This window comes from Pseudomonas sp. H1_D04 (assembly GCF_054683855.1).
Window position 1 is genome coordinate 2410303 of the sequence record NZ_CP162826.1, and the last position, 225559, is coordinate 2635861.

The 225559-nt window shown below is 60.2% G+C and carries 219 protein-coding genes, 1 other RNA gene, 2 pseudogenes and 1 riboswitch; of the genes and pseudogenes, 124 read left to right on the forward strand and 98 right to left on the reverse strand.

Annotated elements, in window-relative coordinates:
* Positions 1-51: 51 nt before the first annotated feature.
* Positions 52-1287 carry a sterol desaturase family protein gene (locus AB4N82_RS11005; RefSeq protein ID WP_032884328.1) on the forward strand — a complete coding sequence of 412 codons (1236 nt, stop codon included), beginning with the start codon at positions 52-54 and terminating at the stop codon, positions 1285-1287.
* On the opposite strand, the gene AB4N82_RS11010 is transcribed toward AB4N82_RS11005, so the two are convergent.
* On the reverse strand, positions 1268-1903 hold the full coding sequence (locus AB4N82_RS11010) for a DedA family protein (RefSeq protein ID WP_032884326.1): 636 nt from the start codon (positions 1901-1903) through the stop codon (positions 1268-1270). The two genes, AB4N82_RS11005 and AB4N82_RS11010, sit on opposite strands and share 20 nt — an antisense overlap.
* A 207-nt stretch (positions 1904-2110) precedes the next feature.
* Between AB4N82_RS11010 and hemB the strand changes: the two genes are divergently transcribed.
* The gene (gene hemB / locus AB4N82_RS11015) at positions 2111-3124 is read left to right on the forward strand and encodes a porphobilinogen synthase (protein ID WP_460104920.1); all 1014 of its coding nucleotides are present in this window, start codon (positions 2111-2113) and stop codon (positions 3122-3124) included.
* 18 nt (positions 3125-3142) lie between these two features.
* Positions 3143-5365, forward strand: a complete 2223-nt coding sequence (gene ppk1, locus AB4N82_RS11020) for a polyphosphate kinase 1 (RefSeq protein ID WP_032884322.1) — start codon at positions 3143-3145, stop codon at positions 5363-5365.
* 126 nt (positions 5366-5491) lie between these two features.
* Here ppk1 and ppx read toward each other — a convergent pair whose 3' ends face one another.
* Positions 5492-6994 (reverse strand): exopolyphosphatase, encoded by a 1503-nt coding sequence (ppx, locus tag AB4N82_RS11025; protein ID WP_032884523.1) that lies wholly within the window; start codon positions 6992-6994, stop codon positions 5492-5494.
* A 504-nt stretch (positions 6995-7498) separates the two neighbouring features.
* On the opposite strand from ppx, the gene AB4N82_RS11030 reads away from it, so the two are divergent.
* The 5 genes from AB4N82_RS11030 (at position 7499) to AB4N82_RS11050 (ending at position 12784) form a co-directional block, all read left to right on the forward strand.
* Positions 7499-8143: a DUF1120 domain-containing protein gene (locus tag AB4N82_RS11030; protein WP_122763959.1), complete on the forward strand. Its 645-nt coding sequence runs from the start codon at positions 7499-7501 to the stop codon at positions 8141-8143.
* A gap of 63 nt (positions 8144-8206) precedes the next feature.
* A complete protein-coding gene (locus AB4N82_RS11035; RefSeq protein ID WP_163034917.1) occupies positions 8207-8929 on the forward strand; it encodes a DUF1120 domain-containing protein in 723 nt (240 codons plus the stop codon).
* 98 nt (positions 8930-9027) lie between these two features.
* Entirely contained in the window at positions 9028-9744 is a 717-nt protein-coding gene (locus tag AB4N82_RS11040) for a fimbria/pilus chaperone family protein (protein ID WP_081797568.1), read from the forward strand.
* Positions 9745-9861: 117 nt separating this feature from the next.
* Positions 9862-12255, forward strand: coding sequence for a fimbria/pilus outer membrane usher protein (locus AB4N82_RS11045; RefSeq protein ID WP_122763957.1), 2394 nt, complete (start codon positions 9862-9864; stop codon positions 12253-12255).
* Positions 12212-12784, forward strand: coding sequence for a DUF1120 domain-containing protein (locus tag AB4N82_RS11050; RefSeq protein WP_143499371.1), 573 nt, complete (start codon positions 12212-12214; stop codon positions 12782-12784). Before AB4N82_RS11045 ends, AB4N82_RS11050 begins: the two co-directional genes overlap by 44 nt.
* Before the next feature lie 4 nt (positions 12785-12788).
* On the opposite strand, the gene AB4N82_RS11055 is transcribed toward AB4N82_RS11050, so the two are convergent.
* From AB4N82_RS11055 to AB4N82_RS11070, 4 genes are read right to left on the reverse strand one after another with little or no spacing between them, the layout of a single operon-like run.
* Entirely contained in the window at positions 12789-13526 is a 738-nt protein-coding gene (locus AB4N82_RS11055) for an amino acid ABC transporter ATP-binding protein (RefSeq protein ID WP_032884313.1), read from the reverse strand.
* The gene (locus tag AB4N82_RS11060) at positions 13513-14163 is read right to left on the reverse strand and encodes an amino acid ABC transporter permease (protein ID WP_095185177.1); all 651 of its coding nucleotides are present in this window, start codon (positions 14161-14163) and stop codon (positions 13513-13515) included. The genes AB4N82_RS11055 and AB4N82_RS11060 overlap by 14 nt, the downstream gene beginning before the upstream one ends.
* Positions 14160-14828 carry an amino acid ABC transporter permease gene (locus tag AB4N82_RS11065; RefSeq protein WP_017736949.1) on the reverse strand — a complete coding sequence of 223 codons (669 nt, stop codon included), beginning with the start codon at positions 14826-14828 and terminating at the stop codon, positions 14160-14162. The genes AB4N82_RS11060 and AB4N82_RS11065 overlap by 4 nt, the downstream gene beginning before the upstream one ends.
* 17 nt (positions 14829-14845) lie before the next feature.
* Positions 14846-15631, reverse strand: a complete 786-nt coding sequence (locus AB4N82_RS11070) for a transporter substrate-binding domain-containing protein (RefSeq protein WP_122763956.1) — start codon at positions 15629-15631, stop codon at positions 14846-14848.
* Positions 15632-15896: 265 nt separating this feature from the next.
* Between AB4N82_RS11070 and AB4N82_RS11075 the strand changes: the two genes are divergently transcribed.
* The 5 genes from AB4N82_RS11075 (at position 15897) to AB4N82_RS11095 (ending at position 21126) form a co-directional block, all read left to right on the forward strand.
* Complete coding sequence (locus tag AB4N82_RS11075) at positions 15897-16592, forward strand: FadR/GntR family transcriptional regulator (protein ID WP_032884308.1); 696 nt, start codon at positions 15897-15899, stop codon at positions 16590-16592.
* Between the two features lie 121 nt (positions 16593-16713).
* The gene (gene trxA / locus AB4N82_RS11080; RefSeq protein ID WP_015886460.1) at positions 16714-17043 is read left to right on the forward strand and encodes a thioredoxin TrxA; all 330 of its coding nucleotides are present in this window, start codon (positions 16714-16716) and stop codon (positions 17041-17043) included.
* 235 nt (positions 17044-17278) lie between these two features.
* Positions 17279-18538: a transcription termination factor Rho gene (gene rho, locus AB4N82_RS11085; RefSeq protein WP_003176825.1), complete on the forward strand. Its 1260-nt coding sequence runs from the start codon at positions 17279-17281 to the stop codon at positions 18536-18538.
* 156 nt (positions 18539-18694) lie between these two features.
* Complete coding sequence (gene ubiD, locus AB4N82_RS11090) at positions 18695-20161, forward strand: 4-hydroxy-3-polyprenylbenzoate decarboxylase (protein WP_122763955.1); 1467 nt, start codon at positions 18695-18697, stop codon at positions 20159-20161.
* A complete protein-coding gene (locus tag AB4N82_RS11095; RefSeq protein ID WP_122681938.1) occupies positions 20161-21126 on the forward strand; it encodes a CDP-6-deoxy-delta-3,4-glucoseen reductase in 966 nt (321 codons plus the stop codon). The genes ubiD and AB4N82_RS11095 overlap by 1 nt, the downstream gene beginning before the upstream one ends.
* Before the next feature lie 76 nt (positions 21127-21202).
* Here AB4N82_RS11095 and AB4N82_RS11100 read toward each other — a convergent pair whose 3' ends face one another.
* Positions 21203-21685 carry a sn-glycerol-3-phosphate transporter gene (locus tag AB4N82_RS11100; RefSeq protein ID WP_099601737.1) on the reverse strand — a complete coding sequence of 161 codons (483 nt, stop codon included), beginning with the start codon at positions 21683-21685 and terminating at the stop codon, positions 21203-21205.
* A 343-nt stretch (positions 21686-22028) separates the two neighbouring features.
* On the opposite strand from AB4N82_RS11100, the gene AB4N82_RS11105 reads away from it, so the two are divergent.
* Together AB4N82_RS11105 and AB4N82_RS11110 are read left to right on the forward strand one after the other, a co-directional pair.
* Positions 22029-24416 carry a TonB-dependent receptor plug domain-containing protein gene (locus AB4N82_RS11105; RefSeq protein WP_460104926.1) on the forward strand — a complete coding sequence of 796 codons (2388 nt, stop codon included), beginning with the start codon at positions 22029-22031 and terminating at the stop codon, positions 24414-24416.
* A 27-nt stretch (positions 24417-24443) separates the two neighbouring features.
* On the forward strand, positions 24444-25097 hold the full coding sequence (locus AB4N82_RS11110; RefSeq protein ID WP_032884300.1) for a gamma-glutamylcyclotransferase: 654 nt from the start codon (positions 24444-24446) through the stop codon (positions 25095-25097).
* Here the strand turns inward: AB4N82_RS11110 and glpT are convergent.
* Both glpT and AB4N82_RS11120 read right to left on the reverse strand, forming a co-directional pair.
* Positions 25094-26431, reverse strand: coding sequence for a glycerol-3-phosphate transporter (glpT, locus tag AB4N82_RS11115; protein ID WP_032884299.1), 1338 nt, complete (start codon positions 26429-26431; stop codon positions 25094-25096). The genes AB4N82_RS11110 and glpT overlap by 4 nt on opposite strands.
* A 290-nt stretch (positions 26432-26721) precedes the next feature.
* Positions 26722-27699: an NADPH:quinone oxidoreductase family protein gene (locus tag AB4N82_RS11120; RefSeq protein WP_122681940.1), complete on the reverse strand. Its 978-nt coding sequence runs from the start codon at positions 27697-27699 to the stop codon at positions 26722-26724.
* Between the two features lie 150 nt (positions 27700-27849).
* Here AB4N82_RS11120 and AB4N82_RS11125 point away from each other — a divergent pair, with 150 nt between their 5' ends.
* Positions 27850-28257, forward strand: coding sequence for a flagellar basal body-associated protein FliL (locus AB4N82_RS11125; protein WP_032884296.1), 408 nt, complete (start codon positions 27850-27852; stop codon positions 28255-28257).
* A 17-nt stretch (positions 28258-28274) separates the two neighbouring features.
* Here AB4N82_RS11125 and AB4N82_RS11130 read toward each other — a convergent pair whose 3' ends face one another.
* The 4 genes from AB4N82_RS11130 to AB4N82_RS11145 all read right to left on the reverse strand — a co-directional run bounded on the left by AB4N82_RS11130 (position 28275) and on the right by AB4N82_RS11145 (position 33658).
* Positions 28275-29393: an ABC transporter permease gene (locus AB4N82_RS11130; RefSeq protein ID WP_032884291.1), complete on the reverse strand. Its 1119-nt coding sequence runs from the start codon at positions 29391-29393 to the stop codon at positions 28275-28277.
* A complete protein-coding gene (gene rbbA, locus AB4N82_RS11135) occupies positions 29393-32110 on the reverse strand; it encodes a ribosome-associated ATPase/putative transporter RbbA (protein ID WP_460104928.1) in 2718 nt (905 codons plus the stop codon). Before rbbA ends, AB4N82_RS11130 begins: the two co-directional genes overlap by 1 nt.
* The gene (locus tag AB4N82_RS11140; RefSeq protein ID WP_095185174.1) at positions 32107-33072 is read right to left on the reverse strand and encodes an HlyD family secretion protein; all 966 of its coding nucleotides are present in this window, start codon (positions 33070-33072) and stop codon (positions 32107-32109) included. Before AB4N82_RS11140 ends, rbbA begins: the two co-directional genes overlap by 4 nt.
* A gap of 136 nt (positions 33073-33208) precedes the next feature.
* Complete coding sequence (locus tag AB4N82_RS11145; RefSeq protein ID WP_095185173.1) at positions 33209-33658, reverse strand: EVE domain-containing protein; 450 nt, start codon at positions 33656-33658, stop codon at positions 33209-33211.
* Between the two features lie 194 nt (positions 33659-33852).
* Here AB4N82_RS11145 and AB4N82_RS11150 point away from each other — a divergent pair, with 194 nt between their 5' ends.
* Complete coding sequence (locus AB4N82_RS11150) at positions 33853-34002, forward strand: hypothetical protein (RefSeq protein WP_010207387.1); 150 nt, start codon at positions 33853-33855, stop codon at positions 34000-34002.
* 7 nt (positions 34003-34009) lie between these two features.
* Here AB4N82_RS11150 and AB4N82_RS11155 read toward each other — a convergent pair whose 3' ends face one another.
* The 4 genes from AB4N82_RS11155 to AB4N82_RS11170 form a co-directional block, all read right to left on the reverse strand.
* Positions 34010-34639, reverse strand: a complete 630-nt coding sequence (locus AB4N82_RS11155) for a 5-formyltetrahydrofolate cyclo-ligase (protein WP_032884520.1) — start codon at positions 34637-34639, stop codon at positions 34010-34012.
* Positions 34640-34697: 58 nt separating this feature from the next.
* A non-coding RNA gene (gene ssrS / locus AB4N82_RS11160) (6S RNA) lies at positions 34698-34876 on the reverse strand.
* A gap of 30 nt (positions 34877-34906) precedes the next feature.
* Positions 34907-35224 (reverse strand): cell division protein ZapA, encoded by a 318-nt coding sequence (locus AB4N82_RS11165; protein ID WP_027608375.1) that lies wholly within the window; start codon positions 35222-35224, stop codon positions 34907-34909.
* Complete coding sequence (locus tag AB4N82_RS11170) at positions 35221-35430, reverse strand: TIGR02449 family protein (RefSeq protein ID WP_007982902.1); 210 nt, start codon at positions 35428-35430, stop codon at positions 35221-35223. Before AB4N82_RS11170 ends, AB4N82_RS11165 begins: the two co-directional genes overlap by 4 nt.
* 139 nt (positions 35431-35569) lie before the next feature.
* On the opposite strand from AB4N82_RS11170, the gene AB4N82_RS11175 reads away from it, so the two are divergent.
* The 9 genes from AB4N82_RS11175 to gcvH all read left to right on the forward strand — a co-directional run bounded on the left by AB4N82_RS11175 (position 35570) and on the right by gcvH (position 44914).
* Complete coding sequence (locus AB4N82_RS11175; protein WP_015886444.1) at positions 35570-36127, forward strand: YecA/YgfB family protein; 558 nt, start codon at positions 35570-35572, stop codon at positions 36125-36127.
* Between the two features lie 20 nt (positions 36128-36147).
* Complete coding sequence (gene pepP / locus AB4N82_RS11180; RefSeq protein ID WP_032884285.1) at positions 36148-37470, forward strand: Xaa-Pro aminopeptidase; 1323 nt, start codon at positions 36148-36150, stop codon at positions 37468-37470.
* Positions 37467-38654: a 2-octaprenyl-6-methoxyphenyl hydroxylase gene (gene ubiH / locus AB4N82_RS11185; RefSeq protein WP_099601730.1), complete on the forward strand. Its 1188-nt coding sequence runs from the start codon at positions 37467-37469 to the stop codon at positions 38652-38654. The genes pepP and ubiH overlap by 4 nt, the downstream gene beginning before the upstream one ends.
* The gene (locus tag AB4N82_RS11190) at positions 38647-39132 is read left to right on the forward strand and encodes a DUF4442 domain-containing protein (protein ID WP_032884283.1); all 486 of its coding nucleotides are present in this window, start codon (positions 38647-38649) and stop codon (positions 39130-39132) included. The genes ubiH and AB4N82_RS11190 overlap by 8 nt, the downstream gene beginning before the upstream one ends.
* A gap of 9 nt (positions 39133-39141) precedes the next feature.
* Positions 39142-40359, forward strand: coding sequence for a 2-octaprenyl-3-methyl-6-methoxy-1,4-benzoquinol hydroxylase (locus tag AB4N82_RS11195; RefSeq protein WP_163033280.1), 1218 nt, complete (start codon positions 39142-39144; stop codon positions 40357-40359).
* A 95-nt stretch (positions 40360-40454) separates the two neighbouring features.
* Entirely contained in the window at positions 40455-41459 is a 1005-nt protein-coding gene (locus AB4N82_RS11200) for an extracellular solute-binding protein (protein ID WP_122763954.1), read from the forward strand.
* A 164-nt stretch (positions 41460-41623) separates the two neighbouring features.
* Positions 41624-43240, forward strand: coding sequence for an ABC transporter permease (locus AB4N82_RS11205; RefSeq protein ID WP_095185318.1), 1617 nt, complete (start codon positions 41624-41626; stop codon positions 43238-43240).
* Positions 43241-43396: 156 nt separating this feature from the next.
* Positions 43397-44479, forward strand: coding sequence for a glycine cleavage system aminomethyltransferase GcvT (gene gcvT, locus AB4N82_RS11210; protein WP_032884277.1), 1083 nt, complete (start codon positions 43397-43399; stop codon positions 44477-44479).
* A gap of 51 nt (positions 44480-44530) precedes the next feature.
* Positions 44531-44914, forward strand: coding sequence for a glycine cleavage system protein GcvH (gene gcvH / locus AB4N82_RS11215; protein ID WP_032884276.1), 384 nt, complete (start codon positions 44531-44533; stop codon positions 44912-44914).
* Positions 44915-44960: 46 nt separating this feature from the next.
* Here the strand turns inward: gcvH and AB4N82_RS11220 are convergent, their stop codons facing one another.
* From AB4N82_RS11220 to AB4N82_RS11245, 6 genes are all read right to left on the reverse strand, one after another.
* The gene (locus AB4N82_RS11220) at positions 44961-46100 is read right to left on the reverse strand and encodes a DegT/DnrJ/EryC1/StrS family aminotransferase (RefSeq protein ID WP_032884274.1); all 1140 of its coding nucleotides are present in this window, start codon (positions 46098-46100) and stop codon (positions 44961-44963) included.
* 164 nt (positions 46101-46264) lie between these two features.
* The gene (locus AB4N82_RS11225) at positions 46265-46579 is read right to left on the reverse strand and encodes a DUF2388 domain-containing protein (RefSeq protein WP_003176799.1); all 315 of its coding nucleotides are present in this window, start codon (positions 46577-46579) and stop codon (positions 46265-46267) included.
* 69 nt (positions 46580-46648) lie between these two features.
* Positions 46649-47095 (reverse strand): NfeD family protein, encoded by a 447-nt coding sequence (locus AB4N82_RS11230; protein WP_032884272.1) that lies wholly within the window; start codon positions 47093-47095, stop codon positions 46649-46651.
* Between the two features lie 10 nt (positions 47096-47105).
* Entirely contained in the window at positions 47106-48026 is a 921-nt protein-coding gene (locus AB4N82_RS11235; protein ID WP_032884271.1) for an SPFH domain-containing protein, read from the reverse strand.
* A 77-nt stretch (positions 48027-48103) separates the two neighbouring features.
* A complete protein-coding gene (locus tag AB4N82_RS11240; RefSeq protein ID WP_122763953.1) occupies positions 48104-49783 on the reverse strand; it encodes a GspE/PulE family protein in 1680 nt (559 codons plus the stop codon).
* Between the two features lie 83 nt (positions 49784-49866).
* Positions 49867-50205 carry a hypothetical protein gene (locus AB4N82_RS11245; RefSeq protein WP_032884268.1) on the reverse strand — a complete coding sequence of 113 codons (339 nt, stop codon included), beginning with the start codon at positions 50203-50205 and terminating at the stop codon, positions 49867-49869.
* A gap of 127 nt (positions 50206-50332) precedes the next feature.
* Between AB4N82_RS11245 and AB4N82_RS11250 the strand changes: the two genes are divergently transcribed.
* Complete coding sequence (locus AB4N82_RS11250; protein ID WP_032884266.1) at positions 50333-50797, forward strand: Lrp/AsnC family transcriptional regulator; 465 nt, start codon at positions 50333-50335, stop codon at positions 50795-50797.
* A gap of 90 nt (positions 50798-50887) precedes the next feature.
* Here AB4N82_RS11250 and AB4N82_RS11255 read toward each other — a convergent pair whose 3' ends face one another.
* A complete protein-coding gene (locus AB4N82_RS11255; protein ID WP_122763952.1) occupies positions 50888-52255 on the reverse strand; it encodes a CYTH domain-containing protein in 1368 nt (455 codons plus the stop codon).
* A gap of 158 nt (positions 52256-52413) precedes the next feature.
* Between AB4N82_RS11255 and argE the strand changes: the two genes are divergently transcribed.
* Together argE and argA are read left to right on the forward strand one after the other, a co-directional pair.
* A complete protein-coding gene (gene argE / locus AB4N82_RS11260; RefSeq protein ID WP_122763951.1) occupies positions 52414-53562 on the forward strand; it encodes an acetylornithine deacetylase in 1149 nt (382 codons plus the stop codon).
* 135 nt (positions 53563-53697) lie between these two features.
* The gene (gene argA / locus AB4N82_RS11265; RefSeq protein ID WP_032884260.1) at positions 53698-54999 is read left to right on the forward strand and encodes an amino-acid N-acetyltransferase; all 1302 of its coding nucleotides are present in this window, start codon (positions 53698-53700) and stop codon (positions 54997-54999) included.
* A gap of 132 nt (positions 55000-55131) precedes the next feature.
* Here argA and tauA read toward each other — a convergent pair whose 3' ends face one another.
* A complete protein-coding gene (gene tauA, locus AB4N82_RS11270) occupies positions 55132-56118 on the reverse strand; it encodes a taurine ABC transporter substrate-binding protein (protein WP_122763950.1) in 987 nt (328 codons plus the stop codon).
* A gap of 370 nt (positions 56119-56488) precedes the next feature.
* On the opposite strand from tauA, the gene AB4N82_RS11275 reads away from it, so the two are divergent.
* Both AB4N82_RS11275 and AB4N82_RS11280 read left to right on the forward strand, forming a co-directional pair.
* Positions 56489-57889 carry an OprD family porin gene (locus tag AB4N82_RS11275; RefSeq protein WP_122763949.1) on the forward strand — a complete coding sequence of 467 codons (1401 nt, stop codon included), beginning with the start codon at positions 56489-56491 and terminating at the stop codon, positions 57887-57889.
* A 294-nt stretch (positions 57890-58183) separates the two neighbouring features.
* Positions 58184-58822: a peroxiredoxin gene (locus AB4N82_RS11280; RefSeq protein ID WP_032884255.1), complete on the forward strand. Its 639-nt coding sequence runs from the start codon at positions 58184-58186 to the stop codon at positions 58820-58822.
* Between the two features lie 125 nt (positions 58823-58947).
* Here AB4N82_RS11280 and AB4N82_RS11285 read toward each other — a convergent pair whose 3' ends face one another.
* On the reverse strand, positions 58948-59145 hold the full coding sequence (locus AB4N82_RS11285; protein WP_143521203.1) for a hypothetical protein: 198 nt from the start codon (positions 59143-59145) through the stop codon (positions 58948-58950).
* On the opposite strand from AB4N82_RS11285, the gene ssuE reads away from it, so the two are divergent.
* The 6 genes from ssuE (at position 59144) to AB4N82_RS11315 (ending at position 63817) form a co-directional block, all read left to right on the forward strand.
* Positions 59144-59737 carry an NADPH-dependent FMN reductase gene (gene ssuE / locus AB4N82_RS11290; protein WP_032884253.1) on the forward strand — a complete coding sequence of 198 codons (594 nt, stop codon included), beginning with the start codon at positions 59144-59146 and terminating at the stop codon, positions 59735-59737. The two genes, AB4N82_RS11285 and ssuE, sit on opposite strands and share 2 nt — an antisense overlap.
* Positions 59738-59829: 92 nt before the next feature.
* Complete coding sequence (locus tag AB4N82_RS11295; RefSeq protein WP_032884251.1) at positions 59830-60798, forward strand: sulfonate ABC transporter substrate-binding protein; 969 nt, start codon at positions 59830-59832, stop codon at positions 60796-60798.
* Between the two features lie 25 nt (positions 60799-60823).
* On the forward strand, positions 60824-61972 hold the full coding sequence (gene ssuD, locus AB4N82_RS11300) for an FMNH2-dependent alkanesulfonate monooxygenase (protein WP_122763948.1): 1149 nt from the start codon (positions 60824-60826) through the stop codon (positions 61970-61972).
* Positions 61973-61981: 9 nt separating this feature from the next.
* Positions 61982-62770 (forward strand): aliphatic sulfonate ABC transporter permease SsuC, encoded by a 789-nt coding sequence (ssuC, locus tag AB4N82_RS11305; RefSeq protein ID WP_032884249.1) that lies wholly within the window; start codon positions 61982-61984, stop codon positions 62768-62770.
* Positions 62767-63573 carry an aliphatic sulfonates ABC transporter ATP-binding protein gene (ssuB, locus tag AB4N82_RS11310; protein WP_032884247.1) on the forward strand — a complete coding sequence of 269 codons (807 nt, stop codon included), beginning with the start codon at positions 62767-62769 and terminating at the stop codon, positions 63571-63573. The genes ssuC and ssuB overlap by 4 nt, the downstream gene beginning before the upstream one ends.
* 28 nt (positions 63574-63601) lie before the next feature.
* On the forward strand, positions 63602-63817 hold the full coding sequence (locus AB4N82_RS11315; protein WP_003176783.1) for a TOBE domain-containing protein: 216 nt from the start codon (positions 63602-63604) through the stop codon (positions 63815-63817).
* A 143-nt stretch (positions 63818-63960) separates the two neighbouring features.
* Here AB4N82_RS11315 and AB4N82_RS11320 read toward each other — a convergent pair whose 3' ends face one another.
* Both AB4N82_RS11320 and AB4N82_RS11325 read right to left on the reverse strand, forming a co-directional pair.
* A complete protein-coding gene (locus AB4N82_RS11320; RefSeq protein ID WP_032884245.1) occupies positions 63961-64590 on the reverse strand; it encodes a TetR/AcrR family transcriptional regulator in 630 nt (209 codons plus the stop codon).
* Positions 64591-64810: 220 nt separating this feature from the next.
* Complete coding sequence (locus tag AB4N82_RS11325) at positions 64811-66187, reverse strand: glutamine synthetase family protein (protein WP_003213894.1); 1377 nt, start codon at positions 66185-66187, stop codon at positions 64811-64813.
* Positions 66188-66785: 598 nt separating this feature from the next.
* Between AB4N82_RS11325 and AB4N82_RS11330 the strand changes: the two genes are divergently transcribed.
* The 7 genes from AB4N82_RS11330 (at position 66786) to AB4N82_RS11360 (ending at position 75154) form a co-directional block, all read left to right on the forward strand.
* A complete protein-coding gene (locus AB4N82_RS11330) occupies positions 66786-68144 on the forward strand; it encodes a glutamine synthetase family protein (protein ID WP_032884240.1) in 1359 nt (452 codons plus the stop codon).
* Positions 68145-68202: 58 nt separating this feature from the next.
* Positions 68203-69567: an aspartate aminotransferase family protein gene (locus tag AB4N82_RS11335; protein ID WP_032884238.1), complete on the forward strand. Its 1365-nt coding sequence runs from the start codon at positions 68203-68205 to the stop codon at positions 69565-69567.
* Positions 69568-69748: 181 nt separating this feature from the next.
* Positions 69749-70843 (forward strand): polyamine ABC transporter substrate-binding protein, encoded by a 1095-nt coding sequence (locus tag AB4N82_RS11340; protein WP_095185317.1) that lies wholly within the window; start codon positions 69749-69751, stop codon positions 70841-70843.
* A 208-nt stretch (positions 70844-71051) separates the two neighbouring features.
* Positions 71052-72146 carry a polyamine ABC transporter substrate-binding protein gene (locus tag AB4N82_RS11345; RefSeq protein WP_032884236.1) on the forward strand — a complete coding sequence of 365 codons (1095 nt, stop codon included), beginning with the start codon at positions 71052-71054 and terminating at the stop codon, positions 72144-72146.
* 67 nt (positions 72147-72213) lie between these two features.
* On the forward strand, positions 72214-73356 hold the full coding sequence (locus AB4N82_RS11350; RefSeq protein ID WP_003195240.1) for an ABC transporter ATP-binding protein: 1143 nt from the start codon (positions 72214-72216) through the stop codon (positions 73354-73356).
* Positions 73353-74273, forward strand: coding sequence for an ABC transporter permease subunit (locus AB4N82_RS11355; RefSeq protein ID WP_032884234.1), 921 nt, complete (start codon positions 73353-73355; stop codon positions 74271-74273). The genes AB4N82_RS11350 and AB4N82_RS11355 overlap by 4 nt, the downstream gene beginning before the upstream one ends.
* The gene (locus AB4N82_RS11360; RefSeq protein WP_032884233.1) at positions 74270-75154 is read left to right on the forward strand and encodes an ABC transporter permease subunit; all 885 of its coding nucleotides are present in this window, start codon (positions 74270-74272) and stop codon (positions 75152-75154) included. Before AB4N82_RS11355 ends, AB4N82_RS11360 begins: the two co-directional genes overlap by 4 nt.
* A 119-nt stretch (positions 75155-75273) precedes the next feature.
* Here the strand turns inward: AB4N82_RS11360 and AB4N82_RS11365 are convergent, their stop codons facing one another.
* Complete coding sequence (locus tag AB4N82_RS11365) at positions 75274-75912, reverse strand: HD domain-containing protein (protein ID WP_122763947.1); 639 nt, start codon at positions 75910-75912, stop codon at positions 75274-75276.
* A gap of 292 nt (positions 75913-76204) precedes the next feature.
* Between AB4N82_RS11365 and AB4N82_RS11370 the strand changes: the two genes are divergently transcribed.
* Positions 76205-77176, forward strand: a complete 972-nt coding sequence (locus AB4N82_RS11370; RefSeq protein ID WP_122763946.1) for a GlxA family transcriptional regulator — start codon at positions 76205-76207, stop codon at positions 77174-77176.
* Between the two features lie 29 nt (positions 77177-77205).
* Here AB4N82_RS11370 and AB4N82_RS11375 read toward each other — a convergent pair whose 3' ends face one another.
* Entirely contained in the window at positions 77206-79560 is a 2355-nt protein-coding gene (locus AB4N82_RS11375; protein WP_122754219.1) for a penicillin acylase family protein, read from the reverse strand.
* A 27-nt stretch (positions 79561-79587) separates the two neighbouring features.
* Positions 79588-80163, reverse strand: coding sequence for a DUF6436 domain-containing protein (locus tag AB4N82_RS11380; protein ID WP_032884222.1), 576 nt, complete (start codon positions 80161-80163; stop codon positions 79588-79590).
* A 104-nt stretch (positions 80164-80267) separates the two neighbouring features.
* On the opposite strand from AB4N82_RS11380, the gene bipL reads away from it, so the two are divergent.
* Entirely contained in the window at positions 80268-81209 is a 942-nt protein-coding gene (gene bipL, locus AB4N82_RS11385; protein WP_032884220.1) for a phospholipase BipL, read from the forward strand.
* A gap of 104 nt (positions 81210-81313) precedes the next feature.
* Here the strand turns inward: bipL and AB4N82_RS11390 are convergent, their stop codons facing one another.
* The gene (locus AB4N82_RS11390; RefSeq protein WP_078050614.1) at positions 81314-82066 is read right to left on the reverse strand and encodes a DUF2059 domain-containing protein; all 753 of its coding nucleotides are present in this window, start codon (positions 82064-82066) and stop codon (positions 81314-81316) included.
* Between the two features lie 131 nt (positions 82067-82197).
* Between AB4N82_RS11390 and AB4N82_RS11395 the strand changes: the two genes are divergently transcribed.
* Complete coding sequence (locus AB4N82_RS11395; RefSeq protein ID WP_122763945.1) at positions 82198-82830, forward strand: 2OG-Fe(II) oxygenase; 633 nt, start codon at positions 82198-82200, stop codon at positions 82828-82830.
* 2 nt (positions 82831-82832) lie between these two features.
* Entirely contained in the window at positions 82833-83315 is a 483-nt protein-coding gene (locus AB4N82_RS11400) for a 2-thiouracil desulfurase family protein (RefSeq protein ID WP_032884217.1), read from the forward strand.
* On the opposite strand, the gene AB4N82_RS11405 is transcribed toward AB4N82_RS11400, so the two are convergent.
* Positions 83266-83790, reverse strand: coding sequence for a transporter substrate-binding domain-containing protein (locus AB4N82_RS11405; RefSeq protein ID WP_050442789.1), 525 nt, complete (start codon positions 83788-83790; stop codon positions 83266-83268). The genes AB4N82_RS11400 and AB4N82_RS11405 overlap by 50 nt on opposite strands.
* A gap of 134 nt (positions 83791-83924) precedes the next feature.
* On the opposite strand from AB4N82_RS11405, the gene AB4N82_RS11410 reads away from it, so the two are divergent.
* The gene (locus tag AB4N82_RS11410) at positions 83925-84365 is read left to right on the forward strand and encodes a DUF4399 domain-containing protein (RefSeq protein ID WP_032884216.1); all 441 of its coding nucleotides are present in this window, start codon (positions 83925-83927) and stop codon (positions 84363-84365) included.
* Between the two features lie 68 nt (positions 84366-84433).
* Here the strand turns inward: AB4N82_RS11410 and serA are convergent, their stop codons facing one another.
* Positions 84434-85663 carry a phosphoglycerate dehydrogenase gene (serA, locus tag AB4N82_RS11415; protein WP_003176761.1) on the reverse strand — a complete coding sequence of 410 codons (1230 nt, stop codon included), beginning with the start codon at positions 85661-85663 and terminating at the stop codon, positions 84434-84436.
* Between the two features lie 205 nt (positions 85664-85868).
* Here serA and AB4N82_RS11420 point away from each other — a divergent pair, with 205 nt between their 5' ends.
* From AB4N82_RS11420 to AB4N82_RS11435, 4 genes are all read left to right on the forward strand, one after another.
* The gene (locus tag AB4N82_RS11420) at positions 85869-87263 is read left to right on the forward strand and encodes an FAD-binding oxidoreductase (RefSeq protein ID WP_122763944.1); all 1395 of its coding nucleotides are present in this window, start codon (positions 85869-85871) and stop codon (positions 87261-87263) included.
* Between the two features lie 23 nt (positions 87264-87286).
* Entirely contained in the window at positions 87287-87952 is a 666-nt protein-coding gene (locus tag AB4N82_RS11425; protein WP_032884213.1) for a fumarylacetoacetate hydrolase family protein, read from the forward strand.
* 251 nt (positions 87953-88203) lie between these two features.
* Positions 88204-89130: an SdiA-regulated domain-containing protein gene (locus tag AB4N82_RS11430; RefSeq protein ID WP_095185154.1), complete on the forward strand. Its 927-nt coding sequence runs from the start codon at positions 88204-88206 to the stop codon at positions 89128-89130.
* A gap of 120 nt (positions 89131-89250) precedes the next feature.
* A complete protein-coding gene (locus AB4N82_RS11435) occupies positions 89251-90165 on the forward strand; it encodes an SdiA-regulated domain-containing protein (RefSeq protein ID WP_032884208.1) in 915 nt (304 codons plus the stop codon).
* Between the two features lie 51 nt (positions 90166-90216).
* On the opposite strand, the gene rpiA is transcribed toward AB4N82_RS11435, so the two are convergent.
* Complete coding sequence (gene rpiA / locus AB4N82_RS11440) at positions 90217-90888, reverse strand: ribose-5-phosphate isomerase RpiA (protein WP_017253881.1); 672 nt, start codon at positions 90886-90888, stop codon at positions 90217-90219.
* A gap of 136 nt (positions 90889-91024) precedes the next feature.
* On the opposite strand from rpiA, the gene ilvA reads away from it, so the two are divergent.
* On the forward strand, positions 91025-92539 hold the full coding sequence (gene ilvA, locus AB4N82_RS11445; RefSeq protein ID WP_032884206.1) for a threonine ammonia-lyase, biosynthetic: 1515 nt from the start codon (positions 91025-91027) through the stop codon (positions 92537-92539).
* A 42-nt stretch (positions 92540-92581) separates the two neighbouring features.
* The gene (locus AB4N82_RS11450) at positions 92582-92995 is read left to right on the forward strand and encodes a DUF2269 family protein (protein ID WP_122763943.1); all 414 of its coding nucleotides are present in this window, start codon (positions 92582-92584) and stop codon (positions 92993-92995) included.
* A gap of 149 nt (positions 92996-93144) precedes the next feature.
* Here AB4N82_RS11450 and AB4N82_RS11455 read toward each other — a convergent pair whose 3' ends face one another.
* Positions 93145-93804 (reverse strand): histidinol-phosphatase, encoded by a 660-nt coding sequence (locus AB4N82_RS11455; protein ID WP_032884204.1) that lies wholly within the window; start codon positions 93802-93804, stop codon positions 93145-93147.
* A gap of 143 nt (positions 93805-93947) precedes the next feature.
* Between AB4N82_RS11455 and AB4N82_RS11460 the strand changes: the two genes are divergently transcribed.
* Both AB4N82_RS11460 and ptsP read left to right on the forward strand, forming a co-directional pair.
* Positions 93948-94427 (forward strand): RNA pyrophosphohydrolase, encoded by a 480-nt coding sequence (locus AB4N82_RS11460; protein WP_003176750.1) that lies wholly within the window; start codon positions 93948-93950, stop codon positions 94425-94427.
* A 22-nt stretch (positions 94428-94449) separates the two neighbouring features.
* Positions 94450-96729, forward strand: coding sequence for a phosphoenolpyruvate--protein phosphotransferase (gene ptsP, locus AB4N82_RS11465; protein WP_032884201.1), 2280 nt, complete (start codon positions 94450-94452; stop codon positions 96727-96729).
* Positions 96730-96855: 126 nt separating this feature from the next.
* Here ptsP and AB4N82_RS11470 read toward each other — a convergent pair whose 3' ends face one another.
* Entirely contained in the window at positions 96856-97602 is a 747-nt protein-coding gene (locus AB4N82_RS11470; RefSeq protein ID WP_099601711.1) for an NRDE family protein, read from the reverse strand.
* Positions 97603-97723: 121 nt separating this feature from the next.
* Here AB4N82_RS11470 and AB4N82_RS11475 point away from each other — a divergent pair, with 121 nt between their 5' ends.
* From AB4N82_RS11475 to AB4N82_RS11485, 3 genes are all read left to right on the forward strand, one after another.
* The gene (locus AB4N82_RS11475; RefSeq protein WP_032884198.1) at positions 97724-98506 is read left to right on the forward strand and encodes a sulfite exporter TauE/SafE family protein; all 783 of its coding nucleotides are present in this window, start codon (positions 97724-97726) and stop codon (positions 98504-98506) included.
* 65 nt (positions 98507-98571) lie between these two features.
* Positions 98572-99384, forward strand: coding sequence for a prolipoprotein diacylglyceryl transferase (gene lgt, locus AB4N82_RS11480; RefSeq protein ID WP_032884196.1), 813 nt, complete (start codon positions 98572-98574; stop codon positions 99382-99384).
* Positions 99385-99439: 55 nt separating this feature from the next.
* On the forward strand, positions 99440-100273 hold the full coding sequence (locus AB4N82_RS11485; RefSeq protein ID WP_015886389.1) for a thymidylate synthase: 834 nt from the start codon (positions 99440-99442) through the stop codon (positions 100271-100273).
* Between the two features lie 115 nt (positions 100274-100388).
* On the opposite strand, the gene cadR is transcribed toward AB4N82_RS11485, so the two are convergent.
* A complete protein-coding gene (gene cadR, locus AB4N82_RS11490) occupies positions 100389-100829 on the reverse strand; it encodes a Cd(II)/Pb(II)-responsive transcriptional regulator (protein ID WP_032884195.1) in 441 nt (146 codons plus the stop codon).
* 85 nt (positions 100830-100914) lie between these two features.
* Here cadR and AB4N82_RS11495 point away from each other — a divergent pair, with 85 nt between their 5' ends.
* From AB4N82_RS11495 to AB4N82_RS11525, 7 genes are all read left to right on the forward strand, one after another.
* Positions 100915-103173, forward strand: a complete 2259-nt coding sequence (locus AB4N82_RS11495; protein ID WP_032884194.1) for a heavy metal translocating P-type ATPase — start codon at positions 100915-100917, stop codon at positions 103171-103173.
* Positions 103174-103189: 16 nt separating this feature from the next.
* Positions 103190-104053, forward strand: coding sequence for a LysR family transcriptional regulator (locus AB4N82_RS11500; protein ID WP_122763942.1), 864 nt, complete (start codon positions 103190-103192; stop codon positions 104051-104053).
* A 237-nt stretch (positions 104054-104290) separates the two neighbouring features.
* Positions 104291-105355, forward strand: a complete 1065-nt coding sequence (locus AB4N82_RS11505; protein WP_032884191.1) for a putative 2-aminoethylphosphonate ABC transporter ATP-binding protein — start codon at positions 104291-104293, stop codon at positions 105353-105355.
* Position 105356: 1 nt separating this feature from the next.
* On the forward strand, positions 105357-107063 hold the full coding sequence (locus tag AB4N82_RS11510) for a putative 2-aminoethylphosphonate ABC transporter permease subunit (protein ID WP_122754222.1): 1707 nt from the start codon (positions 105357-105359) through the stop codon (positions 107061-107063).
* 19 nt (positions 107064-107082) lie between these two features.
* Positions 107083-108105, forward strand: coding sequence for a putative 2-aminoethylphosphonate ABC transporter substrate-binding protein (locus AB4N82_RS11515; RefSeq protein WP_095185149.1), 1023 nt, complete (start codon positions 107083-107085; stop codon positions 108103-108105).
* A gap of 135 nt (positions 108106-108240) precedes the next feature.
* A complete protein-coding gene (locus AB4N82_RS11520) occupies positions 108241-109374 on the forward strand; it encodes a TIGR03364 family FAD-dependent oxidoreductase (protein WP_032884185.1) in 1134 nt (377 codons plus the stop codon).
* Positions 109374-109928 (forward strand): phosphonate degradation HD-domain oxygenase, encoded by a 555-nt coding sequence (locus AB4N82_RS11525; protein WP_122681960.1) that lies wholly within the window; start codon positions 109374-109376, stop codon positions 109926-109928. The genes AB4N82_RS11520 and AB4N82_RS11525 overlap by 1 nt, the downstream gene beginning before the upstream one ends.
* On the opposite strand, the gene AB4N82_RS11530 is transcribed toward AB4N82_RS11525, so the two are convergent.
* A complete protein-coding gene (locus AB4N82_RS11530; protein ID WP_032884183.1) occupies positions 109925-111292 on the reverse strand; it encodes a DUF3482 domain-containing protein in 1368 nt (455 codons plus the stop codon). The genes AB4N82_RS11525 and AB4N82_RS11530 overlap by 4 nt on opposite strands.
* Complete coding sequence (locus AB4N82_RS11535) at positions 111285-112664, reverse strand: DUF2868 domain-containing protein (RefSeq protein WP_122763941.1); 1380 nt, start codon at positions 112662-112664, stop codon at positions 111285-111287. Before AB4N82_RS11535 ends, AB4N82_RS11530 begins: the two co-directional genes overlap by 8 nt.
* Positions 112665-112733: 69 nt before the next feature.
* Between AB4N82_RS11535 and AB4N82_RS11540 the strand changes: the two genes are divergently transcribed.
* Positions 112734-113246, forward strand: coding sequence for a dihydrofolate reductase (locus AB4N82_RS11540; RefSeq protein WP_122763940.1), 513 nt, complete (start codon positions 112734-112736; stop codon positions 113244-113246).
* A 79-nt stretch (positions 113247-113325) separates the two neighbouring features.
* Here the strand turns inward: AB4N82_RS11540 and AB4N82_RS11545 are convergent, their stop codons facing one another.
* Positions 113326-114717: an L-cystine transporter gene (locus AB4N82_RS11545; protein WP_032884179.1), complete on the reverse strand. Its 1392-nt coding sequence runs from the start codon at positions 114715-114717 to the stop codon at positions 113326-113328.
* A 242-nt stretch (positions 114718-114959) separates the two neighbouring features.
* Between AB4N82_RS11545 and AB4N82_RS11550 the strand changes: the two are divergent.
* Positions 114960-116020, forward strand: a pseudogene (locus AB4N82_RS11550) (HAD family hydrolase).
* 194 nt (positions 116021-116214) lie between these two features.
* Here AB4N82_RS11550 and ilvD read toward each other — a convergent pair.
* Entirely contained in the window at positions 116215-118056 is a 1842-nt protein-coding gene (gene ilvD, locus AB4N82_RS11555; protein WP_032884175.1) for a dihydroxy-acid dehydratase, read from the reverse strand.
* A gap of 281 nt (positions 118057-118337) precedes the next feature.
* Here ilvD and AB4N82_RS11560 point away from each other — a divergent pair, with 281 nt between their 5' ends.
* Together AB4N82_RS11560 and AB4N82_RS11565 are read left to right on the forward strand one after the other, a co-directional pair.
* Positions 118338-119894, forward strand: coding sequence for a DUF4153 domain-containing protein (locus tag AB4N82_RS11560; protein ID WP_460104940.1), 1557 nt, complete (start codon positions 118338-118340; stop codon positions 119892-119894).
* Positions 119836-120072, forward strand: coding sequence for a hypothetical protein (locus AB4N82_RS11565; protein ID WP_460104941.1), 237 nt, complete (start codon positions 119836-119838; stop codon positions 120070-120072). The genes AB4N82_RS11560 and AB4N82_RS11565 overlap by 59 nt, the downstream gene beginning before the upstream one ends.
* Here AB4N82_RS11565 and AB4N82_RS11570 read toward each other — a convergent pair.
* Both AB4N82_RS11570 and AB4N82_RS11575 read right to left on the reverse strand, forming a co-directional pair.
* A complete protein-coding gene (locus AB4N82_RS11570) occupies positions 120069-121229 on the reverse strand; it encodes an MFS transporter (protein ID WP_122763938.1) in 1161 nt (386 codons plus the stop codon). The two genes, AB4N82_RS11565 and AB4N82_RS11570, sit on opposite strands and share 4 nt — an antisense overlap.
* A gap of 250 nt (positions 121230-121479) precedes the next feature.
* Positions 121480-122676 (reverse strand): class I SAM-dependent rRNA methyltransferase, encoded by a 1197-nt coding sequence (locus AB4N82_RS11575; RefSeq protein WP_053127951.1) that lies wholly within the window; start codon positions 122674-122676, stop codon positions 121480-121482.
* A gap of 168 nt (positions 122677-122844) precedes the next feature.
* On the opposite strand from AB4N82_RS11575, the gene AB4N82_RS11580 reads away from it, so the two are divergent.
* Both AB4N82_RS11580 and mutM read left to right on the forward strand, forming a co-directional pair.
* Complete coding sequence (locus AB4N82_RS11580) at positions 122845-123711, forward strand: HDOD domain-containing protein (protein WP_032884170.1); 867 nt, start codon at positions 122845-122847, stop codon at positions 123709-123711.
* A 21-nt stretch (positions 123712-123732) separates the two neighbouring features.
* Positions 123733-124545 carry a bifunctional DNA-formamidopyrimidine glycosylase/DNA-(apurinic or apyrimidinic site) lyase gene (mutM, locus tag AB4N82_RS11585; RefSeq protein ID WP_095185142.1) on the forward strand — a complete coding sequence of 271 codons (813 nt, stop codon included), beginning with the start codon at positions 123733-123735 and terminating at the stop codon, positions 124543-124545.
* Between the two features lie 117 nt (positions 124546-124662).
* Here the strand turns inward: mutM and AB4N82_RS11590 are convergent, their stop codons facing one another.
* From AB4N82_RS11590 to AB4N82_RS11610, 5 genes are all read right to left on the reverse strand, one after another.
* Positions 124663-124914, reverse strand: a complete 252-nt coding sequence (locus tag AB4N82_RS11590) for a YfhL family 4Fe-4S dicluster ferredoxin (protein WP_032884168.1) — start codon at positions 124912-124914, stop codon at positions 124663-124665.
* Positions 124915-125175: 261 nt separating this feature from the next.
* Positions 125176-125655 (reverse strand): pantetheine-phosphate adenylyltransferase, encoded by a 480-nt coding sequence (gene coaD / locus AB4N82_RS11595; RefSeq protein WP_003176711.1) that lies wholly within the window; start codon positions 125653-125655, stop codon positions 125176-125178.
* 103 nt (positions 125656-125758) lie between these two features.
* Entirely contained in the window at positions 125759-127354 is a 1596-nt protein-coding gene (locus tag AB4N82_RS11600) for a GMC family oxidoreductase (RefSeq protein WP_032884166.1), read from the reverse strand.
* 39 nt (positions 127355-127393) lie between these two features.
* Positions 127394-127939, reverse strand: coding sequence for a twin-arginine translocation pathway signal protein (locus AB4N82_RS11605; protein ID WP_095185140.1), 546 nt, complete (start codon positions 127937-127939; stop codon positions 127394-127396).
* Between the two features lie 28 nt (positions 127940-127967).
* Entirely contained in the window at positions 127968-129395 is a 1428-nt protein-coding gene (locus tag AB4N82_RS11610) for a coniferyl aldehyde dehydrogenase (RefSeq protein ID WP_032884164.1), read from the reverse strand.
* Positions 129396-129541: 146 nt separating this feature from the next.
* On the opposite strand from AB4N82_RS11610, the gene AB4N82_RS11615 reads away from it, so the two are divergent.
* Complete coding sequence (locus tag AB4N82_RS11615; RefSeq protein WP_032884162.1) at positions 129542-130213, forward strand: TetR/AcrR family transcriptional regulator; 672 nt, start codon at positions 129542-129544, stop codon at positions 130211-130213.
* A gap of 31 nt (positions 130214-130244) precedes the next feature.
* On the forward strand, positions 130245-131099 hold the full coding sequence (locus AB4N82_RS11620; RefSeq protein ID WP_095185137.1) for a sulfurtransferase: 855 nt from the start codon (positions 130245-130247) through the stop codon (positions 131097-131099).
* Between the two features lie 121 nt (positions 131100-131220).
* On the opposite strand, the gene AB4N82_RS11625 is transcribed toward AB4N82_RS11620, so the two are convergent.
* The 4 genes from AB4N82_RS11625 to AB4N82_RS11640 form a co-directional block, all read right to left on the reverse strand.
* Entirely contained in the window at positions 131221-132216 is a 996-nt protein-coding gene (locus tag AB4N82_RS11625; RefSeq protein ID WP_032884157.1) for a hydrolase, read from the reverse strand.
* Between the two features lie 193 nt (positions 132217-132409).
* Positions 132410-133021, reverse strand: coding sequence for a 16S rRNA (guanine(966)-N(2))-methyltransferase RsmD (rsmD, locus tag AB4N82_RS11630; protein ID WP_099601698.1), 612 nt, complete (start codon positions 133019-133021; stop codon positions 132410-132412).
* On the reverse strand, positions 133021-134505 hold the full coding sequence (locus AB4N82_RS11635; RefSeq protein WP_095185136.1) for a M16 family metallopeptidase: 1485 nt from the start codon (positions 134503-134505) through the stop codon (positions 133021-133023). Before AB4N82_RS11635 ends, rsmD begins: the two co-directional genes overlap by 1 nt.
* Positions 134498-135853, reverse strand: coding sequence for a M16 family metallopeptidase (locus AB4N82_RS11640; RefSeq protein WP_032884151.1), 1356 nt, complete (start codon positions 135851-135853; stop codon positions 134498-134500). Before AB4N82_RS11640 ends, AB4N82_RS11635 begins: the two co-directional genes overlap by 8 nt.
* Positions 135854-136086: 233 nt before the next feature.
* Here AB4N82_RS11640 and ftsY point away from each other — a divergent pair, with 233 nt between their 5' ends.
* The 4 genes from ftsY (at position 136087) to rpoH (ending at position 140155) form a co-directional block, all read left to right on the forward strand.
* A complete protein-coding gene (gene ftsY, locus AB4N82_RS11645; RefSeq protein WP_122763937.1) occupies positions 136087-137484 on the forward strand; it encodes a signal recognition particle-docking protein FtsY in 1398 nt (465 codons plus the stop codon).
* Complete coding sequence (ftsE, locus tag AB4N82_RS11650) at positions 137481-138152, forward strand: cell division ATP-binding protein FtsE (protein WP_003213784.1); 672 nt, start codon at positions 137481-137483, stop codon at positions 138150-138152. Before ftsY ends, ftsE begins: the two co-directional genes overlap by 4 nt.
* Complete coding sequence (gene ftsX, locus AB4N82_RS11655; protein WP_032884149.1) at positions 138149-139171, forward strand: permease-like cell division protein FtsX; 1023 nt, start codon at positions 138149-138151, stop codon at positions 139169-139171. Before ftsE ends, ftsX begins: the two co-directional genes overlap by 4 nt.
* A 129-nt stretch (positions 139172-139300) precedes the next feature.
* Positions 139301-140155 carry an RNA polymerase sigma factor RpoH gene (gene rpoH, locus AB4N82_RS11660; RefSeq protein ID WP_003176698.1) on the forward strand — a complete coding sequence of 285 codons (855 nt, stop codon included), beginning with the start codon at positions 139301-139303 and terminating at the stop codon, positions 140153-140155.
* A gap of 121 nt (positions 140156-140276) precedes the next feature.
* Here rpoH and mtgA read toward each other — a convergent pair whose 3' ends face one another.
* The gene (gene mtgA, locus AB4N82_RS11665) at positions 140277-140999 is read right to left on the reverse strand and encodes a monofunctional biosynthetic peptidoglycan transglycosylase (protein ID WP_032884148.1); all 723 of its coding nucleotides are present in this window, start codon (positions 140997-140999) and stop codon (positions 140277-140279) included.
* A 74-nt stretch (positions 141000-141073) separates the two neighbouring features.
* Here mtgA and AB4N82_RS11670 point away from each other — a divergent pair, with 74 nt between their 5' ends.
* The 4 genes from AB4N82_RS11670 to trmB all read left to right on the forward strand — a co-directional run bounded on the left by AB4N82_RS11670 (position 141074) and on the right by trmB (position 143304).
* Positions 141074-141451: a DUF423 domain-containing protein gene (locus tag AB4N82_RS11670; protein WP_032884146.1), complete on the forward strand. Its 378-nt coding sequence runs from the start codon at positions 141074-141076 to the stop codon at positions 141449-141451.
* A 71-nt stretch (positions 141452-141522) separates the two neighbouring features.
* On the forward strand, positions 141523-141723 hold the full coding sequence (thiS, locus tag AB4N82_RS11675; protein ID WP_032884144.1) for a sulfur carrier protein ThiS: 201 nt from the start codon (positions 141523-141525) through the stop codon (positions 141721-141723).
* Between the two features lie 48 nt (positions 141724-141771).
* On the forward strand, positions 141772-142566 hold the full coding sequence (locus AB4N82_RS11680) for a thiazole synthase (protein WP_032884143.1): 795 nt from the start codon (positions 141772-141774) through the stop codon (positions 142564-142566).
* 9 nt (positions 142567-142575) lie between these two features.
* Positions 142576-143304, forward strand: a complete 729-nt coding sequence (gene trmB, locus AB4N82_RS11685) for a tRNA (guanosine(46)-N7)-methyltransferase TrmB (protein ID WP_032884142.1) — start codon at positions 142576-142578, stop codon at positions 143302-143304.
* A 139-nt stretch (positions 143305-143443) separates the two neighbouring features.
* Here trmB and AB4N82_RS11690 read toward each other — a convergent pair whose 3' ends face one another.
* From AB4N82_RS11690 to AB4N82_RS11730, 9 genes are all read right to left on the reverse strand, one after another.
* Positions 143444-143767 carry a DUF3392 domain-containing protein gene (locus tag AB4N82_RS11690; protein WP_032884141.1) on the reverse strand — a complete coding sequence of 108 codons (324 nt, stop codon included), beginning with the start codon at positions 143765-143767 and terminating at the stop codon, positions 143444-143446.
* Between the two features lie 17 nt (positions 143768-143784).
* The gene (hemW, locus tag AB4N82_RS11695) at positions 143785-144987 is read right to left on the reverse strand and encodes a radical SAM family heme chaperone HemW (protein WP_122763936.1); all 1203 of its coding nucleotides are present in this window, start codon (positions 144985-144987) and stop codon (positions 143785-143787) included.
* Positions 144984-145580 (reverse strand): RdgB/HAM1 family non-canonical purine NTP pyrophosphatase, encoded by a 597-nt coding sequence (rdgB, locus tag AB4N82_RS11700; RefSeq protein WP_122763935.1) that lies wholly within the window; start codon positions 145578-145580, stop codon positions 144984-144986. Before rdgB ends, hemW begins: the two co-directional genes overlap by 4 nt.
* Positions 145577-146011, reverse strand: a complete 435-nt coding sequence (locus AB4N82_RS11705; RefSeq protein ID WP_032884139.1) for a DUF4426 domain-containing protein — start codon at positions 146009-146011, stop codon at positions 145577-145579. Before AB4N82_RS11705 ends, rdgB begins: the two co-directional genes overlap by 4 nt.
* Positions 146012-146032: 21 nt before the next feature.
* Positions 146033-146653 carry a methionine biosynthesis protein MetW gene (gene metW, locus AB4N82_RS11710; RefSeq protein ID WP_122763934.1) on the reverse strand — a complete coding sequence of 207 codons (621 nt, stop codon included), beginning with the start codon at positions 146651-146653 and terminating at the stop codon, positions 146033-146035.
* Between the two features lie 7 nt (positions 146654-146660).
* The gene (metX, locus tag AB4N82_RS11715; protein ID WP_095185132.1) at positions 146661-147800 is read right to left on the reverse strand and encodes a homoserine O-succinyltransferase MetX; all 1140 of its coding nucleotides are present in this window, start codon (positions 147798-147800) and stop codon (positions 146661-146663) included.
* Positions 147801-147918: 118 nt separating this feature from the next.
* A complete protein-coding gene (locus tag AB4N82_RS11720; protein WP_032884137.1) occupies positions 147919-148509 on the reverse strand; it encodes a YggT family protein in 591 nt (196 codons plus the stop codon).
* A 9-nt stretch (positions 148510-148518) separates the two neighbouring features.
* A complete protein-coding gene (gene proC, locus AB4N82_RS11725; RefSeq protein WP_032884136.1) occupies positions 148519-149337 on the reverse strand; it encodes a pyrroline-5-carboxylate reductase in 819 nt (272 codons plus the stop codon).
* A gap of 33 nt (positions 149338-149370) precedes the next feature.
* Positions 149371-150057, reverse strand: coding sequence for a YggS family pyridoxal phosphate-dependent enzyme (locus AB4N82_RS11730; RefSeq protein ID WP_032884134.1), 687 nt, complete (start codon positions 150055-150057; stop codon positions 149371-149373).
* Positions 150058-150114: 57 nt separating this feature from the next.
* Between AB4N82_RS11730 and AB4N82_RS11735 the strand changes: the two genes are divergently transcribed.
* Complete coding sequence (locus tag AB4N82_RS11735; RefSeq protein ID WP_122763933.1) at positions 150115-151149, forward strand: type IV pilus twitching motility protein PilT; 1035 nt, start codon at positions 150115-150117, stop codon at positions 151147-151149.
* Positions 151150-151289: 140 nt separating this feature from the next.
* Here AB4N82_RS11735 and AB4N82_RS11740 read toward each other — a convergent pair whose 3' ends face one another.
* The gene (locus tag AB4N82_RS11740) at positions 151290-151925 is read right to left on the reverse strand and encodes a C40 family peptidase (RefSeq protein ID WP_032884130.1); all 636 of its coding nucleotides are present in this window, start codon (positions 151923-151925) and stop codon (positions 151290-151292) included.
* A gap of 250 nt (positions 151926-152175) precedes the next feature.
* Between AB4N82_RS11740 and AB4N82_RS11745 the strand changes: the two genes are divergently transcribed.
* On the forward strand, positions 152176-152604 hold the full coding sequence (locus AB4N82_RS11745; protein WP_122756282.1) for an NINE protein: 429 nt from the start codon (positions 152176-152178) through the stop codon (positions 152602-152604).
* 132 nt (positions 152605-152736) lie between these two features.
* Here the strand turns inward: AB4N82_RS11745 and AB4N82_RS11750 are convergent, their stop codons facing one another.
* The 7 genes and pseudogenes from AB4N82_RS11750 to gshB all read right to left on the reverse strand — a co-directional run bounded on the left by AB4N82_RS11750 (position 152737) and on the right by gshB (position 158623).
* Positions 152737-154008, reverse strand: coding sequence for a dihydroorotase (locus AB4N82_RS11750; protein WP_122763932.1), 1272 nt, complete (start codon positions 154006-154008; stop codon positions 152737-152739).
* Positions 154005-155009, reverse strand: coding sequence for an aspartate carbamoyltransferase catalytic subunit (locus tag AB4N82_RS11755; protein WP_015886339.1), 1005 nt, complete (start codon positions 155007-155009; stop codon positions 154005-154007). Before AB4N82_RS11755 ends, AB4N82_RS11750 begins: the two co-directional genes overlap by 4 nt.
* A 24-nt stretch (positions 155010-155033) precedes the next feature.
* Positions 155034-155540 carry a bifunctional pyr operon transcriptional regulator/uracil phosphoribosyltransferase PyrR gene (gene pyrR / locus AB4N82_RS11760; RefSeq protein WP_095185129.1) on the reverse strand — a complete coding sequence of 169 codons (507 nt, stop codon included), beginning with the start codon at positions 155538-155540 and terminating at the stop codon, positions 155034-155036.
* A 73-nt stretch (positions 155541-155613) separates the two neighbouring features.
* Positions 155614-156051: a Holliday junction resolvase RuvX gene (ruvX, locus tag AB4N82_RS11765; RefSeq protein WP_003176676.1), complete on the reverse strand. Its 438-nt coding sequence runs from the start codon at positions 156049-156051 to the stop codon at positions 155614-155616.
* Positions 156051-156620, reverse strand: coding sequence for a YqgE/AlgH family protein (locus tag AB4N82_RS11770; RefSeq protein ID WP_032884125.1), 570 nt, complete (start codon positions 156618-156620; stop codon positions 156051-156053). The genes ruvX and AB4N82_RS11770 overlap by 1 nt, the downstream gene beginning before the upstream one ends.
* Positions 156621-156687: 67 nt before the next feature.
* A complete protein-coding gene (locus tag AB4N82_RS11775; RefSeq protein ID WP_122763931.1) occupies positions 156688-157593 on the reverse strand; it encodes an energy transducer TonB in 906 nt (301 codons plus the stop codon).
* 77 nt (positions 157594-157670) lie between these two features.
* Positions 157671-158623: pseudogene (gene gshB, locus AB4N82_RS11780) on the reverse strand (glutathione synthase).
* Positions 158624-158861: 238 nt separating this feature from the next.
* Between gshB and pilG the strand changes: the two are divergent.
* From pilG to AB4N82_RS11810, 6 genes are all read left to right on the forward strand, one after another.
* Positions 158862-159269 (forward strand): twitching motility response regulator PilG, encoded by a 408-nt coding sequence (gene pilG / locus AB4N82_RS11785; RefSeq protein WP_095185125.1) that lies wholly within the window; start codon positions 158862-158864, stop codon positions 159267-159269.
* 46 nt (positions 159270-159315) lie between these two features.
* Complete coding sequence (gene pilH / locus AB4N82_RS11790) at positions 159316-159681, forward strand: twitching motility response regulator PilH (protein WP_014720320.1); 366 nt, start codon at positions 159316-159318, stop codon at positions 159679-159681.
* Between the two features lie 12 nt (positions 159682-159693).
* Positions 159694-160218 (forward strand): chemotaxis protein CheW, encoded by a 525-nt coding sequence (locus AB4N82_RS11795; RefSeq protein WP_032884121.1) that lies wholly within the window; start codon positions 159694-159696, stop codon positions 160216-160218.
* Positions 160215-162266, forward strand: a complete 2052-nt coding sequence (locus tag AB4N82_RS11800; RefSeq protein WP_032884120.1) for a methyl-accepting chemotaxis protein — start codon at positions 160215-160217, stop codon at positions 162264-162266. Before AB4N82_RS11795 ends, AB4N82_RS11800 begins: the two co-directional genes overlap by 4 nt.
* 113 nt (positions 162267-162379) lie before the next feature.
* Positions 162380-168199: an Hpt domain-containing protein gene (locus AB4N82_RS11805; RefSeq protein ID WP_122763930.1), complete on the forward strand. Its 5820-nt coding sequence runs from the start codon at positions 162380-162382 to the stop codon at positions 168197-168199.
* On the forward strand, positions 168192-168647 hold the full coding sequence (locus AB4N82_RS11810; RefSeq protein WP_010207210.1) for a chemotaxis protein CheW: 456 nt from the start codon (positions 168192-168194) through the stop codon (positions 168645-168647). The genes AB4N82_RS11805 and AB4N82_RS11810 overlap by 8 nt, the downstream gene beginning before the upstream one ends.
* A gap of 55 nt (positions 168648-168702) precedes the next feature.
* On the opposite strand, the gene AB4N82_RS11815 is transcribed toward AB4N82_RS11810, so the two are convergent.
* The 3 genes from AB4N82_RS11815 to AB4N82_RS11825 are packed head-to-tail and all read right to left on the reverse strand — an operon-like array spanning position 168703 to position 170166.
* Positions 168703-169338: a LysE/ArgO family amino acid transporter gene (locus AB4N82_RS11815; protein WP_032884116.1), complete on the reverse strand. Its 636-nt coding sequence runs from the start codon at positions 169336-169338 to the stop codon at positions 168703-168705.
* 22 nt (positions 169339-169360) lie between these two features.
* Positions 169361-169789, reverse strand: coding sequence for a hypothetical protein (locus AB4N82_RS11820; protein ID WP_460104948.1), 429 nt, complete (start codon positions 169787-169789; stop codon positions 169361-169363).
* A gap of 35 nt (positions 169790-169824) precedes the next feature.
* Complete coding sequence (locus AB4N82_RS11825) at positions 169825-170166, reverse strand: hypothetical protein (protein WP_460104949.1); 342 nt, start codon at positions 170164-170166, stop codon at positions 169825-169827.
* A gap of 231 nt (positions 170167-170397) precedes the next feature.
* Between AB4N82_RS11825 and AB4N82_RS11830 the strand changes: the two genes are divergently transcribed.
* On the forward strand, positions 170398-171090 hold the full coding sequence (locus tag AB4N82_RS11830; protein WP_032884114.1) for an NBR1-Ig-like domain-containing protein: 693 nt from the start codon (positions 170398-170400) through the stop codon (positions 171088-171090).
* A 20-nt stretch (positions 171091-171110) separates the two neighbouring features.
* Here the strand turns inward: AB4N82_RS11830 and AB4N82_RS11835 are convergent, their stop codons facing one another.
* The gene (locus AB4N82_RS11835) at positions 171111-171398 is read right to left on the reverse strand and encodes a HigA family addiction module antitoxin (protein WP_122764045.1); all 288 of its coding nucleotides are present in this window, start codon (positions 171396-171398) and stop codon (positions 171111-171113) included.
* A gap of 335 nt (positions 171399-171733) precedes the next feature.
* Between AB4N82_RS11835 and AB4N82_RS11840 the strand changes: the two genes are divergently transcribed.
* From AB4N82_RS11840 to madM, 12 genes are all read left to right on the forward strand, one after another.
* The gene (locus AB4N82_RS11840) at positions 171734-171994 is read left to right on the forward strand and encodes a polymorphic toxin type 44 domain-containing protein (RefSeq protein ID WP_241089546.1); all 261 of its coding nucleotides are present in this window, start codon (positions 171734-171736) and stop codon (positions 171992-171994) included.
* On the forward strand, positions 171972-172391 hold the full coding sequence (locus AB4N82_RS11845) for a hypothetical protein (RefSeq protein ID WP_122763928.1): 420 nt from the start codon (positions 171972-171974) through the stop codon (positions 172389-172391). Before AB4N82_RS11840 ends, AB4N82_RS11845 begins: the two co-directional genes overlap by 23 nt.
* A 277-nt stretch (positions 172392-172668) precedes the next feature.
* Positions 172669-172929: a DUF6124 family protein gene (locus AB4N82_RS11850; protein WP_122763927.1), complete on the forward strand. Its 261-nt coding sequence runs from the start codon at positions 172669-172671 to the stop codon at positions 172927-172929.
* A gap of 277 nt (positions 172930-173206) precedes the next feature.
* Entirely contained in the window at positions 173207-174877 is a 1671-nt protein-coding gene (mdcA, locus tag AB4N82_RS11855; protein ID WP_122763926.1) for a malonate decarboxylase subunit alpha, read from the forward strand.
* Positions 174878-175711, forward strand: coding sequence for a triphosphoribosyl-dephospho-CoA synthase (locus AB4N82_RS11860; RefSeq protein ID WP_122681978.1), 834 nt, complete (start codon positions 174878-174880; stop codon positions 175709-175711).
* Positions 175711-176010, forward strand: a complete 300-nt coding sequence (locus AB4N82_RS11865) for a malonate decarboxylase subunit delta (RefSeq protein WP_032884109.1) — start codon at positions 175711-175713, stop codon at positions 176008-176010. The genes AB4N82_RS11860 and AB4N82_RS11865 overlap by 1 nt, the downstream gene beginning before the upstream one ends.
* Positions 176003-176845, forward strand: coding sequence for a biotin-independent malonate decarboxylase subunit beta (locus tag AB4N82_RS11870; RefSeq protein ID WP_122763924.1), 843 nt, complete (start codon positions 176003-176005; stop codon positions 176843-176845). Before AB4N82_RS11865 ends, AB4N82_RS11870 begins: the two co-directional genes overlap by 8 nt.
* Complete coding sequence (mdcE, locus tag AB4N82_RS11875) at positions 176842-177612, forward strand: biotin-independent malonate decarboxylase subunit gamma (RefSeq protein ID WP_099601686.1); 771 nt, start codon at positions 176842-176844, stop codon at positions 177610-177612. Before AB4N82_RS11870 ends, mdcE begins: the two co-directional genes overlap by 4 nt.
* Positions 177606-178202 (forward strand): malonate decarboxylase holo-ACP synthase, encoded by a 597-nt coding sequence (locus tag AB4N82_RS11880; protein WP_122763923.1) that lies wholly within the window; start codon positions 177606-177608, stop codon positions 178200-178202. Before mdcE ends, AB4N82_RS11880 begins: the two co-directional genes overlap by 7 nt.
* Positions 178199-179098, forward strand: a complete 900-nt coding sequence (gene mdcH, locus AB4N82_RS11885; RefSeq protein WP_122763922.1) for a malonate decarboxylase subunit epsilon — start codon at positions 178199-178201, stop codon at positions 179096-179098. The genes AB4N82_RS11880 and mdcH overlap by 4 nt, the downstream gene beginning before the upstream one ends.
* A gap of 67 nt (positions 179099-179165) precedes the next feature.
* Positions 179166-179570, forward strand: a complete 405-nt coding sequence (madL, locus tag AB4N82_RS11890) for a malonate transporter subunit MadL (protein ID WP_027606068.1) — start codon at positions 179166-179168, stop codon at positions 179568-179570.
* Between the two features lies 1 nt (position 179571).
* Positions 179572-180336, forward strand: coding sequence for a malonate transporter subunit MadM (gene madM / locus AB4N82_RS11895; protein WP_032884101.1), 765 nt, complete (start codon positions 179572-179574; stop codon positions 180334-180336).
* A gap of 110 nt (positions 180337-180446) precedes the next feature.
* On the opposite strand, the gene AB4N82_RS11900 is transcribed toward madM, so the two are convergent.
* Entirely contained in the window at positions 180447-181361 is a 915-nt protein-coding gene (locus AB4N82_RS11900; protein ID WP_032884099.1) for a LysR family transcriptional regulator, read from the reverse strand.
* 144 nt (positions 181362-181505) lie between these two features.
* On the opposite strand from AB4N82_RS11900, the gene trhA reads away from it, so the two are divergent.
* Positions 181506-182123, forward strand: a complete 618-nt coding sequence (trhA, locus tag AB4N82_RS11905) for a PAQR family membrane homeostasis protein TrhA (RefSeq protein WP_032884097.1) — start codon at positions 181506-181508, stop codon at positions 182121-182123.
* An 18-nt stretch (positions 182124-182141) separates the two neighbouring features.
* Here the strand turns inward: trhA and AB4N82_RS11910 are convergent, their stop codons facing one another.
* Positions 182142-183044 carry a LysR family transcriptional regulator gene (locus AB4N82_RS11910; RefSeq protein ID WP_122763921.1) on the reverse strand — a complete coding sequence of 301 codons (903 nt, stop codon included), beginning with the start codon at positions 183042-183044 and terminating at the stop codon, positions 182142-182144.
* 108 nt (positions 183045-183152) lie between these two features.
* Between AB4N82_RS11910 and AB4N82_RS11915 the strand changes: the two genes are divergently transcribed.
* From AB4N82_RS11915 to AB4N82_RS11925, 3 genes are read left to right on the forward strand one after another with little or no spacing between them, the layout of a single operon-like run.
* On the forward strand, positions 183153-184394 hold the full coding sequence (locus AB4N82_RS11915; RefSeq protein ID WP_095185116.1) for a D-amino acid dehydrogenase: 1242 nt from the start codon (positions 183153-183155) through the stop codon (positions 184392-184394).
* A gap of 10 nt (positions 184395-184404) precedes the next feature.
* Positions 184405-184755: a RidA family protein gene (locus AB4N82_RS11920; protein ID WP_032884091.1), complete on the forward strand. Its 351-nt coding sequence runs from the start codon at positions 184405-184407 to the stop codon at positions 184753-184755.
* Positions 184756-184771: 16 nt separating this feature from the next.
* Positions 184772-185674, forward strand: a complete 903-nt coding sequence (locus AB4N82_RS11925; protein ID WP_122763920.1) for a transporter substrate-binding domain-containing protein — start codon at positions 184772-184774, stop codon at positions 185672-185674.
* A 72-nt stretch (positions 185675-185746) separates the two neighbouring features.
* On the opposite strand, the gene AB4N82_RS11930 is transcribed toward AB4N82_RS11925, so the two are convergent.
* Together AB4N82_RS11930 and AB4N82_RS11935 are read right to left on the reverse strand one after the other, a co-directional pair.
* A complete protein-coding gene (locus AB4N82_RS11930) occupies positions 185747-186466 on the reverse strand; it encodes a 16S rRNA (uracil(1498)-N(3))-methyltransferase (RefSeq protein ID WP_122763919.1) in 720 nt (239 codons plus the stop codon).
* A gap of 32 nt (positions 186467-186498) precedes the next feature.
* The gene (locus AB4N82_RS11935) at positions 186499-187905 is read right to left on the reverse strand and encodes an adenosylmethionine--8-amino-7-oxononanoate transaminase (RefSeq protein ID WP_099601682.1); all 1407 of its coding nucleotides are present in this window, start codon (positions 187903-187905) and stop codon (positions 186499-186501) included.
* Between the two features lie 272 nt (positions 187906-188177).
* Here AB4N82_RS11935 and AB4N82_RS11940 point away from each other — a divergent pair, with 272 nt between their 5' ends.
* Together AB4N82_RS11940 and AB4N82_RS11945 are read left to right on the forward strand one after the other, a co-directional pair.
* Complete coding sequence (locus AB4N82_RS11940) at positions 188178-188729, forward strand: cytochrome b (RefSeq protein WP_032884081.1); 552 nt, start codon at positions 188178-188180, stop codon at positions 188727-188729.
* A gap of 32 nt (positions 188730-188761) precedes the next feature.
* On the forward strand, positions 188762-189340 hold the full coding sequence (locus AB4N82_RS11945; protein ID WP_122756291.1) for a YceI family protein: 579 nt from the start codon (positions 188762-188764) through the stop codon (positions 189338-189340).
* A 94-nt stretch (positions 189341-189434) separates the two neighbouring features.
* Here the strand turns inward: AB4N82_RS11945 and AB4N82_RS11950 are convergent, their stop codons facing one another.
* From AB4N82_RS11950 to ahcY, 5 genes are all read right to left on the reverse strand, one after another.
* Positions 189435-191327, reverse strand: coding sequence for a DEAD/DEAH box helicase (locus AB4N82_RS11950; protein ID WP_032884076.1), 1893 nt, complete (start codon positions 191325-191327; stop codon positions 189435-189437).
* A 221-nt stretch (positions 191328-191548) separates the two neighbouring features.
* Complete coding sequence (locus AB4N82_RS11955) at positions 191549-192340, reverse strand: substrate-binding periplasmic protein (protein WP_122763918.1); 792 nt, start codon at positions 192338-192340, stop codon at positions 191549-191551.
* A gap of 63 nt (positions 192341-192403) precedes the next feature.
* Complete coding sequence (locus tag AB4N82_RS11960; protein ID WP_032884073.1) at positions 192404-193486, reverse strand: hypothetical protein; 1083 nt, start codon at positions 193484-193486, stop codon at positions 192404-192406.
* A gap of 83 nt (positions 193487-193569) precedes the next feature.
* The gene (gene metF, locus AB4N82_RS11965) at positions 193570-194415 is read right to left on the reverse strand and encodes a methylenetetrahydrofolate reductase [NAD(P)H] (RefSeq protein WP_032884515.1); all 846 of its coding nucleotides are present in this window, start codon (positions 194413-194415) and stop codon (positions 193570-193572) included.
* 177 nt (positions 194416-194592) lie between these two features.
* Positions 194593-196002, reverse strand: a complete 1410-nt coding sequence (ahcY, locus tag AB4N82_RS11970) for an adenosylhomocysteinase (RefSeq protein WP_032884071.1) — start codon at positions 196000-196002, stop codon at positions 194593-194595.
* A gap of 21 nt (positions 196003-196023) precedes the next feature.
* Positions 196024-196130, reverse strand: a riboswitch (S-adenosyl-L-homocysteine riboswitch).
* A gap of 198 nt (positions 196131-196328) precedes the next feature.
* On the opposite strand from ahcY, the gene AB4N82_RS11975 reads away from it, so the two are divergent.
* Positions 196329-196733 (forward strand): acyl-CoA thioesterase, encoded by a 405-nt coding sequence (locus AB4N82_RS11975; protein WP_032884068.1) that lies wholly within the window; start codon positions 196329-196331, stop codon positions 196731-196733.
* A 76-nt stretch (positions 196734-196809) separates the two neighbouring features.
* Positions 196810-197697, forward strand: a complete 888-nt coding sequence (locus tag AB4N82_RS11980) for a formate/nitrite transporter family protein (protein ID WP_032884067.1) — start codon at positions 196810-196812, stop codon at positions 197695-197697.
* Here the strand turns inward: AB4N82_RS11980 and AB4N82_RS11985 are convergent.
* The gene (locus tag AB4N82_RS11985; RefSeq protein WP_032884066.1) at positions 197691-198950 is read right to left on the reverse strand and encodes a cation:proton antiporter; all 1260 of its coding nucleotides are present in this window, start codon (positions 198948-198950) and stop codon (positions 197691-197693) included. The two genes, AB4N82_RS11980 and AB4N82_RS11985, sit on opposite strands and share 7 nt — an antisense overlap.
* Before the next feature lie 205 nt (positions 198951-199155).
* Between AB4N82_RS11985 and AB4N82_RS11990 the strand changes: the two genes are divergently transcribed.
* Positions 199156-199542 (forward strand): MAPEG family protein, encoded by a 387-nt coding sequence (locus AB4N82_RS11990; RefSeq protein ID WP_032884065.1) that lies wholly within the window; start codon positions 199156-199158, stop codon positions 199540-199542.
* A gap of 57 nt (positions 199543-199599) precedes the next feature.
* Here the strand turns inward: AB4N82_RS11990 and mltA are convergent, their stop codons facing one another.
* Positions 199600-200787 (reverse strand): murein transglycosylase A, encoded by a 1188-nt coding sequence (mltA, locus tag AB4N82_RS11995; protein WP_095185110.1) that lies wholly within the window; start codon positions 200785-200787, stop codon positions 199600-199602.
* Between the two features lie 128 nt (positions 200788-200915).
* On the opposite strand from mltA, the gene AB4N82_RS12000 reads away from it, so the two are divergent.
* Positions 200916-201365: a c-type cytochrome gene (locus tag AB4N82_RS12000; RefSeq protein WP_032884063.1), complete on the forward strand. Its 450-nt coding sequence runs from the start codon at positions 200916-200918 to the stop codon at positions 201363-201365.
* Between the two features lie 6 nt (positions 201366-201371).
* Here the strand turns inward: AB4N82_RS12000 and AB4N82_RS12005 are convergent, their stop codons facing one another.
* The 5 genes from AB4N82_RS12005 to AB4N82_RS12025 all read right to left on the reverse strand — a co-directional run bounded on the left by AB4N82_RS12005 (position 201372) and on the right by AB4N82_RS12025 (position 206364).
* Positions 201372-201767 (reverse strand): DUF1090 domain-containing protein, encoded by a 396-nt coding sequence (locus AB4N82_RS12005; protein ID WP_032884062.1) that lies wholly within the window; start codon positions 201765-201767, stop codon positions 201372-201374.
* 67 nt (positions 201768-201834) lie between these two features.
* A complete protein-coding gene (gene ligB / locus AB4N82_RS12010) occupies positions 201835-203499 on the reverse strand; it encodes an NAD-dependent DNA ligase LigB (RefSeq protein WP_460104957.1) in 1665 nt (554 codons plus the stop codon).
* Positions 203500-203594: 95 nt separating this feature from the next.
* On the reverse strand, positions 203595-203945 hold the full coding sequence (locus tag AB4N82_RS12015) for a DUF1090 family protein (protein WP_032884059.1): 351 nt from the start codon (positions 203943-203945) through the stop codon (positions 203595-203597).
* Positions 203946-204159: 214 nt separating this feature from the next.
* Positions 204160-205350, reverse strand: a complete 1191-nt coding sequence (metK, locus tag AB4N82_RS12020; protein ID WP_032884058.1) for a methionine adenosyltransferase — start codon at positions 205348-205350, stop codon at positions 204160-204162.
* Between the two features lie 18 nt (positions 205351-205368).
* Positions 205369-206364 carry an ArsR/SmtB family transcription factor gene (locus tag AB4N82_RS12025; RefSeq protein WP_095185106.1) on the reverse strand — a complete coding sequence of 332 codons (996 nt, stop codon included), beginning with the start codon at positions 206362-206364 and terminating at the stop codon, positions 205369-205371.
* Positions 206365-206636: 272 nt separating this feature from the next.
* On the opposite strand from AB4N82_RS12025, the gene tkt reads away from it, so the two are divergent.
* The 6 genes from tkt to fba all read left to right on the forward strand — a co-directional run bounded on the left by tkt (position 206637) and on the right by fba (position 213005).
* The gene (gene tkt / locus AB4N82_RS12030; RefSeq protein ID WP_032884054.1) at positions 206637-208634 is read left to right on the forward strand and encodes a transketolase; all 1998 of its coding nucleotides are present in this window, start codon (positions 206637-206639) and stop codon (positions 208632-208634) included.
* Positions 208635-208772: 138 nt separating this feature from the next.
* Positions 208773-209828, forward strand: a complete 1056-nt coding sequence (epd, locus tag AB4N82_RS12035) for an erythrose-4-phosphate dehydrogenase (protein ID WP_032884053.1) — start codon at positions 208773-208775, stop codon at positions 209826-209828.
* Positions 209829-209854: 26 nt separating this feature from the next.
* A complete protein-coding gene (locus AB4N82_RS12040) occupies positions 209855-211018 on the forward strand; it encodes a phosphoglycerate kinase (protein ID WP_032884052.1) in 1164 nt (387 codons plus the stop codon).
* A 29-nt stretch (positions 211019-211047) separates the two neighbouring features.
* Positions 211048-211275 carry a hypothetical protein gene (locus AB4N82_RS12045; protein ID WP_032884051.1) on the forward strand — a complete coding sequence of 76 codons (228 nt, stop codon included), beginning with the start codon at positions 211048-211050 and terminating at the stop codon, positions 211273-211275.
* A 60-nt stretch (positions 211276-211335) separates the two neighbouring features.
* On the forward strand, positions 211336-211668 hold the full coding sequence (locus AB4N82_RS12050) for an MliC family protein (RefSeq protein ID WP_017531025.1): 333 nt from the start codon (positions 211336-211338) through the stop codon (positions 211666-211668).
* A gap of 272 nt (positions 211669-211940) precedes the next feature.
* Positions 211941-213005 carry a class II fructose-bisphosphate aldolase gene (gene fba, locus AB4N82_RS12055; protein ID WP_032884050.1) on the forward strand — a complete coding sequence of 355 codons (1065 nt, stop codon included), beginning with the start codon at positions 211941-211943 and terminating at the stop codon, positions 213003-213005.
* Positions 213006-213166: 161 nt separating this feature from the next.
* On the opposite strand, the gene AB4N82_RS12060 is transcribed toward fba, so the two are convergent.
* The 3 genes from AB4N82_RS12060 to AB4N82_RS12070 all read right to left on the reverse strand — a co-directional run bounded on the left by AB4N82_RS12060 (position 213167) and on the right by AB4N82_RS12070 (position 215512).
* Positions 213167-213946: a hypothetical protein gene (locus tag AB4N82_RS12060; RefSeq protein ID WP_460104960.1), complete on the reverse strand. Its 780-nt coding sequence runs from the start codon at positions 213944-213946 to the stop codon at positions 213167-213169.
* A gap of 569 nt (positions 213947-214515) precedes the next feature.
* The gene (locus tag AB4N82_RS12065; RefSeq protein WP_122763915.1) at positions 214516-214704 is read right to left on the reverse strand and encodes a hypothetical protein; all 189 of its coding nucleotides are present in this window, start codon (positions 214702-214704) and stop codon (positions 214516-214518) included.
* 142 nt (positions 214705-214846) lie between these two features.
* Positions 214847-215512: a polysaccharide lyase family 7 protein gene (locus tag AB4N82_RS12070; protein ID WP_032884045.1), complete on the reverse strand. Its 666-nt coding sequence runs from the start codon at positions 215510-215512 to the stop codon at positions 214847-214849.
* A 308-nt stretch (positions 215513-215820) separates the two neighbouring features.
* Here AB4N82_RS12070 and AB4N82_RS12075 point away from each other — a divergent pair, with 308 nt between their 5' ends.
* The 3 genes from AB4N82_RS12075 to AB4N82_RS12085 are packed head-to-tail and all read left to right on the forward strand — an operon-like array spanning position 215821 to position 218786.
* Positions 215821-217926, forward strand: a complete 2106-nt coding sequence (locus tag AB4N82_RS12075; protein ID WP_032884044.1) for a putative bifunctional diguanylate cyclase/phosphodiesterase — start codon at positions 215821-215823, stop codon at positions 217924-217926.
* A gap of 43 nt (positions 217927-217969) precedes the next feature.
* Complete coding sequence (locus AB4N82_RS12080; RefSeq protein ID WP_032884043.1) at positions 217970-218470, forward strand: M48 metallopeptidase family protein; 501 nt, start codon at positions 217970-217972, stop codon at positions 218468-218470.
* Between the two features lie 19 nt (positions 218471-218489).
* The gene (locus tag AB4N82_RS12085) at positions 218490-218786 is read left to right on the forward strand and encodes a winged helix-turn-helix domain-containing protein (RefSeq protein ID WP_032884042.1); all 297 of its coding nucleotides are present in this window, start codon (positions 218490-218492) and stop codon (positions 218784-218786) included.
* Between the two features lie 105 nt (positions 218787-218891).
* Here AB4N82_RS12085 and AB4N82_RS12090 read toward each other — a convergent pair whose 3' ends face one another.
* Positions 218892-219344, reverse strand: a complete 453-nt coding sequence (locus AB4N82_RS12090) for a GNAT family N-acetyltransferase (RefSeq protein ID WP_122763914.1) — start codon at positions 219342-219344, stop codon at positions 218892-218894.
* A gap of 201 nt (positions 219345-219545) precedes the next feature.
* On the opposite strand from AB4N82_RS12090, the gene AB4N82_RS12095 reads away from it, so the two are divergent.
* Positions 219546-220283, forward strand: coding sequence for a substrate-binding periplasmic protein (locus AB4N82_RS12095; protein ID WP_032884040.1), 738 nt, complete (start codon positions 219546-219548; stop codon positions 220281-220283).
* Positions 220284-220392: 109 nt separating this feature from the next.
* On the opposite strand, the gene yccS is transcribed toward AB4N82_RS12095, so the two are convergent.
* The 3 genes from yccS to dbpA form a co-directional block, all read right to left on the reverse strand.
* Positions 220393-222576 (reverse strand): YccS family putative transporter, encoded by a 2184-nt coding sequence (gene yccS / locus AB4N82_RS12100; protein ID WP_032884039.1) that lies wholly within the window; start codon positions 222574-222576, stop codon positions 220393-220395.
* A 220-nt stretch (positions 222577-222796) separates the two neighbouring features.
* Positions 222797-223975, reverse strand: a complete 1179-nt coding sequence (locus tag AB4N82_RS12105; protein WP_032884038.1) for a BaiN/RdsA family NAD(P)/FAD-dependent oxidoreductase — start codon at positions 223973-223975, stop codon at positions 222797-222799.
* A 158-nt stretch (positions 223976-224133) separates the two neighbouring features.
* The gene (gene dbpA / locus AB4N82_RS12110; protein ID WP_233897098.1) at positions 224134-225471 is read right to left on the reverse strand and encodes an ATP-dependent RNA helicase DbpA; all 1338 of its coding nucleotides are present in this window, start codon (positions 225469-225471) and stop codon (positions 224134-224136) included.
* Positions 225472-225559 lie beyond the last annotated feature (88 nt).

Here is a 225559-nt window from a genome sequence, read left to right on the forward strand (position 1 = left end):
TCGCGTCGCTGCACCTAATCTTGATGCCACAACAATAGACCGGACTAGCTCATGGACTTCGTGCCTTACGCGGTACCGTTTTTCATCGCCTTGATCGTGGTGGAATTGCTCGCTGACCGTTGGCGCGGCCAGCGCAACTACCGGGTCGCGGACGCCATCAACAGCCTCAGCACCGGCGTGCTGTCCACCACCACGGGGTTGTTGACCAAGGGCGTCGGGCTGCTGACCTACGCATTCGCCCTCAAGCACTTGGCGCTGATCGAACTGCCTGCCCAGAGTGTCTGGACCTGGGTCTTCGCCTTTGTGCTCTACGACTTCTGCTACTACTGGCTGCACCGGATGGGGCACGAGCGCAATATCCTGTGGGCCGCGCACTCGGTGCATCATCAGAGCGAGGACTACAACCTCAGCACCGCCCTGCGCCAGACCAGCACCGGGTTTCTGCTGAGCTGGATTTTCTACCTGCCCCTGGCCGTGCTCGGCGTGCCGTTGGTGGTATTCATCAGCGTCGCCTCGCTCAACCTGCTCTATCAATTCTGGGTGCACACCCGTCATGTGCCCAAGCTCGGCTGGTTCGAGTGGTTCTTCGTCACGCCATCCAATCATCGGGCCCACCATGCACAGAACGCTCTTTACATGGATCGCAACTACGGCGGGGTGTTCATTCTTTGGGACCGGCTGTTCGGCACCTTCCAGGAAGAAGACGACAACGAACCGGTGGTTTTTGGTGTGACGACCCCCTTGGCGAGTTGGAACCCGCTGTGGGCCAACTTGCAGTTTTATGCGCAGCTTTGGAGCGATGCACGGCGTACCGAGAGTAAGTGGGACAAGCTGCGCATCTGGTTCATGCGCACCGGCTGGCGCCCTGCGGACGTGAAGGCCAAATACCCCCTGGCCAAGCCTGATTTGAGCCAGTTCCGGAAATTCGACGTGCCGCTGGACGCGCGCCAACAGGTGTACATCGCCCTGCAGTTTGCCGCGTATGTGGGGTTTGGCAGCTATTTGATGAATTTCGGCGAGGGTTTGCCCGCCACCGCGCTGATTGTGGGCTGGGGCGCGATGGCGTTTGGGTTGTTTACGTTGGGCGTGGCTCTGGAGAATCGCCCGTGGACCTTGAAGGCTGAGCTGGTACGGCTGGCATTGAATGTACCGCTGGTGTGGCTGGCACCGCAGGTGGGGCTGTGGCCGGCCAGCCACTTGGGCTGGCTTGGGCTGCTGAGTTATAGCCTGCTCAGCGTGATCGGCCTCTACTGCTGTAGAAGCCGGCTTACTCGACTGGTGTCTTAGGCGCTTCGATCGAGGCAGGCTCGGCCGCGAGCCGGGCCTTGGCATCTGCACAGGCCTGGCGGGCGATTCGAGCGTTCTTGAAGCGGCGCCGCAGCCACAGGCCAAAGCCTAGTAACAACAACGCGCCGAGCACCCACAATTCGTACTTTTTGACGCTGCCGAGCATGCCTTCCAGTACTGCGCCGAAGTGATAAGCCGCCGCACCCAAAGCCGCGGCCCAGATGGCAGCACCAATCCCGTTGAGGATCAGGTAGCGCAGTGGCGGGTAGCCCGACAGACCAATCGCGACCGGCATCACCGTGCGCAATCCGTAGACGAAGCGGAAACTCAGCACCCAGATATCCGGGTGTTTGCGGATATGTTCCAGTGCTTTGTCGCCCATCAGTTGCCAGCGCGGCTTGCGTGCCAGCAGTTTGCGGCCGTGCTTGCGCCCCATGTAATACCAAAGCTGGTCGCCGGCGTAGCTGCCAAAGAAGGCAACGACCACCACCAGGTTGATATCCATATAGCCACGGAACGCCAGGAAGCCTGCGAGCACCAGAATGGTCTCGCCTTCAAAGAACGTCCCGAGGAAGAGGGCAAAGTAGCCGAAGTCATGCAGAAATTGTTGAAGCATGGTCTGGGTGCTGGCGAAATGAACGCGCAGCCTACGCCTTCGTGAACATTCATGAAAGTATCGAGATGTGTCACGAAGTGAACAATTCCTACATAAACGACGAATGCGACTACAGGTCGCATCGATAAGCACAACTGTCATACCTTCGTCATAATGGCCGCTTATAACTGCAACGCTCGCCCGTAAACCCGGGCTCAGGAGTCTGTCGTGAGCTTTACCCCTGCCAATCGCCTGTTCCCAGCCACTCGTCTGCGTCGCAATCGCCGTGATGATTTTTCTCGCCGTCTGGTTCGTGAAAACGTACTGACGACGAATGATCTGATCCTGCCGGTGTTTGTGCTCGATGGCGAAAATCGTCGGGAAGCCGTTGCGTCGATGCCGGGGGTGGAGCGTCTGACCATTGATCTGCTGCTGGAAGAGGCGGCGGGTTGGGTCGAACTGGGGATTCCGGCGTTGGCGCTGTTCCCGGTCACGCCGGCTGAACTCAAGTCCCTCGATGCGGCCGAAGCCTGGAACCCGCAAGGGATCGCCCAGCGCGCAACACGTGCTCTGCGCGAGCGTTTCCCTGAGTTGGGGGTGATCACCGACGTGGCGTTGGACCCGTTCACGACCCACGGTCAGGATGGCATCCTTGACGAAGACGGCTATGTTCAGAACGACATCACCGTCGATGCGTTGGTCAGGCAGGCCTTGTCCCACGCCGCGGCAGGCGCCCAGGTGGTCGCACCTTCGGACATGATGGACGGCCGCATCCAGGCGATTCGCGAAGCCCTGGAGCTGGCCGGCCACGTCAATGTGCGAATCATGGCCTATTCAGCGAAGTACGCCAGCGCCTACTACGGCCCGTTCCGGGTCGCGGTGGGCTCGGCACTGAATTTGGGCAAGGCCAACAAGGCCTCTTACCAGATGGATCCTGCCAATAGCCATGAAGCCTTGCACGAAGTGGCGGCCGATCTGGCCGAAGGCGCCGACATGGTGATGGTCAAGCCGGGGATGCCGTACCTGGACATCCTTTGGCGGGTCAAAGATGAATTCAAGGTGCCGACCTTTGTCTATCAGGTCAGCGGCGAATACGCCATGCACATGGCTGCAATACAGAATGGATGGTTGAGTGAAGGGGTGATTCTGGAATCCCTGACGGCCTTTAAACGTGCCGGAGCTGATGGCATTCTGACCTACTTTGCCGCCCGCGCCGCCCAATTGCTTAGAGAGCAACAATAGCCCTCACAGGAACACTCGATGAATACCGAAGGACTCTCCGAAGTTGCAGTAAAAGACGCTCACCCGGTGGTTGAACAAGTCGCCGAGACCCCGCCGGAGCTGGAACCGGCTCCGCCTGCCGTGGTGGCCGAAGTACCAGCGCCGGCGCCAGTGCCGATGGTGACCAACCTGGATGACAGCAGCCTTTACATCCACCGCGAGCTGTCGCAACTGCAATTCAACATCCGCGTGCTGGAACAGGCGCTGGATGAGTCCTACCCGTTGCTGGAGCGGCTGAAATTCCTGCTGATTTTCTCCAGCAACCTGGACGAGTTCTTCGAGATCCGTGTTGCCGGCCTCAAAAAGCAGATCACCTTCGCCCGCGAGCAAGCCGGCGCCGACGGCCTTCAACCGCACCAGGCGTTGGCGCGCATCAGCGAGCTGGTGCACGGCCATGTGGACCGCCAATACGCGATCCTCAACGACATCCTGCTGCCGGAGCTGGAAAAACATCAGGTCCGCTTCATCCGTCGCCGTCACTGGACCACCAAGATCAAAACGTGGGTGCGTCGCTATTTCCGTGACGAGATCGCGCCAATCATCACGCCGATCGGCCTCGACCCGACGCACCCGTTCCCGTTGTTGGTGAACAAGAGCCTCAACTTCATCGTTGAGCTGGAAGGTATCGACGCCTTCGGTCGCGATTCCGGCCTGGCGATCATCCCGGCGCCGCGTTTGCTGCCACGGATCATCAAGGTGCCGGAAGAGGTGGGGGGCGCTGGCGACAACTATGTATTCCTGTCCTCGATGATCCACGCCCACGCCGATGATCTGTTCCAAGGCATGAAGGTCAAGGGCTGCTACCAGTTCCGCCTGACCCGTAACGCCGACCTGGCGCTCGACTCCGAAGACGTCGAAGACTTGGCCCGTGCCCTGCGCGGCGAGCTGTTCTCGCGGCGCTACGGCGATGCGGTGCGCCTGGAAGTGGCCGACACCTGCCCGAAACACCTGTCGGACTACCTGCTCAAGCAGTTCAACCTGGGCGAGACCGAGTTGTATCAGGTCAACGGTCCGGTGAACCTGACGCGTCTGTTCAGCATCACCGGCCTGGACAGCCACCCGGAGCTGCAATACACGCCGTTCACGCCGCAGATCCCGAAACTGCTGCAAAACAGCGAGAACATCTTCAGCGTTGTGAGCAAGCAGGACATCCTGCTGCTGCACCCGTTCGAGTCCTTCACTCCGGTGGTCGACCTGCTGCGCCAGGCCGCCAAGGATCCGCACGTGTTGGCCGTACGCCAGACCCTGTACCGCAGCGGCGCCAACTCGGAAATCGTCGATGCCCTGGTGGACGCTGCGCGTAACGGCAAGGAGGTCACTGCGGTGATCGAGTTGCGTGCGCGGTTCGACGAAGAATCCAACCTGCAACTGGCCAGCCGTCTGCAAGCGGCCGGCGCGGTGGTGATCTACGGCGTGGTTGGCTTCAAGACACACGCCAAGATGATGCTGATCCTGCGCCGCGAAGCGGGTGAGATCGTGCGCTACGCCCACTTGGGTACCGGCAACTACCACGCTGGCAACGCCAAGCTCTATACCGACTACAGCCTGCTGACTTCCGACGACGCCTTGTGTGAAGACGTCGGCAAGTTGTTCAGCCAGTTAATCGGCATGGGCAAGACCTTGCGCATGAAGAAGCTGCTGCACGCGCCGTTCACCTTGAAGAAGGGCATGCTCGACATGATTGCCCGCGAAACCCAGTTCGCCCTCGACGGCAAACCGGCGCACATCATTGCCAAGTTCAACTCGCTGACCGATCCGAAGATCATCCGCGCGCTGTACAAGGCCAGCCAGTCCGGCGTGCGTATCGACTTGGTGGTGCGTGGCATGTGCTGCCTGCGTCCGGGCATTGTTGGCGTGTCGCACAATATCCATGTGCGTTCGATCATCGGCCGCTTCCTGGAGCACACGCGGGTGTTCTACTTCCTCAACGGCGGCGAAGAGCAGATGTTCCTGTCCAGTGCCGACTGGATGGAGCGCAACCTGGATAAGCGTGTGGAGACCTGCTTCCCTGTAGAGGGCAAGAAGCTGATCATGCGGGTCAAGAAAGAGCTGGAAAGCTACCTGACCGACAACACCCACAGCTGGAGCCTGCAATCCGACGGCCGTTACGTGCGCAACACGCCGACCGGCAACCAGAACCCACGCAGTGCGCAGGCGACGTTGCTGGAGAAGTTGGGCAGTCCGATTCTGTCGGTGAACTAAGCACCGACGCGGTCTGAAAATGTGGGAGGGGCTTGCTCCCGATGAGGGAGTGTCAGTCAACAGATTCATTGACTGGTCCACCGCCATCGGGAGCAAGCCCCCTCCCACAGTTGTTTCCGGTCTTCTCTAGCGCAGGTTCAGGCTGAACCCCACTCGTGTCAGCCACTCCGCTTCCTGGGCGAAGTCCGCCTGGGTCAGTTGGTTCTCATCCAGCCAGCCTTTCGGGAACACGACATCCAGGCTCTCGCCATTGGCGCGCAGGCTCACCTGGGGCATTTCCTGGGTGCCGCGAATGTGGTGGAACAGGATCGCGAAGCGCAGCAGTACGCACAGGCGGATCAGCTTGATGCCTTCATCACCGAACTCGGCAAACTTATCCTTGGGAATATTGCGACGATGGCCGCGCACCAGCAGTGCGAGCATCTGCTGGTCTTCCCGGGAGAAACCGGCCAGGTCGGAGTGCTCGATCAGGTAGGCGCCGTGCTTGTGGTAATGGTAGTGGGCGATATCCAGGCCTACCTCATGCACCTTGGCGGCCCAGCCCAGCAGCTCTCGCCATACGCCGTCTTCCAGGTCCCAGTCCTCGGCCACTTGGTCGAACGCGTGCAAGGCTTTGCGTTCCACACGGGCGGCTTGTTCCAGGTCGACGTGATAACGCTCCATCAGCGAGCTGAGCGTGCGCTCACGTACGTCCTCGTGGTGATGGCGGCCCAGCAGGTCGTAGAGCACACCTTCGCGCAGGGCGCCGTCACAGTGGTCCATGCGTTGCAGTTCGAGGGCGTCGAAGATGGCTTCGAGAATCGCCAGGCCGGCCGGGAAAATGGTGCGACGGTCGGGCTTGATGCCGTCGAAGTCGATTTTCTCGGCGTCCCCCAGTTTGAATAGCTTGCGCTTGAGCCACGCCAGGCCTTCGGCGTTGACCTCACCCGTGCCATGGCCGCCGGCCTTGAGTGCCAGGCCGATAGCACGGATGGTGCCAGACGAGCCGATGGCCTCATCCCAGGTCAGGCGGTGCAGGGCGTGTTCGATACTCATGATTTCCAACCGCGCTGCGGTGTAGGCCTGGGCGTAGCGCGCCGGAGTGATCTTGCCGTCCTTAAAGTAACGTTGGGTATAGCTGACGCAACCCATCTGCAGGCTTTCGCGCAGCAGCGGTTCGAAACGCTGGCCGATGATGAACTCGGTACTGCCGCCGCCGATGTCCGCCACCAGACGCTTGCCGGGGGTGTCGGCCAAGGTGTGGGACACGCCTAGATAGATCAGGCGCGCCTCTTCACGGCCGGAGATGACTTCTACCGGGTGGCCGAGGATTTCCTCGGCGCGGCGGATGAATTCGCCGCGATTGCGCGCTTCGCGCAGGGCATTAGTGCCGACAATCCGCACCGCGCCCAGGGGCATACCGTTAATCAGCTGCGCAAAACGCTTGAGGCAATCGAGCCCGCGCTGCATGGATTCTTCATTGAGCTGGCGGGCGTCGTCGATCCCGGCAGCCAGTTGCACTTTCTCGCCGAGCCGTTCAAGGATGCGGATTTCGCCGTTCTGGGCCTTGGCCACGACCATGTGAAAGCTATTGGAACCCAGGTCTATGGCGGCGATCAGGGACAGATTCTTGGCTTGGGATTGCGGCATGGTTTGGGGGTCTCGGTCGATAACCTGACCATCGTGCCACGATCGACCGCTGGCGCCAACGCGTAGCGCCATAGGAATTCCAATCAGGGCTTCAGCGGAAATTGCCGATGCGGGTTGTAGGAGATTTTCATGACGATTGCATTACAAAGTTAACAGATGCCGTAGTCCTTGATTTCCGGGGCTTTATTTATGGGATTGGTAACTAATTCCTACATGCTTCTGTATTAGTCCTCCAAGTTGTTGTTTTGATTCGCACAACGAATATTCCAGTGTGGAATGGCTGCCGCTGAGTACTCTTACAATCATTGATATTTTTTCCGGTTTAATTGAAGGGGTGGAGTGTTAATACTTCGGTCCGGCGATTTTGCCTAGGTGTTATTTATTTATAGTTGAGCGTTCGGTGTGGGCGGCTTTTAAATGTGGGCTTGTAAGATTGGCTTTTAGATGGTTTGAGTTTTTAGTTGTACGCAGATAAATGATCTTTGATAGTAAGGTGGACTGTATATGAAAAATAAAAGTGCTTTGTTTGGGGGCGTGTTCCTTGCAGTTGCTTGCCTGAGCGTTCAAGCTGCGGACTTACGTGTCAAAGGCTCCATTGCACCTTCCAGTTGCAGTTTTACTCTCACAAATTCGACCATTGATTATGGCAAAATCAATCCGAGCTCTTTAAGCGCCACCCAATATAATCCGTTACCAAACAAAAGCACTCCGTTCGTCATAAAGTGTGCTGCACAAGCTCGGGTCGCTATAAGTGCAACGGATAATCGTACGGCAAGTAAAGTGGGTGGCATAACACTTCAATATGGCTCGCAGTACAATGATAACTATAACTACGGGCTTGGTAATACCGGTAATGGTGAACATATTGGCGGTTATATTTTATACATGAGAAGTTCGGTGGCTGATGGCAAGGCTGTCAATATTATGCAGTCATTCGACAATGGTGGCGTTTGGCGCGGTATCGCCGGTGCCATGGCGCAAACTCCTGTCTTGACCAGCTGGTGGTCGGGTGACCTTACACCGCTGAAGTTTTCCACGCTGTCCGGTACGCTAAACGTTCGGGCCATTCTTAATAAGACATCCGCTCTCAGCCTCAGTAATGAAATCAAGCTGGACGGTCATGCCACGCTGGAACTGAAGTACATCTGAACATAACTACCCTAATGGTCAACTGGGGCTGATTGCTTTTCGGCGGGGCGACGGCGCTCTGCAGTGAATTTTTTCAGTGCCAGGCCTATGGGCGAGTTTTATCTGTGGCTATCCATTTTTTTGTTAAGGGTGATAAGTTTGAAAAATAAAATTATTGTAATGATGGGTGTATGTTTGGCTGCGACGGGGCTCAATGCCCAAGCAGCTGATGTCCGTGTTAAAGGAACCATCGCGCCCGCAAGCTGCAGCTTTACGATAGTCAACTCGGTATTTGATTACGGTATGATTCGACCGAGTTCGCTAAGTGCCACCCATTACACAAAGTTGGATAAAAAAAGTACGCCCTTTACCGTCAAATGCGATGCACCTACTTTGGTAAGCATCAAGACACAGGACAATCGTGCAAGCAGTAAAGTGCCTGGTATGATGCGAAGTGCATTTAATCAGACCTATGTTGACACCTTTAACTATGGGCTAGGCACGTCATCCAAAGGTGAGAAAGTTGGCGGTTACGTTATGTTCATGGCCAATACCGTTGCTGACGGTAAAACGGTCAGGGTTAATGGTTCGAACAATAACGGCGTTACTTGGTCCGTCGGCGACGGGGCCCTGGCACAGCCTCCGCATTTGACAAGCTGGGCGTCTGGGAGCACTACGCCGATTAAGCTTTCAGTGGTTTCCGGAAACTTGCAAGTGCAAGGGGTTATCAACAAGACCTCTGCTTTCTCCGTCGGTGAGGGTATCAATCTGGATGGCCATGCCACCTTAGAGTTACGTTACTTGTAAGCAATGTTGAGTCGGTCAGCACGCGTTGAGACTTTAGGTGTTTGAAGTTTTAACGTGTTCTGACTGTTTTGCTGTGTTCGAAGTAAAGGAAACGTCGGATGTGTATCGTCTCCAAGTCGAAGTTCTTTTTAGCGTTTAGCGTGTGCGTTAACTTTCTTTTATGCGGTGTGGCGTACGCCGATGGCATGGAGCCTGAAACCACTGTCATTGTGCTAAATGAGTCCGATGGCGAGGCCAGTATTAACGTCAAAAATACTGACGTCGGGCCTGCGCTACTCCATTCGGCTATTGAAGATGTTCCGGAAGACCTGGAACCCTTGGTGGTTGTCACTCCCCCGGTTGCAAGGGTGGATGGTGGCCAACTGCAAATGGTGAGGTTCATGTTGATTGGCAAGGAACCGCTCAAGACTCAGCGTTTGAAGCGTGTCACCTTCGAGGGTATCCCACAAACCCAGCCAGGCTCGGGTGCGACGATCGGTATCAGCCTGCGACAAAACCTGCCGCTGATTCTCCATCCCAAGGGACTGCCACAGCACAATGCGCCTTGGGAGTTACTGACCTGGCGCCTGCAGGGCAAAACGTTGAGCGTGCATAACGACAGTCCCTATGTCGTTCGTTTGGCCGCCGAGGTGCAACTGAACCCGCAAAAAGCCAAAGCCTATCTTTCACGCACCTATATCTTGCCGGGTGAGGTGCTGAGCGCTGAATTTTCAAGCGCTCACCCTGATGCCACGTCAGTCACCATCATGCCTGCCACTGTTTATGGATTTACCGTAGACAACTACGATGCCTTGCTCCTAGCCAACATGCCTTGACCTCGTATGGGAAAAATAAACGAGGTTACCGGCGCTGTTGGTAAAAAACGGTGTGGGGGTAAAAAGGCCGCAGCGCCTTTTAAGTTCAACCGAGTCAGTCTCTCAGCCTGCGTAGCGATGTTTTCTGGCGCCGCAGGACACGTTTACGCCGGGCCCGGGGCGCACCCGCTGGAATTCGATCTGACTATCTTGCAGCATCGCGGACTCGATCCTTCGGTTGCCCACTATTTTCGAGACGCGCCACGATTCACTGAAGGTGTTCGGGTTGTTGATCTGACGGTCAATGGTGATCGCGTTGGATTGACCGATGCTCGGTTCAACCATGAAGGGGCGTTGTGCTTTACCCGTGGCTTGCTGGACCGAGCAGGGCTGCGTGTACCTGCTTCAGTGATAGATAAACAGGTTTCTGCTGACCAGGCCTGTCATGACTTCCTTACCGAGTTTCCCAGCACGGAATTGAACCTGCGTCCGGGCAACGAGGAGGTAGCGATCGTCGTTCCCACCCAGGCGATCCGTGAGCCGCAACGAGCCACTGGCCATTTCGCTCGAGGTGGAGCGGCGGGCTTGCTCAACTATGACGTGCAAGGCATCAACAGTCATTCGCGCGATGCCAGGGGCCGTTTTCTATCGGCGTCCACGGAGGTGGGGTTTAACGTAGGCGATTGGATTGCGCGCAGCCGTCAGCTCTATATCTCTACCGATGGTCGGTCTGGGGCCGAGCACCTGTACGCCTATGCGCAACGGGATATTGCGCGGTTGGCGTCGACCCTCCAGGTGGGGCAGATATCCGGTAACAGCCCGGTGTTCGGCGGGGTGCAACTGACCGGTTTCCAACTGTCTCCAGACGGTGTCGACGGCGGTGCCGGCGGTAATGGAGTAGTGGTCGAAGGCCAGGCCCTTAGTCAGTCTCGGATAGAGGTACGCCAGTCGGGCGCACTGATCTACACAACAGTCGTGCCGGAAGGGCCGTTTGCATTGAGCAACCTGCCGTTGCTCAACGGCACGAGTGACCTTGATGTACGGGTCATTGAGACCCGTGGCGGACAGCGTAGCTTTGTGGTGCCGGCCGCTTCGTTTCGCGATGCGATGCCGGTGAAGTCCGGGTATACCGCGGCCGTCGGCAAGATACGGGATGTGGAACGTAGCGGTGCCGATGAGCCTATGCTGGCCGTGGCAAGCGGGACCTGGGCGCTCACCCCCGCCACGGCCCTCAGTTCGGGTGTGCAGGTTACCGATCATTACAATTCGGTGGGGCTTGCGCTGGACAGCAGTTTCGCGCAGCGATTCTCTGTTGGCCTGCGTAACAACCTCTCACGGGACAACAAGAACAACGTACGGGGTGTGCGTAATAGCGTTTCGTTGGGCAGCGTGCTGCCGGGTGACGTGCAGATGACCCTGAGCGCTACGACCCAGACACCTGGCTATCGTGATGTGCTCGATAGTGTGCGCGCTGACAGTGGTGAGTTGGCGAACTCGCGGTTCAAAAACCAATACACGGCAGGTCTCAGCTGGGCGGACCCGCAATTGGGTGTGTTCACGATTGGGTACACCCGTGCTGCAAACTTCAACAGTAGCGCCTCTCAGTATGTGCATGGCGCCTGGAACAAGCAGTTCAGGTACGCCAATGTCGGGTTGAGCGTGGACTCGCAAGTTGGCACTTCTGGCACTAACAAGAACAACAACGATGGGCTAGGCGTGCGTTTGCAAGTCAGTGTTCCCTTGGGGGGTGATCGTTCGCTCACTTCTACCGCCAGGCACCAGGGGCATCGATCGAGTATTGGCGCAGCCTTCAACGAACGCGTCGACGACACACTCAATTATGAACTGCGCGCTGACAGCGACCTTGGTACGGCCGCCCGGCATGCGCAGGGCGGTTTGCTGAACATGACGTCCCGTTATGCTCAGTTGGGCCTGGGCATCAACCGGGACTCGACCAACACCAGCTATAGCGGTCAGTTGCAAGGCGCGGTCGTGGCTCATGAGCGGGGGCTGACGCTGTCTCCGTACAGGGTCGAGGATACGTTTGGGGTTGCATCGGTCGGCGATGTGTCGGGCGCGCGTATCACTACACCCCAGGGGCCTGTATGGACCGATCGGTGGGGAATGGCGGTGATACCGGGATTGCCCGCTTATCAGAGCAGCCTTGTCGAGGTGGAAGGCAAATCCCTGCCACGGCAGGTAGATATCAAGAACGGCACCCAATCCCTGGAAGTTGGACGAGGCTCATTCAGCAAGGTCGACTTTGAAGTGGTTAAGGTCAGGAGGGTGCTGTTGCGTGCCGTCGATCAGAGTGGCCAAGCGTTACCCAAAGGTGCTTCGGTGCTTACGGCAGACAATTCATTCCTGACCTCCGTCGTCGGAGACGGCCTGATTTTCCTGAATAACATCGACGCGCCACAAACCTTGACCGTGTCATCGCCGAACGCGACCTCCTGCAAACTGCAACTCGAACTGTCGGAACAAATCGATGAAGGCCAACTTTATGAAAACACAGCGGCGGTCTGCAGCTAAAAGTGCTCTGACGTCAGGGATGCTCGCGGCGGTGGTGAGCCTATTGACGGTTTTTGAGGCGTCGGCTTCTGAGTGCCACCTGTCAGTGAGCCAACCGCAAATTGATTACGGGCTTCTGCGCCCCGTTTCAAAGCCTGATGCTCGCGGGGTTTTCCTGGGTAAACGCATGGTGCGTGTGAGTGTGGTGTGCGCCGACGCTAGGGTTATAGCCCTGCGTTTTATGGGCGTGCCGGCCGATGGTCAAGGTTTCAGGTTTGGCGGGGAGGGGCGGTTTGACCTGACGCTGCAGCAGCCAGTGCTCGATGGCCAGGCGATAGAGTTGGCGCCGATGCACAACAGGGCGGAGCGCGGTGGTCACCTGAGGCCGGACCAAGCGCTGGTGCTGTTGAAGGCAGGGCAGCCTGTCAGCGGGCGGGTGTTTTCAGCGCAGGTGCAGATTGACACCTATCTCTCGAATGCCGCCGCCTCAGTACGCGATAAAACGTTATTGGAGGGCGGCGGGCGCTTCGAGTTGGTACCTGGCGGCTAATCGATCAGGCGTGGGCTTCTGTTGTACCGATGAAGTTTGCCAACTCAGCGGTCTGGGGATTGGCAAACAGCAGTTTTGGATCGCCGACTTCATGCACCTTGCCCTGGTGCATAAATACCAGCTTGTCACCGACTTCCCGGGCGAAGCGCATTTCGTGCGTCACCATGATCAAGGTCATACCGTCCTTGGCCAGCTGGCGCACCACGCTGAGCACTTCGTTGACCAACTCCGGGTCCAGGGCTGAGGTGATTTCATCGCACAGCAGCACTTTGGGTGACATAGCCAGGGCCCGGGCAATGGCGACGCGCTGTTGCTGGCCGCCGGACAAGCGATCTGGGAAAGCGTCGAATTTCTCTCCCAGCCCAACGCGTTCCAGCATCTGCTTGGCCAACTGTGCCGCTTTGGCCTTGGGTACTTTCTGCACCACTTGTGGCGCGAGCATGACGTTTTCACCCACCGTCAGGTGCGGGAACAGGTTGAACTGTTGGAACACCATGCCGACTTTCTGCCGCAGGCTGCGCAAGTCCGCGCGGGCGGCATCAAGGTATTCGCCGTCGACCTCGATCACTCCATCGTTAATCGACTCCAGGCCATTGAGGGTGCGTAGCAGGGTGGATTTACCCGAGCCGCTGCGCCCGATGATCGCCACCACTTGGCCTTCTTCAACCGTCAGGTCGATGCCCTTGAGGACGTGGTGATCGCCGTAATACTTATGCAGGGCGGAAATTCTAAGCAGAGGCATGCAGTCTCCTTTCCAGGTAGCGAGCACTGAGGGACAAGGGGTAGCAAAGCAGGAAGTAACCGAGGGCCACCAGGCCGTAGACCATGAAGGGCTCGAAGGTCGCGTTGGCGAGCATGCCGCCGGTCTTGGTCAATTCGGTGAAGCCGATGATGGAGGTCACGGCGGTGCCTTTGACCACCTGCACCGAGAACCCCACCGTTGGCGCCACGGCGATCCGCAGGGCCTGGGGCAGGATCACGTAGCGCAGTTGTTCAAGCGGATTCAGCGCCAGGCTGGCCGAGGCTTCCCACTGCCCGTGGGCGATGGAGTCGACACAACCGCGCCAGATCTCAGCGAGGTAGGCGCTGGTAAACAATGTCAGGGCAATCGCCGCTGCCAGCCACGGTGAAATATCCACCCCCAGCAGGGCGATGCCGAAGAACACCAGGAACAGCTGCATCAACAACGGCGTGCCCTGGAACAGCTCGATGTAGGTGCGCGCAAGATTGCGCGCGAACGCCTTGCTGCTGATGCGCATGGTCATCACCAGCAAGCCGATCAGGCCGCCGCCGATGAACGCCACCAGCGACAGCAACAGCGTCCACTGAAGGCCCGTAAGCAGATTGCGTACGATGTCCCAGAAGGAAAAATCACTCATCGGCTATTCCTCATCACAAAGCGGCGGCCGATCCAGTTGAGCAACTGGCGAATCATTAACGCCATGCACAGGTACACCAGGGTGGTCAGGGCATAGGTTTCAAACGCGCGAAAATTACGCGACTGAATAAAGTTGGCGGCGAAGCTCAGCTCTTCGGTGGCGATCTGTGAACACACCGCCGAACCGAGCATCACGATGATGATCTGGCTGCTCAGTGCCGGCCACACTTTGCCCAGCGCCGGCAGCAACACCACATGGCGGAACGCTTCGAAACGCGTCATCGCCAGCGCGGCGGCGGCTTCCAGTTGCCCGCGCGGGATGGCCTGGATGCCGGCGCGAATGATCTCCGTGGAGTAGGCCCCCAGGTTGATCACCATCGCCAATACGGCGGCTTGCCACTCGGTAATCTTTAGCCCCAGGGACGGCAGGCCAAAGAAGATGAAGAACAGTTGCACCAGGAACGGCGTGTTGCGGATCAACTCGACATAGACGCCGAAGAACCAGGCAAACGGCTGGATCTTCCACGCCCGCACCACCGCGCCGACGGTGCCCAGGGCCACCCCCAGGATCGCGCCGATGGCCGTCAGCTCAAGGGTGAACAACGCGCCGCGCAACAGCAGATCGGTATTGGCCAGCACCGGCACAAAGTCAAATTGATACGCCATGAGTCAGCTCCGTCGTATCAAAGATCGGCGGGCAGCGGCTCTTTCAGCCATTGCATCGCGTTCTTTTCCAGGCTGCCATCGGCCTTGGCCGCGATCAGGATCTGGTTGACCTTCTCCAGCAGCGCCGGCTCGTTTTTGTTCACGCCGACGTACACCGGCGAATCTTTGAGTTTCACTTTCAGCGCTGGCACGCGTTTCGGGTTGCGCTCGCTGATCGCCACCATCACCACGTTACCGCTGGCGATCAGGTCGACCTGGCCGGCCAGGTAGGCGGCGATGGTGGAGTTATTGTCTTCGAAGCGCTTGATGGTCGCTTCCTTGGGCGATACTGCGGTCAGCTCGATGTCTTCGATGGCGCCACGGGTCACGCTGATGGTTTTGCCCTTAAGGTCGTCGGTGCTGCTGATGGCGGCATCAGGTGGGCCGAATACGGCCAGGTAGAACGGCGCGTAAGCCTTGGAGAAGTCGATGACTTTTTCCCGCTCCGGGTTTTTGCCCAGGCTGGAGATCACCAGATCAACCTTGCCGGTGGTGAGGAACGGGATGCGGTTGGTGCTGTTGACCGGGGTCAGCTCCAGCTTGACCTTGAGTTGGTCGGCCAGCAGCTTGGCAGTATCGATGTCCAGGCCGCGCGGCTTCATGTCGGGGCCGACCGAGCCAAACGGCGGGAAGTCCTGGGGCACGGCTACCTTAAGGGTGCCACGGGCGACGATATCGTCCAGCCCATTGGCCTGGGCGGGTGCCTGGCTCAGCATCAGGCTGGCAAACAGGGCAGTGAGCAGGGCGCTGTAGCGCTTAGTCATGGCAACTCTCCGAAAAGGGCGAAAGGATTTTCTGGATTTGGCTTGCTTGCGTGATTGCACAGCCCATGCCAGTAGGCTCGAAATCGTCTGTAAGGCTGGGATTTGTTGAGCTTCATTGGTCTTACTGGTCTGAACAGTGGCATAGCCTTTCGCACCCTTTTCGAGCGCCGGCAAAAACCTGCGAGCCCCTTTGGGGCGTGGCTTGCCGCCGGCCGCGAATAGCTTTACAACTAGCCGCTCCGCTGACTGAAACCTTGAGTTTTTTATGAATTCCATCGCCCAAGCCGTACCGGAAGCGGCCCTGCAGGCCATTCGCAAACTGATCAAGGAGCAGGGCTTCGGGCCAGGCGACGCGTTGCCGTCACAACGCGACCTGGCGGTGCAGTTGGGCGTGAGCCGAGCGTCGTTGCGTGAGGCGTTATCGTCCCTGAGTGCGTTGGGCGTGGTCAGCGTGCTGCCGGGCAAAGGCGTATTCGTGCAGGCGGCGGAGGACGCGCCGGGCTTTGCCTGGCCTTTCGCGGCCCAGGCCACGCCGTTGGATATCTTCCAATTGCGCTATGCGCTGGAAGGGTTTGCGGCGGGGCTGGCAGCGGTCACGCTGACCATTGATGAGCTGGACAGTCTTGAGGACAACGTTGAGGCGATGCGCAAGGTGCTCAAGGCCGGCGACTTCGACGCCGCGGCGCGGCTGGACTTCGAGTTTCACCAGCGCATCCTGTTGGCCAGCGGCAACCAAGCGATGGTGAGTATTCTCAGTGCCAGCGCCGAGGTGTTCCTGGAAAGTCAGAAATTACCGTTCATCCGGCCAGAGCGGGCCATGGAAACCTGGCAGGAACATCGCAAAATTTTGCGTGCCTTGGCCCGGCGTGCGAGTGCGACAGCGCAGAAAACCATGCAGGAACACGTACGTAATGCAGCGTTACGCACGGGCATTACCTTTGTGAGTCCCGTCGCGTCTTGAATTGGGCTATACCCAAACTCATGCATCACCATAGCAAGACTCAATCAGAGGCGGCTTCCTGAACGGGGGAAGGGCGGCTATGATGGGCAACGTTTTTTTTGCTTACAATCCGGAGACATCCATGAGCAACGATCTTATCAAGCACGTCACCGACGCGACCTTTGAGGCCGAAGTACTCAAGGCTGCTGGCCCGGTGCTGGTTGACTACTGGGCTGAATGGTGCGGCCCTTGCAAAATGATCGCTCCGGTCCTGGACGACATTGCAACTACTTACGAAGGCAAGCTGACCATTGCCAAGCTGAACATCGACGACAATCAGGAAACCCCGGCCAAGCACGGTGTGCGCGGTATTCCTACGCTGATGCTGTTCAAGAACGGCAACGTTGAAGCCACCAAAGTAGGTGCGCTGTCGAAGTCCCAGCTGCAAGCTTTCCTCGACGCCAACATCTAAGCGTCGTCAAAAAGGCCCCGCAAATTGCGGGGCTTTTTCGTTAAACAGGGCTAGACGCTCCGAAATTCAGGTGGTACATTCGGCCCCGCACTGGTTTCTCCACTGCCCCCTGCAAGCCGTCGCCGACGCATTCCTTTTCGATTAGTACGCGATCCTGTCGCCTTCTCTGCGGCGCGGCCTCATTAAGCCAAAAGCTTAATTTCCCCCCCTCCATAAATGATTACGTCATTCCTATATGAATCTGACTGAACTCAAGCAAAAGCCGATTACCGACCTGCTCCAATTGGCCGAAGAAATGGGCATAGAAAATATGGCCCGTTCGCGCAAGCAGGACGTGATTTTCTCCCTGCTCAAGAAGCACGCGAAAAGCGGCGAGGAAATCTCCGGTGATGGCGTGCTGGAGATTCTCCAGGACGGCTTCGGCTTCCTCCGCTCTGCAGACGCTTCCTATCTCGCCGGCCCAGACGATATCTACGTCTCGCCGAGCCAGATCCGTCGCTTCAACTTGCGCACCGGTGACACCATCGTTGGCAAGATCCGTCCACCGAAGGAAGGCGAGCGTTACTTCGCCCTGCTCAAGGTCGACACGATCAACTTCGATCGTCCAGAGAACGCGAAAAACAAGATTCTCTTCGAGAACTTGACCCCGCTGTTCCCGACTGTGCGCATGAAGATGGAAGCCGGTAACGGTTCCACCGAAGACTTGACCGGTCGTGTGATCGACCTGTGCGCTCCGATCGGCAAAGGCCAGCGTGGCCTGATCGTCGCACCGCCGAAAGCCGGTAAGACCATCATGCTGCAGAACATTGCAGCGAACATCGCGCGTAACAACCCTGAAGTTCACCTGATCGTATTGCTGATCGATGAACGTCCGGAAGAAGTGACCGAAATGCAGCGCACCGTGCGCGGCGAAGTGGTTGCCTCGACGTTCGATGAGCCGCCAACCCGCCACGTGCAGGTTGCTGAAATGGTGATCGAGAAGGCCAAGCGCCTGGTCGAACACAAGAAGGACGTGGTGATCCTGCTCGACTCCATCACCCGTCTGGCCCGTGCTTACAACACCGTGATCCCGAGCTCCGGCAAGGTATTGACCGGTGGTGTCGATGCCCACGCCCTGGAGAAGCCGAAGCGTTTCTTCGGCGCCGCGCGGAACATCGAAGAAGGCGGCTCGCTGACCATTATCGCCACCGCGCTGGTTGAAACCGGCTCGAAGATGGACGAAGTGATCTACGAAGAGTTCAAGGGTACCGGCAACATGGAGCTGCCTTTGGACCGTCGCATCGCGGAAAAACGCGTGTTCCCGGCGATCAACATCAACCGTTCCGGCACCCGTCGCGAAGAGTTGCTGACTGCCGACGACGAACTGCAGCGTATGTGGATCCTTCGCAAGCTGCTGCACCCGATGGATGAAGTTGCAGCCATCGAGTTCCTTATCGACAAGCTGAAAACCACCAAGACCAACGACGAGTTCTTCCTGTCGATGAAGCGTAAGTAATACGACGTTTCAGGTCCGAAAGAATGGCGCCCCCAGGGGCGCCATTTTTTTTTGCGCGTTTTTTAAGCGCATTCGGCAGTCAAATGCACCGCGATAAGCTGCCAGCCAGCCTCAGAGCAGGTAGGATGTACGCCTATTTTACGGGTGGCATGGTTAATGAAATTCAAGGATCTTCGGGATTTCGTGCAGCAACTTGAGCAGCGCGGAGAGTTGAAACGTATCCAAGTGTCGGTTTCCCCAGTGCTGGAAATGACTGAGATTTGCGACCGTACCCTGCGTAGCAAGGGCCCGGCGCTGCTGTTCGAAAACCCGACCGGCTTTGATATTCCGGTGCTCGGCAACCTGTTCGGCACGCCCGATCGCGTGGCGTTCGGCATGGGCGCCGAGTCGGTCAGCGAACTGCGCGAGATCGGCAAACTACTGGCCTTCCTCAAGGAGCCCGAGCCCCCCAAGGGTCTGAAGGACGCCTGGTCGAAGCTGCCGATCTTCCGCAAAATCATTGCCATGGCCCCCAAAGTGGTCAAGGACGCGGTGTGCCAGGAAGTGGTCATCGAAGGCGATGACGTCGACCTGGCCATGCTCCCGGTGCAAACCTGCTGGCCCGGCGACGTCGGCCCGCTGATCACCTGGGGCCTGACCGTCACCAAAGGCCCGAACAAAGACCGTCAGAACCTCGGTATCTACCGTCAGCAAGTGATCGGCCGCAATAAGGTGATCATGCGTTGGCTGAGTCACCGTGGCGGCGCGCTGGACTTCCGTGAGTGGTGCGAAAAACACCCTGGCCAGCCGTTCCCGGTTTCCGTGGCCTTGGGTGCAGACCCCGCCACCATCCTGGGCGCTGTGACCCCTGTGCCGGACAGCCTGTCCGAATACGCCTTCGCGGGCCTGTTGCGTGGCAACCGTACCGAGCTGGTCAAATGCCGTGGCAACGACCTGCAAGTGCCGGCCACTGCTGAAATCATCCTCGAAGGCGTGATCCACCCTGGCGAGATGGCCGACGAAGGTCCTTACGGCGACCACACCGGCTATTACAACGAAGTCGACAGCTTCCCGGTATTCACCGTCGAACGCATCACCCACCGGATCAAGCCGATCTACCACAGCACCTACACCGGCCGTCCGCCGGATGAGCCGGCCATTCTCGGCGTGGCGCTCAACGAAGTGTTCGTGCCTATCCTGCAAAAGCAATTCCCGGAAATCACCGACTTCTACCTGCCGCCGGAAGGCTGTTCGTACCGCATGGCCATCGTGACCATGAAGAAGTCGTACCCTGGCCATGCCAAGCGCGTCATGTTGGGAGTGTGGTCGTTTTTGCGACAGTTCATGTACACCAAGTTCGTTATTGTCACCGACGACGACATCAACGCCCGCGACTGGAACGACGTGATCTGGGCCATCACCACGCGCATGGACCCCAAGCGCGACACGGTGATGATCGACAATACGCCGATCGACTACCTCGACTTCGCGTCGCCGGTATCGGGCCTGGGCTCTAAGATGGGCCTGGATGCTACCCACAAATGGCCGGGTGAAACTACCCGCGAGTGGGGTCGGGTGATCGTCAAGGATGAAGCCGTGACCGCGCGCGTCGATGCGATGTGGAAAGAATTGGGAATAGATTGATGCGTGTAACCCTGCAACCTTCCGGCGCCGTGCTGGAGCTGGTCCCCGGCGAGCGAATCCTCGAAGGGGCGCGCCGCCTGGGCTACGAATGCCCGCAGGCCTGTCGCAATGGCGTCTGCCACGTGTGTGCCGCGCTGCTGGTGGAAGGCCGGGTGCAGCAAGCAGGTGAGGTGCGCGACCACGGTGAGTTCTACACCTGCATCGCCGAACCGTTGGAAGATTGCATTGTGTTGTGGGATGGCGTGTTGGCGCCGGGAGAGTTGCCGTTGCGCAAGTTGTCGTGCCAAGTGAGTGAATGCGTAGAGGTCGGTGGTGATGTGTGGCGCGTGCGCCTGCTGGCCCCGGCCGGCAAGGCGGTGCGCTACCACGCCGGGCAATACCTGATGATCGAACGGGAAAATGGCGAAAAATCCGCATTCTCCCTAGCGTCGGCGCCTCACTCCGGGCGCGAGCTGGAACTGCATGTGCTGGCCCGCGAGGACAGCGCGCGCGCCCTGCTGGAACAGCTGCAACGCAATCAGATGGCCCGTGTGGAGTTGCCGTTTGGCGATACCCATCTGGCTGAACTGCCGGACGGTCCGCTGGTGTTGATCGCCGCCGGCACCGGTATGGCACAGATGCATAGCCTGATCGAACATTGCCGCGCCTCCGGCTTCAAGCACCCGGTGCACCTGTACTGGGGCGTGCGACGCCCGGAAGACTTCTACCAGATCGAACACTGGGACCAATGGCTGCAACTGCCAAACCTGTTCCTGCACAAAGTCGTCAGTGATCTGTGCGGTTGGGAAGGACGCTGCGGTTTGCTCCATGAGGCGGTGTGCGAGGACATCGCCGACCTCAAGGCCGTGCACGTCTACGCCAGCGGCTCACCGGCGATGATCTACGGCACGCTGGATGCGCTGGTCGACGCCGGCATGGATGCGCATCAGATGCGCGCCGACGTATTCGCCTACGCGCCGCGCTGATCCATTCCAAGAGCCGCCGGCTTTTTGTGGTGAGCGGGCAAGCCTGCTCATCACAAAAGCCCCGCTCAGTGCTCGCTTAGAAGCGCACGCCGGTCGTCACCATCGCCGCATTGAACCCCAACAACACCAACTCCGCCGCCACCGGCCCGTAATGGGTGCCTACCGACGGAATAATCACCGGCGCCACACCGAAACGGTTCAGTGGGATCTTGTCGCGGTACTTGCCGCGATAGCCCTGGATCGCCCCGCCCGTGACCTTCAGGTACACCGGATAGTCGGTCATGTCATAGCGCTTGCCCGCGTAGGCGTAGTACGAGCGCTGGCGGAACGAGTTGCGAAAGGTTGCCCCGCCATACACCAACCCTGAGGCTTCATTGCGCTCCAGGCCAATCAGGTCTTGGTTGTTGTTGTGGTCCTTGTCCGGCGCGAAGTGCCGAGTGTAGACGCTGGTCTGCGCGTACCAGAAGCCCTTGTCGTCTTCGGTGAAGGGCGATTCGCCAGCTAGCGCGGTGGTAGCCTGGGCCAGCAATAACAGGCCGGGCAGTCGAAAATTCTTCATGGGTGCGACCTCGGTAGTCGGTTTGATGGGCGGCTAAGTGGGTCGTGATGTGCACCCTATTTTGACGGCTTGGCGCGTGCCCAGGCTGAACCGGGGCTGAAAGTAACGGGATCGCTACGGATAATCCTGACGGAGGGGCCTCTGGGCTTATGCATTCTCTTATTCCTTAAAGGTATTTAATTTGTTACATGAATATCTTTAAGCTATATCGCAACGGACTACCGATTTTCTGCCAATCACCAACAACTGACCGCCACCGCCCGCCAGCCGGATCGATCGTATGAGCTCAGAGCACTGACGTTCTGATGTTTGATTACTGATTCATAAGGGAAAGGGGAGCGGTATGGGGAGCTACAAGAAACACGCGCTGTACTCGGCGATTTTGTCGGCCAATTTGCTGACCGCTGTGAGCTTCAATCCAGTCTTTGCGGCCGAAACGTCCGCCACCGATGCACCCAAACTCGACACCGTGATTGTCACCGGCACCCGCGCCCAGGAGCGTACGGCCAGTGCTTCACTGTCACCCATCGATGTGATTTCCGGTGACAGTCTGCGCAGCACCGGCTCCGATGAGCTGGGCGCAGTGCTGGCGCGCCTTATTCCATCAATCAATTTCCCACGCCCAAGCCTGGTGGACGGCGCCGAATTGGTGCGGCCTGCACAGTTGCGCGGCCTGTCACCTGATCAGGTGCTGGTGCTGGTCAACGGCAAGCGCCGCCACACCAGTGCCTTCGTCAACCTGGGCGGCGCAGTGGGCCGTGGGTCGGCACCGGCGGACCTGAATGCGATCCCGCTGTCGGCGGTGGACCATATCGAAGTGCTGCGAGACGGTGCTTCCGCGCGCTACGGCTCGGATGCGATTGCCGGGGTGATCAACGTGATCCTCAAGCACGCTGACCATGGCGGCTCGATCTCCACCAAGTTCGGCGAATACAAGAAGGGCGACGGCATCCAGCGCAATGTCAGCGGCAACACCGGCCTGGCATTGGGCGACAACGGCGTTATCAACCTGTCGGCCGAAGGGGCTGACAACGACTACACCAACCGCGCCGGTGATGACTACCGCACCGGAAGCGTCGGTTCTACCACCTATGGCCAGCGCGTGTTCCGCCAAGGTGAGCCGGCCACCAATGAAGGCAAGTTCCAGTTCAACTCCGAATATTCCTTCAACGACGCGGCCGAGTTCTACACCTTCGGCGGTTACAGCAAGCGGCGTGGCGAGACGGCGGCGTTTTACCGCGCGAGCAATGCGTCCAACAACATCCCGGCGCTCAACCCCAACGGTTACCTGCCGCTGATCAAGGGCAACCTTGAAGACACGTCGTTGGTGGTAGGCCTGCGTGGCTTGCTGGCGTACGACTGGCATTACGACCTGTCGGCCAACTACGGCAAGAACCAGTACGCACTCAGCACTGAAACCATCAACACCTCCCTGGGCCTGGCGACACCGCGCAAGTTCGACAACGGCACCCTGAGCAACGACCAGAAGCAAGTCAGCCTGGACCTTTCCCGCGAGTTCGACGTGGGCTGGCTGCCTTACCCGGTGTCCGTGGCGTTCGGCGGTGAATACCTGCATCAGGGTTATGAAATCGAGGCGGGCGAGCCAGCGTCCTACTTCCAGACCGGCAGCTCCGGGCTGGGCGGCTTCCGGGATGCCGACGCGGGCACCAGCTCTCGTCACAATTGGGCGCAGTATCTGGACCTGGAAACCAACTTCACCGAAAAACTCAGCGCCTCGGCCGCCGTGCGCCATGAGGACTACAGCGATTTCGGCTCCAATGTGAGCGGCTCGCTGTCAGCCCGTTATGACTTCACCCCGCAAGTGGCCTTGCGCGGCAGTGTATCCAACGGTTTCCGCGCGCCGTCCCTGGCCCAGCAGAACTTTGCCTACACCTCATCGCAGCTGATCGGCAGCACCATCCAGGAAGCCGGTACCTTCCCGGCCAACAGCCAGGTTGCGCGCTTGCTCGGTGCTGAAGACCTCAAGGCCGAGAAGTCGCGCAACTACAGCCTTGGTCTGGTACTGGAGCCGGCCGATGACCTGACGGTGACGGTGGATGTGTACCGTATCGACATTCGCGACCGTATCAGCCTGTCCTCCAACCTCGGCATAAACGCGGCGACGCGTGCCTACCTGCAGGCCAACGGCGTGGGCAACATTGATTACACCACCGCCCGCTACTTCACCAACGCCACCGACACCAGCACCGACGGCGTCGATCTGGTAGCCAACTATCGCTACCAATTCGATAGCGGTATCCGCTGGAACAGCACCGTGGGCTACAACTACAACCACACCAAAGTGACCGATGTGAAACCCAACCCGGCCATCCTCGATAGCCTTGGGGCGAACCTGGTGAGGGTGGACCGTCGCGAGCGAATCGGTTTGCTCGGCGATACCACGCCCCAGCACAAGCTGAGCCTGGGTAATGACTTCACCTACGGCAATTGGGCACTGCACAGCAATTTGGTGCGCTATGGTGAGTTCACCAGCTACCAGGCGGACAAGGTCAACGACCAGACTTTCAAGGCCGCCTGGGTACTGGATTTATCGGCTGACTACAAGCTGAAGAACTGGACCTTCACCCTGGGCGGCGACAACGTCACCGATAAATACCCAGAGAAGGTCAACGCCTTCGCCAGCAGTGGTGGCAATTTGGCCTATAGCACTTTTTCGCCGTACGGTTACAGCGGCGCGTTTTATTACGGTAAAGTTGCTTACAACTGGTAACACACAGGAGGCGTACCGCTTTTCGCCATGACCGCCATAGAAACCGATCTTCAGCAGTTGGCTTACCCTCCGCGGCTCGATCTGGGGCCGCAACTCACTCACGAACAGTTAATGAGCTCGATGCAGGCCACCATGGGCCGGCATAAAGGTGGGCCGGTCTGGCTATTTGCGTACGGTTCGCTGATCTGGCGTCCTGAATGCTCGTCTTCCGAGCGGGTGCGGGCGCGGGTCCACGGCTATCACCGCGGCCTGTACCTGTGGTCCCACGAGCATCGGGGCACGCCGGAAACGCCAGGGTTGGTGTTTGGGTTGGATCGCGGTGGCTCTTGCAGCGGGTTCGCTTACCGCTTGCCCGAAGATCAGTTGGAGGCCTCGCTTTACGCCTTGTGGCAGCGCGAGATGCCTTACCCGTCCTACCGGCCGCACTGGCTCAGCTGCCGTCTTGAGGATGGCAGTCAGGTGCAGGCGTTGGGGTTTGTCCTGGAGCGGCACTTGCCCAGCTATGCTGGCAACTTGCCGGATATCGTGCTCAACCATGTGCTGCAAAGCGCTTGCGGGCGTTACGGCACTACTCGCGATTATGTCGAGCAGACCGTAAACGCCCTGCGTAGCCACGCCATGCCAGATAAGAATCTGGAGGCGCGGCTCAAGCGTTGTGCAAAGGGTTGCTCTGGCGATTAACGCGCCGAGCTGACGCTGTTGGTGTGCCACAGCGTTGGGATCAGGAACGCGATAGCCAGCAGGCACGCACCGATCAGCAGTACGAAACCACCGTCCCAGCCGAAGTGGTCCACGGTGTAGCCCATTGCCGCACTGGCTGCCACCGAACCGCCCAGATAACCGAACAGACCGGTGAAGCCCGCGGCCGTACCGGCGGCTTTCTTGGGTGCCAACTCCAGAGCCTGCAGGCCGATCAGCATCACTGGGCCGTAGATCAGGAAACCGATGGAGAACAGCGCAATCATGTCGACCATCGGGTTGCCCGGCGGGTTGAGCCAGTACACCAGGGTTGCCACGGTCACCAGCGCCATGAACACCACGCCCGTCAGGCCACGGTTGCCACGGAAGATCTTGTCCGACATCCAGCCGCACAGCAGCGTGCCTGGAATGCCTGCCCACTCGTAGAAGAAATACGCCCAAGACGTTTTATCCACGTCGAAGTGCTTGGCTTCCTTCAGATAAGTTGGCGCCCAGTCCAGCACGCCGTAGCGCAACAGGTAGACGAACACGTTGGCGAAGGCGATGTACCACAGCATTTTGTTGCGCAGCACGTATTTGACGAAGATTTCCTTGGCGCTGAATTCTTCCTCATGGCTGGCGTCGTAGCCTTCGGGATAGTCGTTCTTGTATTTCTCGATGGGCGGCAGGCCTACCGATTGCGGTGTGTCGCGCATGGTGATGAAGGCAAAGGCCGCTACCGCCAAGGCCACAGTGGCCGGCACGTAAAAAGCTGCGTGCCAGTCGTTGAACCACGCCATGCCCAGCAGGAACAGCGGACCGATCAGGCCGCCACCGACGTTGTGTGCCACGTTCCACACCGACACTACACCGCCGCGCTCTTTCTGCGACCACCAGTGCACCATCGTCCGCCCACTTGGCGGCCAGCCCATGCCTTGGGCCCAGCCGTTGATGAACAGCAGAATGAACATCATGGTCACGCTGGACGTTGCCCAAGGTGCGAACCCGAAAATGAACATCACACCCGCCGATATCAGCAGGCCGAAAGGCAGGAAGTAGCGTGGGTTGGAACGGTCGGACACCAGGCCCATGAGGAACTTGGACAGGCCGTAGGCAATGGCGATGGCCGACATCGCCAAGCCCAGTTGACCACGGGTGTAACCCTCGTCGATCAGGTAGGGCATGGCCAGGGAGAAGTTTTTACGCAGCAGGTAATAACCGGCGTAACCGAAGAAAATACCGGCGAAGATCTGCCAGCGCAGTCGTCGGTAGGTACTGTCTATTTTTTCTTCAGGCAGGGGCGCCTGATGCGCGGCAGGACGAAAGAAAGCAAACATTCAAGAGCTCCAAATTTCTTGTTTTGACTGCGGATGCGAATGTTACAGTTTCGTTACCGAAAATAGCATCGCTTCTCATGCACAAACACAGGAAATGGGAGCAATTGCATGTTCTTTTACGAACATGTCGTAAATGGATAAGTGTGGGTCGTTATCGATTTTATGATCGCAGGAGATCAAATGTGGGGGGGGCTTGCCCCCGATAGCGGTAGGTCAGCCAGCTCATCTGAAGCTGACCCACTGCCATCGGGGGCAAGCCCCCTAACACATTTGATTGCATTTCAGGTCGGTTAGCGGGTCTGGACGACGACCTTGCCGACAGCCTTGCGCTGGCCGAGGTCATTGATCGCCTGGGCGGCTTGGTCCAGTGGATACACCTGCGACACCAACGGCTTGAGCTTGCCCTCACCGTACCAAGTGAACAGTTGCTGGAAGTTCGCCGCATTGTCCTGCGGCTGGCGCTGGGCAAACGAGCCCCAGAACACCCCGACCACCGCTGCGCCCTTGAGCAAAGCCAGGTTCACCGGCAGCTCTGGAATACGCCCGCTGGCGAACCCAACCACCAGCAAACGCCCGTTCCAGGCGATGGCGCGGATGGCCTGGTCAAACAGGTCACCGCCCACCGGGTCGTAGATCACATCGGCGCCGTTGCCGTCGGTGAGGCGCTTGATCTCTTCTTTGAGGCTGGTTTCGCTGTAGTTGATCAGTTCATCGGCACCCGCGGCCTTGGCCACGGCGAGCTTGTCGGCGCTGCTGGCTGCGGCGATCACACGGGCGCCCATGGCCTTGCCGATTTCCACCGCGGCCAGGCCTACGCCGCCGGACGCACCGAGCACCAGCAAGGTTTCGCCCGGTTGCAGGTTGGCGCGTTGTTTGAGCGCATGCATCGAGGTGCCGTAGGTCATGCTGAAGGCGGCAGCGGTGTTGAAGTCCATGCTCGGCGGGATCGGTAGCACGTTATAGCCCGGCACCGCGACCTGCTCGGCAAAGCTGCCCCAGCCGGTGAGTGCCATGACCCGGTCGCCGACTTTCAAATGGCTGATCTTCTCACCCACTTCGCTGACTACGCCCGACGCCTCGCCACCCGGCGAAAACGGAAAGGGCGGCTTGAACTGGTACTTGCCCTCGATGATCAGCGTGTCCGGGAAGTTCACCCCCGCCGCGTGTACGTCCAGCAGGATTTCGTTCTTCTTGATCGCCGGGCTGGCGATTTCTTCCAGCACCAGGGTTTCGGCGGGGCCGAAGGCTTTGCACAGCACAGCTTTCATCGGGCTATTCCTTTTGGTGTCGTGGCCGATAAGTGTAGGAGGGTAGGCCCGTGGGTCAACGAGCATGCCCGGCCCTGATAAGCCGCCATAAGCTTGTGCTCTGCCTTGCTAGCGTTATGCTACCCGGCAACCGAATGTGAGGAATGAACTGTGAAAGCGTGGATCCTGTTGATGCTGGCCCTGACCTTGCCCATGGCTGCCCAGGCCGAAGAAGCCAAAGAAGGCGAGGCGCCGAAGGTCAGCTATATCAGCCTGAGCCCGCCGTTCGTGGGTAACTACGGCCTGGACGGCACGGCGAAACTCAAGGTGTTCAAGGCTGACATCGCCCTGCGCGTGACCGGTACCGAAGCCGCTGCTGCTGTCAAAGCCAACGATGCGTTGATTCGTAACCAGTTGGTGGCGCTGTTTACCCAGCAGACCAACGAGGCCATGAGCACCGTCGAAGGCAAGGAAAAACTGCGCCAGGAAGCCCTCAAGCAAACCCAGCAAGTGATGAACGACGAGACCGGCAAGCCGGTGGTGGAAGACCTGTTGTTCAACAACCTGATCATTCAGTAATCAGCCTGGCTGGCGGTTCAGGAAGCCAAACTCTTCCTGAACCGCACCAATGCCACCGCAAAAAACAACAATCCAATTGCCGCCAGCGCCAGCAAGTCCGGCCATACCACACTGACGCCCGCGTCCCGAAACAGGATCGCTGCACTCAGGCTCACAAAGTGCGTCGACGGCGAGCCCTGCATCACCCACTGCAACCACTCGGGCATGCTGTCCAGTGGCGTACTGCCGCCGGATAGCAACAGCATTGGGATAATCACCGGGATTGCCAGCAAGCCGAACTGCGGCGTCGAGCGGGCAAGGGTGGCGAGGAAGATTCCCAGTGCGGTGCTGGCAAACAGGTATAGCGCGGTCACGAATAGAAACAGGCCCATCGATCCCGCCAGTGGCACGCCGAGCAAGCCTTTGACCACCACCTCCAGCGACACCCAAGTACACACCACCACCACCAACATGTTGCTCCAGATTTTTGCCAGCATGATTTCCAGCGCGGTCAGCGGCAGCACCAGCAGATGGTCGAGGGTGCCGTGCTCTCGCTCACGCAACAGCGCGGTGCCGGTCAATACGATGGCGAGAATGGTGATGTTGTTGACGATCTGGATTACCGCCAGGAACCAGCCACCTTCCAGGTTGGTATTGAACAGCGCTCTTGTGGTCAGCAGCGCCGGGGCTTTGCTGGCGGTATCGGTTTGGCCGCTGTAGCTCAGCAACTCCCGTTGGAAAATCCTGCCGATATAGCCCGCGCCCATGAACGCCTGGCTCATTGCCGTGGCATCGACGTTCACCTGCACGCCGGGCTGGCGACCCGCGAGCAGATCAGCCTGGAAGTTGGCCGGCACGTTGATCACGAAGGTGTACTGGCCGCTGTCCATCACCTTGTCCAATTGGTCATAGGCCAGCGGCGCAGGCGCCTGGAATTCCGGCGGTTGCAGCGCCTCTGCCATCTGCCTGGAGAGCGCGCTGTGATCCTCGTCCACAAAGGCGACGCTGGCGTTGTGTACGCCAATTACAGATCCGGCGGCAGGCATATAGATGGCGACAGTGAAGGCGTAGAACAGGAACAGCAGCAATACGCTGTCGTGGCGCAGGCTGGTGAGTTCCTTGATGCCCAGGCGCAGGATATGAGTGAGCGTGTGCATCAGGCCTCCTGCTTCTTGAGCATGATCAGGCTTAGCCCGGTGAATCCGATGAAGAACCCGAACAGCGCCAGGCATTGCGGCCACAACTGGCGTAGGTCCAAAGCCTTGGTGAACGTGCCGACTGCGATATCCAGGAAGTGCCCGGCTGGAAACAGCATGCCCATCAGTGCCGCCGCGCCTTCCAGAGAGGAGCGCGGCACGATCAGCCCGGAAAACTGGATGGTCGGCAGGCTGGTGATGATCATGGTGCCGAGGATCGCCGCGATTTGAGTACGGGTGAACGCGGAAATCAGCAGGCCCATGCTGGTGGTGGCCAGCACGTAAAGCAGTCCGCCAAAGGCCAACGTCAGGCCGCTGCCCTTGAACGGTACGCCAAACAGCCAGCGATTCATGGCCACCAGCAGCGCCAGGTTGATCAGGCTCACGGCGATGTAGGGCGCCTGCTTGCCCAGCAGGAACTCCAGGCGCGTCAGTGGTGTGGCATAGAAGTTGGTGATCGAGCCCAGTTCTTTCTCGCGCACGATTCCCAGAGCCGTGAGCATCGCTGGGATAAACGCCAGGATCAGCGCCATCACCCCTGGGCCGATGGCATTCACGCTGACCACGTCCTGGTTATAGCGAAAGCGGGTTTCCAGCTTGGCGGCGGCCTGGGTGGTCTGCGGCAGGCTGCTCAGTTCGGCCAGTTGTTGCAGGTTGCCCTGGTGTACCGCTTCTACATAGTTGCGGCTGGTTTCCGCGCGAAACGGCATGCCGCCGTCGAGCCAGGCGGCGACTGTGGGTTGGCGGCCAGCGTAGAGGTCACGGCCAAACCCTGGCGGGATCTCCAGGGCCAGTTTGATTTCCGAGCGCTGCAGGCGCCGGTGCAACTCACTGGAATCCTGGATGGGCGCCTGTTCGGCGAAGTAGCGCGAGCTGCGGAAGGCTTCCAGATAGGCTCGGCTTTGGGGGCTTTGGTCCTGGTCGTAGACGGCAAAGGCGAGGTTTTCCACGTCCAGGGAAATGCCGTAGCCGAAGATCACCATCATGAACATCGCGCCGAGGAGGGCGAAGGCCATGCGCACTTTGTCGCGCAGTAGTTCTTTGCCTTCACGGCTGGCCACGGCCAACAGGCGAGAAAGGCTGAAGCCGCGTTTGCTCACGGGCGGCGCACTGATTTCGCTGACGGTTTTGGCCGGTGCGGCAGGCTCGGGTTCGCCTTGGGCCTGTTCCAGGCAGGTGACGAACGCAGCTTCCAGGGTGTCGCCGTGGAACTGCTGTTGCAGTGCCTCCGGTGTGTCGCAGGCCAGCACTTTGCCGGCGTGCATCAAGGAAATGCGGTCGCAGCGCTGGGCTTCGTTCATGAAGTGGGTGGACAGGAAGATGGTTACGCCTTGCTCCCGAGACAACTCGACCAGCAGCCGCCAGAAATCATCCCGAGCTGCCGGGTCGACGCCGGAAGTGGGTTCATCGAGGATCACCACTTCCGGGCGATGCAGCACGGCCACGGCCAAAGACAAGCGCTGGCGCAGACCGAGGGGTAATTCGCCGGAGGGTTGCTCGGCTATCTTGCTCAGGTCAAAGCGTTGGATCAATTCATCGATACGCGGCCCACTGTCTGCTTTGGGCAGGTCGAACAGTTGCGCGTGCAGCACCAGGTTCTGGCGCACGCTGAGCTCGCCGTACAGCGAGAAACTCTGGGACATGAAACCCACGCGCTTGCGGGTGGCCAGGTCCTTTGCGTTCACAGGGTTGCCCAGCAGTGTCGCGCTGCCTTCGGTGGCCGGCATCAGCCCGGTGAGGACTTTCATGGTGGTGGTCTTGCCGCAACCGTTGGAGCCGAGGAAGCCGAAAATCTCGCCTCGACCAATAGCAAAGCTAACCTTGTTCACCGCCGTGAAATCACCGAAACGCAGGGTCAACTCGTGGGCTTCGATGGCGATATCGGCGTTGGCGTTTTCCCTTGGCGGGATCACCAGCGGCTGGTTGTCATGGGCGCCATCGCCTTGGAAGTGGGTGAAGGCCTCATCCAGTTTGCCGCTCGGCGTCGCTGCCGCCAGTTCGCGACTGAGGCCGTCGGCGATCAGTTTGCCGCGGTCGAGCATCATGCAATGTTCGAACTGCTCGGCTTCCTCCATGTAGGCCGTGGCTACCAGCAGCGTCAGTTGCGGGCGTTCGCTGCGTACGGTTTCTACCAGCTCCCAGAAGCGTCGACGGGACAGCGGATCGACGCCGGTGGTGGGTTCATCAAGGATAAGCAGGTCCGGGTCGTGGATCAGCGCGCAGCACAGGCCGAGCTTCTGCTTCATGCCGCCGGAGAGTTTGCCGGCTGGGCGCTCGGCGAAGCGAGCCAGGTCGGTGGCCAGCAGCAGGTTGTGCATGCGCTGGTCGCAGTCGGCTTTGGACAGGCCGAACAGGGTGGCGAAGAAGCGGATGTTCTCGCTGATGGACAGCTCGGGGTACAGGTTGCCACCCAAACCCTGAGGCATGAAGGCGATGCGCGGATACAGGCTGTTGCGGTGACGGCGATCCTGAATGGAGCCGCCGAGTACCTCCAATTGGCCGGCCTGGAGTTTCTTAACGCCGGCGATCAACCCCAACAAACTCGATTTGCCCGCACCATCCGGGCCGATCAGCCCGCAGCGTGTACCGGCGGGCAGGCTGAAGGCGATGTCGATCAGCGCCTGTTGTTTGCCGTAATGGTGGTTGATGCCTTTGGCGTGCAGCGCCAGGCCGGTCATTGCAGGTTGGCCGGCCAGTCGATATCAGCTGTGCGCACATAGCCGGAGCCGGGCATACCCGGTTTGGCTTGGGGCACGGCGCTCGGTTGAGTCAGGTGCAATTTGACGCGGAATACCAGTTTCTGGCGTTCGTCGCGGGTCTCCACTTCCTTGGGGGTGAACTGCGACTTGGCGGCGACGAAACTGATCTTGGCCGGCAACGGCTGCTGGGGCAGGGCGTCGAGCAGAATCCGCGCGTCACTGCCGACGGTCAGGCGTCCGGTCACGGAGGCGGGCAGATAGAGGTTCATGTACTGATCATTGGGGTCGATCAGCAGCAACACGCGCCCGCCCGCGCCAAGCACTTCACCCGGTTCGGCCAGGCGCAGTTGGATAATGCCGTCGATAGGCGCGCGCAGGCTGCTGTCGTCGATTTCACTGGTGAGCTGCGCGACCTGGGCTTGTGCGGCACCGATGGTGGCTTTTGCCGAATTGACCTGGGCCTGGGCGGCGGTCACGGCGGCGTTGCCGGTGTTCTGGCGGGCTTGCTGCTGGTCGATCAACTGGCCGCTGGCGAAGCCGCGTTTGTACAGCTCCTGGGTACGCTTGAGTTCCTGGTTGGCCAGCAGTTGTTCGCTCTGGCGCAGTTGCACGTTGGCCTCGGCGGCGGCGAAGTTCTCCTTGGCCCTCAGCACTTCGGCTTCGGCCTGGGCGCGCTGGGCTTCCAGCGTGCGGGTGTCCATGCGCGCCAGCAGTTGGCCCTTGAGGACCTTGTCGCCTTCGTCGACCCGCACTTCGGCCAGGCGCCCTGGGATCTTGGCGGCGATCTGCACTTCGGTGGATTCCAGGCGGCCATTGCCCATGCCCAGACCTTCGGGCAGACGGTCCTGGGTGGAGCGCCAGTAACCGAAGCCGCCGGCACCGAGCAACAACGCGATCAAGAGAACGGCAAACAGGTGGGAAGAGCGGGGTGTGGTCGACATGGGTGCATCCTGCGGCTTTAGCATCCTAGTTTGATCGGTGCTGCCCAAGGGGCGTTGATACCGATCAAATGAAGCGCAAGCCTAACCCGGTTAAAGGGCAGATGCATGCGTCGAGCGCGTGACCGCAGGGTTCTCGTCAGCGCAGCGCCAGCACCGTCGCCCATTGCTCGGCGGTGACCGGCATCACCGACAGGCGGCTGCCTTTTTGCACCAGGGGCAATTCGGCGAGGGCGGTTTGCTGTTTCAAGTAGCCGAGCCCCAGCACCTTGGGGAAGGTTTGGACGTGCGCGACGTTGATCGCAGTCCACGGGTTTTTCTCCGGGGTGGCTTTGGCGTCGAAATAGTGGCTGTCCGGTTCCAGTGCGGTCGGATCCGGGTAGGCCGCTTCGACAATTTTGCCGATACCCGCAATGCCTGGCTCTGGGCAACTGGAGTGATAGAAGAAAAACTCATCGCCCACGGCCATGGCGCGTAGGAAGTTGCGCGCCTGGTAGTTGCGTACGCCGTCCCAGCGCGCTTCGCCAAGCTTTTCCAGGCCGCTGATGGACAGTTCGTCGGGCTCGGATTTCATCAGCCAGTAGGCCATTTTTGGGCTCCTGAAAAAGGCAGTGGGCAAGTTGTCAGGCAATTTGATGACAAACCGACAGTCGGTTGGCGCCAAGGTTTGCGTGTTGGTTCACGTTACCGCAAAATGCCGGCCTTTAAGCTTGACGCAGCTGCAACGGACTACTTTGGAACGTTGTTGTCATCGTGTACGAGATGCCTGAAGGGGGGCAATCGATGCAACGTAAACCGGATTTACTATGGATTTTGGTGATTTTGTTTGGTCTGGGCGTCGTGACCACCGGGTATGCCCAAAGCTTGTGGTCGAACAAGACCGATGCTCCCGTTGAACTGGCTCAACAGCAGCCGCAACCGTTCAAGCGTTAAGCCTTCTTCAAGACGCCGCTGCTTCAAGCGGCGTTTTTGCGACATACCACTGCTTATCAGTGACAGTGCCAGCCAATGGCACATCCCAACTGGCTTGTGCCAATCGATCGACCTTCTGACATTCATGGGCCAGGCCTAGCAGCGTCGGCTTGCGCCAGCTTTGACGGCGTGCCAGATACGCCAGGCTGCGATCGTAGAAACCGCCGCCCATGCCCAGGCGGCCACCCGCGTCATCGAACCCCACCAACGGCAGCAACACCAGGTCCAGCGCCCACACCTTGCGCTGGCGCTTGGCATTGACCCTTGGTTCCAGAATCCGAAAGCGGTTGGGCAGCAGCTTGTCCCCAGGCTTCACGCGCTGGAACACCATCTTGGTACGCGGCCAAGCGCTGAGCACCGGCAGATAGGTGGCCTTGCCCCGGCGCTGAGCGGCGCGCAGCAGCAGGCGCGGATCGATTTCACCGTCCGTCGGTAGATACAAGGAAATATGTTTGGCCCGGCGAAATAGCGGGTGCTGTGCCAGTTGCCGATACAGGCCGTGGGCGGCTTGGCGCTGCTCGCTCGGCGTAAGGGCGCGGCGGGCGTTGCGTAACATGCGTCGAAGTTGCGGACGGGAAAGCGGCGCAGGTTCGGTCATGGTTTTTCGGCTCATAAAACAATGCCAGTCCTTAAGACTGGCATTGAGTTTGGAATTCAGGCTCCCCGACAGAACCGCTGTCGACTAAGCCCTTGAACCCGAAAGTTCAAGGTGGAAGAAGCAGTAGGCTTTAAGGCTTTCCGTCTAGCGGACATGCACACCAGCCCAACGTGCAACTTCCAGGGTAGTGCGAATCGGCTCCGGGACATCGCCGACTGGCAAGCACGCCAGGGAGTGGGGCGAGTATACCTTAAACAGTCGCGGGGATCAGCCCTTGGGTTGCTCTGTGTCGCTGGAAAGCACCAGATCAACACGTTCGAGCAGATCGCGAACCTGCTCGCGGGTCGAGCCGCTGGCCTGCACGTCAGGGCGTTCCTGCTTATGCAGCAGATCGTGGGTAATGTTCAGCGCGGCCATCACGGCGATACGGTCGGCGCCGATCACTTTGCCGCTGCTGCGGATTTCACGCATTTTGCCATCCAGGTAACGGGCGGCGCTCACCAGGTTGTTGCGCTCTTCCTGGGGACAGATGATCGAATATTCTTTGTCGAGGATCTGCACGGTGACGCTATTGCTTGAACTCATGAGTCTTGCTCCAGGGCCTTCAGGCGCGAAATCATCGATTCGACCTTACGCCGGGCGATTTCGTTTTTTTCAATGAGGTGAGCGCGTTCCTCGCGCCAGGTCTTTTCCTGAGCTAATAGGAGTCCGTTTTGACTCTTAAGTTGCTCGACCCGAGTAATTAGCAATTCGAGTCTGGCCATCAGCGCTTGCAGGTCGGTGTCTTCCATTGGGTTCCACTGGATTTTGTCTGATGAATGGCAACTGCAGGATAAACGATCTGACGCCCTTGATAGTCTTGGTACGTCTGCCGGTGCTAGGATACAGCGCTCCATTCTAGACATTGCGCCGTCTGGCGCCTAGCTCACCATGCCCATTCAGAACTCCCCGTACGATGCTTTTTCCAAACTGCTGAGCACCAGCGGTCACCCATGTTCGCCTGCCGAACTGCACGGCGTGCTGTTGGGTCGCAGCTGCACCGGTGTTGGCTTTGATGCCGACAACTGGTTGGCCGATGTCGCCGAGCTGTTGGAAACCGAACCGACCGACAACGTGCGTAACGCGCTGATCGGCCTGCAAGAGATGGTCAAGGGCGAACTGACCGGTGATGACGTCACCGTGGTCCTGTTGCTACCGACCGACGACGCTCCGCTCACCGAACGCGCCGCCGCATTGGGCCAATGGTGCCAGGGTTTCCTCCACGGTTTCGGCGTGAACGCCGGCGGCCTGGAGCTGAGCACCGACGCGAAGGAAGTGCTGCAGGACCTCGCCGCGATCTCCCAAGTGCAAGATGCGCTGGAAGAGTCCGAAGACGGCGAAGGCGACTACATGGAAGTCATGGAATACCTGCGCGTCGCGCCGTTGCTGCTGTTCACCGAGACCAAGAAGTCCGCTGAGCCTGCTGCACCCAAGCCGTCGCTGCACTAAGAAAGGAAGCCCATCTGCCCATGATCCATATCCCCAAAGCGGAATACACCCGCCGCCGCAAGGCGCTCATGGCGCAGATGGAACCCAACAGCATCGCGATTCTGCCGGCCGCCGCCGTGGCCATCCGCAATCGCGATGTCGAGCACGTTTACCGCCAGGACAGCGACTTCCAGTACCTGAGCGGTTTCCCCGAACCCGAAGCAGTGATCGTGCTGATGCCCGGTCGCCAGCATGGCGAGTACGTGCTGTTCTGCCGCGAACGCAATGCCGAGCGTGAACTGTGGGACGGCCTGCGTGCCGGTACCGAAGGCGCAATCCGTGAGTTTGGCGCCGACGATGCCTTCCCCATCACCGATATCGACGACATCCTGCCCGGACTGATCGAAGGCCGTGACCGGGTGTATTCGGCCATGGGCAGCAACGCTGAATTTGACCGGCACGTGATGGAGTGGATCAATGTGATCCGCTCTAAAGCGCACCTCGGCGCCCAGCCCCCGAACGAATTTGTTGCCTTGGATCATCTGCTCCACGACATGCGCCTGTATAAATCGGCGGCAGAAGTGAGGGTGATGCGCGAGGCCGCGCGGATTTCCTGCGCTGCCCACGTCAAGGCGATGCAGGCCAGCCGCGCTGGGTTGCATGAGTTCAGCCTGGAAGCCGAGCTGGATTACGAATTCCGCAAAGGCGGCGCGAAGATGCCGGCTTACGGCTCCATCGTCGCCGCCGGGCGCAACAGCTGCATCCTGCATTACCAGCAGAATGACGCGCTGCTCAAGGATGGGGACCTGGTGCTGATCGACGCCGGTTGCGAGATCGACTGCTACGCCAGCGACATTACCCGCACCTGGCCGGTCAACGGAAAGTTTTCACCTGAGCAAAAAGCGATCTACGAGATTGTGCTGGCCTCCCAGGAAGCCGCCTTTGCCGAGATCGCGCCGAATAAACATTGGAACCAGGCCCATGAGGCGACCGTGCAGGTCATCACCGCTGGGCTGGTTAAGTTGGGACTGCTGCAAGGTGACGTTGACGAGCTGATCGCCAGCGAAGCCTATAAACCTTTCTATATGCACCGCGCCGGCCATTGGCTGGGCATGGATGTGCACGATGTGGGCGAGTACAAGGTGGGCGGTGAATGGCGGGTGCTGGAAGTCGGCATGGCGTTGACCGTGGAGCCGGGGATCTATATTTCGCCGGACAACCAGAACGTGGCGAAGAAATGGCGTGGCATTGGCGTACGCATCGAGGACGACGTGGTAGTGACCAAGCAAGGCTGTGAAATCCTGACCGGCGGCGTTCCCAAGACCGTCGTCGAGATCGAAGCGCTGATGGCGGCCTCCCGATGAGCCGGGTCAATCTTGCGATTATCGGCGGTGGCCTGGTGGGCGCCAGCCTGGCGCTGGCGTTGCAGGCCGGGGCCAAGGCGCGGGGCTGGAAGATCATGCTGATCGAGCCCTTCGCTCCGGGCGACAGCTACCAGCCAAGCTACGATGCACGATCGTCGGCGCTGTCGTTTGGCGCGCGCCAGATTTATCAGCGGCTGGGTATCTGGCAGGAGGTTTCCCGCCGAGCCGAGCCGATCAAGCAGATTCACGTGTCGGACCGTGGGCGTTTCTCCACCGCACGTTTGTCCGCCATGGAGGAGGGCGTGCCAGCACTCGGCTACGTAGTGGAAAACGCCTGGCTCGGCCAATGCCTGTGGCAAGGCCTGGACAAAGACGTGGTCAGCTGGCGCTGCCCGGCGGAAGTCACCCGCATGGAGCCGCTGCCCGACGGCTATCGCCTGACGCTCAACGATGAAACCGTGTTGGAATGCGACCTCGCCGTGCTCGCCGATGGCGGCCGATCCGGCTTGCGCGAGCAATTGGGCATTGGCGTGAAGACCCGTCCGTACAACCAGAGCGCGCTGATTGCCAACATCACTCCCAGCGAAGCCCATAACGGCGAAGCCTTCGAGCGCTTCACCGACGAAGGCCCGATGGCCTTGCTGCCGCTGCCAGACAACCGCTGCGCGCTGGTGTGGACACGCATCGGCATGGACGCCCAGCGCCTGGCCGCCCTCGACGAACGCAGTTTCCTCAGCGAATTACAGAGCGTGTTCGGCTACCGTCTGGGCACCTTGAAGCAAGTCGGCGCGCGCCATTTGTATCCGCTGACCCTGGTGGAAGCCGAAGAGCAGGTACGTTCCCACCTGGTGATCCTCGGCAACGCCGCCCACAGCCTGCACCCAATTGCAGGGCAGGGTTTCAACCTTTCCCTGCGCGATGCGAGTGCCTTGGCCGAGGCCCTGCTCGCCGGGCCAGCGGTGCCCGGTGACCTGGCGACGTTACAGGCGTACCGCGAGCGCCAGCGTATGGACCAGAAGTTGACTGTCGGTTTCTCCGATCAGGTCACGCGCCTGTTTGGCAGTGCACAACCGCTGGTAGCGCTGGGCCGCAATATGGGGCTGCTGGGCCTGGATTTGTTGCCGCCGGCCAAACGCTGGTTCGCCCGTCAGGCCATGGGCTTGGGGACGCGTCCCGATGCGTAAGTGGCTGGTGGCGCGGTTGGGCAAGGCGCGCTTGCTGCGTTGGATCATGACCCTGTACCCGCCATACCTGGGCGCTGGCGTCAGCGTGCAGCATATGAGCGCGGATTTTCGTCACGTCAAAGTGCGTATGGGGCTGGGTTGGTACAACCGTAATTACGTCGGCACGCAGTTCGGCGGTAGCCTGTATTCGATGGTCGACCCGTTCTACATGCTGATGCTGATGGAAAATCTGGGCCGCGACTACATTGTCTGGGACAAGGCCGCGAGCATCGACTTTATCTCGCCGGGCAAAGGCCCGGTGTACGCCGAATTTTTCATCGACGAGGCCTTGCTTGACGAGGTGCGCCGACAGACCGAAGGCGGCGAGAAATACCTGCCTCACCTCACGGTCCAGATTCATGACGGCTCCGGCACCCTGGTGGCGCGGGTCGACAAAACCCTTTACGTGCGGCGCAAGCCGCAAGCGAGACAGGCTTAAACCATGGACATGCGCGCAGATGTGCTGATTGTCGGGGCCGGAATGGTCGGAAGCGCGCTGGCGCTGGCGTTGCAGGGGAGTGGCCTGCAAGTGCTGCTGCTCGATGGCAGCCCGCTGAGCGTCAAACCGTTCGACCGTGACGCGGCCTTCGAACCCCGCGTGAGCGCCTTATCGGCCGCCAGCCAGCGCATCCTGGAGCGCTTGGGCGTGTGGGACGGCATTGTGTCGCGCCGGGCCAGCCCTTACGGCGAGATGCAGGTGTGGGACGGCAGCGGCACTGGGCAGATCCACTTTTCGGCGGCCAGCGTGCACGCCGAGGTGCTCGGGCATATCGTCGAAAACCGTGTGGTGCAGGATGCTTTGCTTGATCGCCTGCACGACTGCGACCTGGGCCTGCTGGCCAACGCGCGGTTGGAGCAGATGCGCCGCTCCGGCGATGACTGGCTGCTGACCCTGGCCGATGGCCGCACCTTGCGCGCGCCGTTGGTGGTCGCCGCCGATGGCGCCAACTCCGCCGTGCGTCGCCTGACCGGCACCGCCACCCGTGAATGGGATTACTTGCATAACGCCATCGTCACCAGCGTACGTAGCAGTCAGCCGCACCAGCGTACGGCGTGGCAACGCTTTACCGACACCGGCCCGTTGGCGTTTTTGCCGTTGGTACGCGATGGGCAGGAAGATTGGTGTTCGATCGTATGGTCCACCACACCGGCTGAGTCCGAGCGCCTGATGGCCTTGGATGATGAAAGTTTTTGCCGTGAGCTGGAGCGCGCCTTTGAAGGGCGGCTTGGCACTGTGGTCAGTGCTGATCCACGGGTTTGCGTACCGTTGCGCCAGCGTCACGCCAAACGCTACGTGGCTGAGGGCTTGGCGTTGATCGGCGATGCGGCTCATGTGATCCACCCGTTGGCCGGGCAGGGCGTCAACCTGGGTTTCCTCGATGCGGCAGTGCTGGCCGAAGTGTTGCTGTCGGCTACTGAACGCGGCGAGCGTCTGGCGGATGTGAAAGTGCTGAGCCGTTACGAACGTCGTCGGATGCCCCACAACTTGGCGCTGATGGCCGCAATGGAAGGTTTTGAGCGGTTGTTCCAGGCCGATCAACTGCCGTTACGTTGGTTGCGTAACGCCGGGCTGAAGATGGTCGACCAGATGCCCGAAGCCAAAGCGGTATTTGTGCGCCAGGCCTTGGGCTTGACGGGCGATCTGCCAACACTCGCGAAACCCTGAGGCATCTGTGCAACATCTGGTAACGCCTCCACCGAGCGTTACCAAATGTGAGTCCCTATCATTTGCGCTCACTTTGCAAATGAGAGACCGCACCCATGTTGGCACCCAAGCGCCTACTGACTGCCCTGGCACTCACCCTGATCGGCAGCACGACTGTGCAGGCAGCCGACGAAGTGGTGGTCTACTCCTCGCGCATCGACGAACTGATCAAACCCGTGTTCGATGCCTACACCAAAAAGACTGGCGTCCAGGTGAAGTTCATCACCGACAAGGAAGCCCCGCTGATGCAGCGCATCAAGGCCGAGGGCGAAAACGCTACCGCCGACCTGTTGCTCACCGTGGATGCCGGCAACCTCTGGCAGGCCGAGCAAATGGGCATCCTGCAACCCTTCACCTCGCCCGTGATCGACAAGAACATTCCTCTGCAATACCGCTCATCCGCCCACGCTTGGACTGGCTTGAGCCTGCGTGCGCGGACCATCGCCTATTCCACTGACCGGGTAAAACCGGGTGATTTGACCACCTACGAAGCCCTGGCCGACAAACAGTGGGAAGGTCGTCTGTGCCTGCGCACGGCGAAAAAGGTCTACAACCAGTCGCTCACCGCGACCCTGATCGAAACCCACGGCGCGGCCAAGACCGAAGAAATCGTCAAGGGCTGGGTGAATAACCTCTCTACTGACGTGTTCTCTGATGACATCGCCGTGCTGGAGGCGATCAACGCCGGGCAGTGCGACGTGGGTATCGTCAACACCTACTACTACGGCCGCCTGCACAAGCAGAAGCCGGACCTGGCTGTGAAGCTGTTCTGGCCGAACCAGGGCGACCGTGGTGTGCATGTGAACCTGTCGGGTATCGGCTTGACCAAGCACGCGCCACACCCGGAAGTCGCCAAGGCTCTGGTGGAATGGATGACCACACCTGAAGCGCAGAAGATCTTTGCCGATGTGAATCAGGAGTTCCCGGCCAACCCGGCTGTACCGCCGTCGGCCGAAGTGGCGACCTGGGGCAAGTTCGTTGCGGACACCTTGCCGGTGGAAGTGGCGGGTAAGCGCCAGGCTGAAGCCATTCGCTTGATGGATCGCGCCGGCTGGAACTAAGTACAATTTGTAGGACGCCGCAGATCCAAATGTGGGAGGGGGCTTGCCCCCGATGGCGGAGGATCAGTCACCGATGAGTCGACTGACATTCCGACATCGGGGGCAAGCCCCCTTCCACATTGGGTTGTGGTGATTTCAAGATCTTCATTATCGAGAACCCACCTTTGGCCCACCCCGCCCAACGCCGCTGGTACCTGCCGGTTTTCACCGTCGCCGCCCTGGTGCTGCTGCCGCTGAGCGTGCTGTTGCTGTCCTGGCAAAGCATCGATGCGCAAATCTGGTCCCATCTGTGGGAAACCCAGATGCCCCGGCTGCTGGGCAATACCCTGACCCTTGTGGTTGGGGTGGGTTTGGGCGTGACCCTCTTGGGCGTAAGCCTGGCCTGGCTCACTAGCCTCTGCGAATTCCCCGGCCGGCGCTGGCTTGACTGGGCGTTGATGCTCCCCTTCGCCATCCCCGCCTACGTGCTTGCCTTCGTCTTTGTTGGCCTGCTGGATTTCGCAGGCCCAGTGCAGACCCTGCTGCGAGAGTGGTTCGGCACCGGTCTGCGCCTGCCTCGCGTGCGTTCCACCAGTGGCGTGATCATCGTGTTGGTGCTGGTGTTCTACCCCTACGTCTACCTGCTGGCGCGCACTGCATTCCTGGCCCAGGGCAAAGGCCTGATGGAAGCCGCGCGAGTGTTGGGGCAATCGCCGTGGCAAGCGTTCTGGCGCGTGGCGCTACCCATGGCGCGGCCGGCGATTGGCGCCGGGGTCGCCCTGGCGTTGATGGAAACCCTGGCGGATTTCGGTGCGGTCTCGGTGTTCAACTTCGATACCTTTACCACCGCGATCTATAAAACCTGGTACGGCTTTTTCAGTCTTTCCAGCGCAGCCCAACTGGCCAGCCTGTTATTGCTGGTGGTGATGCTGGTGCTGTACGGCGAACGGCGTGCCCGTGGCGCGAGCCGTCCCAGCAATGAGCGGCCTCGGGGCAAGGCGCTCTACCACCTGCGTGGGTTCAAAGCGTTAGCCGCCAGTGCCTGGTGTGGGCTGGTGTTTGCGTGCGCCTTTGTCATTCCGGTGCTGCAGTTGATCGTCTGGTTCTGGCAGCGCGGCCGGTTCGACCTGGATGAGCGGTATTCGGGCCTGATCGTCCATACCCTCTATCTCGGTGGTATCGCGGCATTGATCACGGTCAGCGTGGCGCTGGTACTTGCCTTCGCCAACCGCCTGTCGCCGACCCGGGCGATTCGCTCCGGTATCAGCCTGGCCAATGTTGGCTATGCATTGCCGGGTTCGGTGCTGGCGGTGTCGATCATGTTGGCGTTCAGTTATCTGGACCGCGAACTGGTGGTGCCGCTGTCCGGCTGGCTCGGTGGTGCGGGCAAACCGCTGTTGCTGGGCAGCCTGTCGGCGCTGGTGCTGGCGTATCTGGTGCGTTTTCTAGCGGTGGCCTACGGGCCGTTGGAAAATAGCCTGGCGCGCATCCGGCCTTCGTTGCCGGAAGCGGCGCGTAGTTTGGGCGTGAGTGGGCCGCGACTGTTTTGCAAAGTGTATCTTCCGCTGTTGCTACCCGGCACCCTCAGTGCAGCGCTGCTGGTGTTCGTGGATGTGCTCAAGGAAATGCCCGCAACCTTGCTGATGCGCCCGTTCGGCTGGGACACCCTGGCGGTGCGGATCTTTGAAATGACCAGCGAGGGCGAGTGGGCACGGGCTTCGCTGCCGGCACTGACACTGGTACTGGTGGGCCTGCTGCCGGTGATCGGGCTGATCCGACGCTCTGCCCGACCAATCGGTTAGGTGTCAGTCCTACGGCTTGAGGCTACAATGCGCGGCATTCGGTGCGCTCCGCCTTTCGGATCGGGTCGTTGTACGTGGCTGCAGCCCTTGTAATTCAAGGTCTTCAGCACGAACAGCAACGCTGCGCACCTTCGCCAAGCCCGGAAGGAGAAACCCATGGGACAGCGTACGCCTCTGTATGACCTGCATCTCGCCCTCGGCGCGAAAATGGTCGATTTTGGCGGTTGGGATATGCCTTTGCATTACGGCTCGCAAGTTGAAGAGCACCATCAGGTGCGACGCGACTGCGGGGTGTTCGATGTATCTCATATGACCGTGATCGATATCAGCGGCCCCCAGGCCAAGGAATGGCTCCAGCACCTGCTGGCCAATGATGTCGAACGTTTGCATGGCTGTGGCCGTGCGTTGTACAGCGCCATGCTCAACGAGCAGGGCGGCGTGGTGGACGACATGATTGTCTATCGCACTGATGCCGGGTACCGGTTGGTGGTCAACGCCGCCACTCGTGACCAGGACATCGCCTGGATGCAGGCGCAACTCGGCAGCTATCAAGTGCAACTGCACGAGCGGCCCGAGTTGGCCATGCTCGCCATTCAAGGCCCCCATGCTCGGCAGAAGATCGCCGAGTTGGTCACCCAGTCTCGCGGCACCCTGATCCACCAGCTCAAGCCATTTGAAGGCGAGGCCGACGGCGATTGGTTTATCGCCCGCACGGGTTACACCGGCGAAGACGGCCTGGAAATTGTGTTGCCTGCCGATCAGGCACCGGGATTTTTCAACGATCTGGTGGGTGCAGGCATCTCACCTATCGGCCTCGGCGCGCGGGACACCCTGCGCCTGGAAGCCGGCATGAACCTGTACGGCCAGGATATCCACCAGAACGTTTCGCCCCTGGCGGCCAACATGGCGTGGAGTATCGCCTGGGAACCAGCCGAGCGCGATTTCATCGGGCGTGCGGCGCTGGAAGCAGAGCTGGCCGCCGGTGTGCAGTTCAAACTGGTCGGGCTGGTACTGGAAGAACGTGGGGTTTTACGCGCTCATCAGGTGGTTCGCATCGCCAATGTTGGCGAAGGTGAGATCACCAGTGGTAGTTTCTCTCCTACGCTGAGCAAATCCATTGCCTTGGCGCGTGTACCGACGGCAACTGCCGACCGGGCCGAAGTGGAAATCCGCGGCAAGTGGTACCCGGTCCGAGTGGTCAAACCGACCTTCGTGCGCCATGGCAAAACCTTGATCTAACTATTTCCGGCAGGCCGATGGCCGCTGACACTACTTCTGAGGACACAGACTATGAGCAATATCCCGGCCGACCTGCGTTTTGCCGAGAGTCATGAATGGGCCCGTCTGGAAGCTGACGGTACCGTGACCGTCGGGATCTCCGACCACGCCCAGGAAGCGTTGGGTGATGTGGTGTTTGTTGAGTTGGCCGAAGTCGGCGCCCAGTTTGGCGCGACTGATCAGGCAGGTGTGGTGGAGTCGGTCAAGGCCGCTTCGGATATCTACGCCCCGGTTGCAGGCGAAGTGATTGCAGTCAACGAGGAACTGAGTGGTAGCCCCGAGTTGCTGAACTCCAACCCGTATGGCGCCTGGATCTTCAAGCTCAAGCCAAGCAACCCGGCTGACCTGGAAAAACTGCTGGATGCTGCTGGTTACAAAGCCGCCATCGGCGAGTAACACCGCACATAACCCTATAGGGGCCGGCAAACCGGCCCCTATAGGGTTAGCGTTTGAGCACCGCTTTCACTGCCGCCACCGACCGCTCCACATCCGCCTCAGTCATCGCCGTGAACATCGGCAATGAAACAATCAAGCGCCCAACCTTTTCCGCCACCGGGAACATGCCTTCCTTGAAACCCTGTGCCCGATAAAGGCTTAGCAGGTGGATCGGTGGGTAGTGATAACCAATGCCCACGCCATGAGCCTGCATCTGTTCCATGAACGTTGCGCGGGCCGGCAGGCCGTCCTGACGCTCCGGCAGCACTAGCTGGAACAGGTGCCAGTTGCTGTTTTCGAAGTCGGCGGGTGGCAGTTGTGCGCCGTACTTCTCTTCAAAGTCACTGCCGAAACACTTGAAGTAGTGCCTCGCCAGGTTCTGGCGGTGGGCGGTGATTTTCTCGATATGGGCAAACTGCCCCAGGCCAATGGCCGCAGCGATATCGGTCATATTGAACTTGCCACCCAGCACATCAACATCCAGGCCGTCGAAGCCGGTACGGGTGACGCCCTGCAGGCGGTATTTTTCTGCCAGGCGTGCCTCTTCGGCGCTATTCAAAACCAGGCAACCACCCTCGGACGAGGTGATGTTCTTGTTGGCCTGGAAGCTGAACGAAACGAAGTCCCCGGTGGCGCCAATGCGTTCGCCATCCCAACTGGAGCCAAGGGCCTGGGCCGCGTCTTCGACGATACGCAGTTTGTACTTGTTGGCCAGCGCGTAAAGCATTGGCATATCCAACGGCAGCCCGGCCAGGTAAACGGGGATGATGGCCTTGGTGCGCGGTGTGATCGCGGCTTCCACCTGGGACAGGTCGATATTGCGGGTGATGGGGTCGATATCGGCGAACACAGGTGTTGCGCCGACTTCCAGAATTACGTTGGCCGTTGCCACCCAGGAAATCGGTGTGGTGATGACTTCATCCCCAGGCCCGATACCGGCGATGCGCAAGGCAATCTCCATGGTGCAGGTGCCCGAGTTGAAGGTGCGAACGTGGCGCCCGCCAAAATATTCCGACAGCTGCGCCTCGAACGCCTGAACCTTCGGCCCACTGGTGATCCAGCCCGAACGCAATACATCGCCCACCGCCGAGATGGTGGCTTCATCGATGGTGGGTTTGGAGAACGGCAGAAAGGGCAGTTGGCTCATAACGACGAATGCATCCGTTTCAGGTTGGCGATGAGTATGGGAGGTATCAGTGCCGGCATGGTTGCACGGCTTGACTGAATATAGCCTGTCACCTGTGAATGAATCGTCATGTTACGGGCAAAAAAAATGCCGCTTCAAAAGCGGCATTCTTCAGAGTGCGGAAATCACTCGGTGACAGCGTTTTTCGCGAGGATAGCGTTAGCCAGCTCCATATCCGTGGCCTGCAGGCCAGGATTATCGGCGCGGACTTTCTGCATGGCGGCTTCCAAGTATGGGCCACGGATGCCGCCGTCGCTGGCAACAAAGCTGCCTGCGTCGTCTTGTGCGGCAACGACCAGCTTGTGGTCCTTGAAGGTCAGGTACGTCGAGCCGGTGGTGGCGCCCGACGAGATGACATTGCGCCAGAAACTGTCGGCCATGGCTGAACCGACAGGAAGGGAAAGCACAGCAAGGGTAGCGACAGCATATTTGAGACGCATGATGGGTGACTCCGGGTGGGTGATCTGTAACGTTTGATTGTAGTTAGCCCAACCGAGTTCCATCACTGACTAAACAGTTTCTACCTTCAAAATCACGCCATCCAGGCCAACCACCCGTACTTGAGCGCCTACAGGGCTGTCAGGACCGGTCACCATCCATACGCCATCACCGACTTTTACCTTACCCCGACCGCCCGCGATCGCCTGATGCACTACAAATGTGCGGCCGATCAGCTCCGAGCCGCGCTCGTTGAGCCCCGGTTGGTCACTGGCCTTTGCGCTGCTTCGCTGGCGTTTCCACCAGTAGACCGCTGTCAATATCGACAACACGGCGAACAGCAGCAGTTGCCATTCCGGTCCCAGGGGCGGCACCAGGAACTTGATAACGCCTACGGCTGCTGCTGCGATACCCATCCATAGCAGGTAACCACCGGCGCCGAACACTTCAAGAATCAACAGCACTGTACCCAGCGCCAGCCAATCCCAGAATGAAAGATGCTGCAGGAAATCCCACATGGCGACGGCCTCAACCTTTCTTGTTATCGAACGTTGCCTTGACGATCTCGCCGATGCCGCCCACCGCACCGATCACCTGGCTGGCTTCAAGCGGCATCAGGATGACCTTGCTGTTGTTGGCCGAGGCAAGTTTGCCCAAGGCGTCGATGTATTTTTGCGCAACGAAGTAGTTGATGGCCTGCACGTTACCGGTGGCGATGGCCTCGGAGACCACCTGGGTTGCACGGGCTTCAGCCTCTGCTTGACGCTCACGGGCTTCAGACTCCAGGAATGCGGCTTGGCGTCCACCTTCAGCTTCAAGAATCTGTGCCTGCTTCTTGCCTTCGGCAGTCAGGATTGCCGATGCTCGCAGGCCTTCGGCCTCAAGGATTTGCGCACGCTTGATCCGCTCGGCTTTCATCTGGCCGGACATGGCGGCCATCAGGTCGGCGGGCGGGCTGATGTCTTTGATCTCGATACGGGTGATCTTGATGCCCCACGGAGCAGTGGCTTCATCCACGGTGCGCAGCAGTTTTTCGTTGATGCCGTCACGCTGGCTGAGCATGGCATCCAGCTCCATGGAGCCGAGCACGGTGCGGATATTGGTTTGCAGCAAATTGCGGATGGCGTGTTCGAGGTTGTTGACCTCGTAGGCGGCCTGGGCGGTATTGACAACCTGGAAGAAACACACGGCGTCTATCTGTACGGTGGCGTTGTCGGCGGTGATGACTTCCTGGGGTGGAATATCCAGCACGCTCTCCATCACGTTGATCTTGCGACCGATGCGATCCATGACCGGGATGATGATGTTCAGGCCAGGCTTGAGGGTGTTGGTATAACGGCCGAAACGCTCGACGGTCCACTGGTAGCCTTGAGGCACCACCTTGAAGCCCATGAATAATATGGCGGCGGCCAAGCCCACGAAAAGAAGCAGTACGGTTCCGATCTGCATAGCGATTCCCTATCTGATGGTGTCAGTTAAACGACGGTTGGCCGAGTGTAACGGTGTTGTCACAGATAAGAACGATTTCAGCGCGCCGTAACCAAAGGATTTGTTACCGAATCCCCAGGCGTTACTCGCAACACTTCGGCCATCGTGGTCAGCCCAGCTTGCGCCTTCCTCAATCCGGCCATGCGCAGGCTGCACATGCCTTGCGCAATAGCCGCCTGGCGTAAGGTCTGCACGTCGGCGCCCGGAGTGATCAGTGCTTTGATCGACTCATTCAACACCATGATTTCGTAGACCCCTGCGCGTCCCCGGTACCCGCTGTTCCGACATTCCGCACATCCGACGGCCTCGTGGACATCGCCCGTCGAGCGCTTGCAATGGGGGCACAGCACTCGTACCAAGCGCTGCGCCATAACACCCAACAAGGTGGCCTTGATCAAATAATGAGCGATGCCCAGTTCCTGCAAGCGGCTAATGGCGCTGGGCGCATCGTTGGTGTGCAGCGTCGAGAGGACCAAGTGCCCGGTCAGTGCGGCCTGGATAGCCATTTCTGCGGTTTCCTGATCGCGAATCTCGCCGATCATGATGATGTCCGGGTCTTGGCGCAGCAGAGCGCGGATGCCGCTGGCGAAGGTCAGGTCGATGTTGTGCTGCACCTGCATCTGGTTAAAGGCCGGCTCGACCATCTCGATCGGATCTTCCACCGTGCACAGGTTGACCTCCCGGGTCGCCAGTTGCTTGAGCGTGGTGTAAAGAGTGCTGGTCTTGCCTGAGCCGGTAGGACCGGTGACGAGGATGATGCCGTGGGTCTGGCGCGTCATCGCGTGCCAGCGGTGCTGGTCCTCGGTGGATAAACCCAACTGGTCAAAATCCTTGAGCAGCACCTGGGGGTCGAAAATCCGCATCACCAGTTTCTCGCCGAAGGCTGTGGGCAAGGTCGACAGACGCAACTCAACTTCTGCGCCCGTCGGGCTTTTGGTCTTGACCCGGCCATCCTGGGGCTTGCGCTTTTCTGCCACGTTCATCCGCCCCAGGCTTTTCAGGCGGCTGACCACCGCCATCGTCACCTGGGGTGGAAATTGATAGACGTCGTGCAGCAACCCATCAATGCGAAAACGTACCCGACCCTGCTCACTGCCAGGCTCGATATGAATATCGCTGGCCCGCTGTGCGAAGGCGTACTGCAACAGCCAGTCGACGATATTAACGATATGTGCGTCATTCGCGTCCGGCTCCTGGTCGCTGGCGCCAAGGTTCAGCAACTCGAAGTTACCCGGCACCGCGACCTTTTGATCGGCCCCGCTGACGGACTTCGCCAGCCGGTAAAACTCGCTGATACACCGCTGGATGTCCTGAGGGTTTGCAACCACTCGCTTGATCGAACGCTTGAGTACTTGCGCCAGTCCGGATTCCCAACTGCTGACGTGGGGCTGGGCGCTGGCGACGGTAACGGTATGCGCATCCACGGCCACGGCAAGAATGGCGTGGCGCTGGGCGAACGCGTGGGACATCAGTGGCACCACTGTTGCGACATCTATCTTCAACGGGTCGATACGCAGATAAGGTTGCCGGACACGCTGGGCAAGCCATTGGGTCAGGGTTTCCAGGGAAGGCCCATGGGCGGCGATACGCTCCAATGGGTGTTGAGCGTTGTCGGGGTGCGCCGCCGATAACCGCTGCGCGGCGTCGGGAGTGATCAAACCTTCCTCCACCAAGGCCGGCAGCAACGCATGCAGTTCCAATCGCTGATCAACAGACATGAAGGTGTTCCTGGGTAGCCTTGGACGAAATTTCAGGCTAGCCAGCTCCCGAGTTTCATCCTCCCAGTGTGTGTTGCAGGTCTTTACTGAGCGGCTGCAACCACCGCTATAGGCCCCACGGAATCAGCTGACCACATGTCCAGCGCGCACACGCTGATCAGGTTTCGAATCTTTTCACCGATGACTTGGGCCCGATGCCAGCTCAGGCCATCGATCACGATGTCGATGTTCAGCAGGTCGTCTTCCCGATTCACGGCGACGTGCCGAGGCGTCAGAAACTGCAACGCAAAATAGTTGAGTACTCGGCACAACACATCGGGCTCCGCCTCGGCAACGATCTGGTAGTGCGCCTGGCAATGGGCGCTGGTGACAGCCCACGCATCGGCGCGCGCAGCAGGTTGGATGGTTTCGACGGCGTGCATGCTGACTCTCCAGATTCGATGGAAGGAATTTTTACATTCGCCAGCGGAGATTTCTTATCTAAGATGGGCATGTTTTGCTAAAAATCGAATAGATCAATTCGAGTTTGATTCAATAATAGGTATTTCTATGCATAGCGAGTTGGACGCTTACGACCGTCGCATCCTGGCCCTGTTGCAGGAGGACGCTTCGCTTTCCAGTGCACAGATTGCCGAACAGGTGGGTTTGTCCCAGTCGCCATGCTGGCGACGAATCCAGCGGCTGAAGGAGGAAGGTGTGATCCGCGGGCAGGTGACGTTGTTGGATCGCAAGAAGATCGGCCTCAACACGCAGATTTTTGCCGAGGTCAAACTCAACGCCCACGGCCGATCCAACTTCACTGAGTTCACCGATGCGATTCGCGGCTTTCCGGAAGTGTTGGAGTGCTATGTGCTAATGGGGGCGGTGGATTTTCTGCTGCGCATCGTGACGTCGGACATCGAGGCGTACGAGCGGTTTTTCTTTGAGAAATTGTCGATGGTGCCAGGGATTCAGGAGGTGAACTCGATTGTGGCGTTGTCGGAAATCAAGTCCACCACTTCCCTTCCAGTCTAGCGCTGACAGCGGGGGCTTCATCGGGGGCAATCCCCTCCCACAGTTGAAACGCGTCCAAATGTGGGAGGGGATTGCCCCCCGATGGTGGTATTACAGACGCAGAAGAGTCTTCCAGGCACGGTTCTGATACACCGCAATCGCCTGATGCATACGCGCATCCAGCGATTCATCAGTGATCGGCTGGTTGGCCAATTGCGCCAACTTGTTCAGTTCGCCGTACAAACGGTCCAGCTCAGGAATATCCACCACGTTACGCGCATGGTGCAGCCAGGCCTGGATGCGTTCGATACGCGGCAGTTGCTCGGCCAGGTCTTCCGGTTGTTGCTGGTAGCGCGGCAGTTGCAGGGCGACGGCATCTTCGGCCAACAGGCGTGGCAGCCAGTTGGTGATTTGCGCAGCGCCCTGACGGTTGCCACGCACGTTGCGGTCGGCGGTCCAGGTGCGGGCGAGCAGCCATCGCGACAGGTTCAGTGAGAACAGGCCCCAACGCACGTCTTCCAACTCTTCGACGAATTGCTCCGGTGCGGCTTTGCGGATGTCTTCATCGTCGTCACCGGCTTGTACCAGTGGGCGCCAATCTTCCAGCAAGGCATCGAGTACGCTGCGCAGTTCGCTGGTGGATTGACGCGGTGCGGCCTGGCCGAGGCTGCCGATCAGGGCGCGCAATTCGCCGAGGTTGTCGACCCAGTCGTGCAGCAGGCGCCAGTGGCCATTGAAGCGATATTGTTCGGCCAGGCGTTGGCTGCTGCCCAACAGGTGCCACATGATCGCGGCAAAGGCGTCGTCCAACGGCATTTCGGCGTGGATCTGCGGCGCCGGCAGGCTCAGGGAGTAGCTGCTGGCGTCGTACAGGCGATAGCCGCGCTCGGCCTTGCTGATATCGCACGGCATCAGGGCAAGCGTCGCGGCCAGTTCAGCGGCCAGCTCCAGCAAGGCCGCTGGTTCGCCTTCGCGCAGTTCCAACTCCAGCTCGCAGATTTCTTCTTTCTGTTTGCCGACCACCACGTGGCCCAAGTCCAGGGCGGCTTCGATCACGACTTTGGCCTTACCGCGGCCCCAGGCGATTTCAGCGCGTTCACGCACGAAGTCGGTGGTGAAGATCGGCTTGAGGGTCTTCTTGTCCAGCTCGGCCAATTGCTCGGGCCAGCATTCGCCGTCGAGTTTCTTCACGTCGAGCTTGGCTTTGGGCAGGTCCCAGTTGTACTCATTGCGTTCCGACAAACCGGCGACGCTTTGGCCACGGGTCTTGAGGGTCTGGATAATGTCGTCACCGTCTTTGCGCAGGCGCAGGGCGACTTTTGCCTGGGCCAGGTCGCGCTCGGGGGTGTCAAAGTACTGGTTCATCAACTCACGGCGTTCCCAGCCACTTTTGTTGCGTTTTTTCAGTAACGGGTGCTCACGCAGCGCGGCGAGTGTTTCGCGGCTGACGCGTAGCTTGATTTCGGTTTCTTTCTGCATGGCCGGAAAATCCAGGATCGGGAGCGCAGCCGGGGAAAAGTGTGGCTGCCAAGGTCGTGCAGTGTACAGGACTGAGCCCGGCAACGTGCCGCAACGGTTTATTGTGTCGTGCAGATGGCTCTATAGTGGGGCTCATCCGGGAAGTTGAGAGACCGCGCATGCCGTTACCGTCCATGAAAGAGCAGTTTGCCGCCTTGATTGCCGCGCCGTCGGTCAGTTGCACCCAAGCGTCTCTCGACCAGACCAACCGGCCCGTGATCGATTTGCTCGCCAGTTGGCTGGGTGATCTGGGTTTTGCCATCGACATCCAGCAAGTCAGCCCCGGCAAGTTCAACCTCTTGGCCACCTTCGGCAGCGGCCCCGGTGGACTGGTGCTGGCCGGTCATAGCGACACCGTCCCTTATGACGCCGCCCTGTGGAAAACCGACCCGCTCAAGCTGACGGAAGTCGACGGCCGCTGGGTAGGATTGGGCAGTTGCGACATGAAGGGCTTTTTCGCCCTGGCCATCGAAGCGGTGTTGCCGCTGCTGGACCAACCGTTCAAGCAACCGCTATTGATCCTCGCCACCTGCGACGAAGAAAGCTCCATGTCCGGCGCCCGCGCGCTGGCCGAAGCCGGGCGCCCTCTGGGCCGTGCGGCGGTGATCGGCGAGCCCACCGGGCTCAAGCCGATCCGCCTGCACAAGGGCGTGATGATGGAGCGCATCGACATCCTTGGGCGCAGCGGCCATTCGTCGGATCCAAGCCTGGGCCACAGCGCCCTCGAAGCCATGCACGATGCCATCGGCGAGTTGCGTGGCCTGCGCCTGGCCTGGCAGCGCGAGTACCGCAACCCGCAATTCAGCGTACCGCAGCCGACCATGAACTTCGGCTGTATCCACGGCGGCGACAACCCGAACCGCATCTGCGGTCAGTGCTCCCTGGAGTTCGACCTGCGGCCCTTGCCGGGCATGGACCCACAGGTGTTGCGTGCAGCCATCCGGCAGAAGCTCGAACCCTTGGCCGAGCGGCATCAGGTCAAGATCGACTATGCGCCGCTGTTCCCCGAGGTGCCGCCGTTCGAACAATCGGAAGACGCCGAACTGGTGCGGGTTGCGGAACGATTGACCGGTCATCGTGCCGAAGCAGTAGCGTTCGGCACCGAAGCGCCTTATCTTCAGCGCCTTGGTTGTGAAACCCTGGTGCTTGGCCCTGGCGATATCGCCTGCGCCCACCAACCGGGTGAGTACCTCGAAATGTCACGCTTAACGCCTACAGTGCGTCTATTGCGGGAACTGATCGACCATTACTGCCTGAAACCTGCATAAATTAACCCCAGCCTATTCGTACATAGAAGGAGAGCGAGCGTGTCGCCAAGCCTGTTCCGACGATAACCATCAGCCCGCTGTGCGTTTTCACGATTCATCCTTTTTTGGCTGCTTTTTATTACAGGCCCAGGTGTTATGCCCGAATACGTCAATTGGCTTCGTCACGCTTCGCCCTACATCAACGCCCACCGCGACTGCACCTTTGTAGTCATGCTGCCTGGCGACGGTGTGGACCATCCCAACTTCGGCAATATCGTCCACGACCTGGTGCTGCTGCACAGCCTGGGCGTGCGGTTGGTGCTGGTTCATGGCTCGCGCCCACAGATCGAAGCGCGCCTTGAAGCGCGCGGCCTGATCCCGGCTTATCACGAGGGTATGCGTATCACCGACGCGCCGACGCTGGAATGCGTTATCGACGCCGTCGGCCACCTGCGTATCGCTATTGAAGCGCGCTTGTCGATGGACATGGCCTCGTCGCCGATGCAGGGCTCGCGCCTGCGCGTGGCCAGCGGCAATCTCGTGACCGCGCGCCCGATCGGAGTGCTGGAAGGCGTGGACTATCACCACACCGGCGAAGTGCGTCGGGTCGACCGCAAAGGTATTAATCGCCTGCTGGACGAGCGCTCCATCGTGCTGCTGTCGCCATTGGGTTACTCGCCTACCGGTGAAATCTTCAACCTGGCCTGCGAAGACGTCGCCACCCGCGCCGCCATCGACCTGGGAGCCGACAAACTGTTGCTGTTCGGCGCCGACCTCGGCCTGATCGATGAAAATGGCCGGTTGGTGCGCGAACTGCGTCCGCAACAAGTACCGGCTCACCTGCAACGCCTGGGCAGTAGCAACTACCAGGCCGAACTGCTCGATGCCGCGGCCGAGGCTTGCCGGGGCGGGGTAGGGCGCAGCCATATCGTCAGCTACGCCGAAGATGGCGCGCTGCTCACCGAACTGTTTACACGCGATGGCGGCGGCACGCTGGTGGCCCAGGAGCAATTCGAACTGGTGCGCGAAGCGGCGATCGAAGACGTCGGTGGTTTGCTTGATCTGATCAGCCCGCTGGAAGAGCAGGGCATCCTGGTACGCCGTTCGCGGGAAGTGCTGGAGCGTGAAATCGAGCAGTTCAGCGTGGTCGAGCGCGAAGGCATGATCATCGCCTGTGCGGCGCTTTATCAGATTGCCGATTCGGATGCGGGTGAGCTGGCGTGCCTGGCGGTGAACCCGGAGTATCGCCATGGCGGTCGTGGTGATGAGTTACTCGAGCGCATTGAAACACGCGCCCGTGCCCAAGGCTTGAAGACCTTGTTCGTCCTCACCACTCGCACCGCGCACTGGTTCCGTGAGCGTGGTTTTGTACCGAGTACTGTGGACCGACTGCCGTCGGCGCGGGCGTCGCTGTACAACTATCAGCGTAATTCGAAGATTTTCGAAAAGGCGCTGTAAACCCGATCTTCAAAGCGCTGGAGATCCAAATGTGGGAGGGCGCTTGTTCCCGATAGCGGTGTATCAGTCAGAGAGATGTCGACTGATACACCGCCATCGGGAGCAAGCCCCCTCCCACGTTTTTTACCGAGTTTAGTCTTTGATGAATTTGTCGGTCACAAAGGCCGAATAGTCCGGTAGCACCGTCTCAACCTTCCCTTGCTCCTTCAAGAATTTCGCTGTTTCCCCAATCGCCTTCGCCGTGCCGCCTTTGAGCAGCGCATCGGTTTGCTGCGCTTGGGCATCCGGGAATGTGGTGCCGGCCAGCAGCTCGGGAATGTCCGTGGCATTAGCGCCTGTCAATTTAGCGATTTTCTGCACCGGCTCCGAGTCCACCGTCCAGCTGTCTTTATGGGCGGCATAATCGGCGAACGCGTCCAGGGTCACCTTGGCAAACTTGGCCACTGCCTCAGGATGTTTCTCCGCAAAATCCTTGCGCGCCACCCAGACTTCAAACGTCGGAGCACCCCACTGGCCCACCTGGGCCGCGTCAGTCAGGGTTTTGCCGGTCTTGCGGATTTCTCCCAGCGCAGGCGACCACACGAAGGCTCCATCGATATCCCCACGTTTCCACGCAGCGGCAATTTCAGCCGGTTGCAGGTTGACCACTTTGACTTGCTTAGTGTCCAGACCCCAGTGCTTCAAGGCGCCGAGCAGGCTGTAATGAGACGTCGAGACAAAGGGCGTCGCGATCGTCTTGCCGATCAAGTCTTCGGGTTTATCGATGCCGCTGCCGTTGCGAACTACCAGGGCTTCAGAACTATTGATCTGCGCCGATACGATGAACGCGACGATGGGTAGATTGCGCGAGGCAGCAGCTGCCAGGGGGCTGGACCCGAGGTTGCCGATTTGCACATCGCCGGAGGCGATAGCCGTTACGACTTCCGGACCACTGTTGAAGCGGCGCCAGGCAATCTTCTCGCCAATGGCCTTTTCATAGGCGCCATCGGCCTGTGGGACCTTGCTGGGATCGATGCCGGTTTGGTAGCCGATGGTCAAGTCGGCGGCTTGGACAGCAAAAGAAACTATTAGTGACACAAAAACTGTAACAAATTGACGGGAGGATATGCGTTTGGCCATGATGGCGTCGCCTTTTTGATCGTGGGTGACGTATGCAGCAGAGTCGTCACACTAATCGATCTAAAAAAGCGCTAATAAATACCCTTTAGGAATTAGCTTATGGAGCGGGTGGTCTATTCTGACCGGTCCTTTTCATGCAAAGGCTTATTCCCAGATCGTATGAAAAAGAATGAAATAATTCTTTTTGGGTGTATGAAAAACTCATTACCCTGCAGGGACCAAATCAACTGCGATTAGACGAAGGTAGTAGACACACAAGGTTACGATTGACTTGTCAGTCACTATCCGGTGGTAATCGCGCATCTGTGGATCGAGGGCGTCAGACCCGAGACCAAAGAAATACAAAAATTAGAAATGAGAGGAGCGGTACATGAAGAAGTCCACCTTGGCTTTGGCTGTAGCTTTGGGCGCGATCGCCCAGCATGCAGGCGCTGCCGGTTTCATCGAAGACAGCAAGGCCACACTGGGTCTGCGTAACTTCTACATCAACACTGATAACCGTGACGACGCTACCAAAGCAGCCGGCGCGCAGAACAAGTCGGAAGAGTGGGGCCAGGCTTTCGACCTGCGCTTCATCTCCGGTTACACCCAAGGCACCGTAGGCTTTGGTCTTGACGCTATCGGCCTGCTGGGCGTGCGTCTGGATTCGGGCGGCGGCACCAACGGCGCCACTGCTCCGTCGACTGGCAACGCTGGCTCTTACGGCGGCACGGTTTTCCCGAGCAAGTCCAATGGCGAAGCCGTTGATAACTACTCCAGCCTGGGCCTGACTGCCAAAGCCAAGATCTCCCAGACCGAATTGAAGCTGGGCACGCTGCAGCCAAAGCTGCCGGTTCTGGTGACCAACGATGGTCGTCTGCTGCCGCAAACCTTCCAGGGTGGCCAGATTACTACCAACGATATCAAGGACTTCACGCTGGTAGCGGGTCAGATCGAAAAGGCCAAGGGTCGTAACTCCAGCAACGTTGAAAACCTGTCCATCGCAGGTGCCAACGGTCGTACTGCTGCGGGTCGCGACAGCAACAAGTTCATCTATGCCGGTGGCGACTACAAGGTCACCAAAGACCTGACTGCCCAGTACTACTACGGCAATCTGGACCAGTTCTACAAGCAACACTTCCTGGGCCTGCTGCACAACTGGGCTATCGGTCCTGGCGTGTTGAAAACCGACTTGCGCTACTTCAATAGCCGCTCTGACGGTAACAACAGCAACGACGCCAACTACTTCACCAGCGGTGACTACGGTACTAACGCCGCCGGCGCTAATATCGTCAAAGGTAAAGTCGACAACAACCTGTACAGCGGCTTGTTTCTGTACACCGTTGAAGGTCACACCTTCGGTGGCGGTTACCAGGCCAGCAACGGCAACAGTGACTTCCCGTTCCTGAACCAGGGCGACGGTGCTTCTGCTTATCTGACCACTGACTCGCAGATTGCCAAGTTTGCCCGTGCTGGCGAACGTACCTGGCAAGCTCGCTACGCGTATGACTTCGCCAAGATTGGCGTACCTGGCTTGACCGCTGGTGTGGTTTACCTGCGTGGCGACAATATCGATACCCGTGGCCGAGTGGGTGTTGCTCAGGTCCAGACAAACTCCAACGGCGCGAGCGAGTGGGAACGTGACATCACTGTTGCCTACGTCGTGCCACAAGGTCCGCTGAAGAACGTTGGCGTAGCCTGGAAAAACGCCATGTGGCGCAACGATATTGCCGGCCAGCGCGATCAGGACGAAAACCGCCTGATCGTCAGCTACTCGCTGCCACTGTTCTAGTAGCTTGAAGCTGTTGTAAGACTGTAAAAACCTTGCCCGGCGCAACGCCGGGCAAGGTGTCTTGCTTTTCAAGTCGGGCTCAACCCCCGCAAGCCCTTCCTGAACCCCCTCTTTGTACAGCGTCTCAAGGCCTTCTCGAACCTTGGAAACGATGGTGCCCTTCACCGTTTCCGGCGTCCAATGAACACATTTTTAATATTCCTTTATCATCTAGATAAATCGATATTTATTCTTTTTAAATAATCTCTAATCCATGCACAGTGGGCTCCATAAGCACTCACCAGGAGCCACACCATGAGCCTAAGACTGGGCGATATCGCCCCCGACTTCGAACAGGATTCCAGCGCCGGCAAGATTCGTTTCCACGAATGGTTGGGCGATAGCTGGGGTGTGTTGTTTTCCCATCCGGCGGACTTCACCCCGGTGTGCACCACCGAGCTTGGTTTTACCGCCAAGCTCAAGGATGAATTCGCCCAGCGCGGCGTCAAAGCCATCGCCCTGTCGGTCGACCCGGTGGATTCGCACCACAAGTGGATCGAAGACATCAACGAAACCCAGAACACTATCGTCAACTTCCCGATCCTCGCCGACGCCGACCGCAAGGTTTCGGACCTTTACGACCTGATCCATCCAAACGCCAATGACACCCTCACTGTGCGCTCTCTGTTCGTGATCGACCCGAACAAAAAGATTCGCCTGACCATCACTTATCCGGCCAGTACGGGTCGCAACTTCCACGAAATCCTGCGGGTCATCGACTCGCTGCAACTGACCGACAACTACAAAGTCGCCACTCCTGCCAACTGGCAGGACGGTGATGAAGTGGTGATCGTGCCGTCGCTCAAGGATGAGGAAGAGATCAAGAAGCGCTTTCCGAAGGGTTATCGGGCGGTGAAGCCGTATCTGCGGCTTACTCCACAGCCCAATCGTTAGCACATAACTGTGTGGGAGAGGGCTTGCCCTCGATCTCGGTGGATCAGCCAATTCGTTGGTCACTGACACACCGTAATCGGGAGCAAGCCACCACATTTTGACTGCATTTCAAGTTGCAAGCCGAATCACATAGCAGGGGTTTTCAGGCCGTTTTTACGGCCTTTTTTTTCGCCTGGCGGTTTACGAACTACATATGCATTTAAAGAATAAACAAATGAAAAAATAAGATTTATAGATATATAAATCTGCTGATAAGGTCTGTCACATATTGGCGCCATCGCCGCACAGCGAACCGCCGGCACTTGCTCAAGGAATTCCTGCATGTTGGTCGTAACACTTGGAGGCAGTCCCAGCCAGCGTTCCCGCTCCGGGGTCTTGCTGGAAAAAACCCGTCAATGGTTGCAAGACAAAGGCGTTGAAGTGGTGAGTTATCAGGTACGGGACTTCCCGGCCGAAGACTTGCTGCACGCGCGCTTCGATAGCCCCAAGGTCATCGACTTGCTGCAACAGGTGGCTAATGCAGATGGCCTGGTGATCGCCACGCCGGTGTACAAGGCTTCGTTCTCGGGTGCGCTGAAAACCGTGCTCGACCTGCTGCCCGAACGCGCCCTGGCCCACAAGATCGTATTGCCGATGGCAACCGGCGGCAGCATCGCCCATATGTTGGCGGTGGACTACGCGCTCAAGCCAGTGTTGTCGGCGTTGAAAGCCCAGGAATTGCTCCACGGCATTTTTGCCGAAGACAGCCAGATTGCTTACGCCGAAGGCAGCGCCCAGGCGCAACTGGTGCCGGTGCTTGAACACCGTTTGCATGAGGCTTTGGAAACGCTCTACAGCGCCATGGCCCGCCGCCCTAAACCGCTGGACCCCCATGTGTTGAATGACCGTTTGTTGACTGCTCGCTGGAGCATCTGAGCCTCACCCTTTAAGAAACACTCACCTTACTCAGCCGCTAACGGCCAAGCAGGTGCAGCCAAAACCCTAATCGCATATTTGGAGAGAGCGCCATGCGCACTGTCATCTTGCGTCGTGGTCTGGTCGCACTGTTTGCTGCGGCTGTGTCCTTCGGCGCCATCGTTCAAGCTCAAGCCGCCGAGACACTGCGGATCGGCTATCAGAAATACGGCACGCTGGTGTTGCTCAAAGCCAAGGGCACCCTGGAAAAGCGTCTGGCCGCCCAGGGCGTGCAGGTGCAATGGACCGAGTTTCCCGGTGGTCCGCAACTGCTTGAAGGCCTGAACGTGGGCTCCATCGACTTCGGCGTTACCGGCGAAACCCCGCCGGTGTTCGCCCAGGCCGCCGGTGCCGATCTTCTCTACGTGGCCTACGAGCCGCCAGCGCCCACCAGTGAAGCGATCCTGGTACCGAAAGACTCGACGATCAAATCGGTGGCCGAGCTCAAGGGCAAGAAAATCGTGCTCAACAAAGGCTCCAACGTGCACTACCTGCTGGTACGTGCCCTGGAAGACGCTGGCCTCAAATACACCGACGTACAAACCGTGTTCCTGCCGCCCGCCGATGCCCGCGCCGCGTTCGAGCGTGGCAGCGTAGACGCCTGGGTGATCTGGGACCCGTACCAAGCTGCCGCCGAGAAACAATTGCAAGCCCGCACCCTGCGTGACGGCACCGGCATCGCCGACAACCATCAGTTCTACCTGGCGACCAAGCCCTACGCCGAGCAGCACCCTGAAGTCGTCAAGGCACTGATTGAAGAAGTGCGCGCCGTGGGCGAGTGGTCCAAGGCCAACCCCCAGGAAGTGACTGAACAAGTCGCGCCACTGCTCGGCCTGCCGGCGGATATCACCCTGACCTCGGTGAAACGCCAAGGCTACGGCGCGCTGTTCCTGACCCCGGAAGTGGTCGCCGCCCAGCAAAAGATCGCCGACAGCTTCTACCAACTCAAATTGATCCCCAAACCCTTGAGCATCAAGGACGTGATCTGGACGCCACCCGCCGCTGTGGCCAAAGCGCCGTAATTCGACTTCTTCAGGAGACAACTCCATGAGCCTCAATATTTTCTGGTTCCTGCCTACCCACGGCGACGGCCATTACCTTGGCACCGCCGAAGGCGCTCGCGCCGTTGATCACGGTTACCTGCAGCAAGTGGCCCAGGCCGCTGACCGCTTGGGATTCGGCGGGGTGCTGATCCCCACTGGTCGCTCCTGCGAAGACTCGTGGCTGGTGGCCGCCTCGCTGATCCCGGTGACCCAGCGTTTGAAATTCCTTGTCGCGTTGCGCCCCGGGATCATTTCCCCGACGGTGGCGGCGCGTCAGGCCGCGACCTTGGATCGACTGTCCGGCGGCCGTGCGTTATTCAACCTGGTGACCGGTGGTGACCCGGAAGAGCTGGCCGGTGATGGCTTGTTCCTCAGTCACGAAGAGCGCTATCAGGCTTCGGTGGAATTCACCCGCATCTGGCGCCGCGTGCTGGAAGGCGAAACCGTGGATTACGACGGCGAGCACATCAGCGTCAAAGGCGCCAAGTTGCTCTACCCGCCGATCCAGCAACCGCGTCCGCCGCTGTACTTTGGCGGTTCCTCCGAAGCGGCCCAGGACCTGGCAGCCGAACAGGTGGAGATGGTGCTGACCTGGGGCGAGCCACCGGCCGCAGTCGCCGAGAAAATCGAACAGGTAAGGGCCAAGGCCGCGAAACTCGGGCGCACCGTGCGCTTCGGCATTCGCCTGCATGTGATCGTGCGCGAAACCAACGATGAGGCCTGGAAAGCCGCCGACAAACTGATCTCGCACTTGGACGACGACACCATCGCCCGTGCCCAGGCTTCCTTGGCGCGCTTCGATTCCGTCGGCCAGCAGCGCATGGCTGCCTTGCATGGCGGCAACCGCGACAACCTCGAAGTCAGCCCCAACCTGTGGGCCGGTGTCGGCCTGGTGCGTGGCGGTGCGGGCACCGCGCTGGTGGGCGATGGCCCAACCGTTGCGGCGCGGGTCAAGGAGTACGCTGCGCTTGGCATCGACACCTTTATCTTCTCCGGTTATCCGCACCTGGAAGAGTCGTATCGGGTGGCTGAACTGCTGTTTCCGCACTTGGACATCGAACGTCCCGAACTGCCGAAAAGCGCCGGTTACGTCAGCCCGTTCGGTGAAATGGTCGCCAACGACATCCTTCCCAGAGCTGCGTCACAGAGCTGAGGCGGCGTTATGAACTTTGAAAAATTGAGCCATCGCGTAGCGCCTTGGGTGCTGCCGATTCTATTACTGGCGGTGTGGCAGTTGTCGGTGTCGGCGGGCTGGTTGTCGACGCGCATTCTGCCGGCGCCCAGTGCGGTGATTGAAGCCGGTGTTCACCTGGTGGCCAGCGGCGAAATCTGGACGCACTTGGCCATCAGTGGCTGGCGCGCCGGCCTGGGCTTTGTGATCGGTGGCAGCATCGGCCTGGCGCTGGGCTTTATCACCGGTTTGTCGAAATGGGGCGAGCGCCTGCTGGACAGCTCGGTGCAGATGATCCGCAACGTGCCGCACCTGGCGCTGATTCCGCTGGTGATCCTGTGGTTCGGGATTGACGAGACCGCGAAGATTTTCCTGGTCGCCCTCGGCACGTTGTTCCCGATCTACCTGAACACCTATCACGGCATCCGCAACGTCGACCCGGCGCTGGTGGAAATGTCGCGCAGCTACGGTTTGTCCGGTTTCAGCCTGTTCTGGCAAGTGATCCTGCCGGGCGCGCTGCCCTCGATTTTGGTGGGCGTGCGCTTTGCTCTGGGCTTTATGTGGTTGACGCTGATCGTTGCGGAAACCATCTCCGCCAGCTCGGGCATCGGCTATCTGGCAATGAACGCCCGTGAATTCCTGCAAACCGACGTGGTGGTACTGGCCATCGTGATGTACGCGATCCTCGGCAAACTCGCCGATCTGGCCGCGCGCGGTCTGGAGCGGGTTTGGTTGCGCTGGCATCCGGCGTATCAAGTGAATAAAGGCGGTGCGGCATGACAGCTCAACAACCTCCGCGCCTGCTGAAGGGAATTCCTCTGGCGGTGCGCAAATTGCGCAAATCTTTCGGCGCACGTGAAGTGCTCAAAGAGATTGATCTGCACATTCCGGCGGGTCAGTTCGTGGCCGTGGTCGGCCGCAGCGGTTGCGGCAAAAGTACCTTGCTGCGCCTGCTGGCCGGCCTGGACAAAGCCAGCGGCGGCGAGTTGCTGGCCGGTTCTGCGCCGCTGAGCGAAGCGATTGAAGACACGCGGTTGATGTTCCAGGAAGCACGTTTGCTGCCGTGGAAAAAGATCATCGACAACGTGGGTCTGGGGCTCACCGGCAACTGGCGCCCTAAAGCGCTGGAGGCGTTGGAAGCGGTCGGCCTGGCCGAGCGTGCCAATGAATGGCCGGCGGCTCTGTCGGGTGGCCAGAAGCAACGTGTCGCCCTGGCGCGTGCGCTGATCCACCAACCGCGCCTGCTGCTGCTTGATGAACCGTTGGGGGCGCTGGATGCCCTGACTCGCATCGAGATGCAGCAACTGATCGAAAACCTTTGGCAGAAGCACGGCTTCACTGTGTTGCTGGTGACCCATGACGTCAGCGAAGCGGTGGCGATTGCCGACCGGGTGATCCTGATCGAAGACGGCGAGATCGGCCTCGATCTGATCGTTGATCTTCCACGTCCGCGTGCCCGTGGCTCACACCGCCTGGCCGCACTGGAAGCTGAAGTGCTCAACCGTGTGCTGTCGCTGCCCGGTACACCGCCGGAACCCGAACCTGTTTCACCGCTGCCTACGCAATTGCGTTGGGCTCAATAACTCACTTGTCCCGCGAAGGAAGAACACCATGACTATTAAAGCTATCAACGTGCGTAACCAGTTCAAAGGCACCATCAAGGAAATCGTAGTCGGCGACGTGCTGTCGGAAATCGACGTGCAGACCGCGTCCGGTATCGTCACTTCCGTGATCACTACTCGCTCGGTCAAAGAGCTGGAGCTGGTGATCGGCAGCGAAGTGATTGCCTTCGTGAAGTCGACTGAGGTGTCGATCGCCAAGTTGTGATCACTTAGGACCGCTATCGGGAGCAAGTCGAATCGTCGCACCGCCCCTCCCACATTTTGAATGTGTTCAAAGATCAATATGTGGGAGGGGCGGTGCGACGATTCGACTTGCCCCCGATGAGGCCCGCCCAGCCAACCCAGGGTTCAGCGCTTAGGCAGATACGCCGGTAAATACAGCCCCACATACGCATCAAACACCCGCATCCCTTCCTCGGCCATCCGCGGCGTAATCAGCCCATGCTGATGCACCGAGCGCGCGTAGACGCGATCACTCAGTTCCAACGCCAGCGCAAATACATCCACATCAGTCGGCAAGGTCGGCACTTCGAAGTGACGGCTGAACACCGCCAGCATCAAATCCCCTAATTCCAGATCATGCTGACGATCCGCCTGGGTTACTTCGGTCAGCCCGTGCTGGGCCAGGATCAATTGGCGCGCGGCGGCGTCGTTGCTGTAGATGGTGAGCATGCGCTGCTCGACCACGTAGGACAGGTCCCGCCAGTGCTTGAGTGAGTCATGGTCGATGGGGGCCTGGATGGCCGCGCGGAAGGCTGCGTGGACGTCAGCGGTTAATGCTTCCAGCAACGCGGGCACACTGGCGAAAAAGTGATACACCGACGACGGCGGAATCTGCGCGCGCTCGGCCACGCTGTAGATCGACAGGCCTGCCACGCCTTCGGCGGCCAGCAAGGTGCGGGCGGCGTCGAGAATCGCGTCGATCCGCGCCTGGCTGCGTGCGCGGGGTTTGCGAGGGGCGGCGGGGCGGGTGGTCATGGAAGTCTCCTACAAGGCAGCGGGCATTGTATGAGTAGGAGTCTGTGTTGTCTTCCAGGCCGCCATCGGGAGCAAGCCCCCTCCCACACTTTGATCTGTGAACATTCAAATGTGGGAGGGGGCTTGCCCCCGATGAGGCCGGCCCGGTCTTCTGGAAGAAACCCAAAAAAAACGCCGCAGACCATAAGGTCTGCGGCGCTCTTTTTTCTGCAGCCGTCGTTTAGACGGTATGCAGGTACCAGTTGTACTCAAGGTCGGAGATGGAGTGTTCGAACTCTTCCAGCTCACTTTCCTTACAGGCGACGAAGATATCGATGTATTTAGGGTCGATGTACTTAGCCATCACCTCGCTGTCGTCCAACTCGCGCAGGGCATCGCGCAGGTTGTTCGGCAGGCTCTGCTCGTTCTGCTCGTAGCTGTTGCCTTCCACGGGTGCGCCCGGTTCGATCTTGTTGGTCAGACCGTGGTGCACGCCTGCCAGGACCGAAGCCATCAACAGGTAAGGGTTGGCGTCGGCGCCGGCTACACGGTGCTCGATACGTACGGCGTCGGACGAGCCGGTCGGTACGCGAATCGCCACGGTGCGGTTATCCAGTCCCCAGCACGGCGAGTTCGGCACGTAGAACTGTGCGCCGAAACGACGGTAGGAGTTGACGTTAGGGCACAGGAACGCCATTTGGGCGGGTAGGGTCTCCAGCACACCGCCGATCGCGTGACGCAATGCGGCGTTCTGCTCGGGATCCTCGCTGGCAAAGATGTTCTTGCCGTCTTTGTCCAGAATCGAAATGTGTACGTGCAGCCCGTTGCCTGCCTGGCCTGGGTAAGGCTTGGCCATGAAGGTGGTGTCCATCTCATGGTCGTAGGCGATGTTCTTGATCAAGCGCTTGAGCAGTACAGCGTAATCGCACGCTTTGATCGGGTCGGCGACGTGGTGCAGGTTCACTTCGAACTGCGCCGGGGCACTTTCCTTGACGATGGCGTCAGCCGGGATACCTTGCTCTTTGGCACCTTCCAGGATGTCCTGGAGACAGTCGACGTATTCGTCGAGGTCGTCGATCAGGTAGACCTGTGTCGAGTGCGGGCGTTTGCCGGAGATCGGCGAGCGGGGCGGTTGCGGGCGGCCGTTCACGTTCTCCTGGTCGATCAGGTAGAACTCAAGCTCGAAGGCAGCGCAGATGGTCAGACCGAGGTCGTCAAATTTGCTTACAACTTGGCGGAGCACTTCGCGTGGATCGGCGAAGAAAGGTTCACCTTCAAGTTCGTGCATGGTCATCAGCAATTGCGCGGTAGGGCGCTTTTGCCAAGGTTCATTGCACAGGGTGTCGGGGATTGGATAACAGATTCGGTCAGCATCACCGATGTCCAGACCCAGGCCGGTGCTTTCCACCGTCGAGCCGTTGATATCCAGGGCAAATAAAGAGGCAGGCAGGTTAATGCCCTTCTCGTAAACCTTGTGGAGGCTGGTGCGTTCGATGCGCTTACCGCGCACCACACCATTCATATCCGCAATTAGAAGGTCTACGTACAGAACCTCAGGATGATCCTTAAGGAACGCGTTCGCTTCGTTAAGCTGAACGGCACGCGGGGGTACCGACATGATGCAACACCTTTGTTGTTAAAAATATCAATCATTGATCTTTTCTGGTTTCAGTCAACCCGAACGGCATGCCGAAGTCAAGCGAGGCCTTTTTTGCCCTAAAAAAGCGCCGCGAGGGCATTTTTGGGGCTTTTTGGGGCGGTTTTTTGCATTTGATTCGCTTGGGACTCGCAGGCTTGAGCGGGCCGTGTTGTATTTTTTACGGGGGTGTTGTGTAAAAAAATGAACAAGGCTAAGCTCGATTCAAACCCATAACAGCAATAATACCGGGGTGCTTCATGTTTCACCTGCCGCCGCTCGGCGTCTCTGCCTGCTCCAGTCAGGCGTTGTCCGCAGTTCGTTCGCCCCGCGTGAATGTCCCTGCACCGGCCAATATTCTTGACGGCCCGTCCGACCTCTTCTTTGCCACCTCAACTGCCTCTGACCGGCTCCCGTCCACGGAACCGATCATGATTCTGCACGACTTTGGCGTGAGGAATGCAACGCTGCAGCAAATGGCAGGTAAGCTCCTACCCTGAATGAACAAAACGACGCGGATGCTGCGTCAACCAACGCCTGGCCTTTAATGGATGCCAGGAAACCCAGCCCAGAGGCATTTATGAGTAACAACCTCGACCAGCTCACCGATTGGTTGAAAGACCACAAGATCACAGAAGTCGAATGCATGATTGGCGACCTCACCGGCATCACCCGGGGCAAGATCTCGCCGACCAACAAGTTCATCGCCGAAAAAGGCATGCGCCTGCCCGAGAGCGTTCTGCTCCAGACCGTGACCGGCGACTATGTCGAAGACGACATCTATTACGAATTGCTCGACCCGGCCGATATCGACATGATCTGCCGTCCCGACCAGAACGCGGTATTCCTGGTGCCTTGGGCCATCGAGCCCACCGCCCAGGTGATCCACGATACCTACGACAAGCAAGGCAACCCGATCGAGCTGTCGCCGCGCAACGTGCTCAAGAAAGTCCTCAAGCTCTACGCCGACAAAGGCTGGCAGCCCATCGTGGCGCCGGAGATGGAGTTCTACCTGACCAAACGCTGCGAAGACCCTGACTTCCCGCTGCAACCGCCGATTGGCCGTTCCGGGCGCCCGGAGACTGGTCGTCAGTCCTTCTCTATAGAGGCCGCCAACGAATTCGACCCGCTGTTCGAAGACGTCTACGACTGGTGCGAACTGCAGGAGCTGGACCTCGACACGCTGATCCACGAAGACGGTACCGCGCAGATGGAAATCAATTTCCGTCACGGCGATGCGCTGTCCCTGGCTGACCAGATCCTGGTGTTCAAACGCACGATGCGTGAAGCAGCGCTCAAGCACAACGTGGCGGCCACCTTTATGGCCAAGCCGATGACCGGCGAGCCCGGCAGCGCGATGCACCTGCACCAGAGCATCATCGACATCGCGACTGGCAAGAACGTCTTCTCCAATGAAGACGGGAGCATGAGCCAGCTGTTCCTCAACCATATTGGCGGCCTGCAGAAATTCATCCCTGAATTGCTGCCGCTGTTTGCTCCCAACGTGAACTCGTTCCGCCGTTTCCTCCCCGACACCTCGGCGCCGGTCAACGTGGAATGGGGCGAAGAAAACCGCACCGTCGGCCTGCGCGTACCGGATGCCGGCCCGCAGAACCGCCGCGTAGAAAACCGCCTGCCGGGGGCCGACGCTAACCCTTACCTGGCGATTGCCGCCAGTTTGCTGTGCGGCTACATCGGCATGGTCGAAGGCCATAACCCGAGCGCACCGGTGGTAGGTCGTGGTTACGAACGACGCAACCTGCGTCTGCCGTTGACCATCGAAGACGCCCTGGAACGCATGGAAAACAGCAAGACCATCGAGAAATACCTGGGTCAGAAATTCATCACAGGCTACGTCGCGGTCAAGCGGGCCGAGCATGAAAACTTCAAGCGCGTGATCAGTTCGTGGGAGCGGGAATTCCTGCTCTTCGCCGTCTGATGCGCCGGGCGCACGGGGTAACCCGCGCGCCCTTAACTGAAAAGTCTAGGAGATTGGTATGTCCAGCAACAACCCGCAAACCCGTGAATGGCAAGCCTTGAGCAACGATCACCACCTGGCGCCATTCAGCGACTTCAAGCAATTGAAAGAGAAAGGCCCACGGATTATCACCAAAGCCCACGGCGTTTACCTGTGGGACAGCGAAGGCAACAAGATCCTCGACGGCATGGCCGGCCTGTGGTGCGTGGCGATCGGTTATGGTCGCGATGAACTGGCTGACGCCGCCGCCAAGCAAATGAAAGAACTGCCGTACTACAACCTGTTCTTCCAGACCGCTCACCCGCCGGTGCTGGAGCTGGCCAAAGCCATTTCCGACATCGCACCCGCCGGCATGAACCACGTGTTCTTCACCGGTTCCGGCTCCGAAGGCAACGACACTATGTTGCGCATGGTCCGCCACTACTGGGCGATCAAAGGCCAGCCGAACAAGAAAACCATCATCAGCCGCAAGAACGGCTACCACGGCTCCACCGTGGCCGGCGCGAGCCTGGGTGGCATGACTTATATGCACGAACAGGGCGACTTGCCGATCCCGGGCATCACCCACATCGCCCAGCCTTACTGGTTCGGTGAAGGTGGCGACATGAGCCCCGAAGAGTTCGGGATCTGGGCCGCCAACCAGTTGGAAGAGAAGATCCTCGAGTTGGGCGTGGACACCGTCGGTGCCTTTATTGCCGAGCCGATCCAGGGTGCCGGTGGCGTGATCGTCCCGCCCGCCACTTACTGGCCGCGCATCAAGGAAATCCTCGCTAAATACGACATCTTGTTTGTGGCCGACGAAGTGATCTGCGGGTTTGGCCGTACCGGTGAGTGGTTCGGTAGCGATTTCTACGACCTCAAGCCAGACATGATGACCATCGCCAAGGGCCTGACCTCGGGTTACATCCCTATGGGCGGCCTGATCGTGCGCGACGAAGTGGTCGAGGTGCTGAACGAAGGCGGCGATTTCAACCACGGGTTTACCTACTCCGGTCACCCGGTGGCCGCAGCGGTGGCCCTGGAAAACATCCGCATCATGCGTGATGAAAAAATCATCGAGCAGGTCAACAGCGAAACGGCACCCTATTTGCAGCGTCGTCTGCGCGAGCTCAATGATCACCCGTTGGTGGGCGAAGTTCGCGGAGTGGGTCTGTTGGGCGCCATTGAGCTGGTGCAGGACAAGGCCACGCGCAAGCGTTATGAAGGCAAAGGCGTGGGCATGATTTGCCGCAACTTCTGTTTCAACAATGGCCTGATCATGCGCGCCGTGGGCGACACCATGATCATTTCCCCGCCACTGGTGATCAGCAAGGCTGAGATCGATGAGTTGGTGACCAAGGCGCGCAAGTGCCTGGATCTGACTTTGGCGGCATTGCAGGGCTAAGTGCTAGGCTCAGTGCGCAGAGCACTGGGCAGTTATAAATGTAGGGGCTTTGGTTGAAAGCCGGCCCCTGAACTTGCCAGACTGTCGCCCTGTTTTGTTGCCCTCTGGAAGGGCCGCAGAACATGAAAAAACGTGGCCCAAAAAAGAAAAATTGGAGCATCACCAAATGAAGGCATTAGGTTTGAAGAACGCTGGCAAGACCCTCCTCGCCTTGTCCCTGATGGGCGCAATGGCGGGCGCGGCCCAGGCAGACGATAAGGTGCTGCACGTCTACAACTGGTCCGACTACATTGCACCGGACACCATCGCCAACTTTGAAAAAGAGTCGGGCATTAAAGTGGTGTACGACGTTTTTGACAGCAACGAAACCCTGGAAGCCAAGTTGCTGGCAGGCAAGTCCGGTTACGACATCGTCGTGCCGTCGAACAACTTCCTCGCCAAGCAGATCAAGGCCGGTGTCTACCAGGAGCTGGACACGTCCAAGCTGTCCAACTACAGCAACCTGAACAAGTCCCTGCTTAAAGCCGTGTCGGTCAGCGACCCGGACAACAAGCACGCCTTCCCGTACATGTGGGGTTCGATCGGCATCGGCTACAACCCGGAGAAGGTCAAGGCTGCGCTGGGCGTGGACAAGATCGACTCGTGGGACATCCTGCTCAAGCCTGAGAACATCGCCAAGCTCAAAAGCTGCGGCGTGAGCTTCCTCGATTCGCCGACCGAAATGCTGCCAATCGCGCTGCATTACCTGGGTCTGCCGACCGACAGCCAGAAGAAAGACGACCTCAAGCAAGCCGAAGCGCTCTTCCTGAAGATCCGTCCTTCGATCGGCTACTTCCACTCCTCCAAGTACATCTCGGACCTGGCCAACGGCAACATCTGCGTGGCCGTGGGTTACTCGGGTGATATCCAGCAGGCTAAATCCCGCGCGGCTGAGGCCGGTGGCAAAGTGAAAGTTGCCTACGACATTCCGAAAGAAGGCGCTGGTAGCTTCTTCGACATGGTCGCCATCCCTAAAGATGCCGAAAACGTCGACGCCGCTTACAAGTTCATGAACTACCTGCTCAAGCCGGAAGTCATGGCGTCGATCACCAACAGCGTGCGTTTCCCGAACGGTAACGAGAAGGCCACCGCACTGGTCGACAAAGACATCACCAGCGATCCGGGCATCTACCCGCCAGCCGATGTGCAAGCCAAGCTCTACGCCATTGCTGACTTGCCAGCCGCAACTCAGCGCGAAATGACGCGCAGCTGGACCAAGATCAAATCGGGCAAGTAAGCCTTAAAACCTGTGGAAGGGGGCTTGCCCCCGATGGCGTTGTATCAGAAACACATGCGCAAGCTGACACACCGCCATCGGGGGTAAACCACCTCCCGCACATTAAATGACAGAAAGTTTTGCCGGATCGGTTTATCGAGGGTAAGTTGCGCGCCGGTTTTGTTGCCGGGCAACAACTTCAGGCCCAACTATTTAAGAGGACCTCCACTTGCCAATTTCTTTATTTCGCAAAGCCATGCTGGTGGGCGCAGGTGTCACGCTGGCTGTCAGCGTGCAGGCCGCATCGACGGTGCATATTTATAACTGGTCGGACTATATCGGTACCGACACCCTGGCCAACTTCGAAAAGGCCACCGGCATCAAGCCCGTGTATGACGTGTTTGATTCCAACGAAACCCTGGAAGGCAAGTTGCTGGCCGGACGTACCGGCTACGACGTAGTCGTGCCGTCCAACCACTTCCTCGGTAAGCAGATCAAGGCTGGGGCGTTTCAGAAACTCGACAAATCGCTGCTGACGAATTACGCAAATCTTGACCCGGCCTTGCTCAAACGCCTGGAAAAGAACGACCCAGGCAACCAGTACGCCGTGCCGTACCTCTGGGGTACCAACGGCATCGGTTACAACGTCGACAAAGTGAAGGAAGTGTTGGGCGTCGACAAGATCGACTCCTGGGCTGTGCTGTTCGAGCCGGAAAACATGAAGAAGCTGGCCACCTGCGGTGTGTCGTTCATGGACTCGGCAGATGAAATGCTGCCGGCGGTGCTCAACTACATGGGCCTGGACCCTAACAGCACCAACCCTGAAGACTACAAAAAGGCCGAAGAAAAGCTGCTTAAAGTACGGCCCTACGTGACCTACTTCCATTCGTCCAAATACATCTCGGACCTGGCCAACGGCAACATCTGTGTGGCGGCCGGTTTCTCTGGCGATGTGTTCCAGGCCAAAGCCCGTGCGGCTGAGGCAGGCAAGGGCGTGAACATCGCCTACGCGATTCCAAAAGAAGGCGGCAACCTGTGGTTTGATGTGCTGGCGATCCCCAAGGACGCCACCAACGTTAAACAGGCCCACGCCTACATCAACTATTTGCTGCAACCTGAGGTAATCGCCCAGGTCAGTGATTACGTCGGTTACGCCAACCCTAACCCAGGGGCGGACAAACTGATGGAGCAATCGATACGCACCGACGAAGCGGTTTACCCACCGCAGGCGGTTCTCGATCGGACATTCGTCAACTTCGAGCTACCCCCGAAAGTGCAACGTTTAATGACCCGTAGCTGGACCAAGGTCAAGACGGGCAAGTAAGGCTCAAATTATCCAAGGGTCGTCCGTATTGGGCGCTCTGCACTCTTTTTTTCTGGGAGTTTCGTAAATGGCAGTTGCCTCCGGCGCCTACAAGAAAGCCCTCGAAGGGGACCAGACACCGAAGAAGGTGTTGGTCAAAATCGACCGGGTCACGAAGAAGTTCGACGAGACGATTGCCGTGGACGATGTGTCCCTGGAAATCAAGAAAGGCGAGATCTTCGCCTTGCTCGGCGGTTCGGGTTCGGGCAAATCCACGCTGCTGCGCATGCTCGCAGGTTTCGAGCGCCCGACCGAGGGTCGCATCTACCTCGACGGTGTGGACATCACCGACATGCCGCCGTACGAGCGGCCGATCAACATGATGTTCCAGTCCTACGCCCTGTTCCCGCACATGACCGTGGCGCAGAACATCGCCTTCGGCCTGCAACAGGACAAGATCCCCAAGGCCGAAGTCGACGCCCGCGTAGCCGAGATGCTCAAGCTGGTGCAGATGAGCCAGTACGCCAAACGCAAGCCGCACCAGTTGTCCGGCGGCCAGCGTCAGCGTGTGGCCCTGGCCCGCTCCCTGGCCAAGCGCCCGAAACTGCTGCTGCTCGATGAGCCCATGGGCGCCCTCGACAAGAAACTGCGTTCGCAGATGCAACTGGAGTTGGTGGAGATCATCGAGCGCGTCGGCGTGACCTGCGTGATGGTGACCCACGACCAGGAAGAGGCCATGACCATGGCCGAGCGCATCGCAATCATGCACTTGGGCTGGATCGCACAGATCGGCAGCCCGATCGATATCTACGAAACCCCTACCAGCCGCCTGGTGTGCGAGTTCATCGGCAACGTCAATATTTTCGACACCCAAGTGGTGGACGACGCCGAAGGCCACGCCGTGCTCAAGTGTCCGGACTTGGACCGCGACATCTACGTGGGCTACGGCATCGCCACCTCGGTGGAAGACAAGTCGGTGACCTACGCCATCCGCCCGGAAAAACTGCTGGTCACCACCGAAATGCCGACCTGCGAGCACAACTGGTCCAGCGGCAAGGTGCACGACATCGCTTACCTGGGCGGCCACTCGGTGTTCTACGTGGAACTGCCGAGCGGCAAGCTGGTGCAGTCCTTCGTCGCCAACGCCGAGCGCCGTGGTCAGCGGCCGACCTGGGGTGATCAGGTTTACGTGTGGTGGGAAGACGACAGCGGCGTGGTACTTCGCTCATGAACACAAAAAAGCTCAAGCGGCGCTTGAACCGCCTCGTCCCGAGCGGCAAGCAGGTGGTCATCGGGATTCCGTTCCTGTGGCTGTTCCTGTTTTTTGCCCTGCCGTTTTTCATCGTCCTGAAAATCAGCTTTGCCGAAGCCGACGTGGCAATCCCGCCGTACACCGAGATCTACACTTACGTTGAGCAAAAGCTGCAAGTGGTGCTGAACCTGGCCAACTACAGCTTGTTGGCAGGTGATGAGCTGTATATCGCTGCGTACCTGGGCTCGCTGAAGATGGCGTTCTTCAGCACGCTGCTGTGCCTGCTGATCGGCTATCCGATGGCGTATGCCATTGCCACTGCGCGCAAAGAGATGCAGACCGTGCTGGTGCTGCTGATCATGATGCCGACCTGGACCGCGATCCTGATCCGCGTGTATGCGTGGATGGGTATCCTCAGCAATAACGGCTTGCTCAATGGTTTCCTGATGTCCATGGGGCTGATCAACGAACCACTGCAGATCCTCAACACCAACATCGCGGTGTACATCGGCGTGGTCTATTCATACCTGCCGTTCATGATCCTGCCGCTGTACGCCAACTTGGTGAAGCACGATCAGAGCTTGCTGGAAGCCGCATCCGACTTGGGTTCGAGCACCTTCAACAGCTTCTGGAAAATCACCGTGCCGCTGTCCAAGAACGGCATCATCGCCGGCTGCATGCTGGTGTTTATCCCGGTGGTGGGCGAGTTCGTGATTCCGGAACTGCTGGGCGGCCCGGAAACCCTGATGATCGGTAAAGTGTTGTGGCAAGAGTTCTTCAACAACCGTGACTGGCCGGTGGCGTCTGCCCTGGCGGTAGTGATGCTGGCGATCCTGATCGTGCCCATCATTCTGTTTAACCGCAGCCAAGCCAAAGAGATGGAGGGCAAGATATGAAGCGCGTCAGTTTCTCAAGCTTCATGCTGGTGGCGGGGTTGTTGTTCATCTACCTGCCGATGTTGATCCTGGTGATCTACTCGTTCAACGAATCCAAGCTGGTAACGGTGTGGGGCGGTTGGTCGATCAAGTGGTACGTGGGCCTGCTGGACAACACCCAGTTGATGGGCTCGGTGGCACGTTCCCTGGAAATCGCCTGCTACACGGCGGTGGCCGCTGTTGCGCTGGGTACGTTGGCGGCGTTTGTGCTGACGCGCATCAGCCAGTTCAAGGGCCGCACGTTGTTTGGCGGCCTGGTGACCGCGCCGTTGGTGATGCCGGAAGTGATCACCGGTCTGTCGCTGTTGCTGCTGTTCGTGGCTATGGCGCAGATGATCGGTTGGCCCCAGGAACGTGGCATCGTCACCATCTGGATCGCCCACACCACGTTCTGTGCGGCGTATGTGGCGGTGGTGGTGTCGGCGCGTTTGCGTGAGCTGGACCTGTCGATTGAAGAGGCGGCCATGGACCTCGGCGCGCGGCCTTGGAAGGTGTTCTTCCTGATCACCATCCCGATGATCGCGCCGTCGTTGGCGGCAGGCGGCATGATGTCGTTTGCGCTGTCCCTGGATGACCTGGTACTTGCCAGCTTCGTCTCGGGCCCGGGTTCGACGACGTTGCCGATGGAGGTGTTCTCGGCGGTGCGCCTTGGGGTTAAACCTGAGATCAACGCCGTCGCCAGCCTGATTCTGTTGGCGGTGTCGTTGGTGACCTTCCTGGTGTGGTTCTTCAGCCGTCGTGCCGAAGAGATGCGTAAGAAGGCCATCCAGCAAGCCATTGAAGAAGCCGCTGCCGATGGTTGGCAGCAGCCGGACAGGCGTCGGGCTCCAGCGCCGGTCTAAAGGCCTGCGCGGTCCAAATGTGGGAGGGGGCTTGCCCCCGATGGCAGTGGGTCAGTCAATAGACGCAGTGACTGACACTCAGCAATCGGGGGCAAGCCCCCTCTCACATTTGATGCATTTCAGGTCCAAGGCGATTTGCGAATCACCTCGACAAAGTTCATCGGTTTGAACCCCGGCTCCTGATCCACCAGCACATCCGTCTTCACGTTGCCAAACGTGGTCTGCGGGCGATGGCGCAAGCCGTCGGCGAACGCACAGATGATGCACTCCTTGAACCCTTCACCCCGTGGATGCGCATGCACCACTGCTTCGCGCTGCACACTGCTAAACGCGGCGTAGTCCATGCCCAGCACGTCCATCTCCACCCCGGCAGTCACCAGCGCGACGGTGGGGCGCAGATGCTGCGGCACACCTGGCGTAGTGTGCAGGGCGATGGACAGCCACACCTGTTCGATATCGTCATCGCTGAGCCCGTAAGGTTTGAGGAAGGCCGCCGCCGCGTTGGCGCCGTCCACTTCGAAACGCTCGTTATCGCTGCGATACCCTTCCACCAGGCCCAAGTCATGGAACATCGCGCCCACGTAGAGCAACTCCGGGTTATAGGCCAACTGCTTGCGCTCACCGCTCAATGCGCCGAATAGAAATACCCGCCGCGAGTGGTGGTAGAGCAGATCGGATTCGATGTCGCGGATGTACTCGGTGGTGGCCTTGGCCAGGGCGCTGTCGGGGATCTTGATACCGGCGATGGTGGTGGTCATGGTTGCTCTCCTCTGGAAAGCAATCAGTTTGGTCGCTCGTCTGTGCAGCGGCCATCGTGGTGAGGGCGCGATCCCGGCCAATGTGCCGACACATCGTGCCAAGCAGAAATCGACTAGGGTGTAGCGGGCGATATCACTCTTGAAGCCTGCGAAAATCCCAATGTGGGAGGGGGCTTGCTCCCGATTGCTGAGTACCAGGCACTGCATCTGCTGACTGATACAGCGCCATCGGGAGCAAGCCCCCTCCCACAGGGTTTGCATTTTATTCCGCTAGAAAAAGGTGTCTGTGAGCATGCACAAGACCGTCGCCATCCTGATCTTCCCCGGGGTCCAGTCACTGGATGTGAGCGGCCCCATGGATGTGTTCTGCGAAGCCAACCGCTTTCTGCCGCCCCAGGATCACTACCAGATAGAGGTCATCGGGCTAGGCCACGGCACCATGGCCGCCTCCAATGGTTTGGCATTGCAGGCCCACCGGCATTACAGCGAAGCCCTGCAGGCCTATGACCTGCTGCTGGTCGCCGGTGGCCCGCAGTTGCCGTTCGAATATTTCGGCGTGTCGTTCGATGATTGGCTGCGTGGCGCCACCGCTCGGGCGCGACGTTTTGGCTCGATCTGCAACGGCGCCTTCATGCTGGCGCGCGCCGGATTGTTGGACGGAAAAACCGTCACCACCCATTGGAACGACGCCGCTGACCTGGCGCGCCTATGTCCCTCGGCCCAGGTCGAAGCCGACCGCCTGTACGTCCAGCACGGCAACCTCTACACCTCGGCCGGGGTCACGGCGGGCATCGATTTATCGTTGTACTTGCTGGCCCAGGACCACGGTCCGGAAGTGGCTTTGAGTGTGGCCAAGCGCCTGGTGGTGTTCACCCAGCGTTCGGGCGGGCAGTCGCAGTTCAGCCCTTTTCTTACACCCCACGCCGAAACCACATCGGCGGTAGCGCTGGTGCAGCTGTATGTATTGGCGAATTTGACCGGGGATCTGACCATCGCCGACCTGGCAAGGGCCGCCAATATGAGCGCGCGCAATTTTTCTCGGGTGTTTGCCCGTGAGGCGCAGGTTACGCCTGCGGAATTTGTTGAGCGGGCCCGGGTGGATGCGGCGCGGGTGATGCTTGAAAGCACTCACGCGCCGCTGAAAACCGTGGCGTACCAATGCGGTTTTCGCGATGCCCAGCACATGCGCAGTGTGTTCAATCGCCGCCTGGGGGTGACGCCGCAGCAGTTTCGGCTCAACTTTGCGCCCCCAGCAACGGCGTAGACCAACGGTAGGCGTTGGCTTGCATAGGGCTACCGCGCCGGTAGTAGCTTCAAGGTGCCGCGCGTATTCGCCGTGACTTCCTCATCACTGAAATGCGCTTGCTCGTAACCGCCTTCGATATAGGTCTCTGCCTGGTCGCCATAGTGCTTGTCAAACGGCACACCGCTTTGACCGACCGGGTTGATCGTCAGCGCGTGGGCCACATCGGCGAAGTCGATCAGACGGCGGGTCGAAGGGCCGTAGGTCACCGGCCAGGGCGCCGGGCCGATGGCGGCCGACTGATTGTTCGGCACTTCGTGAGTGCCGGGCGCCGGGAAGGGGCCGACGTTGAGGATCAGGTCCAGCGGCTTTTGCGAACCCAGCGGATGGCCGTGGGTCAGGGTATGGGCCTTGCCCCACTGCCACTGGGTCGGGTCATCGCCGAAGGTGGCTTTCAGGTGCGTGAGGCTGTTGTCCCAGGCGAGTTTGACGGTGTCGGCGCGCTTGCCGTCCCACCAGGGTGAGTCCGGGTCGGCAGCCAGGCGGGGCAGGGCGGCGTCGATTACGCGGGTGGTGAGCAGGGTCTTGAACATGGCGTCACCCAGTTTCGGGTGGAAGGCTGCATCGGCGAGGTTGAACAGGAACTGGTTGAACAGCGTGGCGCTGATGGAGTCGAGTGGGTAGTCACCCTTCCAGCTTGCAAGCTGTTCCACCTGTTTCAACTGTGCCGGGTCTTTGACCACCTCACGCAGCACCGGCAACAACGGCGCCAGCAGGCGCGGGCCGAAGGCGGTAGTGGTACCCAGTTGCAGGGCCTGGCTGTTGTTCACATCCCACTTCACGCTTTTGTCGCTTAACTGCGCGTTCAACTGCTGGCCACGGTCGGCCAGATTGTAATAGCCGGGGATTTCCAGGCCGGTGGGTGATGCCGGTTGGGCATTGGCCGACACCACATAGCCACGCGCGGGGTTTTCTTCCTGGGGGTTGGCGCTGAAGGGGTAGAAGCCCAACTTGTCGGCCTGGGCGGTGCTGCCGTCGAGGATAAACCCAGGATTGACGCCGGCCGGCCGAATCGGCAACTGCGCCGCCGCCCACCAGCCGATATCGCCCTTGGCGTTGGCCCACACGATATTCAGCCCCGGCGCCGACACTTTGGCCGCCGCCGCACGGGCCTTGGTCAGGGTGTCGGCGCGGTTGAGCTGATAAAAGCCGTCGAGGATCGGGTTCTGGGTGTCGAGGAAGGCCCACCACATGGCGATGGGCGTCTTGCCGGCGCTCTCGCCGAGTACGTCATTGATAATCGGCCCGTGGGGCGACTGGCGCAGGGTGAAGGTGACTGGCGTCTGGCCCTTCACCGCGATCTGTTGTTCGCTGCTGGTCATGTCGACCCATTGGCCCTGGTACCAGACCTGGTTGGGGTTGTCCGGGTTGAGCTTCTCGGCGATCAGGTCGACGTCGTCGTTCTGGAACATCGTCAGGCTCCAGCCGAAATCCAGGTTGTGCCCCAGGAATGCCACTGGCACCAGCGCGTTGTGATAGCCATACAGCTCAAAGCCCGGCGCCGACAGGTGCGCCTCGTACCACACCGACGGCACCGAGAAGCGAATATGCGGGTCACCCGCCAGTAGCGGCTTGCCGCTCTTGGTGCGACTGCCGCTGATGGCCCAAGCGTTGCTGCCTTCGAACTGCGGCAAGCCGTTGTCGGCCAAGGCCTGTTCGCTCAGGGACGCGATGGCACCGAGGGTTTGCCAATCGCCGGCAGCCAGGTTGAGTGCGCCTTTGGGTTGCCAGTCGAGGTCGAACACTTTCAGGTAGTCACCGCCCAATTGGTCGCGAACGTAGGTCAACAAGGGCTCGGTGCGAAACGCGGCGGCAAAGCTGTAGGCCATGTATCCGGCGACGCTGATGGTGTCTTCGGCGGTGAACCGGCGCTTGGGGATGCCCAGCACGTCAAACTCCATGGGGCTGGCGTGGGTGTCCTGATACTGATTGATTCCATCCAGATAGGCTTGCAGGGCCTTCCAGGACGCAGACTCGTGATCCATCTGCTCCACATAGCTCAAGGCCCGCTCACGGATGCGCAGGCTACGAAACAGTTTGTCGGTCTCCAGCAGCTTGGGGCCGAGTACTTCGGCCAGCTCTCCACGGGACAGGCGCCGCATGATCTCCATCTGGAACAACCGGTCCTGGGCGTGCACATAGCCCAGGGCGCGATACAGGTCTGTCTCGTTGTCGGCGCGAATATGCGGCACGCCACGGTCGTCGTAGCGCACCGTGACCGAGCCTTGCAGGTTGGCCAGCGTGACCGAGCCTTGGCGAGTGGGCTGCTTGCTGTACACGTACCAGCCGCCGCCGAGGGCGATCAGCACCAGCAGAACCGCGAGAACCCGCAAGACGCGCTTCATGAACTTTCCTTACCGGGAGTGGAGTGACTAACGATCTTCAGGCCACGAACAATAGCAGCCCACTGCCAAGGTGTGAGTGGCATTCACTTCGCGCCCCGCTTGGAGTGCCTTCAGGATCGGCTCGATAAAACTGTTGCTGGCGTTGCACGTCAGGCCTTCGCTGTACGGCCCGAAATACGCGAGCTTGCCCGTGCGATCCCAGATACCCACGGCCGGGCTGGCCGGTACTTGGTCGGCGCCGGGCAGGGCGGTGAGGATCTTCATGCTGCGCAGGTTGTCTGGCAAACGGCCGTGGCTGTCAGGTTTTTGCAGGGCGTAGAACTCGACGCCTTGTGGCGCGTATTGCTCGATCAACTCGCCCAAGTGTTGCTGATTACCGACGTTGCACGGGCAGGCCGGGTCCCAGAAGTGCACCAGGCGGATCGGGCCAGGCCCGCTCAGCTCGGCGGGCAGGCGCAGTGCATCGCCGGAAAACACCGCTGTGTGTTCGCTGAAGGCGCGCAGGTAGCGGCCCTGGAACCAGTCATACGCGGCCCACAGCGCGACAGCGCAGATGATCAGGATCAGGCTGGCGAACAGGGTGGTACGGTAGGGTTGTCGCATCCGGATCTATCCTCGAAGGTCGCGTAGCTTGCCATGCTTGTCCTGACAGATGAATATCGCAGCTCGATATTCATCTGCCCTGTGCGTTAAGTCTGGAACCCCTTATGCCCGTTACCTTTGACCCCGATCATCTGCGCGACAGCTTGCGACCCCTGGTGGATGCGCAACCGCTCAGCGCCGAAGCGCGGGTGTACCAGCGCTTTTATGGATTGGACCTGGCCGCGCGCAAAGTGCCGGCTGTGAGCCGCCTGGGGCGCTTTGAGGTGCGCGGGTTCGAGGTGGTGGGGCAGGTGTGGTCGCCCCCACAACCGGTGGCGACGATGTTTATGTTTCACGGCTTCTACGACCACATGGGCCTGTACCGCCACGTGGTGGACTGGGCGCTGGACCAGGGTTTTGTGGTGATCGCCTGCGACCTGCCGGGCCACGGCCTGTCCAGCGGCGCGCGGGCCAGCATCGATGATTTTGCGGTGTACCAGGAGGTGGTGCAGGCGCTGTTCGCCCAAGCCCAGGCGCTGAAATTGCCGCAGCCCTGGCATCTGTTTGGGCAGAGCACGGGCGGCGCGGTGGTGGTGGACCATTTGCTCAACCAGGGGGCCGACAGCCCGGCCCAAGGCAAGACCTTCCTGCTGTCACCGTTAGTGCGGCCGCGTGCGTGGGGGTGGTCGCAGGTCAGTTATTACCTGCTGCGTCCGTTCGTCAAAGGCATCGCCCGGCGTTTCAGCGAGAACACTAACGACCCAGCCTTCAAGCCGTTCCTGGAGGCCGATCCGCTTCAGCCGCGCCAACTGCCCACCGCCTGGGTGGGGGCGTTGGCGCGCTGGATCAAGCGCATCGAAGCCGCACCGCGCAGCCCCCGGAGGCCGGTGATTGTGCAGGGTGAGGAAGACATGACGGTGGACTGGCAGCACAACTTGCAGGTGCTTCGGGGTAAGTTCGACCAGCCTGAGGTGCTGATGCTGAAGCGGGGAAGGCATCACCTGGCGAATGAGATTCCCGAGATTCGTGAAGAGTACTTCCGGTATTTGACAGACCATTTGAAATAACACAATCCAAATGTGGGAGGGGGCTTGCTCCCGATAGCGGTGCATCAGTCAGCTTATCTGTAGCTGACCCACTGCCATCGGGGGCAAGCCCCCTCCCACATTTTCTACTGCGTCAGGCTTGAAGTGCTTTGGCCGACCGCCAGCCCCGCGCGAATCGCTGCCAGCGCCGCCTGGTAATACGCCTTACCTTCCGGCGACTCTGCAAACGTGGCGAACTCTTCCAGCTCCGGGTCGGACAAATCCCGATAGACGTACAGCAGGGTGTTGTTCAGATCCTTATCGATCTGCTGCATCAGCCGTTCACGTTGACCATTCAACATGCCCTGCGCCTGACCACCGCCCAGCAAACCGGGAATCATTTGGCTCAAACTGTCGGCCGCCACGCCGGCAATCGCCAGGCTGACTTCCGCACCGGCCTCGCGGGCGGGCAGGGCCTGGGCCAGGTGGCCGATGATCAGGCTGCGGGTGGCGTCGGCTTCGATTTTCGGCAGGCCTTGGGCGTTTTTGGCCAGCTGGTCGCGGCGGGTGGCCAGCAGCTCTGCGGCGACAATCTTGCGGCCCAGCGGTGATTGGAAGAACGCCAGGGCAGGCTTCGGATCCGCCAGGTTCTTGCGCAATTGCGCCTCGGCGCGCTGGTCCATGGCCTGGGCGGCAAAGCGCTTATTGCTGTTGTCCACCAGCGCCTGGTACACCGCCGGCGGCAGGCTATTGCGGTAGCGCTGCTGGGCGGCACTGAGGGCGTCATTGAAATGCGCACGTTGTTCGGCCCAGCCGGCGACCTTGTACAACTGGTCATGGCCGTCTGCCCAAGCGGGCAAAACGCAGAACATCAGCAAGGAAAAAAACAAACGACGCATATGGACTCCTGTCAGTCGGCCACTATTGTCCGTGTCGGGCGTAGGATTTGTCGAGAAGTCCTATCAGTCACCTGACTAAAGTGTATTGAGACGCTCGACGGCGCTGTCGGATTTGAAGGCGTATGGATACTATGCGCGCCATGCAAATACCCCTTGATCACCCCCTGCTGCAACGCATTGTCGACGACCTGGCCGAGAAAGGTTGGTCGCAGCAGAACGGCTTCCTGCCCCAGGCTCTGACCCTGGAACTGGCGGCTGAGTGCCGTAAACGTGCGGCCGAGGGTGAATTGGCACCGGCGGCGGTGGGGCGCGGACCATCCCAGGAGATCCGCGAGGGCATTCGCGGCGACCATATCCAGTGGCTGGAGGAGGGCGACGCCGCCGTCTGCGACAGCTACATGGCGTTGATGGACGGCCTGCGCCTGGCGATGAATCGAGGGCTGTTCCTCGGTCTGGAAGACTTCGAAAGCCACTTCGCGATGTACCCACCGGGGGCGTTTTACCTCAAGCACCTAGACCGTTTCCGCGACGATGACCGGCGCATGGTTTCGGCGGTCATCTACCTGAATGACGCCTGGCTGCCCGAGCATGGTGGCCAGTTGCGCATGTACCTCAAGGACGGTGTTGAATACGATGTGGTGCCTAACGGCGGTTGCCTGGTGGTGTTCCTGTCGGGCGAAGTGCCCCACGAAGTTATGCCCGCCACGCGCGAACGCCTGTCCCTCACCGGCTGGTTTCGGCGGCGGGGCAACGAGCCGTTTTAATCATGCAAAAGATACTGATCAGCCGCTGCCTGCTCGGGCATAAGGTGCGTTATGACGGCGGAGCCAGCGGGCCGTTCGATCAACTGGCTGCGTGGCAGGCCGAAGGCCGTGTGGTTGCGATCTGCCCGGAAGTGTCGGGCGGTTTGCCGACGCCCAGGCCCTCTGCCGAGATTCCCGGCGGGCAAGGCATCGATGTCTGGGAAGGTCGCGCCAAAGTGCTGACTGCCGAGGGCGAAGACTTCAGCGCTGCCTTCCTAGACGGCGCCCGCCAAGCGTTGGCGCTGGTGCAGCGCCACAACATCCGCGTCGCCATCTTAAAGGCCAATAGCCCATCCTGCGGCAATCTGCTGACCTATGACGGCACCTTCACTGGCGTAAAGGTGAGCGGCGAGGGCGTCACGGCGGCGCTGCTCAAACGCCATGGTGTGCAGGTGTTCAGTGAGCTGGAGTTGCCGGAGGCGGCACAGGCGTTGGCGCTTCTGTAGAGGCATCCCCCTCTAACCACTTCTGCGACAGCGCTTTCAACCGGCCATCTTCCTTCACCCGCTTCAACGCCCCGTCCAGGCTGGTCTTGAACGCCGGGTTGCCTTTCTGGAACGGGATTGCCAGCTCGGGTTTCTCGCTATAAGCCTCGCTGAAATCGAACTGATCCTTAAGCTCGGCAGTCAGAGCGATATGGTTGATGGCCACGTCGTATTTGCCGGTGGCAACCCCTGGCAGCAGGTCGGCGCCATCAGTGGTGATAAACGAGGGGCGCACGTCCATTTCTTTAGCCAGCAGTTCTCCGAGTTCGACTTCAAAACCGGTGAGTTTTTCGCCTTCCTTGAAGTTATAGGGCGGGGTGTTGGCTTCAAGGGCGATGCGCAGTTCACCGCGATCATTGACGTCGTCGATCAGTTCGGCATGAGCCAAGGGGCTCAGAAGGGGAAGCAAAAGTAACAGGCCAGGCGAAAAGCGCATGGTCACTCCTAAAGAATTCGAATGTGCGAGACGCCGTTCAGCATCGCTTTGCTATGGTGGTGAGTGACTTGGACAGCAATTTATCGCGAAGTTGTCATAACCCTACAGATTTCACAGAAAAACTGGAGAAGCGAATGAAAGCCCTTTTGTCCCGTGCAACGATTGCCAGCCTGTTGCTGGGTGCCTCGGTGTTGGCAAATGCCGCTGATGTGCCTCGTACCCCAGCACCCAAGGGCGCGGAGGTGTTTATCGTCTCGCCCAAAGATGGCGCCACCGTCGACAAAACCTTCACTGTCAAATTCGGCGTCAAGGGCCTGGACCTGGAGCCGATCGACAAGCAAGTGCCTAACGCCGGCCACCACCACTTGCTGGTAGACCAGGACGTGCAGTCGCTTAAAGCCGACGAAGCCATTCCGGCCACTGCAACTTCGATTCACTTCGGCAAGGCGCAAACCGAAACCGAACTGACCCTGACTCCAGGCAAGCACACCCTGCAGCTGGTAGCTGGCGACAACGTGCATCGCCAGTTCGAACCCACTGTAGCGTCGAAAGTGATCACGGTTAACGTCAAGTAAGATTTGTTCAGACAAAAAAATGGGAGGCCCCTGCGGGTCTCCCATTTTTTTGTGCAGCGTTTAAAGCGTTAGAACAACACGCGGCTACGGATAGTGCCGTTGATGTGCTGCAGCTTCTCTTGCGCCAGGTCCGAGTACTCGGCGTCGACGTCGATCACCACGTAGCCAACCTTCTCGTTGGTCTGCAGGAACTGACCGGAGATGTTGATGCCGTTTTCCGCGAAGACCTTGTTGATCTCCATCATCACGCCAGGGATGTTCTGGTGGATGTGCAGCAGACGGTGCTTGCCAGGGTGAGCCGGCAGGGCCACTTCCGGGAAGTTCACAGACGATACCGACGTACCGTTGTCGCTGTACTTGACCAGCTTTTCCGAGACTTCCAGGCCGATGTTGGCCTGCGCTTCAGCGGTGGAGCCGCCGATATGCGGAGTCAGGATCACGTTGTCCAGGCCACGCAGTGGGCTTTCGAAGATATCGTCGTTGGAGCGAGGCTCCACCGGGAACACGTCGATGGCGGCGCCGATCAGGTGCTTGTCCTTGATCGCGTCGGCCAGGGCGTCCAGTTCGACCACAGTGCCGCGCGCGGCGTTGATCAGGATGCCGCCTTTCTTGATGGCGCGGATTTCCTTCTCGCCGATCATCCACTGGGTCTCAGCGGTTTCCGGAACGTGCAGGGTCACGATATCGGACATGCCCAGCAGCTCGGTCAGGCTCGACACCTGGGTAGCGTTGCCCAATGGCAGCTTGGTCAGGGTGTCGTAGAAGAACACCTGCATGCCCAGGCCTTCAGCCAGTACCGACAGCTGAGTGCCGATCGAGCCATAACCGACGATGCCCAGCTTCTTGCCGCGGATTTCGAAGGAGTTGGCCGCGCTTTTGATCCAGCCGCCACGGTGGCAGGAAGCGTTCTTCTCCGGGATGCCGCGCAGCAGCAGGATGGCCTCGGCCAGCACCAGCTCCGCAACGGAACGGGTGTTGGAGTACGGTGCGTTGAACACCGCGATGCCGCGTTCGCGCGCAGCGTTGAGGTCGACCTGGTTGGTGCCGATGCAGAAACAGCCGACAGCCACGAGTTTCTTGGCGTGATCGAAGATTTCTTCGGTCAGCTGAGTGCGGGAGCGAATGCCGATGAAGTGCGCGTCGGCGATCTTTTCCTTGAGCTGGGCTTCCGGCAGAGAACTGGTGATGTACTCAATGCTGGTGTACCCGGCGGCTTTCAGAACGTCGACAGCCGATGGGTGGACGCCTTCCAGAAGAAGGAACTTGATCTTGCTCTTATCGAGAGAAGTCTTGCTCATCTGCGTAAACCTGTATCCCGGAGAAAAATGGCAGGGAATCGAGCAGCGCAAGCTGACCCGGACGGCAGGAAAGCCGTCACCGCAGAAACGCCCTTGGGCTCTGTCCTGCGGGGGCGGTATGCTAGCATACGCGCCCCGCTAAACACCTATTCCTGCGACGTGAAGCGTTCTCAGGATGACCATGAATTGTTCGAGAGTTCTGTCGATGACCCATCCTGCCCTGATTGATGAGCTAAAGACCCTGGTTGAGCCCGGCAAAGTGCTGACCGACGCCGACTCCCTGGAGACTTACGGCAAGGATTGGACCAAGCACTTCGCACCCGCGCCCACCGCCATCGTGTTCCCCAAGACCATCGAGCAGGTACAGGCCATTGTCCGTTGGGCCAATGAGCATAAGGTGGCACTGGTGCCGTCTGGCGGTCGCACTGGCCTGTCTGCAGCTGCTGTAGCGGCCAACGGCGAAGTGGTCGTGTCCTTCGACTATATGAACCAGATTCTGGACGTGAACCTCACCGACCGCACCGCCGTGTGCCAGCCGGGCGTGGTCACAAAGCAGTTGCAGAACGTCGCCGAAGAAAAAGGCCTGTACTACCCGGTGGACTTCGCCTCGTCCGGTTCCAGCCAGATTGGCGGCAATATCGGCACCAATGCCGGCGGGATCAAGGTTATTCGCTACGGCATGACCCGTAACTGGGTCGCCGGCATGAAAGTCGTCACCGGCAAGGGCGATGTGCTGGAGCTGAACCGCGACTTGATCAAGAACGCCACCGGCTACGACATGCGCCAGCTGTTCATCGGCGCTGAAGGCACCCTGGGTTTTGTGGTCGAGGCCACCATGCGCCTGGACCGTGCGCCGAAGAACCTCACCGCCATGGTGCTCGGCACCACCGACTTCGACTCGATCATGCCGGTGCTGCACGCGTTCCAGAGCAAGCTGGACCTGACCGCGTTCGAGTTCTTCTCCGACAAAGCCCTGGCCAAAGTGCTGGATCGTGGCGATGTGCCGGCACCGTTTGAAACCGAGTGCCCGTTCTACGCACTGCTGGAATTTGAAGCCACTACCGAAGAAGTCGCCAACCACGCGCTGGAAACCTTCGAACACTGTGTCGAACAGGGCTGGGTGCTGGACGGCGTGATGAGCCAGAGCGAAACCCAGCTGCACAACCTGTGGAAACTGCGTGAGTACATCTCCGAGACCATTTCCCACTGGACGCCGTACAAGAACGATATCTCAGTCACTGTCTCCAAAGTGCCAGCGTTCTTGAAAGAAATCGACGCGATCGTCGGCGAACACTATCCGGACTTCGAAATCGTCTGGTTTGGCCACATCGGTGACGGCAACCTGCACTTGAACATTCTCAAGCCTGAAAGCCTGAGCAAGGACGAGTTCTTCGCCAAATGCGCCACCGTGAACAAATGGGTGTTCGAGACCGTTGAGAAATACAACGGCTCTATCTCCGCCGAACACGGCGTGGGCATGACCAAGCGCGATTACCTGACGTACAGCCGTTCGCCGGTCGAAATTGAATACATGAAGGCCGTCAAAGCAGTGTTCGACCCGAACGGGATCATGAACCCTGGCAAGATCTTCGCTGTTTAACCGCCCCCCGAAGGAGTCGTTCCATGAGCTACCAGCACAAGTATGTCGACGGCACCAACATCCACTTCCCGGTGGGTAAAGTGGTGTGCATTGGCCGTAACTACGCCGAACATGCCAAGGAACTGGATAATCCAGTGCCGACCGAACCGTTGCTGTTCATCAAGCCCGGCAGCTGTGTCGTGGCGCTGGAAGGCGGTTTTGCCATCCCTGCCGACCGTGGCTCGGTGCACTACGAAGCGGAAATCGCGGTATTGATCGGCAAGCCGTTGTCGAACAAGCCAAGCCGTGAAGAAGTGCTGGACGCCATCTCCGGCTTCGCCCCGGCCCTGGACCTGACACTGCGTGACAAACAGGCCGAGCTGAAAGCCAAGGGCCTGCCGTGGGAAATTGCCAAATCCTTCGACGGCGCGGCAGTGATCGCACCGTTCGTGGTGGGCAGCACTTTCCCGGACGTGACCGATATCGGCATTCGCCTGACCATCAACGGCGAAGTGCGCCAGGACGGCAACAGCTCGCAGATGCTCAACCCGATCATCCCGATGATCCAGCACATGGCCGGCTGCTTCTCGCTGCAGGCTGGTGATGTGATTCTCACCGGCACCCCGGCTGGCGTGGGTCCGCTGAATGTGGGTGATGAGTTGGTGTTGGAATTGGCGGGCGTGAATCGCTTCGACAGCAGCGTTCGATAAGCACCTGGCCAACGCGGTCAAACCTGTGGGAGGGGGCTTGCCTCCGATGGCGGTGTATCAGTTAAGTGGATGTTGACTGACGCGCTGCTATCGGGGGCAAGCCCCCTCCCACATTGGAGTTGTGTCGGCCGGTAAAGCCCCGGGTTTTTGCATTTTTTTCACACGCCATCCGGATAATCCCCAGCCTCCAGAGCGCGGGCCCGTCGATCCTGTGCTATCACCTAACGCTGACTTTCCGGAAAAAGCGCCCCATGGCCGTGTCCCTGCCCTCTGCCACACCCAAGCCGCGTTCCCGTTTTGCCCTGCGCTGGTATTCCTGGCTGTTTCTGGCGGGGGCCATCTTTTATGGCGTTGCCTGGGCCATGCATTGGGATGACCGCGGCGTGCTGTGGGTGCTGGAGCGCTTCGAGACGCCCACCGAGCGCAGTGAAAGCGTATGGCTGCCGGACTACCACGCGGTCATCGACGCCAAGGTGTTACCGGGAATGGAGAAGGACGAAGCCTCGGACGTCGCCTACAACCCGCAGACCAAAACGCTGTTTTCCGTCATGGGCAAAAACCCGTTCCTCGTTGAGTTGAGCCTGCAAGGCGATGTGTTGCGCAAAATGCCGCTCAATGGCTGGGAAAATCCGGAAGGCGTAACGGTCCTGGAAAACGGGCTGATGGCAGTGGTCGACGAGCGCCAGCACAGCCTGACCATCGTCAAGGTCGACGCGACGACCCAACAGTTGAACAAGGCTGATTTCCAGGCCTACGACCTGGGCCCGTCCAAAGATCAGAACAAAGCTTTTGAGGCGATCACCTGGGACAAGCGCAACCAGCAACTGGTGTTGGGCGAAGAGCGCCCGCCGGCATTGTTTACCTGGAAAAGCGACGGCAGCCAGATCCTGAACGGCGATAAACAAAAACTCGCCAGCAAAGAACTGGACATGCGCAACCTCTCGGCCCTGGCTGTCGATCCGCGCACCGGCCACCTCCTTGCGCTTTCGGCCGACTCTCACCTGTTGCTGGAGCTGGACGAGAAGGGCGAACAAGTCAGCTTCATGACCTTGCTGGGCGGCTTCAATGGTCTCAACAAAACCATTCCTCGTGCGGAAGGGGTGACCATGGATGAGGAAGGCACTCTGTACATAGTGAGTGAGCCGAATCTGTTCTATCGTTTCGAAAAGCAGAAATAATCGACCAGTTACGTCGGATATTTCTCTATCAGCGGCATTCGCCAGACATCCGGGCGCGTTTAAGTTTAAATTCAGACAGGCGTGATATTCATTCGCCACTTTTGATTTTGAGCCCGCCCAATGCGCCGACTTGCCCGCCCCAAGCCCATTCTTTTTCTGTTCGTGCTGATCGCCCTGATCTGCGCCGGGGTCGCTGGGCAGCACTTTCGCTTGTTCGAGCGCGCTTGGTTCAATTGGCAGACATGGCGTCATCCCGCCGATGAGCGTTCCATTGGCCTCGCCGATTACCGGGTAACGCTGGAGGCCCAAGTCATCGAGGGGCTCGATGACGATGTCTCGGCACTCACCTATGACCCTGTGCGCAAAAGCCTGTTTACCGTGACCAATCAAAACGCCGAACTGATCGAGTTGTCGCTGGACGGCAAGATCCTGCGGCGCATTCCCTTGGTGGGATTTGGTGATGCCGAGGCCGTGGAGTTCATCAGCGACAACATCTACGTCATCACCGATGAACGCCAACAGCGCCTGATCAAGGTGCATGTGGACGACGACACCCAGTTCCTCGACGCGGCAGATGCAGAGCAAATGACCCTGGGCCTGCATGTAGGTGGCAACAAGGGCTTTGAGGGGTTGGCCTATGACTCAGTGGGCAAGCGCCTGTTCGTGGCCAAGGAGCGCGATCCGATGTTGATCTATGAGGTCCACGGGTTTCCTCATTTCAAACCGGAAAAAACCTACTCGGTGCACGTGATCAATAACCCCAAACGTGACGCCGGGCTGTTTGTACGCGATCTGTCGAGCCTGCAATACGACGAGCGCAGCGGCCATCTGCTGGCGCTGTCGGATGAGTCATTTTTGGTGTTGGAACTGGATATCGACGGTCGCCCATTGAGCAGTCTTTCTCTACTCAATGGGCGCCATGGCCTGAAAAAACGTGTGCCTCAGGCCGAAGGGATCGCCATGGACGACGAAGGTACGTTGTACCTGGTCAGCGAGCCGAACCTGTTCTACGTGTTCAAGAAACCCAGTCCCTGACACACCGCCATTCGGGGGCAGACCCCCTCCCACGTTGGGTTGGTGGTGTCCTCAGGCCTTGAGGGTTTTCACGCCTTCGGAAGTGCCCAAGAGCAGCACATCCGCCGGACGCGCAGCGAACAGGCCGTTGGTGACCACGCCGACGATGGCATTGATCTGCGTTTCAAGCTCCACCGGGTTGGTGATCTGCATATTGAATACGTCGAGGATGATGTTGCCGTTGTCGGTCAGCACGCCTTCGCGGTACACCGGATCGCCGCCCAGCTTCACCAGCTCGCGGGCCACGTGGCTGCGGGCCATCGGGATGACTTCCACCGGCAGCGGGAATGCGCCGAGGACCGGTACCAGCTTGCTGGCGTCGGCGATGCAGATGAAGGTCTTGGCCACGGCCGCGACGATCTTCTCGCGAGTCAGGGCTGCGCCGCCGCCCTTGATCAGGTTCAGGTGCGCGTCGCTCTCATCGGCGCCATCGACATAGAACTCCAGGTCGCTCACGGTGTTGAGCTCGTACACCGGAATGCCATGGCCTTTCAGGCGTGCGGCAGTGGCTTCGGAGCTGGCCACGGCGCCATCGAACGCGCCCTTGTGCTGGGCCAGCGCATCGATAAAGCAGTTGGCAGTGGAGCCGGTGCCGACACCGACGATGCTTTTGTCGTCGAGTTTAGGAAGGATTAAATCGACAGCGGCCTGGGCCACTGCCTGTTTGAGTTGATCCTGGGTCATGCGGGCTCCGGAACGGGCGGGGAGTAAAGAGGGGCGCGAGTATAACCCAACAAAACCTCGGGATTCGTGTGGTCGTACGGCCAAAAGCCGGGTTAGACTCCTCGGCCCTGCCCAACTCGCCCAGTGATTCCCGCCGATGCTTGAACAGTACGTCAAAAAGATCCTCACCTCGCGCGTTTACGACGTTGCCGTAGAAACCCCGCTGCAGACCGCCCGCCAGCTCTCCGAGCGGCTGGGCAACAAGGTCTGGCTCAAGCGCGAAGACTTGCAGCCGGTGTTCTCGTTCAAGATTCGCGGCGCGTACAACAAGCTGACTCAGTTGACGGCTGAAGAGCGCGCACGCGGCGTAGTCACGGCGTCGGCGGGCAACCATGCGCAGGGCCTGGCCCTGGCGGCCAAGGTGCTGGGGGTCAAGGCCACTATCGTGATGCCCAAGACCACCCCTGAGATCAAGGTCGAAGGCGTGCGCTCTCGCGGCGGTAAAGTGGTGCTGCATGGCGACTCTTTCCCAGAGGCGCTGGCCTACTCGCTGAAACTGGTCGACGAAAAAGGCTACGTCTACATTCACCCCTACGATGATCCGCACACCATTGCCGGGCAGGGCACCGTGGCGATGGAGATTCTGCGCCAGCATCCAGGGCCGCTGGATGCGATCTTCGTACCCGTGGGCGGCGGTGGTTTGATCGCGGGCATCGCGGCGTACGTGAAATACCTGCGCCCGGAAATCAAGGTCATCGGCGTCGAGCCGGACGACTCCAACTGCCTGCAAGCTGCCATGGCCGCGGGTGAGCGCGTGGTCTTGCCGACGGTTGGGATCTTTGCCGACGGCGTGGCGGTGGCGCAGATCGGCCAGCACACCTTTGAAATCTGCAAAGACTATGTCGACGAAGTGATCACCGTGAGCACCGATGAAATCTGTGCGGCGATCAAGGACATCTACGACGATACCCGCTCCATCACCGAGCCAGCGGGCGCGTTGGGTGTGGCCGGGATCAAGAAGTACGTTGAGACCCGTGGTGTCAGCGGCCAGACGTTCGTCGCCATCGACTCCGGGGCCAACGTCAACTTCGACCGCCTGCGCCACGTGGCTGAGCGCGCTGAGTTGGGTGAAGGCCGTGAAGCCATCATCGCCGTGACCATTCCTGAGAAACCGGGCAGTTTTAAGGCGTTCTGCGAGGCCGTGGGCAAGCGCCAGATCACCGAATTTAACTACCGCTACCACTCCGGCAGCGAGGCGCACATCTTTGTCGGCGTGCAGACCCACCCGGAAACCGACCCGCGCAGCGCGCTGATCGCCAGCCTCACCGAGCAGGGTTTCCCGGTGCTGGACCTGACCGAGAACGAACTGGCCAAGCTGCACATCCGCCATATGGTCGGTGGGCATGCCGCGCACGTCAGCAATGAAGTGGTGTTTCGCTTTGAGTTCCCGGAGCGTCCGGGGGCGCTGTTCAATTTTCTTAACAAGTTGGGCGGGCGCTGGAATATCTCGATGTTCCACTATCGCAACCACGGCGCGGCTGATGGTCGTGTGGTCGCCGGCCTGCAAGTGCCGGCGAACGAACGTCACCTGGTACCGGCAGCGCTGGAGGCGATTGGTTACCCGTATTGGGATGAAAGTGATAACCCGGCCTACAAACTGTTCCTCGGTTGAGCGACTACGCTGATTGGGGGCAGCCTCTAAGGAATACGAAACATGGAAACCCTGATCACCCTGAAAGTTGTCCACATCGCGGCCACCGTGGTGTTGTTGCTCAGCGGCCTTGGCTTGGCGCTACTGGCCTGGCGTAAACGCAGCGCCGGCCCAGCCGTCACCGTGCAGCGTCCGTGGGCGTTTGTGTGGTTGCTGATGGGTACTTGTATGGTGAGCATGCCGTTCACCGGCTGGTGGCTGGTGCACCTGACTGGCTGGCCATTGGGGCAGACCTGGATCCTGGGCTCCAGCATCCTCTATACCGTGGCGGCGCTGGCCTGGTTCTGGCTGGTGGCACGGCTTAACCGCCTGCGCAAAGGCGAGGGCGGTAGCCTGAATTTCACCCTGATGCTGGCGGTGGTGAGCCTGGTGGGGTTTGTGGCGATTGCCGGGCTCATGGGCGCCAAGCCGGTTTAACGCGGTGAGGGCTTCTGTGGTGAGCCGGCTTGCCCCGCGCAGAGCTGCGAAGCGGCCCTGACAAAGGCCCGCATTTTTCCTGATAAGACCGGTTGGCAGGTTTTGGGGCTGCTTCGCAGCCCAGCGCGGGGCAAGCCCGCTCACCACGGTTACTCGCTACGCAGCGTAATCACCGGCCAACCACGTTTCTCGGCTTCAGCGCGCAGATTCGGATCCGGATCCACCGCCACCGGATGCGTCACTTGTTCCAATAGCGGCAGGTCATTCATCGAGTCGCTATAGAAGTAGCTGTCTTCCAGGCTATACCCCGTTTCTTCCAACCAACGATTCAAGCGCGTCACCTTGCCTTCTCGGAAGCACGGCACGTCAGTGCTGCGCCCGGTGTATCGGCCATTTTCCATCTCGCACTCGGTGGCGATGAGGGTTTCAACGCCCAGGCGTGCGGCAATTGGCGCGGTGACGAAACGGTTGGTGGCGGTGATGATCACCAGCTTGTCGCCAGCGGCGCGGTGCTTGGCCAGCAGTTCCACGGCCAGTGGCAGCATGATCGGCTCAATGCAGTCGCGCATATAGTCGTTGTGCCACTCATCCAGTTGGGCCATTTCGGTGCGGCCGAGGATTTCCAGGCAGAAATTCAGGTAGGCGGCGTTGTCCAGCTTGCCGGCCAGGTAGTCTTGATAGAACTCGTCGTTGCGGGCCTTGTAGGCTACCGGGTCGAGAATCCCGCGTTCGCACAGGTAATCGCCCCACGCGTGGTCGCTGTCACCGCCGATAAGGGTGTTGTCCAAGTCGAATAAAGCCAGGCGCATTGCAGTTACTCGCTGAAAAGTCTGTAAAAAGGCGTCCAGAATACGGTCTTTTCACAAGAGTGCACATAAGCTAAGAAGCCTCGTTGCCGCTTGCGCAACCTTTGTGGAACAATGCGGCGACATGCGTTTGCGAGGTTGTTGCCGTGATCGACCCCGATGGTTTCCGTCCTAATGTCGGGATTATTCTTACGAATGATGCCGGACAGGTGCTATGGGCTCGCCGAATCAACCAAGATGCCTGGCAGTTTCCTCAAGGCGGAATCAACCCCGACGAAACCCCTGAAGACGCCTTGTACCGTGAGTTGAACGAAGAAGTCGGCCTTGAGCGCGAAGATGTGCAGATTCTGGCCTGTACCCGTGGCTGGTTGCGCTATCGTTTGCCGCAACGCCTGGTGCGTACCCACAGCCAACCGCTGTGCATCGGCCAGAAGCAGAAATGGTTTCTCCTGCGCCTGATCTCCAACGAGCAGCGGGTGCGGATGGATTTGACCGGTAAACCGGAGTTCGATGGCTGGCGTTGGGTCAGCTATTGGTACCCGTTGGGCCAGGTGGTGACATTCAAGCGCGAGGTTTATCGTCGCGCTCTCAAAGAGCTTGCCCCGCGCCTTTTAGCGCGCGACTGACGACGGAGTTCGACCCCGAGCCATGCTCAATACGCTGCGCAAGATCGTCCAGGAAGTTAACTCCGCCAAGGATCTCAAGGCGGCGTTGGGGATTATTGTGTTGCGCGTCAAGGAAGCCATGGGCAGCCAGGTCTGCTCGGTTTACCTGCTGGACCCAGAGACCAACCGTTTTGTGCTGATGGCCACGGAGGGCTTGAACAAGCGCTCCATCGGCAAAGTCAGCATGGCGCCCAATGAAGGTCTGGTGGGCCTGGTGGGGACGCGTGAAGAACCCCTCAACCTTGAAAACGCGGCCGATCACCCGCGTTATCGCTACTTTGCCGAAACCGGCGAAGAGCGCTACGCATCATTCCTCGGCGCACCGATCATTCACCACCGCCGCGTTGTCGGCGTGTTGGTCATCCAGCAAAAAGAACGCCGCCAGTTCGACGAAGGTGAAGAAGCCTTCCTCGTGACCATGAGCGCGCAGCTCGCCGGGGTTATTGCCCACGCCGAGGCCACGGGTTCGATTCGCGGCCTGGGCCGTCAGGGCAAGGGCATCCAGGAAGCCAAGTTCGTCGGCGTACCGGGTTCGCCGGGTGCTGCCGTCGGTACGGCGGTGGTCATGCTGCCACCGGCCGACCTCGATGTGGTGCCGGACAAGACCGTCAACGACATCGACGCCGAAATCAAACTGTTCAAGACCGCCCTGGAAGGCGTGCGCGCCGACATGCGCAACCTGTCGACCAAGCTGGCCACCCAACTGCGCCCTGAAGAACGTGCGCTGTTCGACGTTTACCAGATGATGCTCGACGACGCGTCCCTCGGGAACGAAGTCAAAACCGTGATCAAGACCGGTCAATGGGCCCAGGGCGCACTGCGCCAAGTGGTCACTGATCACGTCAACCGTTTCGAATTGATGGACGACGCCTACCTGCGCGAGCGTGCCTCGGATGTGCGCGACCTGGGTCGCCGTCTGCTGGCTTACCTGCAGGAAGACCGCACCACCAACCTGGTCTACCCCGACAACACCATCCTGATCAGTGAAGAACTGACCGCCACCATGCTCGGCGAAGTGCCGGAAGGCAAACTGGTGGGCTTGGTCTCGGTTCTCGGTTCGGGTAACTCCCACGTCGCGATCCTGGCCCGCGCCATGGGCATTCCGACGGTGATGGGTCTGGTGGACCTGCCGTACTCCAAGGTCGATGGCATCGACATGATCGTCGATGGCCACCGTGGTGAAGTCTTCACCAACCCCAGCGACGTGCTGCGCAAGCAATACGCCGAAGTGGTGGAAGAAGAGAAACAACTGGCGCTGGGCCTGGATTCATTGCGCGAGTTGCCGTGCGTGACCACTGATGGTCACCGCGTACCGCTGTTGGTGAATACCGGACTGCTGGCCGACGTGGCCCGGGCGCAGCAGCGCGGTGCCGAGGGCGTGGGGCTGTACCGCACCGAAGTGCCGTTCATGATCAACCAGCGTTTCCCGAGTGAGAAGGAGCAGCTGGCGATTTATCGCGAGCAACTGCAAGCCTTCCACCCGTTGCCGGTGACCATGCGCAGCCTGGACATCGGCGGCGACAAGTCACTGTCGTATTTCCCGATCAAGGAAGACAACCCCTTCCTCGGCTGGCGCGGCATTCGCGTCACGCTCGACCACCCGGAAATTTTCCTCGTACAGACTCGCGCTATGCTTAAGGCCAGCGAAGGTTTGAACAACCTGCGCATCCTGTTGCCGATGATCTCCGGCACTCATGAGCTGGAGGAGGCGCTGCATTTGATCCACCGCGCCTGGGGCGAGGTGCGCGACGAAGGCGCTGACGTACCGATGCCGCCGATTGGCGTCATGATCGAAATTCCAGCGGCGGTGTACCAGGCCAAAGAACTGGCGCGGCAGGTGGACTTCCTGTCGGTCGGCTCCAACGACCTGACCCAATACCTGCTGGCCGTGGACCGCAACAACCCACGGGTAGCCGATCTCTACGACTATCTGCACCCGGCGGTGCTGCAAGCGCTGCAACACGTAGTGCGCGACGCCCATGCCGAAGGCAAGCCGGTGAGCATCTGCGGTGAAATGGCTGGTGATCCGGCGGCGGCGGTGCTGTTGATGGCGATGGGCTTTGACAGCCTGTCGATGAACGCCACCAACTTGCCGAAGGTGAAGTGGATGTTGCGCCAAGTCGAGCTGAGTATGGCCAAGGATCTGCTGGCGGAGTTGATGACCATCGACAACCCGCAAGTTATCCACAGCTCGCTGCAATTGGCGCTGAAGAACCTTGGGCTGACACGGATGATCAATCCGGCCTCTGCCAAGACCCTCTAACGCCTGGCGGCGATCAAAAATGTGGGAGGGGGCTTGCTCCCGATGGCGGTGTGTCAGTACCAGATATTCTGACTGACACACTGCCATCGGGAGCAAGCCCCCTCCCACATTGGTTTTGTGGTGTGTCTAGAGCGTGAGTTCGACTTCCCCGAGTCGGCCACCATGGGGCCCAAAGCTACGCTCCACCATCCGCCGCGTGCCATCGGCATTTACAATCAGCGCCGTACTCGCCCGTGTTCCATAACTTGGGCTGGCGATAAATACGCTCGATAACAGGCTTTCAGTCGCCAACCCCACGCCGGTATCCGGCAACTCAGCAAAGGGCGCGATCTGCGGATCGCTCAGAATCTCCAGTAGCGCTTCGGGTTGCGGATTGTTCAGCAACTCACTCAGCGCAGCTTTGGCCTTAAGCAGTTTCGGCCAAGGCGTATCCAGCCCTGCGTTGGATAACCCGTACACGCCCGCTTTCAACTGCGTGGGCTCGGTGTGATTGGCGTTGTAATGCCACAACTCATCCCGCGTGCCCACCAGCAGGTTAAACCCGGCGTATTCAATCGATCTGCCGTTAACGTCGGCCAAGTAGTCGTCAATGGGCAGTGAACCACTGAGGAACCGCGCGACCAGTTCGCCGCGTGACTTTCGTGCCGGCGGTTGGTGGGGATCACGGATATTGGTCAGGGCAGCAAATCGCCCATCGGCATTCACGCCAAGCCAAGTGCCGCCTGCTTCCTGATCGCGACCGGCGTAGATTTCGGGCGCGTCCGGCCACTGGGCCAGCGGCAGACTGGGGCGGGCATAGAACTCGTCACGGTTGGCCGCGACGATCAGCGGTTGGGCGTGGCCCGGCCGCCAGGCGAAAACAATCAGGCACATCAGGCGATTCCCTTTTGTGTTTTTTGCCACTCTACCCACACCGGCAGCGGTGTTCCATCGTATCCAGTTGGGCCGCATGCCTTCCATCCGTTAACATGCCGGACTTGATTCGGGGGCTCCCATGGAATTTCTGCTGTATTTGCTGCTGGGCGCCTGTGCGGGTGTACTCGCCGGGCTGTTTGGCGTGGGCGGCGGGATCATTATCGTGCCGGTGCTGGTGTTCAGCTTCACCTTGCAGGGCTTCGACCCGCAGGTGCTGACCCACTTGGCCGTAGGCACATCCTTGGCGACGATCATCTTTACCTCGGTCAATGCCGTGCGTGAGCACCACCGACGTGGCGCGGTGCGTTGGCCGATCTTTGTGTGGATGACCGTGGGCATCCTGATCGGTGCAGGTTTCGGTGCGCTGACCGCCGAGGCGATTTCCGGTCCGCATTTGCAGAAGATCATTGGCGTGTTCGCGCTGATCATCGCCGTGCAACTGGCCCTGGAGGTTAAGCCCAAGGCCAGTCGAACGGTGCCAGGCAAGGTCGGCCTGACCCTGGCCGGTACGGTGATTGGCTGGGCTTCGGCCATTTTCGGCATCGGCGGCGGCTCGCTGACCGTGCCGTTTTTGACCTGGCGCAGCGTGCCGATGCAACAGGCGGTGGCCACCTCGTCCGCCTGTGGCCTGCCGATTGCCCTGGCCAGTGCATTAAGTTTCATGATTCTGGGCTGGCATGACCCGCTGTTGCCCGCTCATAGTCTAGGGTTCGTGTATTTACCGGCGCTGCTGGGCATTGCCCTGACCAGTATGGTGTTTGCCCGCTTTGGCGCACGCCTGGCGCATCGGTTGTCGCCGCGGTTGCTCAAGCGGTTGTTCGCCGGCTTGCTGTTTTGCGTGGGCTTAAACTTTTTGCTGTAACGCAGACTTAATCGCGCCCGGGCATGGTCCGGTCGCCATAACGCATGATTTAACGAGGAGTCGCAATGCTGCCTTACCCGCAGATCGACCCGGTGGCTCTGGCCATCGGTCCGCTGAAAATCCACTGGTACGGGTTGATGTACCTGATCGGCATCGGCGGCGCCTGGCTGCTGGCCTCCCGCCGCCTGAACCGTTTCGACCCGACCTGGACCAAGGAGAAACTCTCCGACATGGTCTTCTGGCTGTCGATGGGGGTCATCGTCGGCGGGCGTCTGGGGTATGTGCTGTTCTACGATCTGTCCGCCTACATCGCCAATCCGACACTGATTTTCGAAGTGTGGAAGGGCGGCATGGCGTTCCACGGCGGGTTTATCGGCGTAATGATTGCTGCCTGGTGGTTCGGCCGCCGCAATGGCAAGTCGTTCTTCCAACTGATGGACTTCGTTGCGCCGCTGGTGCCGATTGGCCTGGGCGCCGGGCGTATCGGTAACTTCATCAATGCCGAGCTCTGGGGCAAGCCGACCGACGTGCCGTGGGCCATGGTGTTCCCGCCGTTCAGCGACCCGGCACAACTGCCGCGCCATCCGTCGCAGCTATACCAGTTCGCACTGGAAGGTGTGGCACTGTTCCTCATTCTGTACATCTTCTCGCGCAAACCGCGCCCGACCATGGCCGTTTCCGGCATGTTCGCGCTGTTTTACGGCATCTTCCGTTTCATCGTCGAATTCGTACGTGTGCCGGATGCGCAGTTGGGCTACCTGGCGTGGGGCTGGCTGACCATGGGTCAGGTGTTGAGCATCCCAATGATCCTCGTGGGTCTGGGCCTGCTGTGGTGGGCGTACAATCGCCCGCAGCCGCTGAAGAACACCGCGCTTTAAATTCGAATGCCGGGGCCTGCGTGCGGGCTCCTGCTTCAACGATACGGGTACTTACATGAAGCAATATCTCGAACTACTGAACGACGTCGTGACCAATGGCCTGACCAAGGGCGATCGCACCGGCACCGGCACCAAGGCCGTGTTCGCCCGTCAGTATCGGCATAACTTGGCCGACGGCTTCCCGCTGCTGACCACCAAGAAGCTTCACTTTAAAAGCATCGCCAATGAGCTGATCTGGATGTTGAGCGGCAACACCAATATCAAGTGGCTCAACGAAAACGGCGTGAAGATTTGGGACGAATGGGCCACCGAAGACGGCGACCTGGGCCCGGTCTACGGCGAGCAGTGGACTGCCTGGCCGACCAAAGACGGCGGCACGATCAACCAGATCGACTACATGGTGCACACGCTCAAGACCAACCCCAACAGCCGTCGCATTCTGTTCCACGGCTGGAACGTCGAATACCTGCCGGACGAAACCAAGAGCCCACAGGAAAACGCGCGAAACGGCAAACAGGCCCTGCCACCGTGCCACCTGCTGTACCAGGCGTTCGTGCATGACGGCCATCTCTCGATGCAGTTGTACATCCGCAGCTCCGACGTATTCCTTGGTCTGCCGTACAACACCGCTGCCCTGGCGTTGCTCACCCATATGTTGGCGCAACAGTGCGACTTGATCCCTCACGAGATCATCGTCACCACTGGCGATACCCATGCCTACAGCAACCATATGGAACAGATCCGGACCCAACTGGCGCGTACGCCGAAGAAGTTGCCGGAGTTGGTGATCAAGCGTAAGCCGGCGTCGATCTACGATTACAAGTTCGAAGATTTTGAGATTGTGGGCTATGACGCTGATCCAAGCATCAAGGCCGATGTCGCTATCTAGCGTCTGACGCCGTCCAATGTGGGAGGGGCTTGCCCCCGATTGCGGTGGGTCAGTCACCCAATACTTAACTGACCCACCGCCATCGGGGGCAAGCCCCCTCTCACATTTGGCCCGTTTAATGGCCGTGGCTTCTGCCTACATGTGAGGGCTCAGCCTCGCTGGCCTGCATACTCCCGCTGACCTCCAACTGCTGCAAAATCCCACAGTGATCCCCGCCGCCACAGCGTTGGCGCAAGTCCAGCAACTGCACCTGCAACGCCAATAGCCCGTCGATCCGCGCTTTCACATGGTGGATATGCTCGTCGACCAACGCATTCACGCTTTCGCATTGGTCCTGTGGACTGTCGCGCAGGCTGAGCAGGCTGCGGATTTCTTCGAGGGTCATGTCGAGGCTGCGGCAGTTGCGGATAAAGATCAGCCGCTCGGTGTGCGCCTGGGTGTACACGCGGTAGTTGGCGTCGGTGCGCGCCGGCGGCGGCAGCAGGCCTTCTTTCTCGTAATAACGGATGGTTTCCACCTGACAGTCAGTCAGTTTGGCCAATTCGCCGATCTTCATCGCAGCAATCTCCAAATGGGTGCTTGACCCTATAGTGGCTACAGGGTCTTTACTTGGCAACAGGCACCTTTACGGACGCGACCGAATGAGCGACTCCATCCACACCCCGCATAAACACGATCACGATCACGATCATGATCATGGCCCTAAGAAACTCACGCCTGTGCATAACCACGGCCACGGTGGTGCCTGCTGTTCCGGCACTCCAGCACCCGAGTTGGTGCAATTGAGCGAAGCGCCCACTGCCGGCTCGCGCCTCAGCACCTTCCGCATCGAAGCCATGGACTGCCCCACCGAGCAAACGCTGATCCAGAACAAACTGGGCAAGTTGGCGGGTGTGCAGCAACTGGAATTTAACCTGATCAACCGCATCCTCGGCGTCACCCACGACTTGCCGAGTACCGCGCCGATCATCGATGCCATCAAGTCCTTGGGCATGCAGGCCGACCCGATCGAGGAAGGTACCCCGGCTGCCGAACCGCCTGCCAAAAAACACTGGTGGCCGTTGGCTTTGTCCGGCGTCGGTGCGTTGGGCGCCGAAGTGCTGCACTTCACGAATGCCGCGCCGACGTGGGTCATTGCCCTCGTGGCGCTGGTGTCGATTCTCAGCGGCGGCCTCACCACCTATAAAAAGGGCTGGATCGCCCTGAAGAACCTCAACCTGAACATCAACGCCTTAATGAGCATCGCCGTGACGGGCGCGATCCTGATCGGCCAGTGGCCGGAAGCCGCCATGGTGATGTTCCTGTTCACCGTCGCCGAGCTGATTGAAGCCAAGTCCCTGGACCGTGCGCGCAATGCCATCAGCGGCTTGATGCAGATGACCCCGGAGCAGGCCACGGTGCAGCAGGCCGACGGTAACTGGGTTGAGCAGGAGGTTAAAAGCATCGAACTGGGCGCCATCGTCCGGGTTAAACCCGGCGAGCGCATCGGCCTGGACGGTGAAGTCACCGCAGGTCAATCCACCATCGACCAGGCGCCGATCACCGGGGAAAGCCTGCCGATTGAAAAAACCGTGGGCGATAAAGTCTTCGCCGGCACCATTAACCAAGCCGGCTCCCTGGAATACAAAGTCACGGCAGCGGCCAATAACTCCACACTGGCGCGGATCATCCACGCCGTCGAGCAAGCACAAGGCGCACGGGCTCCGACCCAGCGCTTCGTCGACAGTTTTTCCAAGGTCTATACCCCGGCCGTCTTCCTGTTTGCCTTGGGTGTAGCGATTATTCCGCCGCTGTTCATGGCCGGTGTCTGGTTCGACTGGATCTACCGCGCCCTGGTGCTGCTGGTGGTTGCCTGCCCCTGCGCGTTGGTGATCTCCACTCCGGTGACGATCGTCAGCGGCCTGGCGGCGGCGGCCCGCAAAGGCATCTTGATCAAGGGCGGCGTGTACCTGGAGGGTGGTTACAAGCTCGACTACCTGGCGCTGGACAAGACCGGCACCATCACGCACGGCAAACCGGTGCAGACCGATTACTTGGCGTTGTTCCCAAACGTCGAGGACAGCGCACCGGCCCTCGCCGCCAGTTTGGCTGGGCGTTCTGACCACCCGGTGTCGTTGGCCATCGCGAATGCGGCTGTGGATAAAAACCTGCCGGTGCACGTTGTGGATAACTTCGAAGCCCTGGCCGGTCGTGGTGTGCGCGGCGATATCAAGGGTGAGACTTACCACTTGGGCAACCACCGTCTGGTGGAAGACCTCGGCCTGTGCTCGCCTGAGCTGGAAGAAAAGCTGTTCGCGCTGGAGAAGCAAGGAAAGTCCGTGGTGTTGCTGCTCGATAAGTCCGGCCCCCTGGCGCTGTTCGCCGTGGCCGATACCGTCAAGGACAGCAGTCGCGAGGCCATTCAGCAATTGCACGAGTTGGGCATCAAAACCCTGATGCTCACCGGCGACAACACCCACACCGCCCAGGCGATTGCGGCCCAGGTCGGCATCGACCAGGCTCAAGGCGACCTGTTGCCCACCGACAAACTGCAAGCCATCGAAACCCTCTACGGCCAAGGCCACCGGGTGGGCATGGTCGGCGACGGCATCAACGACGCCCCGGCCCTGGCCCGGGCAGAGATCGGTTTTGCAATGGCCGCCGCCGGTACCGACACTGCCATCGAGACTGCCGACGTGGCGCTGATGGACGATGATTTGCGCAAGATCCCGGCATTCATTCGTTTGTCGCGGCAAACGTCGAGTATCCTCAAGCAGAACATCGCCCTGGCGCTGGTGATCAAGGCGATCTTCCTCGCAGTCACTTTCCTGGGGATGGCCACCATGTGGATGGCGGTCTTCGCCGACATGGGCGTGAGCCTGCTGGTGGTGTTCAATGGCCTGCGCCTGTTGCGCAAATAAACGATGAGAGGGCGGTGTGCTGAGTGCTGAGCTGAAGGCGTTTTTTATGGTCGCCCGCCTGGGCAGCATTACCCAGGCGGCGAAAAAACTCGGCCTGAGCCAGCCCACGGTCACCACCCAGATCCGCAACCTGGAAAGCCAGTACGGCGTTGAGCTGTTCTACCGCGGTGGTCGCCGCCTCACGGTCAGTGACGACGGCGCCCGGTTGCTGCCGATGGTCAAGGCGTTGTTGCAGCAGGAAGCGGACATCGAGTTTTTCCTGCGCAACAGTGGTCAACTCCAGGGCGCTTTGCGCATTGCCGCGACAGCGCCGTATTACATCCTCGACCTGGTCAAAGCCTTTCGCGAACGCCTGCCCCATGTGGAGGTGTCGGTGGACATCGGCAATTCTCAGCAGGTACTCGAAGCGCTGGACGAGTACCGCGTAGACGTCGCCGCCTCTTCGCAGTTGCTGGAAGACCCGCGCCTGATCCGCCGCGTATTGGGCACTGATCCTCTGGTGTTGGCGGTGCATCGCAATCATCCCCTGGCCAAGCTTGATCATGTGCCATTGACTGCCCTGGCCGGACACACCTTATTGATGCGCGAAGCAGGTTCCACCACCCGACGGCTTACCGAGGACATGTTGCAGGGTGCTGGGGTGAGCTATGGGCCGTTGCTGGAGATCGGCAGTCGCGAGTCAATCCGGGAGGCGGTGCTGCGCAATATCGGTATCAGCATCATTGCTCGACAGGAAGTGCCCCATGATCCGCAGTTGCGGGTGTTGACCATTGAGAATGCGCCGCAGATTCTGGAGTACCTGTACTGCCTCAAAGAACGAAAAGGCGCTCGCCTGCCGGCGGCGTTTCTAGGGTTGGCGCAGGAAATGTCGCCAATTTAGAGGTTTGGTGGCTGCCTTTAGGGCCAATCGGGGGCAAGCCCCCTCCCACATTTTGATCTGCGAACACATTCCAAGTGTGGGAGGGGGCTTGCCCCCGATTGCGGTAAACCAGGCACCCCCCTCCAAATCACCTACACAAATCCACCAATACCACTATCACTCCCTTTTGCCTTTTTGCCACAAGAGGGACGCATTGCCCGCCTAGCATGGCCTTCATCAGTTCGATGAGGTGCCACCATGAACACAGTCCTGACTCAACCCGGCGCGCCAATGAAAGTGCGCGGTATCCAGAAGCGTTTCGGCGCCTTTACCGCGCTGGACCACGTGTCCCTGGACGTCGCCGCCGGCGAGCTGGTGTGTCTGCTGGGTCCGTCTGGCTGCGGCAAGACCACCTTGCTGCGTTGCATCGCCGGCCTGGAGCGCCAGGACAGCGGCGAACTTTACCTGGGTGATCGCGATGTTTCCCTGCTGCCACCTCAGGCTCGGGACTACGGCATCCTGTTCCAGTCCTACGCGCTGTTTCCCAACCTGACCATCGAAGCGAACATCGGCTACGGCCTTACCGGCAGTGGTCGCGATGAAGTGCGCCAGCGTGTCGGGCAGATGCTGGAACTGGTCGGTCTGGTCGGCAGCGAAAAGAAATACCCCGGCCAGCTGTCCGGCGGCCAACAGCAGCGCGTTGCCCTGGCCCGCGCCTTGGCGCCGGCCCCTTCGTTGCTGCTGCTGGACGAACCCATGTCAGCCCTCGACGCCCGCGTGCGTGAGCACCTGTGCACCGAGCTGCGCCAGCTGCAACGGCGCTTGGGCATCACCACGCTGATGGTCACCCACAACCAGGACGAAGCCATGTTGATGGCCGACCGTATTGCCGTAATGAACAACGGTAAGGTCGAGCAATACGCCACGCCCCAAGAAATTTACGACCGCCCGGCCACGCCGTTCGTGGCGGAGTTTGTCGGCCAGGGCAACTGGCTGCCGTTCAGCCGCAACAGTGCCAGCCATGCCCAGGTCGGCGGGATGAACATGCGCCTGGCCGAGGATGCCGGTGTGGCCACGTCCGGCCGCCTGTTCTGCCGACCGGAAGCCATCAGCGTCAACCCGCCAGTGCATGAAGAAAACCTGTTCGCGGCCAAGGTCCGCGAGATCACCTTCCTCGGCAACCGCTGCCGCATGAGCTTTGAACTGGACCAACTGCCGGGCCACCCGCTGCTGGCTGAACTGGCCCCGGAGGCGATGCCGCGCCTGGGCGCCCAAGACATCTGGGTCGCCTTGCCGCCGCGCAGCCTGCAGGTGTTTGCCTGAGATGGCCGCTGTCATGACCCTGCCGCGGCAAGTTTCCCGCGCCGAAACCGGCGACCGTATTTTTGTGCTCGGCGGCAAACTGCTCTGGCTGTGCCTGCTCAGTGTTGCCGTGTTGATGCCGCTGCTGGCGATCTTCTGGCGCGGCTTCAGCAGCGAGGCCGGGCAGGGCGGTGGCCTTGCGGCCGCTCGGGATTTAATCACCAGCGAGAACTTCCACTGGCTGCTGGGCAATAGCCTGAAAGTCTCCCTCAGCGTGGCGGCCATTGTCGTACCGCTGGCCTACCTGTTTGCCTACGCGCTGCAACGCACGTTGATTCCAGGCAAGGCGATCTGGCGAGGCCTGTCGCTGCTGCCGTTGATGGCACCGTCGATGCTGCCGGGCATTGCGCTGGTTTATCTGTTCGGTAATCAGGGCATGCTGCGCGGGCTGCTTTCGGACAACATCTACGGCTTCTGGGGGATTGTGCTCGGGGAAGTGATCTACACCTTCCCGCACGCGTTGATGATCCTGTTGTCGGCGCTGTCCCTGGCGGATGCGCGGCTGTTCGATGCCGCCTCCAGCATGGGCGCCAGCCCGGCACGGGCGTTTCGCAGCATCACCTGGCCGGCTACGCGCCAGGCGGTGTTCGCCGCATTCTGCCTGGTGTTTACCTTGACCATTACCGACTTCGGCGTGCCCGTGGTGGTCGGTGGTGATTACCAAGTGCTGGCGTTGGAAGCCTACAAGGCGGTGGTCGGCCAGCAACAATTCGGTCGCGGCGCGTTGATCGGCATGGTGTTGCTACTGCCGGCGCTGTTCAGTTTTGGCGTGGATGCGTGGTTGCGCCGGCGTCATGGTGACGCCATGAGTGGCCGTGCCCAGGTGTTCCAGCCCACGCCATCGCGGGTAAGGGATGGCTGCTACCTGGCCATCGTCCTACTGATCTGCGCGGTGTTGCTGCTGGTGTTCGGCATGGCGGTGTACTCCTCGCTGGTGAAATTCTGGCCGTACAACCTGTCGCTGTCGCTGAACCACTACCAGTTTGAAGACACGGCGGGCGGCGGCTGGCTGGCCTATCGCAACAGCCTGCGCATGGCCTTGTGCACGGCACTGATCGGCAGTGTGCTGATCTTCACCGGCGCCTATCTGATGGAAAAAACAAAAGGTCAGAAGGGCCTGAACCTGGCGCTGCGCATGCTCAGCTTTGTCCCGATGGCCGTGCCGGGTTTGGTGCTGGGCCTGGGCTACGTGTTCTTCTTCAACCTCAACGGCAACCCGCTGCACGTGTTCTACGGGACCATGACCCTGCTGGTGGTGTGCACCATTGCTCACTATTTGACCACTGCGCAGATGACCGCCACCACCGCGTTGCGCCAGCTGGACGCCGAGTTTGAAGCCGCCGCGCTGTCGCTCAAGGCGCCGCTGTACCGTCATTACCTGCGCGTCACCGTGCCGATCTGCCTGCCGGCGCTGCTGGACATCGTGCGCTACCTGTTTGTATCGGCGATGACCACCGTATCGGCCGCGATTTTTCTCTACAGCCCCGACACCATCCTCGCCGCCGTCGCCGTGTTGAACATGGACGACGCCGGCAATGTGGGCGGCGCGGCGGCCATGTCGACCCTGATCCTGTTCACCTCGGCCGGCGTCTCGCTGCTGCTGGCGTGGGCCTCACGTGGCGCGCTGCGCCGATCCCAAGCCTGGCGCCAGACCGCGCCCGGCCAATAACCCTTAAAGGAGGTATTCCATGTTCAAGCCCCTGGCGCTGGTCGCTGCCGTACTCACTGCATTCAGCCTGAATGCCTTCGCCAAAACCGAACTGACCGTGTACACGGCCCTCGAAGCCGAGCAGTTGAAGACCTACAAAAAGGCGTTCGAGCAAGCCAACCCTGATGTTGAAATCAAGTGGGTACGTGACTCCACCGGCATCATCACGGCCAAGCTGCTGGCCGAGAAAGATCGCCCGCAAGCCGACGTGGTGTGGGGACTGGCGGCCTCCAGTCTGGCGATCCTCGACCAGCAGGGCATGCTCGACAACTACGCGCCGAAGGACCTGGACAAGATCGGCAAAAACTACCGCGACGCTGCCAACCCCCCGGCCTGGGTCGGCATGGACGTGTGGGCCGCGACCATCTGCTTCAACACCGTCGAAGCCGAGAAACAGGGCCTGACCAAGCCGGTGAGCTGGCAAGACCTGACCAAACCTGAGTACAAGGGCAAGATCGTGATGCCCAACCCGGCATCGTCCGGCACCGGTTTCCTGGACGTAAGCGCGTGGCTGCAGACCTTCGGCGAGAAACAAGGCTGGCAGTACATGGACGACCTGCACCAGAACATCGGCCAGTACGTTCACTCCGGTTCCAAGCCTTGCAAGCTGGCGGCTTCGGGAGAATTCCCGATTGGTATTTCGTTTGAATACCCGGCGGTACAGCTCAAGCGTCAGGGCGCGCCGCTGGACATCATCCTGCCCAAAGAAGGCCTGGGTTGGGACATCGAAGCGACTGCCGTGATCAAGGGCAGCGCCCATGCCGACGCGGCGAAGAAACTGGCGGACTTTTCTGCCAGCCCTGCGGCGATGGAGTTGTACAAGGACAACTTTGCCGTGCTCGCCCAGCCGGGAATCGCCAAGCCGCAGACCGAATTGCCGGCGGACTACGAGCAGCGTTTGATCAAGAACGACTTCGGCTGGGCCTCCAAAAACCGCGACAGCATCCTGACTGAATGGCGTAAGCGCTATGACGGCAAGTCGGAGAAGGTAGCGGGTCAGTAAGGTTTTCGTTAGGGCTGATGGCCCTAGCGGGAGCAAGCCCCCTCCCATAGTCGACCGAGTTCCTGCATGAGAATGCGGTCAACTGTGGGAGGGGGCTTGCCCCCGATGGCGGTCTTGAAAACAGGACATCACTAAATGACACACCACAGCGACCTGCTGATCATCGGCGCCGGCATCCTCGGCCTTTCCCACGCTTATGCAGCCGCCAAACGCGGCCTCAAGGTCAAAGTCTTCGAGCGCAGCGCCACGCCGTTGGGCGCCTCGGTGCGCAACTTCGGCCAGGCTCTGGTCACCGGCCAACCACCGGGGCCGATGCTCGACCTGGCGCGGGAAAGCCGTGAGATCTGGGGGCAGTGGGCGCAAGTCGCCGGGCTGCAACTTAAGCGCAACGGCTCGTACTTGTTTGCCCGCACCGAAGCTGAAGAACACCTGCTGGAAGCCTTCTGCGCCGGTCGCGCGCAGGAGTACGGCTATAACGTCGAGTTGCTGCAAGGCGCAGCAATGAAGGATCTGTACGGCGGCCAGTTCCGCCACCACCGCGCCGCGCTGCACGGCAAGGACGATCAACAGCTGTATTCGCGCGAGGCGATTCCGGCGCTGATCAACTACCTGACGCAAGCGCTGAACGTGGAGTTTCATTTCTCCACGCTCGTGCGCGACGTGGAGCCGGGCCAACTGCACAGCACGGCGGGGAGCTTTCGTGGCGAGCAGATCATCGTCTGCTCCGGCCACGATTACCAAACCCTGCTGGCCGAATCGATTGCGCCGCTCAACCCGCAGGTCTGTCGCCTGCAAATGCTGCGCGCTCGGCCGGTGCTCAACCTGAACCTGCAACACGCCTTGCTCACCGGCCTCAGTTGCGTGCATTACGGTGCTTTCGCCGACTTGCCGGAAGCCGCGCCGGTGCAGGCGCAGATCCTTCGCGAAGCACCGTACCTGCATGAGCATGGCATTCACTTGCTGATCAGCCCGACGCCTCACGGCGAACTGATCATCGGCGATTCCCACGAGTACGGCAGCGATGCGTCGCCCTTCAACGCCGAACAGGTCGACGACTGGATGATCGAACTGGCCCAGCAGACCCTGGGCTGCAAGATCCAGGTGGTGGAGCGTTGGCAGGGCGTTTATGGCTCGCGTGGACCGGCGCCGTTTTCGTTCTTGCGGGCGGCGCCAGGCGTGAGTGCAGCGTTGATGCACACCGGCGTGGGCATGAGCGTGGGTCCAGCGATGGCCGAGCGCAATATCCGCGCGTTGTGTGGGGAGGCGTGATGAACCGGGAACAGGTGATTACCGACGTCTTCGGTTTGTACGAACTGCACGGCACGGCGGACTACATCGGCGAGCCGGTGTCGCAGATCGAACACATGTCCCAGGCCGCGCAGTTGGCCATGGCAGAAGGTTTCGATGATGAAGTGGTATTGGCAGCGTTCTTCCACGACATCGGCCATCTCTGCGGCCAGGGCGGCGCGAACATGGGCGGTTATGGCGTGGTCAGCCATGAGCGGTTGGGGGCGGATTACCTGCGTCGGGCAGGGTTCAGCGAACGCATGGCCAGGCTGGTGGAATATCACGTGCAGGCCAAGCGCTACCTGACCTTCAGCCAGCCGGATTACTACGCGCGCCTGAGCGAAGCCAGCCGTCGAACCTTGGCTTATCAGGGCGGCGTGATGACGGCCGATGAGGCACGGGCCTTCGAGCAAGACCCGCTCTGTCACGTCAGTCTGCGCATGCGCCACTGGGACGAACAAGCCAAGGACATGCACGTGCCGCTGCTCGACCTTGAAGTGCTCAAGGCCAAGGCTCGCAAGGTGCTGGCAGCTTAGGTCTCGTCGAGGCGTTGGGCGAGGGCCTCGATTTGCTCTTGGCGTTCAGCCTGGCTCAGCTTGGCGTGGGGGTTGAGCGACGACCATTGCGGATGGGCACGGGCTTTGTGCAGCGCCTCCGGCAACTTGCCTTCGCGCCAGGTTTTGTCCTGGGGCGTATCGACCTTGATGCTGTGCATCGCCGCGTGGCCGCGCACGCTCAGGGCCTTGAGCAACTGGCGTTGGCGCAGGGCGAGCAGGCGCAGCACGCTATCATCGACGGTCAACTCGCGTTGGCCCTTGATCTTGCCCAGCAGGCGGCTGCCATAGCTGCGCGCGGTTTGCAGCGCGCCCCCGGCGATGGCTCCGGCCAGGGCAGCGGCGCCCAGCGTCAGCCCGCCAACCAGCAGATCCACGCCGGCACCCGCCGCCGCGCCGGCAGCGATCCCGCCACCCACGCGCACGCCGAGTTGCTTGAGGGTTTCCGGGTTGAACAGGTCGTCGCCCCAGCGGCCATCCAGCAGCGGCAAGTCGCTGGCGGCCGCGTCTTGTGGGCGGAAACCGAACAGCTTGAGCAGGGCTTCCACACATTTTTGTTCGCGCTGGCGTACGGCCTTGCGCAAATCGCCGATGGCTTGCTGCTCATCTTCAGTGACCACGCTGCGCCTGCACGCGGCGCAGTCGATCAATAATTCGGCGATCAACCGCGCTGCGCTTTGCTGGCGGGCTTGGCGTTGGGCTTGCTGATCAAGGACCAAGCGTTCCAACTGCGGTCGTGCGTTTTCCAGCAGCAGGGCCAGACTTTCATACAGACGACGCTCGCCGTCTTCCGGCGGCGCGACGCTGTCGAAACGCACCAGCGCATGCAGGCCGAGGCGGGCCAGGGCTTCGCGCCAGTCCGGTTCGCGGTGGTCGCTGCTGCTGACGAAATTGAGCACCGGCAGCAAGGGTTTGCCGCAACTGGCCAGCACTTGCAGCTCATCGCGGTACTTGGCCAGCACCGGCTCGCGGGCATCAATCACATACAGACCGGCGTCCGAGGCCAGCAGTTGGCGCAGCACTTTGGCTTCCTGCTCGAAACGCTGGCGCGCTTCGCTGCCTTCGAGGAACCGCGCCAGGCGCGCCGGGCCGTCCAAGCGTTCGCCAGGTCGGTCGAGACGTTCCAGGTAATCAAGCAGGGCGATGGCATCTTCCAGGCCGGGTGTGTCGTACAGCTCCAGCAGGGCTTCGCCGTCCACCGACAGGCGCGCGCCTTCTACATGCCGCGTGGTGCTGGGACGATGGGAGACTTCACCGAAGCCCACATCCCGGGTCAGGGTGCGCAGCAGCGAGGTTTTGCCCACGTTGGTGTGGCCGACCACGGCGAGTTTCAGCGGTTTAGTCATGACCGGTCTCCAGCCAGTTCAACGGCGCGCAGTCGGCGAAGGGCAGCTCCAGCTGATGCAGCGCGGTGTGCCAATCGCCGAGGCGTTCGGCATCCAGCGCTTGGCCGGGCGGTGCTTGCAGCAGCCAGACGCGGGTGGCTGCGGCGCTGCGCGCGAGTTCGGCGATCAGCGCGAGGCTGCCGCGATCCGGCGAACGGCGCGGGTCGCAGGCGATGGCCAGGCGCGCGGGCGGGAAGCGGGTGAGCTGTTCCAACAGCTTGTTGCGTGATTCACGGCTGTCGAGGATGCCGGCGTTTTTCACTTGGGCTGGTAGCTTGGGCGGCCAGGGGTGTTGGTCGTCCAGCTCGATGGCCACCAGCAGGGCGCCGTCGCTTTCAAGCTCACTGACGCCGCCGGTCACGTGGTGCAGTTGCTCGGGCGCGGCGTCGTTGACGCCGAGGCGTTCACTGCTTGGCATCAGGCGTTCACGCAGTTGGCTATAGCCCGGTAGGTTCAGGTCCAGGCGCAAGGCCGCGCGTCCTACTTTCCAACGCCACAGGCACAACAGGGCGAGGATGAGTCGGGGCAGCAGGCCGTAGACCAGCAACACGCCCACCAACCAAGCGGCCCAGGCTTGGCGGGCGCTTTCGATATTGAGGGCGGAGTCGCCGCTGGCGCGGATCATCTCGACGGTCGGTACATTGAAACCAAGCACAGCGGGCAGGGCGCCGAGGGCCTGGGTGACGGCGACGAAGGTGTCGGCACCGAGAATGGTGGTTTCCCACACAAAGCCGTAGCGCCTTGTGGCGAGCAGTGTCAGCAGAATGATCAGCGCGCTGAGCAATGCCAGCAGCCACAGTCCGTTGACCAGCACACCGACTGCCCAGCGATTGAGTTTCTGGCGCTGCAACAACAGCAATAACGCCGGGGCCAATTGCGCGGCCTTGGCGTCACGGGCGAGTTTTTCACTGAGCCACAGCCATAGGCGACCAAGACTGGCGCTGTGCTCTCCAGCAAACAGCAGGCCCAGTGCCCAGCTTATCAACAGGATCAGATTCAAACCGAGCAGGCTGCCCAGGGCCCAGAACACATTCACCGGGGTCAAGCCGTTGCCCAGTGCCGCGAAGGCCAGCCCGGCGCCGCTGATAACGGCGACTAGCGCCAGCAGCACCAGTGCCAAACGGGCACCTTGCAGCCAGCGGGTGAGGGCGGCAGTCAGCCCATCGCGCTCGGCCAGATGCAAGGCGCGATGCTGGATGCGCGTCGGCAGATCGCCGCCGGCCGTGCGGGCCAGGCGGTTGGCTTCCAAGTCCTCCAGGGCGCCTGCGTGTTCTTCACGCAGGCGCACGGTTTCTGTCAGCCAGAGTTTTTGCAGCGGGTTCAGTGCAGTCACGCGCCGTCCTGTTGAGCAAGTGAGGTTGGAGCATAACCGCTAGGTCTTGGCTCTGGTATTCTCGTCGCCATGAAAAAAACTCTCCCTTTAAGCCTGATCGCAGCCCTCGGTGAAAACCGCGTGATCGGCGTCGATAACAGCATGCCCTGGCATTTGCCGGGGGATTTCAAATATTTCAAGGCCACCACCCTTGGCAAGCCAATCATCATGGGGCGCAAGACCTGGGATTCTCTGGGTCGACCGCTGCCTGGGCGCTTGAACCTGGTGGTCAGCCGTCAGACCGATCTTAAGCTTGAAGGTGCGGAAGTTTTTCCGTCACTCGATGCCGCCGTGGCGCGGGCTGAAGCCTGGGCGCTGGAGCAGGGCGTGGATGAGTTGATGCTGATCGGTGGCGCGCAGCTGTATGCGCAGGGGCTGGAGCAGGCGGATCGGTTATATCTCACGCGCGTGGCGCTGAGCCCGCAAGGGGATGCGTGGTTTCCGGAGTTTGATGCGAACCAGTGGACGTTGGTTTCCAATCTGCCAAACCCAGCCGAAGGTGATAAGCCGGCTTACAACTTCGAAGTCTGGGAAAAAGCCTAAAAGCATCGGGGGCAAGCCCCCTCCCACATTGAAGTGCATTCCAAATGTGGGAGGGGGGCTTGCCCCCGATGACGGTCTATCAGGCCTGCGCTAACTCCGCATGCTCATCTGCATCCAACAATGCCTTGTCCGTCTGCCCCATGATCTGGCTGGTAATTGCCCCTGCCGTCATCGAGCCATTCACGTTCAACGCCGTACGGCCCATGTCGATCAGCGGCTCCACGGAAATCAGCAGCGCCACCAGTGAGACCGGCAAGCCCATGGCCGGCAGCACGATCAGCGCGGCAAACGTCGCACCGCCACCCACGCCAGCAACACCGGCCGAACTCAGGGTCACAATCGCCACCAGGGTCGCGATCCATAGCGGGTCCAATGGGTTGATGCCCACGGTCGGCGCCACCATCACCGCTAACATGGCTGGGTAGAGGCCGGCGCAACCGTTCTGGCCGATGGTCGCGCCGAACGAAGCAGCGAAACCGGCGATGGATTGCGGAATGCCGAGGCGGCGAGTCTGCGCCTCAATGCTCAGCGGGATAGCCGCCGCGCTGGAACGGCTGGTGAAGGCAAACGTCAGCACTGGCCAGACCTTGCGGAAGAAGCGCAGCGGGTTGATCCCGGCCAGCGACAGCAGCAGGCCATGCACCACGAACATCAGGCCCAGGGCCAGGTACGACACCAGCACGAAACTGCCGAGCTTGATGATGTCTTGCAGGTTGGAACCGGCGACCACCTTGGTCATCAGCGCCAATACGCCGTACGGGGTCAGCTTCATCACCAGGCGCACCAGGCGCATCACCCAGGCTTGCAGGGTGTCGATGGCGTTGAGCACTTTCTGGCCTTTTTCCACGTCATCCTTGAGCAGTTGCAGCGCGGCAACCCCCAGGAACGCAGCAAAGATCACCACGCTGATGATCGACGTCGGCTTGGCGCGGGCCAAGTCGGCAAACGGGTTTGACGGCACAAACGAGAGCAGCAACTGAGGGATGTTCAGGTCGGCGACCTTACCTGCGTAATCACTCTGGATCACTTGCAGGCGCGCCATTTCCTGGGTGCCGGCCACCAGGCCCTCGGCGGTGAGGCCGAACAGGTTGGTCAAGCCGATACCGATCAATGCCGCAATCGCGGTGGTGAACAGCAACGTGCCGATGGTCAGGAAGCTGATCTTGCCCAAGGACGCCGCGTTATGCAGGCGCGCCACAGCGCTGAGGATCGAGGCAAATACCAGCGGGATCACGATCATTTGCAGCAACTGCACGTAGCCATTGCCGACCAGGTCGAACCAGCCAATGGAGGCCTTGAGCACCGGGTTGCCGGCACCGTAAATGCTGTGCAGCGCCACACCAAACGCCACGCCCAGGACCAGGGCAAACAGAACCTTCTTGGCGAGGCTCCAGTTTGTGCGACGGGTTTGTGCCAGGCCCAATAGCAGGGCCACGAACACGAGTAAGTTGAGAATCAGGGGCAGATTCATTGAAGCTCCGTTGAGAAGGCAGCCAATCGCGTGAGCCTGCGATTGCGAACCGGAAATCCTAACAGCTTGAAATATATTGATTTAATACCAATATGGAATGGTGACTGTCGTTTTTGGAATAAGCCTTTGACGCTCAGGCGTATGCCGTTGGCGGGATCAGGACGCGCGCGGTCGCGCTCAACATGGGAACTGTCACGAGGATTTGTTAGCGTCGATGTCTTTCACTCAGGGAGACAACGTCTATGAAGCTCGCGCCGAAACTACTGGTATCCGCCGCACTTTGCCTGGGACTCGCCAGCCAGGCGTTTGCCGCCACGGAGTTGAAACACTGGCCCGCACCTGCGGCCAAGCAACTGAACGACATGATCGCCGCCAACGCCAACAAGGGTAACTACGCGGTGTTCGACATGGACAACACCAGCTACCGCTACGACCTCGAAGAGTCCCTGCTGCCCTACATGGAAAACAAGGGCCTGATCACCCGCGACAGCCTTGATCCTTCGCTCAAGCTGATGCCGTTCAAAGACACGGCCGACCATAAGGAAAGCCTGTTCAGTTACTACTATCGACTGTGCGAAGTGGACGACATGGTCTGCTACCCCTGGGTCGCCCAGGTGTTTTCCGGCTTCACCCTCAAGGAACTCAAGGTTCAGGTGGATGAGCTGATGGCGTCCGGCAAGCCCGTGCCGGTCAGCTATTTCGAAGGCGACGTGGTGAAGAAGTCCGAGGTGCAGCCGCCGAAAGTCTTCACCGGCCAGACCGAGCTGTACAACAAGCTGATGGAAAACGGCATCGAGGTGTACGTGATGACGGCCGCTTCCGAGGAACTGGTGCGCATGGTCGCGGCGGATCCGAAGTACGGCTACAACGTCAAACCTGAAAACGTCATCGGCGTGACCACCCTGCTCAAGGACCGTAAGACCGGCGAGCTGACCACCGCCCGCAAGCAGATCACCGCCGGCAAATACGATGAGAAAGCCAACCTCGGCCTGGAGCTGACCCCCTACCTGTGGACCCCGGCGACCTGGATGGCCGGTAAACACGCGGCGATTCTCACCTACATCGACGAATGGAAAAACCGGTGATCGTCGGCGGTGACACGCCGACCAGCGACGGTTACATGCTGTTCCACGATGTAGACGTCGCCAAGGGCGGCGTGCACCTGTGGATCAACCGCAAAGACAAATACATGACTCAACTCAACGGCATGATGGCCAAGCATGCTGCGGCGCAGGCCAAGGAAGGGTTGCCGGTGACGGCGGATAAGAACTGGGTGATCGTCAAGCCGGATGAGATTCAATAACCACGGCTCTACGCCGGTAAATGTGGGAGGGGGCTTGCTCCCGATAGCAGGGTGCCAGTCGGTGCATGTGTTGACTGACCCATCTATATCGGGAGCAAGCCCCCCTCCCACATTGTGATCCTCAGTGTTTTGGATAATTGCTCCAGGCAAAAAAATGCCCCGCACTTGGCGGGGCATTTTTATTGGGGCGAGGCTTACAGGCCGTCGAGCATCGCCTTGTTACGCACAGCGCCTTTGTCGGCACTGGTGGCCAGCAGGGCGTAAGCCTTCAGCGCCGTGGTGACTTTGCGCGGACGCTTCTCCACTGGCTTCCAGCCTTTCTTGTCCTGCTCGACGCGGCGTGCAGCCAGTTCTTCATCGCTGATCAACAGGTTGATCGAACGGTTCGGAATGTCGATCAGCACCTTGTCGCCATCCTGCACCAGGCCAATCGCGCCACCGGCAGCGGCTTCTGGCGAAGCATGGCCGATGGACAGGCCCGAGGTGCCGCCGGAGAAGCGGCCGTCGGTCAGCAGGGCGCAGGCTTTGCCCAGGCCTTTGGATTTCAGGTAGGACGTCGGGTAGAGCATCTCCTGCATACCCGGACCGCCTTTCGGGCCTTCGTAGCGGATGATCACGATGTCGCCTTCTTTTACTTCGTCGGCGAGGATGCCGCGAACCGAGCTGTCCTGGCTTTCGTAGATCTTGGCGCGACCTTCGAAGACGTGGATGGACTCATCCACACCGGCGGTTTTCACCACACAGCCATCGAGGGCGATGTTGCCGTAGAGCACGGCCAGGCCGCCTTCTTGGGAGTAGGCGTGTTCGACACTGCGGATGCAGCCGTTTTCACGATCGTCGTCCAGGGTGTCCCAACGGGTCGACTGGCTGAACGCAGTCTGAGTCGGGATGCCCGCCGGGCCGGCCTTGAAGAAGGTATGCACGGCTTCGTCGTCAGTCTGGGTGATGTCCCACTTGGCGATGCCTTCGGCGAGGGACTTGCTGTGCACGGTCGGCAGGTCAGTGTGCAGCAGGCCGCCACGGGCCAGAGAGCCTAAGATCGAGAAGATCCCGCCGGCGCGGTGCACGTCTTCCATGTGGTACTTCTGGATGTTCGGCGCGACTTTGCACAGTTGCGGCACGTGACGGGACAGGCGGTCGATGTCGCGCAGGTCGAAATCGATCTCGGCTTCCTGGGCGGCGGCCAGCAAGTGCAGGATGGTATTGGTGGAACCGCCCATGGCGATGTCCAGGGTCATGGCGTTTTCGAATGCCTTGAAGTTGGCGATGTTGCGCGGCAATACCGAGTCATCGTTCTCGGTGTAGTAACGCTTGCACAGCTCGACGATGGTGCGGCCGGCCTGCAGGAACAGTTGCTCGCGGTCGCTGTGGGTAGCCAAGGTCGAACCGTTGCCCGGCAACGCCAGGCCCAGAGCTTCGACCAGGCAGTTCATCGAGTTGGCGGTAAACATGCCGGAGCACGAACCGCAGGTCGGGCAGGCGCTGCGCTCGTATTCCGCAACCTTCTCGTCAGAAGCGCTGGAATCGGCGGCGATGACCATGGCGTCGACCAGGTCCAGGCCATGGGAGGCGAGCTTGGTCTTGCCGGCTTCCATCGGACCGCCGGAGACGAAGATCACCGGGATGTTCAGGCGCAGGGAGGCCATCAGCATGCCGGGGGTGATCTTGTCGCAGTTGGAGATGCAGACGATGGCGTCGGCGCAGTGCGCGTTGACCATGTACTCCACGGAGTCGGCGATGATCTCGCGGCTTGGCAGCGAGTACAGCATGCCGTCATGGCCCATGGCGATGCCGTCATCCACGGCGATGGTGTTGAATTCTTTTGCTACGCCGCCAGCGCGTTCGATCTCGCGGGCGACCAGTTGGCCCAGGTCCTTGAGGTGGACGTGGCCCGGTACGAACTGGGTAAAAGAGTTGGCAATCGCGATGATCGGCTTCTTGAAGTCGTCATCTTTCATCCCCGTGGCACGCCACAGTGCGCGCGCGCCGGCCATGTTGCGGCCGTGGGTGGATGTTTTCGAGCGGTAATCAGGCATTGGAGCACTCCGGGCGGCTAATCGGTATCAAAGGGGAGTGAGCTTCTAGTGACGTCTGGAACACCCGAAAAATGGCCCTGGTGTCCGGAAGTTGCCGCAAACGTGACGGGATCGCCGTGCGCATTGGCCTTGAGCTCATAAACCCGCCGGGGGATGACTGGCGATGAATAGGGCCGATTCTACACCGCTGGCGGCTGGAGGGAACGGGGCAATACTCATGTCCGTGGGCTTTGTTTAGACTAGCGACCCTTTGCCCCCCACCCCCCTCCAAAGGAATTGGAATGCCCGGTATCCATCGTTTTCTTGGGTTTTACCTGCTGATCGGTCTGATCCAGGGAATCGTCTTCAATTACTCCGATCAGCTCTATCGCTTGAGCGAAACTCTGTTTTTTATCACCTACACCGTTGTGTTGGTCGGCGGTACCACCTTGCAGTTGCTGGGGGAAAAAGCTCTGCGGTGGCGGTCGCTGCTACCTACGCTGGCGTTCACCCTGTTGATGGGCGGCATGACGCTGTGGGTCTGTTACGGCCTCGACCATGTCGGCAATAGCCGTTGGGCGATCAATTCCTGGTTTATCAGCGTGATGTTGTTGAGTTATGTCTGTGCCACGTTTCTGTTCGCCTGGCCCGCCGAAAAAGGGCAGCGCTGGCGTTATGAGGACCTGTTTCAGCAGGCCTGGAACAGCGTGTTCATCGTGCTGTACGCCCTGATCCTGGTGGGGGTGTTCATGTTGTTGCTCAAGCTATGGGGCCGACTGTTCCTGATGCTGGGCATCGAATTTTTTGAGCATCACTTCTGGAGCCAGCGATTCCTGTGCATCAGCTTGCCGTTGGTGTTCGCCCTGGGCATGTACCTGGCGGCGCGCAGCGAGAAAGTCATCGGCCAGATGCGCGGCATGCTGTTCAGCGCCTGTGGCTTGTTGTTGCCGTTGATCGCCCTGATCAGTCTGCTCTTTACCCTGACTTTACCGTTCACCGGGCTCCAACGAATTTGGGCGACGGGTTATTCAACGCCCATTCTGCTGGTGCTGGCAGGTGCGCAGCTGTTCTTGCTCAACGGTGTTTTTCAGGAGGGTGTTCAGCCTCGGCCGTACCCCAAATGGTTAACGCGTTTTATCGAGTTGAGCCTGCTGTGTCTGCCGATTCTCGCCGCCATCGCGTTTTATTCGAGCTGGCTGCGGGTGGAGCAATATGCCTTGTCGCCACAACGCTTCATTGCGCTGGCGGCGGCGCTATTGTGTGGTTTGTATGGCCTGGCGGCCGTTTGGGCGGTGGTGTTGCGTTCGCCGATCTGGCTCGCCAACTTGCGGGTGACCAACCCGGCCCTGGCGTTGCTGTTTTGTGGGCTGGTGGTGTTGGTCAATACGCCGATCCTCGATCCGGTACGTTTGAGCGTCGACGATCAGGTCCGGCGTTTGCTCGACGGGCGCACCAAGGCTGGAGCGTTCGATGCGCACTACTTGCGGTTTGGCCTGGAGAAAGCAGGCGAGGAGGCGTTTGCAAAGTTGCAGGTCGACTTGGATCAGGAACGCATTCTGGACCCGGATTCACGCCGCGCCTTGCGTGAGCGGATGGACGACACGGCGCTGAGTTTCACCGAGCGCTATGCAAAGGAACAGGCGGAGCGGCCCAGGCCCGAACTGGAATGGATCGGCCCGGAGCCCAAAGATAGCGAGCAATTTGCCGAGCTCAGCCTGAGCACGGACTCCCCCTTGCGAGTTGGGTTGCGTGCTGTGGGCGGTCGACCTGGATCAGGATGGCCAACCCGAAGTGCTGGCAATGCCGAGCACCAGTTATCGTCACGACTCCAAGCCGCCACGCATTTTCGTGTTGGATGAGAAGGGCGAATGGGACGATCGTGGTCCGTTGTTGTGGACGCAGCTGCCGGACGGTTATGTCGACACGGAGACGCTGATCCACGATATCCGCGAAGGAAAGGTTTCGCTGGTCAAACCCCGTTATTTGCAGTTGCAGACCAGCGATATGCTGCTTACGCCGGTGATTCGGGAGCCTTAGCGGCCCGCACGGCTGTTGGTCATCAGCCCCCACAGGCTGAGCACAATGAACCCGATGGCGATGGTGATGAGCAGATAATCGCCGGCCTGGGCCAGTGCGGCGCTGCTGATGGCCGCCGTGAGAAACATGATGCTGTTCCCGGCCGATGCGGCGGTGCCCGCACTGCTTGAGAACAACAGCATCGCTGCGGAAATCGCAGCAGGCCGAACCAGGGTCACGGCCAGGGCGCTGATCAGCATTGGGATGAGCAAGGTCACGGTGCTGATGGCTTTCAGGCTCACGATCAGGGTTAACAGTGCGCCAGCAACGAGCAGTAGTCCGAGACCGATGTTGATTTGCCGGGACAGCGTCATGCGTTTTTGCAGGTGCGAGGCTGCGACGCCCCCGAGCAGGTAGGCCACGCCATACACCATCAGCACCAACGCATATTGGTACTCGGACAGCTTCAGCGCATCCATGAAAATCAGCGGTGTCACGCTGATCAAGGCGAAATAGCAGGCAAACACCAGGGCGGCGATCCACCAATAGCGCAGAAAGTCGCGATTGGCGGCGACTGCTTTGAGCGTGCCCAGGATCGAAACGGGTACGCGGTGCGGGCTGGCAGCCTGGGAAGGCAGAATGCAGAACGCATGGATCAACATGCCCAATGCCATGAGCGCAAACCCATAGAAGCTCCCTTGCCAGTCGAAGGTGGTTTGCAGCCAGGAGCCGATCAGTGGTGATAGGGCGACAAACGAGCCGCTCAGGGTCATGTAATAGAGGCGTACCCGGGCTCGGTCCTGTTCGTCGAACAGGTCTTCCACCAGTGCATGGCCCAACACGAAGAAGCCGCAGCCCATGGCCTGCACCGTGCGAAACAGCAGGAACGTCAGGTAATCCGGGGCCATTGCGCAGCCTATCGCCCCGAGGATCGACAGCGTGATGCAGCCGAGCAGCACTTCCTTGCGACCCCATTTATCCGACAGCGGGCCAGTGACCAGTTGGGAGATCGAAAACACCAAAGTGAACAGGCTGATGGACAGTGCGATGTCTGCGCTGGGCGTATCGAACTGGGCAGACAGGGCGGGAAACGAGGGCAGCAGGATATTGATCGGGAAGAAGCTGATCAGGGAAATGCAGGTGATTAGGATGAAGCGGGAGAGAGACGGCCCAGACATTGTTTTTGTTTTCCGGAGTAAAACCAGAAACCGATACTAGTCTGCGAAAAGTGGAATTCAATCAAAAGCGTTGAGAGAAATTTCCTGAGTAGACGTGGCTTGCTTGGGTAGGAAACGTTTTCACGGCAACCACAAAACAAATGTGGGAGGGGGCTTGCCCCCGATTGCGTAGTGTCAGCCCCCTATTAGCTGGCTGACGCACGGCTATCGGGTGCAAGCCCCCTCCCACATTTTTATCTGTGCTTGCCTGTTAGCTATTCGGCAACAACCGGCACGTAATGCTCTTGATGTACCGCGTCTCGACAATTGCCGGGTGCACCGGGTGATCCGGACCCTGGCCGCCACGCTCAAGCATCTGGATATTGCGGTCCAGATGACGGGCGCTGGTCAGCAGAATGTTCTGCAGGTCGTCTTCCGGCAGGTGCATGGAGCACGAGGCGCTGACCAGGATGCCGTCCTTGCTGAGCAGACGCATGGCTTGCTCGTTCAGGCGGCGGTAGGCGCCTTCGCCGTTCTTCATGTCTTTTTTGCGTTTGATGAAGGCCGGTGGGTCGGCGACGATCACGTCGAAGCGTTCTTCGCTGGCTTTCAGTTCTTTCAGCGCTTCGAAGACGTCGCCTTCGATGCAGGTCATTTTTTCGGCAACGCCGTTCAGCGCAGCGTTGCGCTCGACGCCGTCGAGGGCGAAGGCGGAAGCGTCGACGCAGAACACTTCACTGGCGCCGAAGGCCGCTGCTTGCACGCCCCAGCCGCCGATGTAGCTGTACAGGTCGAGTACGCGTTTGCCTTTGGCGTATGGGGCCAGGCGTGCGCGGTTCATGCGGTGGTCGTAGAACCAGCCGGTTTTCTGGCCTTGGATCACCGGGGCTTCGAATTTCACGCCGTTTTCTTCCAGCGCGACCCACTCAGGCACCAGGCCGAACACGGTTTCGACGTAGCGGTTGAGGCCTTCAGCGTCGCGCGCGGCGGAGTCGTTCTTGAACAGGATGCCGCTCGGCTTGAGCACTTGGGTCAGTGCGGCGATCACGTCTTCCTTATGGGCTTCCATGGTCGCCGAAGCGATCTGCACCACCAGGATGTCGCCGAAACGGTCGACTACCAGGCCCGGCAGCAGGTCGGAATCGCCGTAGACCAGGCGGTAGAACGGCTTGTCGAACAGGCGGTCACGCAGGGACAGGGCAACGTTGATGCGGTGCACCAGCAGCGACTTGTCCAGCGGCAACTTGATATCGCGCGACAGCAGGCGTGCGCAGATCAGGTTGTTCGGGCTCATGGCCACGATGCCCAGGGTCTTGCCGCCGGCCGCTTCCAGGATAGCCTGGTCGCCTGCCTGGAAGCCGTGAAGAGGTGTGGCGGCCACATCGATTTCGTTGCTGTAGACCCACAGGTGGCCGTTGCGCAAACGACGATCGGCGTTGGCTTTGAGACGCAGGCTTGGCAGGGACATGACGTCGCTCCGGAAAAAGAGCGGGAGTATACCTTGTTGCGTAGGAAATCGCGGCGCCGCCGGACATGTGGCCAGCACCCAAATTTGGTCCGGCTCCATCCGGTTTTTGAGGTGTCGGTCAGCTTTGCTTAGGGGGTAGAATCCTCGCCTAGCCCAGAGTGTGTACTTATGTCCCAAGAGCTTTCCGCCGAACAGATCCAGCAGGCCCTGCAAGGCATCAGCGTACCGCCCCAACCGCAAATCATGGTGGATTTGCAAATGGAGCAGTACATGCCTGACCCGGACCTGGAAGTGATCGCACGGTTGATCTCCCAGGATCCCGGCCTGTCCGGCGCGTTGCTGAAGATTGTCAACTCACCGTATTACGGCCTGAGCAACAAGATTGCCTCGATCCAGCGCGCAGTGAACCTGTTGGGCAGCCGGTCGATCATCAACCTGATCAACGCGCAGTCGATCAGGGGCGAGATGAGCGACGACACCATCGTCACCCTCAACCGCTTCTGGGACACCGCCCAGGATGTGGCCATGACCTGCCTCACACTGGCCAAGCGCACGGGTTCCCAGACCGTAGACGAGGCCTATGCCTTGGGCTTGTTCCACGATTGCGGGGTGCCGTTGATGCTCAAGCGCTTCCCCAACTATATGACCGTGCTGGAGCAGGCCTACGCCAATGCCGGCCCTGACTGCCGCGTGGTCGACACCGAGAACAATGCGTTCAACACCAACCATGCGGTGGTTGGCTACTACACCGCCAAGTCCTGGCGCCTGCCGGAACATGTGACCGATGCCATCGCCAACCACCACAACGCCCTGGCGGTTTTCAGCGATGAGTCGTCGCGCAACCCGCAGGTGAAGAACCTGCTGGCAATCCTGAAGATGGCCGAGCACATCTGTTCGTCCTACCGGGTGCTGGGCAACCAGTCGGTTGACCATGAGTGGAACGCCATCGGCCCTCTGGTGCTGGACTACGTGGGCCTGTCGGATTACGACTTCGAGAGTATGAAGTTGTCGATCCGCGAACTGGGCGCGCACTGACTCCCCCTTCAAGAGGTACACATGCCCGAGTTACCAGAAGTCGAAACCACCCGGCGCGGGATTGCGCCGCACCTGGAAGGCCAGCGCGTCAGCCGCGTAGTGGTACGTGAGCGGCGCCTGCGCTGGCCAATCCCGGAAGACTTGGACGTGCGCCTGTCCGGGCAGCGCATCGTGCTGGTAGAGCGGCGGGCCAAGTACCTGTTGATCAATGCCGAGGTGGGCACCTTGATCAGCCACTTGGGCATGTCAGGCAATTTGCGCCTGGTGGAAGTCGGTATGCCAGCGGCCAAGCATGAGCATGTGGATATCGAGCTGGAATCGGGCATGGCCCTTCGCTACACCGACCCACGGCGCTTTGGCGCGATGCTCTGGAGCCAGGATCCGCACAACCATGAGTTGCTGATCCGTCTGGGGCCGGAGCCGTTGACGGACCTGTTTGATGGCGAGCGCTTGTTTCAACTGTCCCGCAGGCGGTCGATGGCGGTTAAGCCGTTCATCATGGACAACGCGGTGGTGGTGGGCGTGGGCAATATCTATGCGACGGAAGCGCTGTTTGCGGCGGGGATTGATCCGCGTCGTGAGGCGGGTGGCATTTCACGCGGGCGGTATTTGAAGCTGGCGATTGAGATCAAGCGCGTGCTGGCGGCTGCCATTGAGCGGGGCGGCACCACGTTGCGGGACTTTATCGGCGGGGACGGGCAGCCGGGGTATTTCCAGCAGGAGTTGTTCGTCTACGGCCGGGGTGGCGAGGCGTGCAAGGTCTGTGGGACTGAGTTGCGCAACGTGGTGCTGGGGCAGCGGGCGAGTGTCTTTTGCCCCAAGTGCCAGAGCTGATTGTTGTGTGATGGCGGATATAACCATCGGGGGCAAGCCCCCTCCCACATTTGAAATGCATTACAAGTGTGGGAGGGGGCTTGCCCCCGATAAGGCCCTGACAGGCGCTGAAGAACCTCAGGCCTTACCGGTAATCTTCCGGTACTTCTCCATCAGTTCCTCTTCAGTCTCCGGACGCGCCTCATCCAGCGGAATGCAATCCACCGGGCACACCTGTTGGCACTGAGGTTCGTCATAGTGGCCGACACACTGGGTGCACAGGTTCGGATCGATCACGTAGATCTCCTCACCTTGGGAAATGGCAGCGTTCGGGCACTCGGGTTCGCAGACGTCGCAATTGATGCAATCGTCGGTGATGATCAGGGACATGGAAACTCCTGCCAGGGCTGTCAGCCAGGGCATCTGAAAACTAATGCGCGCAATTGTGCCGCATTGGCGCCCGCAGTGCGAGCCGGTCTGACTTGTGGCTTTTGATTTTTGTGGTGAGCGGGCTTGCCCCGCGCTGGGCTGCGAATTAGCCCCAATCCAGGCGACCGGGGTTCACCTAAAGCTACGCAGTGCTCTTATTGGGGGCTTCTCAGCCCGGCGCGGGGCAAGCCCGCTCACTACAGGTAAACCGGCAAACCTCGGCTACTTCTTGAAGCGCAGCGTCAGCGCGTCCGCCACGGCAGGGTGCACGAACTTGGTGATATCTCCGCCCAAAGCAGCGATTTCACGGACTAACGTCGAGGAAATGAACGAATAACGTTCCGAAGGCGTGAGGAACAGGCTCTCAACGTCCGGCGCCAGTTGGCGGTTCATGTTGGCCAGTTGGAATTCGTATTCGAAGTCCGATACCGCACGTAGGCCGCGCAGGAACACATTGGCGTTCTGCTCTTTGGCAAAGTGCGCCAGCAGCGTCGAAAAGCCCACGACTTCGACGTTAGGCAGGTGCTTGGTGACCTCACGCGCCAGCTCCACGCGCTGTTCCAGGGGAAACAGCGGGTTTTTCTTGGGGCTGGCCGCGACCGCGATGATCACATGGTCGAACAAGCGAGAGGCGCGTTCGACCAGATCGCCATGGCCTTTGGTAATCGGGTCGAAGGTTCCTGGGTACAACACTCGGTTCATCGCGTCGTCCTGGCGGAGTCCGTTGGGGAACCGGATGGTATCGCAGCCATCCCGGTCGGCCAAGTCGACTTATGTAGATACATGCCGCTGATCGAGCGTTTTTTCATGCTGTTTTCAGACGTTCGGCCAATGCTGTGGCCAGTTGGGCGGTCAATCCGTACACCGACAATTGGGGGTTGGCCCCAATGCTGGTGGGGAATAACGAGCCATCGTGGATCGACAGATTACGTAATTGGTGATGGCGACCCAGGCTGTCGGCCACGGCGTTTTTCGGGTCTTCACCCATCGCGCAACCGCCCATCACATGGGCGCTGCCCAGGGTCGTGCGATGCAGTTCCAGGTTCAAACCGTCAATCAGTTCGCGGGCTTGCGCCAAGGTGTTTACGTAACGCGCATCGTGATGCAGCGGCTTGACCGACTTGGCGCCCGCTGCAAACTGAATTTCGGCCATGCTGTGAAAGGCCCGGCGCAGGCCGTCCCAGGCGTAGGGTGAAACCTGATAATCGAGAACGGGAGTGCCGTCGCCGCGCAAATCTACCGTTCCACCAGGGCTGTCGGGGTGAAAACCGTCGCGCAAAAGGGCGAGCATGGCGTGAGTATTCGGCAATTGGCTCATGTCCAGCGCATTCCCGGTGCCGTAGCCGCCGAACAGCGTGCTGGCCAATCCTGGGTGTAAGGGCGGCGCTTCCAGCTTGTAGGACATTTTGCCGGTCGTGCCGTCCTGCCATTGGAAGTGATCGGAGTAGATCGACTGCGGTGCACCGTAGAATGGGTTGATCACCTCGTCGAACAACCCGGCGGAGAAATTCACAAGGTGCAAAAAGGTGCGCTTGCCCAAGCGCGAGTGCGGGTCGGGTGCGTCCGAGCGCATCAGCAACGCCGGGCTGTTGATACCGCCGCCCGACAGCACGTAGTGTTTTGCCTTGACTGTGATCTTGCGCCCGGTCGGCGATACGCAGCGCTCATCCATGGCCACGCATTCCAGGCTGCTGATGGTGTCGCCGCTGTATTTGAGGTGTTCGGCGCGGGCCAGGTAGAGCAACTCGCCGCCTTTCTCCAGGGTGGACGGTATGGTGGTCACCAGCATCGATTGCTTGGCATTGACCGGGCAACCCATGCCGCAATAGCCCAGGTTGAAACAGCCACGCACATTGCGCGGGATCACATGCCAGCTGTAGCCAAGTTTTTCGCAGCCTTTGCGGATCACGTCATTGTTGGCGTTCGGCGGCATGGCCCAAGGCGCGATGCCCAGGCGTTGTTCCATTTTTTCGAACCACGGCGCCATCTCGGCGCTGCTGTGGCCTTTGACCGCGTATTCACTGGCCCAGTGAGAGAGGGTGGCGTCCGGGGTGCGGAAGCTGGAGGTCCAGTTGATCAACGTGGTGCCGCCCACTGCCCGACCCTGCAGGATAGTAATCGCGCCGTCCTTGCTCATGCGGCCGATGCCTTCCTGATACAGGCTGGTGTAGGCCTCGTCCTCCAGCAACTTGAAATCGCTGCTGGTCTTGAGTGGGCCTTCCTCGATCAGCAGCACTTTATAGCCGGCAGCGCTGAGGATCTCGGCCGTGGTGCCGCCACCGGCGCCGCTGCCGATGATGGCGACGTCGGCTTCCAGCGTCAGGTCATTGTCGAGGGCGGCGCCGTTGTGGGTTTTCCAGCCACGGGCCAGGCCTTCGCGGAACAGATCGGGTACGGGCATCAGGATCGTCTCTTGTTTTTATTGTTGAGGGGATGCGGATCAGATCTTCGGCGGGCCGGGATAGCCGCAATGGGCCCAGGATGCGGGCTGGAAGTACCAGGCCATGATCACCAGCTTGAGCAATGAGCCCTGGCCCATGCGCAGCAGGTTCAGGTAGCTGTTTTCCCAGCGGTGCAGGAAGTTGTGGATCTGCTCTGTGCTGGCGTTCTCCCAACTGCCCCAGATACCGGTCAACGGACCTCGGGTGATGGCCATGCCCAATACGTCGAACAGCTGCTGGGTGAGCTTGAACATCTCGGGCGACAGGCGCTGCAGGCTGAAATCGAGTTTTTTCAGAGTGTCTTCGACGCCGTTGGCCACCTCCTGGGCGCTGGCTACACCTTCCAGCAATACCGGAATGACCGCGCGTAAAAACGGCAGATCGCTGCTGCGCAACAGGGCAAAGCCGCTGGCCGGTGTGCTGCTGGAACAGCCGCTGAGGCTGGCGCCAAGCCCGGCGGTGGCGAGGAAGGCGCTGGCGCACAGGCCGATTTTCAAGACGCCGCGCCGCGACAGCGCGGGTGAATCAGTGAGGCTAGGGTTCATTGTTATTGTTATCCCGTGGGTGGCGGTGTCAGCGAACGAACAGCTTCTGGATCAACTTCTGAATAGCCTTGCCATAAGGCGGGTAGATCAACTTAGCGGCGTTCAGGCGCTGCTTCACCAGCACACCCTTAGCCTTGCTGAAGGTCAGGAAACCTTCATGCCCGTGGTAATGGCCCATGCCCGAAGGGCCGATGCCGCCAAATGGCATGTCGTCCTGGGCCACGTGCAGCAGGGTGTCGTTCAGGCACACGCCGCCGGAATGGGTCTCGTGCAGCACTCTGTTCTGTTCGCCCTTGTCGTAGCCGAAGTAATACAGAGCAAGCGGGCGAGGGCGTTGGTTGATGTAGGCAAACGCCTGGTCGATACCGCGATACGGCACGATCGGCAGCACTGGGCCGAAGATCTCGTCCTGCATCACAGTCATGTCGTCGCTGACATCCAGCAGCAGGCTGTGGGCCATGCGGCGCGCCTGGCCTTGCTCGTACAGCGGAATCAGCGTCGCGCCTTTATCGGTGGCGTCCTTGACGTAGCTATTGAGCCGAGCCAATTGCCGTTCATTGATGATTGCGGTGTAGTCCGGGTTGTCTGCCAGGGTCGGATAAAATCCGCGAACGGCTTTGCTGTAAGCCTCGACGAAGCCCTCGACACGGTCTTCCGGCACCAACACGTAATCCGGCGCCACACAGGTTTGCCCGGCATTCAAGGCTTTGCCGAAGGCGATGCGTTCGGCGGCGTCCTTGAGCGGTACATCGGCGGAAACGATGGCTGGCGACTTGCCGCCCAGCTCCAGGGTGACCGGCGTGAGGTGCTCCGCCGCTGCGCGCATCACGTGTTTGCCGATGCTGGTGGCGCCGGTGAACAGCAGGTGGTCGAAGCGCAGCTTGGAAAACGCCATGCCCACGTCGGCTTCCCCCAACACCACGCACACCAGATCCTCGGGGAAGATTTTCGCCAACAGGGTTTTTAGTAGTTCGCCGGTGGCGGGAGTGGACTCGCTGAGCTTGAGCATCACCCGGTTACCTGCCGCCAACGCGCCGACCAACGGCCCGATGGCCAGGTACAGCGGGTAGTTCCACGGCACGATCACCCCGACCACGCCCAGCGGTTGGTAAATGACCTTGGCTGAGGCCGGTTGAAAGGCAATGCCTACAGCACGGCGGGAAGGTTTCATCCAACCTTTGAGGTGTTTGCTGGCGTAGTGAATGCCATGCAGGCTTGGCATCAATTCGGCGAAAAGGGTCTCGTCGGCGCTGCGGTGGCTGAAGTCCTGGCTGATTGCGTTGATCAGCGCCTGACGCTCGTCGCTGAGCAGGTCGCGCAGGGCCTTGAGCCATTGCTGGCGTTGTGCTGCCGGCGGCATGGGGTTGGCGGCGTAGGCGCGACGTTGAGCGTCGAACAGGCCCTGGAGCTGATCCAGCACCTGGGAATCTTGCAGGTAGGCAACGTTGGCAGACATGGCGCAGCACCGATTGTTATTGGTCTGCCTGGATTTTTAGAGTCATTGCTCTAAATTGTCAAATAACATTGCGGCAACATGCAGATTTATCCTGGCAAGGATAGGTCGTAAGATGCGCCATCACGTGTATAGAAGCTGATTCCCCTATGGCACCACGAGTAAAGACCAGCGAGCGCATTGTGCAAACCAGCCTGGAGCTTTTTAACCAGCAGGGTGAGCGCAGTATCAGCACCAACCATATCGCCGCCCATATGGAAATCTCGCCGGGCAACCTGTACTACCACTTCCCCAACAAGCAGGCGATCATCGCCGTGCTGTTCCGTGAATACGAAGCGCTGGTAGACAGTTTTCTGCGTCCGCCACAGGGGCGCGCCGCGACGGTTCAAGACAAACGTTTCTACCTGCAGGCCCTATTGGCAGGGATGTGGCGCTATCGCTTCCTGCATCGCGACCTTGAACATCTGCTGGAGAGCGATCCCGAGCTCGCCACCGGTTATCGGCGCTTTTCCCAGCGTTGCCTGACCCAAGGCAATGCGATCTACCGGGGGTTCGTCGACGCTGGCATCCTCAATATGGACCCTGTTCAAACCGAAGCTCTGACCCTCAACGCCTGGATCATCCTCACGTCGTGGGTGCGTTTTCTGTGCACCACCAATGAAAATTCTGCCCATTTGAGTGCCGAAGCCATCAAGCGCGGGGTGTATCAGGTGCTGGTGCTGGAGGCCGGTTTTGTCACGCCTCAGGCGAAAGAGGCCGTGGATGCGCTGTTCAAAGAGTTTTACGTGCCGCTGAACCAGGCACTGGAAGAAGTGAAGTAGGCCTTTCCCACTGCATTCGTAGGAGTTCGTCATGCCGCTTGCCCAACTGATCAGTCCCCAGCAATTGGCCGAGCGCCAGAAGTCGACCGGGCTGGTGATCCTGGACTGTCGTTTTGCCTTGGAAGACCCGGATTACGGACTTTGCAGCTACGCCGAAGGGCATATCGACGGCGCGCAATATGCCGACCTGGAACGCCATCTCAGCGGCCCGGTAATCAAGGGTGTGACCGGCCGCCACCCATTGCCGGCGGCGGACACTTTTGCCGAGCAATTGCGGGCCTGGGGCATCCATGCCACTACCGACGTGGTGCTCTATGACGACGGCCCCGGCGCATTTGCCGCCCGCGCCTGGTGGCTGCTGGCCTGGCTGGGCAAGCGCGATGGCGTGTTTATCCTGGATGGCGGCCTCAAGGCCTGGCATGTAGCTGGTTTCCCGTTGAGCCTGGACGCGCCGGTGACAGAGCCTGGCACCTTCGCGGGTACGCCGGACAATCATCTGTTGCTGGACGCCGAACACCTGCAAAAACGCTTGGGCCAACCCGGCCTGACCTTGATCGATGCCCGTGCCCAAGCGCGTTTTCGCGGTGACGTTGAACCTATTGATCCGATTGCCGGGCATATCCCCGGTGCGCAATGTGCGGCGTTCAACGAAAACCTGGGCAGCGATGGACGTTTCCTTCCGGCCGACCAACTCAGGCAACGCTTCGCCGCGCAGTTGCAAGGCCGCTCGCCGGAAGATCTGGTGGCGTACTGCGGCTCGGGTGTGACGGCCTGCCACAACCTGTTCGCCCTGAGTCTGGCGGGTTATCCGTTGGGCAAGTTGTATGCGGGGTCGTGGAGCGAGTGGATTACCGATCCTGCGCGGGCAATTGCGACTGGCGACTGATTTACCGGTCGTGTAAACCCAATCCAAATGTGGGAGGGGGCTTGTCCTCGATTACGGAGTATCAGTCGACACATTATTGACTGTTCCACCGCAATCGGGGGCGAGCCCCCCTCCCACATGTTTAACCGTGTTTTGACAGTAACCATTGGGGAATGCGCCGCTCCAAGTAGTAGCTGGGGCGTTTCAGTGAGCCATCGACGAAGCCCACGTGCCCACCTTTGGCCGTCAGCTCAAACTCGGTGCACGCCGACAGCTCGCTGGCCTCGGGCAAGCTGTGGGCGAATACGAACGGGTCGTCGGCAGCCTGGATAATCAACGTCGGCGTGCGTATAGCGCCCAGGTAGTAGCGACTCGACGCGCGGCGGTAATAGTCCTCGGCACTCAAGAACCCGTGCAGCGGCGCGGTGACCCGGCCATCGAAGTCCCAGAAGGTACGCATCTTCTCCAGTGAGCCGAGCGCTTCCAGGGTTTTCAACCCGTCCTCCCGACCATCCTGCAAAAACTGACGCTGCTTGACGCGGATATACGCGAGCATCTCGCGCATGAAGTGCTTCTGGTAAACGCGCGAGAAGCCTATCCCGATGCGGTCCGCACACTGGTCCAGGCGAAACGGCACCGACACCGCCGCCGCGCCTTGCAGCCCGGATGCCTCGCCGGTTTCCCCCAGGTGCTTAAGCAGCACATTGCCACCCAGCGAATAACCCACCGCATACAGCGGCGCCAGCGGCCGCTTGGCGCGTAGATGCGCAATGGCGGCGGCCAGGTCTTCGCTGGCGCCCGAGTGATAGCTGCGGGCCAACAGGTTGGGCTCGCCCGAGCAACCACGCCAGTTCAAGGCCGCACTGGCCCAGCCTTGCGCTGCGAGGACTTTTTGCAGGCCGGCTACATAGGGGGAATTGGACGAGCCGGTCAGCCCATGCAGCACCAGCACCAACGGCGCCTGCGCGTCATGCGGGCCATGCCAGTCGAGGTCGAGAAAGTCGCCGTCTTCCAGCCACAGGCGTTCGCGTTGGCGTTCGATATGGGTGGTAGGGCGCCACAGCGGCCCCCACAGGGTTTGCAGGTGAGGGTTGCCGAGGCCGAAGGCGGGGGTGAATTTTTCAGAGGAAGGGGTCATGCAGATCTCTGTGGCAAGCGCGTTTGCTGTGGTGAGCAGGCTTCTGTGGTGAGCGGGCTGGTCCCGCGCGGGGCTGCGGAGCGGCCCCAGACCAAGCGACCGAGTTCTAGCTGATGGTGCGCGGTGTTTTTATTGGGGCTGCTCCGCAGCCCCGCGCGGGGCCAGCCCGCTCACCACAAAAGCTGGATTGCTCTCAGTTCTCGAGCAACCGATGCCACAACGCGTAATACACCCGCCCGGATTTCTGCTCCCGGTGCAGTCGCCACGCGCCCGGCAGTCCCAAGGAAGATGGCGCAGTCTCGCTTTCAGTGTAGATCCAAGCGTCGGGCGCCAGCCATTGGCGTTCTTCCAGCAGCGTGCACACGGTCGGCAAGAGGTTCTGGTTAAACGGCGGGTCGAGGAACACTACGTCGTACTCGCTGGCCGCCTGGGTTTCCAAGTAGCGCAGAGCATCGGCAGTTTGTACCTGGCCATTGGTGCAACGCAGGGTGCCCAGGTGTTCCTTGAGGCTGGAGACCGCCACATTGCTAGCATCCAGCGCCTGTGCCTGAGACGCGCCACGGGACAAAGCTTCCAGGAACAGTGCGCCACTGCCGGCGAACGGGTCCAAGACCTTAGCGCCCGCGATATACGGCGCGAGCCAGTTGAACAGGGTTTCACGCACGCGATCCGGCGTTGGGCGCAGGCCCACGACATCGGGGAAGCTCAGCTTGCGGCTGCCCCATTCACCGCCAATGATGCGCAGTTGGCCCACACCGTTGTGTACGTTGTGGACAGGTTTTTTCGGGCGAGATGAACTGGCCATTAATGCTCCGGAACCCCGAGCGGCTGCTCGGCGGGTTTATCAGTGGGGGGCGGTAGTGGCTTTTGCGCAATCGTCGGGCCGGCGGTCACGATGACCATCTTATCGGCGCTCAAGTGTTTATTCATTGCAGCCTTGACCTGCTCTACGGTCAGGGCCTGGGATTGTTTCATGAAATCTTCCAGATAGCTCAGCGGCAGGTTGTAGAAACCCATGGCGCCCAGCTGACCGACGATATCGGCGTTGCTGGCGGTAGACAGCGGGAAGCTGCCGGCCAGCTCGCGCTTGGCGTCATCCAGCTCTTTTTGCGTCGGACCGTTCTTGAGGTAATCGGCCACGACGTCTTCGACCAGGCGCAGGGTGCCGCCGCTCATTTCGGCGCGTGTCTGCAGGTTGATCATGAACGGACCGCGTACCTGCATCGGTGAAAAACCGGAGTAAACACCGTAGGTCAGGCCACGCTTTTCACGTACTTCGCTCATCAAACGGGTGCCGAAACCACCGCCGCCAAGGATCTGGTTACCCAGGGACAAGGCCGCGTAGTCCGGGTCGGCGCGGTCGATGCCGAGCTGGGCGAACAGCAAGTGCGTCTGCTTGGATGGGAACTCGATATGGCTCAGGCCGGCCTTTGGTTCAGTCGGCTGGGCAATCTTCGCCAGGGCCGGGCCTTTAGGCAGCGATGCGGACACCTTTGCGGTCATGGCTTCAGCTTCGGCGCGGGTCAGGTCGCCTACCACCGCAATCACCGCATTACCGGCGGCGTACGCCTTGGCGTGGAACGCCTGCAACTGCGCCAGGTTAATTTTCGGCACGCTTTCAGGTGTGCCTTCGCTCGGGTGCGCATAAGGGTGATCGCCGTACAAGCGCTTGAACAGCTCCAGGCTGGCGAGTTTGCCGGGGTTTTGCTTCTGATATTCGAAGCCGGCGAGGATCTGATTCTTGATGCGGGCCAGGGAGTCGGCCGGAAAGGTCGGCTTGCCGATCACGTCGTCAAACAGCGCCAGGGCGGCGTCGCGTTTATCGCTGGCACTCAGGCTGCGCAGGGATACCAGTGCCATGTCGCGGTAAGCGCCATTGCCGAAGTCGGCGCCCAGGCCTTCAAAACCACTGGCGATCTGGCTGACGTCCTTGCCCGGTATGCCTTCGTTGAGCATGGCGTTGGTCATCAACGCCAGGCCCTGCACATCGCCATCCTGGCTGCTGCCGGCGGCGAACAGGATGCGCATGTCGAACATCGGCAGTTCATGAGCCTCAACAAACAGCACCTTGGCGCCTTCGGCGGTGGTCCAGGTTTGCACGTCGAGCTTGCGGTTGGTGGGTGCCTTGCCGTCCAACTCCGCCAAGGATTGCAGTTTGTTGGCTGACTGGGCTTTTTCAAGCGCCGGGCTCGCGACCGATTCACTTGGGCGCAGGAAATACACGGCGCTCGCCGCGATCAGGGTAACGGCGATCAGGCCAGGCAGGATCAGGCTTTTGCGATCACTCATGAGCAGTCTCCTCAGGCAGAACATGGGCGACGCTCAGACGCTCGCGGGTGAAATAAGTACGCGCGGCCTTCTGGATATCTTCAGGCGTCACGCTTTGCAGGTCGGCGAGTTCACTGTCCATCAGCTTCCAGGACAGGCCGACAGTTTCCAGGGAGCCGATGGCCGTGGCCTGGCTGGTGATGGAGTCACGCTGATAGACCAGGCCGGCGATGACCTGAGCGCGGATGCGTTCCAGTTCTTCGGCGGTTGGCGGCTTGGCTTTGAGTTCTTCGAGCAGTCGCCACAGGCCGGCTTCGGCTTGGGCAACGGTCTTTTTCTTCTGCTGGTTTGGAGTGGCCGACAGCATGAACAGGGTGTCGCCGCGGGTATAAGCGTCGTAATTGGTGGAGGCGGCCGAAACCAGCTCTTCACCGCGTTCCAGCTGCTCCGAGATGCGCGCACTGTAGCCGCCATCCAACAGGGCCGAAATCAGGCGCAGGGCTTGCACCGAGCGTTTATCTTCGGCAGTCGCCAGGCCAGGAACGTTGAAACCGAGCATCACGCTCGGCAATTGGGTCTGTACGTGCATCGTCAGCAGGCGCTCGCCGGGTTCGGCCAGCTCCATCGGGATCTTCGCGGGCGGTACGTCACGCTTGGGGATCGGGCCAAAGTAGCGTTGGGCCAGGTTCTTCACTTCGTCCGGAGTTACGTCGCCGACTACCACCAGGGTGGCGTTGTTCGGCACGTACCAGGATTGGTACCAGTGGCGCAGTTCTTCGACCTTCATGCGGTCCAGATCGGCCATCCAGCCGATGGTCGGCGTGTGGTAGCCGCTGGCCGGGAAGGCCATGGCCTTGAAGCGCTCGTAGGCCTTGGACATCGGGTTGTCGTCGGTGCGCAGGCGACGTTCTTCTTTAATAACCTCGATTTCGCGGCTGAACTCGTCGGCCGGTAGACGCAGGCTTGCCATGCGGTCGGCTTCAAGTTCGAAGGCCACGCCCAGGCGGTCACGGGCCAGGACTTGGTAATAAGCGGTGTAGTCATCGCTGGTGAACGCGTTTTCTTCGGCACCCAGGTCGCGCAGGATCAGCGAGGCTTCGCCGGGGCCGACTTTGGCGCTGCCCTTGAACATCATGTGTTCCAAGGCGTGGGACAAACCAGTCTGGCCCGGGGTTTCGTAGCTCGAACCCACTTTGTACCAAACCTGGGAAACCACCACAGGGGCGCGATGATCTTCGCGCACGACGACCTTGAGGCCGTTGTCCAGGGTGAATTCATGGGTGGGTTGTGGGTCGGCAGCCAAGGCTGTAAGAGGCAGACAAACTGTGCTGAACAGCAGGCCTGCGGCGCGGCGGGCTAGAGCATTCATTCGTTTTTAAACCTGTTGGGCTGCCCGCTTGGTCTTAGCGTCAGCGGGCGAGGAGGTGCTAGGATACTGGTCGAATATACGGACGGCCACTGCGGCAGTCTTGTTGAGGCCCTATTTAGGCCTTACAAAATGTTGCGCATGAACGAGCTGGCTAAAAAACAGTCTGTTACGCATCGAATTTTATTTACCGACGTGCCGCTCTGGCACTTCGCTACCTTGAGATAGCCGTCTCCATGTTTGGTTCCAACGACGACAAGAAGACCCCAGCTGCGGCTGGCGAGAAGAAAGGCCTGTTCGGATGGCTGCGCAAAAAGCCGCAGGAAACCGTTGTCGAACAGCCACAGGTTCAAGCTGAGCCGATCCCCGAACCTATAGTAGAAGCCGAGCCGGTTGCCGAAGTGCCTGCGCCGGTGGTGTTGCCGATGGCTGAGCCGGTGTTGCAGCCAGTGGTTGAGGCCGAGCCTGAGCACAAGCCGTGGCCTGAGTTGCCAGTGGCCGAAGAGCCCGTGGCGTTGGTCGAAGACATACAGGCTGAGCACGTGGCCCCGCCGATTCCTGCGGTGGTTGAGCCGGTCGAGGTGGTGGCCGAAGCGCCACTCGCCGTGGAGGTCCCGGTTCCTGCGCCTGTTGTGGCCGCTGAGCCTGCCCAAGTTATCGAGGTTGTCGAGCCAGAGCCGATCGCCCCACCCACCGAAACAAGCAAGACCGGCTTCTTCGCTCGTCTCAAGCAAGGCCTGAGCAAGACCAGCGCCAGCATCGGCGAAGGCATGGCCAGCCTGTTCCTGGGCAAGAAGGTCATCGATGACGAACTGCTGGAAGACATTGAAACCCGCCTGCTGACCGCCGACGTGGGCGTCGAAGCCACCGCGGTGATCATCCAGAGCCTGACCCAAAAAGTCGCGCGCAAGCAGTTGACCGATGCCGACGCTCTCTACAAATCCTTGCAGGCCGAACTGGCGGCGATGCTCAAGCCCGTGGAAGCACCGCTGGTGATCACTCCGAACAAGCCGTTCGTGATCCTGGTAGTGGGCGTCAACGGCGCCGGCAAGACCACCACCATCGGCAAACTGGCCAAGAAACTGCAATCGGAAGGCAAGAAAGTCATGCTCGCTGCCGGCGACACCTTCCGCGCCGCCGCCGTTGAGCAATTGCAGGTCTGGGGTGAGCGCAACAAGATTCCGGTCATCGCCCAGCACACGGGTGCCGATTCCGCCTCGGTGATCTTCGACGCCGTGCAAGCCGCCAAGGCTCGTAACATCGATGTGCTGATCGCGGATACCGCTGGTCGTCTGCACACCAAAGACAACCTGATGGAAGAGCTGAAGAAAGTCCGCCGCGTTATCGGCAAGCTCGACGCTGACGCGCCGCACGAAGTGCTGCTGGTGCTGGACGCTGGTACCGGCCAGAACGCTATCAGCCAGGCCAAACAATTCAACCAGACGGTCCAACTGACCGGCCTCGCGTTGACTAAGCTCGACGGCACGGCCAAAGGCGGTGTGATCTTCGCCTTGGCCAAGCAGTTCGGGTTGCCGATTCGTTATATCGGCGTCGGTGAAGGCATCGACGACCTGCGCACCTTTGAGGCCGAACCCTTTGTACAGGCACTGTTTGCCGAGCGGGAGCGTTCATGATTCGATTCGAACAGGTCGGTAAACGCTATGCCAACGGGCATGTCGGCTTGCATGAGCTGAGCTTTCGAGTGCGTCGCGGCGAGTTCTTGTTTGTCACCGGTCACTCGGGGGCCGGCAAAAGTACGCTGTTGCGCCTGCTGCTGGCCATGGAACGCCCGACTACCGGCAAGTTGCTGCTCGCCGGCCAGGACCTGGCCACCATCAGTAATGCGCAGATCCCGTTCCTGCGCCGCCAGATCGGCGTAGTGTTCCAGAACCACCAGTTACTGTTCGATCGCACGGTGTTCAACAACATTGCGCTGCCGCTGCAGATTCTTGGGTTGTCCAAGGCCGAAATCGTCAAGCGTGTGGATTCTGCCCTGGAGCGCGTGGCGCTGTCGGACAAGACCGACCTCTACCCCGGCGACCTCTCGACTGGTCAGCAGCAGCGCGTCGGCATCGCCCGCGCCATCGTCCATCGCCCGGCCTTGCTGCTGGCGGACGAACCTACCGGTAACCTCGACCCGCGTCTGGCGGCCGAGATCATGGGGGTGTTCGAAGACATCAACCGCCTGGGCACCAGCGTATTGATCGCCAGCCACGACCTGGCGCTGATCGCCCGCATGCGACACCGCATGCTGACCCTGCAGCGCGGTCGCCTGATCGGTGACGGGGAGGCTGGCGTATGAGTGCCACACGTAGCCCTAAGGTTTCCGAGCGCGTTGCGCCAAAACCGGCCGACCCGCAACCGAAAAAGAAAAAACACGACGATGACGACGGCCCGGACTTCAGCACCTTGCTGCGCGCCTGGATCGAAAGCCACCGCGCCAGCCTGCTGGACAGCTTGCGCCGTCTGGGCAAACAGCCGATCGGCAGCTTTTTCACCTGCCTGGTGATGGCTGTGGCCTTGAGCCTGCCGATGGGCTTGTCGCTGCTGCTTAATAATGTGGAGCGTTTGGGCGGTTCCTGGCAGCGTGCGGCGCAGATTTCGCTGTACTTGAACCTGGATGCCAGTACCAAGGAAGGCGAAGCGCTACGGGACGATATCAAGAATATGCCGGGCGTCGCGGACGCCGAGTACGTTAGCCGCGACCAGGCCCTTGAGGAGTTCCAACAGCAGTCCGGCCTGGGCGAGGCGCTTAAAGAGCTGCCGCAGAACCCACTGCCCGGCGTGGTGCTGGTGACCCCGAATGAAGTCGACAAGCCGGCCCTTGAAGCCCTGCGGCAAAAACTCGCAGAGATGCCGAAGGTGCAACAGGCGCAACTTGATCTAGTCTGGGTAGAGCGCCTGGCGGCGATCCTCAAGCTTGGCGACCGTTTTGTGTTCGGCCTGACGGTGCTGTTGGTGTCTGCATTACTTTTGGTGATAGGTAATACCATTCGTCTTCATATTGAAAACCGTCGCATCGAGATAGAAGTGATTAAACTGGTCGGCGGCACGGACAGCTATGTGCGTCGGCCTTTTCTGTACATGGGTGCGCTTTATGGCCTGGGTGCGGGGATTTTGTCCTGGGGCGTGCTGGCGTTCGGCCTGAACTGGCTGAACGACGCAGTCGTTGGGCTTGCCGGCTTGTACGGCAGTGATTTTGCCCTGGCCGGGGTACCGGTGGCCGATGGTCTGTCGCTCTTGCTTGGCGCGGTATTGTTGGGTTATATCGGTGCCTGGATTGCGGTCGCACGGCATTTACGTGAGCTGGCACCGAAGTAGTTAATGTCAGATTAATGTGGTTTCGTTTGTATTGACCGTAGCAGTGGTTTAGGGAACTTGTCCTACGGTTCCCGGTCAATTTTCGCAGTGCTGAACTGCACGAGTTATGTGAGTCGGAGGTTTTTTCGTATGACCACTTCTTTGCAACCTGCTTATGCCTTGGTCCCTGGTGCGAACCTGGAAGCCTATGTGCACACGGTCAACAGCATTCCATTGCTGACGCCCGAGCAGGAGCGTGAACTGGCCGAGAGTCTCTACTATGAGCAGGATTTGGGGGCGGCTCGGCAGATGGTGCTCGCCCACCTGCGTTTTGTCGTACATATCGCCCGTAGCTATAGCGGCTACGGGTTGGCCCAGGCTGACCTGATTCAGGAAGGCAACGTCGGCCTGATGAAGGCTGTAAAGCGCTTCAACCCTGAGATGGGCGTGCGCCTGGTGTCGTTTGCCGTGCACTGGATCAAGGCGGAAATCCACGAGTTCATCCTGCGCAACTGGCGCATTGTGAAAGTCGCGACCACCAAGGCCCAGCGCAAGCTGTTCTTCAACCTGCGTAGCCAGAAGAAACGCCTGGCGTGGCTGAACAACGAGGAAGTCCACCGCGTGGCCGAAAGCCTCGGTGTGGAGCCCCGTGAAGTGCGCGAAATGGAAAGTCGCCTGACCGGCCATGACATGGCCTTCGATCCGGCCGCGGAAGCGGACGACGACAGCGCCTTCCAATCGCCGGCCAACTATCTGGAAGACCACCGGTACGACCCGGCGCGTCAACTGGAAGACGCCGACTGGAGCGACAATTCCAACCACAACCTGCACGAAGCGCTGGAAGTGTTGGACGACCGCAGTCGTGACATCCTCTACCAGCGCTGGCTGGCGGAAGAAAAAGCCACGCTGCACGACTTGGCGCAGAAGTACAACGTGTCGGCCGAGCGAATTCGTCAGCTTGAGAAAAGCGCGATGAACAAGCTGAAGTTGTCGATCGCCGCTTAAAAGCGCCGCTTAAAAATGTGGGAGGGGGCTTGCCCCCGATAGCAGAGTGTCAGTCGACATCAAAATGACTGATCCAACGCTATCGGGAGCAAGCGTCCTCCCACATTTTTTTTGTGTTGTATCAGTCGGACCAAGGCGCTTTGCGCGAGTTGTTCAGTTCCACCAGATAACCATCTCCGCCTAGCTGGCTCATCTGCTGGCGAATCCACGCCGCCCGCCGCGCCACATAAGCGGTCGGGTGGCTGGCACTCCATACCCGTGGGTTAGGCAACACCGCCGCTAAATAGCTGGCCTGCTGCCGGGACAAGCCCTTGGCGCTTACGCCGAAGTGATGCCGTGCCGCCGCCTCCGCGCCGAATACGCCTTCATCCCATTCCACGCTATTGAGGTACACCTCAAGAATCCGTTGCTTGGGCCACAGCACCTCGATCAACCCGGTAAACCAGGCCTCCAGCCCTTTGCGCAAATAACTGCGGCCAGCCCACAGGAACAGATTCTTCGACACCTGCTGACTCAACGTACTGGCGCCGCGAATCGAACCGCCGCGCTCGTTGTGCAGGATCGCCGCCTGGATCGCGCCGAAATCAAAGCCCCAATGCTGCGGGAAGCGCTGGTCTTCACCGGCCATCACCGCCACTTTGAGCTCATCGGAGATCTCGTCCCACGGCACCCAAGTGCGCTGCAGGTCAATGGGTTCGCCGTCGAACCAGGATTCGACCTTGCGCTCCACCATCAGGGCGGTGAAGGGCGGCGGGACGACACGAAACAGCAGCACCAGCAAAACACTGCCGATGGCAAACCATTTCACGACGTTGAGAAAGCGTTTGAATAGGAGACGCAGCATAGAGATGGCTTGGCCGAACCCGTTGAGCGGGCCATTATACAGACCCTGCCCGATGAGTCTGACTGGAGTTCCCTATGCTGCGTAGCTTTCTGATGCTGGCCGCGTTTTTCGGCTTCACCGGTGTGGCCTTGGGCGCGTTTGCCGCCCACGGCCTGAAAAACCGTCTGAGCGCCGAGTACCTGGCGATCTTCCATACCGGAGTCACCTATCAACTGGTGCACACACTGGCGCTGTTCGGCGTGGCGTTGCTGGCCGCCCATCTTCCCGGCCGCCTGGTGACTTGGGCCGGTATCTCGTTTGTCATCGGTATCCTGCTGTTTTCCGGCAGCCTCTACGCGCTGACCATGACCGGTATCAGCAAGCTCGGCATCATCACGCCGTTCGGTGGCCTGGCGTTCTTGCTCGGCTGGTTCTTCCTCGGTTTGTTTGCCTGGCGCTTGCAGGTCGTCTGACCAAGGGACTTGGGCCGGCAACGCCAATCAAGCTAGAATGCTGGCCCCTAAAAACGATGGCGGCCCGCGGCATGCGCATTCTGTTGAACGGCGAATCCTTTGAACTGCCCGACGGTGAAACCGTTTCGGCCCTGCTGACCCGTCTGGACCTGACCGGGCGTCGCGTCGCAGTGGAGCTCAACCTGGATATCGTTCCGCGTAGCCTCCACGCCGAGACTGCGCTCACCGAAGGTGATCAGGTTGAAGTGGTCCACGCCATCGGCGGCGGCTAGTCGCCTGCCCGAATTCTGCAGAACCTCACCCCATTTCGAGGATTTCCCATGAGCATCGTTCGTAGCGACAAGCCCTTCGTCCTGGCCGGTCGTACCTACCAGTCCCGCTTGCTGGTCGGCACCGGCAAGTACCGCGACATGGAAGAAACCCGCCTGGCCATCGAAGCCTCGGGCGCTGAAATCGTGACCTTCGCCGTACGCCGCACCAACCTCGGTCAGATCGAGGGCGAGCCGAACCTGCTCGAAGTGCTGTCGCCGGATCGCTACACCTTCTTGCCGAACACAGCCGGTTGCTATGACGCCATTGAAGCCGTGCGCACCTGCCGCCTGGCCCGTGAGCTGCTTGATGGTCACAACCTGGTGAAGCTGGAAGTGCTGGCCGACCAGAAAACCCTGTTCCCCAACGTGATCGAAACCCTCAAGGCCGCTGAGACGCTGGTCAAGGAAGGCTTCGACGTGATGGTCTACACCAGTGATGACCCGATCATCGCCCGTCAATTGGCGGAAATCGGCTGCATCGCCGTGATGCCGCTGGCCGGTCTGATCGGTTCCGGCCTGGGTATCTGCAATCCGTACAACCTGCAGATCATCCTCGAAGAAGCCAAGATCCCCGTACTGGTGGATGCGGGCGTAGGCACTGCCTCCGACGCGACCATCGCCATGGAGCTGGGTTGCGACGCTGTGCTGATGAACTCCGCCATCGCCCATGCTCAGCAACCGATCATGATGGCCGAAGCCATGAAACACGCCATCGTCGCAGGCCGCCTGGCTTACCTCGCCGGGCGCATGCCGAAAAAACTCTACGCCAGCGCCTCTTCGCCGCTGGATGGTCTGATCAAGTAAGAGCCATTGATGACTGAATCAAACGAAACGCCGAACACCGTGGAAGAAGCAGGCGACGAGTCCAAGCATCGCCGCATCAAGAGCTTTGTGATGCGCGCCGGTCGTATGACCGAAGGGCAGCAAAAGGGTCTGGAGCAGGGCACGCCACTGTTCGTATTGCCCTTGGCCGATGCGCCCGTGGACTACGACCAAGTGTTTGGCCGTTCGGCCCCGCGCTCACTGGAAATCGGCTTCGGCATGGGCCACTCCCTGCTGGAAATGGCCGCTGCCGCGCCGGACCAGGACTTCATTGGCGTGGAAGTACACCGCCCAGGTGTCGGCGCACTGCTTAACGGCGTCCTGACTCAAGGCCTGACTAACCTGCGGGTCTACGACTGCGACGCGATTGAAGTGCTTAACCGTTGCATCGCCGACAACAGCCTTGACCGCCTGATGCTGTTCTTCCCGGACCCATGGCATAAATCCCGCCACCACAAACGCCGCATCGTTCAGGCCTCCTTCGCGGAACTGGTGCGCAGCAAGCTCAAGGTTGGCGGCATCCTGCACATGGCCACCGACTGGGAGCCGTATGCCGAATACATGCTGGAAGTGATGGACGTTGCCCCTGGCTACCGCAACCTGGCCGAAGATGGCAAATGCGTGCCGCGCCCGGCTGAGCGTCCGATCACCAAGTTCGAACGCCGTGGCGAGCGGCTGGGGCATGGGGTGTGGGATTTGAAGTTCGAGAAGCTGGCGTAACTCGCCACTGGCTTGAAATGCAATTCAATGTGGGAGGGGGCTTGCCCCCGATAGCGGAGTGTCAGTCGACATCAAAGTGACTGATCCACCGCTATCGGGGGCAAGCCCCTCCCACAGTTGTTTTGTGTTGGATTTGAGGTCAGCGGCGATCGGCGACGACGCCAATCAACACCAGTACCACCACCAACACCGGCGCCAGGCTGTAGTTATTGAACTGGCTCAAGCCCCGCACAATCCACGGTGTGGCGTAGATCAATGCAGCGCCGCTGCCGACCATGCACACCAATGCCATCAACGGGACCCGCAAGGCGCCGGCGATGCTGCCCAGGCGTGCTTCGACCCAGCCCTTGATATCTGCGCCGAACAGCACCAGCAAACAGCCCACGAGCGCTAGGGAGATTTCCGACAGGTTGCTGCGGCTCCAGCGGGATACGGTGGCGAGCAGGTCGAGTACCAAATCCATTCGAATTCCTTAGAGCGTCAGCTCAAAAACTTCTGCAACAGGTCATTGAGAAAGAGTTGCCCGCGATCAGTGGCCGCCAGGCGTGACGGTTCGACCTGCATTAAGCCACTTTGTTCTGCCTCGCGACGTGCCTCGTCAAGGCTCGCCAGGTCGAGGCCCGTGCGCTCGGCGTAGAGCCTGGCGTCGACGCCGTCGGTGAGGCGCAGAGCGTTCATCAGAAACTCGAAAGGTAGCTCGTCATTGGTCAGCTCCTTCGCCCCAGCCTGGAAGCTTTTGGCCGGGTTCAGGTAGTCCTTTGGCGCGCGGGTCTTCCAGGTGCGCACGATGCGCCCGTCCGGATGGCTGAGCTTGCCGTGGGCGCCGGCGCCGATGCCGATAAAGTCGCCGAAGCTCCAGTAATTCAGGTTATGCCGCGCCGGGCGGCCCGGTTGGGCATAGGCTGACACTTCGTATTGGGCGTAACCGTGCTCGGCCAGCAGTGCCTGGCCTGCTTCCTGGATGTCCCAAAGGGTGTCGTCTTCTGGCAGCGCCGGCGGCTGGTTCCAGAACACCGTGTTGGGTTCCAGGGTCAATTGATACCAGGACAAATGCGTGGGTTTGAGCGCGATGGCCTGGCGCAGGTCGCTGAGGGCGTCGTCCAGGGACTGATCGGGCAAACCGTGCATCAGGTCCAAATTGAAGTTATCAAATCCGGCCTGGCGCGCCATTCCGGCAGCGCGTACAGCTTCGTCGCCATTGTGGATACGGCCCAGGGCCTGAAGTTTTTCCTGCTGGAAGCTCTGGATACCGATGGACAGGCGGTTGATCCCCAGCTTGCGGTACGCCACGAACTTCTCTTGTTCGAACGTGCCGGGGTTGGCTTCCAGGGTGATCTCGATATCGCCGGCAAACGGGATGCGCGCTTCCACGCCTTTGAGCAGGCGACCCAGTGATGCAGCGCTGAACAGGCTTGGGGTGCCACCGCCGAAGAAGATCGAACTCAGTTCCCGGCCGTAAACGGCATGCAGATCCTGATCGAGGTCGGCCAACAGTGCGTCCACGTACTCTTCTTCCGGCAGCACTTTGCTTGCGGTGTGAGAGTTGAAGTCGCAATACGGGCATTTACGTACGCACCACGGGATGTGGATATACAGCGCCAGGGGCGGCAGCACGGGCAAGGCCGCCCGAGGTGTTTGCGCGCCGCCGTGGATCAGCGGCAGCGCCTGCGTGTCGTGGGTCATTTCAGGCTCAGGCGTTGGCGCAGCAAATCCATTGCGCGGGCGCGGTGGCTGATCTGGTTCTTGTCGGCCGGGCTCAGTTCGGCGCTGGAGACATTGCGCTCTGGCACCCAGAACAGCGGGTCATAGCCAAAACCATGCTCACCGCTGGCCGTATGCAGGATGCGCCCGTGCCACAGGCCTTCGCAAAGGATCGGCAACGGGTCGTCCGCATGGCGCACCAGGGCCAGCACGCAGACGAACTGCGCGCCGCGTTCGGCGTCCGGCACGTCCTTGAGGGCGTCCAGCAACTTGGCGTTGTTGGCCGCGTCACCTTTGCCATCGGCGTAGCGCGCCGAATAGATACCAGGGGCTCCGCCGAGAAAATCCACCGCCAGGCCAGAGTCATCCGCCAGCGCCGGAAGGCCCGAGATACGTGCGGCATTGCGCGCCTTGAGGATGGCGTTCTCGACGAACGACAGGCCTGTCTCTTCCGGCTCGACCTGGCTGAACTCGCCAATCGAGCGCAGTTGCACGGAGTCGCCGAGCATGGCCTGCAGTTCTTTGAGTTTGCCGGCGTTATGGCTGGCGAGTACGAGCTGGGTAAGGTTCATCATTCCGCCGGAAACAGTTCCTGGTTGAATTGGAAGCTATGGGCTTTGCCGCCGGTTTCAACGTTGATGGTAAACGTCTTGTATTCCCGCTGGGTCACGGCGTAGGGCGCGAGATAATTGATCCCGCCTTTTTCGTTGATTTGCTTGAAGGTGAGGATCTCGCTCTTGCCGCCCAGATCCTTGATGGTGCCCGTTACTTGTGCGGCCACGGGGGTCACGCCCTTGATCACGGTCACATTGATCAAGCCCTTTTCCTTACTGCGTACCACGCCGACTTTCTGGGCGGTTTCCGGTTGCAGGAAGCTGGAGGTGAAGGTGTTGTAGTGAACGGTGATATCGCCGAAGTCTTTCTTGCGATTTGCGTCGATAGCGTCGGCTGCCAAGGCGTTGGCACCCAGGCAAGCGGTCAGTAGAAAAATAGCCAAGCGACTCATGAGCGCCCCTCTGGAAAATGATTAGACGGCAATTTTGTGGTCGGTCAGGCCAGGACTGCTGACCCGGTAGATACCGATTTCGCCCAACAGGTTGGGCCATAGTTTACTCGCCCAGCCGTGACGGTGCTGTTGATCGACGGCAAGTCGGTTAATCACTTTGGCTTCACGCTCGCCACACAGCGCTTCGAAGTCTTCGAAGGTGCAGAAGTGGATGTTCGGCGTGTTGTACCAGGTGTAAGGCAGGAAATCCGACACCGGCATGCGACCCTTGGTCGCCAGGTACCAGCGGCAGCGCCAGTGGCCGAAGTTAGGGAAGGTGATGATGCACTGGCGACCCACGCGCAGCATTTCGTCGAGGATGCGGTCAGGGTAGTGCACCGCTTGCAGGGCTTGGGTCATCACCACGATGTCGAAGCTGTTGCTGGCAAAGTTACCCAGGCCCTTGTCCAAGTCCTGCTCGATCACGTTGATGCCCTTGGCCACGCACTGGGCGATGTTGTTCGGGTCGTTTTCCAGGCCATAGCCGGTGACTTGCTTGTTGTCGCGCAGCCAGCTCAGCAGTTCGCCATCGCCGCAGCCCAGGTCAAGCACGCGGCTGCCGGCGGGGATCCATTCTTGGATGATTTCCAGGTCGGCTCTCATGGCGTTCTCACACTGTAATCCGGTTCATGTAATTGCCGAACGCCTGCAAGTAACGCGGGATCGGAATCAGGAAGGCGTCGTGGCCTTGCGGCGCATCGATTTCCAGGTAGCACACGTCTTTGCGTGCGGCCATCAGTGCATCCACCAGCTCGCGGGAGCGGGCCGGGGAGAAGCGCCAGTCGGTGGTGAACGACATCACGCAGAACTTGGCCGTGGCGCCTTCGAAGGTTTTCGCCAGGTCATCGTCGTGGTTGGCCGCCGGGTCGAAATAGTCCAGGGCCTTGGTCATCAGCAGATAGGTGTTGGCATCGAAACGCCCGGAGAACTCCTCGCCCTGATAACGCAGGTAGCTTTCGACCTGGAATTCGACGCTGTGGAAATCGTAGTTGAGCTTCTCGCTCTTGAGGCCACGGCCGAATTTTTCGCCCATGGAGTCATCGGACAGGTAGGTGATATGCCCGACCATCCGCGCCAGCATCAAGCCGCGCTTGGGAATCACGCCCGCTTCCTGGAACGAACCGCCGTGGAACTCGGGGTCGGTGAGGATCGCCTGGCGCGCCACTTCGTTGAAGGCGATGTTTTGCGCCGACAACTTGGGGGCCGAGGCGATAGCCAGACAATGGCGTACGCGATCAGGGTAGGTGATGGTCCATTGCAGTGCCTGCATCCCGCCCAGGCTGCCACCGATCACGGCGGCCCACTGGTTGATGCCCAACAAATCGGCAAGACGCGCTTGGCTGTGTACCCAGTCTTCCACGGTCAGCACCGGGAAGTCGGCGCCGAACGGCTTGCCGGTTTCCGGGTTGATACTGCTGGGGCCAGTGGAGCCGTTGCAGCCGCCGAGGTTGTTCAGGCTGACCACGAAGAATTTGTTGGTGTCGATGGGCTTGCCGGGACCGATACAGCTGTCCCACCAGCCGGGCTTGCGCTCGTCGGCACTGTGGAAGCCTGCTGCGTGGTGATGACCGGACAAGGCGTGGCAGATCAGCACGGCGTTGCTCGCCGTGGCGTTCAGTTGGCCATAGGTTTCGTAGATCAGGTCGTAGGCGGGCAGAGAACGGCCGCAGGCCAGGGCCAGGGGTTCGCTGAAGTGCGCCACTTGGGGCACGACCAGACCAACAGAATCGGGGGGGAAGGCAGCTGGCATCGACCCTGCTCTCGTTTAAATGAGGCGTAAGTCTAAAGACCACTGCATCCAGCGGCAAGCAAAGGCCTGCGCGCTGCGAAATGAGGGAGGGAGCAAGCCCCTCCCTCATTTGTTTGCGTCAGATCAGCAGGCGCAGAATCTCTGGCATCCCGGTCATGGTGGCCAGGTTGTTGATCACCAGCATGTCCAGCAGCTTGAGCACCATGAACGCCAGGATCGGCGAGATATCCAGGCCGCCCAGGTTCGGCAGCAGGCGGCGGAATGGCGCCAGGGCGGGCTCGCAGATCTGGTTCACCAGTTCGGCGCCAGGGTTGTGGCTACCCGGGGCGACCCAGGACAGGATCACGCTGATGATCAAGGCGAAGAAGAAAATCTTCAGGAACAGCGCGGTCACGCCGATGATTGCCCAAATCAGCAACTGTATGAAATTGCCGGTGGTGCCGTACGTCAGCAGCAGTGTCAGCGCCATCAAGGCCAACTGCACCAGGATCGCCAGCACCAGCGACGACATATCCAGGCCGAACAGGCTCGGGATCACCCGGCGCAACGGCTTGAGCAGCGGCTGGGTCGCCTTGACGATGAACTGGCAGAGCGGGTTGTAGAAGTTGGCACGTACCAGTTGCAGCACGAAACGCAACAGCACGATCAGCAGGTAGAGGCTGCCGAGGGTTTGCAGCACGTAGACGGCTGCGGTGTTCAAACCAATCATATTGGCTCCTTAGTTGCCCAGTTGTTCGGCCATTTCGGCCGATCGGTGCGCAGCGGCACCCAATGCTTTTTCCACCAGGGCTTCAAAGCCCCCGGCCTGGAACGATTCAATGGCGGCCTGCGTCGTGCCGCCTGGTGAGGTCACGCGACGGCGCAGCTCGGCGGCATCCGCATCACTGGACACGGCCATCTTCGCGGCGCCCAAGGCGGTCTGCTCGGACAGTTGCTCAGCGACTTCCCGTGGCAGGCCGAGTTTCACGCCGGCGGCGGTCATGGCTTCAATCAGCAGGAAGAAGTATGCCGGGCCGCTGCCGGAGACGGCGGTGACCGCGTCCAGTTGTTGTTCCTGATCCAGCCACAGGGCAATGCCCACGGCGGACAGCAGCTCTTGGGCCTGGTCACGTTGTTCGGTGCTGACCTCGGCAGTGGCATACAAACCGCTCACGCCTTGGCGAAGCAGAGCCGGGGTATTGGGCATGCAACGTACGATGGGCTGGGCCCCCAGCCACTTCTTCATGCTGGCGCAGGTTATGCCGGCAGCGATGGACACCACCAACTGATGCGGTTGCAGATTTGGGCGCAGGCTTTCGCACACGGCCTTCATGGCTTGTGGCTTGACCGCCAGCACGATCACGTCGACGCCTTGGATGGCCTCGGCATTGTCGGCAAAGGTGTCGATACCGTGCTCGGCGCTGACGCGCGCACGGGTGTCGGCGCCCGGGTCGCTGGCGCGGATCTGCGCGGCGTCCAGGCCCTTGGCCCGTAGGCCGCCGATCAGGCTGGCCGCCATGTTACCGGCGCCGATAAAGGCAATACGCGTGTTGCTCATGACAGGTCCTTATTCAGAGGGAGGTCAGCCATTTCACGGCTGGCCGTAATCACGGGCGCCAAATAGGGCGGTACCGATCCGCACCCAGGTGGCGCCTTGGGCGATGGCCGACTCAAGGTCGTGGCTCATGCCCATGGAAAGCGTGTCGAGCGGCAGGTTCAGGCTGTTTTGCAGGTCGCGAACGGTAGCGAACGCTGCATCTTGCTCGGTCCGATCTTCAGTCGGCTCGGGGATTGCCATCAGGCCACGCAGCGTCAAGCGCGGCAGGGCACTGATGGCATTGGCCAGGGCCGGCAAGTCGGCGGGCGTGCAGCCGGACTTGCTGGCTTCGCCGCTGACATTGACCTGGATACAGATGTTCAGCGGCGGCAGGTCGGCCGGGCGTTGTTCAGACAGGCGTTGTGCAATTTTGAGGCGGTCCACGGAGTGCACCCAAGCGAAGTTCTCGGCGATAGCGCGCGTCTTGTTCGATTGAATGGGGCCGATGAAGTGCCAACTCAAGGGCAGGTCGGTTAATTCAGCCTGTTTGCCCAGGGCTTCCTGCAGATAGTTTTCGCCGAATTCGAGCTGCCCGGCGGCATAGGCTTCGCGCACTGCTTGGGCGGGTTTGGTCTTGCTCACGGCCAGCAGGTGGATGCTGCTTGCGTCACGTTGCACGGCGTCGGCTGCGGCGCGGATGCGCTGGCTAACCAGGCCGATGTTGTCTGCTATCGTCGACATTCAAGATGCGCCCGTGGATATGGAGTCCGCGGCATTCTACTGGAAATGGAAAGCCCTATGGATATCACTGAATTACTGGTGGCCGGCGTGCGCCGTGGCGCCTCCGACCTGCACCTGTCGGCGGGGCTGGCGCCGATGTGGCGAATCGATGGCGAAGTCTGGCAGATGGATTGGCCGGTGCTTTCTGCCCCTCAAGTCGCGGATTTATTGAGCCCTTTGCTCAATCAATACCAGCAAAAGGATTTCGAAACATCTCTTGAAACGGATTTTGCCTTCGAGCTGCCGGGTGTAGCGCGCTTCCGGGCCAACGTATTCCAACAGGATCGCGGCATGGGCGCGGTGTTTCGTACTATTCCGGCCGAAGTCCAGAGCCTGGATAGCCTGGGTCTCGGGGCGGTGTTCCAACGCATCGCCCAATTGCCACGTGGCCTGGTGCTGGTGACCGGACCCACTGGCTCCGGCAAGTCCACCACTCTGGCGGCAATGATCGATTACCTCAATCAGCATCGGCGCCAGCACATCCTTACGCTCGAAGACCCTATCGAATTTATCCACAGGCCGAAAATCGCGCTGATCAACCAGCGCCAGGTGCACCGCGACACCCACAGTTTTTCGGTAGCCCTGCGTTCGGCGCTGCGTGAAGACCCCGATGTGATCCTGGTGGGCGAACTGCGTGACCTGGAAACTATCCGCCTGGCCCTGACGGCGGCTGAAACCGGGCATCTGGTATTTGGCACCTTGCACACTACCTCCGCGGCAAAGACCGTGGATCGGCTGGTCGACGTGTTCCCGGCCGGCGAAAAGGCCATGGTCCGCTCAATGTTGTCGGAGTCGTTGCAGGCGGTGGTGTCACAGGTGCTGGTGAAGAAGCTCGGCGGCGGGCGCGTGGCGGCCCATGAAATCATGTTGGGCACGCCAGCCATTCGTAATCTGATTCGTGAGGACAAGGTGGCGCAGATGGTCTCGGCCATCCAGACCGGCGGGGCGTTGGGGATGAAGACATTGGATATGAGTTTGAAGGCGTTGGTCACGCAGGGCGTGATCAGCCGGGAAGAGGCGCTGGAGAAGGCGAGGGTGCCTGGGGATATCTAAGATCGGGAGATATAAGGAGATCCAAATGTGGGAGGGGGCTTGCTCCCGATTGCAGTAGGTCAGGTACAGATAAACTGACTGATCCAACGCTATCGGGAGCAAGCCCCCTCTCACATTGACGACTGCATTTCAGCTTGAAATCAGCGTTGAACCACTCGCAAGGTGTTCTGCTCTTTCGGCAGAACCCGCTTGGCAATCACGTAGTTCTTGTCCCAAAACGGCTTTTTCAACGTGTCGATGCTGACCGACTTGCCACGACGCGGTGCGTGGATAAAACGGTCATTGCCCAAGTAGATGGCAACGTGATTGACCTGGCGGCTCTTCAATTTGAAGAACAGCAGATCACCTGGTTTCAGGTCCTTGCGATCAACCTTCTGCCCGTGGCCGGCGGCCATGGCATTGGAAGTGCGCGGCAGATCCACGGCGGCTACGTCGTTGAACGCATATTTCACCAGGCCGCTGCAGTCGAACCCTTTACTTGGGCTGCTGCCGCCCCAACGATAAGGTGTACCGAGCACGTTTACGGCGCGGCTGAGGACGTTGCTGCTTTGCTTGGTGTTGACTGCCACGAGGCCGGGAACTGCTTTACCGTGCGCCTTGCTCAATTGAGTCGGGCGGCTGACGGTCGGCTTTACCGATTTGGCAGTGCTTGGCGTGCTGTGGACTTTAGGGGTGAAACCGTTAACGTTCGGAAGTCGTTGCTCACGATTGGTGGCGTGGGCGGCCAGTGGCATTAATAGGCAAATGGTTAGCCATGTCTTTAAAAATGGTCGCATTAGGCGTGGCTCTTATGGGTTTGCGCGCAACTTTATAACAGCTTTTTGTGTCGTTCTCAGGCCGTTTGTCGACTGAACCTTGACGTCAAAATCAGGAAATACGCGACGATTCGCCGCAATTGTCCTACACAAGTCAGGTGGCATAAGGCTTTCAGGGCAGTGAAGATACCACTTGCCGTACGTCGGGCGCCCGTAAAAAAGTCACAAAGAAAATGAAAAAATTTATCTATCGAAGCAAAAGAGGTACGTCATGAACACCTATCAACAGGTTAGGCCGCAACAAGACACCCACAGCAAGGTGATCGGTTACCTGCTCTGGATTTTCGGGTTTACCGGCGCGCATCGTTTTTATTACGGCAAACCTGTCACCGGGACGATCTGGTTTTTTACCCTTGGCCTGCTGGGTATCGGCTGGCTGATCGACCTGTTCCTGATCCCGGCCATGGACCGTGAAGCCGACCTGCGTTTTACCGCCGGTCCCATCGAATACAACGTGGCGTGGATTCTGTTGGCGTTTCTGGGGGTGTTCGGCGTGCACCGCATGTACCAGGGCAAATGGATCACCGGCTTGATCTACCTGCTGACCGGTGGCTTGTTCCTGGTGGGGGTGCTGTATGACTTCTGGACGTTGAATACCCAGGTTTCGATCCGCAATGCAGAGCGCAACGGGGGACGCTGATTTCTCAGGCTTTATAGAGAACTAAATGTGGGAGGGGGCTTGTCCCCGATAGCGGTGGATCAGTCAGCTCATTTATTGCTGACCCACTGCAATCGGGGGCAAGCCCCCTCCCACTTTTTTTGCGTGCCCGCTTTAGGCCTGGTAGCTGATGCGCCCATCCACCAAGGTGTAGCGCACGCTCGCCGGCAGGCTATGGCCGATGAACGGGCAGTTTTCACCCTTGGACAGCCAGTGCTCCCCGGCAACCGTGGAGCTGGCCGTGTCAAACAGCACCAGATCCGCTGCGGCACCCACGGCCAAGTTGCCGGCCGGCAGGCGCAAGGCTTCGGCCGGGCCGGCGCTCAGGCGCTGGAGCAGCGTCGGCAAGTCGAGCAGGCCATCCTCCACCAGCGTCATCGCCAGTGGCAGCAACAGCTCCACACTGCTGATCCCCGGCTCGGTCGCGCCAAACGGTGCGAGCTTGGCATCGCGCTCGTGTGGCTGGTGGTGGCTGGAAATCGCCGAAACCACACCGGATTTGACCGCGGCACGCAAACCGTCACGGTCGGCCAGGGTGCGCAGGGGCGGTTGCACGTGGTACAGGCTGGAGAAGTCGATCAGCGCTTCATCCGTGAGGATCAATTGGTACAGCGCCACATCCGCAGTCACCGGCAGACCGCGAGCCTGGGCCTGTGCAATCAGGGCCACGCCCCGGGCACTGGTGAGTTGGCTGAAGTGCGCGCGTACGCCGCTTTGTTCCACCAGCAGCAGGTCACGGGCAAGAGCGACGGTTTCGGCGGTTTCCGGAATACCCGGCAGGCCGAGGAAACTGGCGACGGCGCCTTCATGGGCCAAGCCGCCTTCGGCCAGGTCGCGGTCCTGGGAGTGGAAGATCACCGTCAGATCGAAGGTGGCCGCGTATTCCAGGGCGCGGCACAAGGTGCGGGTACTGCGGAAGCTCTCAAGACCGTTGCCGAAGGCCACGCAACCAGCGTCGCGCAGGGCGATCAATTCGGCGAGTTGTTCGCCTTCCAGACCTTTGCTCAGGGCGCCGATGGGGAACACTTTGCAATTGCCAGCTTCGCGGGCACGGTCGAGGATCAGCTCGGTCACGGCCGACGTATCGAGGATCGGCTTGGTGTGCGGCGGGCAGCACAGGCTGGTCACGCCACCGGCCGCAGCGGCGCGGGTTTCGCTGGCGATGCTGCCTTTACGGCTGTAACCCGGCTCGCGCAGGGCGACGTTCAGGTCCACCAGCCCAGGCGCGGCCACCAGACCTTTGGCGTCGATGGTCTGGCTGGGGCTGAAATCGCTGGGAGCGGCGCCGATGGCGATGATCTTGCCGGCTTCCAGATGAAGATCGGTGACTTGATCCAGGCCACTGGTCGGGTCGATAACGCGAGCGCCAAGAATGCTGAGCTTCACTGGGCGTTCTCCTGCTCGAATTGACGTTGCGCGGTTTGCCCGCTCATGGCCATGGACAACACCGCCATGCGCACGGCGATGCCGTAGGTCACCTGGTTGAGAATTACTGACTGATTGCCATCGGCCACCGCCGACTCAATCTCCACCCCTCGGTTGATCGGACCCGGGTGCATCACGATGGCATCCGGTTTGGCGCCGGCCAGGCGCGCGGTGGTCAGGCCGAACAAGCGGTAGAACTCACCCTCGCTCGGCAGCAAACCACCGGACATACGCTCGCGTTGCAGGCGCAACATGATCACCACGTCTACATCCTTGAGGCCTTCGGCCATGTCGGTGTAGACCTTCACGCCGTACTGCTCAATGCCGATGGGGAGCAGGGTTTTCGGCGCGATCACGCGGATGTCCGGGCAACCCAGGGTTTTCAGGGCCAGCATGTTCGAGCGTGCTACCCGCGAGTGCAGGATGTCGCCGACGATGGCCACCGATAGGTTTTCAAAGCTGCCCTTGTGCCGACGGATAGTGAGCATGTCGAGCATGCCTTGGGTCGGGTGGGCGTGACGGCCGTCGCCGCCGTTGATGATCGCCACCTGCGGGCACACGTGCTCGGCGATGAAGTGCGCGGCGCCGGAGTCGCCGTGGCGCACCACGAACATATCGGCGGCCATGGCTTCCAGGTTACGCAGGGTGTCGAGCAGGGTTTCGCCCTTGCTCGCCGACGAAGTGGACACGTTCAGCGTGATCACGTCGGCCGACAGCCGCTGGGCCGCCAGCTCAAAGGTGGTGCGAGTGCGGGTGGAGTTTTCGAAGAACACGTTGCAGATGGTTTTGCCGCGCAGCAACGGGACTTTCTTCACCGCCCGGCCACCGACTTCGAGGAATGAGTCGGCGGTGTCGAGGATTTCGGTGAGCAGTTCGCGGGGCAAACCGTCGAGGGACAAAAAGTGTTGCAACTGGCCCTGAGCATTGAGCTGCAGCGGGCGCTTGGCATCTAGAGGCGTCATCGCGGGGACTCTTTACAAGGCGGTTTAAAGGGCGAGGTCTTGCAGTTCGAGTTCGAGCGGCGTTGGACCGGACAATTTTACCCGTTGCTGGGCTTGCAGCGACAGGGTCGCGCCAACCACATCCGGGCTGATAGGCAACTCGCCGGCGTCCAGATCCAGCAGGCAGACCAGCGTGATGCTGGCCGGGCGGCCGTAGTCGAACAGTTCGTTCATGGCGGCGCGGATGGTACGGCCGCTCATCAGCACGTCGTCGATCAACACCAGGTGCTGGCCTTCGACTTCGAACGGAAGGGCCGAGGGCTGCACTTGCGGGTGCAGGCCGTTCTGGCTGAAGTCATCACGGTAGAAGGACACGTCGAGGGTGCCCAGTGGCGAGTCGCTGCCCAGTTCGTCCAGTAACGCCTGAGCGACCCACACACCGCCGGTGCGAATGCCGATAAAGCGCGGTTCGCTGATTCCGCGGTGTTCCAGGTGCGCTTTGAGGCGTAATGCCATCTGGCTGATCAGTTCGGCGGGATTGGGCAGGCTCATGGTGGCTCCTTCAAGGCCTTGCTGTAGGCAAGTTCCGGGCTCAAACGTAAGAAGACGCGGCAAGCCGCGTCAGTCAGGATTCAAATAAAGCGGTGTTTTCGTCCAGCCAGCCCTGCAACAGCAAGGCGGCGGCGATGGCGTCTACGGGGTTGTCGCGGTAACTGCCCTTCTGACCGCCACGGTCGCGGCGTTCACCCTTGGCTTCAAAGGTGGTCAGGCGTTCGTCGTGGGTATAGAAGGGGATGTTGTAACGACCATTGAGGCGACGGGCGAATTTTTCGGCGCGCAGGCACATGTCGCTGGGGGTGCCGTCCATGTTCAGGGGCAGGCCGACCACCACCGCGTCGGGCTTCCATTCCTTGATCAGGGCTTCGACCTGATTCCAGTCCGGTATGCCGTTCTGGGCCTTGAGGGTGCACAACTCGCGGGCCTGGCCGGTGATCACCTGGCCGACCGCTACGCCGATCTGTTTGGTGCCGTAGTCAAAACCGAGGATCAGACGCAAGGCCATCAGGCGTGCCCCGCCTGGCTGGTCAGCAGGCTGAGGTTGACCCGCAACTTGGCGGCGGCCGCTTCCAGGCGCAGTTCACTGGCCGTGTTGAACAGGATGTCGGCGTCGAAGGGGCAGGTCAGCCAGGCATTGCTGGCCAGTTCGGCCTCCAGTTGCCCTGCTTCCCAACCGGCGTACCCCAAGGTGATCACGCTTTGCTCTGGGCCTACACCGTCGGCGATGGCGAACAACACGTCCTGGGAGGTGGACAGCGACACACCGTCCAGGTCCACCGTGGCCTGGAACGTCGGCCCGGTCGGGTGCAGCACAAAGCCGCGATCAGTTTGTACCGGCCCGCCGATGTAGATCGGCACCGATTGGCAACGGGCCGGCGGATCGATCTCCGGACGCAGTTGCTCAAGGATATCGGCCAGGTTCAGCGCTTGCGGGCGGTTCACCACCAACCCCATGGCACCATTGGCCGTGTGCTCGACGATGTAGGTCAAGGTCTGCGCAAAGTTCGGGTCGGCCATATGGGGCATGGCGATCAGGAATTGGTGCTTGAGGTAGGTCGGGCTGACATTTTTCATGTCCGCTAGTGTGGCGTTGGAGGGGCGAACTGACAAGCTGGAGTTACCTGTGGCAGGACATGTCTGATCAGTTGCTGGAGAGCCGATCGCCCTTGGCAAACTTCCAGGTACGGATGATTTCCAGGCGGTCCACGTCATTCAGGTCGCCGGTAAACGGGGCAAACGGCGCGGCCAGGCGCACGATGCGTTGGGCGGCCTGGTCCAGCAGCGGTTGGCCGGAGGACTCCAACACCTGCACTTCATATAAGGTGCCGTCGCGGTTGATCGATACCAATAGACGCAAGTTGCCGTAGATCTGCTGGCGCCGCGCTTCTTCCGGGTAGTTGAGGTTGCCGATGCGCTCGACCTTCTTACGCCACTCGTCTTTATACCAGGCGCCTTTGTCGCGCATGGTCGAGGCGGCATTCAAGCGGTAGATGCGTGGGCGCTTGGCGTACAACTGCTGTTCGTTAGCCAGTTCGGCTTCCAGGCTGGAGATTTCGTCGGACAGGGTCGAGCTGTCGAAGGTAGGCGCCGGTTTGACGGGCTCCGGCTGCGGCTCGGTCTTGGTCTTTTCGCGTTGGACCGGGGCTTTTTGCGGTTTGGGTGCGATGGTGGCCACCGTAGGCTTGGGCGTAGCCTGCTTGACCTCGGGCTTCGGCGCAGGAGGTGGCGTGACTTTATTGACCTTGTTGTCCTGGAACGGCGCCAGTTCGGTGGTCTTGGGGATGGCTTTCTTATCGAGGGTGCCGCTGCCCTGTTGATCGTCCTGGGCTAGAAAATCTGCCTTCTCGGGCTTCTTTTCACTCTTGAACGTGGCCAGGGTGATTTCCAGGGTCTTGGTGATCTGCTTGGGTTCGACCATGGTGAAGCCCACGCCAAGGAGCAAGGCCAAATGAATCAAGGCAGCCAGAAACAGGGTAAATCCGAGCCGATCAGCCGGGCGCACGCCGCTGTGGGAGAGTTCGGGGGGCAGATCGGACGGGAGTGTCATGACAAAAGAACCAACATCGCGCGTTTCACAGGTGGCGCATGATAACGCAATGTTGGTGTGTGTCCGGCTGTTCTATATCACTTGGCTGCGAGCTTGCGCTCAATGGCGGCCATCAGCATTTCGCCGATGTTCGTGCCAAATGCATTGTCTATCTCGCGAATACAGGTCGGGCTGGTGACGTTGATTTCGGTGAGATTTTCACCAATTACGTCAAGGCCTACAAACAGCAGGCCTTTTTCCCGCAAGGTCGGGCCAACTTGGCTAGCGATCCAGCGATCCTTATCCGATAAAGGCCGTGCTTCACCGCGCCCACCTGCCGCCAGGTTGCCTCGGGTCTCGCCTGCCGCCGGGATACGCGCGAGGCAGTAGTCCACCGGTTCGCCGTCGATCATCAGGATGCGCTTGTCGCCGTCCTTGATCGCCGGCAGGTAAGCCTGGCCCATGATCTGCTGGGTGCCCAGGGCGGTCAGGGTTTCCAGGATCACCGACAGGTTCGGGTCGCCTGCGCGGTGACGGAAGATCGACGTACCGCCCATGCCGTCCAACGGCTTGAGGATCACATCGCCGTGTTTGGCGGCGAATTCACGCAGCACATCGGCGCGGCGGCTGACCACGGTCGGGGTGTGCACTGCGGGAACAGCGTGGCGAACAGCTTTTCATTGCAGTCGCGCAGACTTTGCGGCTTGTTGACGATCAGCACGCCGGCGCGCTCGGCCTGCTCCAGCAGATAGGTGGAGTAGACGAATTCCATGTCGAACGGCGGATCCTTGCGCATCAGGATCACGTCCAGGTCGCTCAGGGGGCTGTCGATTTCGTCCGAAAGCTCGAACCATTTTTCCGGGTTGGCGAACACCTGCAGCGGGCGCATGCGCGCGCGGGCCTCGCCGTCGCCCTGGTACAGATCGCGCTGCTCCATATAGAACAGGGTCCAGCCGCGGGCCTGGGCGGCCAGAAGCATGGCCAGCGAGCTGTCCTTTTTATAGGAAATGCTGGCGATAGGGTCCATGACAATGCCGACGCGAACGCTCATGGGGGATTTCCTCTAGCAAATTGGGCGCATAAAAGTGGCGTCAGAGTGGCGCTGCGGCTGTTGTGGGTCAAGGAAAAACCACCTGGCGGGTGCCTCGATAGATTGCTCTCCGAGACTGTGCTAAAAAGACTGCCACAGCGCAGCAGCCCTTGAAATCCAAGGCCTGCGGCGATCATCCTGTGCAACATCAGGCAGTACACACCGAAAACCGACTCGCTGTGGCGATGGTAGAGCAGATATGGAACAGCATTCCAACGCCTTGAGAGTGATGGTGATCGACGATTCGAAAACGATCCGCCGCACCGCCGAGACGCTGTTGAAGAACTCGGGGTGCGAGGTCATTACGGCCATCGACGGTTTCGATGCCCTGGCGCGGATTGTTGATCATCACCCGCACATTATCTTTGTAGACATCATGATGCCGCGCCTGGATGGTTATCAGACCTGCGCCCTGGTGAAGAACAACCCGGCGTTCAAGTCGATTCCGGTGATCATGTTGTCCTCCAAGGACGGTCTGTTCGACAAGGCCAAGGGGCGCATCGTGGGTGTCGATCAGTTTTTGACCAAGCCTTTCAGCAAGGAAGAACTGCTGGGTGCAATCAAGGCCTATGTGCCGGGGTTCGCCGCAGTAGAACAAGCACACTGACGCCGCCCCACGAGGGCCGGCGCCGACCAATGTAGTGGGGAAAACCATGGCACGTGTTCTGATCGTCGACGATTCGCCGACCGAAATGTACAAACTCACCGGCATGCTGGAAAAGCACGGCCACCAAGTCCTCAAGGCCGAGAACGGTGCGGACGGCGTGGCCCTGGCTCGCCAGGAAAAGCCCGACGCAGTGCTGATGGACATCGTGATGCCTGGCCTCAATGGCTTTCAGGCTACTCGCCAACTGTCCAAGGAGCCGGAAACCAACGGCATCCCGATCATCATCATCACCACCAAGGATCAGGAAACCGACAAGATCTGGGGCGCGCGCCAGGGTGCAAAGGACTACCTGACCAAGCCTGTGGACGAAGAAACCTTGATCGCCACCCTGAACAAGGTGTTGGCCGGCTGACGGCACGCCATCATGACCGAGTCGCAAACCGCCTTTGAGCTGCTGCTGGACATCGACCGCCGCTGCCGCCTGCTGGCCGCCGACCTGCCGTCCCAGGAAACCCGCCTGCAACGCTGGAGCGGTATCGGCTTTCGCCTGGGGCAACATTGGTATGTGGCGCCCATGGGCGAAGTGGCCGAAGTCCTGCATGAACCACGTTGCACTTTAATGCCTGGGGTCAAGGCCTGGGTCAAAGGGGTTGCTAACCTGCGCGGGCGCCTGCTGCCGGTGATGGACCTGGGTGGCTTCCTCGGCCTTGCGCTGTCCAAGGCGCGCAAGCAACGGCGGGTGCTGGTGGTGGAATACAACGATCTGTTTGTCGGGCTGCTGGTGGATGAGGTGGTGGGGATGCAGCATTTTGCACAAGACGCCTTGCTGGCGAACACCAGCCCTGGCGCGCCGTTTATCCAGGGTCACTTCGAGGGTGATCCGCTGTGGCAGGTCTTCAGCCCCTTCGCCCTGGCCCAGGCCCCAGGCTTCATGGATGTCGCCGCATGACCACCGCTACCACGCCCAAACCCCAGGCCGGCTCGCGCAGCCGTTCACAGATCATCGTGCTGTTTATCGCACTGATCGTGTTCATCATGCTGCTGTTCGCCAACTTCGCGTACCTCAACACCCAGTCTACCTACGACAAACAGTACATCGGCCACGCCGGTGAACTGCGCGTGCTGTCCCAACGCATTGCCAAGAACGCCACCGAAGCCGCCGCCGGCAAGGCCGCTGCTTTCAAGCTGTTGGGAGATGCGCGAAACGATTTTGCCCAGCGCTGGGGCTACCTGAAAAAAGGCGACCCGCAAACCGGCTTGCCCGCGGCACCCAGTGCGGTCCGTGCCGAGATGCGTGCTGTGCAGACCGATTGGGAAGCGCTGCTGAAAAACACCGACGCGATCCTCGCCAGCGAGCAGACCGTACTGTCCCTGCACCAAGTGGCTGCGACCCTCGCTGAAACCGTACCGCAATTGCAGATGGAGTCGGAGAAGGTCGTCGACATCCTGCTGCAACGTGGCGCCCCGGCCAGCCAGGTGGCCTTGGCCCAACGCCAGTCGCTGCTGGCCGAACGTATCTTGGGTGCGGTCAACACCGTGCTGGCCGGCGACGAAACCGCCGCGCAGGCCGCCGACACCTTTGGCCGTGATGCCGCCCGCTTTGGTCAGGTCCTCAATGGCATGCTCAACGGCAACCCTGGGCTGCGCATCACCCAAGTCGAAGACCACGATGCCCGCGCGCGGCTGGCGGACATTGCCGAGCTGTTCGAATTTGTCTCTGGCTCCGTGGATGAAATCCTCGAAACCTCGCCGCAGCTGTTCCAGGTGCGAGCCTCGGCGAGCAATATTTTCAACCTGTCGCAAACCCTGCTTGATGAAGCCTCGCACTTGGCTATCGGGTTCGAAAACCTCGCCAGCGGGCGCAGTTTCGACACCATTGGCGGGTATGTGCTGGGCCTGTTGGCGCTGGCCTCGATCATCCTGATTGGCCTGGTGATGGTGCGTGAGACCAACCGCCAACTGCACGAGACCGCCGAGAAGAACGAGCGCAACCAAAACGCGATCATGCGCTTGCTGGATGAAATCGAAGACCTGGCCGACGGTGACCTCACTGTGACGGCTTCGGTGACCGAAGACTTCACCGGCACCATCGCCGACTCGATCAACTATTCCGTGGACCAACTGCGCGATTTGGTCGCGACGATCAACCTCACCGCCGGTCAGGTCGCCGGTGCTGTGCAAGACACCCAGGCCACCGCCATGCACTTGGCCCAGGCCTCCGAGCATCAGGCCCAGCAGATCGCCGAAGCCTCCACCGCAATCAATCAGATGGCCCAATCCATCGACCAAGTGTCGGCCAACGCCGCCGAATCTTCGGCAGTGGCGGAGCGCTCGGTAGAGATCGCCAACAAGGGCAATGAGGTGGTGCACAACACCATCCACGGCATGGACAACATCCGCGAACAGATCCAGGACACCGCCAAGCGCATTAAGCGTTTGGGTGAATCGTCCCAGGAGATTGGCGACATCGTCAGCCTGATTGACGACATCGCCGACCAGACCAACATCCTCGCCCTCAACGCCGCCATCCAGGCGAGCATGGCCGGGGATGCCGGGCGCGGTTTTGCGGTGGTGGCCGATGAAGTGCAGCGACTGGCCGAGCGCTCGTCGGCTGCCACGCGCCAGATCGAAACCCTGGTGCGGGCGATCCAGACCGACACCAACGAGGCGGTCATCTCCATGGAACAGACCACCACCGAAGTGGTGCGCGGTGCACGGCTGGCCCAAGACGCGGGCGTGGCACTGGAAGAGATCGAAGGCGTATCGAAGACCTTGGCGGCGCTGATCCAGAGCATCTCCAATGCGGCGCAGCAACAGACGTCGTCGGCAGGGCAGATCTCCCTGACCATGAACGTGATCCAGCAAATCACTACGCAGACGTCGTCGGGTTCCACCGCCACTGCCGAAAGCATCGGCAATTTGGCGAAGATGGCGAGCCAGTTGCGCAGGTCGGTCTCGGGTTTCACCTTGCCTGCGGCCAAACAGGTTGATGATTGAAATGCAGTCAAAGTGTGGGAGGGGGCAAGTCGAATCGTCGCACCGCCCCTCCCACATGTGATCTCCATCTGTCTGGAGATCCAGGCAACCCACGAATTCTAAGCGGAGCAGTTATGGTTGATCGGCACGACTACGTGGCCCTCGAATGGGTCAAGGGCGACATTGCCGAAACCCTGAAACAGGCCCGTTCGGCGCTGGATGCGTTTGTCGAAACCCATGACGATGACGTGATCAGCCAATGCCTGGCCGGTATCCACCAGGTGCATGGTGCGCTGCAAATGGTCGAGTTCTACGGTGCAGCGCTGCTGGCCGAAGAGATCGAAGAACTGGCCCTTGCGCTAAAGGCCGGGCGGGTCAGTCAGCGCGATGAAAGCATCCGTCTTCTGCAACAGGCCCTCGGCCAACTGCCGCTGTACCTCGACCGCGTGCACAGCGCCCGCCGCGATCTGCCGTTGGTGGTGCTGCCGCTGCTCAACGACCTACGCAGCGCACGGGGTGAAAGCCTGCTCTCGGAAACCAGCCTGTTCAGCCCACAATTGCTGTCGATCGCGCCGCTGCCCGATGAAACCCTGACCCAGCGCGCGCCGCCTGAGCTGCATGAGCAATTGCGTCAATGGCACCAGTTGCTGCAACAGGCGTTGGCCGGGTTGCTGCGTGAAGACCACGGCCCAAGCAATCTGGAAGACATGGCGCGGGTGTTCGCACGCCTCGAAGCCCTCTGCCAGGGCGCGCCGTTGTTGCCGTTGTGGCAAGTGGCTTCGGCGCTGGTCGAGGGCATGCTCACCGGTGTGGTCGCCAACAGCCCGGCTTTGCGCAGCTTGCTCAAGGCCAGTGACAAACAACTCAAGCGCCTGCTCGCCCAGGGCATAGGCGGCATCAACCAATCTGCGCCGGATGAGTTGCTCAAGAGCCTGTTGTTCTACGTCGCTAAAGTCACCCGGCCAACGCCGCGCATGCAAAGCCTGAAAGAGCGCTACGGCCTGGATGAAGCCTTGCCCGACAGCACGGTGGTCGACGCCGAGCGCGCCCGCCTGGCCGGGCCGGACCGCAATGCCATGGGCTCAGTGCTCGGTGCGTTGTGCGAGGAACTGGTGCGGGTCAAGGAACGCCTCGACCTGTTCGTGCGCAGCGACCGCCAACACACCAGCGACCTTGATGCGCTGCTGGCGCCGCTGCGGCAGATCGCCGATACCTTGGCGGTGCTGGGGTTCGGCCAGCCGCGCAAAGTCATCATCGACCAGCTTGCGGTAGTACTGAGCCTGGCCCAAGGCCAACGCGAACCCAACGACGCCGTGCTGATGGATGTCGCTGGCGCGCTGCTCTACGTCGAAGCCACCTTGGCCGGAATGGCCGGCACCGTCGAGCCGGAAAGCCGCGAAGAAAGCCGCCTGCCCACTACCGACCTGACCCAGATTCACCAGTTGGTGATCCGTGAGTGCTGCCAGTGCCTGAAGCAGTCTAAAGAGCTGGTGATCGACTGCATGGAAGCCGACTGGGACCGTCGGCGCCTGGAATCGCTGCCGGAGTTGCTGAGCCAGGTGCGTGGCGCGTTGGCGATGATTCCGCTACCGCGTGCAGCGAGCCTGATGCGCGGGTGCGCCGACTACGTCGATGAGCAGTTGATGGTCAGCGAAGGCCCGCCGGCAGAGGCGCAACTGGAGCATTTTGCCGATGTGATCAGCAGCTTGGAGTACTACCTCGAACGCATGCTCCAAGACCCCGACGCGGCGGGTGAACGGGTATTGGAACTGGCCACCCAAAGCCTGGCGACGCTGGGCTACCTGCCCGCCGAGAAACCCTGGCGCCAGGCGCTGGTCGCTCCCGATGGTGCGTTGTCGAGCGAGGTCACGCCCAGCCAGTCGCAGTTCGACGCACTGGCCAACCCTACCTCGCGCCTCAACCCGCCGGCCCTGCAACGCCCCGGTAGTCTGCTGCCGCCGCCAGCCGATGAAGCGCCTATCGACGATGAACTACGCGAAGTCTTCCTTGAAGAGACTGACGAAGTTCTCGAAGTGCTGCACCGCCACCTGCCCAACAGCGCGGACAAAACCGCCCAAGGCGAAATGCGCCGCGCTTTCCACACGTTGAAAGGCAGTGGTCGCATGGTGCGCGCCCTTGTCCTGGCCGAGTTGGCCTGGGCTGTTGAAAACCTGCTGAACCGTGTGCTGGAACGCAGTGTGGCCCTAGGCCCCGAGATCCAGCAGGTGCTGGATGACGCCGTGGCCCTGCTGCCGGAGTTGATCTCCGACTTTGCGACGGACGACCAACACCAACGCGACGAGGTCGACGCCTTGGCCGCTCGCGCCCACGCCTATGCCAGCGGCGGCGCCCTATCTGCTGGCGAACCCCACGACCCGATGCTGCTGGAAATTTTCCGCAACGAAGCCCAGAGCCATCTGGACAGCCTCAACCACTTCCTGCAACAGGCCGCCGAGCATGTGCCGCTGCAGGTCAGCGATGAGCTGCAACGCGCGCTGCATACTCTCAAGGGCAGTGCGTACATGGCCGGCGTGTTGCCGATTGCCGAGCTGGTGCGCCCACTGGATCACCTGACACGCGAATACAAGGCCCATCGTCTGCCGCTGGACCTGGACGAGGTGGAGTTACTGCTGGAAGCCGAAGCTCTGTTCCAGCGTGGCTTACGCCAACTGGATCGCGACCCTCTGGTGCCGATCAGGGGCGCGGCCGATTTGATTGGCCGCACCCAAGCCCTGCTTGACCATCAGTTGGCAACGCTGCTCGACGCGCCCAACACCGGCTTGCGCATCAAGCGTGACCCGCAACTGATCACCAACTTCCTGGCCCAGGGCATGGATATCCTGCTCGACGCCGAAAGCCTGCTGCGTCGTTGGCAACAGCACCCTGGCGAGCGCCAGGAACTCACGGCGTTGCTGGATGAACTGACCACGCTGGGAGAAGGGGCACACATCGCCGACCTGCATCCTATCGACGAACTGTGCGAAGCCTTGCTCGACCTCTATGGCGCGGTGGAAGAGAGCAGTCTGGCCGTCAGCGAGCGGTTTTTCCGGGAGGCCGAACAGGCCCATGAAGCGCTGATCAACATGCTTGACCAACTGGCCGCCGGGCAGGAAATCAGCCTGGCCCCGGCACGGGTCGAGGCCCTGCGCGAATTGCTGGACGGAGCCCTGGACCCGTCCGCCACCGGCCTGATCAAAAGTGACGGTAACCGCGCCCTGAGCATCGCTGAACTCGGTGCCGCCACCGCGCAGTTGGAGCATGAAACGGCGATGGACGATGAGATCGTCGAGATCTTCCTCGAAGAAGCCGTGGACATTCTCGACAGCGCCGGGCAGTCCCTCAAGCGCTGGCTGCTGGAACCCGAAAACGCTGCACCGTTGTCCTCGTTGCAGCGCGACCTGCACACCCTCAAGGGCGGCGCGCGCATGGCTGAAATCGGCCCGGTGGGCGATCTGGCCTATGAGTTGGAATGCTTTTACGAAGGCCTGGTTGACCGTCGCTACAGCTACAGCGCCGAGTTGTCTCAAGTGCTGATGGCCAGCCATGAACACCTGGCCTTGCAGCTGGAAGAACTGCACCACCACCAGCCCTTGAGCGACAGCGTCGAGCTGGTTGCCAAGCTTCGTGAGCTGCGACAGAGCAGTACGCCCGCGACCCAGGCGCCAGCGCCTGAAACGGCGGGCGCCGACCCGGAATTGCTGGATATCTTCCTCGAAGAAGCGGCCGACATTCTCGACAGCTCGGGCAGCGCGTTGCTGCGCTGGCAGGCCGAGCCGAACAATCGCCAGGAAGTCGAAACCCTGTTGCGCGACCTGCACACCCTAAAGGGCGGCGCGCGCATGGTCGAGATCGGGCCGATTGGTGACTTGGCCCATGAGCTTGAGTTTCTGTACGAAGGGCTGTCCGCCGGTTTGCTCGCGCCGTCGGCTGAGCTGTTCGCGCTGCTGCAAGGCTGCCATGACCGCCTGGCGCAGATGATCGACGCCGTGACGGATGGGATGCCGGTGGGCTCAGTGGACAAGCTCATCGAACGCATCAAAAGCCTGGTGCACCCCAGCGTAGAGCCAGTGGTGCCGGTGGCGTTGCCCGCAGGCAAGGCCGAAGCGGTCGCTGATCCTACCGCCGACATGGTGAAAATCTCCGCCGACCTGCTGGACGATCTGGTCAACCTGGCGGGTGAAACCTCGATCTTCCGTGGCCGCATCGAACAGCAGGTCAACGACGCGCGCATTGCGTTGAACGAGGTGGAAACCACCATTGAGCGAATGCGTGATCAACTGCGCCGCCTCGACACCGAAACCCAAGGTCGCATCCTCAGCCGCCAACAGGCCGAGGCCGAACGCCTGGGCTACGAAGACTTCGATCCGTTGGAGATGGACCGCCATTCGCAGTTGCAGCAACTGTCCCGCGCGTTGTCCGAATCCGCCTCCGACCTGCTCGACCTGAAGGACACCCTCGACCGTCGCAACGAGGATGCGCACGACCTGTTGCAGCAACAGGCACGCATCAACACCGAGTTGCAGGAAGGCCTGATGCGCACGCGCATGGTGCCGTTCGAGCGTATGTTGCCGCGCCTCAAACGCATCGTGCGCCAGGTGGCGGGCGAGTTGGGCAAGGACGTGGAATTCATCGTCGGCAATGCCGAGGGTGAGATGGACCGCAACGTGCTTGAACGCATGGCGGCGCCCTTGGAGCACATGCTGCGCAACGCCGTTGACCATGGCCTGGAGTCCCGCGATGTGCGGCTGCTGGCCGGTAAGCCGGAAAAGGGCCGCATCACCCTGGACCTGACCCACGAAGGCGGCGATATCGTTTTCGACATGCGCGACGACGGCGCCGGCGTGCCCCTCGAAGCGGTGCGGCGCAAGGCGATCAAGCGCGGGTTGCTCGCCCCTCATCAAGAGATCAGCGACCGCGACGTGTTGCAGTTCATCTTGCAGCCGGGGTTTTCCACTGCGGAAAAGATCACGCAGATTTCCGGGCGTGGCGTGGGCATGGACGTGGTGCATGAAGAAGTGCGCCAGCTCGGCGGCTCGATGTTCATTGAGTCGACGCCGGGCGAGGGCGTGCATTTTCGGATTCGTCTGCCGTTCACCGTGTCGGTCAACCGCGCGCTGATGGTGCAATGCGCCGACGACCAATACGCAATCCCGCTCAACACCATCGAAGGGCTGGTGCGTGTGCTGCCCCATGAGCTGGCGGGGCACTACCAGCAAGATCCGCCGCGTTATGAATACGCAGGCCAGCGCTACGAACTGTTTTACCTCGGCGACCTGCTGCATACCGTGGCCCGTCCGAAACTGCTGGGCCAGTACCAGCCGGTGCCGGTGCTCTTGGTGCAGTGCAATGAGCGGCGTGTGGCGGTGCATGTGGATGCCATGGCCGGCACGCGGGAAATCGTGGTCAAGGGCCTGGGGCCGCAGTTCGCGGGGGTGCAAGGCTTGTCCGGCGCGACCATCCTCGGCGACGGCCGCGTGGTGCTGATTATCGACTTGCTGGCGCATATCCGCGCCCGCCAACCGGCCTTGCCGGCGCAGTCGGTGGATGCGCCACTGATCCTCAACGACCCGCTGAAAAAACGCCCCTTGCTGGTGCTGGTAGTGGACGACTCGGTTACCGTGCGCAAAGTCACCAGCCGGCTGCTGGAGCGCAACGGCATGAACGTGCTCACTGCCAAAGACGGCATCGACGCCCTGGCTGTGCTTGAAGAACACACCCCGGACTTGATGCTGCTCGACATCGAAATGCCGCGCATGGACGGCTTTGAAGTGGCCACGCAAGTGCGCAACGACCCGCGCTTGATGCGCCTGCCGATCATCATGATCACCTCCCGCACCGGCCAGAAACACCGCGACCGCGCCATGGCGATCGGCGTCAACGAATACCTCGGCAAGCCGTATCAAGAGTCGGTGCTGCTGGAAAGCATCGCCTATTGGAGCAAGTCCCATGCTTGACCACCGCACCAGCCAACTCACCGGCCTGCTGCTGCCCCTGGCCGACCGTCACCTGGTACTGCCCAACGTCGCCATCGCCGAGTTGATCGACTTCCAACGCGGCGAACCGGCCAGCGACGCACCGCCGTGGTATTTGCGGCAAGTGACGTGGCGGGATCGGCAGATTCCGTTGATCAGTTTCGAAGCCGTGTGCGGCGAGGCCAGCGTGACCGGCGAACGCTCGCGGATCGTGGTGTTGAATGCGCTGGGCGGGCGGCCGACGTTGAAGTTTATTGCGCTGGTGATCCAGGGTATTCCGCGGTCGTACAAGCTCGACAGCGAGTTGAGCTATGTGGACGTGCCGCTGTGCCCGCTGGAACTGGCAGCGGTGCAGGTGGGGGAGCATGTGGCGAAGGTGCCGGATTTGATGGGACTTGAGGCGCTGCTGGTGGAGTCCGGGTTGGCCTGAGTGGCGCATTCTCCATGAGAAATGAAAGGCCCCTGTGGTGAGGGCGCTTTCCCGTTCAGAGACGCTGCAGCAGATGAAAATCAGCAATCAGCATACCCGCGAGGTACACCATCAAAATCACCACGCCGGCGTCCAACAAACGCCAGACCTTTGCCGAACGAAATAGCCCCGTCAACCTTTGGCATCCCAACGCCAAAACCACAAACCATACCAGCGACGCGGTCATTGCTCCGCCGGCAAAGAACGCTTGTTGGCTGACGGGCTTTGCCGCACCAATAGAGCCAATTAGCACCACGGTATCCAGCCAAGCATACGGATTGGCAAATCCAAGTATCACCGCCGTGCGCAGTAATCCGCGCTGTGAGGTGAGGTTGCTTTGAGTATCTGGCATCGACTGGTTACGCACACAAGCCAATAACCGCTGCCAGCCAAACCACAACAGATAGGCCGCTCCCGACAGCAGCAGTAACGCCACCAAACCTGGCTTGCTGCCGAGCAACGAGCCCAAGCCCATGACCCCAAGAGCGATGAGGATGATATCGGCGAACACGCATACCGCCACCACACCCCAGACAGGGCTGCGACTGACACCCTGGCGAATAACCAGGGTGTCCTTCGGTCCAGGAGCGGCGAACAGTCCGATGCCCAGTAGAAGACCTTCGAGATAAAAGACGTTGAGGTCTGGAGTCATGAAGTGCTCGACCGCCTGGGTATCAGTTCAATTGAAGGGGTTGATTACCGAAACCGGTATGGCGCGCGTTGGCGGCGCTTTTCAAGTCGATCGGCTGGTGGCGGAAAAAGCCTCTCAGTTCCTGCTCTGCATCAGGGTTGACGAAGTAAATGAGAGAGCTGCGTGGCATTGGTCTCCGAGGAGTCAGAACCGCGTGGTATGCAGCGGGAATTGCATAGTCTGAGAGGTCAGTCAGTAACGATCCGGCCAAGATTGCAACCTCGTTCTCCAAGAGGCGTACCGGCTCCAGCGAGCTGCCTCGAACCAGGACGAGGCCATCACGAGTCGGCTTGATAAATGACAACAGATGACCATCCTCATGAGGGTCCTGAGCAAACTGGCGCTGACCCGACCCGGAATTAGCTCCATAGACACACAGTTGCAGATAGGACGTTGCACGCAAAGAGTTCAACGAAGTGGCTCCAAACTCCGCGCAAATTCCGTCCATCAATTCCTGGGCAAGCTCGCTGATCTGTTGTTCAAAAGCATTAACGGCGGCAAAAAATTCACTTCGTGTGAATTCAAACGCTCTTCGTTTTGATGAATGCGCAGGCCAGTAACAAAATCGCTCACACAGGTCTGGCTGATCCTCAAGGCTCGAGTACTCAGCGCCAAAGGGGAAAAATCCATCGGTGTCTTTCGCGAAGGAAAACGAGGCCTTGGTGGCTGGCGATATTGCGGAGTATCCCTCAACGATTTTTTGTAATCCAGCAGCATCGCTTCTGATATTTGCAGGGTGCCAAAGCCTGTTTGAGCAACGGATTTACAGCACGCTTTGATGTGGTTCATGGCTATATCCAAAGGTAGATGTAAAGGAATGCAACAAACACTGGGTTCGCAAGCAGGCGAGAAACTACGACACTGGATATGGCTGACTAAAAGGGCCCCATCCATGTCCTTCACAACTTCGCCAGCAGGCGGCGAGTGTGCATGGTTCAAGACACGTGGCGGCGGACAGGTTGTCTTTTTTGGCGGACAAAGAAATGACGTTCACCTAAAAATGGGAACCGCAAACTTCGTATGAATATAAGAACGCGAGATACCCTCAGGTCGCTGGTTGCACGGCGCAGCCGAGAGTTGGGCAAGCCCCTGACTGCGCTGGCCAAGGAGGCGGGAATTTCCAGAACCTACCTGTACGGTCTATCGGCTGGAGCTTCCAGGGACCCGTCGGTGCGCACGCTGATCAAGCTGGCGAAGGCATTGCAGGTTTCTCCCTTGCTGCTGTTTCGCTACTTCGCTGACCTGACAGGTGCGCCCGGTAATGCGTGCTCAATGGCTACCACCAATCGGGCTGCAGGTATTGATGATCCGGAGGACGTTGCGGTGTTCAATGCCGATGTCACGACGCCTGATCAAACCGTCGTGTTGCCGGGGGAAGTTTTTCAGAAAACCTGGGAGATTCAGAACCTGGGCACACGACCCTGGCGCGGGCGACGACTGGTGCGTGTTGATGGGGAATACGTTATTGCCCGCCGCGCAGATCCACAAGGCCAGTTGGAGGTAGTGATGGATATTCATCTGCGCAGCCTGCACAGCGAGCTCCCGATTGCCGATACGCTGCCGGGCCAGCCGGTGCATATCAGTGTGGAATTTGCAGCACCCAGGGAGACTTGTACGGTGGCTTCAGTCTGGAGAATCGAGGATGAGCAGGGGAAACCTTGTTACGGGCCTGCGTTCATTTTGCATGTGGTGGTTAACGTCATGGCACGTTGAGCGTCCGGTCGGATTTTTCCTTAATCAATCCGCGCAAACGGCTCAAGCATCGGCTGCTCCCGATGCTCGGCCTGCCACAAGTCGTAGGCGCTTTGCATCGATAACCATAACTGCGCAGTACTTACGCCGACTCGCTCCAACCGGACGGCAAGGTCCGGGCTTACGGGGGCGTGGCCATGCAAGATCCTTGAAAAAGTATCGCGGGCGAAGCCAAGGCGCCTGGACATTTCGGTGATAGTAATACCGAGGGCCGGGACTACATCTTCAAGCAGAATTTCGCCTGGGTGAGGTGGGTTGTGCATACGCAGATTGGGTTTAGAGTTCGGATTCACGATGGTCGCCCGTGGTGGGCTTGGACGAAAAAAGGCTAGAGAGACAGGTTCCGAGCAACAACCTGAACATCTTGTAGGAATGGAGTGCGGTTATTGTCGGCGAGTTCTGCATTTGGATTTATCGGGTTTTCAGGCCTGAGCGCGGTGGCTAAGTTCTACGCTCCTCACTGCCACCAAGGCCCCGAAAATGATCGTACCGTTAATGCCGCCTGGTGTTTCAATACTTGAAAACATGGCGACAGCCAAGTGCAAGGGCACTCATCTCAAGCCCGGCTCGGCATTCGCCTATTCGTGGTTTTATTCCCAGGTTCGTGCAGCCGGTCCATGGAACTACAAGAAGCGAGGGCGTCAGTACGAAGCTTTTTGGTAATTTCAATTATGGTGCGACAGGTACGGAACTCGGCATTCCCGAGCCTGTTCTGTTGCGGGCAGCAGGCGTCGCTCAAACATTCGCAAAAACCACCAAGCCGGAGTTTGGATCATGGTGGGGCGGTGACCCTTTTGGCGATGATCCCCGAGATCAATATTGGATAAAGAGGGGGATTGAGTATGCAATTTCTCAGGGCTACTAAGGGGCTCTTGCCGGTCCTGCGTAACTGTCTTCTGGTGGCCTGCCTGATATACATCGGGGGCAATTGGATCATGTCATCCGGTACGCCTGACCTGGACGAAGTGGTTTTGAAACACTCCTTGGGCAATGGCAGCTCAATTTATGGTGCGCGTGACGGGCGGGGCGGCGCGACGGTGGGCTTTTCCTACAGGTACTACGTGCATAAGGACCTGCGTAATGATCGCGAAATACTCACGTCACTGGTCTCGGCACATCCATTTCTAAAAACCAAAGAGCCTGATGTGCAAGTGAACCAGGTGGATGGAGTCATCCACCTCATTGTCCGTGGGGACGTTTATGAGTACCGCAGCTACCCGCTTGAAGCTTTGGGGGCTGTGAGCATCGACATGAGGTTGTAGGCCTGCTGGCTTCGGATTTTTCCTGCACGATTTTGGGCCGTGCATGAACTTGTCGCGTGCAGTCCGCGCGCCTAGTCTTCGGCGCACCAACGCCCATAGCCATTCAACGGGCGTTTTTTATGCCTGCTGTATTTGTTATGGCGGCTGTGCGTGGGAGATCCTTCGGGGTCTGCCGGGGTCCGATATGCCCGGTCTTGCACACCGGCGCACCGCTGCCACCTTAATTCGCGTGCAAGCGAAAGAGCGCAGCCTCCATCACATATCGGCGTTGTAAATCATGGTCAAACCTACCCCCAATCCTCCCGCAAACCTCTTCACCGTAAACCCCCACCAAAACACCGAAACCCTGCTGGTCAACGCCAGCGAAACCCTGTCCTCCCTCAACGCACTCACCTGCAACCTGGCCTTCGACCTGGACACTTCCCAGCGCGCCATCTTGCTCGGGATCCAGCAAATGGCCGAGTTGGGGCAGTTGTTGGTGGATCGGGCGCTGGAACAGGTCAGCCCTTCGCTGGAAAAGGTCCCAAGCAGGGACTGATCAGTCTTTTTTTGAGACCGCACTCTCACAGACATCAGTGAGCAAATGTGGGAGGGGGCTTGCCCCCGATGGCTGAGTGTCAGTTGAAACATCACTTAGCTGACCCACCGCCATCGGGAGCAAGCCCCCTCCCACATGTTGATCTTCTTTGGGCTCAGGTCAGTGTTTGCTGATGTTCCATTACTCTAACCGTAACGATCCATCGCTAAGCTTGATTGATGGCTCACGGATTCACTCCTAAGGTAAGCCTCACGACAGCTAACCTCGTGGAGCGACCATGACAACAACAATAAACCCCGACTCGCGCTGGACGCGGCGGCGCGACGAGAAGCAGCGGCGGCTCGGGCTGGTCAAAAAGTATGCAGACGGCGCGGTGCTGCCCAGCGACAAGATTGTCGAGGCGCTTGAGGCGCTGATCCTCCCCGGCGACCGCGTGGTGCTGGAAGGCAACAACCAGAAGCAAGCCGACTTCCTCTCGCGCTCTTTGGCCAAGGCCGACCCGGCCAAGCTTCACGATTTGCACATGATCATGCCCAGTGTTGGGCGGTCCGAGCACCTGGACCTGTTTGAAAAGGGCATCGCCCGCAAGCTGGATTTCTCCTTCGCCGGCACCCAATCCCTGCGCATCAGCCAGTTGCTGGAAGACGGCCTGCTGGAAATCGGCGCGATCCACACCTACATCGAACTCTATGCACGGCTGGTGGTGGACCTGATCCCCAACGTGGTGCTCTCCGCCGGTTTCATGGCCGACCGTGCCGGCAATATCTACACCGGCGCCAGCACCGAAGACACTCCGGCGCTGATCGAACCCGCCGCGTTCAGCGATGGCATCGTGATCGTGCAGGTCAACCAGTTGGTGGATGACGTCACCGATTTGCCTCGCGTCGACATCCCCGCCAGTTGGGTGGATTTTGTGGTGGTGGCCGACAAGCCGTTCTACATCGAGCCGCTGTTCACCCGCGACCCGCGCCATATCAAACCGGTGCATGTGTTGATGGCGATGATGGCGATCCGTGGCATCTACGAAAAACACAATGTGCAATCGCTCAACCACGGCATCGGTTTCAACACCGCCGCCATCGAATTGATCCTGCCCACCTACGGCGAATCCCTGGGCCTTAAGGGCAAGATCTGCCGCAACTGGACCCTCAACCCGCACCCCACGCTGATCCCCGCCATCGAAAGCGGTTGGGTGGAAAGCGTGCATTGCTTTGGCACCGAACTGGGCATGGAGAACTACATCGCCGCCCGCCCGGATGTGTTCTTCACCGGCCGCGACGGTTCGATGCGCTCCAACCGGATGTTCTGCCAATTGGCCGGCCAGTACGCAGTTGACCTGTTTATCGGCGCCACCCTGCAAGTCGACGGCGACGGCCATTCCAGCACCGTTACCCGTGGCCGCCTCGCCGGTTTCGGTGGGGCGCCGAACATGGGCCATGACCCGCGCGGTCGCCGCCATGGCACGCCGGCGTGGTTGGATATGCGTCACGACGATGCGCCGGTTGCGCTGCTGGAGCGCGGCAAAAAGCTCGTGGTGCAGATGGTCGAGACCTTCCAGGAAGGCGGCAAACCCACCTTCGTCGACACCCTCGACGCCGTGGAAGTGGCACGCAAAAGCGGCATGCCCCTGGCGCCGATCATGATTTACGGTGACGACGTCACCCACCTGCTCACCGAAGAAGGCATTGCCTACCTGTACAAGGCGCGCTCCCTGGAAGAACGCCAGGCGATGATCGCCGCCGTCGCCGGGGTGACCGCCATCGGCCTGCGCCACAACCCGAAGGACACCGCACGCATGCGTCGCGAAGGCCTGATCGCCTTGCCCGAAGACTTGGGCATCCGCCGCACCGACGCCACCCGCGAGCTGTTGGCCGCCAAAAGCGTGGCCGACCTGGTGGAGTGGTCCGGTGGCCTGTACAACCCGCCCGCCAAATTCAGGAGCTGGTAAATGCGCGCTCTCAAACTGCATGAACTCAGTCTTGCGGATCGCCTGGCGGATATGGCCGTCGATGCGCTGATCGATGAAGCCGACCTGTCGCCTAAACCCGCCCTGGTGGACCGTCGCGGCAACGGCGCCCACAGTGATTTGCACCTGGGGCTGATGCACGCCTCGGCGCTGTCGTTATGGCCGATGTTCAAGGAAATGGCCGAAGCGGCGATTGAAATCGGTGAGGTCGGCTTGCCTCTGCGCGAAGCCCTCGGTCGTATTGGCCGTGAGGGTGAGCAAGCGATGCTCACCACCACTCAGGGTGTGAATACCCATCGCGGCGCGATCTGGGCGCTCGGCTTGCTCACTGCTGCGGCAGCCTTGGAGCCCCGCGCTATAACGCTGAACGCGGCCAGATTAGCCCTGCTCAACGACCGCTACGCCCCACAGCCACTGAGCCACGGCGCCCAGGTCGCGCAACGCTACGGCGCGCGCGGTGCCCGTGAAGAAGCGCAGCTTGGCTTCCCCTCGGTGATGCAGCGCGGCCTGCCGCAACTGCACAAAAGTCGCCGCCAAAACGCCGGCGAACAGAACGCACGCCTGGACGCCTTGCTCGCGATCATGACCGACCTGGCCGACACCTGCGTGCTCTATCGCGCCGGCCTGGAAGGCCTGCATGCCATGCAGCGCGGCGCTCAGGCCGTGCTCGATGCTGGCGGCAGCGCTAGCCTCGCCGGGCGCCGCCAACTGCATGAGCTGGACCACCAACTGCTGGCCCTGAATGCCTCCCCCGGTGGCGCCGCCGACCTGTTGGCCGCCTGCCTGTTTATCGACCGCCTCGACGGAGCGTTGTGATGGAAACCTTATCCTTTGAATTCCCCGCCGGGCAGCCGCCAAAAGGCCGTGCGCTGGTGGGTTGCGTCGGCTCGGGCGACCTGGAAGTGCTGCTGGAACCGGGTACGGCCGGCACGTTGACCATTCAGGTACAGACCTCGGTGAATGGCGCCGAACAACGCTGGCAGCACCTGTTCGAACGCATCTTCCAAGAACAGACACCACCCGCCCTGAACATTGATATCCACGACTTCGGCGCCACCCCCGGCGTGGTGCGTTTGCGCCTGGAGCAGGGTTTCGAGGAGATCGGCCATGACTGACTTGCTCGCTAAACACAGCTTCGTGGAACTGGGTGCGCGGCAGCGGGCCAAGGCCTTGTTGGATGCCGGCACCTTTCGCGAACTGATCGACCCGTTCCAGCGGGTCATGTCGCCCTGGCTCAGCCGTCAAGGTGTGGTACCCCAGGCCGATGACGGGGTGGTGATCGCCAAGGGCAGCATCGGCGACTTGCCTGTGGTGATTGCGGCCATTGAGGGCAACTTCCAGGGCGGCAGCCTCGGTGAAGTGGGCGGTGCGAAAATCGCTGGCGCCCTGGAGTTGGCAGCTGAGGACAACCGCAAGGGCATCCCGACCCGCGCGCTGCTGCTCCTGGAAACCGGCGGCGTGCGCTTGCAGGAAGCCAACCTCGGCCTGGCCGCAATTGCCGATATACACGCGGCGATTGTCGACCTGCGCCAGTACCAGCCGGTGATCGGCGTGGTGGCGGGCAGCGTTGGCTGTTTCGGCGGCATGTCCATCGCGGCCGGGCTGTGCAGCTACCTCGTCGTGACCCGCGAAGCGCGCCTGGGCCTCAATGGCCCGCAGGTGATCGAACAGGAAGCCGGGTTGGAAGAATACGACTCCCGCGACCGTCCCTTTATCTGGAGCCTCACGGGTGGCGAGCAACGTTTCAACAGCGGCCTGGCCGACCGTTACGTGGCCGACGATGTGGCGCAGATCCAACAGACGGTCAGCGCGTTGCTGCAGCAAGGCGTGCCCGCCCAACAACGTAGTCGCCAGGCTGATTATTACCTCACACGCTTGGCCGAGCTGGACGCTGTACCGCAAATCGACCCGGCGACGGTGCGCGAGCTGTATCAAGGAGAACGCTCATGAGAGGTTTGCAGTGGTTCAACGCATTGAGCGCCGGCGCTCCACCTGTAGACGGTTTGCCCGCGTCGCTGAGGGTTGCCGACGGTGTATTGGGTGAGCAAAAGGTGCGCTTTGTCGCCGTGGTGACTGACGCGCAAAACCGCTTCCCTCGGGCGCGCAATGGCGAAGTCGGCCTGCTCGAAGGCTGGGGCCTGGCCAAGGCCGTCGATGAAGCCATCGCCCGCGGCGACAAGCGCCCGATCATCGCCATCGTCGATGTGCCCAGCCAAGCCTACGGCCGTCGCGAAGAGGCTCTCGGCATCCATCAGGCCCTGGCCGCTGCCGCCGACAGCTATGCCCGCGCTCGCCTCGCCGGCCACCCGGTGATTGCGTTGCTGGTGGGCAAGGCCATGTCCGGTGCGTTCCTGGCCCACGGTTACCAAGCCAACCGCCTGATCGCCCTGCGCGATCCCGGTGTGATGGTGCACGCCATGGGCAAGGCCTCGGCTGCGCGGGTGACCCTGCGCAGTGTCGAAGAGCTGGAAGCCCTGGCCGCCAGCGTGCCGCCCATGGCCTATGACATCGACAGCTATGCCAGCCTCGGATTGCTGTGGGAGACCTTGTCGGTGAGCCAGATTGAACAACCGACAGCGGACGATGTGGTGCGGGTCAGTGAATGTCTGGTGAGTGCAATCAAGGACATTGGCACACCTGATTTGAGCGGACGCCTCGGCGCCACTAATCGCACCGCTTCCAGCCACGTGCGCGAGTTGTTGCGGGAGCAATGGTGAACGCGCACGACCTGCTCTGGGGCATGAGCCCGGCGCATCTGCCCATCGACGCACCGGCCTGGGCGGTGGACGCGATCAGCGCCGGTCACCCGGTAGTGGTGCGTCGCGCGCTCGCCGAGCCGGGCCAGGTGGCGGTCGGCGTGCGTGGACGTTTGCGCGAACAGCGTTTTGCCGCCGTGATGCCGATTGCAGCGGTGCGTCGGCGTGTGGTGCCGGAGGCGTTGCGCGCCGTGATCTCGACGCGGGATTTACCTGCGTTGCACGCATTGCAGCAGTTGCGCCCGGTGCTGGCCCAGACAAGCTGGGGCGTCAGCGGCAGTGCGGGTTTTGAGTTGGCGACCGGCATTGAGGCGCTGCATGCTGAGAGTGATCTGGATTTGATCCTGCGCGCGCCTGAGCCGCTGGATCGCAATGACGCGCGGGCTCTTCTGGAACGACTGGATAAGGCGGTGTGTAGCGTAGACCTGCAAATACAAACCCCGTTCGGCGCCGTCGCGTTGCGCGAGTGGGCCGGGCCATCCCGCCGCGTATTACTCAAAACCACCAGCGGTGCGCACCTTGTAATCGACCCCTGGCAGGATGTGGCATGAGCAGCCTGCTGGTGTTTCCGGGGCAGGGTGCTCAGCGCATGGGCATGCTCCAGGCGCTGCCTGCCGACATCCTGGCCGAAGCCAGCGATGCCCTGGGCGAAGACGTGCGCCTGCTCGATTCCGCGCAAGCCCTGGCCAGTACCCGCGCCGTGCAACTGTGTCTGTTGATTGCCGGCGTTGCCCACGCCCGTCTGTTGGATCGCACCCCGGATTACGTGGCGGGCCTGTCCATCGGTGCCTATCCGGCTGCGGTCATCGCTGGTGCGCTGGATTTTCCCGATGCGGTAAAGCTTGTGAGCCTGCGCGGCCAACTGATGCAAAGCGCTTATCCACACGGCTACGGCATGACCGCGATCATCGGCGTGGAGTTATCCACCGTCGAAAACATCCTCGCCGACATCCACAGCCCCGAAACCCCGGTATACCTGGCCAATATCAACGCCGATAACCAGAGCGTGATCGCCGGCAGCGACGAGGCCATGAAGCGTGTTGCCGCGCGCATCAAGGGCAATGGCATCGCCAAGCGCCTGGCCGTCAGTGTGCCGTCCCATTGCGCGCTGCTGGAGCAACCGGCCGAGGCCCTGGCCCAGGCGTTTGTCCCGCTCAAGGCGCCGCGCATCACCTACCTGAGCAGTACCCGCGCGCGGCCGATCCACAACCCCGAACACCTTTGCGACGACCTGGCCTTCAACATGTGCCGCGTTGTCGACTGGCGCGGCACCGTGCAAAGCGCCTATGAGCGCGGCGTGCGCCTGCAAATCGAACTGCCCCCGGGCGCCGTGCTCACCGGCCTGTCACGCCGCGTGTTCGAACAAGGCACGGTGATCGCCTGTGAAGGCGCACGCCTGGATACCTTGCAGGCCCTGCTGGAAGAGGAGGAGCGCCGCCACCGATAAAGCACTACCCAAGGCTGTCGAATCACAAAAACAACAATTTCGATCGAGCACTTCGAGGACAACAACAATGATTATTTACGGTGTGGCATTGCTGGCGATCTGCACGCTTGCAGGCGTGATCATGGGCGACATGCTCGGCGTGTTGCTTGGCGTCAAATCCAACGTGGGCGGAGTAGGCATCGCCATGATCCTGCTGATCTGCGCCCGCCTGTGGATGCAAAAACGCGGCGGCATGACCAAGGAATGCGAGATGGGCGTCGGCTTTTGGGGCGCGATGTATATCCCCGTGGTGGTGGCGATGGCCGCGCAACAAAACGTCGTGACCGCCTTGCACGGCGGCCCGGTCGCGGTGCTGGCGGCCATTGGTTCGGTGGTGGTCTGTGGTTGCACCATTGCCTTGATCAGCCGTACCCACAAGGGCGAGCCTCTGCCCGCCGAAGAGCCGTTGATCGTGCCTGCGGGAGGTCGCTGATATGTGGGACCTCATCGAAAAAGGTTTGGAACATAACGGCCTGATCACCGCGTTTGCCTTTGTTGGCGTGGTGATGTGGATTTCTGTGGTGCTGTCCAAGCGCCTGACGTTCGGGCGTATCCATGGCTCGGCGATTGCCATCGTCATCGGCCTGATCCTGGCCTGGGTCGGCGGCACCATTACCGGCGGGCAAAAAGGCCTGGCGGACCTGGCGCTGTTCTCCGGTATCGGCCTCATGGGCGGCGCGATGCTGCGCGACTTCGCCATCGTTGCCACGGCGTTTGAGGTGCAAGCCACCGAAGCGCGCAAAGCCGGGATGATCGGTGTGATTGCGCTGCTGCTGGGCACGATCCTGCCGTTTATCGTCGGCGCCAGCATGGCCTGGGTGTTTGGCTATCGCGACGCGATCAGCATGACCACCATCGGCGCGGGTGCCGTGACCTATATCGTCGGCCCGGTGACCGGTGCGGCGATTGGCGCGACCTCGGATGTGATGGCGCTGTCCATCGCGACCGGGTTGATCAAGGCGATCCTGGTGATGGTCGGTACACCGGTGGCGGCGCGTTGGATGGGCTTGGATAACCCGCGTTCGGCGATGGTGTTTGGTGGCTTGGCCGGCACCGTGAGCGGCGTGACGGCTGGGCTGGCGGCAACGGACCGACGGTTGGTGCCTTATGGTGCATTGACGGCCACGTTCCACACCGGACTTGGGTGTTTGCTTGGGCCTTCGCTGCTGTACTTCATTGTGCGTGGGTTGGTTGGCTAGCTTCGGAAGTTGTGTTGTCTGGTTGGGCCTCATCGGGGGCAAGCCCGCTCCCACATTTTGAATTGCGAACACATTCAAGTGTGGGAGGGGGCTTGCCCCCAATGGCTATCTCAAGCCTGCCGATTGGCATACATCCGACACTCCGCCAACAACGCCAGCAAATTTGGGTCACGTTCCTTGGCTTTCAGAAACACCACGCCGATCTGCTGCTGCAATCGATACCTGGCTTGCAGCGGTATCAGCTTCACGCGGTTTTCATACACCGCCGCAATCCGTCCCGGCAACAACGCATAGCCCACGCCTGAGCTGACCATACTCAACAGCGTGAAGATGTCATTGACCTGCATCGCCACCTTCGGCTCGAACCCCGCTTGCTTGAACACTCGGTTGCCATCCTGGTGGGTGGCGAAGCCTTGGGTGAGGGTGATGAAGGTCGCGTCGCGCACGTCGGCCAGGTCGATTTCGTGATCACGGTCGAAGGGTGAATCCGCCGGAGTGGCGAGGAAGATGTCGTCGGAGAACAGCGCGATCTGCTCGCAGTCGGGGTCGTTGGCCTGTTCATCGAGGGAGATCAGGATCGCGTCCACTTCCATGTTCTTGAGCTTGTAGAGCAGGTCGAAGTTGGAACCCAGGATCAGGTCGATATTGAGCTCGCTGCGACGAATCTTCAGGCCCATGATCAGTTGCGGCACGGTCTTGACCGTCAGCGAATACAGCGAGCCCAACTTGAAGCGCTCGGCCGAGAAACCGGCGGCTTCGCGGGTCAGGCGCACGCTGTCGACCACATCGGCCACCAGTTTCTGTGCGCGTTCTTCGAGGACGTAGGCGCTTTCCAGCGGGGTGAGGTTGCGGCCCTCGTGTTTGAACAGCGGGCAGCGCAGTGCATTTTCCAGCGAGTGGATGGCGCGGTGCACGCTGACATTGCTGGTTTGCAGTTCGGCAGCGGCGCGGGCCAGGTTGCCGGTGCGCATGAACGCCAGGAAGATTTCCAGCTTTTTGAGGGTGAATTCTTCGTCGATCAGCATGGCCGTGGGCTCTTGTTCGAATGCCGTCGATTGTGCCCGCAAAACCGCGCGGCGTCGCCGGAACGTCATGCGACGCTTGCACTCTTATGCCCAAGGCGGGAGGCTTGCCGCCAGCTGTTAACGGTTACAGGAGGTCGGTGACACATGTACCACGGGGAACGATTCAACGCCTGGAGCCATTTGCTCGGTGCAGTCGCGGCGTGTATTGGCGCCGTGTGGATGTTGGTGGTGGCGAGCCTGGATGGCAGCCCCTGGAAGATCGTCAGCGTGGCGATTTACGGCTTTACGTTGATGGTGCTGTACAGCGCGTCGACCGTGTACCACAGCGTGCAAGGTCGGCGAAAAGAGATCATGCAGAAGGTCGATCACTTTTCGATCTACCTGTTGATCGCCGGCAGCTACACGCCGTTTTGCCTGGTGACCCTGCGCGGCCCGTGGGGCTGGACGCTGTTCGGCATCGTGTGGGGGCTGGCGGTGATTGGCATCCTGCAAGAGATCAAGCCGCGCTCTGAGGCGCGCATCCTGTCCATTGTGATTTATGCGGTGATGGGTTGGATCGTGCTGGTGGCAGTCAAGCCGCTGATCGCCGCGCTGGGGACGGCGGGGTTTACCTGGCTGGCGGCGGGCGGGGTGTTGTACACCGTGGGCATTATCTTTTTTGCCCTGGAGGACCGCCTGCGGCATTCCCATGGGATCTGGCATCTGTTTGTGATCGGCGGCAGCCTGCTGCACTTTGTGGCGATCATGCATTACGTGCTTTGAATGAGAGGGGCGATGTCCTTAGATGCGTCCCAACAACTCGCATGACCGCTTACCCAAGATCTCCAACAGATTGGCCAGCATATGCGGCGGCGGTCCGTCGGCGCGGGTCAGGGCATACAGGGTGATCGGCAGCGGCGGGGTGAGCGTGCGGATGCAAGTGGTGTCCGTCGAGGCGCCCAGCGCGGTGAACGGGTCGATCACCGTTAACCCCGCGCCGGACTCCACCATCGCGCGCGCCAGCGAATAGGTTTGCACCGAGATCGTCACCCGGGGCGCAGGGTCGACATTCTCCAGGTAGCTGTCGAGTTTTGCCGCCAGCGGGTCGGCGCTGGACAGGCCAATCAGCGGCGCGCCCGCCAAGTCGGCCAATGGCAGGGGCTGATGCAGCTCAGTCTCCGGCCAATAGCCTTTGGACGCCAACGCCACCAGCACACCGTTCGCCAAAACCTGGGTGGTCAACCCTGGATGGCCGGAGAAGTTGAGCGTCAGCGCCAGATCAATCTCGCGCATCAACAACTTTTGCACCAGTTCGCGGCTATGGTCGCTGGACAGTTCACAGGCCATGTCCGGGTAGTCGCGCTTCCATTCCAGAATCGCCGGCGGCAGCAGCGACAGTGCCAGGGCGGGGGTTGCGCCGATGCGCACACTTTGCCCCGGCGCACGACGCAAGCTCTTGGCCAGACGCCGCACCCCTTGCAGGCTCGCGGTGACTTTCTCCACTTCACTCTCCAGCGCCAGTGCTTCCGGCGTGGGCTGCAACTTGCCGCGTACGCGCAGGAACAATGGGAAGCCCAGTTGCAGCTCTGCGTGCTGCAACACTTTGGTTACCGCCGGCTGCGACACGTGCAGCAATTGCGCGGCGGCGCTGACGGAGCCGGTCTGGCGGATTGCCTGGAAGATTTCGATATGACGCAGGCGCATGGCAAGTCCATAACCTTTGTTTATAGGTGAGCCATCTTTATTCATTGTCGGCGGCCTGTCACCTGCCCCTACGCTTGAGCCTACTTAATCGATGGCGAGGGGGCGGGGATGGCCAGGCAGGTTTGCATCATTGGCGGTGGAGTCATTGGCTTGGCGAGTGCGTATGCGCTGGTGCGTGCCGGCCATGAAGTGACGGTGATCGACGCTCGCGACCGACTGGGCAGCGAAACCAGTTTCGCCAACGGCGGGCAACTGTCCTACCGCTATGTCGCGCCGTTGGCTGATGCCGGAGTGCCGCTGCAAGCGCTTGGCTGGCTGGTGCGCGGTGACTCTCCGTTGAAATTGCGCCCACGCCTCGATCCCCAGCAATGGCGTTGGATGGCGGCGTTTATCGGCGCATGCCGAGGTTCGGTGAATAAGCGTAATGCGGAGCACCTGCTGCGCTTGGCCTCCTTGAGCCAACGCACGTTGCAGCAATGGCGCGAGGATGACCACCTGGACGGTTTCGACTGGCGGCGCAATGGCAAGCTGGTGACTTTCCGCGATAGCCGTTCATTCGCGCATGCGCGCAGCAAGGTCACGGATATTTTGCAGCAGCAGGTATGGTCCGCCGCCGATTGCGCGCGGCTGGAGCCTGCGCTGGCGGGCGATGGGTTTGTCGGCGGCATCTACACGCCGAACGAGGAAGTCGCGGACTGTCACGCGTTCTGCCAACGATTGGCGGCGCGGCTTGAGGCCTCTGGGCGCTGCCGATTTTTGCTGGGGCGCAAGGTGACCGGGATTCGTCACGCGGACGGCGCGGTACAAGCCATCGAATTGGCGGATGAAGTGATGCCGGTCCAGCACCTGGTATTGGCCGCGGGGTATCGCAGCGCCGAGTTGGGGCTGCCGGGGCTTTCGCTGCCGCTGTATCCGCTGAAGGGCTACAGCCTGAGCGTACCGATTGGCCCGCAGCACCAGGCGCCGAATGTGAGCATCACCGACTACGACCGCAAGATCGTCTACGCGCGCATCGGTGAACAACTGCGGGTGGCGGCGATGGTGGATATCGTCGGTTTCGACGCGGGCCTGGAGCCCAAGCGTTTGGCCCTGATCAAGCGCCAGGCGGTCGAGACGTTCCCTCTGGGCGGCGACTATGCCCGTGCGGTCGAGTGGGCCGGCATGCGCCCGGCCACGCCTACCGGTGTGCCGCTGATTGGCGCCAGCGTTTATCGCAACCTGTGGCTGAACCTGGGCCACGGCGCCCTGGGGTTTACCCTGGCATGCGGCAGCGGCCAACTGTTGGCCGAGCTGATCGGTCGGCACGCCCTTTCCATTGATATGCAGGGCCTGACGCCCCGCGCCGCTTGAGGATGTAACCATGACCATCAATCGAATCAGCAGCAACGAGCGTCTTTCTGGTGCCGTGACTTTCAAGGACTTGGTGTTCTTGTCGGGTCAGGTACCGGGTGACGGTCAGGATGTCGCGACACAAACCCGCGAAGTGCTGGCCAAAATTGACGGGTTGCTGGCCCAGGCGGGCAGCGACAAGGACCATCTGCTCAATGCGACCATTTACCTCAAAGACATCGGCACCGGTTTTGCGCCGATGAACGAGGTGTGGTCGGCGTGGCTGTCGCCGGGGATGGCGCCCACGCGAACCACCCTGCAGGCGGAGCTGGCGCGACCGAGTGTGTTGGTGGAAATCAGTGTCATCGCTGTACGTAAATAACCAACGGAGTAGAACAATGAAAAAAATCCTGTTGACCGGTTGTACCGTGGGGCTGTTGTTTGGGGCTCAGGTTCAGGCAAATGAACCGGCGCTGAACGGCACGTTGAGCAAGATCGCCAACGCCAAGTCCATCACCCTGGGCTATCGCGATGCGTCGGTGCCGTTTTCCTATGTGGGGGATCACAGCGGCAAACCCATGGGTTATTCGGTGGACCTGTCGAGCAAGATTGTCGAGCGCATTCAGCAGAAAACCGGAGTGGCCGACCTCAAGGTGAAGTACAACCTCGTGACGTCCCAGACGCGAATTCCGCTGGTGCAGAACGGCACCGTTGACTTGGAATGCGGTTCCACCGGAGTGACCGCTGAGCGCCAGAAACAGGTGGCATTTTCCTATGGGTTTATTTATGTGAAAGGCCAGTTGCTGACGGCTAAAGACAGCGGCATCAAAGGATTCACCGACCTTGCCGGCAAGAACGTAGTGACCACCGCCGGCACCACCAACGAACGTTTTCTCAAGAGCTACAACGCCGAGCACAAAACCAATATGTTCGTGATCAGCGCAAAGGATCATGGCGAAGCGTTCAAGATGCTGGAGACGGGCCGCGCCGTGGCGTTTTATATGGACGACGCGCTCCTCTACGGCGAACGCGCCAAAGCCAAGGACCCGCACAAATGGGTGGTGGTGGGCGAGGAGCAGTCGCGGGAGATCTACAGCTGCATGGTGCGCAAGGACGATCCGCAGTTTCTTGCGGTGGTCAACGAGGCCCTCGGCGACCTGTACCGCTCGGGGGAGATCAACGGGATTTACCAGCGCTGGTTTGAACAGCCGATTCCGCCCAAGGGCTTGAACCTGGAATTCCCGATGACCAGCGAGTTGAAGGCGATTATTGCCAAGCCGGTGAGTGATCCGGTGGAGTAAGAAGGGGTAACCGAATCTAAATGTGGGAGGGAGCAAGTCCCTCCCACATTGCGATCGTTTTGCAGCTGTGGGCTAGAAGTCGCCCCAGAGTTGTTGGGCGACGGCCAGCGCTACCACTGGCGCGGTCTCGGTACGCAGCACCCGTGGGCCGAGACGGGCGGAATGGAAGCCGGCCGCTTGGGCGGTGTCGACTTCATTGTCAGTCAACCCGCCTTCCGGCCCGATCAGAAACGCCAGGCTCGCAGGCTTGGCATGGCTGACCATCGGCTCTGCCACCGGGTGCAGCACCAGCTTCAGATCCGCCTCGACCTGCTTCAGCCAGTCCGCCAGCAACAGCGGTGGGTGAATCACCGGCACCGTCGAACGCCCGCATTGCTCGCACGCACTGATCGCCACCTGGCGCCAGTGCAGCAGGCGTTTGTCAGCGCGTTCGTCCTTGAGTCGCACTTCGCAGCGGTCGCTGAAAATCGGGGTGATTTCGTTGACCCCCAGTTCAGTGGCTTTCTGGATTGCCCAATCCATGCGCTCGCCCCGGGACAGGCCCTGGCCCAGGTGGATGTGCAGCGGCGATTCGGTCTGGCCCGTGAAGCTTTCGGTGAGTTGTACGGTGACGCGTTTTTTCCCGACCTCCAGCAATGTGCCGCGAAACTCCAGGCCGGAGCCGTCGAACAATTGCACGGCGTCGCCCTCGACCATGCGTAGCACTCGGCTGATGTAATGCGCCTGGGCTTCTGGCAGTTCATGGTCACCGAGGCTCAGCGGGGTGTCGGTGAAAAAGCGGGACAGTCTCATGTCTGTTCTCTGAAGAATTTAGGTAGGAACCATCAGCCCGGGTCGCGAAAGCCTGGGTGGAAGTCTTTTGGCACGGCGACGCTGACCTTGCTATTGGTCGCGATATCGATGCCTTCGCTGGCAACGGTGGCGAGGAAGTCGATCTGCTCCGGCGTAATCACATACGGCGGCAGGAAATACACCACGCTGCCCAATGGCCGCAGCAGCGCACCACGTTCCAGGGCATGCTCGAACACCTTCAAACCACGGCGCTCCTGCCACGGATAGGCGGTTTTGGTGGCCTTGTCCTGGACCATTTCGATGGCCAATACCATGCCGGTCTGGCGCACTTCCGACACATGGGGATGATCGACCAGGTGGGCAGTGGCGGTTGCCATACGCTGGGCAAGGGCCTTGTTGTTTTCGATGACGTTGTCTTCTTCGAATATATCCAGGGTCGCCAGGGCCGCCGCGCACGCCAGCGGGTTGCCGGTGTAGCTGTGGGAGTGCAGGAACGCGCGCAGGGTCGGGTAGTCGTCGTAGAAGGCGTCGTAGACATCATCTGTGGTGACCACCGCCGCCAACGGCAGGTAACCGCCGGTGAGGGCCTTGGACAAGCACAGGAAGTCCGGACGGATGCCGGCCTGTTCACAGGCGAACATCGTGCCGGTACGGCCGAAGCCCACGGCGATTTCGTCGTGGATCAGGTGCACGCCGTAGCGGTCGCAGGCGTCGCGCAGCAGCTTCAGATACACCGGGTGGTACATGCGCATGCCGCCTGCGCCCTGGATCAGTGGCTCGACGATCACGGCGGCGACGGTGTCATGGTTGTCGGCCAGGGTCTGTTCCATGGCCAGGAACATAGTGCGCGAGTGCTCTTCCCAGCTCATGCCCTCGGGGCGCAGGTAGCAGTCCGGGCTTGGCACCTTGATGGTGTCGAGCAGCAGCGCCTTGTAGGTTTCGGTAAACAGCGGCACGTCGCCCACCGACATCGCAGCGATGGTTTCGCCGTGGTAACTGTTGGTCAGGGTGACGAAGCGCTTTTTGTTCGGCAAACCGCGGTTGAGCCAATAGTGGAAGCTCATCTTCAGCGCGACTTCGATGCACGACGAACCGTTATCGGCATAGAAGCAGCGGGTCAGGCCTTCGGGGGTCATCGCGACCAGGCGTTCGGACAGTTCGATCACCGGCTGGTGGCTGAAGCCGGCGAGGATCACGTGTTCCAGTTGGTCGACCTGGTCCTTGATGCGTTGGTTGATGCGTGGGTTGGCGTGGCCGAACACGTTGACCCACCAGGAGCTGACAGCGTCGAGGTAGCGCTTGCCTTCGAAGTCTTCCAGCCAGACGCCTTCCCCGCGCTTGATCGGGATCAGCGGCAGCTGCTGGTGGTCTTTCATCTGGGTGCAGGGATGCCACAGCACGGCGAGGTCGCGTTGCATCCACTGGTTGTTCAAGCCCATCGGTGATCTCCTCGAAGCGGTCCTGCGAGCGGCGCAGGCGAAACAATCGCGCAAGCCTATGCAATGGAGGCCTGGGTCACAAGCCATTGTGGGGAATTCGGAGTAAACGCGGGACGGACTGTCACGTTTGTTAGGGATAGTCCTTAATCCTTGGTTAACTTATTGTGCATACGCTCTAGATCGTATTTCTCGATATTTCAAAGCAAAATTTTCCGCTTTAATTCGATAGGTAAATCGCTAGTCTTGGGCGCAGCTCTTACGGGATTAAGTACATGCAGCTACGTAACTCACCGGCCCGTTATGGCTGGGTCAGTATGATTTTGCACTGGGGTGTGGCCCTGGTTGTGTTCGGTCTGTTCGCCCTGGGTTTGTGGATGGTTGGGCTCGACTACTACAGCGCCTGGCGCAAAGACGCGCCGGACCTGCACAAGAGCATTGGCATCACGCTGTTCGCCATCATGCTGGTGCGTATCGTCTGGCGCCTGATCAGCCCGCCACCACCGCCGTTGGCCAGTTACAGCCGCTTGACCCGCATCGGTGCCGCGTTCGGCCACGCGTTCCTTTATCTCGGGCTGTTTGCCGTGATGATTGCCGGATACCTGATTTCCACCGCCGATGGTGTCGGTATCCCGGTGTTTGGCCTGTTTGAAATTCCTGCCGTGGTTTCCGGTCTACCGGACCAGGCAGACAACGCGGGCTTGGTGCATTTGTACCTGGCCTGGGTGCTCGTGGTTTTCGCCGGCTTGCACGGCGTGGCTGCGTTGAAACACCACTTTATCGATCGTGATGCGACCCTCACGCGAATGCTGGGGCGCAAAGCCTGATGTTCAACCTCGACTCACAAGGAATATAAAGCATGTTGAAGAAGACCCTCGCCGCTCTGGCAATCGGTACAGCGCTGCTGTCTGCAGGTCAGGTGATGGCCGCTGACTACAAAATCGACAAGGAAGGCCAACACGCCTTCATCGACTGGAAAATCAGCCACCTGGGCTACAGCTACATCCACGGTACCTTCAAGGACTGGGATGGTACGTTCAGCTGGGATTCCGCCAAGCCTGAAGCCAGCAAAATCGCCGTCGACGTGAAAACCGCCAGCCTGTGGTCCAACCACGCTGAGCGTGACAAGCACATCGGCAGCAAGGACTTCCTGGACGTTGCCAAGTTTGCTGACGCCAAGTTCGTATCTACCGCTGTTAAATCCACCGGCGAAAAAACTGCCGACGTGACCGGCGACCTGACGTTCCACGGCGTGACCAAGCCTGTGACCTTCAAGGCTACCTTCAACGGTGAAGGCAAGGATCCATGGGGCGGCGAGCGTGCGGGCTTCAACGCCACCACTACGCTGGACCTGAACGACTTCGGCATCAAAGGCCCGGGCCCGTCTTCGCAGACTGTTAACCTGGACATCTCGCTGGAAGGTGTTAAGCAGAAGTAATTTCTGCCCACAGCAGGGCTCATTCTTTTTTGTTGAGTCCAAAAAAATGCCCCGTCTCGAAAGAGGCGGGGCATTTTTTATGGAGCTTTGAAACTCAGCGGTTGCGAGTCAGCAGCGCTGGTTTTTCACCACGAGGGCGGCCTGGCAGTTGATCCAACTGCTCAGGTGTCGGGAAGCGGTCAGCTTTCGACTCCTTGTGGATGATCTTCGGCGCTGGGCCACCGCGCGGGTTTTGCACGGCTGGCTCGGACGAACGAGGCTGGTCGTCACGGGCTGGGCGGCGGTTGTTGCTGCGCGAATCTTCGCGGCGGGCCTGGCCGTCACGCGGTGCACCGCTACGCGGGCCGCTGCGTTTGGCAGGCGGGGTGCCGGTGGTGCCGCCGCTGCTGTTGCGCGGACCGTTCTGGCGTGCGCCCTGTGGCTGGCCGCCGCGGGGTGCGCCAGTGCCTGCGCCGGCGCCCTGTGCTGGGGCACCTGGACGACGGCCACGGCCTTGGGCCGGTTTGGCCTGTGGCACGTAGTCGACGCGGTTACCGAAGTTATCCACGTCGTCGTCGAGGAACTCGTCCGGGGCACGGTCGGCTGCAGCGCGCGGCGGTTGGCTCGGCTGACGCTGTTCACGGGCCGGGGTACCTTCACGAGGCTTCTGCTCACGGGCTGGGCGTTCGCCACGGCCGTTGGTTGGCGCTTTTTCCTTGCCGCCTTTGTCTTTGCCTTTGTCGCGACGACCGCCGCCACCACCGCCGCCGTTCGGGCCATCGCCCTTCGGACCGCGTGGGTTGCGTGGGTTACGCACGTCAGGACGTTCGCGCACTTCAGGCTTTTCGGCCTCTACAGCGCTGGCATCAAAGCCCATCAGGTCGCCGTCGGCGATTTTCTGCTTGGTCATGCGCTCGATGCTTTTCAGCAGTTTTTCTTCGTCCGGTGCAACCAGGGAAATGGCTTCACCCGAACGACCGGCACGGCCAGTACGGCCGATACGGTGCACATAGTCTTCGTCGACGTTTGGCAGCTCGAAGTTGACCACGTGTGGCAACTGGTCGATATCCAGGCCGCGTGCGGCGATATCGGTCGCTACCAGGATGCGTACGCTGCCGGCCTTGAAGTCAGCCAGGGCTTTGGTGCGAGCGTTCTGGCTCTTGTTCCCGTGGATGGCGACGGCGGTGAGGCCGTGCTTGTCCAGGTATTCAGCCAGGCGGTTGGCGCCGTGTTTGGTACGGGTGAACACCAGCACCTGCTCCCACGCACCGTGGGTGATCAGGTGGGCCAGCAGCGAGCGCTTATGGCTGGCGGCCAAGCGGAAGACGCGTTGCTCGATACGCTCGACCGTGGTGTTCGGCGGCGTGACTTCGATGCGCTCCGGGTTGTGCAGCAGCTTGCCGGCCAGGGCGGTGATGTCTTGGGAGAACGTTGCCGAGAACAGCAGGTTCTGACGTTTGGCCGGCAGGCGGGCGAGGACTTTTTTCACGTCATGGACAAAGCCCATGTCGAGCATGCGGTCGGCTTCGTCCAGCACGAGGATTTCCACGTGGGACAAATCGACGCTGCCTTGGCCGCACAGGTCGAGCAAGCGACCAGGGCATGCCACCAGCACGTCAACACCACGGGACATGGCCTGAACCTGTGGGTTCATGCCGACGCCGCCGAAGATGCAGGCGCTGACGAACTTCAAGTCGCGGGCATACAGCTTGAAGCTGTCGTGCACTTGGGCGGCGAGTTCGCGGGTAGGGGTCAGAACCAGTACGCGTGGTTGGCGCGGGCCGTGACGCTGGGATTTGTCCGGGTGACCGTTGGGGAACAACCGCTCCAGAATCGGGAGGGCGAAGCCGCCGGTTTTACCAGTACCTGTCTGAGCCGCAACCATCAGGTCGCGACCTTGCAACACGGCGGGAATGGCCCGCTGTTGCACCGGAGTAGGCTCGGTATAGCCCGCTGCCTCGATGGCGCGGACTAAAGCCTCGGAGAGACCGAGGGAAGCAAAGGACATGAGTAATCCTGTTTTAGTTAGGGCTTGGCCCAAAGGGATAATCTTGCCGGGCGTGAATGGCGCTTAGGGGAGCGCAATCCCGTCCGGTCCTGCTGCGTCTGGCGGGCACTCCACCGGCTCGCGCGGGCTGAAAGCTGCGCAGTAGCGGGGTTGGGTGCCTTTTTCAAGACCTCAGCGGCCGGGCGTAAGCCTGGCGGGAAGGCCGGAGTATAGCAGAGCAATCACGGTGCGCCGCTTTCCTGCTGCTCAACGGTGTGTCCGGACGCCGTAATCGCTTCGAATCCACCATATTTGGCGCTCAATGCCGTGTAGGCCGGCTCCTGTTTGAAGCGTTTGAGCTCGGCGGCAAAGCGTTGCACCAGCAGGTCCATGCCTGCGCCACGACGTACGGCGAGGTACTGCTGCTGGCGGCTGACGACAACGGGGGCCTGGCTGACCTTGCCTTCCAGGCCCAGTGTCTTGATCACGTGCTGGCCAACCCGGCGGTCGGTGATCACAAGGTCGATGCGCCCCAGCAATAATTTGCCGAAGTTGGCTTCATGGCTGGGGGCCGGCTCGCGGTTGAATAAGGTGGAGTCGCTGAAGGGTAATCCGTACAGGTAGCCTGGTGACGTGCCGACTGTGAGGCCACGCAAGTCGTCGAGGCTTTGGACCTGATGCGGACGGTCGTTGGCGTAGAACATTACGAACTCCACTTCCGACAGCGGTTCGCTGGGGTACAGCAGCAGGGCGTCGCGGTCGTGGCTGTGGAAAATATCCAGCGCGCCATCGGCATGGCCTTGATCAAGCATGGCCAGACAGCGCTTCCAGGGCAGGAACTGCCATTGCACTTCGACCCCCAGGCGCTGGAATACGATCACCGTCGTTTCGTAATCCAGCCCGTGCATGGCGCCGTCTTCTTCATACACATAAGGCGCCCAGGGCTCGGTGACAATGCGCAGTTTCTCGCCGTAAGCGGCCAGGCTCAGGCAAGTGAAAAACGCGGCGATCAACAGCTTCAGAATGACAGGCATGCCCTGAGGTTACGACGCCCGTGCGTTAAAGAGAAGCTCTGGCTTAAGCTTCTGCGGGCCGCTCTATTTTGTGGGCGAGGTCATCAGGTGTTCATAGATGGCTGCGCGTCGCTCCCCCAGAATCAGGCGCACCACGGGGTTGGCGAACCAGTGTTCGAGTTGGTGTGCGTCCACCGGGCATTTCTGGCGTTCTTCCTGGTTTTGAAGGGCTTTTTCCCACCAAACTGGGCCGCAGGCCTTGTCGAATTCATTTTCGTGCTCGTAGCAGCCGTAGAGAATCTCACGGATGAACTGCTGCTTGCGCTTGGGCAGCGCTAGGGTGATCAGTTTGTACATCAGGCGCTGCAAGCGTGGTGGGCGGGGCAGGTGGGCGGAGACCTTGCGTGTATCGGCCAGGGCCTGGGTGCAGAGAGGGTCGGCGGCATGCTTGGTTACCCACGCCTTGACCTTGGCCCGGAACAACTGCTTGCGGCTCCAATAGTGATGGATCAGGTCCGGGCACTGGCGCACGTTGAGCGTGCGGTACGCGGCTACTGACAGGCAGAACTCTTCGAGGGTGTAGGCGCCGTGGGCCATGGGGAACAGCTCATCCATCAACTCGATCGAACGGTCCAGAATGTGCGCGTCTTGCCGGGTCAAGCCCATCACGCCTGAGTTGAGCAGCCACATATCATCGTCGGCGAGGCCTTTGTCGGCCAGGTACTTGGCCAGGGCTTCATACAGTACGCTTTCGCGGTTGTCGCCATACTTGGCCTGGAAGGCGTTGCACAGCACGGTGCCCGGTGTTACGCGCTCGAACAATGCCATGGGCGAGTCGTGGAAAAATGTATCGGTGTCGATCAGCAGCGCCAGTTCCGCCGTTTCCAGCACCTGACGCAACAGCACATGTTTGGTACGGAAATGGTAGCCGTGGGGTTCGCTCCAGCGTTGTCGCGTGGCGCTGTCCAATGTGTGGACCTGTACTGGCAAGCCACGGTACGGGGCCGGGTTGTCGCTGAACACTTGGATGTCTAACGGCATATCCTGAGGCCCGCCCAGTTGGGCAACGGCACTGGCGATGCTGAATACGGCTTCCTGATGGTAGGTCTCGGCGCCGAATACCAGGTAAATCAGCTGGGGGCGAGGAGTCGGGGACGCTGTATTCATTTACTGCTGGCTTCCTTTCCGGGGACATGTAGACGAAAAAAGCCCCCGTGATAACGAGGGCCGGGAACTGCTATTAAACCGGCTTAGCGTGGCAGTTTAAGGTTGTTCCAGATAGCGAGGCTCGGCTCAGCCTGGTTCAGGGTATAGAAGTGCAACCCCGGCGCGCCACCTTGTAACAAACGTTCACACATTTCGCTGATGACCTGTTCGCCGAACGCCTGGATGCTCTTGACGTCGTCGCCATAGGCTTCCAGTTGCTTGCGCACCCAGCGTGGGATTTCGGCACCGCAGGCGTCGGAGAAACGTGCCAGCTTGCTGTAGTTGGTGATCGGCATGATGCCCGGCACGATCGGGATGTTCACACCCATGGCCCGTACGCGCTCGACGAAATAGAAGTAGCTGTCGGCGTTGAAGAAGTACTGAGTGATCGCGCTGTCGGCGCCAGCGTTGGCCTTGCGTACGAAGTTCTGCAGATCGTCTTCGAAATTGCGCGCCTGAGGATGCATCTCCGGATAAGCCGCCACTTCGATATGGAAGTGATCGCCGCTTTCTTCACGGATGAAGCTCACCAGGTCATTGGCGTAGCGCAGCTCGCCGCTGGCCATGCCCATGCCGGAGGGCAAGTCGCCGCGCAGGGCGACGATGCGCTGAATGCCGGCTTGTTTGTATTGGGTCAGCAGGCCGCGCAGGTCGTCCTTGCTGTCGCCCACGCACGACAAGTGCGGCGCGGCGGGAACTTTGACTTCGCTTTCCAGCTGCAACACGGTGTTGATCGTGCGATCACGGGTCGAGCCGCCAGCGCCGTAGGTGCAGGAGAAGAAGTCGGGGTTGTAGCTTGCCAACTGTTTGGCAGTCGCCATCAGTTTTTCATGCCCAGCATCGGTCTTGGTGGGAAAGAACTCGAAGCTGTAGCGACGGTCTTGGGACATTGTCATACCCTTTGAAACTCAGAAGCCGGAGTGTGTACACCGCCAATGTGGGAGCGGGCTTGCTCGCGAATGCGGTATGTCAGTGAAGAATAAGTTGACTGAAACACCGCATTCGCGAGCAAGCCCGCTCCCACATAAAGCCCGCTCCCCTTAAGATAGAGAGCGGGCACAGGCAAATCAGTAGCGGTAAGCGTGCGGCTTGAACGGGCCTTCGACGGTCACGCCGATGTAGTCGGCCTGGGTCTTGGTCAGTTGAGTCACTACGCCGCCGAAGCCGCGGACCATTTCCAGGGCCACTTCTTCGTCGAGTTTCTTCGGCAGTACTTCCACGGTCAGGCGCTCGGCTTTCTGGGCTGGCGACAGGTCGGCGTACTTCTGGCCGAACAGGAAGATCTGGGCCAGTACCTGGTTGGCAAATGAACCATCCATGATGCGGCTCGGGTGGCCGGTTGCGTTGCCCAGGTTAACCAGACGGCCTTCGGCCAGCAGGATCAGGTAGTCATCGTTCTGCGGGTCGAAATCGCCAGCGCCGGTACGGTGAACCTTGTGTACCTGCGGCTTCACTTCTTCCCATGCCCAGTTCTTGCGCATGAAAGCGGTGTCGATCTCGTTGTCGAAGTGACCGATGTTGCAGACAACGGCGCGCTTCTTCAGGGCTTTGAGCATGTTCGCGTCGCAAACATTCACGTTACCGGTGGTGGTCACGATCAGGTCGATCTTGCCCAGCAGGGCTTTGTCGATGCTCGCTTCGGTGCCGTCATTGACGCCGTCGATGAACGGCGAAACCACTTCGAAACCGTCCATGCAGGCTTGCATGGCGCAGATCGGGTCGACTTCGGAGACCTTAACGATCATGCCTTCCTGGCGCAGGGACTGGGAAGAACCCTTACCCACGTCACCGTAGCCGATCACCAGGGCTTGTTTGCCCGACAGCAGGTGGTCGGTGCCGCGCTTGATGGCGTCGTTCAGGCTGTGACGGCAGCCGTACTTGTTGTCGTTCTTGCTCTTGGTCACCGAGTCGTTGACGTTGATGGCCGGGATCTTCAGCTCGCCCTTGGCCAGCATGTCCAGCAGGCGGTGTACGCCGGTGGTGGTTTCTTCGGTGACGCCGTGGACACGGTCCAGGATCGCCGGGTATTTCTTGTGCAGCAGCTCGGTCAGGTCGCCGCCGTCGTCGAGGATCATGTTGGCATCCCAAGGCGCGCCATCTTTGAGGATGGTTTGCTCCAGGCACCACTCGTACTCTTCTTCGGTCTCGCCTTTCCAGGCATAAACCGCGATACCGGCAGCGGCGATAGCTGCGGCGGCCTGGTCTTGAGTCGAGAAGATATTGCAGGACGACCAGCGTACTTCGGCACCCAGGGCAACCAGGGTTTCGATCAGCACGGCAGTCTGGATGGTCATGTGGATGCAGCCGAGGATCTTCGCGCCTTTGAGTGGTTGCTCAGCGGCGTACTTGCGGCGCAGACCCATCAGGGCTGGCATTTCGGATTCGGCGATAAAGGTTTCGCGACGGCCCCAGGCAGCGAGGGACATGTCGGCGACTTTGTAGTCGGTGAAATCTGCAGGCGTGTTGACAGCGCTCATGAAGAGCCTCCATTCGTAGTGTGCGAATGGGCGCCGTTGTGCGTTTAGTATCAGGCCAGGGGAATCAGGCCGGACAACGCCCCATCCGAGCCTGACAGGCCTAGCCTGCTGCAGCGCCCCTCGGACAGGTTGCGGGAGAACGGTATCAATCGAAGATGACCGTTTTGAAACGGGGGCGATTATAGCCGTGTGCGCCAGACTTCCCAAGCCTTTCTGTCGGCGGCATGAAGATCGTTCATGGGCTTGATAGGCAATGGCTCATAGAGCTTGGGCCTGGGCTCTGCCATGATGTCGCCCATCATTCGGCAAGACGCTTTGGAGTGACCATGAACTTCCACACCCGCAAATGGGTAAAACCTGAAGACCTCAACCCCAACGGCACCCTGTTCGGTGGCAGCCTGCTGCGCTGGATCGACGAAGAAGCAGCCATCTACGCCATTGTCCAACTGGGCAACCAACGGGTGGTGACCAAGTACATCTCCGAAATCAACTTCGTCAGTGCCTCGCGCCAGGGTGACATCATCGAACTGGGCATCACCGCCACCGAGTTCGGCCGCACCTCCATCACCTTGACCTGTGAAGTGCGCAACAAGATCACCCGCAAGAGCATCCTCACGGTTGAGAAAATGGTCTTCGTCAACCTCGGCGAAGACGGATTGCCGGCGCCTCACGGGCGTACCGAGATCAAGTACGTCAAAGACCAGTTCCAGGACGACGGCGTCAGCGAATAATCCTGCGTCGGACCAGTGAACGCTATTGATCGGCCATAGGTCGTACCTGAACACCGCCCCCCGTTCAGGTATCGCCATGGCCACGCAACAAGACGGCAAGACCCCCAACTTATCCCAGGAAGAGCAACAGGACGTCGACGACAACCAGCCGCCCCGCGCTGCGGTCCTGCATGAAATTATCCGCACCCAGGGAGATCAGGAGCTGGAGCGCAGTGTTGCCGCTTTGTGGTGGTCGGCACTGGCGGCCGGACTGACCATGGGCCTGTCGCTGATGGCCATGGGATTGCTCAATTCACGTCTTCCCGAGGGTGAAGCCTTCAAGGTGATTGCCAGCTTCGGCTACTGCGCGGGCTTCCTCGCGGTAATCCTTGCGCGGCAGCAACTGTTCACCGAAAACACCCTGACCGCGGTGCTGCCGGTGATGAGCAAGCCGACCTTTGGCAATGCCGGGCGCCTGTTACGGCTGTGGTCGGTGGTGCTGGTGGGTAATCTCTGCGGCACCCTGTTGGTGGCGTATGTGATGCTGCACTTGCCGATCTTCGACACAAAGACCGACCAGGCCTTCCTGGAAATCGGGCGCAAGATCATGGAGAACGACACCGGCCAGATGTTTGCCAAAGGCATCGTCTCCGGCTGGATGATCGCCACCATGGTGTGGATGATCCCGTCGATGGAAAGCGCCAAGATGTGGATCATTATCCTGATCACTTACCTGATGGCGCTGGGGGATTTCACCCATATCGTGGTGGGGTCTGCGGAAGTGTCTTATCTGGTATTCGCCGGCGAGTTGCCGTGGAAGGATTTCTGGCTGGTGTTTGCCGGCCCGACTCTGGCCGGCAACATCATCGGTGGCAGCTTTATCTTTGCCTTGATCAGCCATGCGCAGATTCGCAGTGAAGGCAGCTTGCCGGGTAAGAAGGCTGCGGACCCAAGGCATCCGCAACCTATCGACAAGGATCAGTGAGCGTCAGGCGTGGCCTGGGGGTCGTCCCGGGTCACGCGTTTGACCAGTTTGCCGATGCTCAAACCCTGCAGCAGGATCGACGACAGCACCACGATGTAGGTGATGCTCAGCAGCAGATCGCGCTCCGGCCCCAGTGGCAGGGCCAGAGCCAGTGCCACCGAAACCCCGCCGCGCAAGCCGCCCCAGGTGAGGATGCGGATGGTGCCGCGCGGCACGGTACGCCAGCGGCGCAGCAGCAGGATCGCCGGGGCCACAGTTAGCAGGCGTGAGAGCAGGATCGCCACTGCCAGCAAACTGGCCGCGAATACGTGCAGCCAATTGAACGGCAACAGCAGCAATTCCATGCCGATCAGCGCAAACAGCAGAGCGTTGAGCATGTCGTCGAGCAATTCCCAGAAACCGTCCAGGTAGCGACGGGTCATGTCGTTCATCGCCAGCTTGCGCCCGAGGTTACCGATGATCAGCCCGGCCACCACCATCGCAATCGGGGCGGAGACGTGCAGCTCGGTGGCCATTGCTGAGCCGCCGATCACCAGGGCGAGGGTCAGCATGACTTCGATCTGGTGCTGTTCGATGCTCTTGATCATCAGGTAGACCAGATAGCCGATCAGCCCCCCGAACGCCACGCCGCCAACGGCTTCATGGACAAACAACATGGCTGTGGCGCCCACGGTAGGCGTCTCGCCCAATTGTGCGATGCCCAGCAGCACGGTAAATACCACCACCGCTGTACCGTCGTTGAACAGCGACTCGCCGACGATGGTGGTTTTCAGCGGTTTCGACGCATTGGCGGTTCGCAATACACCGAGTACCGCAATCGGGTCCGTGGGCGAGATGAGTGCGCCGAACAGCAAGCAGTAGAGGAAGCTCACGTGCCAGCCGAACAGGGCAAAAATGTAGTACGCCAGACTGCCGATCACTACGGTGGCGATCAACACGCCGAAGGTTGCCAGCAGGCCGATGGGCCAGCGGTAGCTGCGCAGATCGTTGAGGTTGACGTGCAAAGCGCCAGCGAACAGCAGGAATGACAGCATCCAGTTCATCAGCAAGTCGCCGAAGTCGATCTGGCCGATCAGTTGCTGGATACGCTCCTCAAGACCTGGGTAGCCGAGCACGCTCAAGCCTTGCAGGATCAGGGAAAACAGCAGGGCCGTGACCATCACACCGATGGTGGGCGGCAGTCCGATAAAACGGAAGTTCACATAGGTGAGCAGGGTGGTGAGGCAAATGAAGGCGGCGACAAGTTCAAGCATCCGGGGTCCTTGGAGTGGGAAAGATCAGTCATGAGTGGGTGGATGGACCGCCGCAGCGGCCTGAGGTTGCAGGCAGGGCGCAAAACACCGGTAGAACCTTTTGGCGTGTGGCGGCTCATAGCGGTGGGTGCGGCTTGCCAGAATTGGTGCTAAAACTCTAATTTCTGTTTCAAATTAAAAATAGAAAACTAAAAAGGAATCAGTGATGACGGTAGCTTTCTGGTGTGTGTTGATCGCAATTTTCTTGCCTTACCTGTGCACAGGGTTGGCCAAGTTCAGTCAGGGCAAGTTCGGGCCTCGGCAGAACCATGACCCTCGCGCTTTTCTGGAGACTCTCGATGGGTTCGCTCGGCGCGCCCACAACGCCCAGCTCAACAGCTTTGAAGTCACCCCGGCATTTGCGGCGGCGGTGATTATCGCGCACCTGGCGGGTACGGCTGAACTGGTGACCATCAATGTACTGGCCGTGCTGTTTATCACCAGCCGCCTCTTGTACATCATTTGCTACGTGGCCGATTGGGCGATCCTGCGTTCACTGGTGTGGTTCGTGGGCATGGCGTTGATTGCGAGTTTCTTCTTTGTCTCGATCTGAGCCGTGACGCAGATCCACTTGTGAGGGGCGGCAAGTCCAACCGCCCCCACAGTTGATCTAGAGTATCTCCGGCACCTGCGGCAATGCTGCGCCCTTGGGCCATAGCATCCAGATTTGCCCTTGCTGCTTCATGTTCCCCGCCAGCTCACCTGCCGCATCGCCGGTGCCCCAGAACAAATCCGCACGCACCTCACCGGTAATTGCACCGCCGGTGTCCTGGGCCGCGACCGGTCGAACGATCGGCGAACCATCGGGCTTTGTCGTCGACAGCCACAGCAGGCTGCCCAGCGGGATGACTTTGCGATCCACCGCCACGCTGTAGCCGGCGGTCAACGGCACGTTCAGCGAGCCACGTGGGCCTTCGTTGCTGTCGGGGCGAGCACTGAAGAACACGTAGCTGGGGTTACTCGCCAGCAGTTCCGGGATTCGTTCCGGGTGCGCCTTCGCCCAGGCGCTGATGGCGCCCATGGTCACGTCTTCTTTTTTCAACTCGCCTTGCTCCACCAGCCAGCGGCCGATAGGGCGGTAGGGATAGCCGTTCTGGTCGCCGTAACCGACGCGCAGTTGGCGCCCGTCTTTCAATTGAATGCGGCCTGAACCCTGGATTTGCAGAAATTGCAGGTCCATTGGGTTGGTCAGCCAGGCGATCGGCTTAGCTGTGGAGCCTTGGCCGTTGATGGCGCTGGCATCGTCATAAGGCTTGAGCACGCGACCTTCAAGACGACCGCGCAGGCGCTTGCCTTTCAGTTCAGGATAAATGCTTTCCAGGTTGACGATGATCAGGTCATCCGGCACGCCATACACCGGCACGTGGGCGGTGGCAGTCTTGGTCAGGCTGCCGGGGTAGACCGGTTCGTAGTAGCCGGTGATTAAACCGTTAGGGGTGTTATCGGACGAGCGCAAGCCGAACACATCCAGACGCTCCTTGAGAAAGCCTCGCACCGCCACAGCATTGCCCGGCACGCTGGCCGCTGCCGCGCAGGTCGCGCCCCATACAGGGTCGGCCTTCAGGCGTTGGCAAGCACTGCGCCATGACTCAAAGCCGGCCAGCAGGTCGCTGTCGGACACCGCCGGCAGTGCTTCCCAAGGTGCGTTTACATAGGTGGCGACGGCGTGGGGTTTGGCAACTTCATCTTTGGCCGTGTCTTTGCCGGTGTCCTTGCCCGCGTCGCAGCCGGCCAGCAGCGCAATCATCGGCAGAGCCCATGCCAGGCGGCGGCTCCAGGGTTTCAATGTGAGACTCATACATGTAATTCCTGAAACGGTTGCCCGCGCCGTAGCGCCGTTGGGCAACCCTTATTATTAATAGGGCTATTGGTCTTTGCGGGTGGGGCGAGGATACTGGCCGCCGTTTCCCGTGACCCTGAGCCACCATGACTTTTAAAAAATTGACGGTTGTATTGTTGGCCTGCCTGGCAGTGTCTGCCTGCGGCGGTGTCGATCCGAATTCGCCCTTGGGCCAGCGCAAGGCGATCTTCAAGCAGATGCTCAAGACCGGCGAAGACCTGGGCGGCATGTTGCGCGGACGCATTGCGTTCGACGGCGCGAAATTCGCTGAGGGCGCGGTCAAGCTCGATGCGTTGTCCCATGAACCTTGGAAACACTTTCCGAGCGTGCGCGAGGAAGATCACACCAGCGCCAAGGATGACGTGTGGCAAAAACAAGCGCAATTCCAGCAGTTGGCCCGCGACCTGGAGGCGGCCACCGGTGAATTGGTGATCGCCAGCCAAGTGCAGCCCTACAAGGCCAGTAACCTTTCCCCTGCCGTACAGAAAGTCGAAGATGCCTGCAGTGCCTGCCATAAACAGTTTCGGGACCACTGACCGGTTTTACTGGTCAAGTTCTTCCACGGCGTCCTGCAGTTCCTTGCGGGACTCGGCAAGTTTGTCCTTACGCTTGTTGATCTTCTCCGCGTCGCCCTTTTTCATTGCCTTGTCGAGGTCCGCCTGACGGCGGCTGACGTCGTGCTTGGCGTCAAGCACCTTGTTTTCCCGCTCCTTGCGCAGCGATGCGTCGGTGCAATTGGCGGTCACTTCGCTCAGGGCTTTTTCCAGGCCGGCTTGTTGGTCGCTGTTGCCATGGGCCTTGGCTTGTTCGATCTGGGTGCTGATGGCTTGGCGCTTAGCGGCGCAGCCAGTGAGTTGGGGGGCTTCTTCGGCAGCCAGCAGCGGCGTGGCCATAAAGCTTGCGACGGTCAGCAGGGCAAAAGGGGCGAGGAATTTCATGTGGAGCTCCAGATTCGCAAAGGGCAGGGTGAATTCTGCGGTGGTTTAAAGGTGGCTGGGGGCGCGTTCAAAACCCGTCTATTCCGGCCACACGTAACGTTTCAGCTAAGGACTGTACCTGCGGGTCGCGAAAAAAAGCGCTCAGTTGCGCTGCACGAGCCGGACCTATGCCATCGATCTCCAACCAGGCCTGGGTGTCTCTGGCAACCAGTGTCTGCCAGTTTCCTTCCAGGTTGCTGCGGGCCGCAGGCGGCACACCCAAGGCTTTTAGCCATTGTGCAAAGGGTCGTTGCCGAGCGCTGTGAAGGCTGTCGAGCAGTCGGGTGCGGCTGCGCTCACCCAAGCCATCAATGTTAGCAAGCTCTGCCGCATCCAGGGTTAACCAATCGAGAAAGCCTGCGATTAGACCGGCCTGGATCAATACGTTCCACGTCTCGCGCCCCATGTGCGGTAACGCCAGGCCCTGGTTGCTGCTCAGCCAGGTCAGGCGTGCGAGCAACTGTTCTTCGCAGCCTGGGTCCAGTTGCCAGCAACTCAGGGCGTGAAAGTCTCGCGGGTCGGGCACTGGCAGGTCGATCCGCGTGGGATTGCGCAGGATCACGTGGTCCAACCGAGGGATCACCTGGCCCGCCAGGCTGATGGATACTTGGTCGCCAGGGCGAATATCCAGCGCTTGCCAGTGTTTCAAGGAGCCGACACTGACCCGGCGGATCTGCCGGTCGTCCAGCCGCACCGGCTCCAACTCCAGAATGGGGGTGATGCGCCCCGTGCGGCCGATCTTGAACTGCACCTTGCGTACCAGAGCCAACGCCTTGGAAGTCGGGTACTTCCAGGCGACCGCCCAGTAGGGGGCGCTGACTTGCCAGCGTTTGCCGGGCGCTCGTGATGTTTGGTGCAGCACCACTCCATCACTGGCGAAGGGCAGTGAGTGGTTGTACCAATACATGCGCCAGTGCGCGGCTTCGGTGAGAGTTCGGATGGGCTGGCTGTAACGCATGCTGTCGGTGAAACCCCATCGTGCCAGGGTGGCCAGGCGCTCGGTAAATACGCTTGGGCCGTCCGGCCAGGCCCAGACAAACAGGCCTATACCAGCGGCGTCGGCGTCACTCAGCTGTCGACGGTTCATCAGGCCAGCCACCTTGCTGCGGGCATTGAGCCCACCAGTGGTCGATTGCACGTGGTCGTCCAAGCGCCAATAGAGCTCGCCTTGCAGTACCACGTCGATAGGCTCCGGCAGTTGCTGGACAATGCCGGGGATCCTGCGGGCGGAAGCGGACCAGTCCTGACCAAGTGCGCCATCGCCGCGGCTGATCACTTGCTCCAACCGGCCCTGACGATACACCAGCGTCACTGCAACCCCGTCGACCTTGGGTTGAATCCACACGTCTTGTCGGCTATCGAGCCAGGCACCGACGGCCTGTTCATCCAGCAGTTTTTCCAGGCCGGTATGAGCAACGGGATGCCGGAAGGTGCCCCGAGCGCCGGCCAGCGGGTTGTCAGGTTTTGCGAGGGTTTGAGGGAAGCACTGGCGCCAATGGGCCAGGCGCTGGCGGGCTTGGTCGTAGAGTTCATCGTGGACGGGTGATTGGCCGAGGCGGTGGTAGCTGTCGTCCCACAGACGGACCTGTTCGGCCAGGGTGTCGACCTGGGTTCTGGCCTCATCGGTACAGGCTTCGGCCCATGCCAAAAAGGGCAACGCGCTGAGTGACAGAGCAATCAGTAAACGCATCATGAGCATCCTTGCTCGGAAAGGGTGCCCAGCCTAAATGAACCTCCCGGCCACAAAAAAGCCCCGACAGTGCGGGGCTTTTTACCGGGTGTTTCTGCTTACTTGAACAAACCGCCCAAGGCTTTCACGGCATCCGGCTTGTCAGCCTTGGCTTCCTGGGTTTGCTGCTTGGCATCGGCTTTGGCCTGGGCTTCAGACAGTTTGTCACAACCTTTGTTGATCTGGTCTTGCGCCGCTTTGAAGGCCTTCACTTTGAAGGTGTCTTTGCTGGCTTCGGCCGCATCGATCTTGGTTTGCAGGTCTGCGGCTTGCTTCTGGCAGTCGCCGGAGTTACCGCCACCCAACTGGGAGCTCAGGGCGCCACTCAGTGCGCTCAGGTCGGCGGCGTGGGCCGGCAGGGCGAACAGGCTGAGCAGAAGGGCAGCAGGGGCGAGCGTGGAGATGCGCATGAAAAACCTCAATGTTCGATTGCCTGCGCGCGTGTCTATCCCGGGCTGGCGCAGGGCAATATCCAAATAAGGTAGAGGGCCCGAGAGGGCGCGGATTCTAGAGGGCCATCATTGGGCCTGCAAGGTTTGGATCCAAAAAATGTGAAGGTGATCGCGCAGGCAATAAAAAACCCTGCCGGGCGAACCCGGCAGGGCTTTTGGGTGCAACGCGTACTTACAGGCCGGCGGCGGTGCGCAGGTCGTTGGCGCGGTCGGTTTTTTCCCACGTGAAGGTGGTGAAGGTGTCGTCGCCGACGGTCTTCTGCTCCGGGGTGCGGCCGAAGTGGCCGTAGGCTGCGGTTTCCTGGTACATCGGGTGCAGCAGGTCGAGCATGGTGGTGATCGCGTAAGGGCGCAGGTCGAAGATCTCACGCACCAGCTTAACGATCTTGTCGTCGCTGATCTTGCCGGTACCGAAGGTATTCAGCGAGATCGACGTAGGCTGGGCCACACCAATGGCGTAGGACACCTGGATCTCGCAACGCTCGGCCAAGCCGGCAGCAACGATGTTCTTGGCCACATAACGACCTGCGTAAGCGGCCGAACGGTCAACCTTGGACGGATCTTTACCGGAGAACGCGCCGCCGCCGTGGCGAGCCATGCCGCCGTAGCTGTCGACGATGATCTTGCGACCGGTCAGGCCACAGTCGCCCACCGGGCCACCGATGATGAACTGGCCAGTCGGGTTGATGTGGAACTGGGTGTCTTTGCTCAGCAGCTCGGCCGGCAGTACGTGCTTGACGATCAGCTCCATCACGCCTTCACGCAGGTCGGCGTAGGACACGTCCGGGTTGTGCTGGGTCGACAATACGACAGCGTCGATACCGACGACTTTGCCGCCTTCATAGCGGCAGGTCACCTGGGACTTGGCGTCCGGGCGCAGCCATGGCAGCAGGCCGGATTTGCGGGCTTCTGCCTGGCGCTGTACCAACTGGTGCGAGAAAGTGATCGGTGCAGGCATCAGCACGTCGGTTTCGTTGCTGGCATAGCCGAACATCAGGCCTTGGTCGCCGGCACCCTGGTCTTCCGGCTTGGCACGGTCGACACCCTGGTTGATGTCTGGGGACTGCTTGCCGATGATGTTCATCACGCCGCAGGTCGCGCCGTCGAAGCCGACGTCGGAGCTGGTGTAGCCGATGTCGGTGATCACGTCACGGACGATCTGCTCCAGGTCAACCCAGGCGGTGGTGGTCACTTCGCCAGCGATGATCGCTACACCGGTTTTCACCAGAGTCTCGCACGCCACACGGGCGAACTTGTCTTCAGCAATGATGGCGTCCAGCACCGCATCAGAAATCTGGTCGGCGATTTTGTCCGGATGCCCTTCAGACACGGACTCGGAGGTGAAAAGGGAGTATTCGCTCATCTCGATGTTTTCCTGATATTACCGATGGTGAGTGTCGCCAGCCGGTCGCTGAAAATGGCGAACCTGGATCTGGAAACCATTACGTAAGCCTACATAGAGGCTTTCCCCGGGAACGAGCCCCGCAGCGGTGGCCCAACGGGCCAGATCGTCCTGTTCAAAACCCAACCAGAGATCACCGCAGGCCTCCCTGGCCCAATTCTGGTTGTGGCTGCATAAATCCGTAACCAACAGGCTACCGCCGGGGTGCAGCAACCCGGCCATTTGCTTTAACGCGTCGGCGGGGGCGGCGAAATGGTGCAAGACCATGTTCAGCACCACGCAGTCGGCTTTGATCTGTGTGCCGCTCAAGGCGTCAGCCAGTTGCAGGGTCACATTGCGCAGCGATTCACGCTCGCACAACTGGCGCGCCAGTTCGAGCATCGCCGGGCTGTTGTCCAGCGCGGTTACCTGATGAAAGCGGCGCGCCAACTCCGGCAGAAAACCGCCGTCCCCAGGCCCGACTTCCAACGCGGTCGCCTCATCACTGAAGCTCAGCTTGTCCAATAGCGCCAGCACGCTGTCGCGGTACTGCGGCAGGCCGGCGATCAGGTCTTGCTGCGCGCGAAACTTCTCGGCCACCCGTGCGAAAAAATCCTGACTCGCCGCTGCGCGTTGCCCGTGAACCTGGCCGATACGCGACTGTACGTCGGTTGGCAGGCTCAGGTTGTCGACTTCTTCGAGCAGGGCGGCGTGCAGCTTGCCGCCGAGCAGATCGGTGTGGGGCAGGGCGCGGCGGTAAAAAATTGCATTGCCTTCGCGGCGTGTGGCCACTAGGTCGGCCTGGGACAGCACCTTCAAATGGTGGCTCATGCCGGACTGGCCGATGGCGAAGATCTGCGCCAGTTCCAGTACGCCGAAGGAATCGTTTGCCAGTGCGCGCAAGACGTTCAGACGCAACGGGTCCCCAGCGGCCTTGCACAAGGCTGCCAGTTCATCGCCGTCGTCGGGACGCAGTGAGGGCACGGGTAGATTCATAAGGGCAGCAGTCTAGTGACGGGTGGATATCCTCGCAAGGTCAATATCAAAAAGTTTTGATATTGATCGATAAGTGGCGGTTATAAGCAGCCGCTATAACTTTTAGACGAACAAGTAGGCGGTCAATGCAGGCGATTGCCGCGCAAAGCACAGGAAAAACAGCCACAAGTGACTATCTGTCATTGCCCGCAGGCGGTGGCTGAGGGAAAATGCCGGTCCTTTTTTCCGTTTCTTTTAATCATTCACTCTTCAAAATCCTCAGGAGAACAGCGATGCCCAGCCGTCGTGAGCGTGCCAACGCCATTCGTGCCCTCAGCATGGATGCCGTGCAAAAAGCCAACAGCGGCCATCCCGGTGCCCCGATGGGCATGGCGGATATCGCCGAGGTACTTTGGCGTGATTACCTGAAACACAACCCGAGCAACCCGTCCTTCGCCGACCGTGACCGCTTCGTGCTGTCCAACGGCCACGGCTCGATGCTGATCTACTCGCTGCTGCACCTGACCGGCTACGACGTCACCATCGATGACCTCAAGAGCTTCCGCCAGCTGCATAGCCGTACTCCGGGTCACCCTGAGTTCGGCTACACCCCAGGCGTCGAGACCACCACCGGTCCCCTGGGCCAAGGCCTGGCCAACGCTGTAGGTTTCGCACTGGCTGAAAAAGTCCTGGGCGCGCAATTCAACCGTCCTGGCCACGACATCGTCGATCACCACACCTACGTGTTCCTGGGTGATGGCTGCATGATGGAAGGCATTTCCCACGAAGTCGCTTCGCTGGCCGGCACGCTGGGCCTGGGCAAGCTGATCGCCTTCTACGATGACAACGGCATCTCCATCGACGGCGAAGTCGAAGGCTGGTTCACCGACGACACCCCTAAGCGTTTCGAAGCCTACAACTGGCAGGTGATCCGCAATGTCGACGGCCACGATCCGGAAGAGATCAAGACTGCCATCGACACCGCTCGCAAGAGCGCGCAGCCGACCCTGATCTGCTGCAAGACCACCATCGGCTTCGGTTCGCCGAACAAGCAAGGTAAAGAAGACTGCCACGGCGCCCCACTGGGTGACGCGGAAATCGCCTTGACCCGTGAAGCGCTGAAGTGGAACCACGGCCCGTTCGAAGTTCCGGCCGACATCTACGCCGAGTGGAGCGCCAAGGAAAAAGGCCTGGCGGCCGAAGCCGAGTGGGACCAGCGTTTTGCTGCCTACTCCGCCGAATTCCCAGAGCTGGCCAATGAGCTGGTTCGCCGCCTCGCTGGCGACCTGCCTGCCGACTTCTCGGAAAAAGCCTCGGCCTACATCGCCGAAGTCGCGGCCAAGGGCGAGACCATCGCCAGCCGTAAAGCCAGCCAGAACACCCTGAACGCCTTTGGCCCACTGCTGCCTGAGTTCCTCGGCGGTTCGGCTGACCTGGCCGGTTCCAACCTGACCCTGTGGAAAGGTTGCAAAGGTGTCTCGGCCGAAGACGCCAGCGGCAACTACATGTACTACGGCGTGCGCGAGTTCGGCATGAGCGCCATCATGAACGGCGTGTCCCTGCACGGCGGCCTGGTGCCTTACGGCGCGACCTTCCTGATGTTCATGGAATACGCGCGCAACGCGGTACGTATGGCTGCGCTGATGAAGAAGCGTGTGATCCATGTCTACACCCACGACTCCATCGGTCTGGGCGAAGACGGCCCGACGCATCAGCCGGTCGAGCAACTGACCAGCCTGCGCACCACACCGAACCTGGATTGCTGGCGCCCAGCCGACGCGGTGGAATCCGCCGTGGCATGGAAGCACGCCATCGAGCGTAAAGACGGCCCTTCGGCGCTGATCTTCTCCCGTCAGAACCTGCAGCACCAAGTGCGTACCGACGCACAGATCGCCGACATCAGCCGTGGCGGCTACGTGCTCAAAGACTGCGTGGGTGAGCCGGAGCTGATCCTGATCTCCACCGGTTCCGAAGTGGGCCTGACCGTTCAGGCCTACGACAAGCTGACTGCCCAAGGCCGTAACGTACGCGTTGTGTCCATGCCGTGCACCAGCGTGTTCGAAGCCCAGGATGCCGGCTACAAGCAATCGGTCCTGCCGTTGCAGGTCAGCGCGCGTATCGCCATCGAAGCGGCTCACGCCGACTACTGGTACAAGTACGTGGGCCTGGAAGGTCGCGTGATCGGCATGACCACCTACGGTGAGTCGGCGCCGGCTCCAGCCTTGTTCGAAGAGTTCGGTTTCACCCTGGAAAACATCCTGGGTCAGGCTGAAGAGCTGCTGGAAGACTAAGTCAGTCTGCGTTGTCTGAACTGGCGCTATCGCGGGCAAGCCCGCTCCCACATTTGGATCGCGGTCTAATGTGGGAGCGGGCTTGCCCGCGATGGCGATAGTGCATTCAGCACCGAACTAACCTTGATCGAGAACCCCATGCCCCAACCGCGTCCCTACAAAGTTGCACTCAACGGCTACGGCCGCATTGGTCGTTGCGTCTTGCGTGCTCTGTTCGAGCGAGGGGCGGCAGCCGGGTTTGAAATTGTCGCGATCAACGATTTGGCCGACATGGCCAGCATCGAATACCTGACACGCTTTGACTCCACCCACGGCCGCTTCCCCGGCGAAGTGCGGGTTGAGGGCGATTGTCTGCATATCAAAGGCGACTGCGTAAAAGTACTGCGCAGTGCGACCCCCGAGGGCATCGACTGGGCGGCGCTGGGCGTCGACCTGGTGTTGGAATGCTCCGGTGCCTATAACACCCGCGCCGATGGCCAGCGTTTTCTCGACGCCGGCGCGCCGCGTGTGCTGTTTTCCCAGCCAATGGCCAGCGAGGCGGATGTCGACGCCACCATCGTCTACGGCATCAACCAGGATTGCCTGACCGGCCATGAGCTGCTGGTGTCCAACGCCTCCTGCACCACCAACTGCAGCGTGCCACTGTTACGCCTGTTGGATCAGGCGATTGGCATCGATTACGTATCGATCACCACCATCCATTCGGCCATGAACGACCAGCCGGTAATCGACGCCTATCACCACGAAGACCTGCGCCGTACGCGCTCGGCGTTCCAGTCGGTGATTCCGGTGTCCACCGGCCTGGCCCGTGGCATCGAACGCCTGCTGCCGGAACTTGCCGGGCGAATTCAGGCCAAAGCCGTACGGGTGCCGACGGTAAACGTGTCTTGCCTGGACATCACCATGCAAACCGTCAGCGACACCGATGCGGTGGAGGTCAACCGGATTCTGCGCGATGCCGCCACCAGCGGCCCGCTCAAAGGCTTACTGGCCTACACCGAGTTGCCCCACGCCAGTTGTGACTTCAACCATGACCCGCATTCGGCAATTGTCGATGCCAGCCAGACCCGCGTTTCCGGCCCGAGGCTGGTGAATATCCTGGCCTGGTTCGATAACGAATGGGGTTTTGCCAACCGCATGCTGGATGTTGCAGAACACTATCTGCACGTTGCCTCATCAAAACCTGCCCTTTAAATAAGTCAATTCAGGAACTGCGACCCATGACCGTGTTGAAGATGACCGACCTCGATCTGCAAGGTAAGCGCGTACTGATTCGCGAAGACCTCAACGTCCCAGTCAAGGACGGTGTTGTCACCAGCGATGCGCGAATCCGGGCTTCGCTGCCGACCATCAAGCTGGCCCTGGAAAAAGGCGCGGCCGTAATGGTCTGCTCCCACCTGGGTCGTCCGACCGAAGGTGAGTTCTCGGAAGAAAACAGCCTCAAGCCTGTGGCCGATTACCTGAGTGAGGCCCTGGGCCGCACAGTGCCGTTGGTGTCTGACTACTTGGGTGGCGTTGACGTCAAGGCCGGCGACATCGTGCTGTTCGAAAACGTGCGCTTCAACAAAGGCGAGAAAAAGAACAGTGACGAACTGGCCCAGCAATACGCAGCCCTGTGCGACGTATTTGTGATGGATGCGTTCGGTACGGCTCACCGTGCTGAGGGTTCCACCCACGGCGTGGCCAAGTTCGCCAAGGTTGCGGCTGCTGGCCCGCTGCTGGCTGCTGAACTGGATGCACTGGGCAAGGCCCTCGGCGCACCGGCCCAGCCGATGGCTGCCATCGTGGCTGGCTCCAAGGTGTCCACCAAGCTGGACGTGCTCAACAGCCTCAGCCAGATCTGCAACCAATTGATCGTCGGCGGTGGCATTGCCAACACCTTCCTGGCCGCAGCCGGCCACCCGGTGGGCAAGTCCCTGTATGAACCGGACCTGCTGGATACCGCTCGCGCCATCGCTGCCAAGGTCAGTGTGCCGTTGCCGGTAGACGTGGTGGTTGCCAAGGAGTTCGCTGAAAGCGCCGCCGCCACCGTCAAGCTCATCGCTGACGTGGCTGCCGACGACATGATCCTGGACATCGGGCCGCAAACCGCAGCCAACTTCGCCGAACTGCTGAAAGCCTCCCAGACCATTCTGTGGAACGGCCCGGTCGGCGTGTTCGAGTTTGACCAGTTCGGCAACGGCACCAAAGTGCTGGCCAATGCCATCGCTGAAAGCTCGGCGTTCTCCATCGCCGGCGGTGGCGACACCCTGGCGGCCATCGATAAATATGGTGTGGCTGACCGTATCTCCTACATTTCTACTGGTGGCGGCGCGTTCCTTGAATTCGTCGAAGGCAAAGTGCTGCCCGCCGTTGAAGTGTTGGAAGCCCGAGCCAAAGGCTAAGGCCCGTGATCAGGAAAAGGAGCATTCCCATGATCAAGTCGTTGGCACTGTTGATCGCAGCGGGCCTTCTGGCCGGCTGCGGCAGCACGCCAAGCGCGGCGCAGGAGGCTGGAAAGCCGTTGCCTGTGCAGAAAAAGAGCTGCTACCAGGCCGATTGGCAAGCCGAGACCATGCCGGTGATCAACAAGCGCATCGGCAACGAACGGCTGGAGAAATACGACTCCGCGCCCAACGGTCAGGAACAGGGTTGCCCTTGACGGGTCTGATCAACTAACCGACAGCATCGGCGGCCTCTGGCACCGCTGCGAGGATTGGCAATGAAAGGCGTTTTCGCCCTGGCAGCCCTGGCCCTACTGGCCGGTTGCAGCAGCATGAACATGTTCAACAAGGCAGAGCCTGCCGATAAGTGGACCACTTGGACCTGCGACAGCAAGGCCGAGGTCAACTGGCGATTTGCCAACCAGGCCCGTAGCGAGGTGGATGTACGCCTCGGCGGTTCCGACCAGGTTTACCGCCTTAAACAGGACGTTGCCGCTTCGGGCGTGCTGTACAGCAACGACCAGTTGGCGTTTCACACCAAGGGTGAGGAAGGCCTGGTTTACTGGGTTGCCACCGACGATTTGATCGGGCGGGGCTGCAAGGCCCAGTAAACAGAACACGGTCTCGAATGTATTGAGATCCAAATGTGGGAGGGGGCTTGCTCCCGATTGCGGTGGGTCAGTCACCGAAGTCAGCGACTGATAGATCGCTATCGGGAGCAAGCCCCCTCCCACATTGATTCGGTTCCAAATGGCGAGCCGGACACTGCAATAACGATTCAGCAGGCCAGGCATGCAAAACCTGACCGGCAATAACTTGAATAGCAGCCGCCGCTACGGCAGGCTTGCACGATTAACGACCCTCGACCGGGAGAGACAACACAATGGCACTTATCAGCATGCGTCAAATGCTGGACCACGCAGCCGAGTTCGGCTACGGCGTCCCAGCCTTTAACGTCAACAACCTTGAGCAGATGCGCGCCATCATGGAAGCCGCTGACAAGACCGACTCCCCAGTGATCGTCCAGGCTTCGGCCGGTGCCCGCAAATACGCCGGTGCTCCATTCCTGCGTCACCTGATCCTCGCCGCAATCGAAGAGTTTCCGCACATCCCGGTGTGCATGCACCAGGACCACGGCACCAGCCCTGACGTGTGCCAGCGCTCCATCCAACTGGGCTTCAGCTCGGTGATGATGGACGGCTCCCTCGGCGAAGACGGCAAGACCCCAACCGACTACGAATACAACGTGCGCGTAACCCAGCAAACCGTGGCCCTGGCTCACGCCTGCGGCGTCTCGGTTGAAGGCGAACTGGGCTGCCTGGGTTCCCTGGAAACCGGCATGGCCGGCGAAGAAGACGGCATCGGCGCCGAAGGCGTGCTTGATCACAGCCAAATGCTGACCGATCCGGAAGAAGCCGCTGACTTCGTCAAGAAGACCCAGGTCGATGCCCTGGCCATCGCCATCGGCACCAGCCACGGCGCCTACAAGTTCACCAAGCCGCCTACCGGCGACGTACTGGCCATCGACCGCATCAAGGAAATCCATAAGCGCATCCCTAACACCCACTTGGTGATGCACGGTTCTTCCTCGGTCCCGCAAGAGTGGCTGGCGATCATCAACCAGTACGGCGGCGACATCAAAGAAACCTACGGCGTACCGGTTGAAGAAATCGTTGAAGGCATCAAGCACGGCGTGCGCAAGGTCAACATCGACACCGACCTGCGCCTGGCGTCCACCGGCGCAATGCGTCGCCTGATGGCCACCAACCCGAGCGAGTTCGACCCACGTAAATTCTTCGGCGCCACCGTAACCGCGATGCGTGATGTGTGTATCGCTCGCTACGAAGCCTTCGGCACTGCCGGCAACGGCTCTAAGATCAAGCCGATCTCGCTGGAAGCGATGTACCAGCGTTACCTGAAAGGTGAGTTGAACGCTAAGGTGAATTGAACCGCAAGCGTGAATAAACCCGTGGCGATGCGGGTTTTTGATGAGCAAGCGTAATGTTCGTTGGAGCCTCGCTCGCGGGCATGAAATTTACGGTGTCCTGTAGTTGTGCAATATAACAACCCGTCGTGAGACGGGTTGTTATATTTAGCTGATTTTGGACGTTATACAGGCTCCGCTTCAAAGTGTCCTGCTACAAAATAGAATGAGGCCGTTGGCTTGCTCCTTATAACAATATACTCCATGTTTAAAGTGCTGAAGGTAAACCGGTCTAAACCCTCTGTTGCTGCTTTTATGGGGGTAGTGGTCTTGCCATCCGACCATTCGAATGACAAAGGGCCAACAGCGATATATGAAAAACTCATTTTGTTGAAATTGAGAGGGACATCATCTGTTCCTCGCAAAGAAATTTTTACCGATGCGGCCACGGCCTGCTCTGATCTAAAAACATAGACTTTAGGCCCGAAGAGTGCTTCGCGCTGAATGTCACTAATTACATGTTTTCTAAGGTTAGTCGTGGTCATGGCTTCTATGGATTTGCTGAAAGATCGCTCAATGTTGCCCTCGTGTATGAATTTAAAGTTGTTATTGGTAACAAATTCTTGATTAAGGGCGAATCTCAATTCTTCATCGGCTAAGTTTTCAGTGATTTTTTTCTGAATATCAAGATTTATCGAGACTTGTTTCGGGGTCGCATCAGTTTCAGTCAGCGTCAAAGTAACAGGGCCTGAGATTGAGGCCATTACACTATCTGAAAATATTCCATTCGCTGAGATTTTTATCGTTTTCAGTGGCTTGCTGCTGGCAGCGCCCAGTCGTACCTCTAGTTCCCCATTTGGAAAGCCAATGCCTTCGATTCTGAAAGAGCGGTCAACGAGAGCTGTAGCGCTTGGCGATGCTGTAGAGCCGTTTATTCTTTCGATGATAGGGGTAATGACGCTCATTTGAATTCTCCTTGTTTTTTCGAATAACAAAGTTGTACGGGTAAGTTATATTTAATGTCGCTCTAACTAGGGGGGCGCCATGGTTTGCCAGGATGGTGTGTTCGCTGCATAAACCTTTTTTCCATCTTGTGATAATTAGTTTGGATTGAAATAATGGTTTTGAAACCTGTAATAATTAACAGTTTTTTATGACTTTTTGCTATATATGTTAGTGCGAATTCCAGCCCTCCACCTGTTATAAGGCAGCCACGCCTTGATGATCCAGCTAGCGGGAGATGGAGGTCGTTAACAGCGGATGGGCTATCGATTCAAAAAGGGCCGGATTAGTTGGCTGTCAATCGAGAGAGCGAACAGAAAACTGCGTGGGGCAAGGGCGCTTCGGTTGGACTGCGCAGCGGCTTCCGGCGGTAGCAAGTGCCCTTGCCGCAGGAGCTGGTGCATTGTTTAAGAGGCTGGGGATGTCAGTGAATCATCCTTGGGCAACAGAAAACACCTGCCGAGTTTATGCCGGGCTCAGTAATCCAAAGGGTTCGATGACTTTGTGTTATCGCTGATCGGCTCAATGGTCTTTATGTCCTGAGGTTGACGGTCCGGTACACGCCTGCTGAGCGATAGTAAGTCAGCTCTGCTTTTTTATCGTAGAACCTTGGGTCTTCTCCTTCATCGGTCTCGTCGGAGCTATCGCTCAGGCGGACGTCTATTTTGAATTTCTTCGTCGATTGAAGTTTTTTACGGATGTCATTCATTGACATGCGCATCTCAAGACTCCAGATCCATGGGGGAGGCCCACGGTTATGGGCGTTAGATTCCCCCAATAGGTTAATCTTGGCGACTGTGAGGCCTGACACTTTTCAAGATGATTTGGCTATGCGTGATATCGCGAAAACGTTGGGTCATGCCTCACTCGTGATCAATATCCAACTTCGCAAACGTCACCTTCGCGCCTTCCTTGCTGTCCCCGCTGTTGTCCTGCACATACGCGCCGGCCTTGAAGTACAGCGGCTTGCTGCCCCACGCTGCGCCAATGCGTTCGTTCCACTCACTGTCGGCGGCGTACACGCTGAGCAGCCCGGCTTTGTTGAGGTTGATCACGTAGGTAAAGCTTTTCTCCAGCGGCACATTGGACGCGACGATGACCACGCGGCTTTCACCTTCATCCGGGCGCATGCGCACTTTGGCGACGATGTTGCCGGTCTGGGTCTTTTCCTTGAACTGGTATTCGAGCTTGATCAGCGGTTTTTGGCTGTCATAGGCGTGGATCTGGCCGATGACGATCTTGCCGCTGGACGGTACTTGGTTCACGGCCAAGGTGGCGCGCAGGAAGTTGTCGGCTTCGGGGTAGGTCCAGTTACGCAAGCGCCCGTCGGCGTAAGTTTCGCGCAGCTCACTGCGTGGGTAGATGGCGTTTTCGGTGCGGGTGCCGGTGACGGGTGTCCAGAACTGCACGTTGCTGCCTTCGGCCTGGAAGTACTGGTCGTTGAAGCCGCTGAGCAGCTTTGGGGTGTCGATAGTCGCGGGGGGCGAGCCGACCGGAATGCTCAGGTTCCAAGTGGAGAGGTCGATCATGGCGTTGGCCTTTTACAGGGGGTGAAGGCTTTGGCCCGTGGGCCTTACAGGTTCTTTATAGGCGGTGGCCGGCCTGTTGTTAAACATTTGCTGGCAATTTATTGGCGCCAAATGAATGCCAAAAAGCCATGTTTCCCATGAACCGTGGGCTGTAGAGGTTGACCGTTAGTCGGCTGAGTGAACTTTGGCGCAATGATGGCATCCACGTCACTTCTGATTTTCAGTATCCAGGGCTAGAGTGAGCCCTCAATGTTTATCCGCGTTTTCTCTCAGAAGTGACCGGAGTAGACCTAAGGAAGAGACCCAGCATGGAATGCGCTCCACCTCATGGCGATGGCAGTTCGGTTCTTCTGGTCGTCGATGACTACCCGGAAAACCTGATCAGCATGCGTGCGCTGCTACAACGTGATGACTGGCAGGTGGTCACCGCGGAATCCGGGTTGGAAGCTCTGGAGGTGCTGCTGCAGCATGAAGTGGACCTGGTATTGCTGGATGTAATGATGCCCGGCATGGACGGCTTTGAAGTCGCCCGCCTGATGCGTGGCAACCAGCGCACACGCATGACCCCTATTATCTTCCTGAGTGCCAACGCCCAGTCGCCCGCCGCCGTGCTGGAAGGCTATGCCAGTGGCGCCATCGACTACCTGTTCAAACCCTTCGACCCGCATATTCTCAAGCCCAAGGTCCAGGCGTTGCTGGAGCACCAGCGCATTCGCCGGGCCTTGCAGCGCCTGAGCCATGATCTGGAGTCAGCCCGGGCCTTTAATGCCTCGGTGTTGGATAACGCCGCCGAGGGCATCCTGGTGGTGAGTGAGGAGGGCGTGATCGAATACGCCAACCCGGCGATCTCGCGCCTGCTCAATGCCCCGATCCAAGAGTTACAGGGCCAGGAATTCCTGAGTTTCATGCAAAAGCCCCATGTGCCCACGTGGCTGGATTCGCAGATGTACGCCGGTTACCGCAAGGGCGAAACCTGGCGCCTGCACGATGCGCTTCTGCGCACCGGCCGTGGCCAGCAGGTGCCGGCGGCGTTGTCATGCGCGCCGCTGCCCGCCGAACAGAAGGCCATGGTGGTGACGGTGCTGGATATGTCCGAAGTGCGCCACCTGCATCAGCAGTTGGAATTCCAAGCCGTTACCGACCCGCTGACCGGGCTGCTGAATCGACGCGGCTTCCACCAGGCTGTGGAGAACACGCTGTTGCGCAGTGAACGCACAGAGCAGTCCTTGGTGTTGCTGTACCTGGACCTCGACGGTTTCAAGCGCGTCAACGATTCTTTGGGCCATGATGCGGGCGACCGGGTTTTACGCTGGGTTTCGGAGCAATTGCAGGGCGGCTTGCGCTCCTACGACATTATCGGCCGCATGGGCGGTGATGAATTTACTGCGCTGCTGGAGTTGGAATTCCCAGAGCAGGCGGCAAAAATTTCGGAAAAACTGATCGAACGAGTCTCTGTTTGTCAGCAGGTTGACGGTTTGGATGTGATGCTCGGCGTGAGCATTGGCATTGCGACCTTCCCGGACTGCGGTTCGGACTTGAATGGTTTGCTGCGTGCGGCCGACATCGCCATGTACGAAGCCAAGCGCGCGGGCCGTCAGCAGTATCGCTATTACGACCAGGAAATGAACGGCCGCGCGCGCTCGCGGCTGATGCTCGAAGACAGCGTGCGTACGGCCATTCAAAACAAGGATTTCACCCTGGTCTACCAGCCTCAGGTCTCTCTGGCGGATGGGCGCCTGCGCGGTGTCGAGGCGTTATTGCGTTGGCAACACCCCAGCGTCGGCGATGTACCGCCTGGGCTGTTTTTACCGCTGCTGGAGGAAGCGCGACTGATCAGCCAGCTGAGCGCGTGGATTTATCAACAGGTCGCTGCCCAGCGTCAGGTGTGGCAAAGCACCTTCGACGATGAATTGGTGCTGAGCGTCAGCCTGAGTAGCAGCCAGTTCAATATGCCCAACCTGGCTAACCAGTTGCAGCAGGTGATGGAGCGACATGGGCTTCAGGTTGGGCAGTTGGAGGTGGAAATCGGCGAGGATTGCCTGATGAGTAGCTTGGAAGAGGCCACCAAGCAGCTCAAGTTACTGCGCCGAATCGGGGTGCGCATCGCTTTGGATGACTTTGGTTCGGGACAATGCTCCCTGGCGCATCTGCGTGACTTGGAGTTCGACACCCTCAAACTCGATCCGCAATTAGTCGCGCGCCTGCCGGGGTCGGTGAGGGACGCAGCGATGGCACGCAGCATTATCGAACTGTGCGGGCATTTTGACGTGCTGGTGGTGGCCGAGGGTGTGGAAACCCAGGAGCAAGCCCAGTGGCTCAAAGCCCATGGCTGCCCATTTATCCAGGGACCGTGGGCGGCGCACCCATTGATGGCCGACGAAGTGGTCGACTGGTCACGCGCCCGCCTGCGCTGAATTCGCTACACTGGCGCCCATTCGAACCCTGTTGCAGACCTCAATGACCGCGCTGAAATACCTCCAGGCTTACCCCGCAGCCCTCCAGGAGCAAGTACGTCAACTGATCGCCAAGGACCAGTTGGGCGCTTACCTGGAGCAGCGTTATCCCGAGCGTCATGCGGTGCAGAGCGACAAAGCCCTGTACGCCTACGCACTGGCGTTGAAGCAGGAACACCTGCGCAATGCGCCAGCGATCGACAAAGTGCTGTTCGATAACCGCCTGGATCTGACCCACCGCGCCCTCGGGCTGCACACCACGATTTCGCGGGTGCAGGGCGGCAACCTCAAATCCAAGAAAGAGATCCGCATTGCTTCATTGTTCAAGGACGCCGCTCCGGAATTTTTGCGCATGATCGTGGTGCACGAGCTGGCGCACTTTAAGGAATCGGACCACAACAAGGCGTTCTATAAACTTTGCGATTACATGATGCCGGGCTACCACCAGGTGGAATTCGACCTGCGGGTGTACCTCACGTATCGCGACCTGCAGGGTAAGCCCTGACCGCACAAGGCGACTGACCATGGATGTGAGCAAGACCAAAAGCAGCTTCTACCGCCGCCTGTACGTGGCGTACCTGATCGACAGCGGGCTCGCCAGCAGTGTGCCGGCGCTGACCGACGTCACCGGTATGCCCCGGCGAACGGCGCAGGACACCATTGCGGCGTTGGCTGACCTGGATATCGTGTGTGAATTCGAACAGGAAGACGGCGCCCGCAACCATGCCGGGCACTATCGGATTCGCGACTGGGGCGCGATTGATCGGGGCTGGATCGAGGTGAATCTCGACCAGATCAAGCGGGTTCTGGGTTATCCCTGAGTTTGGCGGTGGCTGGTCTGGCGCCATCGGGAGCAAGCCCCCTCCCACATTTGAATGTATTCGCACATTCAAACTGTGGGAGGGGGCTTGCCCCCGATGGCGGCCTTAAGCGCGCCGCATACCAATATGTGGAATGTCATCCTCCAGGTATTCCTCACCCGCCACCACAAACCCATACCGCCCGTAATAGCCCTGCAAATGCGCCTGGGCTGACAGGAATATCGGCGTCTCAGGCCAGATCTCATCAATCTGCCTGAGGGTTTCCTCCATCATCTCGTGCCCCAGCCCGGTACCCCGTGCCGCCGGTGCGACGATCACCCGACCGATAACCACATCGCCACCTTGGGATTCCGGATCCAGCAGGCGCAGGTAGGCCATCAGTTCATCGTCTTTCCAAGCCATCAGATGGTGGGTATCACCCGTCAGATCCTGCCCGTCGATGTCCTGATAAACGCACTTCTGCTCGACAACGAAAACCTCGCAGCGCAAGCGCAGGATGGCGTATAGCTGCTCCTTGCCCAGGTCGGTGTGATGTTTGCAGACCCAATCGACTGTCATGGTGTGTTCTCTCGTAAATGTCTGTTCTGGATAGTAGGCGCGACGGGTTTCGGTGTCTAAATCAACTATTTTTGTGAATGAAATCAATTTGCCACTATTGAGTGCAGGCGGCGGCCGTTTCTTTGTGTAATCTGAGCTAATGTTAGAACCTCAGGCGCAGCCTGAGCTAAGGCCACCGCCTGTCCGCCAAGGATTTTGAGCATGCCGCGATTCTCTCGTGCCGTTGCTTTGATTGGAGTGTTGCTGCTGGCAACGCCTGCATGTGCACAGCGCCTGCGCCTGGTCGCGGATGCCTGGCCGCCCTTTACCGATGCCACGCTGATCAACGGGGGCTTGGCCACTGATATTGTCAGCACGGCCCTGGCGCGCGCGGGCTATGCCAGCGATTTCGAGCAGGTGCCCTGGGCTCGCGCGCTGATGGGCGTGGGCGACGGGCGCTATGACGTGCTGGTCAACGCCTGGTACGACGACGCGCGTACGCACTTGGGGCAATTCTCCGGCGAATACCTGCTCAACCGCGTGCGTTTTATCAAGCGCCGTGACGACCCCATCGAGTTTCAGAACCTGCAGCAACTGCACGACTATCCCATCGCGGTGGTACGTGGTTATGCGTATTCAGCGGCGTTCGATGGGGATGCGCAGTTGCAGAAAGTGCCTGTGCATAACTTCGCCATGGCCGTGCGCATGCTGGCGGCGCAGCGGGTGCGGCTGACGGTGGAGGATGAATATGTGGCGCGCTTTTACCTGGCACGGGAGTCGGCCCGGGTGCGTAATACGGTGGAGTTCCTGCCACAGCCGCTGAGTGAAAACAGCCTGCATATTCTGGTGAGCCTGAAGAACCCTGAGCACGCGCAGATTGTGGCGAGCTTTGACCGCGAGATTGCCAAGATGAAGGTCGATGGCAGTTATGCGCGGTTGATGAAGGCCCATGGCATGTAGTGCCTGTGCGGGCCTCATCGGGAGCAAGTCGAATCGTCGCACCGCCCCTCCCACATTTGGACCGTGTGAATCCGATCAAGTGTGGGAGGGGCTTGCCCCCGATAGCGGCCTAAGCCGCGCTGGTATCTTTGATCAGGTGCGCCGCCAAGGTGCGCAACGGCCCCAACTGCCGGCAAATCAAGGCCAACTGTGTCTGCACCAATCGCTGCCCTTCATCAATCTCATCCGGCATCTGCTCCAAGTCCGCCGCCAGGGCTTCCTCGGCGTCGCTCTGGATCGCAATGGGTTGCTTGTTGGCCAAACCTGTCGCGATTTCATCGATGCTCGCAGCGAGGGTTTTACCCGCGCCGTCGATCAGATGCTCGCGCACCTCAGCCGGCAATGGCGTATCGCGGTGGGCTCCGAGGCCTGACAAGTAGCTGAGCAAGGTGTGGGACAACACCAGGAAACGGAAGCCCACATCCGCCTCCTTACGAAAATGCCCCGGCTCCATCAACATGTTCGCCAGCGTGGTGGACAGCGCCGCATCGGCGTTGTGCGCGTTGCGGCGGGCCAGGCGATAGGCCAGGTCGTCGCTTTTGCCGGCGGCGTATTGCTGCATGATCTGGCGCAGGTAGATGCTGTTGCAGGTCAGGGTGTTGGCCAGCACTTTGTTCAGGCGACGGCCTTGCCAGTCCGGCAGGAACAGGAACACGGCCAGGCCGGCGATCAAACTGCCGAGCAAAGTATCGAACAGCCGTGGCAAAAACAGCCCGTAGCCATCCCCCACCTGGTTAAAGCAGAACAGCACCATCAGGGTGATTGCTGCTGTGGCCAGGGTGTAGCGGGTGGTGCGGTTGATAAAGAACACCAGGCCGGCAGCGATGGCGAACATCGATTGCACCAAGGGGCTTGGGAACAGGTCGAACAGCGCCCAGGCCACGGTGAGGCCGATAGCGGTGCCGATGATCCGCTGGCCGAGCTTGCGCCGCGTCGCACCATAGTTGGGCTGGCACACAAACAGGGTGGTGAGGATGATCCAATAACCTTGGGAGGCGTGGATGGCATGCAAGGTGCCGTAGCCGATGGTCAGCGCCAGTGACAGGCGCAACGCGTGTCGGAACAGCAGCGACGTCGGCGTGAGTTGGGTGCGCAGGCGCGTCCACATTTCCTTGAGGTTGCGCGGCGCGCGGTCCAACAGGTTGCTGTCGGTGGCGTCGGCCAGGGCGTCGGGGTTGCTCGCGTCGCCGAGCAGGCGGTCAAGTGTGGACAGGTTGGCCGCCAGGGCGCGCAACGAACGCAGCAGGCCGCGCCAGGCCGGGTTGCTCTGGATGCGCAAGTGTTCCAGGGAGGCGTTCAGGTCGCTCAGGGCTTCGGCGAAGCTGTCGTCATAGATGAACGGTTGGCGCAGTTGGATCGACTCGGCCAGGGCCTGGCAGGCCTTGCCTTGTTGGCGCAGCAGGCGCTGACAGCGGAACAGCACATCGCTGTGGAAGAACGCATCGGCCAGGGCGTTGTAAGGGTAGTGGGATGAGCTGGCGCGTTCGTGGATGTCCTGTGCCAGGAAATACAGCTTGAGGTAGCGACTGACCTTCGACCCCGGCCGGCCATTGCCCACGCGGTGCAGGATGATTTCTTTCGCGGCATTCAGCGCGGCCACCACCCGGCCATTTTGCTGGGCAAGTTCCAGGCGGCGCGCCTCCACATCCAGCTGGCGGATCGGTTCAAACAGCGACGACTTGAGCTTGAGGTAGCGCCCCAACTCGCGGAACAGCCGCGCCAGGCTCTGCTGCACCGGCTGGTTGGAAAACAGCGCCTGCCACAGCACCGACAGCGCGCCGTACCAGGCCGCGCCGGCCACCAGCAGCAACGGCTCATGCCAGAAATCACTGACGGCGCCGCCGCGCTGGTCCACGCCGATCATGGTGTAGACCGACAGGATTAACGTGGCCGACGCAATCGCGCCATAGCGTTCGCCCAGCGCCCCGAGCATCGTCAGGCCGAACGTCGCCAGAGCCAGGGAGATGGCGAAAATCCAGGGGTAAGGGAACAGCAATTCCACCGACAGCGCGGCGATGCTGAAGCACACCAGCGTTACTGCCAGGGCATTGAGGCGGCCCTGCCAACTGTCGTCGGTCTCAGCCAGGGCGCTGGCGATAATCCCCAGGAACAGCGGGATCAGCAGCGTCATTTCATCCTGATACCAGCACAGCGCCATGCTGCCGGTGAGGGCGATGAATACCCGAATGCTGTAACTGAATTTATCCAGCGCCCACAGGCGCCGCATAGACTGCTTGAACGAGGTCGATGACATGAAGTCGTGAGTCTTCCGGGACGATGCCGTTAAATTGAGCCATCAGTGACGCCACGGCAAGGGTGGTGATCACATCTGACAACAAATTATTCGCAGGCACCCCTCAAATCAAAATGTGGGAGGGGACTTGCCCCCGATTGCAGTGTGTCAGCCAGAATATCGGTGACTGATACACCGCTATCGGGGGCAAGCCCCCTCCCATATTTTTTTCTGCGTCGCGTCAAACAAACTGCGCGGCCGCGTAACCGGAGGCCCACGCCCACTGGAAGTTAAATCCGCCCAGATGGCCGGTCACGTCCAGCACTTCCCCAATAAAGTACAAGCCAGGGCTTTTCAGCGATTCCATGGTTTTGGACGAGACTTCCCGCGTGTCCACCCCACCCAACGTCACCTCGGCGGTGCGATAGCCCTCGGTGCCCGCCGGCACCAGCTGCCAGCTCCCCAGCTTCTGCGCGATGTCGGCGATTTCGGCGTGGGTGTACTGCTTCATCGGCTTGGACGCAAACCAGGTGTCCGCCAGCAGGTTGGCCATCTTCTTGGTGAAGATCTCACCCAGCAGGGTTTTCAGCTCGCTGTTGGGGCGCTCGACCTGTTGCTGTTGCAGCCAGGTGTGGGCGTCGTGGTCGGGCAGTAGGTTGATTTCCACGGTGTCGCCGGATTCCCAATAGGAGGAAATCTGCAAGATCGCCGGACCGCTCAGGCCACGGTGGGTAAACAGAATGTTCTCGCGAAAGCTCTGGTCGTTGCAGCTGACCAGACAGTCCACTGAGGTGCCGGACAACTCGCCGCACAAGTCCTTGAGCTGATCAGTGATGGTGAACGGCACCAGCCCGGCGCGGGTTGGCAGCAGTTCGTGACCGAATTGCTTGGCCACTTGATAACCAAAACCGGTGGCGCCCAGGGTCGGAATCGACAAGCCGCCGGTGGCGATCACCAGGGATTCGCAGCGCAACTCACCCAGCGTGGTTTGCAACTGGTAGCCGCCGTCGACCTTGGCAATCTCCTGGATCGACGTGTCCAAGTGCATGCTCACGCCGGTCTGGATGCATTCGTCGAGCAGCATGCCGAGGATGTCGCTGGACTTGTTATCGCAGAACAACTGGCCCAGCTTCTTCTCGTGATATGGCACGCCGTGCTTGGCCACCAGCCCGATAAAGTCCCACTGGGTGTAGCGGGCCAGGGCGGATTTGCAGAAGTGCGCGTTGTGCGAGAGGAAGTTGGCCGGCTCGGTGTACATATTGGTGAAATTGCAGCGGCCACCGCCGGACATCAGGATCTTCTTGCCGGCCTTATTCGCATGGTCGATCAGCATCACCTTGCGCCCGCGCCCGGCGGCGGTCAGTGCGCACATCAAGCCTGCGGCGCCGGCGCCAATGATCACAACTTCGGTCGAGCGCAAAACGGTGTCCTCATACAAATTCTGATTTGGAATGCAGTCAAATGTGGGAGGGGGCTTGCCCCCGATGGCGGTGTATCAGTGACAGATGTACTGACTGACACACTGCAATCGGGGGCAAGCCCCCTCCACATTGGATCTCCATTGGTGCGGAGATCGTGTTACAGGATCCGAACGCGCAACGAACGGCCTTTGATCTTGCCGTCATTCAAACGCTGCAACGCTTGCTTGGCGATTCCGCGCTCAACAGCCACAAAGGCCTGGAAGTCAAAGATCGCGATCTTGCCGACCTGGGCACCCGGGATGCCGGCTTCGCCGGTCAGTGCGCCGAGGATGTCGCCCGGACGCACTTTGTCTTTACGGCCTGCGGCGATGCACAGGGTGCTCATCACTGGCAGCAACGGACCGCCGCTTTGCGGCTTGAGGTTGTCCAGTTGGTCCCAGTTCAGCGGCGACTTCTGCAGTTGCTCGATGGCCTGGGCGCGGTGCGCTTCGGACGGCGCCACCAGGCTGATTGCGATGCCGGTCTCGCCCGCACGACCGGTACGGCCCACGCGGTGGATGTGGATTTCCGAGTCGCGAGCCAGTTCGACGTTGATCACCATGTCCAGCGCGTCAATGTCCAGGCCACGGGCGGCGACGTCGGTGGCGACCAGCACCGAGGTGCTGCGGTTGGCGAACATCGCCAGCACCTGGTCACGGTCGCGCTGTTCCAGGTCGCCATGCAGGCCAACGGCGGAAATGCCCTTGGACGTCAGGTGGTCGACGGTTTCCTGTACTTGCTGCTTGGTGAAGCAGAACGCCACGCAGGAAGCCGGGCGGAAATGCGCCAGCACCTTGGTCACGGCGTCCATGCGTTCTTCCGGGGAGATCTCGTAGAAACGCTGCTCGATCTGGTCGTCGGAGTGGAACGCTTCGGCTTTCACTTGCTGCGGCGCGCGCATGAACTTCGAGGCCAGCTGCTTGATGCTCACCGGGTAGGTGGCCGAGAACAGCAGGGTTTGGCGGCGTGGTGGGGTCTTGCTGATGATGTCTTCGATCGCGTCGTAGAAGCCCATGTCGAGCATGCGGTCGGCTTCGTCGAGGATCAGGGTGTTCAAGCCGTCCAGCACCAGCGAACCTTTGCGCAGGTGTTGCTGGATGCGGCCCGGGGTGCCGACGATCACGTGGGCGCCGTGCTCAAGGGAGGCGATCTGCGGACCGAGGGACACGCCGCCGCACAGGGTCAGGACCTTGATGTTGTCTTCGGCGCGGGCCAGGCGACGGATTTCCTTAGCGACCTGGTCGGCCAGTTCACGCGTCGGGCACATCACCAGCGCCTGGCAGCCGAAGTAGCGCGGGTTGATCGGGTTCAACAGGCCGATACCGAATGCAGCGGTCTTGCCGCTGCCGGTCTTGGCCTGGGCAATCAGGTCCAGCCCTTTGAGGATCACCGGCAAGCTTTGCGCCTGGATCTGCGTCATCTCGACATAACCCAGCGAGTCGAGGTTAGCCAGCATGGCGGCGGACAGGGGCAAAGTATTAAAAGCGGTGGCGATGGTAGTCACGGGACTGGCTCTGCAAAACAAAATGTCGCGCAGTGTACCA

Coding starts and splice junctions, on each gene's coding strand:
- proC (WP_032884136.1), bottom strand. CDS start 149,337: ATGAGCAACACGCGTATTGCCTTTATCGGCGCCGGTAACATGGCGGCC.
- AB4N82_RS11320 (WP_032884245.1), bottom strand. CDS start 64,590: ATGACCACCCGCCCCGCCGCCCCTCGCAAACCCCGCGCACGCAGCCAG.
- AB4N82_RS12060 (WP_460104960.1), bottom strand. CDS start 213,946: ATGAGCGTCATTACCCCTATCATCGAAAGAATAAACGGCTCTACAGCA.
- AB4N82_RS11505 (WP_032884191.1), top strand. CDS start 104,291: ATGAACACAGTCCTGACTCAACCCGGCGCGCCAATGAAAGTGCGCGGT.
- AB4N82_RS11930 (WP_122763919.1), bottom strand. CDS start 186,466: ATGAGACTGTCCCGCTTTTTCACCGACACCCCGCTGAGCCTCGGTGAC.
- metF (WP_032884515.1), bottom strand. CDS start 194,415: ATGTCCCAAGACCGTCGCTACAGCTTCGAGTTCTTTCCCACCAAGACC.
- AB4N82_RS11425 (WP_032884213.1), top strand. CDS start 87,287: ATGAGCTACCAGCACAAGTATGTCGACGGCACCAACATCCACTTCCCG.
- AB4N82_RS11195 (WP_163033280.1), top strand. CDS start 39,142: ATGCGCGCAGATGTGCTGATTGTCGGGGCCGGAATGGTCGGAAGCGCG.
- rdgB (WP_122763935.1), bottom strand. CDS start 145,580: ATGATGAACCTTACCCAGCTCGTACTCGCCAGCCATAACGCCGGCAAA.
- AB4N82_RS11360 (WP_032884233.1), top strand. CDS start 74,270: ATGAAGCGCGTCAGTTTCTCAAGCTTCATGCTGGTGGCGGGGTTGTTG.
- cadR (WP_032884195.1), bottom strand. CDS start 100,829: ATGAAGATCGGCGAATTGGCCAAACTGACTGACTGTCAGGTGGAAACC.
- AB4N82_RS12000 (WP_032884063.1), top strand. CDS start 200,916: ATGACTTTTAAAAAATTGACGGTTGTATTGTTGGCCTGCCTGGCAGTG.
- ftsE (WP_003213784.1), top strand. CDS start 137,481: ATGATTCGATTCGAACAGGTCGGTAAACGCTATGCCAACGGGCATGTC.
- AB4N82_RS11980 (WP_032884067.1), top strand. CDS start 196,810: ATGGCCACGCAACAAGACGGCAAGACCCCCAACTTATCCCAGGAAGAG.
- mltA (WP_095185110.1), bottom strand. CDS start 200,787: ATGAGTCTCACATTGAAACCCTGGAGCCGCCGCCTGGCATGGGCTCTG.
- AB4N82_RS11880 (WP_122763923.1), top strand. CDS start 177,606: ATGGTGAACGCGCACGACCTGCTCTGGGGCATGAGCCCGGCGCATCTG.
- bipL (WP_032884220.1), top strand. CDS start 80,268: ATGCCCGTTACCTTTGACCCCGATCATCTGCGCGACAGCTTGCGACCC.
- ppx (WP_032884523.1), bottom strand. CDS start 6,994: ATGCCGCAATCCCAAGCCAAGAATCTGTCCCTGATCGCCGCCATAGAC.
- AB4N82_RS11405 (WP_050442789.1), bottom strand. CDS start 83,790: ATGCGCTTTTCGCCTGGCCTGTTACTTTTGCTTCCCCTTCTGAGCCCC.
- yccS (WP_032884039.1), bottom strand. CDS start 222,576: ATGTCATCGACCTCGTTCAAGCAGTCTATGCGGCGCCTGTGGGCGCTG.
- AB4N82_RS12040 (WP_032884052.1), top strand. CDS start 209,855: ATGACCGTGTTGAAGATGACCGACCTCGATCTGCAAGGTAAGCGCGTA.
- AB4N82_RS11130 (WP_032884291.1), bottom strand. CDS start 29,393: ATGCACACGCTCACTCATATCCTGCGCCTGGGCATCAAGGAACTCACC.
- AB4N82_RS11400 (WP_032884217.1), top strand. CDS start 82,833: ATGCAAAAGATACTGATCAGCCGCTGCCTGCTCGGGCATAAGGTGCGT.
- AB4N82_RS11560 (WP_460104940.1), top strand. CDS start 118,338: ATGCCCGGTATCCATCGTTTTCTTGGGTTTTACCTGCTGATCGGTCTG.
- AB4N82_RS11075 (WP_032884308.1), top strand. CDS start 15,897: ATGAATTCCATCGCCCAAGCCGTACCGGAAGCGGCCCTGCAGGCCATT.
- dbpA (WP_233897098.1), bottom strand. CDS start 225,471: ATGCTGGCTAACCTCGACTCGCTGGGTTATGTCGAGATGACGCAGATC.
- AB4N82_RS11140 (WP_095185174.1), bottom strand. CDS start 33,072: ATGTCGACCACACCCCGCTCTTCCCACCTGTTTGCCGTTCTCTTGATC.
- AB4N82_RS11110 (WP_032884300.1), top strand. CDS start 24,444: ATGACCGCCATAGAAACCGATCTTCAGCAGTTGGCTTACCCTCCGCGG.
- AB4N82_RS11845 (WP_122763928.1), top strand. CDS start 171,972: ATGCAATTTCTCAGGGCTACTAAGGGGCTCTTGCCGGTCCTGCGTAAC.
- AB4N82_RS11390 (WP_078050614.1), bottom strand. CDS start 82,066: ATGCGTCGTTTGTTTTTTTCCTTGCTGATGTTCTGCGTTTTGCCCGCT.
- AB4N82_RS11030 (WP_122763959.1), top strand. CDS start 7,499: ATGAAAAATAAAAGTGCTTTGTTTGGGGGCGTGTTCCTTGCAGTTGCT.
- AB4N82_RS11250 (WP_032884266.1), top strand. CDS start 50,333: ATGCATAGCGAGTTGGACGCTTACGACCGTCGCATCCTGGCCCTGTTG.
- ssuC (WP_032884249.1), top strand. CDS start 61,982: ATGAACTTTGAAAAATTGAGCCATCGCGTAGCGCCTTGGGTGCTGCCG.
- coaD (WP_003176711.1), bottom strand. CDS start 125,655: ATGAACCGAGTGTTGTACCCAGGAACCTTCGACCCGATTACCAAAGGC.
- AB4N82_RS11730 (WP_032884134.1), bottom strand. CDS start 150,057: ATGTCGACGATAGCAGACAACATCGGCCTGGTTAGCCAGCGCATCCGC.
- AB4N82_RS11955 (WP_122763918.1), bottom strand. CDS start 192,340: ATGCCTGTCATTCTGAAGCTGTTGATCGCCGCGTTTTTCACTTGCCTG.
- AB4N82_RS11060 (WP_095185177.1), bottom strand. CDS start 14,163: ATGAGTGATTTTTCCTTCTGGGACATCGTACGCAATCTGCTTACGGGC.
- AB4N82_RS11190 (WP_032884283.1), top strand. CDS start 38,647: ATGCGTAAGTGGCTGGTGGCGCGGTTGGGCAAGGCGCGCTTGCTGCGT.
- mutM (WP_095185142.1), top strand. CDS start 123,733: ATGCCCGAGTTACCAGAAGTCGAAACCACCCGGCGCGGGATTGCGCCG.
- AB4N82_RS11395 (WP_122763945.1), top strand. CDS start 82,198: ATGCGCGCCATGCAAATACCCCTTGATCACCCCCTGCTGCAACGCATT.
- AB4N82_RS12070 (WP_032884045.1), bottom strand. CDS start 215,512: ATGATCGACCTCTCCACTTGGAACCTGAGCATTCCGGTCGGCTCGCCC.
- AB4N82_RS11755 (WP_015886339.1), bottom strand. CDS start 155,009: ATGACGCCTCTAGATGCCAAGCGCCCGCTGCAGCTCAATGCTCAGGGC.
- ssuE (WP_032884253.1), top strand. CDS start 59,144: ATGTTGGTCGTAACACTTGGAGGCAGTCCCAGCCAGCGTTCCCGCTCC.
- AB4N82_RS11950 (WP_032884076.1), bottom strand. CDS start 191,327: ATGTCCTTTGCTTCCCTCGGTCTCTCCGAGGCTTTAGTCCGCGCCATC.
- AB4N82_RS11240 (WP_122763953.1), bottom strand. CDS start 49,783: ATGTCTGTTGATCAGCGATTGGAACTGCATGCGTTGCTGCCGGCCTTG.
- AB4N82_RS11545 (WP_032884179.1), bottom strand. CDS start 114,717: ATGAATCTGCCCCTGATTCTCAACTTACTCGTGTTCGTGGCCCTGCTA.
- AB4N82_RS11615 (WP_032884162.1), top strand. CDS start 129,542: ATGGCACCACGAGTAAAGACCAGCGAGCGCATTGTGCAAACCAGCCTG.
- AB4N82_RS11915 (WP_095185116.1), top strand. CDS start 183,153: ATGGCCAGGCAGGTTTGCATCATTGGCGGTGGAGTCATTGGCTTGGCG.
- AB4N82_RS11010 (WP_032884326.1), bottom strand. CDS start 1,903: ATGCTTCAACAATTTCTGCATGACTTCGGCTACTTTGCCCTCTTCCTC.
- ligB (WP_460104957.1), bottom strand. CDS start 203,499: ATGATGCGTTTACTGATTGCTCTGTCACTCAGCGCGTTGCCCTTTTTG.
- rho (WP_003176825.1), top strand. CDS start 17,279: ATGAATCTGACTGAACTCAAGCAAAAGCCGATTACCGACCTGCTCCAA.
- AB4N82_RS11275 (WP_122763949.1), top strand. CDS start 56,489: ATGAAGAAGTCCACCTTGGCTTTGGCTGTAGCTTTGGGCGCGATCGCC.
- AB4N82_RS11520 (WP_032884185.1), top strand. CDS start 108,241: ATGACACACCACAGCGACCTGCTGATCATCGGCGCCGGCATCCTCGGC.
- AB4N82_RS11565 (WP_460104941.1), top strand. CDS start 119,836: ATGCCGAGCACCAGTTATCGTCACGACTCCAAGCCGCCACGCATTTTC.
- AB4N82_RS12090 (WP_122763914.1), bottom strand. CDS start 219,344: ATGACAGTCGATTGGGTCTGCAAACATCACACCGACCTGGGCAAGGAG.
- AB4N82_RS11200 (WP_122763954.1), top strand. CDS start 40,455: ATGTTGGCACCCAAGCGCCTACTGACTGCCCTGGCACTCACCCTGATC.
- AB4N82_RS11865 (WP_032884109.1), top strand. CDS start 175,711: ATGGAAACCTTATCCTTTGAATTCCCCGCCGGGCAGCCGCCAAAAGGC.
- rbbA (WP_460104928.1), bottom strand. CDS start 32,110: ATGACCGGCCTGGCGCTGCACGCCAAAGGCATCAACCACCATTACGGC.
- AB4N82_RS11770 (WP_032884125.1), bottom strand. CDS start 156,620: ATGAAAAATGTCAGCCCGACCTACCTCAAGCACCAATTCCTGATCGCC.
- AB4N82_RS11045 (WP_122763957.1), top strand. CDS start 9,862: ATGTTTTCTGGCGCCGCAGGACACGTTTACGCCGGGCCCGGGGCGCAC.
- AB4N82_RS11525 (WP_122681960.1), top strand. CDS start 109,374: ATGAACCGGGAACAGGTGATTACCGACGTCTTCGGTTTGTACGAACTG.
- AB4N82_RS11925 (WP_122763920.1), top strand. CDS start 184,772: ATGAAAAAAATCCTGTTGACCGGTTGTACCGTGGGGCTGTTGTTTGGG.
- mdcA (WP_122763926.1), top strand. CDS start 173,207: ATGACAACAACAATAAACCCCGACTCGCGCTGGACGCGGCGGCGCGAC.
- AB4N82_RS11635 (WP_095185136.1), bottom strand. CDS start 134,505: ATGAGTGATCGCAAAAGCCTGATCCTGCCTGGCCTGATCGCCGTTACC.
- AB4N82_RS11370 (WP_122763946.1), top strand. CDS start 76,205: ATGCACAAGACCGTCGCCATCCTGATCTTCCCCGGGGTCCAGTCACTG.
- gcvT (WP_032884277.1), top strand. CDS start 43,397: ATGGGACAGCGTACGCCTCTGTATGACCTGCATCTCGCCCTCGGCGCG.
- tauA (WP_122763950.1), bottom strand. CDS start 56,118: ATGGCCAAACGCATATCCTCCCGTCAATTTGTTACAGTTTTTGTGTCA.
- epd (WP_032884053.1), top strand. CDS start 208,773: ATGCCCCAACCGCGTCCCTACAAAGTTGCACTCAACGGCTACGGCCGC.
- AB4N82_RS11975 (WP_032884068.1), top strand. CDS start 196,329: ATGAACTTCCACACCCGCAAATGGGTAAAACCTGAAGACCTCAACCCC.
- AB4N82_RS11065 (WP_017736949.1), bottom strand. CDS start 14,828: ATGGCGTATCAATTTGACTTTGTGCCGGTGCTGGCCAATACCGATCTG.
- mdcH (WP_122763922.1), top strand. CDS start 178,199: ATGAGCAGCCTGCTGGTGTTTCCGGGGCAGGGTGCTCAGCGCATGGGC.
- AB4N82_RS11220 (WP_032884274.1), bottom strand. CDS start 46,100: ATGAGCCAACTGCCCTTTCTGCCGTTCTCCAAACCCACCATCGATGAA.
- AB4N82_RS12005 (WP_032884062.1), bottom strand. CDS start 201,767: ATGAAATTCCTCGCCCCTTTTGCCCTGCTGACCGTCGCAAGCTTTATG.
- ubiH (WP_099601730.1), top strand. CDS start 37,467: ATGAGCCGGGTCAATCTTGCGATTATCGGCGGTGGCCTGGTGGGCGCC.
- rpiA (WP_017253881.1), bottom strand. CDS start 90,888: ATGACCCAGGATCAACTCAAACAGGCAGTGGCCCAGGCCGCTGTCGAT.
- metX (WP_095185132.1), bottom strand. CDS start 147,800: ATGCCAGCTGCCTTCCCCCCCGATTCTGTTGGTCTGGTCGTGCCCCAA.
- madM (WP_032884101.1), top strand. CDS start 179,572: ATGTGGGACCTCATCGAAAAAGGTTTGGAACATAACGGCCTGATCACC.
- AB4N82_RS11575 (WP_053127951.1), bottom strand. CDS start 122,676: ATGTCCCTGCCAAGCCTGCGTCTCAAAGCCAACGCCGATCGTCGTTTG.
- metK (WP_032884058.1), bottom strand. CDS start 205,350: ATGAGCGAATACTCCCTTTTCACCTCCGAGTCCGTGTCTGAAGGGCAT.
- serA (WP_003176761.1), bottom strand. CDS start 85,663: ATGAGCAAGACTTCTCTCGATAAGAGCAAGATCAAGTTCCTTCTTCTG.
- AB4N82_RS11165 (WP_027608375.1), bottom strand. CDS start 35,224: ATGAGTTCAAGCAATAGCGTCACCGTGCAGATCCTCGACAAAGAATAT.
- AB4N82_RS11745 (WP_122756282.1), top strand. CDS start 152,176: ATGAACACCTATCAACAGGTTAGGCCGCAACAAGACACCCACAGCAAG.
- ppk1 (WP_032884322.1), top strand. CDS start 3,143: ATGAATACCGAAGGACTCTCCGAAGTTGCAGTAAAAGACGCTCACCCG.
- AB4N82_RS11350 (WP_003195240.1), top strand. CDS start 72,214: ATGGCAGTTGCCTCCGGCGCCTACAAGAAAGCCCTCGAAGGGGACCAG.
- AB4N82_RS11670 (WP_032884146.1), top strand. CDS start 141,074: ATGCTGCGTAGCTTTCTGATGCTGGCCGCGTTTTTCGGCTTCACCGGT.
- AB4N82_RS12050 (WP_017531025.1), top strand. CDS start 211,336: ATGAAAGGCGTTTTCGCCCTGGCAGCCCTGGCCCTACTGGCCGGTTGC.
- AB4N82_RS11420 (WP_122763944.1), top strand. CDS start 85,869: ATGACCCATCCTGCCCTGATTGATGAGCTAAAGACCCTGGTTGAGCCC.
- AB4N82_RS11860 (WP_122681978.1), top strand. CDS start 174,878: ATGCGCGCTCTCAAACTGCATGAACTCAGTCTTGCGGATCGCCTGGCG.
- AB4N82_RS11990 (WP_032884065.1), top strand. CDS start 199,156: ATGACGGTAGCTTTCTGGTGTGTGTTGATCGCAATTTTCTTGCCTTAC.
- AB4N82_RS12065 (WP_122763915.1), bottom strand. CDS start 214,704: ATGCGCATGTCAATGAATGACATCCGTAAAAAACTTCAATCGACGAAG.
- AB4N82_RS11870 (WP_122763924.1), top strand. CDS start 176,003: ATGACTGACTTGCTCGCTAAACACAGCTTCGTGGAACTGGGTGCGCGG.
- AB4N82_RS12075 (WP_032884044.1), top strand. CDS start 215,821: ATGGAATGCGCTCCACCTCATGGCGATGGCAGTTCGGTTCTTCTGGTC.
- AB4N82_RS11610 (WP_032884164.1), bottom strand. CDS start 129,395: ATGTCTGCCAACGTTGCCTACCTGCAAGATTCCCAGGTGCTGGATCAG.
- trxA (WP_015886460.1), top strand. CDS start 16,714: ATGAGCAACGATCTTATCAAGCACGTCACCGACGCGACCTTTGAGGCC.
- AB4N82_RS11775 (WP_122763931.1), bottom strand. CDS start 157,593: ATGACACTCCCGTCCGATCTGCCCCCCGAACTCTCCCACAGCGGCGTG.
- AB4N82_RS12025 (WP_095185106.1), bottom strand. CDS start 206,364: ATGAATCTACCCGTGCCCTCACTGCGTCCCGACGACGGCGATGAACTG.
- AB4N82_RS11830 (WP_032884114.1), top strand. CDS start 170,398: ATGAATATAAGAACGCGAGATACCCTCAGGTCGCTGGTTGCACGGCGC.
- AB4N82_RS11515 (WP_095185149.1), top strand. CDS start 107,083: ATGTTCAAGCCCCTGGCGCTGGTCGCTGCCGTACTCACTGCATTCAGC.
- AB4N82_RS11380 (WP_032884222.1), bottom strand. CDS start 80,163: ATGCGACAACCCTACCGTACCACCCTGTTCGCCAGCCTGATCCTGATC.
- ftsY (WP_122763937.1), top strand. CDS start 136,087: ATGTTTGGTTCCAACGACGACAAGAAGACCCCAGCTGCGGCTGGCGAG.
- mtgA (WP_032884148.1), bottom strand. CDS start 140,999: ATGCTGCGTCTCCTATTCAAACGCTTTCTCAACGTCGTGAAATGGTTT.
- AB4N82_RS11280 (WP_032884255.1), top strand. CDS start 58,184: ATGAGCCTAAGACTGGGCGATATCGCCCCCGACTTCGAACAGGATTCC.
- ssuB (WP_032884247.1), top strand. CDS start 62,767: ATGACAGCTCAACAACCTCCGCGCCTGCTGAAGGGAATTCCTCTGGCG.
- AB4N82_RS11720 (WP_032884137.1), bottom strand. CDS start 148,509: ATGATTGGTTTGAACACCGCAGCCGTCTACGTGCTGCAAACCCTCGGC.
- AB4N82_RS11435 (WP_032884208.1), top strand. CDS start 89,251: ATGCGCCGACTTGCCCGCCCCAAGCCCATTCTTTTTCTGTTCGTGCTG.
- AB4N82_RS11740 (WP_032884130.1), bottom strand. CDS start 151,925: ATGCGACCATTTTTAAAGACATGGCTAACCATTTGCCTATTAATGCCA.
- ilvA (WP_032884206.1), top strand. CDS start 91,025: ATGCTTGAACAGTACGTCAAAAAGATCCTCACCTCGCGCGTTTACGAC.
- ftsX (WP_032884149.1), top strand. CDS start 138,149: ATGAGTGCCACACGTAGCCCTAAGGTTTCCGAGCGCGTTGCGCCAAAA.
- fba (WP_032884050.1), top strand. CDS start 211,941: ATGGCACTTATCAGCATGCGTCAAATGCTGGACCACGCAGCCGAGTTC.
- AB4N82_RS11900 (WP_032884099.1), bottom strand. CDS start 181,361: ATGCTGATCGACGAAGAATTCACCCTCAAAAAGCTGGAAATCTTCCTG.
- pilH (WP_014720320.1), top strand. CDS start 159,316: ATGGCACGTGTTCTGATCGTCGACGATTCGCCGACCGAAATGTACAAA.
- AB4N82_RS11850 (WP_122763927.1), top strand. CDS start 172,669: ATGGTCAAACCTACCCCCAATCCTCCCGCAAACCTCTTCACCGTAAAC.
- AB4N82_RS11620 (WP_095185137.1), top strand. CDS start 130,245: ATGCCGCTTGCCCAACTGATCAGTCCCCAGCAATTGGCCGAGCGCCAG.
- AB4N82_RS12045 (WP_032884051.1), top strand. CDS start 211,048: ATGATCAAGTCGTTGGCACTGTTGATCGCAGCGGGCCTTCTGGCCGGC.
- AB4N82_RS11485 (WP_015886389.1), top strand. CDS start 99,440: ATGAAGCAATATCTCGAACTACTGAACGACGTCGTGACCAATGGCCTG.
- rsmD (WP_099601698.1), bottom strand. CDS start 133,021: ATGGCCAGTTCATCTCGCCCGAAAAAACCTGTCCACAACGTACACAAC.
- AB4N82_RS11375 (WP_122754219.1), bottom strand. CDS start 79,560: ATGAAGCGCGTCTTGCGGGTTCTCGCGGTTCTGCTGGTGCTGATCGCC.
- AB4N82_RS11945 (WP_122756291.1), top strand. CDS start 188,762: ATGTTGAAGAAGACCCTCGCCGCTCTGGCAATCGGTACAGCGCTGCTG.
- ubiD (WP_122763955.1), top strand. CDS start 18,695: ATGAAATTCAAGGATCTTCGGGATTTCGTGCAGCAACTTGAGCAGCGC.
- AB4N82_RS11935 (WP_099601682.1), bottom strand. CDS start 187,905: ATGGGCTTGAACAACCAGTGGATGCAACGCGACCTCGCCGTGCTGTGG.
- AB4N82_RS11940 (WP_032884081.1), top strand. CDS start 188,178: ATGCAGCTACGTAACTCACCGGCCCGTTATGGCTGGGTCAGTATGATT.
- AB4N82_RS11680 (WP_032884143.1), top strand. CDS start 141,772: ATGAGCATCGTTCGTAGCGACAAGCCCTTCGTCCTGGCCGGTCGTACC.
- AB4N82_RS11170 (WP_007982902.1), bottom strand. CDS start 35,430: ATGGAAGACACCGACCTGCAAGCGCTGATGGCCAGACTCGAATTGCTA.
- gcvH (WP_032884276.1), top strand. CDS start 44,531: ATGAGCAATATCCCGGCCGACCTGCGTTTTGCCGAGAGTCATGAATGG.
- AB4N82_RS11410 (WP_032884216.1), top strand. CDS start 83,925: ATGAAAGCCCTTTTGTCCCGTGCAACGATTGCCAGCCTGTTGCTGGGT.
- AB4N82_RS11640 (WP_032884151.1), bottom strand. CDS start 135,853: ATGAATGCTCTAGCCCGCCGCGCCGCAGGCCTGCTGTTCAGCACAGTT.
- AB4N82_RS12085 (WP_032884042.1), top strand. CDS start 218,490: ATGGATGTGAGCAAGACCAAAAGCAGCTTCTACCGCCGCCTGTACGTG.
- AB4N82_RS11960 (WP_032884073.1), bottom strand. CDS start 193,486: ATGAATACAGCGTCCCCGACTCCTCGCCCCCAGCTGATTTACCTGGTA.
- AB4N82_RS11735 (WP_122763933.1), top strand. CDS start 150,115: ATGGATATCACTGAATTACTGGTGGCCGGCGTGCGCCGTGGCGCCTCC.
- AB4N82_RS12015 (WP_032884059.1), bottom strand. CDS start 203,945: ATGCGCATCTCCACGCTCGCCCCTGCTGCCCTTCTGCTCAGCCTGTTC.
- trmB (WP_032884142.1), top strand. CDS start 142,576: ATGACTGAATCAAACGAAACGCCGAACACCGTGGAAGAAGCAGGCGAC.
- trhA (WP_032884097.1), top strand. CDS start 181,506: ATGTACCACGGGGAACGATTCAACGCCTGGAGCCATTTGCTCGGTGCA.
- tkt (WP_032884054.1), top strand. CDS start 206,637: ATGCCCAGCCGTCGTGAGCGTGCCAACGCCATTCGTGCCCTCAGCATG.
- AB4N82_RS11455 (WP_032884204.1), bottom strand. CDS start 93,804: ATGCGCCTGGCTTTATTCGACTTGGACAACACCCTTATCGGCGGTGAC.
- pilG (WP_095185125.1), top strand. CDS start 158,862: ATGGAACAGCATTCCAACGCCTTGAGAGTGATGGTGATCGACGATTCG.
- ruvX (WP_003176676.1), bottom strand. CDS start 156,051: ATGGCCTTGCGTCTGATCCTCGGTTTTGACTACGGCACCAAACAGATC.
- madL (WP_027606068.1), top strand. CDS start 179,166: ATGATTATTTACGGTGTGGCATTGCTGGCGATCTGCACGCTTGCAGGC.
- AB4N82_RS11825 (WP_460104949.1), bottom strand. CDS start 170,166: ATGAACCACATCAAAGCGTGCTGTAAATCCGTTGCTCAAACAGGCTTT.
- AB4N82_RS11245 (WP_032884268.1), bottom strand. CDS start 50,205: ATGCACGCCGTCGAAACCATCCAACCTGCTGCGCGCGCCGATGCGTGG.
- AB4N82_RS11365 (WP_122763947.1), bottom strand. CDS start 75,912: ATGACCACCACCATCGCCGGTATCAAGATCCCCGACAGCGCCCTGGCC.
- AB4N82_RS11040 (WP_081797568.1), top strand. CDS start 9,028: ATGTGTATCGTCTCCAAGTCGAAGTTCTTTTTAGCGTTTAGCGTGTGC.
- AB4N82_RS11330 (WP_032884240.1), top strand. CDS start 66,786: ATGAGTAACAACCTCGACCAGCTCACCGATTGGTTGAAAGACCACAAG.
- AB4N82_RS11230 (WP_032884272.1), bottom strand. CDS start 47,095: ATGTGGGATTTCCTGCAGCATCTTTCATTCTGGGATTGGCTGGCGCTG.
- AB4N82_RS11095 (WP_122681938.1), top strand. CDS start 20,161: ATGCGTGTAACCCTGCAACCTTCCGGCGCCGTGCTGGAGCTGGTCCCC.
- glpT (WP_032884299.1), bottom strand. CDS start 26,431: ATGTTTGCTTTCTTTCGTCCTGCCGCGCATCAGGCGCCCCTGCCTGAA.
- AB4N82_RS12095 (WP_032884040.1), top strand. CDS start 219,546: ATGCCGCGATTCTCTCGTGCCGTTGCTTTGATTGGAGTGTTGCTGCTG.
- AB4N82_RS11800 (WP_032884120.1), top strand. CDS start 160,215: ATGACCACCGCTACCACGCCCAAACCCCAGGCCGGCTCGCGCAGCCGT.
- thiS (WP_032884144.1), top strand. CDS start 141,523: ATGCGCATTCTGTTGAACGGCGAATCCTTTGAACTGCCCGACGGTGAA.
- AB4N82_RS11325 (WP_003213894.1), bottom strand. CDS start 66,187: ATGTCGGTACCCCCGCGTGCCGTTCAGCTTAACGAAGCGAACGCGTTC.
- AB4N82_RS11795 (WP_032884121.1), top strand. CDS start 159,694: ATGACCGAGTCGCAAACCGCCTTTGAGCTGCTGCTGGACATCGACCGC.
- mdcE (WP_099601686.1), top strand. CDS start 176,842: ATGAGAGGTTTGCAGTGGTTCAACGCATTGAGCGCCGGCGCTCCACCT.
- ilvD (WP_032884175.1), bottom strand. CDS start 118,056: ATGCCTGATTACCGCTCGAAAACATCCACCCACGGCCGCAACATGGCC.
- AB4N82_RS11295 (WP_032884251.1), top strand. CDS start 59,830: ATGCGCACTGTCATCTTGCGTCGTGGTCTGGTCGCACTGTTTGCTGCG.
- AB4N82_RS11450 (WP_122763943.1), top strand. CDS start 92,582: ATGGAAACCCTGATCACCCTGAAAGTTGTCCACATCGCGGCCACCGTG.
- ptsP (WP_032884201.1), top strand. CDS start 94,450: ATGCTCAATACGCTGCGCAAGATCGTCCAGGAAGTTAACTCCGCCAAG.
- AB4N82_RS11105 (WP_460104926.1), top strand. CDS start 22,029: ATGGGGAGCTACAAGAAACACGCGCTGTACTCGGCGATTTTGTCGGCC.
- AB4N82_RS11475 (WP_032884198.1), top strand. CDS start 97,724: ATGGAATTTCTGCTGTATTTGCTGCTGGGCGCCTGTGCGGGTGTACTC.
- AB4N82_RS11985 (WP_032884066.1), bottom strand. CDS start 198,950: ATGCTTGAACTTGTCGCCGCCTTCATTTGCCTCACCACCCTGCTCACC.
- hemW (WP_122763936.1), bottom strand. CDS start 144,987: ATGACCCACGACACGCAGGCGCTGCCGCTGATCCACGGCGGCGCGCAA.
- AB4N82_RS11690 (WP_032884141.1), bottom strand. CDS start 143,767: ATGGATTTGGTACTCGACCTGCTCGCCACCGTATCCCGCTGGAGCCGC.
- AB4N82_RS11590 (WP_032884168.1), bottom strand. CDS start 124,914: ATGTCCCTGATCATCACCGACGATTGCATCAATTGCGACGTCTGCGAA.
- AB4N82_RS11600 (WP_032884166.1), bottom strand. CDS start 127,354: ATGCCCGTACCCGATCTGTTCCGCGAAGGCCTGGCCCGTGGCTGGAAA.
- AB4N82_RS11175 (WP_015886444.1), top strand. CDS start 35,570: ATGCCCATTCAGAACTCCCCGTACGATGCTTTTTCCAAACTGCTGAGC.
- AB4N82_RS11910 (WP_122763921.1), bottom strand. CDS start 183,044: ATGCGCCTGCGTCATATCGAAATCTTCCAGGCAATCCGCCAGACCGGC.
- AB4N82_RS11100 (WP_099601737.1), bottom strand. CDS start 21,685: ATGAAGAATTTTCGACTGCCCGGCCTGTTATTGCTGGCCCAGGCTACC.
- argA (WP_032884260.1), top strand. CDS start 53,698: ATGCCCGAATACGTCAATTGGCTTCGTCACGCTTCGCCCTACATCAAC.
- AB4N82_RS12080 (WP_032884043.1), top strand. CDS start 217,970: ATGACCGCGCTGAAATACCTCCAGGCTTACCCCGCAGCCCTCCAGGAG.
- AB4N82_RS11625 (WP_032884157.1), bottom strand. CDS start 132,216: ATGACCCCTTCCTCTGAAAAATTCACCCCCGCCTTCGGCCTCGGCAAC.
- lgt (WP_032884196.1), top strand. CDS start 98,572: ATGCTGCCTTACCCGCAGATCGACCCGGTGGCTCTGGCCATCGGTCCG.
- AB4N82_RS11285 (WP_143521203.1), bottom strand. CDS start 59,145: ATGCAGGAATTCCTTGAGCAAGTGCCGGCGGTTCGCTGTGCGGCGATG.
- pyrR (WP_095185129.1), bottom strand. CDS start 155,540: ATGAGCCTGCCCAATCCCGCCGAACTGATCAGCCAGATGGCATTACGC.
- AB4N82_RS11055 (WP_032884313.1), bottom strand. CDS start 13,526: ATGCCTCTGCTTAGAATTTCCGCCCTGCATAAGTATTACGGCGATCAC.
- AB4N82_RS11155 (WP_032884520.1), bottom strand. CDS start 34,639: ATGACCGAACCTGCGCCGCTTTCCCGTCCGCAACTTCGACGCATGTTA.
- AB4N82_RS11540 (WP_122763940.1), top strand. CDS start 112,734: ATGAAAAAAACTCTCCCTTTAAGCCTGATCGCAGCCCTCGGTGAAAAC.
- AB4N82_RS11530 (WP_032884183.1), bottom strand. CDS start 111,292: ATGACTAAACCGCTGAAACTCGCCGTGGTCGGCCACACCAACGTGGGC.
- AB4N82_RS11805 (WP_122763930.1), top strand. CDS start 162,380: ATGGTTGATCGGCACGACTACGTGGCCCTCGAATGGGTCAAGGGCGAC.
- argE (WP_122763951.1), top strand. CDS start 52,414: ATGCCGTTACCGTCCATGAAAGAGCAGTTTGCCGCCTTGATTGCCGCG.
- AB4N82_RS11815 (WP_032884116.1), bottom strand. CDS start 169,338: ATGACTCCAGACCTCAACGTCTTTTATCTCGAAGGTCTTCTACTGGGC.
- AB4N82_RS11580 (WP_032884170.1), top strand. CDS start 122,845: ATGTCCCAAGAGCTTTCCGCCGAACAGATCCAGCAGGCCCTGCAAGGC.
- metW (WP_122763934.1), bottom strand. CDS start 146,653: ATGAGAGCCGACCTGGAAATCATCCAAGAATGGATCCCCGCCGGCAGC.
- AB4N82_RS11335 (WP_032884238.1), top strand. CDS start 68,203: ATGTCCAGCAACAACCCGCAAACCCGTGAATGGCAAGCCTTGAGCAAC.
- AB4N82_RS11225 (WP_003176799.1), bottom strand. CDS start 46,579: ATGCGTCTCAAATATGCTGTCGCTACCCTTGCTGTGCTTTCCCTTCCT.
- AB4N82_RS11510 (WP_122754222.1), top strand. CDS start 105,357: ATGGCCGCTGTCATGACCCTGCCGCGGCAAGTTTCCCGCGCCGAAACC.
- AB4N82_RS11355 (WP_032884234.1), top strand. CDS start 73,353: ATGAACACAAAAAAGCTCAAGCGGCGCTTGAACCGCCTCGTCCCGAGC.
- AB4N82_RS11150 (WP_010207387.1), top strand. CDS start 33,853: ATGCAACGTAAACCGGATTTACTATGGATTTTGGTGATTTTGTTTGGT.
- AB4N82_RS11120 (WP_122681940.1), bottom strand. CDS start 27,699: ATGAAAGCTGTGCTGTGCAAAGCCTTCGGCCCCGCCGAAACCCTGGTG.
- AB4N82_RS11470 (WP_099601711.1), bottom strand. CDS start 97,602: ATGTGCCTGATTGTTTTCGCCTGGCGGCCGGGCCACGCCCAACCGCTG.
- AB4N82_RS11705 (WP_032884139.1), bottom strand. CDS start 146,011: ATGAGTCGCTTGGCTATTTTTCTACTGACCGCTTGCCTGGGTGCCAAC.
- AB4N82_RS11570 (WP_122763938.1), bottom strand. CDS start 121,229: ATGTCTGGGCCGTCTCTCTCCCGCTTCATCCTAATCACCTGCATTTCC.
- AB4N82_RS11605 (WP_095185140.1), bottom strand. CDS start 127,939: ATGAACCCTAGCCTCACTGATTCACCCGCGCTGTCGCGGCGCGGCGTC.
- ssuD (WP_122763948.1), top strand. CDS start 60,824: ATGAGCCTCAATATTTTCTGGTTCCTGCCTACCCACGGCGACGGCCAT.
- AB4N82_RS11070 (WP_122763956.1), bottom strand. CDS start 15,631: ATGACTAAGCGCTACAGCGCCCTGCTCACTGCCCTGTTTGCCAGCCTG.
- AB4N82_RS11050 (WP_143499371.1), top strand. CDS start 12,212: ATGAAGGCCAACTTTATGAAAACACAGCGGCGGTCTGCAGCTAAAAGT.
- AB4N82_RS11235 (WP_032884271.1), bottom strand. CDS start 48,026: ATGCAGATCGGAACCGTACTGCTTCTTTTCGTGGGCTTGGCCGCCGCC.
- AB4N82_RS11495 (WP_032884194.1), top strand. CDS start 100,915: ATGAGCGACTCCATCCACACCCCGCATAAACACGATCACGATCACGAT.
- ahcY (WP_032884071.1), bottom strand. CDS start 196,002: ATGAGCGCTGTCAACACGCCTGCAGATTTCACCGACTACAAAGTCGCC.
- AB4N82_RS11430 (WP_095185154.1), top strand. CDS start 88,204: ATGGCCGTGTCCCTGCCCTCTGCCACACCCAAGCCGCGTTCCCGTTTT.
- AB4N82_RS11005 (WP_032884328.1), top strand. CDS start 52: ATGGACTTCGTGCCTTACGCGGTACCGTTTTTCATCGCCTTGATCGTG.
- AB4N82_RS11145 (WP_095185173.1), bottom strand. CDS start 33,658: ATGGCCTACTGGCTGATGAAATCCGAGCCCGACGAACTGTCCATCAGC.
- rpoH (WP_003176698.1), top strand. CDS start 139,301: ATGACCACTTCTTTGCAACCTGCTTATGCCTTGGTCCCTGGTGCGAAC.
- pepP (WP_032884285.1), top strand. CDS start 36,148: ATGATCCATATCCCCAAAGCGGAATACACCCGCCGCCGCAAGGCGCTC.
- AB4N82_RS11255 (WP_122763952.1), bottom strand. CDS start 52,255: ATGCAGAAAGAAACCGAAATCAAGCTACGCGTCAGCCGCGAAACACTC.
- AB4N82_RS11315 (WP_003176783.1), top strand. CDS start 63,602: ATGACTATTAAAGCTATCAACGTGCGTAACCAGTTCAAAGGCACCATC.
- AB4N82_RS11920 (WP_032884091.1), top strand. CDS start 184,405: ATGACCATCAATCGAATCAGCAGCAACGAGCGTCTTTCTGGTGCCGTG.
- AB4N82_RS11810 (WP_010207210.1), top strand. CDS start 168,192: ATGCTTGACCACCGCACCAGCCAACTCACCGGCCTGCTGCTGCCCCTG.